The sequence below is a fragment of the Chloroflexaceae bacterium genome, from assembly GCA_025057155.1.
Classification (GTDB): Bacteria; Chloroflexota; Chloroflexia; order Chloroflexales; family Chloroflexaceae; genus JACAEO01.
Genome location: JANWYD010000006.1, coordinates 115,343 through 280,358, shown reverse-complemented (window position 1 = coordinate 280,358; position 165,016 = coordinate 115,343). Strand labels below are relative to the sequence as shown.

119 protein-coding genes, 1 tRNA gene and 1 riboswitch (1 of these 121 only partly in view) are annotated in these 165,016 nt (G+C 65.9%); of the genes, 53 read left to right on the top strand and 67 right to left on the bottom strand.

Translation table 11 applies throughout. The annotated features are described in order from the left end of the window. Positions 1-492 (top strand): hypothetical protein (locus tag NZU74_07230; protein ID MCS6881110.1); only part of this gene is annotated, 492 nt, incomplete at its 5' end. 679 nt (positions 493-1,171) lie between these two features. After that, positions 1,172-2,419, top strand: coding sequence for a transcription termination factor Rho (gene rho, locus NZU74_07225; GenBank protein MCS6881109.1), 1,248 nt, complete (start codon positions 1,172-1,174; stop codon positions 2,417-2,419). 91 nt (positions 2,420-2,510) lie between these two features. Here rho and NZU74_07220 read toward each other — a convergent pair whose 3' ends face one another. Next, on the bottom strand, positions 2,511-3,245 hold the full coding sequence (locus NZU74_07220; protein ID MCS6881108.1) for a YIP1 family protein: 735 nt from the start codon (positions 3,243-3,245) through the stop codon (positions 2,511-2,513). Next, on the bottom strand, positions 3,242-3,985 hold the full coding sequence (locus NZU74_07215; GenBank protein MCS6881107.1) for a YIP1 family protein: 744 nt from the start codon (positions 3,983-3,985) through the stop codon (positions 3,242-3,244). The genes NZU74_07220 and NZU74_07215 overlap by 4 nt, the downstream gene beginning before the upstream one ends. A gap of 653 nt (positions 3,986-4,638) precedes the next feature. On the opposite strand from NZU74_07215, the gene NZU74_07210 reads away from it, so the two are divergent. After that, positions 4,639-5,658 carry a 3-oxoacyl-ACP synthase III gene (locus NZU74_07210; GenBank protein MCS6881106.1) on the top strand — a complete coding sequence of 340 codons (1,020 nt, stop codon included), beginning with the start codon at positions 4,639-4,641 and terminating at the stop codon, positions 5,656-5,658. Between the two features lie 85 nt (positions 5,659-5,743). Here NZU74_07210 and NZU74_07205 read toward each other — a convergent pair whose 3' ends face one another. From NZU74_07205 to NZU74_07195, 3 genes are all read right to left on the bottom strand, one after another. Then, entirely contained in the window at positions 5,744-6,523 is a 780-nt protein-coding gene (locus tag NZU74_07205) for a hypothetical protein (GenBank protein ID MCS6881105.1), read from the bottom strand. Positions 6,524-6,577: 54 nt separating this feature from the next. Beyond that, positions 6,578-9,838: an isoleucine--tRNA ligase gene (gene ileS, locus NZU74_07200; protein ID MCS6881104.1), complete on the bottom strand. Its 3,261-nt coding sequence runs from the start codon at positions 9,836-9,838 to the stop codon at positions 6,578-6,580. A gap of 514 nt (positions 9,839-10,352) precedes the next feature. Continuing rightward, positions 10,353-10,646, bottom strand: a complete 294-nt coding sequence (locus NZU74_07195) for an RNA-binding protein (protein ID MCS6881103.1) — start codon at positions 10,644-10,646, stop codon at positions 10,353-10,355. Positions 10,647-11,120: 474 nt separating this feature from the next. On the opposite strand from NZU74_07195, the gene recN reads away from it, so the two are divergent. From recN to NZU74_07180, 3 genes are all read left to right on the top strand, one after another. Continuing rightward, entirely contained in the window at positions 11,121-12,938 is a 1,818-nt protein-coding gene (gene recN / locus NZU74_07190) for a DNA repair protein RecN (protein MCS6881102.1), read from the top strand. A gap of 175 nt (positions 12,939-13,113) precedes the next feature. Next, on the top strand, positions 13,114-16,395 hold the full coding sequence (locus NZU74_07185; GenBank protein MCS6881101.1) for an O-antigen ligase family protein: 3,282 nt from the start codon (positions 13,114-13,116) through the stop codon (positions 16,393-16,395). Between the two features lie 114 nt (positions 16,396-16,509). Then, positions 16,510-17,535 carry an undecaprenyl/decaprenyl-phosphate alpha-N-acetylglucosaminyl 1-phosphate transferase gene (locus tag NZU74_07180; protein ID MCS6881100.1) on the top strand — a complete coding sequence of 342 codons (1,026 nt, stop codon included), beginning with the start codon at positions 16,510-16,512 and terminating at the stop codon, positions 17,533-17,535. Positions 17,536-17,881: 346 nt separating this feature from the next. Here the strand turns inward: NZU74_07180 and NZU74_07175 are convergent, their stop codons facing one another. Together NZU74_07175 and NZU74_07170 are read right to left on the bottom strand one after the other, a co-directional pair. Continuing rightward, a complete protein-coding gene (locus NZU74_07175; protein ID MCS6881099.1) occupies positions 17,882-23,377 on the bottom strand; it encodes an AMP-binding protein in 5,496 nt (1,831 codons plus the stop codon). Between the two features lie 477 nt (positions 23,378-23,854). Beyond that, positions 23,855-24,370 carry a GNAT family N-acetyltransferase gene (locus NZU74_07170; protein ID MCS6881098.1) on the bottom strand — a complete coding sequence of 172 codons (516 nt, stop codon included), beginning with the start codon at positions 24,368-24,370 and terminating at the stop codon, positions 23,855-23,857. A gap of 664 nt (positions 24,371-25,034) precedes the next feature. Here NZU74_07170 and NZU74_07165 point away from each other — a divergent pair. Continuing rightward, the gene (locus NZU74_07165) at positions 25,035-26,147 is read left to right on the top strand and encodes a hypothetical protein (protein MCS6881097.1); all 1,113 of its coding nucleotides are present in this window, start codon (positions 25,035-25,037) and stop codon (positions 26,145-26,147) included. A gap of 66 nt (positions 26,148-26,213) precedes the next feature. Here the strand turns inward: NZU74_07165 and NZU74_07160 are convergent, their stop codons facing one another. The 4 genes from NZU74_07160 to NZU74_07145 form a co-directional block, all read right to left on the bottom strand. Continuing rightward, a complete protein-coding gene (locus NZU74_07160) occupies positions 26,214-26,924 on the bottom strand; it encodes an energy-coupling factor ABC transporter ATP-binding protein (GenBank protein MCS6881096.1) in 711 nt (236 codons plus the stop codon). 59 nt (positions 26,925-26,983) lie between these two features. Next, a complete protein-coding gene (gene cbiQ, locus NZU74_07155) occupies positions 26,984-27,781 on the bottom strand; it encodes a cobalt ECF transporter T component CbiQ (protein MCS6881095.1) in 798 nt (265 codons plus the stop codon). A 17-nt stretch (positions 27,782-27,798) separates the two neighbouring features. Beyond that, positions 27,799-28,809 carry an energy-coupling factor ABC transporter permease gene (locus NZU74_07150; protein ID MCS6881094.1) on the bottom strand — a complete coding sequence of 337 codons (1,011 nt, stop codon included), beginning with the start codon at positions 28,807-28,809 and terminating at the stop codon, positions 27,799-27,801. Between the two features lie 571 nt (positions 28,810-29,380). Beyond that, a complete protein-coding gene (locus NZU74_07145; GenBank protein ID MCS6881093.1) occupies positions 29,381-30,271 on the bottom strand; it encodes a DUF1028 domain-containing protein in 891 nt (296 codons plus the stop codon). 565 nt (positions 30,272-30,836) lie between these two features. Between NZU74_07145 and NZU74_07140 the strand changes: the two genes are divergently transcribed. Both NZU74_07140 and NZU74_07135 read left to right on the top strand, forming a co-directional pair. Further along, the gene (locus NZU74_07140) at positions 30,837-31,274 is read left to right on the top strand and encodes a DUF2231 domain-containing protein (GenBank protein MCS6881092.1); all 438 of its coding nucleotides are present in this window, start codon (positions 30,837-30,839) and stop codon (positions 31,272-31,274) included. 49 nt (positions 31,275-31,323) lie between these two features. Further along, positions 31,324-32,049 (top strand): 1-acyl-sn-glycerol-3-phosphate acyltransferase, encoded by a 726-nt coding sequence (locus NZU74_07135; GenBank protein MCS6881091.1) that lies wholly within the window; start codon positions 31,324-31,326, stop codon positions 32,047-32,049. Here NZU74_07135 and NZU74_07130 read toward each other — a convergent pair. The 3 genes from NZU74_07130 to fmt form a co-directional block, all read right to left on the bottom strand. Beyond that, complete coding sequence (locus NZU74_07130; GenBank protein MCS6881090.1) at positions 31,962-32,531, bottom strand: SH3 domain-containing protein; 570 nt, start codon at positions 32,529-32,531, stop codon at positions 31,962-31,964. The genes NZU74_07135 and NZU74_07130 overlap by 88 nt on opposite strands. Before the next feature lie 63 nt (positions 32,532-32,594). Continuing rightward, positions 32,595-33,029 carry a hypothetical protein gene (locus tag NZU74_07125; GenBank protein ID MCS6881089.1) on the bottom strand — a complete coding sequence of 145 codons (435 nt, stop codon included), beginning with the start codon at positions 33,027-33,029 and terminating at the stop codon, positions 32,595-32,597. Between the two features lie 152 nt (positions 33,030-33,181). Then, positions 33,182-34,123 (bottom strand): methionyl-tRNA formyltransferase, encoded by a 942-nt coding sequence (gene fmt, locus NZU74_07120; protein MCS6881088.1) that lies wholly within the window; start codon positions 34,121-34,123, stop codon positions 33,182-33,184. 432 nt (positions 34,124-34,555) lie between these two features. Between fmt and NZU74_07115 the strand changes: the two genes are divergently transcribed. The 6 genes from NZU74_07115 (at position 34,556) to NZU74_07090 (ending at position 42,170) form a co-directional block, all read left to right on the top strand. Beyond that, positions 34,556-35,521, top strand: a complete 966-nt coding sequence (locus tag NZU74_07115; protein ID MCS6881087.1) for an alcohol dehydrogenase catalytic domain-containing protein — start codon at positions 34,556-34,558, stop codon at positions 35,519-35,521. A 44-nt stretch (positions 35,522-35,565) separates the two neighbouring features. Next, the gene (locus NZU74_07110; GenBank protein ID MCS6881086.1) at positions 35,566-36,522 is read left to right on the top strand and encodes a response regulator; all 957 of its coding nucleotides are present in this window, start codon (positions 35,566-35,568) and stop codon (positions 36,520-36,522) included. Positions 36,523-36,779: 257 nt separating this feature from the next. Continuing rightward, entirely contained in the window at positions 36,780-40,274 is a 3,495-nt protein-coding gene (locus NZU74_07105; protein ID MCS6881085.1) for a tetratricopeptide repeat protein, read from the top strand. A gap of 12 nt (positions 40,275-40,286) precedes the next feature. Beyond that, positions 40,287-40,901 carry a hypothetical protein gene (locus NZU74_07100; GenBank protein MCS6881084.1) on the top strand — a complete coding sequence of 205 codons (615 nt, stop codon included), beginning with the start codon at positions 40,287-40,289 and terminating at the stop codon, positions 40,899-40,901. Next, positions 40,885-41,700, top strand: coding sequence for a formylglycine-generating enzyme family protein (locus tag NZU74_07095; protein ID MCS6881083.1), 816 nt, complete (start codon positions 40,885-40,887; stop codon positions 41,698-41,700). The genes NZU74_07100 and NZU74_07095 overlap by 17 nt, the downstream gene beginning before the upstream one ends. Then, positions 41,697-42,170, top strand: coding sequence for an NUDIX domain-containing protein (locus tag NZU74_07090; protein MCS6881082.1), 474 nt, complete (start codon positions 41,697-41,699; stop codon positions 42,168-42,170). The genes NZU74_07095 and NZU74_07090 overlap by 4 nt, the downstream gene beginning before the upstream one ends. Positions 42,171-42,341: 171 nt before the next feature. On the opposite strand, the gene dprA is transcribed toward NZU74_07090, so the two are convergent. After that, positions 42,342-43,430: a DNA-processing protein DprA gene (gene dprA / locus NZU74_07085; GenBank protein MCS6881081.1), complete on the bottom strand. Its 1,089-nt coding sequence runs from the start codon at positions 43,428-43,430 to the stop codon at positions 42,342-42,344. 266 nt (positions 43,431-43,696) lie between these two features. Between dprA and NZU74_07080 the strand changes: the two genes are divergently transcribed. Further along, positions 43,697-44,140, top strand: coding sequence for a nucleotidyltransferase substrate binding protein (locus NZU74_07080; protein MCS6881080.1), 444 nt, complete (start codon positions 43,697-43,699; stop codon positions 44,138-44,140). Beyond that, the gene (locus NZU74_07075) at positions 44,137-44,496 is read left to right on the top strand and encodes a nucleotidyltransferase domain-containing protein (protein MCS6881079.1); all 360 of its coding nucleotides are present in this window, start codon (positions 44,137-44,139) and stop codon (positions 44,494-44,496) included. Before NZU74_07080 ends, NZU74_07075 begins: the two co-directional genes overlap by 4 nt. Before the next feature lie 86 nt (positions 44,497-44,582). Here the strand turns inward: NZU74_07075 and NZU74_07070 are convergent, their stop codons facing one another. The 6 genes from NZU74_07070 to NZU74_07045 form a co-directional block, all read right to left on the bottom strand. Continuing rightward, the gene (locus NZU74_07070; GenBank protein ID MCS6881078.1) at positions 44,583-45,104 is read right to left on the bottom strand and encodes a glutathione peroxidase; all 522 of its coding nucleotides are present in this window, start codon (positions 45,102-45,104) and stop codon (positions 44,583-44,585) included. A 190-nt stretch (positions 45,105-45,294) separates the two neighbouring features. Continuing rightward, a complete protein-coding gene (locus NZU74_07065; protein MCS6881077.1) occupies positions 45,295-48,039 on the bottom strand; it encodes a phosphoenolpyruvate carboxylase in 2,745 nt (914 codons plus the stop codon). Positions 48,040-48,243: 204 nt separating this feature from the next. Next, complete coding sequence (gene metK / locus NZU74_07060; protein MCS6881076.1) at positions 48,244-49,425, bottom strand: methionine adenosyltransferase; 1,182 nt, start codon at positions 49,423-49,425, stop codon at positions 48,244-48,246. Further along, entirely contained in the window at positions 49,415-53,056 is a 3,642-nt protein-coding gene (locus tag NZU74_07055) for a cation-transporting P-type ATPase (GenBank protein MCS6881075.1), read from the bottom strand. Before NZU74_07055 ends, metK begins: the two co-directional genes overlap by 11 nt. 132 nt (positions 53,057-53,188) lie before the next feature. Further along, entirely contained in the window at positions 53,189-53,665 is a 477-nt protein-coding gene (locus tag NZU74_07050; GenBank protein MCS6881074.1) for a hypothetical protein, read from the bottom strand. Positions 53,666-53,885: 220 nt separating this feature from the next. After that, on the bottom strand, positions 53,886-54,209 hold the full coding sequence (locus tag NZU74_07045) for a DUF5132 domain-containing protein (GenBank protein ID MCS6881073.1): 324 nt from the start codon (positions 54,207-54,209) through the stop codon (positions 53,886-53,888). A 755-nt stretch (positions 54,210-54,964) separates the two neighbouring features. Here NZU74_07045 and NZU74_07040 point away from each other — a divergent pair. Beyond that, positions 54,965-57,964: a DUF5060 domain-containing protein gene (locus tag NZU74_07040; protein ID MCS6881072.1), complete on the top strand. Its 3,000-nt coding sequence runs from the start codon at positions 54,965-54,967 to the stop codon at positions 57,962-57,964. A 57-nt stretch (positions 57,965-58,021) separates the two neighbouring features. Here the strand turns inward: NZU74_07040 and NZU74_07035 are convergent, their stop codons facing one another. Next, positions 58,022-66,604: a glycosyl transferase gene (locus tag NZU74_07035; GenBank protein ID MCS6881071.1), complete on the bottom strand. Its 8,583-nt coding sequence runs from the start codon at positions 66,602-66,604 to the stop codon at positions 58,022-58,024. A gap of 145 nt (positions 66,605-66,749) precedes the next feature. Continuing rightward, on the bottom strand, positions 66,750-67,157 hold the full coding sequence (locus NZU74_07030) for a hypothetical protein (protein MCS6881070.1): 408 nt from the start codon (positions 67,155-67,157) through the stop codon (positions 66,750-66,752). A 548-nt stretch (positions 67,158-67,705) separates the two neighbouring features. Here NZU74_07030 and NZU74_07025 point away from each other — a divergent pair. Both NZU74_07025 and NZU74_07020 read left to right on the top strand, forming a co-directional pair. Next, positions 67,706-68,377: a dienelactone hydrolase family protein gene (locus NZU74_07025; GenBank protein MCS6881069.1), complete on the top strand. Its 672-nt coding sequence runs from the start codon at positions 67,706-67,708 to the stop codon at positions 68,375-68,377. A gap of 96 nt (positions 68,378-68,473) precedes the next feature. Continuing rightward, a complete protein-coding gene (locus NZU74_07020) occupies positions 68,474-69,631 on the top strand; it encodes a CapA family protein (protein MCS6881068.1) in 1,158 nt (385 codons plus the stop codon). Positions 69,632-69,713: 82 nt separating this feature from the next. Here NZU74_07020 and NZU74_07015 read toward each other — a convergent pair whose 3' ends face one another. Together NZU74_07015 and crcB are read right to left on the bottom strand one after the other, a co-directional pair. After that, a complete protein-coding gene (locus tag NZU74_07015; GenBank protein MCS6881067.1) occupies positions 69,714-71,033 on the bottom strand; it encodes a DUF190 domain-containing protein in 1,320 nt (439 codons plus the stop codon). 27 nt (positions 71,034-71,060) lie between these two features. Then, positions 71,061-71,441, bottom strand: coding sequence for a fluoride efflux transporter CrcB (gene crcB / locus NZU74_07010; protein MCS6881066.1), 381 nt, complete (start codon positions 71,439-71,441; stop codon positions 71,061-71,063). 212 nt (positions 71,442-71,653) lie between these two features. On the opposite strand from crcB, the gene NZU74_07005 reads away from it, so the two are divergent. Further along, positions 71,654-72,856 carry an MFS transporter gene (locus NZU74_07005; protein MCS6881065.1) on the top strand — a complete coding sequence of 401 codons (1,203 nt, stop codon included), beginning with the start codon at positions 71,654-71,656 and terminating at the stop codon, positions 72,854-72,856. A 261-nt stretch (positions 72,857-73,117) separates the two neighbouring features. Here NZU74_07005 and NZU74_07000 read toward each other — a convergent pair whose 3' ends face one another. The 4 genes from NZU74_07000 to NZU74_06985 all read right to left on the bottom strand — a co-directional run bounded on the left by NZU74_07000 (position 73,118) and on the right by NZU74_06985 (position 77,660). After that, positions 73,118-74,152, bottom strand: coding sequence for a DUF937 domain-containing protein (locus NZU74_07000; protein MCS6881064.1), 1,035 nt, complete (start codon positions 74,150-74,152; stop codon positions 73,118-73,120). Between the two features lie 252 nt (positions 74,153-74,404). After that, positions 74,405-75,835, bottom strand: a complete 1,431-nt coding sequence (locus tag NZU74_06995; protein MCS6881063.1) for a DUF4332 domain-containing protein — start codon at positions 75,833-75,835, stop codon at positions 74,405-74,407. 83 nt (positions 75,836-75,918) lie between these two features. Next, positions 75,919-76,902: a YsnF/AvaK domain-containing protein gene (locus NZU74_06990; protein ID MCS6881062.1), complete on the bottom strand. Its 984-nt coding sequence runs from the start codon at positions 76,900-76,902 to the stop codon at positions 75,919-75,921. A gap of 122 nt (positions 76,903-77,024) precedes the next feature. After that, positions 77,025-77,660 carry a YsnF/AvaK domain-containing protein gene (locus tag NZU74_06985; protein MCS6881061.1) on the bottom strand — a complete coding sequence of 212 codons (636 nt, stop codon included), beginning with the start codon at positions 77,658-77,660 and terminating at the stop codon, positions 77,025-77,027. A gap of 552 nt (positions 77,661-78,212) precedes the next feature. Between NZU74_06985 and ilvD the strand changes: the two genes are divergently transcribed. Further along, complete coding sequence (gene ilvD / locus NZU74_06980; GenBank protein ID MCS6881060.1) at positions 78,213-79,901, top strand: dihydroxy-acid dehydratase; 1,689 nt, start codon at positions 78,213-78,215, stop codon at positions 79,899-79,901. Between the two features lie 215 nt (positions 79,902-80,116). Beyond that, complete coding sequence (locus NZU74_06975; protein ID MCS6881059.1) at positions 80,117-80,956, top strand: DUF92 domain-containing protein; 840 nt, start codon at positions 80,117-80,119, stop codon at positions 80,954-80,956. Here NZU74_06975 and NZU74_06970 read toward each other — a convergent pair. The 9 genes from NZU74_06970 to NZU74_06930 all read right to left on the bottom strand — a co-directional run bounded on the left by NZU74_06970 (position 80,901) and on the right by NZU74_06930 (position 93,025). Further along, positions 80,901-81,515: a methyltransferase domain-containing protein gene (locus NZU74_06970; protein MCS6881058.1), complete on the bottom strand. Its 615-nt coding sequence runs from the start codon at positions 81,513-81,515 to the stop codon at positions 80,901-80,903. The genes NZU74_06975 and NZU74_06970 overlap by 56 nt on opposite strands. A gap of 419 nt (positions 81,516-81,934) precedes the next feature. Next, entirely contained in the window at positions 81,935-82,261 is a 327-nt protein-coding gene (locus NZU74_06965) for a hypothetical protein (GenBank protein ID MCS6881057.1), read from the bottom strand. 26 nt (positions 82,262-82,287) lie between these two features. Continuing rightward, positions 82,288-82,728, bottom strand: a complete 441-nt coding sequence (locus NZU74_06960; protein ID MCS6881056.1) for a hypothetical protein — start codon at positions 82,726-82,728, stop codon at positions 82,288-82,290. Next, entirely contained in the window at positions 82,709-84,487 is a 1,779-nt protein-coding gene (locus NZU74_06955) for a glycosyl hydrolase (protein ID MCS6881055.1), read from the bottom strand. The genes NZU74_06960 and NZU74_06955 overlap by 20 nt, the downstream gene beginning before the upstream one ends. Before the next feature lie 3 nt (positions 84,488-84,490). Next, complete coding sequence (locus tag NZU74_06950; GenBank protein MCS6881054.1) at positions 84,491-89,863, bottom strand: Ig-like domain-containing protein; 5,373 nt, start codon at positions 89,861-89,863, stop codon at positions 84,491-84,493. A 193-nt stretch (positions 89,864-90,056) separates the two neighbouring features. Beyond that, positions 90,057-90,485, bottom strand: a complete 429-nt coding sequence (locus NZU74_06945; protein ID MCS6881053.1) for a hypothetical protein — start codon at positions 90,483-90,485, stop codon at positions 90,057-90,059. A gap of 6 nt (positions 90,486-90,491) precedes the next feature. Beyond that, positions 90,492-91,430 carry a hypothetical protein gene (locus NZU74_06940; GenBank protein ID MCS6881052.1) on the bottom strand — a complete coding sequence of 313 codons (939 nt, stop codon included), beginning with the start codon at positions 91,428-91,430 and terminating at the stop codon, positions 90,492-90,494. Next, positions 91,427-91,849: an HIT family protein gene (locus NZU74_06935; protein MCS6881051.1), complete on the bottom strand. Its 423-nt coding sequence runs from the start codon at positions 91,847-91,849 to the stop codon at positions 91,427-91,429. Before NZU74_06935 ends, NZU74_06940 begins: the two co-directional genes overlap by 4 nt. A gap of 165 nt (positions 91,850-92,014) precedes the next feature. After that, complete coding sequence (locus NZU74_06930; protein MCS6881050.1) at positions 92,015-93,025, bottom strand: flippase-like domain-containing protein; 1,011 nt, start codon at positions 93,023-93,025, stop codon at positions 92,015-92,017. Positions 93,026-93,356: 331 nt separating this feature from the next. On the opposite strand from NZU74_06930, the gene NZU74_06925 reads away from it, so the two are divergent. Next, positions 93,357-95,216, top strand: coding sequence for a S8 family serine peptidase (locus NZU74_06925; protein ID MCS6881049.1), 1,860 nt, complete (start codon positions 93,357-93,359; stop codon positions 95,214-95,216). Between the two features lie 66 nt (positions 95,217-95,282). On the opposite strand, the gene NZU74_06920 is transcribed toward NZU74_06925, so the two are convergent. Both NZU74_06920 and NZU74_06915 read right to left on the bottom strand, forming a co-directional pair. Continuing rightward, positions 95,283-95,582 (bottom strand): DUF507 family protein, encoded by a 300-nt coding sequence (locus tag NZU74_06920; GenBank protein MCS6881048.1) that lies wholly within the window; start codon positions 95,580-95,582, stop codon positions 95,283-95,285. A gap of 213 nt (positions 95,583-95,795) precedes the next feature. After that, on the bottom strand, positions 95,796-96,104 hold the full coding sequence (locus tag NZU74_06915) for a helix-turn-helix domain-containing protein (protein MCS6881047.1): 309 nt from the start codon (positions 96,102-96,104) through the stop codon (positions 95,796-95,798). Between the two features lie 113 nt (positions 96,105-96,217). On the opposite strand from NZU74_06915, the gene dusB reads away from it, so the two are divergent. The 3 genes from dusB (at position 96,218) to NZU74_06900 (ending at position 99,049) form a co-directional block, all read left to right on the top strand. Next, complete coding sequence (gene dusB / locus NZU74_06910) at positions 96,218-97,258, top strand: tRNA dihydrouridine synthase DusB (protein MCS6881046.1); 1,041 nt, start codon at positions 96,218-96,220, stop codon at positions 97,256-97,258. 284 nt (positions 97,259-97,542) lie between these two features. Then, positions 97,543-98,058 (top strand): NAD(P)H-dependent oxidoreductase, encoded by a 516-nt coding sequence (locus NZU74_06905; GenBank protein MCS6881045.1) that lies wholly within the window; start codon positions 97,543-97,545, stop codon positions 98,056-98,058. A 151-nt stretch (positions 98,059-98,209) separates the two neighbouring features. Then, positions 98,210-99,049: a lysophospholipid acyltransferase family protein gene (locus NZU74_06900; GenBank protein ID MCS6881044.1), complete on the top strand. Its 840-nt coding sequence runs from the start codon at positions 98,210-98,212 to the stop codon at positions 99,047-99,049. A gap of 38 nt (positions 99,050-99,087) precedes the next feature. On the opposite strand, the gene NZU74_06895 is transcribed toward NZU74_06900, so the two are convergent. Then, on the bottom strand, positions 99,088-99,963 hold the full coding sequence (locus tag NZU74_06895; protein MCS6881043.1) for a carotenoid biosynthesis protein: 876 nt from the start codon (positions 99,961-99,963) through the stop codon (positions 99,088-99,090). 257 nt (positions 99,964-100,220) lie between these two features. Here NZU74_06895 and NZU74_06890 point away from each other — a divergent pair, with 257 nt between their 5' ends. Then, entirely contained in the window at positions 100,221-100,625 is a 405-nt protein-coding gene (locus NZU74_06890) for a response regulator (GenBank protein ID MCS6881042.1), read from the top strand. A gap of 260 nt (positions 100,626-100,885) precedes the next feature. Here NZU74_06890 and NZU74_06885 read toward each other — a convergent pair whose 3' ends face one another. The 6 genes from NZU74_06885 to lepA form a co-directional block, all read right to left on the bottom strand. Beyond that, positions 100,886-101,707 carry a slipin family protein gene (locus NZU74_06885; protein ID MCS6881041.1) on the bottom strand — a complete coding sequence of 274 codons (822 nt, stop codon included), beginning with the start codon at positions 101,705-101,707 and terminating at the stop codon, positions 100,886-100,888. A gap of 118 nt (positions 101,708-101,825) precedes the next feature. Continuing rightward, entirely contained in the window at positions 101,826-103,232 is a 1,407-nt protein-coding gene (locus NZU74_06880) for a nodulation protein NfeD (protein MCS6881040.1), read from the bottom strand. A 49-nt stretch (positions 103,233-103,281) separates the two neighbouring features. Continuing rightward, complete coding sequence (locus NZU74_06875) at positions 103,282-103,491, bottom strand: DUF951 domain-containing protein (GenBank protein ID MCS6881039.1); 210 nt, start codon at positions 103,489-103,491, stop codon at positions 103,282-103,284. Position 103,492: 1 nt separating this feature from the next. Next, on the bottom strand, positions 103,493-104,743 hold the full coding sequence (gene mazG / locus NZU74_06870; GenBank protein ID MCS6881038.1) for a nucleoside triphosphate pyrophosphohydrolase: 1,251 nt from the start codon (positions 104,741-104,743) through the stop codon (positions 103,493-103,495). Positions 104,744-104,888: 145 nt separating this feature from the next. Continuing rightward, positions 104,889-105,845, bottom strand: coding sequence for a peptidylprolyl isomerase (locus NZU74_06865; GenBank protein ID MCS6881037.1), 957 nt, complete (start codon positions 105,843-105,845; stop codon positions 104,889-104,891). A 135-nt stretch (positions 105,846-105,980) separates the two neighbouring features. Continuing rightward, positions 105,981-107,801, bottom strand: a complete 1,821-nt coding sequence (lepA, locus tag NZU74_06860) for a translation elongation factor 4 (protein MCS6881036.1) — start codon at positions 107,799-107,801, stop codon at positions 105,981-105,983. A gap of 331 nt (positions 107,802-108,132) precedes the next feature. Between lepA and NZU74_06855 the strand changes: the two genes are divergently transcribed. From NZU74_06855 to NZU74_06825, 7 genes are all read left to right on the top strand, one after another. Then, complete coding sequence (locus NZU74_06855) at positions 108,133-108,411, top strand: acylphosphatase (GenBank protein MCS6881035.1); 279 nt, start codon at positions 108,133-108,135, stop codon at positions 108,409-108,411. A 169-nt stretch (positions 108,412-108,580) separates the two neighbouring features. After that, positions 108,581-109,627: a flippase-like domain-containing protein gene (locus NZU74_06850; protein ID MCS6881034.1), complete on the top strand. Its 1,047-nt coding sequence runs from the start codon at positions 108,581-108,583 to the stop codon at positions 109,625-109,627. 563 nt (positions 109,628-110,190) lie between these two features. Continuing rightward, positions 110,191-110,697 carry a flavodoxin domain-containing protein gene (locus NZU74_06845; GenBank protein MCS6881033.1) on the top strand — a complete coding sequence of 169 codons (507 nt, stop codon included), beginning with the start codon at positions 110,191-110,193 and terminating at the stop codon, positions 110,695-110,697. 115 nt (positions 110,698-110,812) lie between these two features. After that, positions 110,813-111,367, top strand: coding sequence for a bifunctional adenosylcobinamide kinase/adenosylcobinamide-phosphate guanylyltransferase (gene cobU, locus NZU74_06840; GenBank protein MCS6881032.1), 555 nt, complete (start codon positions 110,813-110,815; stop codon positions 111,365-111,367). Further along, a complete protein-coding gene (locus NZU74_06835; GenBank protein ID MCS6881031.1) occupies positions 111,346-112,428 on the top strand; it encodes an aminotransferase class I/II-fold pyridoxal phosphate-dependent enzyme in 1,083 nt (360 codons plus the stop codon). Before cobU ends, NZU74_06835 begins: the two co-directional genes overlap by 22 nt. Beyond that, positions 112,413-113,879, top strand: a complete 1,467-nt coding sequence (locus NZU74_06830; protein MCS6881030.1) for a cobyric acid synthase — start codon at positions 112,413-112,415, stop codon at positions 113,877-113,879. The genes NZU74_06835 and NZU74_06830 overlap by 16 nt, the downstream gene beginning before the upstream one ends. Before the next feature lie 106 nt (positions 113,880-113,985). After that, complete coding sequence (locus tag NZU74_06825; protein MCS6881029.1) at positions 113,986-116,730, top strand: cation-transporting P-type ATPase; 2,745 nt, start codon at positions 113,986-113,988, stop codon at positions 116,728-116,730. A gap of 171 nt (positions 116,731-116,901) precedes the next feature. Here the strand turns inward: NZU74_06825 and NZU74_06820 are convergent, their stop codons facing one another. The 6 genes from NZU74_06820 to pyrC all read right to left on the bottom strand — a co-directional run bounded on the left by NZU74_06820 (position 116,902) and on the right by pyrC (position 127,959). Beyond that, positions 116,902-119,448: an EAL domain-containing protein gene (locus NZU74_06820; protein ID MCS6881028.1), complete on the bottom strand. Its 2,547-nt coding sequence runs from the start codon at positions 119,446-119,448 to the stop codon at positions 116,902-116,904. Positions 119,449-119,837: 389 nt separating this feature from the next. Continuing rightward, positions 119,838-121,076, bottom strand: a complete 1,239-nt coding sequence (locus NZU74_06815) for a hypothetical protein (protein ID MCS6881027.1) — start codon at positions 121,074-121,076, stop codon at positions 119,838-119,840. A gap of 237 nt (positions 121,077-121,313) precedes the next feature. Next, entirely contained in the window at positions 121,314-121,541 is a 228-nt protein-coding gene (locus NZU74_06810; GenBank protein MCS6881026.1) for a hypothetical protein, read from the bottom strand. Positions 121,542-121,705: 164 nt separating this feature from the next. After that, on the bottom strand, positions 121,706-125,275 hold the full coding sequence (metH, locus tag NZU74_06805) for a methionine synthase (GenBank protein MCS6881025.1): 3,570 nt from the start codon (positions 125,273-125,275) through the stop codon (positions 121,706-121,708). Positions 125,276-125,337: 62 nt separating this feature from the next. After that, a riboswitch (SAM riboswitch) is annotated at positions 125,338-125,460 on the bottom strand. A gap of 239 nt (positions 125,461-125,699) precedes the next feature. Beyond that, a complete protein-coding gene (locus NZU74_06800; protein MCS6881024.1) occupies positions 125,700-126,968 on the bottom strand; it encodes an alkaline phosphatase family protein in 1,269 nt (422 codons plus the stop codon). Next, positions 126,958-127,959, bottom strand: coding sequence for a dihydroorotase (gene pyrC / locus NZU74_06795; protein MCS6881023.1), 1,002 nt, complete (start codon positions 127,957-127,959; stop codon positions 126,958-126,960). The genes NZU74_06800 and pyrC overlap by 11 nt, the downstream gene beginning before the upstream one ends. A gap of 253 nt (positions 127,960-128,212) precedes the next feature. On the opposite strand from pyrC, the gene NZU74_06790 reads away from it, so the two are divergent. Continuing rightward, entirely contained in the window at positions 128,213-128,878 is a 666-nt protein-coding gene (locus tag NZU74_06790; GenBank protein ID MCS6881022.1) for an SH3 domain-containing protein, read from the top strand. A gap of 101 nt (positions 128,879-128,979) precedes the next feature. Here the strand turns inward: NZU74_06790 and lon are convergent, their stop codons facing one another. Then, positions 128,980-131,421, bottom strand: a complete 2,442-nt coding sequence (gene lon, locus NZU74_06785) for an endopeptidase La (GenBank protein MCS6881021.1) — start codon at positions 131,419-131,421, stop codon at positions 128,980-128,982. A 191-nt stretch (positions 131,422-131,612) separates the two neighbouring features. Here lon and NZU74_06780 point away from each other — a divergent pair. Beyond that, positions 131,613-131,688, top strand: a tRNA-Thr gene (locus NZU74_06780). Positions 131,689-131,989: 301 nt separating this feature from the next. Here NZU74_06780 and NZU74_06775 read toward each other — a convergent pair. From NZU74_06775 to NZU74_06745, 7 genes are all read right to left on the bottom strand, one after another. Next, positions 131,990-132,967 carry a uroporphyrinogen decarboxylase gene (locus NZU74_06775; protein ID MCS6881020.1) on the bottom strand — a complete coding sequence of 326 codons (978 nt, stop codon included), beginning with the start codon at positions 132,965-132,967 and terminating at the stop codon, positions 131,990-131,992. A 191-nt stretch (positions 132,968-133,158) separates the two neighbouring features. After that, on the bottom strand, positions 133,159-133,521 hold the full coding sequence (locus NZU74_06770; GenBank protein MCS6881019.1) for a hypothetical protein: 363 nt from the start codon (positions 133,519-133,521) through the stop codon (positions 133,159-133,161). 300 nt (positions 133,522-133,821) lie between these two features. Continuing rightward, positions 133,822-134,604, bottom strand: a complete 783-nt coding sequence (locus tag NZU74_06765; protein ID MCS6881018.1) for an enoyl-ACP reductase — start codon at positions 134,602-134,604, stop codon at positions 133,822-133,824. A gap of 13 nt (positions 134,605-134,617) precedes the next feature. Further along, positions 134,618-135,322: an SDR family NAD(P)-dependent oxidoreductase gene (locus tag NZU74_06760; protein ID MCS6881017.1), complete on the bottom strand. Its 705-nt coding sequence runs from the start codon at positions 135,320-135,322 to the stop codon at positions 134,618-134,620. A 64-nt stretch (positions 135,323-135,386) separates the two neighbouring features. Continuing rightward, a complete protein-coding gene (folE, locus tag NZU74_06755; GenBank protein MCS6881016.1) occupies positions 135,387-136,094 on the bottom strand; it encodes a GTP cyclohydrolase I FolE in 708 nt (235 codons plus the stop codon). 296 nt (positions 136,095-136,390) lie between these two features. Beyond that, on the bottom strand, positions 136,391-137,221 hold the full coding sequence (locus tag NZU74_06750; GenBank protein MCS6881015.1) for a 6-carboxytetrahydropterin synthase: 831 nt from the start codon (positions 137,219-137,221) through the stop codon (positions 136,391-136,393). Positions 137,222-137,653: 432 nt separating this feature from the next. Continuing rightward, positions 137,654-138,370, bottom strand: a complete 717-nt coding sequence (locus NZU74_06745; GenBank protein ID MCS6881014.1) for a hypothetical protein — start codon at positions 138,368-138,370, stop codon at positions 137,654-137,656. Between the two features lie 534 nt (positions 138,371-138,904). Here NZU74_06745 and NZU74_06740 point away from each other — a divergent pair. The 14 genes from NZU74_06740 to hisS all read left to right on the top strand — a co-directional run bounded on the left by NZU74_06740 (position 138,905) and on the right by hisS (position 154,450). Continuing rightward, a complete protein-coding gene (locus NZU74_06740) occupies positions 138,905-140,206 on the top strand; it encodes a hydroxymethylglutaryl-CoA reductase, degradative (GenBank protein MCS6881013.1) in 1,302 nt (433 codons plus the stop codon). Between the two features lie 211 nt (positions 140,207-140,417). After that, complete coding sequence (locus NZU74_06735; GenBank protein ID MCS6881012.1) at positions 140,418-141,467, top strand: hydroxymethylglutaryl-CoA synthase; 1,050 nt, start codon at positions 140,418-140,420, stop codon at positions 141,465-141,467. A 191-nt stretch (positions 141,468-141,658) separates the two neighbouring features. Beyond that, positions 141,659-142,834 (top strand): acetyl-CoA acetyltransferase, encoded by a 1,176-nt coding sequence (locus tag NZU74_06730; GenBank protein MCS6881011.1) that lies wholly within the window; start codon positions 141,659-141,661, stop codon positions 142,832-142,834. 288 nt (positions 142,835-143,122) lie between these two features. Further along, positions 143,123-143,737 carry a YIP1 family protein gene (locus tag NZU74_06725; protein ID MCS6881010.1) on the top strand — a complete coding sequence of 205 codons (615 nt, stop codon included), beginning with the start codon at positions 143,123-143,125 and terminating at the stop codon, positions 143,735-143,737. Between the two features lie 30 nt (positions 143,738-143,767). Beyond that, positions 143,768-144,163 (top strand): Zn-ribbon domain-containing OB-fold protein, encoded by a 396-nt coding sequence (locus NZU74_06720; GenBank protein MCS6881009.1) that lies wholly within the window; start codon positions 143,768-143,770, stop codon positions 144,161-144,163. Between the two features lie 95 nt (positions 144,164-144,258). Beyond that, a complete protein-coding gene (locus tag NZU74_06715) occupies positions 144,259-145,437 on the top strand; it encodes a radical SAM protein (protein ID MCS6881008.1) in 1,179 nt (392 codons plus the stop codon). 941 nt (positions 145,438-146,378) lie between these two features. Continuing rightward, positions 146,379-147,077 (top strand): hypothetical protein, encoded by a 699-nt coding sequence (locus NZU74_06710; protein ID MCS6881007.1) that lies wholly within the window; start codon positions 146,379-146,381, stop codon positions 147,075-147,077. A gap of 208 nt (positions 147,078-147,285) precedes the next feature. Beyond that, positions 147,286-148,050, top strand: coding sequence for a hypothetical protein (locus NZU74_06705; protein MCS6881006.1), 765 nt, complete (start codon positions 147,286-147,288; stop codon positions 148,048-148,050). Between the two features lie 7 nt (positions 148,051-148,057). Then, a complete protein-coding gene (locus tag NZU74_06700; GenBank protein ID MCS6881005.1) occupies positions 148,058-149,029 on the top strand; it encodes a hypothetical protein in 972 nt (323 codons plus the stop codon). Positions 149,030-149,043: 14 nt separating this feature from the next. Further along, positions 149,044-149,652: a hypothetical protein gene (locus NZU74_06695; protein MCS6881004.1), complete on the top strand. Its 609-nt coding sequence runs from the start codon at positions 149,044-149,046 to the stop codon at positions 149,650-149,652. Beyond that, entirely contained in the window at positions 149,649-150,764 is a 1,116-nt protein-coding gene (locus NZU74_06690; GenBank protein MCS6881003.1) for an asparagine synthase-related protein, read from the top strand. The genes NZU74_06695 and NZU74_06690 overlap by 4 nt, the downstream gene beginning before the upstream one ends. A 14-nt stretch (positions 150,765-150,778) precedes the next feature. After that, positions 150,779-151,099, top strand: coding sequence for an asparagine synthase C-terminal domain-containing protein (locus NZU74_06685; protein ID MCS6881002.1), 321 nt, complete (start codon positions 150,779-150,781; stop codon positions 151,097-151,099). Positions 151,100-151,445: 346 nt separating this feature from the next. Beyond that, on the top strand, positions 151,446-153,059 hold the full coding sequence (locus NZU74_06680; GenBank protein ID MCS6881001.1) for a peptide ABC transporter substrate-binding protein: 1,614 nt from the start codon (positions 151,446-151,448) through the stop codon (positions 153,057-153,059). A gap of 89 nt (positions 153,060-153,148) precedes the next feature. Then, the gene (gene hisS, locus NZU74_06675; GenBank protein MCS6881000.1) at positions 153,149-154,450 is read left to right on the top strand and encodes a histidine--tRNA ligase; all 1,302 of its coding nucleotides are present in this window, start codon (positions 153,149-153,151) and stop codon (positions 154,448-154,450) included. Positions 154,451-154,610: 160 nt separating this feature from the next. Here hisS and NZU74_06670 read toward each other — a convergent pair whose 3' ends face one another. Both NZU74_06670 and NZU74_06665 read right to left on the bottom strand, forming a co-directional pair. Continuing rightward, complete coding sequence (locus NZU74_06670; GenBank protein MCS6880999.1) at positions 154,611-154,955, bottom strand: DUF952 domain-containing protein; 345 nt, start codon at positions 154,953-154,955, stop codon at positions 154,611-154,613. A gap of 108 nt (positions 154,956-155,063) precedes the next feature. Then, entirely contained in the window at positions 155,064-156,158 is a 1,095-nt protein-coding gene (locus tag NZU74_06665; GenBank protein MCS6880998.1) for an STAS domain-containing protein, read from the bottom strand. A gap of 292 nt (positions 156,159-156,450) precedes the next feature. Between NZU74_06665 and NZU74_06660 the strand changes: the two genes are divergently transcribed. Beyond that, positions 156,451-157,740, top strand: coding sequence for a DUF58 domain-containing protein (locus NZU74_06660; protein MCS6880997.1), 1,290 nt, complete (start codon positions 156,451-156,453; stop codon positions 157,738-157,740). 56 nt (positions 157,741-157,796) lie between these two features. On the opposite strand, the gene NZU74_06655 is transcribed toward NZU74_06660, so the two are convergent. Then, on the bottom strand, positions 157,797-158,930 hold the full coding sequence (locus tag NZU74_06655; GenBank protein ID MCS6880996.1) for an STAS domain-containing protein: 1,134 nt from the start codon (positions 158,928-158,930) through the stop codon (positions 157,797-157,799). Positions 158,931-159,223: 293 nt separating this feature from the next. Here NZU74_06655 and NZU74_06650 point away from each other — a divergent pair, with 293 nt between their 5' ends. Further along, a complete protein-coding gene (locus tag NZU74_06650; protein ID MCS6880995.1) occupies positions 159,224-160,270 on the top strand; it encodes a CehA/McbA family metallohydrolase in 1,047 nt (348 codons plus the stop codon). 102 nt (positions 160,271-160,372) lie between these two features. Here the strand turns inward: NZU74_06650 and NZU74_06645 are convergent, their stop codons facing one another. From NZU74_06645 to NZU74_06635, 3 genes are all read right to left on the bottom strand, one after another. Continuing rightward, positions 160,373-160,588, bottom strand: a complete 216-nt coding sequence (locus tag NZU74_06645; GenBank protein MCS6880994.1) for a hypothetical protein — start codon at positions 160,586-160,588, stop codon at positions 160,373-160,375. A 194-nt stretch (positions 160,589-160,782) separates the two neighbouring features. After that, a complete protein-coding gene (locus NZU74_06640; protein ID MCS6880993.1) occupies positions 160,783-162,225 on the bottom strand; it encodes an SPASM domain-containing protein in 1,443 nt (480 codons plus the stop codon). A gap of 18 nt (positions 162,226-162,243) precedes the next feature. Continuing rightward, positions 162,244-165,016, bottom strand: partial view of a hypothetical protein gene (locus NZU74_06635; GenBank protein MCS6880992.1) — the 3' portion only. The gene runs 356 nt beyond the window's last position; the window shows 2,773 of its 3,129 coding nt (coding positions 357-3,129); its start codon lies beyond the right edge, outside the window; the stop codon is at positions 162,244-162,246.

The window sequence follows — 165,016 nt, the reverse complement described above, 5'->3', positions numbered from 1 at the left end:
CGACGCGAGGGGAGCTACCGGGAGGAGCGACCGGCCCGCTACGAGGAGCGCGGGCCGCGACGCGAGGGGAGCTACCGGGAGGAGCGACCGGCCCGCTACGAGGAGCGCGGGCCGCGACGCGAGGGGAGCTACCGGGAGGAGCGACCGGCCCGCTACGAGGAGCGCGGGCCGCGACGCGAGGGGAGCTACCGAGAGGAGCGACCGGCCCGCTACGAGGAGCGCGGGCCGCGACGCGAGGGGAGCTACCGGGAGGAGCGGCCCGGGCGTCGCTATGACAAGCCGCTGCCACGTAACGAGGCGACGTCGCTGGCAGAGGGAGCAGTAGCTCACGTCGAGAAACATCCTCTGTCCAACACAGCGACAGGTACGCAATCTTCGGAAACCACGCCGTCGCGCCTGGCAAAGATGACGCCGGGATCACGTCGGGCACGTGGACGGTTCGGCAGGCAGGCGCATTTCCGGACGCGCCAGCGGGATACAAACCCTAAATAGCCTTCCAGCCCCCGCCGGGGAGGCAGCGGGCGCCCTTTCTCAGGTGTAGGGTTTTCCGGCGCATGCTCGTGTCGCATGCGCCATCGGGGGCATTAGGACGCCCCCCGCTCCCGCGCGCGGGAGCGGGGGGCGGTGGTGAGGACCGTAAGCGCATTAGAATGCCGAAAACCCCTAATCAGCCGCCAGGCGGCCTGGTTATGTATGCGAACATCATTAGCTGCCGGGCGAGCAGAGCGCGTAGAACGTTTCGTCCTATCTCCCTGTAGGGGTTGTTGCCACATCTTGACATTTATGCTATACTGACGCCAGATTTTCGGATCGCAAACTCGAATATCCTCTTCAGGATGCACCGGCGACCCAGTCAGGTTTATTATCCGTTGTTCCCCACATAGTCTTTCCGTAGCCTGGTTTCTGCCGGATCACCATCGCCGGAAATTGCGATGCGTCTCTGCGATTGGCCAGGGAACATCGCTGGCGCTGCTTCCTCGTCGCAACAGGGGTTGGGTATGACCCCGGCGTAGCGTGTCTGGATAGCGCACGTAGCGTCGTGCGCCTTTACAAGCGTGATACGCCTTCACGGCAGATAATGCTTCAACTTCTCAATCTGCCCTGGCGATCGCGCCATCCACCTCATAGCTTGCTCGGGTAGTGCAACTGACCAATCTTAAGGAGCACTGCGGTGAACGTCGCCGAATTAGAGTCGAAGACTCTTAGCGACCTGCGCGAGATGGCTCGCAAACTTGACATCTCAGGCTACAGCGGGCTGAAAAAGCAGGATCTCATCTTCAAACTGCTGCAAGTGCAATCTGAAGAACAGGGCAACGTCTTCAGCGACGGCATTCTCGACATCGTCGCCGATGGATTCGGATTCCTCCGTGGCGAACGGATGCTGCCCGGCCCTGAGGATGTCTATGTGTCGCAATCGCAGATCCGCCGCTTCGGGTTGCGAACCGGCGACCGCGTATGGGGGCAGATCCGCCCGCCGAAGGAGAGCGAGCGCTTTCATTCGCTTCTGCGCGTTGAGTTGATTAATGGCGTGGATCCTGAAACGGCGCGCAAGCGCCCGTCGTTCGACCAGCTCACGCCGATCTTCCCGAACCAGCAGATCAAGCTGGAGACGGAACCTAATCTGCTCCACACCCGCCTGGTCGATCTGATCGCTCCCATCGGGCGCGGCCAGCGCGGCCTGATCGTCTCGCCGCCCAAGGCCGGCAAGACGATGCTGCTCAAGGCGATTGCCAATGGCATCTCTACCAATCACCCCGATATCCAGTTGATGGTCCTCCTCATCGGTGAACGCCCCGAAGAGGTCACTGATATGCGCCGCTCGGTCAAGGGCGATGTGATCGCCTCGACCTTCGATGAGCCGGTTGAGGACCATACCAAGGTCTCGGAGATGACCCTGGAACGCGCCAAGCGTCTGGTTGAGGGCGGCCAGGACGTGGTGATCCTCATGGACTCGATCACTCGCCTGGCCCGGGCCTACAACCTCGATATGCCCCCCAGCGGACGCACCCTCTCCGGTGGTATCGATCCGGTGGCCCTCTACCCGCCGAAGCGGTTCTTCGGCGCTGCGCGCAACATCGAGGGCGGCGGCTCACTGACGATTATCGCCACCTGCCTGGTAGATACCGGCTCGCGCATGGACGATGTGATCTACGAGGAGTTTAAGGGCACCGGCAATATGGAGCTGCATCTCGACCGCAAGCTGGCCGAGAAACGCATTTTCCCCGCCGTGGACATTCAGCGCTCCAGCACGCGCCGTGAAGAGTTGCTCCTCCCGCCTGAAACCCTGCGCCAGGTCTGGACATTGCGGCGCATGGTGAGCATGCTCGGTGAAAATGAGGGTACGGAGTTGATGCTCACCCGCATGGCCAAGACAAAGACCAATGCCGAGTTTCTCGCTACGTTGAGCAAGGGTAGTTGAGATGCCAGCGGGGCAACCCGGAGGGTTGCCCCAACGGGGCTTCAGGATTCCCGCGGTTCTCCCAGTGCCCCTTTCTTCCGGTTTAATCAGCTTAGCCCTGGCCAGCGAGGGACACAACCACGAACAACAGCCCGCAGAAGAGCAAAACCCCCACCAAGCCCAGCAGCACCGGGTAGAGCAGCACCGCCAGGGTGGCCCGCGTGCTATCGAGGCGGTGGGCCACCGAGGTGGCAACGACGAGAATGACCAGCCCCCACCCCCAGGCGATGAGGCCCAGAACCGGTCCCAATCCGGGGATGAAGGTCAGCGCATCCAGGGCGTGCGGCGCCACCGAGAGCGCGCCCAGGCCCAGCATTTGCTGGATGTGGCCCTGTCCACCCAGTTGCCGCGCCGCGATGTGGGTGAAGATGACCGTCAGCAGCAGACCGGCCAGGTAGCTCAGCGGTGTGCTGACCGTCGTCGCCAGCCACTGAAAGACCTGTCCAAAGGGGCGGGGCAAAGGGGTTGGCAGGGCGATGAGATCCTTCAGTAGGGCGTAGAACGCCTCTTCATTCTCGTTGACGAACCGCAACAGTGGCTGCAACTGGTCAGCATTGGGGCTAAGGGCAATCTGGCGTTTCTGCGCCTCAACGAACTCGCGCACCGTGGCCACGGTGCGCTCCGGCGTGGCCGTGTCGAGCAGCGCGCTGGCCCCGGTGACCGCTCCGACCAGCAACCCGACGAAGAGCACCAGCAGCAGCCCGCGTCGCACCACATCGGGCGACTCGCGCAGCCCGAGCATCAACCGCTGGTTGAGGGTTAATGCCCCGTTGAACAGCTCGATCATCGCCCGGCTCCCCCAATGAGACTCCCTATCGTGCTCGCAAAGGCGAACACAACGCAGCAGTACAGGGTGAACAGCACGACCATCAAGAGCAATGGACCGATTAATACGGCCCAGAACGAGCGCCACGGCGGCAGTGCGTGCGCCTCGCGCACGGCAACGTAGGTCGCCAGGAACCCCAGTAAGGTCGTGGAAAGCACGAGGCTCGCGGGAACCGCTTCGGCGTAAGGCACGATCTGCACCAGGCCGAGCAGGTTCACGCCAGAAGCCAGGCCGGTGCAGGCCAGAGTCTGAGGGTAGCTGGCCGCCCCGCCAAAGGCCTTCGCCGCGATATGAACAACCGAGCCGCCAAGGAACCAGCCAATGATCCCCGCGAGTGGCGTTATCACGATCCCGAGGGCGCCTGACAGGGGGTTAGCTGTCAGGGTGAAGTTAGACGGGTCGGAGAACACTTGTTCAAACGCCGCGACAAATTCAGGACTGGACTGCGCGACCTGATTGTACCAGGGCATCGCGATCAGCCCATTGTACAGCGTGTCGCGCACAGCCTGGGGATCGGGCTGGGTCAGATACTCGCCGAGGTCGCCGATCCAGGCGGCGAGGCCGGTAAGGAGACCCACCAGCACGACGACGAGCAGCGCCCGCTGCACCCCGGTTGGCGACTCGCGCTGGGCGCGGTAGACACGGGCGTCGAGCAAGAGTCCGCCGAGGGCCAGGCGGAAGATAGTCGCGAAGAGTTTCACGATACTCCGGTAGGCCAGGCAGGCCACACGCCGCGTCAGGGGGCGCCAGGCTGCAACCCTGCGCGTATCTGTGACCCGAACAGTGAACAACCGCGGGTTATTCTACCATACCCGCACCCTTCTTCCTGCCGGGAAGCGGAGACTCCCCGCCCTGTTCAGCGCAGACGCTATGCGACCGTGTGGCAGGGCAGACGTGACATTGTGGTACAGTAATAACATAGCGGTCCTTAGTGGGGCCTGCCGTGAATCTAGTTAAAGTAAGGGTAGGGAAATCAGGTTGCCCCAATCCCTCGCCTGCGGTTATGCATTACCCACACGTATCAGAGCGGGTGTGGATGTTGACCCTCCTTCCCGCCTGGATCGGCAGGGGCGATCAACCGGTCGCCCCCGCCGATCTGCTCCGTGGCGGTCCGACACGCTGCGGGCTCTACACGGACGTGCGGGAGCGCAACCAGCCCCTCGCACTGCGTTCGGCAACCGAACGAGCTGTGCCGGAGCGGTGTTGATAACGGGGGAGTGACTTGTGGGTAATGGGCGGCGTCTGAGGAGAGAGTGTAGGAGGGGCATTCCTCCTGGGCGCAGCGTTGCGTTTCACCTGGTCTGCGCCGTATGGCAGTGCAAGTGTCTTACTAGCTAAGATTGGGAGGTCTGGCGTGCTCTTTCAGAACGTCGCGATCGAGGCCCTGGGCTACGAACTGGCGCCGCACCGCATTAGCTCGGACTGGCTGGAGGATCAGATTAGCGAGACGATGCAACGTCTCGGCATCCCCCGGGGACGTCTGGAACAACTCTCGGGGATCCGCGAGCGGCGCTTCTGGGACGCGGGAACGTTGCCTAGCGCCGTGGCGACGCTGGCGGCGCGCAAGGCCATCGCGGCTGCCGATATTGACCCGGAGCAGATCGGGATCGTCATCAATACTTCGGTATGCCAGGATTACCTCGAACCTGCGACAGCCTGTTTCGTTCATCGTAACCTCGGTCTCTCGCCCCGGGCGATCAACTATGATGTGCGTAATGCTTGCCTGGGCTTCCTCAACGGGATGTATATCGCGGCCCTGATGATTGAGGCGGGCGAGATTGATTACGCGCTGATCGTCAACGGTGAAGGCTCACAAGACGCGGTAATGAGCACCATCCGCCGTCTCCAGCGTCCCGAAACCACCCTCCAGGAGTTCCGCGACAATTTCGCTACTCTTACCCTCGGCTCGGGCGCCGCGGCGATGGTGCTGGCCCACATGCGGGTTTCAAAGTCCCGCCACAGGCTCAATGGCGTTGTTTCGCTGGCCGCGACCGAGTACAACCACCTGTGTGTGGGCCAGCCCGATTATATGAAAACCGATGCCAGCGCACTGCTGGTCGCCGGGGTCAAACTTGCCGCTGAGACCTGGCAACTGGCCCAGGAGACGTTGCCGAACTGGAGCGACGACCGCATCGCGCTCTACGCGCCGCACCAGGTGGGCGCGCGGCACATGGCCGCCGTGACCGAGGCCATTGGCATCACCCCCGCCAAGCTCTACCTGAACTTCCCGGTGCTGGGCAACATCGGGCCGGCGGCCCTGCCGATCAGCCTGGCGCAGGCCGCCGAGGCTGGTCGGTTGCATCCTGGCGACCACGTGGGGTTGCTGGGCATCGGTTCGGGGCTGAACTGTTCGATGATGAGCGTTACCTGGTAGTGCGTTCAACAGAGGCGCGGGGAAACCGGGTTTCCACAGGTTCCTCCCCGTAGAGGTCACGGGGAGCGCAGTAGCCGGGACAGCCTCACAGTGTCTCCAGCCATACCCCGGCCAGTTCCAGCCACTGTGCGCCGGGAACGTCGAGCAACCCCCAGCGCAGCCGGCCCCGGGGCGTGGCGATCAGGTACTGGTTATCCACCCAGGTTACGAAGCACAGGGGACCTTGTGGCGAGGGCGCGTCGGAGAGCACGACGCGCCCGTCCACCAGGAAGCGGCTCGTGCGCAAACCCCACTCGATGACATACTCATGCCACTCCTCCATCGGAGCGCGCGCGAGCGCCTCGGCCACGCCAAGGGCGCGCTGGACCGGCGGGTACAGGCCGCGGTACAGGGGCGGCAGGTTGAAGAGGGGCGCCAGCGCCGGAGCGAGAGGCAGCAGGGCCAGGGCGCGCAGGCGCGTGGCGTCAATCACCGCTGCCTTCCAGCCCCGTCCCGGCACGCCCAGGGCCAGGGGCATATCGTTCGGTGGGGAGGCGTAGAAGAACCAGATCGCCCGCGGGGGGCGCAGTGGCCGGGCAATGGGGTAGTTCCAGAAACCAAAGCCCGCCGTGCCGCGTAAGCCGCCCTCAGGGTGCGAAAAGCGCGCCTGTACCCGGAGCCGCAAGGGCGGGCGGCGGATGAAGCGCAGGCCAGGCCCGGGCTGATAATCGTCAATCTGCGCGTTGGAATAGGCTAATCTCCGGGCCGTGGCATCCTCAACAATCAACCGCAGCGCGCCGGGCGCTTCATCGCACCGGCCCCGGCGGATCAGCAGATGACGCCACGGCGGCGCCTGGCGGGCCATAGCGCCGATCAGATTGGTCACGGGCGTTGCCCTTTCCCCCGGTGTAGGTGGCAACCAGGTCGCCCCGCCTTGCCCCTACGCCTTCACCACCCCGATGGTCGCCTCGGCATCGCCGAACTCCACGGTCTCAACATAGGCGTCCGCCGGGGGCGCGCCCACAATCAGTTGGGTCGCCAGGGTCTCACTGCGTACATACTCGCCCCACCGGGCCAGGGTCTGCTCGAGCAGGTCGGCTTCGCGCTCGGCGTGTACGAAGAGCGTAATGCGGTCGGCGATGGCCAGGCCGGCGCTCTTACGCGCGTCCTGCACGTTGCGCACGAGGTCGCGGGCGGCCCCTTCGAGGCGCAGTTCAGGCGTCACAGTGGTGTTGAGGGCCACAATCAGCCCGTCGCCCTCGGCCACGGCGTAGCCGGCGGGAGCGCTGCTCTCCACCAGCACCTCCTCGGGCAGCAACTCAAGTTCCTGGCCGTCCACTGTCAGGCGCACAGGTTGCCCCTGCTCCACGGCCTGGGCGGCAGCGCGGGCGGGTTCGCCCGCCAGGGCCTTGAGCGCCTCGGTAAGCGCCGGCACCAGCCGGCCATACTTCTTGCCCACCAGCCGCAGATTAGGTCGGAAGCGGTACTCCACGATGTCCGATGAAGCATCGAGGTAACGCACCGCCTTGACGTTCAGTTCATCGCGCAGGTCGGCCTCGAAGCGCCGCACGCCTTCGGTCACGGCGGGGTTGCTGGCGCGCAGCCACAACTCGCTGAGGGGCTGGCGCACCTTCAGGCCGGCGTTTTTGCGCGCCGCGCGCCCCAGCGAGACCGCGGCCAGCAGGGCCTCGGTGTCGGCCACCAGCCGTTCGTCGAGCAAATCGGCGTTGACCGTGGGCCAGCGGGCCAGATGCACGCTTTCGGGCACATCGTCGGCGGTTGCGCCACTGGCCTGACCGGTGAGGTTACGGTACGCCTCCTCGGCGACGAAGGGCGTGAAGGGCGCGATCAGCCTGGTAAGGGTCAGCAGGCAGGTGTAGAGCGTGAAGTAGGCCGCCTGCTTGTCGGCGTCGGCATCGCTCTTCCAGAAGCGCCGCCGATTGCGCCGCACGTACCAGTTGGACAGCTCGTCTACGAACTGCTCGATGGCGCGAGCTGCCGGGTACACCTCGTACTCCTCGAAGTTGCGGGTCACATCGCGCACCAGCGCATTCAGCGCCGCCAGCGCCCAGCGGTCGGTGGGGGTCAGAGCATCGCGCACCTCCGGCGTGGGGAGGCTGACCGAGCCGTTGGCCGCCGCGCGCAGCACCTCGGCGGTGGGGCGCCATCCATCAAGGGTGGCGTAGGTGACGAAGAAGCCGTAGGTGTTCCACAGCGTCAGCAGGAACTTGCGCAGGCTCTCATTCACCAGGCCCAGACTGAAGCGGCGCGCATTGCCGGGCGGCGCGGCGGCGAAGAGGTACCAGCGCAGCGCATCAACCCCGTAGGCGTCAATCACCTCCTCAGGCTGGATCACATTCCCCTTGCTCTTGCTCATCTTGACGCCGTGCTCGTCGAGAATGTGCCCCAGGCAGATCACATTATTGAAGGCCGGACGGTCGAAAAGCAGCGTGCTGATGGCATGGAGCGTATAGAACCAGCCGCGGGTCTGGTCTACCGCCTCGCAGATGTAGTCGGCGGGATGGGCGGACTCGAAGAGTTCCTGGTTCTCGAACGGGTAGTGCCACTGGGCCACGGGCATCGAACCGCTGTCGTACCAGCAGTCGGCTACGTCGGGGATGCGGCGCATCAAGCCGTGCCGGGGGTCCTCCCAGGTGATCTCGTCCACGTAGGGGCGGTGCAGGTCGAGGTCGCGCAAGGAGCGGCCTACCTTCGCTTCAAGTTCGGCCAGGCTGCCGATGCATTCCATGTAGCTCCCGTCGGCGCTGGTCCAGATCGGCAGGGGCGTGCCCCAGTAACGTTCGCGGCTGATGGCCCAGTCAACGTTGTTCTCGAGCCAGTTGCCGAAGCGCCCGTCGCGGATATGCTCCGGCACCCAGTGGATCTGCTGGTTGTTGGCCACCAGGTCGTCTTTGAAGGCGGTCGTTTTGATATACCACGAAGGCTTGGCGTAGTAGAGCAGGGGCGTGCCGCAGCGCCAGCAGAAGGGATAGTAGTGGCGCACGCGCCCGCTCTTCAGCAGCAGGCCCCGTTGCTTCAGGTTGCGGGTGATTTCGGGATCGGCCTCTTTGAAGAACTTGCCAACGAAGGGCAGATCGCCGAGTTCGGGCAGCACCATGCCGTTCAGATCCACCGAGAACAGCGTGGGCAGGCCGTGCTTGCGGCCCACCTCCAGGTCGCCGTAGGCCGGGGCGATGTGGACGATGCCGGTGCCGTCGTCGAGAGTGACGATCTCATCGGCCACGACGCGGTAGGCGGCCTCGAAGTCCGGCGTATCTCCGGGGGCAGGCGCGCCCCGGAAGAGCGGTTCGTAGCGCAGCCCCACCAGATCGTTGCCCTTGAAGCGGCGTGTGATGCTGGCCTCCTCCCCCAGCACCGGCGCGACGAGGGCCTCGGCCAGCACGTAGCGTTCCCCGCCGGCATGGGCCTCAACGTAGGTCGCGCCGTGTTGCACTGCCAGGGCCACATTCGCCGGCAGCGTCCAGGGGGTGGTGGTCCAGGCCAGCAAGAAGGCGCCCCTCAGGTCGGCGGCCAGGGGCGAGGCGCTGCCCCTGGCGCTCTCGCCGGTGACGCGGAACTTCACATAGACGCTGGGATCGTCCACATCGTCGCGGGCGCCCAGCGAGACCTCGTGGTCGCTCAGGCTGGTGCCGCAGCGGGGGCAATGCATGGTCACCTTGTAGTCGCGGAAGAGCAGCCCGCGATCCCAGAGCTGGCGAAAGATCCACCACAGCGACTCGATATACTTGTTGTCGTAGGTGTAGTAGCCATTCTCATCAACCCAGTAGGCAATGCGGCGGGTAAAGCTCTTCCACTCCTGGATGTATTCCCAGACGCTCTCGCGGCACAGGCGATTGAACTCGGCAATGCCGAACTTCTCAATATCGGGCTTGCCATTGAAGCCCAGTTTCTTTTCGATCTCGATCTCGACCGGCAGGCCGTGCGTGTCCCACCCTTCACGGCGACCGATGATCCGGTAGCCCTGCATGGCCCGATAGCGCAGAATGACATCCTTAAACGTGCGGCTGATCACGTGGTGCAGGCCGGGGCGGCCATTGGCCGTCGGCGGGCCTTCGTAGAAGACGAAGGGCCGCTGGCCGCTGGCGAGCGAGCGCTCCACGATCCGGTTCGCCTGCCACCAGGCCAGGATCTCTTCCTCCAGTCGGGGGAAGACGACATCAGCAGCGACCGGTTTGAACATAACCACCTCCTCGGACGGGTACACGGCATTGCCGCGCGCCAGCCTTAGCAATTGAGATTGCAGATTGCCGCATTCGGCGCTCCACCGAGATCCGGCGACCATCTGGCCAGACTGTCAGGGGCAACACAAACGCCCCGTCCCTCAAAGGGGACGAGGCGCAGCAGGCACCCCGCGGTACCACCCCGGTTCAATGTCGCCGTGGCGCCACGATGTATGCTGTGGACATATACGCGGAGCCTGCGGACATTGCGCTCAGGAGCGTCAGACAACGCTCTGTCCCGATAACGGGGGACAACTCCGGGCGGGGCTACTGGGCCGGAGGGCCGTTCACCTGCCGGCTCGGGGGTGATGTTCGTCGCGTGTTCGACCGCCTGGCTCACACCATCCCAGGCTCGCTGGGCGCGAACGAACGCGAGTACTCGTCCCCGTCACAGCCGTTAGCGATAAGATACTTGCCAGACGCCCTCATCTGAGGGGCGAGAAAGGGGGAAAGCCGATTCCCCCCACGTTCACCTCAGTAGCGGCCATAACCGCCGCTGCCGCGATTCCCGCCGCGACCGCGATGGCGATCCTCGGACTCGTTCACGCGAATGGGCCGGCCATTCAGATCCTGGCCATCGGTGGCGCGAATTACGTTGGCGACGTTCTCGACTTCGATCTCCACGAAACCAAAACCGCGCGAGCGGCCCGTGTCGCGATCAGTGATCACGCGGGCGCTCTGCACGTCGCCGTGATCGGCGAAGAAACGCGCCAGTTCATCGTCGCCAATGCTCCAGGACAGGTTCCCGACAAACAGCTTCACCAGCATCAGAGTTCTCCTCGGCGCACGTGCGCCTCGTGGCAGGACGGCCTCGCGCCGTCCGACGGACAATCCCGACAATCCCACAGGCCGACACCCGGGTCAGAACCCGACTGCCTCGCTCGGCCACCACAACGTACATTCCCTTCGAGCGAAGAAGTTCTGACGAGCCACCAGGGGACGGACGAGGTCTCTGATGCCAGTCTCGCAGCATGTGACGTTGGCAAGCGGCCTTGATTATAACACGTTTTGGCGGGCATGCAAAGCGCGGGTTGAGCGGGATGGGTTCAGAGTAACCGCAAGCCCGCAGAGGAGCATCGTATGAGGATGAGCTGTTTGCCGCCACTTGGCAGACATGAACCCTGCGCGCAACCCTGAGGGCGTGGATGCGGTATATCTCCAGACAGGCGCCTCGTCGCCGGTGCGTTGCCCTGCCGTAAGCGGCTGTGGTACAATGCAAGTCGTGGCGAAAACCACGCTCAGATGTTCGCACCCGTCTGGCCTATGCTGCTTGAGTTGCAGATCAGCGACTTTGCGATTATTGACCGGCTGCACCTGCGTTTTGACGCCGGCTTTAACGTGCTCACCGGCGAGACCGGCGCCGGTAAATCCATCATCATTGACGCGCTGGGCGCGTTGCGCGGCGAGAAAGCGGATCCGTCGCTGGTGCGCGCAGGCCGCCCCCGCGCGCGCGTCGAGGGCGTCTTCAGTCTTGAGGATTGCCCGCGAGTGCCGTCCCTGCTCCAGGAATACGGCTTGCTGGACGACGGCGACGAGCAACTCGTCCTCACCCGCGAGATCAGCGCCGAGACGGGCCGGAGCGTGGCCCGGGTGAACCGGCAGGCGGTGAGCCTCAATGTGCTGCGCGAGATTGGCGCGCGGCTCCTCGATATTCACGGGCAGCACGAAGGCCTGTCGTTGTTCAACACGCGCACCCATCTCGACCTGCTCGACCGGTTTGGCGAACTGCTTGCGCTGCGCGAACGGGTGGCCGCTCAGGTGGCCCGCGTGCGCGCCCTGCGCGAGGAAATCGCCGAGTTGCGTCGCGGCGAGGCGCGTCGCCAGCAGCGCGTCGAAGAACTGCGCTACCTGCTGGAGGATGTACGCGCCGCACGACTGCGTCCCGAGGAGGAGGGCGAACTGCTGCGCGAACGGGCGGTGCTTCAGAACGCGGCGCGCATTACGAGCCTGGCCAACGATGTCTATGCCGCCCTCTACGAAGGGCGCGACAGCGGCCGCTCCGCCGCGCCCGCGGTGGTCGAGGCGATGGCGCGGATCGCTGCCAACCTTGAAGAACTGGCGCGCTTTGACCCCGCCGTGGCGGCCATGGCCGCCACGGCCAGCGATCTCCACTATCAACTGGAAGACCTGGCGGCGGCAGTGCGCAGTTACCGTCTTGGTCTTGATTTTGAACCCGGTCGCCTTGAGGCGATTGAGGACCGCCTGACCGTACTGCGCGATCTGCAACGCAAGTACGGTGGCGATCTGGCCCAGGTGATCGCCCGCGCCGCCAGCGCCGAGGCAGAGATTGAAAGGCTAACCCATAGCGAAGAGCATATCGCAGCCCTGCTCCAGCAAGAGGCGGCAGTCCTCGCGGAACTGGCCGAACTGGCCGGCGAGCTGTCGCGCCGTCGCCGTCTGGTTGGTGATGAGCTTGCGCGCCAGATCGAGCAATCCATGACCGATCTGGCCATGCCGAATGTGCGCTTTGCTGTCCACATCGAGCACGCTGATGATCCCGAGGGCGTGCCGCTGGCCGGCCGGCGCCTGGCCTGTGATCGGACGGGGATCGACCGGGTGGAGTTCCTGATCGCTCCCAACCCCGGCGAGCCGCTCAAGCCGCTGGCGAAGATCGCCTCGGGCGGCGAAAGCGCGCGCCTGCTGCTGGCGCTCAAGTCAATCCTGTCACGGGTGGACGAGGTTGCAACGCTGATTTTCGACGAGATTGACGTGGGGGTCGGCGGGCGCGCCGGCCACGTCGTAGGCCAGCGGCTGTGGACGATCACCGAGAACCATCAGGTCATCTGCATCACCCACCTGCCGCAGGTGGCGGCGTTCGCTGATGCGCACTTTCATATCCGCAAGGAGATCGCTGGCGAACGCACGCGCACCAGCGTCACCCACCTTGATGAGAGCCAGCGTATTGATGAAATCGCCGCCATGCTCGATGGCGCCCCGAATGAACACAGCCGGGCCAACGCGCGCGAAATCCTTACTCGCGCGGCGCACTGGAAACAGCAGCGCCAGGGCCAGCCTGCCCCGTCGCGAGGCAGCCGGCGCAGCAGCGTCGCCCCTGTCTAGCCGAGGTTCCATGCGACCAATCGAGGCATGCGCGCAATGCCGACTGCTCCAGATGCGCCGGGCGCGATAACACCGGCCATCTGCACGTGCAGGCGCCCGGTACGCTCACCGTTCGTGGCCCTCCCTCCCGCTTATGATGCCAACCCATACAACGATTGACCGATGGTGCGCCTGGGTGAGCGAAGCCTGCTGGGTGCTTGCGCTGACCATGGCGCCGATGGTCTTTAACCTCTACTCGGCGCGCCATTTCGAGCCGGATAAGGCCGCGTTGCTCCGTTCGCTGGCGCTCGTCGCCAGCTCCGCGGCGCTGGCGCGCTGGCTCAATGCCCTGGTCAGCCGCGCATCGCAGCCCGCCAGCCCTCCGCCTCCGGCAAACGCCCCGCCACTGTGGCGGCGCGTTCTGTCCCTGCCCCTGGCCGTGCCCGTCCTGCTCTACGCCCTGGTCTACCTTCTGGCCACGGCATTCTCGATCGTGCCCGGCATCAGTTTCTGGGGGTCCTACCAGCGTATGCAGGGCACGCTGACCCATCTCTCCTATATCGCTCTCTTCGTGGTGATGATCGCCACCCTGCGCCGCGTGGAGCAGATCGAGCGCGTTGTGACGATGAGCCTAGCCGCGGGGTTTGCCGTGGCTGGCTATGGCATCCTGCAACACCAGGGGTTGGATCCGCTGCCCTGGCGCGGCGATGTGATTACGCGCGTGGCTTCGACCATGGGCAACTCGATCTTCGTCGCGGCCTACATGATCATGGTTGTGCCGCTGGCGCTCTACCGGCTGGTGGCCGAGCAAAGCGCCGCGCGAACGGCGCCCGCTCCGGCCAGCGCGCGCAACGAGCAGCTCTGGGGGCTGACCCGCCTGTTGCTGTTTGGCGCCGGGCTGCTGCTGGTGCTGGCGCTGATCAAGTTCGGCGCCGCGGTGCGCACGGTGGATTTTCGCTACTGGTGGGCCTTGCCGGGCGCGGTGGTCTGCGCGACGGCCCTGTGGTGGCTGCCGACGACCGGCTATGAGCGCGCGGGAGCGCGGCTGCCCTGGTGGCCGGCTCTGCTGCTGCTCGGTTACCTGCTCACGCTGGGCGTGCAGTTCGCGGCTACGGCCAGCGCCGGATTGCAGGTCTTTGTGAGCGCGAGCGCGGGGGGCCGCGCGCTCGACTGGTGGCTCTGGCTCGCCCTGGCAGTGCTGATGGCGCTGGGCGCCTATACCCTAGCCCACACGCTGCCGCGCCTGCCGGAGCAGCCTTCGCGCCTGTGGCATCACTGGCTGGCTGGAGAGGCGGGAGTGGTCGCGCTGGCGCTGCTGGCGGCCATCTTCTTCACCCAGAGTCGCGGCCCCTGGCTGGGGCTGGGAGCAGGGCTGTTCGTCTTCTGTTCGCTGTTGCTGTGGCAGGCCATGCGCCAGGCGCGCGTCGCGGGCGACCCTGTCCGCCTGCGGCGCCTGCACGCCCTGCTCATCGGCTGGACAGCCGCGGCAGCCCTCGGGGTTGTCTTTCTGTTGATCTTTAATCTTTCCCAGGCGCCGTTCATTCAGCAACTGCGCGAAGTTCCCTACATCGGCCGAATGGGGCGGTTGCTGGAAGTTGACCGCGGCACTGGCCTGGTGCGCCGGCTGATCTGGTTCGGCGACGAGCACGCCGGGGGGGCGATAGCGCTGATTACCAGCGACTGGCGGCGCATGCTCGTCGGGTGGGGACCGGAGAGCATGTTCGTGGCCTTCAACCGCTTCTATCCGCCCTCGCTGGCGAACGTCGAGGCTCGTGGCGCTTCGCCGGATCGCTCGCACCAGGCCCTGCTTGACGAATTGGTGACCAGGGGATTGCTCGGGCTGGCAAGCTACCTGTTCCTGGTATTCAGCGCAGTGGCGCTGGCCTGGCGCCTGATGCGCGCAAGCGGCGACTGGCGCTGGCAGGCGTTTTTTCTTGCCTGTCTGAGCGCCATCGTTACCCACGTGGTCGAGGGGTTGACCGGCATTCCCATTGTTTCGACCCTGATGATGTTCTGGGTGATCCTGGCGCTGGTCGTGGCCGGCGGGGCGATGAACGGACAGTATTCTCTGTCGCTGGCCCCCGCGGCGGTTGAGCCGGCGCCCGAGCAGGCCGGGGCTGCCCATGCGGCCCCGGACTCGCGGGGCGAAAAGCGCCGGCGAGCCGCCTCGGGGGGCAAAGGCGCCAGCCGCGCCGCGGCGCCCCGCCAACCGGCGCGCGCCGCTCCGTCGAGCTTCGGGTTGTGGCTGCTCCCGGCTCTGATCGCTGCGCTGGCCCTTGGCGCGGTCTGGCGCTTCAACGCGGCGCCGATTGTGGCGGATATGCACTTCCAGCAGGGCCAGGGGCTGAGCGAAGGCGATCTGGATCTGAACCGGGCGGTGCAGGCGCTGGATGAGTATCTCCAGGCGGTGCGCCGTAATCCCGGCGAAGATTTCTACTACCTGCACCTGGGACGCACGTTGATGGGCGCCGCCGACGCGCTGCGCGTTGCCGGCGTGCCGCCAGGCGAGGCGTCGGCAAAGGTTGACATAAACGATTTGCTTGCCCTCAACGGTCAGGAGGCGGTCGTTGGCTTTGTCGAGCGCACCTCGCCGATGGCGATGATGAGCTACGCCGAGGCGGCGCTGCTCCGCGCCCACACCCTCAACCCGCTCAACAAAGACCATTTCGCTAATCTCGGGCGCCTCAACAGCTACTGGTACAGTTGGAGCGCCGATCCGAGCCGGTTGAACGCTGCGCTACAGTGGTACGAGCGCGTGACGCCGATCGCGCCCCGCGATGTGACCTTGCTCAACGAGCGCGCTGGCGTGACCATCTCCGTTGGCGATTACTACGCCGCGAATGGCGACGCAGCGCAGGCGCGCCAGTTCTACGAGCAGGCTGCCGAATTGCTGCGCTACTCTGAACGCCTCGACCCGCGCTATGCCGACACGTACCTGCGGCAGGGAGACCTGGCGCGTCTCCAGCACAATGATCCAGAAGCGGCGGTAGCGGCCTACGTGAAAGCGATAGAATTGTCGGGGACGCTGGTTGCCGGTTCCATCGAGCGCATCGCTGATGGTCTGGCGGGGCGCCCGGAGCTGCTGCGACAACTGCGTGACGCCTACGCGCGCCACGCGGCCCGGCAGGAGGAGCGCCTGGCGGCCGCCGAGGCCGGCAGGTCGCCAGGCACGGACATCGAGGCCCTGCGGCGGCAGGTGGCCCTGCTCTACAGCGCCACCGGGCTGCTGGCGGTGCGGGCGGGGGACATCCGCGGCGCGCTTGAGCCGTACCGGCGCGCCGCCGAGCTGCAACCGGGCCAGACCAGCTACCGCCGCAACTACGCGATTGTGCTGAGCGACACCCTGCGCTACGACGAGGCCCTGGCCGAGGCGCGGCGAGCGCTGGAGACGCTGCGCGTCCAGCCTGGAGCGGAAGAAGAGATCGCCGTCACCCGGCGCCTGATCGAGTTGATTGAGCAGGCGCGAGCAGGAGGGTAGGGCGATTTGGGATTTGGGATTGGGGGCAGTGTTCCCGCCGAAGGCGCCGTGACAAATCGGCAATCCAAAATCCCAAATCCAAAATCGTGAGGGGCAGCCGGTGGTGAAAGAGCCATGATCCAGATTGCGTTGATCGCCCTGGTCGCGCTTACCTTCTCGATGGTCGCCACGCCGCTGATGCGGCGGGTGGCGCTGCGCGCCGGGGTGGTTTCGGTTCCGCGGACGCGGGACGTCCACATTGCGCCTGTGCCGCTGCTGGGCGGGGCGGCAATCTACGGCGCCTTCGTCGTGGCGCTGCTGCTCTTCGGCGACCGTTTCTACGTTCGCGAACTGATCGGGATCTTGCTGGGGGCTACGCTGATCTCCCTCTTCGGGTTCGCTGATGACCGCTGGGGGCTGGGGGCGCTCGCCAAACTGGGGGGGCAGGTTCTGGCCGGGGCGGTGCTGGTGCTGGGCGGCACCCAGGTGCATCTCTTTCCGCACCCCTGGCTGAACTGGGTTGTGACCATTGTCTGGGTGGTGGGCATCACCAACGCCCTCAACTTCCTCGATAACATGGATGGACTGTCGGGCGGCGTCGCGACGATTGCGGCGGCCTTTTTTTTGCTGCTGGCGGCGATGAACACTCCGCGCCAGGTGCTGGTCGGCGCGATGGCAGCGGCGCTGATCGGCGCCTGTTTGGGTTTCCTGCGCTACAACCTGAATCCGGCAACCATCTTCATGGGCGATACGGGCAGCCTGTTCATCGGTTTCGTGCTGGCGGCCCTGGCGATCAAGCTGCGCTTTCTGGGAAACACGCCGCTGGTCACCTGGATGGTGCCGGTTTGCGTGCTTGCCTTGCCGATCTTTGACACGGCGCTGGTGGTGGTGGGGCGACTGCGGCGGAGAGTCAACCCGTTCACCACAGCGGGGAAGGATCATCTCTCGCACCGCCTGCACGCCCTGGGGTTGACCAGACGCGAGGCGGTGCTGACCTGCTACCTGCTGGCCGGGGCCTGCGGGCTGGTAGGCGTCTATCTCACGCAGGCGCGCCCGCTGGAAGCCTATGTCGTCGCCGGCGCCCTGGCCGCGGTGGGAGCAGTCGGGATCGTCTGGCTGGAGCGAGTCTGCCCGTCGGGGATGCCGTCGCGTCCGAGGTGAAACGCGGAGAAACCGGGTTTCCCTGCGCCCCTGGCCGGGGGAGGGTGCTCTCAGGTGTAGGGTTTTTTGGGTGAGCAGGGGTTTTCGGCATTCCAATGCGCTTACGGTCCTCACCTCCCCTGCCCCCCTCTCCCGCTCGCAGAAGAGGGGGAAGTTGGGCGTCCCGGCGCCCCAGATGGCGCATGCGACGCGAGCATGCGCCGGAAAACCCTACACCTGAGAAGGGCGATGGTCTGGGAGGGCGCCGCCCTCCCAGACCCTTCCGGTCCACCGTAAAAACCCAGGGCGCCCCAGCGGGGCGCCCTGGGGGATAGCGGCGCTTATCCGGCGCCGCCGGACGGGCCGATTACGCTAACCCGCGCTCGCGCAGCATCTCGGCCCAGGCTTCGTACAACTCGTCCTTCGTCTTGATGCCGGGGCGGGGCAGGGCGTGGTTGACGACATAGGTGGCCCCGGTGTGGCGGTTCTCCCACATGGCCTGATGGGCCTCGGAGAGCTCCTTCCACTCGACAAAGACCGGTTCGGTGATGGAGAGCAGACCGGCGCTGATCTCATCGAGCAGGCGCAGGATCTCGTAGGCGTTCGAGAGGTGGGTGCCCCAGATGTTGGCGGTGGGCATGTAGATCCGGCGCTGGCGCATCCAGATCTGGGGGGCGAAGAACGAGTAGCGCCGCCCGCCAAGCTCCTCGAAGTAAACGATACGCCCGATGAAGGGCTTGACCAGCATGGCGCTAACGTTGAGCGCGTCGTGGCCGGCCCGCTCGATGATCATATCGGGATAGCCGCGGGGGTTGTCGGCGCTGCTGAGGAAGACGCCTACGGCGCTGCCCAGGGGCTTGAAGGTGAGGTCGTTGAAGCGGCGCACGGCCTCTTTCAGCCCCTGGGGGTCGGTCTTGGAGTCGGGCAGGTCGGGCATGGTGCGCGGCCAGTCGAAGTCCTCGCCGTGGCGGCGGTGCAGTTCTTCAATGCTGACCACGCCGCGGAGAGCCGCGCCAAAGCCGAGGCTGAGGACGAACTCGCGCTGGGCGTCGGTGTAGGTGACCACCACGATGCGCGCGCCCAACGCGCGGGCGGCTTCGATAGCCTCGAGGCCAGGCTCATCTTCCAGGGCGCCATCGCCTTCCACACCGTAGTAGATCAGCACCGCCTGGCCGGCGCGCAGACCGGCGCGGCGCATCATCTCCTCGGGGCTGGCGTGGCCGGGCTTGCCGAGGAAGGTGAAATGGTAGCCCGAACTGGCGCCGTAGAAGGTAAGGGTGGGGATGTGGCCGTCGCGCGGTTCGCCGAGGAGCTGGAAGCTGCGCGGGAAGGCCTGCTCGCCAGCGTGAGAGATGGCGTAGTCGGCGAGGTGATGGTTGTTCTGGGCGCGGAACATATTCAGCAAGGGCTCGCCGGCCTTCTCCCACTCGGCCCACTTCGACGGATCGGCGGGGATGCGCGTGAAAATGTGGGCGATGGAGGGGTCCTTGCGATTGATGTAGCCCTTGCCGCCGGCTTCGAGCAGGGTTTTGGCGCGGGCCTCGCTGGAGACCATACCGATCACGTTGAGACCGTTGCGGGCCGCCGAGCGGGCCGAGTCGAGGCCGGTGCCGGTGGCGGCGCCTTCGATGAAGATGCTCTTGCCGGGCTTGATGGCCAGGGTGGTGAACAGGGCGCGGTAGGCGGTGCCGAGGTTGAGCATGAAGCTCCCGGCGGCCTCCAGCGACATATCCGGCGCCAGCGGCATGCACTGCGGGGCCTGGGCCAGCATGAACTGCTGGTGCGAGCCGTCGGGCGTATTGTAGCCCTGGATGACGAAATCGGCGGCCATCGGGTCGAGACCGACCATTGGTGAAAGCAGGTCGTTCTGACCGGAGTAGATGGCCACCAGATCGCCGACCTTGATGCGGCCTTCCTTGCGCAGTTCTTCGCCCACGGCGACGACGAGGGCCACGCCGCCCGAACCGGTGATGTGCCAGTCGCGGTCGTGCTCATCGAAGAGCGAGACCGGAATGCCGGTAATGGCCCAGATGTCGTTGAAGTTGACCTCACTGGCGAGGATATAGAGCAGGGCCTGGTTGGGCGCGGGATGTTCAACAGGAATGATGATCTGCCGCTCGACATCCTTGGGATCGCCCAGCACCCCTGCGCCGGTTTCGGGGTCGCGAATGACACCCTGAGCGTACTGCCACCTGGGAATGGGGGTCACGCCGGGGAAGAAGGGCGAGCCGATGGGCAGAAGCTGGCCGGTTTCGAGGTACATCTTCTCCTGCTCCGGGGTGACCAGCGTCCGGCGGGTGGGCAGCGGCGCCGAGCGCTTGTCCATAAAGTCCTGGATGCCCTTCTTGCCGCCCTCGGGGTCAACGACGGCCTCGGCGAAGAGGCGCGCTTCGTGGGCGAGGCCCTTCTCAAAGCCGTGCTCGAAGCCGTAGCGGATGGCTTCCAGGGCGCGCTCGACGGCCCTGGTGCGGCCGGCGGTGGCCGCCTGGGCGATGATGCGCTTGATGCGCGGGTTCTGGATAATGGCGTTGAGTTCGTCCTTGACGAAGTGGGGCTGGGGCTCCTCCCAGGCGGCGAGGGCGGCCTTGCGGCGCTCGAAGGCCTCCTTGAGCACGCCGCCGCCGGTGGCATACTCGCGCGCCAGGGCGCTGGCGACGCTCAGGCAGTCCTGGGCGTCGGTGGCGAGGACGTCAACCAGGCCGATTTCGAGGGCCTCTTCGGCAGTGATGGTGCGTCCGCCGAGGATCATCTCCAGGGCGCGCAGGGTGCCGGTGCCGTTGTTCTGCTTGTAGAGCAGGCGCGGCAGGCGCTGCGTGCCGCCGTAGCCGGGGAGCAGGCGCAGATTGATCTCGGGCTGGCCGAACTCGGCGTGCAGATCGGTGACGCGGAAGTGGCAGGCCAGGGCGAACTCGAGACCACCGCCGAGGGCCACGCCATTGATGGCGGCGATGCAGGGCTTGTCCATGCGCTCGATCTTGCGGAAGGCCAGGTGGGCGTTGTTGGGCAGGGCGATGGCGTCCTCGACGGTATGGATGTCTTCGAGCAACTGGCGAATATCGGCGCCGGCGACGAAGCTCTTGGTGCCCTGGCCGGTGAAGATCACCGCAAAGACGTCCCGGCGACGCGACAGGTGGTCAACGATAGTGTTCAATTCGTCGAGGGCGCGCTCGTTGAGGGCGTTGACCGGCGGGTTGGTGACGGTCACAATCGCCAGGCGTTTGACGTCCTCGGCGGCCTTTGCCCGCGGGCCGGACGTGATGGCGTGGTACTCGATGCGGAAGTAGCGATAGCGCTCGAAGATCTGCTGCTCGTCGGAGAGCTTCTGCTTGCGCTTCCACTCATCAATCTTCTGGCGGATCTCCTCGAGCGACTCGGGATTGCGCAGAGTGGTGGTGTCGCCCAGCGGCTCGTCGAGCATCAGGTTGCGCAGGAAGCGGCGCATGTACTTGCCGCTGCGCGTTTCGGGGAAGGCCGAGACCTCGATGTAATCCTCGGGAACGGCGACCACGCCCTTCTCATTGCGCACCAGGTCGTCGAGGCGTCGGCGGTCGTTGCTGGTGAGCCGGCGGCCAGGGGCGGTGAGAATGAAGGCGACGGGGGTGAGGCCCTTCTCGCGGTGGGGCGCGCCGACGACGATGCAGTTGCCGACGGGCGAGTCGGGGGTGATCTGCTTATCGCGGAGGATGGCGCCCTCAATCTCCTCGGTGCCCATGCGGTGGCCGGAGACGTTGATCACGTCGTCGGAGCGGCCATGGAGGGTGAAGGAGCCATCGGCGTACTTCATCGCGAAGTCGCCCTGGACGTAGGCCCACTCGCCGTTGGGGCCGCGGCGCCAGTAGGTCTTCACGAAGCGCTGGGCATCGCCGCGCCAGTCACTCAGGGGCCGCTCGCCGCGCACGACGGCCTCCAGGGTGGGCACGTCGCCCCAGATCGTGCGCGTGAGATAGGGGTAGGGAGCGGTGATGACAATCTCGCCCTTCTCCTCGAAATCGGCCGGGCGGTAGACCAGCTCGCCGCCTTCCGGCGGAGTCTCGGTCACCCAGACATCGCCGATGACCCAGGGCAGGGGATAGGTATGCGCGTCGGGACGCAGCGGGAAATCATCGTTGCCGTAGAAGTGGGTCCAGACGATCCCGCCGTGCTCGGTCGCCCAGTAGGAGTTGATATACTGGGGCGACATAATCTCCATGCCGAACTGCTGGACCGCGGGCGAGACCGGCTCGGCGCAGAAGGTGCAGACGCGCAGGGAGCTCATATCGTACTGCTGCACGTCGGCCACGTTCTGCGGATTAGTCATTACCGATTTGAGGAAGGTGACGCCCGCCTTGAAGACCTGCACCTTGTTGCGCTCGATGACGCTGGCGAAGCGGCCGGCACTGGGGAAGACCGGCGAGCCTTCGAGCAGGATGCTGGTGCAACGACTGGCGAGGCTGGCGGTGATCATGTAGCTCTGCCCGGTGATCCAGCCCGGATCGGCCACGACGAAGACCGTGTCACCCGGCTCGGCGTCAAAGCTGACCTTCATGGTGTGGACCAGGCCGGCCACGTAGCCGCCGTGGACGTGCACGACACCCTTGGGTTTGCCGGTGCTCCCGCTGGTGTAAATAATGAACATCGGGTACTCGGCGTCCACGGGGGTGCAGGGGGCCAGGCTGGCGAGGACGGAGTAGAACTGTTCAACGGGCAGGGCGAGCAGGTCGGCTTCGGAGTTGACGTTGAGGCCGCGGGCGCGCGCGGTAGCGAGGATCCGCTCGAGGGCCTGCGCGGTCAGTTCGTGGCTCCAGTGATCGCGCTCAGGGCGCCAGAGGAGTTCCTGGGCCGTATGCTTGACCACGATCACCGCTTCGACGCGAGGCGGGGAAGCCACGAGCGCCTTGGCAATGGTGGTGCGGATCTGCGACTGCACGGCGACATCGAGGCCGCTCAGCTCCTGCAGCGCCTTGCCGACGCCGCGCATCACATCGGAGCGCTCGACGGTGATGTCCTCGGCGATGGTCGCCTGTACCGTCGAAACGATCTTGCCGGCGTATTCGGGCTTGACGCCCAGCCTGGCGAGCGTTTGCTCGACGATTGCTACGGCCGTCTCGACCGGAATGAACTTATCGAGGGCCTGGTCGGTATAGACCTCCTTATAGGGCACGATCTGGGCGTTGCGGTAGGCCCCGTCGGAGGTGATCACCAGGCGGGCGCCGGCATTGTGAATGCGGTCGCTCAGGGTCTTGTCGGAGAAGCCGCCGAAGACGGGGGTGTAGATAATGCCCAGGCGCTTGGCCGCCTCGGTGTAGTAGAGCTGGTCGAGGATGTTGGGCATATTGAGGGCGATGCGGTCGCCCTGCTTCAGACCGAGACCGGTGAGCACCAGGGCGGCCTTGACCACCTCGAGCAGCAGGCGCTTGCGGGTGACCTTCTCCTCGGTGACCGGGCCGCCGCGCCCGCCGTTGAGCGAGTTGTCCCAGCGGTCGCCTTCAAAGATGAGCGCAATTTCGTCGCCGTAGCCGAGGAGCACGTGGCGATCAACTTCGTTGAAACAGGCGTTGGTCAGACCACCTTCGAACCAGCGATAGAACGGCGGATTGTCGTCGTTGAAGGCGCGCGCCCAGGGCTGATGCTCGGCCTCATACGGCACTTCCACCGGGGCGCCGGTCGCGGCGTCAAGCCCGGTCCAGCGGTTCTCCGACTCGTCCCAGGTAATCCAGGCTTTGAGCGCCGGATCGTACCAGTGGATGGCGCTGCGGGCGATCGCGCCGAAAAATCCGCCAGGATCGGCCAGGAAAGCGCGGCGTTGGGCCTCCCAATCGGCACGGGAGCGAATAGGGTTCGTGCGCGGCGTGCGAGGGGGGGCGAGGTGCGCGGCCTCGATCATCGGTAAGCCTCCACTTTCAATACTACCTACCGGGTGTCGTCTATGACGTATACGACACTTCCTGATCCGCGTCGGTTGTGACGCGATGAACAAAGGGGACTAGTGGGTAGCGTAACCGGTATGACGCACTTCGTCAAGGGTGACTTGGGCGGTAGAAGCCTACCCGTTCTGGTGGGTAGGGGGTACGGTTCATGCGCCTCCTTCCGTTCGGCGGGGGGTGAGTAAACCAGGTTTCCCCACCTTGCAAGTGTAGCGTTCCTGGAGCGAGCGGGATGTTTTCCGCATTCCCGTGCACGCACGACCCTCACCCTCCTTCCCCCTCTCCCGCTCGCGAGAGAAGGGGGCATTGGGCTTCCCATTGCCCAAAACGAGCAGTGCGACGCAAGGGCTTGCCAGCAGAATAGGCGCCTGTGCGGGTTTCCCCGGCCTCTGCCGGTCATCACCAGGGTATGCCCGCGAGGGCGAGGCCCTCCTGGTTCACGGTAGGTTCTGCTCATGGGTGACCATCCGGTAGGGCGCAAACCCGCGGGCCCGGTAGTTGGCCAGGGCGTAGGGGCCATCGAGGGTGCAGGTATGCACCCAGACGCGCCCGGCGCCATCGTCGAAGGCGCGCTGCACGCCGGCAGAGAGCAGGTGCCGGCCATAGCCGCGCCCGTGGAACGGCGGAAAGAGGCCGAAGTAGGCCACCTCCGTACCCGGTTCTTCTGACTCACGGTTGAGTTCGAGGTAGCCAGCCGGCGTGCCGCGCAGGTAGAGCACCAGCACCGAAACGCTCGGCCGCGCCAGGTAGCTGCCGAGGCGCTCATCGCTCCAGGCTAGCCGGTCCGTCCAGTGGTAGAGTTGGCCGACGGTCTGATAGAGAAAGCGGTAGAAGGCGGGCAACGGCTCGCAGGCCTCGATGATCTGCACGTCGGGATCGGCGCTGAACGCCGGGCGAAAGTGCGCGCGGCTCGGCAGTTCCAGATAGGTCGTAGTGACGGTAACGATCGGCATGTTTTAGCTTGTAGATTTGTTGATGCCAGGCAGGCGCAGCGTGGATGTGATTATAGATTTATGATTACACAAGTCTATGAATGAAGTTTTTCCGGCAACCGCCTGCCCCCTCCCCAAACCCTCTCAGGTGTAGGGTTTTTCGAGCGAGCAGGGGTTTTCGGCATTCCAATGCGCTTACAATCCTCACCCCCCGCCCCCTTCTCCCGCGTGCGGGAGAGGGGATTTGGGGGTCTCAATGCCCCGGATGGCGCATGCGACGCGAGGATGCGCTGAGAAACCCTACACCTGAGAACTCCCCAACCCTCCCCCGCCGGGGGAGGACGTCCACCTTGTCCCCGTGGCGGGAGAAGGCCGGGAGGGGGTGCGGAAATGCAATAAACCTTCGTTCACCGACCGGCTAGCTTGCTAATGGGGCGCAGTGGCAAGCTGGCTTGAACTGTGTCTTATCCTACCACAGGCTGGGACCTCTCTGGTTACACGACCGGGCCGCTGCCAGAGGCGTTGCTTTAGAGGAAGCCCGTGGTTGGTTCTGGCGATGACGCTGCTAACGTAAAGACTTATTTTCCTTACAATATCGCACGCTACTTCGCTTAGGGATAGCGCAAGTCGAAAGTTGCCTGTATACTACGCTCCAACGGCAAACGACGAACGTTGGAGGCTCGCGATGCGACAGTTTTCGTGGACGTGGCTCCAGAACGTCTGGCGCGCGCGGATCGAACCGCTGGCGCTGGCCGCGCTGGCGCTGACGGGTCTCAGTCTGTCTCCCCTGCTGGTGCTGGAGGTGCTCACGTTCGAGCAGGCGGCCCGTATCGCGGCAGTGATGGGCTGGGGGGCCGGGGTGTTACTGGTAGCGCGCCTGGCGCCGTTGCTCCGGCGTGAGGGATGGCGGCTGACGGCGCTCGGGTTGATCCTGGCGGGTGCGCTGGCCGGGTCGTGGGTTGCGCTCACTCCGGCGGCGCGGGCACAGGGCGGCCTGACCTTCAAATCCGCGCCGCGCATCTCACAGGGAGCATTCAGCCAGATCCTTGCCGCTGCTGGCTCGCCAGCGGCGCCGCACGCCGATGAGCTATACGGCATTATCGTGGCCTATGGCCTCGATCCGGCAGTGGCGCTGGCCTTCTTCCAGCACGAATCCCAGTACTGCACCACCGGCGCCTGCGCGCGGGGCGATCTGCGGAACTGGGGTATGCAGCGCCGAGCCGTCCGCGCCGAACGCTCGCCTGGCGTAGTGCAGGGCTTCGCGCGCTACCACACCTGGCAGGACGGGATGCGCGACTGGTGCGAACTGATCCTCGGCTACATCAATCGGGGGATGGATACGGTCGAAAAGGCCGTGCCGGTCTACGCGCCGCAATCGGACGGCAATGCGCCGACGGCGTACATCGCGGCCATCCGGCGACAGGTGGCGGCCTGGGCGGGCCGGGTCGTCGGCGAGCCGTCGTTGCGAGCGTATGGCGGGTCGCTGGAGCAGGCCCTGGTGACCGAGACCTTTCTGGCCTCGAATGTGCAGTTTCACCCAACCTGGGCCTTTCACAACTACATGCTGAGCGAGGCCCACGCCGGGCGGCCCCTGGGCGCGCCGCTAGATGAGAGCCGGATCATTAGCGTCGGCGGCCAGCGCTTTGCGGTGCAGGTCTTTGCCCTCGACACGCTGTACACGCCAATCGCTCCGGTCGCCAGCGAAACCAACTGGGCCGATGTGCGCCGTCTCAGCGACCTGCTGCGCCAGGGGCCGGCGCCGACCCCCGCGCCGACGAATACGCCCCCCCGGCGGTGAAGATACGGCGATGGAGCAACTCGCAGCGTTGCCCCGCTGAATCCCGTCGGGGTCGCGGAGCATGTTTCAGCAGAGGCCATACTGCTCCAGAAGGGCGGTATTGCTGAGCAGGGAGGCGCTGGGTCCGTCGTAGGCCACCAGCCCTTCGCTCAGCACAATTGCCCGTGGGAAGACCTCGGCGACCATAGACAGATCGTGGGTGGCGACGAGCATGGCCTGCGGTAGCGCGCGCAGCAGGGCGATCAGCTCGCGCCGGGCGCGCGGGTCGAGACCGGCGGAAGGCTCGTCCAGGGCGAGCAAGACAGGGTCCATCGCCAGTACGGTGGCAATGGCGATCCGTTTGCGCTGCCCCGGGCTGAGATGGTGCGGGACGCGCCGGTCGAACCCGCTCATGCCGACCTGCTCCAGCGCCCGGCTCACCCTGGCCCGCACCTCGGCTTCGGCCATCCCCATATGCAGCGGCCCGAAGGCAACATCGTCGAACACGGTCGGCGAGAAGAGTTGATCGTCGGGGTCCTGGAACACCATTCCCACTCGCGCGCGGATGTGGCGAACAGTAGCGCCGGTGACCGGCACGCCCTCTACAAGCACGGCGCCGGAGGCGGCCCGCAGGATGCCGTTCAGGTGCATGAGGAGGGTGCTCTTGCCCGCGCCGTTAAGCCCTACCAGGGCGGCCTTCTCGCCTGCGGCCAGGCGCAGGGAGATGCCGCGCAGGGCGGGCGTTCCGTCGGGATAGACGTAGCGCACGTCGCGCAGTTCCAGGAGTACGGGGGGCAAGGCAAGGGTTAGTGATGGGTGCGTTTGCGGTTCGAGGGACGTGCTCACGGAGGTGGCTTTCAGGGCCGGTAGGCCAGCCAGACGATGGCGGCAAGCAGGGCGACGCCGGTGATCAGCACCCCTTGTTCACTGCTGGCAAGGGGGCGAGCGGGCAGGCTGCGCCACTCGCCGGTGTAGCCGCGGGAGAGCATGGCCGCGTGGATGCGCTCGCTCCGCGCATAGGCGCGCAGAAACAGCGCGCCGATGATGCCTCCAAGCACTCTGGCGCGCCAGACGAGCGACCTGCCCGCGCGTCGCCCGGGCATGGCGGCGGCGCGGCTCTCCCGAGCGCGCAGCATGCGCTCCGCCTCATCAACCAGCACGAACACATAGCGGTAGGCGGCGCCCAGCATCGTGACCAGGATGGCAGGGAGGCCGAGGGAGCGCAACGCGCCGAGCACCTCGGTGAAGCGGCTCGTTGCCATGAGCAGCAGGGCGGCCTGCACCGAGAGCCAGGTTTTGAGAATGACCGACAGGAAGGCGATCAGGCCGGCATCAGTGGCGGTGAGGGCGACGGGTCCGAAGGACAGTGCAATGATTGGCGTCCCAGGGCGCGTAAAGACCAGGGTCAAAGCAGCAAAGGCGAACGGCGCCGCGATGAAGGCGCGTCGCAGGATCAAAGCGGGACCAACCGCCGAGCGCAGCACTGCCCACCACAGCAATGCGGCGCTGGCTGCCAGCGGCAGCCAGCGGCCAGCGGGGATCAGGGCCACTGCCAGCACCAGCGCCAGGGTAAGGAGGAGTTTCACTCGCGCATCGAGAGCGTGAACGGGGCTGGCTCGGTCAACATAGGGATCCAGCGATGATGCATGCGCCATGGCGGTATGGAGCAAGTCTAGCTTGTCGATCCCTGGCCGGATTTCCGGCGACCGCGAATCAGGAGCATAATGCCATAGGCCAGGGTAAAGACGATGAGCAGGCCAATCACTCCGGAGAGAATGGTCGAGAGCGGCCCGTCAAGGCCAGGGATGGTGTAGTCTGGCAGTATGTTGTAGGCCGGGTCCTGGGCGCGCTCGATGAAGCCGTGGTCCTCTGCGACACGCTCCAGGCCGTCGGGATCAGCCGAAGCCATTGGCGAGAGGAATGCCAGCCCGACAGCGATGGCCAGGCCGATGAGCGTCACGCTAAGCATAGCGCTGCGGCTCATCGCCCGGCTCAGTGCGCGGGCGTCGAGGCCTTCGGCGAGGGCAGGTACGAGATCGGGCCGCATAGTGGCGACGAAAGCCAGGGCGGCCACGGTGATCAACCCCTCGCCGATCCCGATGAAGGCATGCACGAAGAGCATGGCAGGAAAGACCACCGCGGCGGAGAGCCCTGACAGCACCAGTTGCAGCGAGGTGAGGAACGCGGCGACCATCACCGAGAGCCAGGCGGCCACGAAACCGGCGACGATCAGGCCCCAGGGCTTGCCGCCGGCAGCGCGCATCAGGGGCATGCCCACGCCATAGCCCACCAGGGTGGCGGCCACGCCCATATTGAACACATTCGCGCCGAGGGCCAGCAGGCCGCCATCCTGGAAGAGCAGCGCCTGCAACGCAATCACGCAGGTCATAACGAGCATCCCTGCCCAGGGGCCGAGCAGCAGCGCCGCAAGCGCGCCGCCAAGAAGGTGCCCGGAAGTGCCGCCGAGGACGGGGAAGTTGAGCATCTGCGCGGCAAAGATGAACGCGGCCATCACCCCCATAAAGGGAACCCGGCGCTCATCGAAGCCTTGCGTCCGCTGCACCGCGAGGGCCAGCGCGGCGATGGTGAGCACCCACCATAGCAGGGCCACTGGCACGGAGAGAAAGCCGTCAGGAATGTGCATCCCCAGCAGTATGGCCTGGCCAAGGGCTTGCACCAGCATACGCTCCTCCTTGAGACTTCACACAGCGTTCCATCGAGACTTCTCCCTGTGGGTGAGGCTCGAAGAGCCGCGCTCCTTCGAAAGCGCCGTTGCCGCGCAGCACGACGGGCAATGCTTGCAGGTCGCGGGCGCCCACCCTCTGCCGCTATGAAGGCTCGTGTGAATGACAGGTCTATAGTGTGCATTATACCTGATGGATGGAAGAGAGGGACGCAGCCTCCTCAGGTGTAGGGTTTATCGCGGGAGAAGGGGTTTTCGGCATTCCAATGCGCTTACGATCCTCACCCACCCCGCCCGCCTCTCCCGCGAGCGGGAGGGGGAGTTGGGCGTCCCAATGCCCCGGATGACGCATGCGACGCGAGCATGCGTCGGAAAACCCTACACCTGAGAAGGGACGCAGCCCCGGATCGCAGGCAGCGTCTCTACGCTGGCCCCGAACTTCTGTTTTTTCGCCGGTTCTGGCGAATGGATCGCCAGAACCATCGAAAAATGACCCTGAGGTCGCTCCGCTGCCCTACACCGCCGCAGAGGGGAACCTTGCCCGCGCCCCGGGCGCGGCCCTGCTGGCGTCTCAGGCGCCCCCGGAGCGTTCGTGGCGCTGGCGGCGCATATACTCCACAACCAGGGGATCGATCAGCCCCCGGTCGAGGCCGGTGAGGCGCATCTCCAGGTTTTCGATCCCGCCGTAGGTTTCGAGGGCGGTGCGGGTGAGGGTCTCAAAGCGGCCATCAGCCGGACCGCTGTAGTAGCCCATAGTGTTGAGGAAGAGCTGGATCTCGCGGGTGAGTTCGGGCGTGAGGGGAATGAGGGTAGCGGGATCAGCAGCGGTGAGGTAAAAGCGATGGAGGCGAAGCAGCCGCTCCAGTTCGGCGAGGGGATCGGGATGATCATCCACCCGGAGATCAACGTAGCGGTCGAAGTTGCCGCCGTAGGCGCCACCGGCGCGCGCGACATAGAGCGCCGCCGACTGGCGACCGCGCCGGTCGCCGCCGGCCGCCTCGCCGGCCGCCAGGGCTAGCACCAGCCGCTCGGCCAGTTCGCCCCGCGCAGTCTCAAAACGCTCGGCCATAGCCTCGACCACGCGCGGTCCGGCGAGGATGTTGCCCAGCACGACATATCCCGTGCCGAGGCGATGACCAGCCCAGGGCATACAGGCTGAACCCGTGTAGGCCGCCACGCCGCCACGGGCGTCCACCAGGCCCACCTGGCGCTGATCGCGACCGGGGTCCTCTCGCAGCAGACGAGCGAGCGTTTCGGCGGCGCTCAGGCCCTCGGCCATCAGGGCCAGCCCATCGGGGCCGTAGCGGATGTTGGCCAGCGCCTGCGTGGCCAGGGCGCCCGCACCGGCCCGGGCCCAGGGCACTACCGATCCAACCGCCAGAAACTTCGATTGCACGGCGACGCCCAGGTCGCCGTTCGCGGGATCACGGGCCACAACCGAGAACGTGGCAAGTACCGGCATGGCTGTCCCCCTTATATCTTATGATTTCGGTCCGCAATTGCGCATACCTTTGCGTCAATACCCGCCGGGGCAGAGGGACGCCCGCTTTTCCCACAATCTTTACAACCGGTCGAGTTTACGTTATACCGTCGCGGATTGTAGGTTCTGGATCGCCGCATCTGGAGTCCCATAGGGGGAAGGGCAGAGAGTGCAGCCCTCTGCGATCCGTCCTGTTCCCCCAGTGTCGGGCTCGGGCCCGGCTTCGCTGCCGCGAGCGCGAGCGCATGGTCACCGTCTCCCCGCGCCCCGATCAAGTATACTGGATAGGCATTGCGACAGATGAAGCCTCGAACACCGACGATCATCAGCGGCGCGGCATGGCCTCATGCTACTCGACTCCCGCTAGCGGGGCGCGCGCGGAACTGCTGGCGATCAATTCGCGTTTTGTAGCAGCAGCGGGCCCCGCGTCCGGCGTAGAGGCGGCAAAATCATGGCTGCGCCGGACGCAATCCTGATAGGGCATGCCCGCATGGAGGGGCGATGAGGCCCGTCTGCGAGCGCCGTGGCGTGCTATAATTCCAGGGATATGAGCGCGCTGCACCCGTTCACGGTTCATTTTCCCATCGCCTTGCTCCTGGTGAGCGGGTTATTCACCCTGATCGCCCTGCGCCGAGGAGAGGCTGCCTGGGAGACGAGCGCCTATCATTGTCTGCTGGTCGGCTGGATAGCCGGCGTGGTGGCGGCGCTCAGCGGCGCCTTCGATGCCGCGCGGCAGTTGATCGGCCCCGAAGCGATCCGGGGTCTGATCGGCTGGGTTAACGCCCATGCGTTCGTCAATATCGCGGCGCTGATCGTGTACGGGCGGGCCCTGTTACTCCGGCGGCGGCGGTCTGACCTGCTTGCCGATGCCACGGCCCGTCGCAGCTATCTACGGCTCCACGCCATCGGGGCGCTGCTCCTGGTCGTGGGTGGCTGGCTGGGAGGGCAACTGGTGTACCGGTTTGGCCTTGGAGTACAGTTGTAATCACGTCCGCTGCGGCGTCCAGGTTCCCTTCTCCACCGGAGCCCAGGCGATGTTTGTTACGATTGTTTACACGCTGCTCTACTTCCTTACGAACTTCTGCCGGTTGATTGGCTGGTTTCGCTGGCGGGCCGAGGGCCTGGAGCGCCTGCCGCCGCGCGCGGCAGGGGGGATGGTCCTCGTGATGAACCATATTCACTGGATGGACATCCCCGTGGTCGGCGCGGTGCTGCCGTTACGCTACCGGCTCTCCTGGCTGGCCAAGGCCGAGTTGTTCCGCAATCCCCTGGCAGCCTGGTTCCTGCGCTGGATGGACGCGATCCCCATTCAACGAGGGAAGAGCGACGCCGCCGCGCTCGATGCCGCGGCGCGGGCGCTGCGCAACGGCGCGGTGCTGCTGGTCTTTCCAGAGGGGCATCGCAGCCGCACGGGGGTGTTGCAGCGGGGGCGCGGCGGCGCCGTGCGTCTGGCGATGCAGGCCGGAGTGCCGATTGTCCCCTGCGCTATCCAGGGGACGGAGCACGGGCTATGGGGCGCCCTCAGACGCAGGCCCATCCTGGTACGGATCGGCGAGCCATACACCGTCGCGCCGTTTCCGAACGGTCAGATTCCACCCGACCAGATGGAGCAACTCACCGCCGAGATGATGTACCGTATTGCGGCTATGCTCCCGGCGGAGTGGCATGGGCCCTATGGCGACAGGAACACCGTGCCCTCTGAAGAACGTTCGGCGACCCAGCCGGCGCCCTCGGTCGCTTCAACACGCCACCAGACGTAGCCGTCGGCTTCGACCGGGCCTTCGAGGATGGTCACCTCGCGGCCTTCGGGGATGCGGGCCGTTATGGGGCTGGACAGGCCGGGGGCGGCGCGGGCCCGCAACGCGGCTCCCCCCAGGTTGGTCACCCGCGCGCGCGCGCCTATAGCCAGACGAGCGGGCGATGGGGTAGCTGTGGGCGAAGGCGCCACGGTTGGCGGAAGGGTGGGAACCGGCAGGGCCATGGGAGTGGGAACCGGGGCAACCGGTGCGCTCAGTGGGCGCGCCAACCACCAGTACAGGGCGCCTGCCCCGCCAAGAACGAGCAGAGCGGCAAGCAGGGCGATGAACGGAGATGACCGGCGCTGCCGCCGACGGAGCTGGCGGCGAGTATCGTCGTAGCCTTTACGATAGTAGTAATAGTGCTGGTAGTAGAACGGGTTCAGTTCGTCATTGGCGGCGTCACGCACGCCGCGGTCGTACATCTCGCTGTTGCTCGTCGGCATGGTCCAGAGAGCGCCGGCACGATCACCGGATCGTGCCGGCATGGGAGCATCGAGCGAACGGCGTTACTTCGTAAGCACCAGGTCCTCACGGCCCATCTCGCGCAGGAGCTTCGGATACAAGGTGTAGGCGGGTTCAACGGCGGGGAGCAGTTTCAGGATCTTGGGGATTGGCCCCTTGGCGATGATCTGACGCCGGGTAAGCGCGGCCATCAGGTTGACCTGACCATGCCAGAAGCGATGGGCGATGTCGGCCTTCATGCTCATCTCGACATCGGGCTTGAGGTCCGACTCGCCCCAGATGACATCAATGTACGCTCCCGGCTGGGTGGGGGGATGAGCGGCGTCAATCGTTACCACACCCTTGGGTTCGTCGTAGATCCAGCGGATGATGATCTTGGCTTCGGAAATCTTGGGGGCGACGCGGGCATCAGCTTTCAACTGGTCAAAGAGCGCGCCAAGGATCTGCTGCAGTTCGGCTTCATCCTTGAAGTAGGCCATCGGCTTATTCCTCATGAAGCTATGGCGCACTCGCCCCCGCGGGCCATACGGCCTGGCCCGAGCGTGTTGCTGTGCGCGCTATACCGTGGGTCGTAGTGCCGATTATACGAGAATTGCGGTGGCTCTGCAAGACTGGTGACGCGCCGCGTCAGTCATGCGTCGCCAAGGCGCCCGGTCGGATCGCGGAGTCCGTTGAACCAGTCGGCGCCCGGCATGGCGCGCTTGCCGGCGGGTTGCACTTCCAGCAGTTCCAGGGCGCCCTGGCCTGTGGCCACCAGCGGCCCCCCCGCCGGACCGCGGCCAAGCAGGGTCCCCGGGGCGGAGGGTGCGCCTGGCGGATCGGGCCGGACGGCCGCGCTCAGGATGCGCAGGGGCTGGCCGCGCCAGTGGGAGTAGGCGCCCGGCCAGGGGTCGTAAGCACGGGTCATGCGTTCGATATGCGCTGCGGGCAACGACCAGTCAATCTGCCCGTCTTCTTTCTTAAGCAGGCGGGTGATGGTGGCGCGAGCGTGATCCTGGGGCTGGGGAGTGAGCGCGCCAGCGGCATAGGACTCCAGGGCCTCGACCAGGAGCCGCGCTCCGAGGCGGAACAGTTCTTCGGTGAGCGGTCCGGTCCGGGCGTCGGGCGGCAGGGGCACGGTGATCTGGGCCAGGATTGGACCGCTGTCCATCCCCTGGTCGAGCAGCATAATGCTCACCCCCGTCTCGGCATCGCCGGCCAGAATGGCGCCGGCCACGGGGGTGGGGCCGCGATGCCGGGGCAACAGCGAGGGGTGCACGTTCAGGTAGCCAAGGGGCGGGATGGCCAGCACGTTCCGGCGCAGAATCTCGCCGTAGGCGGCCACGATGCCCGCTTCGGGGCGCAACTCGGTCAGTTGCGCGACCACGTTCGAGTCGCGGAGCGTGGCCGGCTGGAGTACGGGCAATCCCAGCCGTTCGGCGGCCACTTTGACCGGCGGCGGTGTCAGCCGCCGCTCGCGGCCGGCCGGCCGGTCCGGCTGGGTGATGACCGCGGCGATGGTGTGGCCAGCGGCGACCAGGGCCTCCAGAGGATAGACGGCGAAGGCCGGGCTGCCTAGAAAAATTAGTCGCATGGCTTGCTCTCTCCTACGAGCAGCGGCGCGGCAGGTCGCGGCCAGCGCTCATACCATTCAACCGCTGGTGGTGGAGCGCAACGCGGCCAGACCGCTCGACAGGGTTCGCCGGTTCTGGCAGCTACGCCGGTAGAACCAGCGAGAAACCCGGCGTCCAGGGTCTGCCCCGGAGACGTCGGATTGGCCCTGGCAGGTCAGGGCGCCGCAGTTGCGGAGGATATCACGATTATAGTATAATGTACGGGTCATAAGTGGTCTGTAAATGAAATGCGCGGACGCACTACCAGTTCTCTCATGGTCTAAGAATGTCAATCTCCTGGATGCGCTAAAATCTTCACTGAAATTGCCGTCAATAGCATCTCCGATGAGTAGACGTAAGCGGTTGGAAGCCATGATGCGGTGTTAGCCGTCTGCATATGAACAGAGGCGCTGATGCACGCCTTGATCTTTGACGGAACGCTCCGCTTCGTGACCGACTATCCCGAGCCTCCCCTTGCGCCCGGCGAGGCGCTGGTTCGTCCCCATCTGGCCGGCATCTGCAATACGGATATCGAGATCACCCGCGGCTACATGGGCTTTCGCGGGGTGCTTGGCCATGAGTTTGTCGGCACGGTAGCGGCCTGTGAGGACCCGGCGTGGCTCGGACGGCGCGTGGTGGGAGAGATCAACGCGGCCTGTTTGCGCTGCCCCACCTGCCAGCGCGGTGATTACCCCCATTGTCCCCGGCGCACTACCCTGGGCATAGACCGGCGCGATGGAGCGATGGCCGACCTGGTAGCGTTGCCCGTTCACTGTTTGCACCCCGTGCCCGAGACGCTCAGCGATGAGCAGGCGGTATGGGTTGAACCGCTGGCTGCCGCGCTCGAGATCCTGCAACAATGCCACCTTCGCCCCGAAGACCGGGTCGCGGTGGTTGGCGACGGCAAGCTCGGAGCGATGATCGTGCAGGTTGCCCGGCTGCCGGGTTGCGCGGTGACGCTGGTAGGGCGGCATCCAGAACGCTGGGAGCTTTATCGCCGCCAGGGAGTGCGCTGCGTCAGCGCCGCGGAGGTTGCCGGCGAGCAGTTCGACGTGGTGGTTGATTGCACCGGGCAACCCGCCGGCCTGGCTACCGCGCGCGCCCTGGTGCGGCCACGGGGCCGCCTGGTGCTGAAAAGCACCTTTCATGCACCCTCCGAGTTAAACCTGAGCATGCTGGTTGTGGACGAGATCACCCTGATCGGTTCGCGCTGCGGCCCATTCGCGCCGGCCCTGCGCTTGCTCGAGCGCGGCTTGATCGAAACCGCCCCGCTTATCAGCGCCCGGTACGACCTCCGCGATGGCGTCGCCGCCTTTGCCGCGGCCCTGGGAGCGATGAAGGTGCTGCTACGAATCCAGCCGGAAGGCGCCGGTCTGTGACCTCGTGAGGATACGTCAAACCCCACAACACGGCGGTTCATCCGATGGCACGAACGCGTCAAACGATTCTCATCGGCGATGATGACCGGCAGTTCTGCCAGTTGATAACCCTGTTGCTGGTCGAGGCGGGCTTTGCCGTCCTTGTCGCCCACGACGGTCATACCCTGGTGCGCCTGGCCCAGGAACGCCTGCCGGATCTGATCCTGATTGACCTGGTGATGCCGCATCTGGACGGGTACGAGGCATTGCGCCAACTGCGCAACGATACTCGCACCGCGCACCTGCCAATGATCATTGTAAGTGTTCGCGGCGCCCCCCGTGACCTGGTAAAGGGCTTTGAGAACGGCGCCGATGATTTTGTTACCAAGCCAGTGATCGGAACCGAACTCATCGCCCGGATACGCGGTCACCTGCGCCGGGCCGCGCGCCACCCGGTGCATAGCCCGCTTACGGGTCTGCCGGGCAATACCCTCCTCCTTGGCGAGATGCGGCAGCGTCTGGGCCAGCGGCTTCCCTTCACCCTGCTTCACGCCGATCTGGGCAACTTCAAGGCCTTTAACGACTTCTACGGCTTCGTCCGGGGTGATATGGCCATCCGCGAACTCGCCGGGTTGCTGGGCGAGGCGACCCGCCGGGAGGCAGGGGCCGCCTTTCTTGGTCACATCGGCGGCGATGACTTCGCCATTCTTTGCCCGCCGGACCGCACGCGGGCGCTATGTCGCGACATTATCACGGGCTTTGAGGCGCTCGTGCCAAAACTCTACGAGAGTGAGGAACTGGCGCGCGGCTATCTGGAGACCCGTGATCGCGACGGCGCCTGGCGGCGCTTCCCGCTGATGGGCCTGGCGATTGGCGGGATCGTCTATCACGCCGGACAGACCCGCGATGTCGAGGACCTCAGCCGCCGGGCCGCCTCCATGAAGCAGGTGGCCAAGCGCTACCGCCACAGCGCCTACGCGGTCGATCCTGCCGATGGCTCGCCCTACTGGGTGGGCCCCTGATGAGCGCCGATTTTGGATTGAGCATACGGTGTCTGGACCTGGTCGGTCTGGCGCTGAACCGTCACCGGTCGGAGGCGGGGAAGATCCGGCTGCCCGCACCTCTGGCGGATGTAAGCATTTTGAAGCCCGTTGCTCCAGTCGGCTCCTTATAAAACAAATAGAACACCTTCTTGATCTGCACGAAAAACCCCTTACAATAAGGGCAAGAGCGCCTGGACCCGCGCGGGCCTGCATCCCGCCGGGATGGAGCCGCGTTGATGAACCTGCTGCTCCTTGCCGCTGTTGTTCTGCTGGGGCTGTGCCTCGCCGGTCTGCTGGTGCTGGCCTATCGCTGGCGCATGTCAGTGCGCAAGCATCGCGCTGCCGAGCAGGCTGCCCAGGCGGAAGCCACCTCCGTTCTCGATCTGGTAACGCGCGCCGAGCGAGGCGCCACGGTTGCCGCCCTGCCCGAGCCAGAGAGTCCCCGGGGCTGGCGCGCATGGCTGGCCGAACAGCCGCGCTGGCTCTGGGGCCTGATGGCTGCGCTTACGCTCGTCGTTGGCGTGGCCCTCTATCTGCTCCTCAGCCCGCTGTTCGTTCCTCCCGCCGCGCGCTATATTGTGGCGGTGGCGCCGTTTGAAGATGGCGGTGATGGGCAAACCGGCCGCAATGTCGCCGTCACGCTGGCCCGCGAGATCGAAGCGGGTTCGCAGGGGGCCATCGTCGTCCGCCTGGTCGAGCGCCGCCCCGGCACGACCCAGGAGGCGCTGGAACTGGCCACCGCCCTCAGCGCTGACATATTGATCTGGGGGCAGGTCGAGCCGGGCGCCGTCCTCGACAGCCCCTCGCTCCAGCCACGCCTGATCTATCAGCCGACCGGGCCGTATGCGCCGAATGGCTGGGATGGGTACCTGGGGCGTTTTGCGATGCCACGGAGCTACACGGTGGCCAGCGCGCCAATCAACGGGCGGGCCACGCTGACGCCGTTGATCCTCGCCCTGCACGCCTATGCCCGCGGCGACGCTGATCGGGCCTTCACCGTCCTCGGACGCCTGTTGGAGGACTACCCGCAGTTGCGCGCGCCGTTGCCGCGGGCCCTGCGCGGCAACGTGCTGTGGGCGCGCCGGGCCTACAGCGCCGCGGCGGAGGAGTACCGTCTCGCCCTGCAAGAACCTTCCGACGAGCAGGCTCTGCTGGCCAACAACCTCGGCGCGGTGCTCCTCGATGGCGGGGACCCGGCGGCGCTCAGCGCCCTCGCCGAAGCAGTCCGCTTGCTGGAAGGGCACGACCTGGGCGAGCTGCGCGTCAATCTGGCGTTGCACGCTTTGCGCGAGAACCGTCCCGGCGATGCGAAGACCGAACTGGAGCAGGCGCGCAACCTGTTGCCCGCCCACGCCCCCCTGTTCCTCGCTCTGGCGACGGCGTACCGCGAAAGCGGACGACTCGATGAGGCCGCCGCCGCGCTCGAGGCGGCCCGTCGCGCCCGTGGTCCCGACAGCCAGGTGATCGTCCCGATCTATCGCCCGATGTACCGGCAGCGCGTTGATGCCGCCCTGAGCGAGGAGGGCGCCCTGCTCGACCTGGCTCGCCGCATAGGCGCTCGCGGCCCGTTGCTCTGGGAGCTGGAGGCGGGGCCGGAGGTGTCTTCCGCCGATCTGACCGCTGCGCGGGACGGGCTTGATCGGGCCGCTGATCTGAGCGTCCGTGCAATGACGCAGTGGCGCCAGCGCGCTATCGCCGACGGCGCCCGCTCGGGCGAGGCCGGGTTCGTCGGGAGCGGTCAGGCCGAACAGGCCAGACTGCATGCCGATCGGCAGCGCTTTTACCAGGCGGTGGTGGAAATGGAACAGGCCCGCGTCCGTCCGCGGATGCGCTCGGGCCTGAGGGCGCTGGTCGCCGCTGCAACCCCGCGCCCGGCGTACCTGGTCACTCTGGAGGAGTTGCAGCGGCGCCGCCCGGGCGACCCGCGGATCACCGCCGCCATCGGGCGTGCCTACCGCCTCCAGGGCGATCTTGACGCCGCCGAGCGGGCCTACGCGCAGACGGTGCAACTTGCGCCCCAGGCCCCGGAGGGTTATGCCGGGCAGGGGGCGGTCGCCCGCGCCCGGGGCGATCTGCCGCAGGCAATTGAGCGCTACTCGCTCGCGCTGGAGCGCAATAACGCCTTTTTCCCCGCGCGGGTGGAACTGGCCGCCATTGCCGAGGCCCAGGGTGATCTCCAGGGGGCCGCAGGGCAACGCCGCGCGCTTCTCGAACAGCGCCCGTCGTCGCAGACTGCCGTGGCCCTGGCGCGCACCCTGCGGCAGATGGGGCCAGAGTTCTACCTTGAAGCCGAGGAGATCCTGACCCCGTACAGCAAGTCCAGCGCCGTCGCCGCTGTAGAACTCGGCCAGTTGTACGAAGCCGCCGGTCGCTCTGATGCCGCCCGTGATGCCTATGCCGACGCCCTGGATCTCGATCCGCGGTCGGCGCCGGCGTTGCTGGCGTTGGGCAAGCTGGCCGTCGCGGAGAATGACTATCGGACCGCCGAACGGCTGTTCCGGCAGGCGGCGCGCGTTGACGAACAAAACGTCGCCGCGCGGCTGGCTCTGGCCGATCTCTACTACGGCCCGCTGAACGACCCGCGGCGGGCGGTGCAGGAGTATCGCCGCGCGCTGGATCGGGGCGTCGCCGACGCGGAGAAGCTGGTCGCGATCGGCGATGCCGCCATGGCCCAGGAGCAGTATAACCTGGCCCTGGAAGCCTACACCGAGGCGGTAGCCCTCCGACCAGGCGAGGCGGCCTACCAGCACCGCCTCAGCCGGGCCAGCTTCGCCGCCAAGCAACTGCCGCGCGCGGCTCAGGCCGCGAATATGGTGCTGGCTCTAACGCCCGATCTCGGCGATCCGGCCCAGGCGTTGCTGCGCGCCGAGGCTCTGGTGACCCTGGGCGACGTGCAACGGCTCAGCGGGGATTTCGAGTCGGCGGTAAACAGCTACAACCAGGCGCTGCAGATCAACCCCGCGCTCATCCCGGCCCGGCTCGGTCTGGGCCTGGTCGCCGTAGGGCAGGGGAACTGGGGCGTCGCAAGCAGTTACTTCCAGACCGCAGCGAATTCCCCCGGCGGTCAGGACGACCCGCTGGCGCAGTTCTGGCTGGCCGAGGGGCTGCTGCGGCAGGGCGACTATGCCGGCGCCGAGGCTGCCTACCGGCGCGCCCTGCAACTGCAACCGGTCTTTCCAGAGGCCCATCTGGGCCTGGCGCACCTGTACCGCGCTCGCGGCGACATCCGCGTGGCCACGGAAGAAGTGCAGCTTGCACTGCAACAGCGCGGCGACTACGCCGAGGCTTTGCTGTTCCAGGGCAAGCTCTACCAGGAGCTCGGACGCACCGCTGAAGCCAGAGCGGCCTACGACGCCTCGATCCGCGCCAACAACCGCATCCCTGAAACCTTCTACCGGCGGGCCATGCTGTTCATGCAGGCAGGCCGCGAGGATCGGGCCATCCGTGACCTGCAACGCGCCATACGGTTGCAGGAGAACTTCCCCGAAGCGCATTACTGGCTGGGACGGGCCTACTATGCCCAGGGGCGTCTCGAACCCGCCCTGAAGAGCTTTCGGCGCGCCTTCGAGCTGAACGCCACCTATGTTGATGCGGTGTTCTTCATCGGCCTGGTTTCCGAGGATCTGGGACGTACTGCTGATGCTATCAGCGCCTACCAGACGGTCATTAGCATTGACCCGAACAGCTACTTCGCCAGCAAGGCGCGTGATCAGATCAGCCGGCTGACCTGATTCCCGAGTCGTATGAGCACGTTCAAGCAGTATCGTATTGCCCTCCAGATCTTTCAATCCAATCGTCTCCGCCGCGATTACCGTGACCTGGCCGAGATCCCGCAGTACCAACCGGTTGGCGAGTTCTTCTTCAATGAGATCTACGGACCGCGCGACTTCACCGAGCGCGATCGAGGCGCGCGCCGGCTGCACCAGTTCATTCACGCGTTGCCGGGCGTGCGCCTGCGTGATGTGGAAGAAGTGCTCGAATTGCTCGATCTGACCAATCGCCTGGACGATGGCCTGGCGCTGATGATGCTTGAGCGCGGGGTTGGCACCGATTTCGACGAGGCGACCTACGAGCGGTTCTACTATCTGGCCGACAACTATGACGACCGCCTGCAACAACTCGAACTCGTTCGCAGCAGCCTGTACAATGTCTTCCGGCTCTCGCGCTCGCACCTGCTGGGCATCGGCCTGCACCGTTCGCGGCTGCTGGCGCGCCTGCTGTCCATGGAGGCGGCCCACGAGTTTCTGGTCAAAGGCTACGACGCCTTGCAGGGTGTGACCAGCATTGACCACTTCGCGGTAACGGTGTATGATCGGGAACTGGCGCGGTTGAACCGAATCTATGGACGCGAAAGCTGATCTGCCACTGCCGCTCTTCGTGGTGATCCCCGCCGTGCCATTTCTGATGGGCACGCCGGAAGAGGCCCTGGGCGAGCTGGCGCGGCGCTATGGCGGCACGCGCGAGAGCTACCGCGAAGAGGCGCCGCGCCACGAGGTGTTGCTGCCAGCCTTCGCCATCGCACAGACGCCGGTCACGAACGCCCTCTACGCGGCCTTCGTGGCGAGTGCTGGCGCGCCGGCGCCCCTGGCCTGGCGGGGAGCGACGCCGCCCTCGGAGTGGCTGGATCACCCTGTTGTGGATGTAAGCTGGAACGAAGCGCGGGCCTTCTGCGACTGGCTGGCGCGGCAGCCGGTCACCTTCCGCGATGTTAACGGCAACCTCCTCGCGACGCGCGGCGGGCCGCGGCTGCCCACCGAAGCGGAGTGGGAGCACGCCGCCCGTGGCTGTGATGGCCGCGCCTTTCCCTGGGGCGAGCTGTTCGACCCTCGCCGCGCCAACACCCGTGATGGCGGGCCAGGGGCCACTACGCCGGTTGGCGCCTATCCGGCGGGCGCCAGTCCCTACGGTGTGCTCGATATGGCCGGGAATGTCTGGGAGTGGACCGCCAGCCTCGACGCGCCCTATCCCTACCACCCTGATGATGGCCGCGAGGACCTGACGGCGCCCGGGCGCCGGATCATGCGCGGGGGCTGCTATGCCAATCCTCCTGGCTACGCCCGCTGCGCCTGTCGCTTTCGCTTGCTGCCAACGGTGCGGAACGAGTTTACCGGGTTTCGCCTGGCTGTGAGCCTGACGGTCGAAGGGAGCAAGGCATGACCATCAAGTATACCCGTTGGCTGCGCAGCTATGTCGGGCACCAGTGCATTCTGCAGGTGCGCGCGAGCGCCTTTGCCCGCAACGAGCAGGGCGGCATTCTGCTCTGCCGGCGGGCCGATGTGATGTTGTGGGACGTGCCCGGCGGCACTATCAGCCTCGACGAAGTGCCGGCGCGTGGCATGACCCGCGAGGTGCAGGAGGAGACCGGTCTGGTGCTGGAGGCCGAACGGCTGATCGGCGTCTATGGCGGCCCCGATTTCCACTGGACCTACCCCAACGGCGACCAGGCGCAGATCCTGGCCATCTTCTTCGCCGCGCGCATTGTAGGCGGCGAGTTGCATCCCGCCGGCCATGAGAATGTCAATGTAGGCTTCTTCTTGCCCGATCATCTGCCCCCCCTCCTGCCGCGCACGCGACGCATGCTGCGCGATGCCTTCACCGGGCGCGCCGAGGCGTACTTTGACCGCTGATGCGATTTTGGATTTTGGATTTTAGATTTTGGATTGGTCTCTGGCGCGAGCCCCGGCACCTGCCGCAATCGCCCTATGCCCTTTCCTGTTGAATACAGGGCTGCATAGCATCGCCATGTCTCCCCGTGACCCCACAAATCCAAAAACCAAAATCTAAAGTCCAAAATCGTATCAGCGCGCCCGCACGTACTGCATCGGCGCGGCCTGGCGCGCCAGGCCCTTGAGTTCCAGCAGAGCCAGCGCCGCGGCGACAGTGGGGGCCGGCAGTTCAACCGCTCGTCCGAGTTCATCAATGTGACGCGGTTCGTGGCTCAGCGCAGCCAGCAGCGCCGCCTCCACCGGGTCGGCAGGCAGTTCGATGCGCGCCTCGGACTGGGCGCTGGCGGCGGTCAGATTAAGCGCGGCGAGAGCGTCGTCGGCGGAGGCGACGAGGGCGGCGCCGTCGCGGATGAGTTGCAGACAGCCCGCGCTCTGGCGCGAGAAGATGGACCCCGGCACGGCCAGCACGTCGCGGCCCTGTTCCAGCGCGAACTCGACGGTGATCAGCGCGCCGCTGCGCTCGCCGGCCTCGACCACCAGCGTGCCGCGGCTCAGGCCGCTGATGATGCGGTTGCGGGGAGGGAAGTTGGCCGCGGCGGGGGCGGTCCCCAGCGGGTAGTCGCTCACCAGGGCGCCCTGAGCGATGATGCGTTCGGCCAGGTCGCGGTGGCGCTCGGGGTAGGGGCGATCCACGCCGCAGGCCAGCACCGCCACGGTGCGCCCCCCGGCGTCGAGCGCGGCGGCATGGGCGATGGCGTCAACCCCCAGGGCCAGCCCGCTGACGATGGTCACTCCGGCGCGAGCCAGGTCGCCGGCCAGATGCCGGGCGGCTTCACGGCCGTAGGGGGTTGGCGAGCGGGTGCCAACCACGGCGATGGCCCACTCGTCGGCAGGGGTCAGCGTGCCGCGAATGTACAGCAGGGGCGGGGCGCCGGGGATCTCGCGCAGCAGCCGGGGGTAGGCCGCGTCCTCGATACACAGCAAGGTGACGCCGAGCCGCGCGGCGCGCTCCAGTTCGCGGTCGAGGTCAACCCGTTCGCGAGTGGCGAGAAATGCCGCGCTGGTGCGCGCGTCAATGCCGGCGGCGGCCAGGTCGAAGGCATCGGCGTGCCAGGCGCGCTCCGGCGAGCCGCAGTGGGCGATCAGCCGCGCCAGACGGGCTGGCCCCAGCCCCGGCGCCAGGTTGAAGCCGAGATAGTAGCGGGTATAATCAGGATACATGCAAACTCCTTCTCTGCATGTACCGTTCTGTATCGCGGGAAGATACGAGGTTCGATTTTGGATTTTGGATTTTGGATTTTGGATTACTGAAACCTGGGGATGATGGTCGTGCGGCCTGTTCGGCGGCACTGGCGCTACGCCTGCGCGTCTGGTAAGCCGTTCGAGGCGAAGATGGCCCGCCTGATGACGGCGCATGCGCGCAAACGGCAGCCCCGGGCCGCCAGGCGTGATACGGGGGGCGCGGCCAGGTTGAAAGAAACCGGCCTATGAGCCTCAACACGGATCATCTGACCAACACGCTGCGCGCTCTCGAAGCCGCGCTGGCGCTGTATCAGCGCGCCGTTGCCGGCCAGGAGGTTACCGAACAGGAAATCTTTCGCATGGCTATCATCAAGGGCTTCGAACTGGCGCAGGAGGTCTCCTTCAAACTCGTCAGGCGCCGGTTGAAGGACTTCGGCTACGGCGCGCGCGTGCTGGACGCGACGCCGGTCAAGGAAGTGCTGCGCCTGGCCGCCCGGCATGGTCTGCTCACGCCAGACGAAGTCGAGCGCTGGTTTACCTACCGCGATAACCGCAACAATACGGCCCACGACTACGGCGAGGCGTTCGCGCGGGAAACGCTCACGTTACTCCCGGATTTCGTCCGTGACGCTCGCGCGCTGGCGGAACGCCTGCGGGCCGACCGGACGCTCGACGAGGAGGCGCCGTGACTATTCACGTCAGGCTCAACCTGCCAGCGCGTTACCTCGACCAGGTGCGCGCCATTCTGCGTCAGTACGCGCCGGCCTGCGATGTCTGGGCCTATGGCAGCCGCGTCACCGGCGGGGCGCACGAGGCCAGCGACCTCGATCTCGTCGTGCGCAATCCGCACGACTTGCAACGGCCCTTCGAGCGTCTCTTCGAGCTGCGGGAGGCGTTTGTGGAGAGCAACCTGCCCATTCACGTTGATGTTATGGACTGGGCGCGCCTCCCGCCGACCTTCAGGCAGGAAATCGAACGTAGCTATGTCGTCGTGCAGGCGGCGGAGGAGGGGGGCGATGGGGAGGTGGGGAATGTTCATACATGAACCGGCTCGCTGATACGGCGCGACTTAGCCGCGCGGTATCAGCGAGCCGGGGGCTACAGGGGCTGCAGCCCATGCTCACCTCAGACTCACCGCGTCGCGCCGTCGGCGACGGCCTGCGGCGCTGGATGTTCGCGCAGCAGGGCGACGATGTCGCGCTCGATGGACTCCGGCGTGTCGGTGGGCGCGTAGCGCCGGCGCACGTTGCCGTTGCGATCTACCAGAAACTTGGTGAAGTTCCACTTGATCGTCGGGAGGCCCAGGAAGCCGGGCTGCTCGGCCTTGAGATAGGCGTAGAGCGGGTGGGTCCGCGGCCCGTTCACGTCAATCTTGGCAAACATCGGGAAGGTGACGTCGTAATTCAGGCTGCAGAACTGCTGGATCTCGGACTCGGTTCCCGGTTCCTGGAAGCCGAACTGGTTGCAGGGGAAGCCGAGCACGACGAAGCCCTCGTCCCTGTAGCGGCGGTAGAGGGTCTCCAGCCCCGCGTACTGGGGTGTGAAGCCGCAGCGGCTGGCGACGTTGACGATCAACGTCACTTTGCCCTGGTAGGCGTCGAGTTTCTGGGGCGTTCCGTCTATCAGGTTGGCCGTAAAATCATAGATGGTCATTGATGTGGTCCTTGAAATTGTGCAAAACCTGTACAGAGGTAGTATACCCCGGGCCGGGCAGGCAAGCAACCTGGGACGCCCGGAACCCCGGCGGGTAGAGACGGCCCGCCGGGCCGTCTCCACACCACCCCGGGCCGGACGGGCGGGCAACCCGGAGCACACGCGCCAACCCCAGTTTCCCCGAAACCCATTACCCGGTTGAACCCAGACCATTCGCAATCGCGTTAATCGTGAGCAACAGGCGCGGCAGCAGCGCCCCATCGTCCTCGCCGCGCGCGCGCAGCGCCCGCCACTCGCGCAGCAGAGCGATCTGCTGGCGGTGCAGCACGCGCAGGCCGGGGTTGCGGGCCTCGATCATGCTGAAGATGTTGGGCCGACGCCGGGCCAGGGGGCCGTCATAGAGGCGTTCCAGCATCGTTACCGTGCGCCGGTATTCGGTGAGGATGCGCTCCAGCAGGGTCTCGCGCAACGCGGCGTCCTCCACCAGACCGGCGTACCAGCCCATCACCTCCGGGTCGGCGCTGGCGATGCTGGTGGCGGCGTTGCTGAAGATGTAGTGCAACGGCGCCCAGGTCAGGAAGTGCTGTTGCAGCGTTGCGAAGGTTGGCGGATCACTCTGGTGGAGGTGTTCAAGGGCGCTGCCAACGCCGTACCAGCCGGAGAGGAAGAAGCGTGCCTGGCTCCAACTGAACACCCAGGGGATGGCCCGCAGGTCGGCCAGGGTGGCCTGGCCGGTACGCCGGGTGGGCCGCGAACCGATACGGCTCTGTTCCAGGGCATCTATCGGGGTGGCCTGGCGGAAGAAGGTAAGGAAGCCCGCGCTGCCGATCAGGTCGGTGTAGGCAGCCCGGCTCACGGTCGCCAGGTGGTCCATGACCGGTTCGAGGACGTGCGTCTCGTCCGGCGCGTGGCGTTCGAGCACGGTGGCGCGGCTCACGCCCGCCAGGTACAGTTCCAGGTTGTAGCTGGCGGTCAGACGGTTGGCGTATTTCTGCGAAATCGCTTCGCCCTGTTCGGTGACCCGCAGATCGCCGCCCAGGGCGCCTGCGGGCAGGGCCTTGATGAAGCGGTGGGTTGGCCCGGCCCCCCGGCTGATCGTGCCGCCCCGGCCATGGAAGAAGCGGATGCGCACGCCGCGCTCCCGCCCCACTGCGGCCATGGCTTTCTGCGCCCGATACAGCGCCCACAGGCTGGCTACCAGACCGCCATCTTTGTTGCTGTCACTGTAGCCAATCATCACCTGTTGCACCAGATCGCGCTCGCCCCGCAACTGCCGCTGCAACTCCAGGCTCCGGCGGGTCAGGGGGTGATCGAGAAAGGCGGCCAGGATGGCCGCGCTACGCTCCAGGTCCTCAATGGTCTCGAACAGCGGGACGACTGCCAGGGGGCAGGCCGGGCCGTCGGGCGCATCGCGCAACAGGCCCACTTCGCGGGCGAAGAGGTAGACCACAAGCAGATCGGCCTCACTGCGGGTCATGCTGACGATCAGCGCCCCCAGACCCGCCGGCCCGTGGGTGTTGAGTTCGTCGAGCAGCACGCGGTAGCAACTGAGCACCGCGTCGGCTTCGGGGCCCACGCGCGCCGCCGGGCCGGCGAAGGGCCGCGGCGACTCCAGTTCCCGCTCCAGCAGCGCCATGCGCCGGGGCACGTCCCACAGGGTGACGTGGTGATCGGGAAAGCCGGCGACGGCCAGCAGTTGCCCCAGGGCCAGGTCGTGGAAGTGGCTGTTCTGGCGCACGTCCAGAGCGGCGAGGTGAAAGCCGAAGGTCTGGAGGCTGCGGATGACGGGATGCACGAAGTGTCGGGCCAGACGTTGCGCGCCCACGGCGTCGAGAGATGTGGCGAGGAGGTGCAGGTCGCGCTCGAGTTCGGAGGCCGCGCGGTAGTGATACGTTGCGAGAGGCAATGTGAGCGGCAGGCGGGCCAGCATCAGGTTGATCCACTGGCGCCATGCCTCGTTGGGATTGCGCTTCAGCGCCTGCGCGCCCGTCGGCCCCATCGCGGCGGTCACTTCAGCGATGCGTTCGAGAAGTTCCGCCGGGGGTGCCTGGAGCAAGTCGGAGAGGCTGAGGGACCGCGCCAGGTCGCGCAACTGATCCTGGATGATGCTCAGGGCCTGCTGCCGCAATTCGCCCAGGGTCTCGCGGGTGACCTCGGCGGTGACCAGGGGGTGCCCATCGCGATCCCCGCCGACCCAGGTGCCGAAGCGCAGCCGGGGCAGTCGCTCCACCCCGTCAATCAGGGCCGGATCGAAGCCCACTGTGGCCCATGCCTGCCGCAGGCGCTCGTCGAGCAGCCCGATAATATCGGGAAAGACGTTGCGCAGGTAGTGCAGGATGTTGCGCCGTTCGGAGGCTACGTCGGGTTTTTCCAGAAAGATCTCGCCAGTGCGCCAGAGCGTGGTCAGGCGCGCCAGCACCTCGGCACGGATTGACTCCTGCTCATAGGGCGTCCACCGGGTTTCACCGCGTTTGACCAGCAGCAGGTAGAGGGCGCGGTGGTGCTCGAGCACGGTGGCGCGTTTGGCCTCGGTGGGGTGGGCGGTGAGCACCAGTTCGACCCGCACTTCGGGCAGCGCGGCGGCGATGTCTTCGCCGGAGATGTCCCGTCCGCGCAACTGACAGAGGGCCTCGCCCCACAGCGCCGGCACAGCAGCCAGGCCGTTGCGCGTTTCCGTCAGCCGACGGTACTGCACCGCGGCTCGTTCTTCGACCATTTTGAGCAACTGAAAGCCAATTGAGAGGGCCTGGATCAGCCGTTCGGGGGGCGCTTCCAGCGGCGGTGTCGCGGGAGCTTCTGCTTCCAGCCAGGGGAGCGCCGCGGCCAGTTCCGGCTCTCCGGCTTCGCGCAGCACTTCGTGCAGACACTCCAGCACGAAGCGCCACTCATCGGTGAAAGTGTCAGGGTCAATGGTGAGGTAGTTGTGGACGGTCATCGGGCGCGTCCTCCTCTCCTTATCGGTCTGTGGAGATGTGGAGGTGCGGAGGTGTAGAGTTGGAGCTACGGAGCTGTTCGGACTCTGCGCGTCGTCGGCTGTGATCTCCGGATTGGGAGCTGGGTGGAGATGTAGAGCTGTGGCGATAGAGCTGTTCGGACACCTCCAACCTCCACAACCTCCACACTTCCACACCTCCACGTCCTACCCCGCCTCCCGCAGCGCCGCCACCCCATCGGTCGCCTCCCAGGGCAACACCAGTTCGGGCCGCCCGAAGTGGCCGTGGGCCGCCACGCGCTGGTAGAGCCGGCCTCGTGAACGGGCGGCCAGGCCGGCCAGATCGAAGCGGCGGATGATCCCGCCCACGCTAAAATCGAAGGCCCGCGCCACCCGCTCCGACAGTTCATCGTCGCTGAGCGCACCGGTGCCAAAGGTCTCCACCCGCACGCTCACCGGGTCGCGGAAGCCGATCGAGTAGCTGAGTTGCACCTCGCAGCGGGAGGCCAGGCCCGCCGCCACCACGTTCTTGGCCGCGTGGCGCGCGGCGTAGGCGCCGGTGCGGTCGATGCGGGTCGGGTCCTTGCCGCTCAGCGCCGCGCTGCTCTGGCGCGCGTAGCCCCCGTAGGTGTCGGCGCCGGTTTTGCGCCCGGTCAGGCCCGCGTGCAGGGCCGGACCACCCTCCACCACCGGGCCTTCGGGGTTGATCTGCAGGCGCGTCTCCGCATCGGGAACGAGCGGCTCGTGTTCGAACACCGGTTTGACCACCTGCTCAATGATCAACTGGCGCAGCCGGGCCAGGGGCAGATCGGGGTGACGCTGGCTGGCCACCAGGGTCAGGCTATGAATACGAAACGGCTGGTGGTCGCGGTACACGATGCCTACCTGCACCTTCCCGTCGGGCGCGAGATCGTCGCGGTGCTCGCGGCAGACGATGTCGAGGCGCTGCGCCAGGCGATTGGCCAGCCAGATCGGCAGCGGCATCAGCACCGGAGTCTGGGTGCAGGCGAAGCCAAAGAGCGTGACGTTCTCCTGGGCGACCAGTTCTGACAGGGCGCTCTCACGGTCGCGCAGGCTTGCGCGCAAGGCTGTCGGCTCTTCAAGCTGGTTAGTCATGACCGTACAGGTGCGGCCGTTGAAGCTGCCGCGGTCGTAGCCGGCCTCCAGGATGACCTCGCGGGCGACGCGGGGAATGTCAATGCTGGCAGTTGTCGCCGCCTTCAACGAGACGAACAGGATGCCCGTGGAAACAGCGCACTCGGCCACCACCCGCGCGGCGGGATCTTGCCAGAGAATATGGCCGACCAGGGCGTCGCTGATCTGATCGCAGAGCTTGTCGGGATGCCCTGCTGTAACGGACTCGGATGTAAACACATACTCACTGGCCATGGCTGGTTGCGTCTTTCCTGTCTACTCGATGCGGGCATTCGATGGCCTTCGTCAATTCACTGGCAAGATAGGGCACGCTGGCCAGCGCCAGCACCAGCAGCCAGTCCGACGGGCCAAGGGCGGCGGTTCCCAGGACCTGGCGCAGGCCAGGCATGAAGGTGGTGATGCTCTGGAGCCCCAGGCCGGCGGCTACGGCGAAGGTCATGTAGGGGTTTGTCGGCGAGGGTTGCCGGTCGAACAGCCAGCGTTTCTCGGAGCGACAACTGATGGCGTAGAGCAACTGTGAGGTGGTAAGGGTCGTGAAGGTCAGAGTGCTGGTCCGCGGTCCCATACCGTAGCGCGCCAGGCCCCAGCCGTAGGCGCCGAGGGCGACGGTGGTCAGGACGGCGCTCTCTACGCCGATGCGCCGCACGTCGCGGCGGTTGAACATGGCGGCGTGAGGGTCGCGGGGCGGCTGGCGCAACACGTCGCACTCCGGCGGTTCCAGCCCCAGGGCCAGTTCGGGGAAGACATCGGTGACCAGGTTAATCCAGAGCAACTGCAGGGGCGAGAGCGGTTCGCCGGCGCCGGCGGCGGTCGCCAGCAGCGTGATGGCGATTTCGCTGGTGTTGCTGGCGAGAATGAAGTGGACGGCTTTCTTGATGTCGCTATAGATCGTGCGTCCCTGCTCGATGGCTCCAACGATCGTCGCCAGATTGTCATCGCGCACGATCATATCGGCGACCTCCTGGGCCACCTCGCTGCCGCTTACGCCCATGGCGATGCCGATGTCGGCAGCGCGCAGGGCCGGGCCGTCGTTGATCCCGTCGCCAGTCATGGCCACGACGTACCCGGCTCGTTGCAGGGCCTGCACAATGTAGAGTTTGTGCGCCGGGCTAACCCGCGAGAAGATGTCCACCCGCTCGGCCAGGCTGCGCAGCACGTCGGGGGGCAGGGTTTCGAGTTGCGCGGCGTCGAGGCTTTCCAGGTGCCCTTCGTGGCCCAGGCCGATCTGCCGGGCGATTGCCGTTGCCGTGGCGCTCTGGTCGCCAGTGATCATAATTGTGCGCACCCCTGCCGCGCGCAGTCGTTCGACGAGGGCGGGGATCTCCGGTCGCGGCGGATCGGCGATGCCGGCCAGGCCGACCCAGATCAGGTCGCGGCGCTCCTCAGGCACCCCGTCGTCGGGCAGGTAGGCCACGCCGAGCACACGCAGGGCCTGGCCGGCCATGCGTTCGTTGTCCACCAGAATGCGCTCGCGGTCTTCCTCGGTCAGCGGGCGCACCGTCCCGGCTTCGCTCACCCGGTCGCAGAGGCTTAAAACCTGATCGGGGCTGCCCTTGACCGCCAGCAAGTAGCCGCTGCCGTCCTGGTGGAGCGTGTCCATGAACCCGCGCCCCTCGCTGCGGAGGCGCGTTCGTAGCAGAGGATAGCGCGCGCGCAGGGCCTCGATGTCAATTCCCTGTTCGAGCGCAGCGCGAACGAGGGCGGTCTCCGTCGGCGTGCCCAGGAGCCGCGGGCCGTCCGCAGCGGGTTCCAGGCGCACTTCGCTGCAGAGGGCCGTCAGGCGCAGCAGTGCTTCGAGATCGGGGCTGCCGCCGGGGGGCAGGGCCTGGCCCTCGACGCTGAAGCCGCCCGCGCCGTGGTCGTAGCGCCGGTCGCCTGTCACGACCATCACCAGGGTCATCTCGTTACGGGTGATGGTGCCGGTCTTGTCGAGGCAGAGGAACTCCACGGACCCCAGCGTCTCTACGGCTACCAGGCGGCGCACGAGCACGCCCTGCTGTTCGAGGCGGCGCAGGCCGATGGCCAGGGTAGTGGTGGCGACAGTGGGCAAGCCTTCGGGCACGGCGGCCACAGCCAGGGCCACAGCGGTCTTGAACATCTCCAGGAGGCCCTGGTTCCGCGCCAGACCGATGCCGAAGACTACGCCGCAGAGCGCCAGCGACCCGGCAACCAGTTGCCCGCTCAGCGTGCGGAGCTGGCGCTGCAAGGGCGTTTCGGGCTGCTCGGCCTCGCCCAGCAGCCGCTGGATCTCGCCGATCTCGGTGGCGACCCCCGTCGCCACCACCAGGGCCCTGCCGCTGCCGCCGGTGACTACTGTGCCGCGGTAGACCATATTGGTGCGGCTTCCCAGGGGCACATTGCGCTGGTCGAGCGGCGCGACGCTCTTGTTGACCGGCACGCTTTCGCCGGTCAGCGCCGATTCGTCCACACTGAGGTGATCGGCGACGATCAGGCGCGCGTCGGCGGGCACGGCCATGCCGCGGCGGAGGATGATCAGGTCGCCGGGCACAACAAGTTTGCCCTCCAGTTCGCGTTCCTGGCCGTCGCGCACCACCACGGCATGCGGTTCCACGCCCCGGTTCAGCCCGGCGATGGTCTGCTCGGCCCAGTATTCCGTGGTGAACCCGATCCCCGCGTTCAGGGCCACCACACCCAGGATCACCACCCCGTCCACCAGGCCGCCCGTAACGATTGACACCAGCGCCGAGACGCCGAGCAGGGCCACGGGCAGGCTGGATAGCTGTTCGAGCATGATCTGCAGCGGTGAGCGGCTGACCGCCTGGGGCAGGAGGTTGGGGCCATACTGACTGAGCCGTTCGAGAGCGACCGCGTGGCTCAGGCCGCGATCAGGCGAGGTGTCGAGCAGGGTGGCGGTTTGCTCGATGTCGAAGATGTGCCAGGGATGGTGCGCCTGGTGGCGGCGCCCGCCCTCGCTGGCGTCTTCGCCGCTGAGGATGCGCCCGACGGTGCGCTCAACTTCCGCGTGGGTAAGCGGTGCGGCGAAGCGCAGCAGCAGCGTTCCCGTCAGACTGCTGGCAACCACGCTGATGATCCCGGCACGGCCCCGGAGGGCGCGTTCCAGGCGCGCCTTCTCGACCTCGTTGCGGTAAAGCTGGGCGATACGCAGGCGCAGTCGGCCCGGCGAGCGATGCACCACCGCAACGCCCGCCGCCGGGGCCGCACTGACCACCGGGGCGGGCAGAACGAGCGCCGGGGATGGCGCGGGGGAGATGACCGGCCCCGGCAGCGCAACAGGCAGCGGCGCCGGTGCCGGCGGCGCTTCCGCTGCCACACGCTCGCGCGCGACGCGCGGCGGCAGGGTGATCACGTCCAGCGGATAGGTCTGGCTGATGACGTGGCCAGCGGAAACGGCCAGCATATCCACCGGTGCGCCGGAGCGATCGCGCGCCCGCCGCAGCCGCACCAGCACCTCCTCGTTCATCCGCATCCAGGACATGCGGATATCGCCCCGGCGCAGGGAAACCTCATTGCGGTCATCAATCGCCAGCAGCAGTTCGCGGTTGACGTGCAGGCGCATACGCCCCACGCCCAGGCGCTGGTACAGGGTGAGCGGGCGGGTCAGGCGCAGCAGCACTGTGCGGGTCTCGCCGTCGGTGGGGAGATGCACCGACTCAAGGGCCTCGATCACCTGGCGATCCTGGAGGATGGTGTCAAACGTCGCGCGCAGGCCATACTGGTCGAGAGCAGCGCGAAACACGTGGCCCGGAATGGTGCGGCAGGGCAGCGTGGTCAGCGCCACCAGCAGGGTGCGCGCCGTTCCCCCGCCGGCGAAGACCTCTTCAAGCAAGGCGCTCAATTCGGCCATGCCGCAGTCACCGGCCCGCTGGGATGGTACTCCACTCATACAAGCTTACCCGGCTGCGCCGCATACGAACAGTTTCCCCGGGAGGGCGCGGACATTCTAAACCCTCGCATCAGGCGGGGGGCATTTCCTTCGAGCGCAACCCGGAGGGTTGCTACGGGGTTCCCCCAGATATCACCCACGGTTACGGCGATTGCGATGCACGGCCAGGATGGTAGCGGCATTGGCGAGCAGGGTGCTGGCCGGACCGAGAGCCTGGCCGCGGGCCAGTTGCACCACCCCCGCGCCTACCAGCCCCAGGAACAGGATCGTCTCCAGATCCAGCGCGCCCTGGGTGCGGTGCTTGATCGCATGTTCAAGGCGATCAATGCGATCTGCCACCACATCGAGCACCGAATACTCCGGCATTCGGGGCGGTTCGAGGGTGAAGAGCTGGCTCGCGCTGGCGGCGCTGGCCAGTTCATCAAGGTCGCCATGGAAGTGCAGCAGGATACTGGCAGTCAGCGGATTGGCCTCGGCGTAGGCTACCCCAGGACATGCGGCGAGATCGCGCTCGGCGCGCTCGAAGAAGGCGGCGTCACCCTTGCGCGCCGGAATGCGCAGGCGCAGCCGCTCGCCGGCCTGGTGGGCGACAAAGGCTACTGGCAGCATAGCGACCCCCCGGAGCGTTTGATTGCGGATTTTGGATTGCGGATTTACGATTGTAGCTGGCTTATGGTGCATTGGGCCATGCTCACCTCCGCGCTGTGGTCCGAACGAGTCGCCTGGAAAAACATAGCGTCCCCCCTGGGCGCGATGAGCAACTTGGGCGTAGTGCATCCGGACCAGCTCGTCCTCGCGCTGGCGTCCGGGCGAGTCGCCTGGAGCGGCGCTAGGCTTCGGGCGTCACATCGGCCGGCTGCTCATCGGCGAGCAGTTCGGCCAGCAGGTCGCCGCCGTTGTTTGCTGGCGCCGGCCGGGGCATAGCCCGTTCCGCCTGCAACTCGGCCTGGACCTCGGCAAGCAGATCGCTGAGCGACTCGGCGGTGAGCGCCAGGGCCTCACGACCCCGCTCGAAGCCCAGCACGGCCAGTTTCAGCCCGCGCTTGGTCAACGTGCGGGCATGGGGCGCCAGGGCCGGCGCGAGATCACGGGCGGCGAACGTCAGCCCGACTCCGACGGCCAGCCCGGTTAGAAAACTGAGCGAGTTGTTCACACTACCTGATCCTTCCCTGACAGGTCCGTTGGCTGACATGGTACCGCATCTTGCGGTGTGTGCAAAGTCATTGTCAAGGAAGGTCTGGGAAGGCGTCGCCCTCCCAGACCCTTGACGAGCAGGGGCGTCAGGAAACCTCGTTTCCCCATACTCCTTTGGATTCGGTGATCGGCAGGAGGAGGTCGCTTTCCCCCTCCCGCTCCCAGAGCCTCGACGAGCGGGGGCGTGGGGAAACCTGGTTTCCCCACCCCCCTCTGATGGGCGGGAGGAGGTCGCTTTCCCCCTCCCGCTCCCAGAGCCTCGACGAGCGGGGGCGTGGGGAAACCCGGTTTCCCCACCCCCCTCTGATGGGCGGGAGGAGGTCGCTTTTCTCCCTCCCTCTCCACCGCAGGTGGAGAGAGAGGGAGCCGGGAGGAGGGTGAGGACCATACCGCCACGGCACGGTGGTCATTTCTTCTCGTTCAAGCGGTTCCCGGCGGAGTATACTGCCTCTGGTTCCTCCTGCCGCCGCCGCCGGAGAGGAGCGCCAATGAACGAACTACCGCTGCCCGCCTGTGCAGCCTATCCCGACCGCCCGCTCCGGCGGGCCATTAACAGGGTGCCGTGCGCCATCGTATCGTGGGGGCCTGCCCGGACCGTGGGGGGGTCCGAGAGAGGTTTGCCCTCCCACGAAGCCTCTTTCCTTGTCTGGTTAGAGAAGGATGGGGAAACTGGGTTTCCCCGCGCCCCTGTCTGTCTGGAAAGAAGCGGAAACTATGGGCAGACGTCTGCTAATCCTTGCTCTTGCCCTTGTCATAAGCATTGCGGTGCTGCCATGGCCATGGCTGCTCGCGGGCCAGGCGCAGGAAAGGCTGGTCATCGCCAACGTCCGGGCGGGCGCGGCGCGGGTTGAGCAGTATGGCAAGTTTGAAGTGACCTTTGAGGTCAACGGCTCCATAGCCAGTCATCCGGCCTATCCCTTCGACCCCGCTCCGCCTGCCGGCGTGCCCGCCAGGGTCGGCATCAGCGTGGACGGTCTGTTCAGTCCGGATGACTGGAAGACGGTGATTACTCAGCCAGGCTTTCTGTACCAGGATTACGAGCGCCGGTGCATTGGCGGCGCCGAGGCCAACGACTGCGCGAATGGCTCGGAGTGGCTGTATCCCCGCGGCGCACCGGTCTGGAAGGTGCGCTTCGCGCCGCAACAAGCAGGTGTCTGGCGCTATCGCCTGCGCGCCAGGGATGCTTCCGGCGTCGCCTTTAGCGATGTTGGCACGTTCACCGTCACACCGCCGGTCTCGCCGCACAACCATGGCTTTATTCGCATAGCCCGGCGCGATCCGGGCTATTTCGAGTATGCCGACGGCTCGCCGTTCATCGCTGCGGGGCACGGCGCGGGCTTCGACAGCGAGCGCTTCACTTACCACGTCGATGCCGAAATGCAGCGGTTTGAACGCTACCGGATCAATTTCTTGCGAGTGTGGATGAGCGGTAGCGGCATTTTCATGGCCCCATGGAATCCCTGGCACTCGCACCACCTGCCCGGTGAGGGCGGTTACCTCAACCCGTCGAGCCTGAGCTATGCCAAAGCCTACGCGGATCATCAGTTCGCGCTGCGGCTGTGGGATTATGCCGATCCCGCGGTGGAAAACCGGCGCAACCCGTGCATGTTTCAGGGCTTCTCGAACAACATCGCCGTCAGGCCAGACACCGCCTACCTCATTCGCGCCCGGGTGCGGGCGGTTGGCGTGAGCGGCCCGCGGGACGCTCGCTACCCATACGGGTTCACTATCCGGCGCGGGGGCTGGCTGGGCGAGACGTGCGCCGATCCCGCCTCGACCGCCGCAGGGACGACACGCCTGGTCGAGTTTGTCAATGGCACCACGGGCTGGACCGAGCTCACAGGCACGTTTACTACCGGGCCGAACGACTTCTTCCTCGATAACTTCTACCTGATCCTGGAGAATACCACAGGAGGCGACGTTTTCGTGGACGAGGTCTCGGTGCAGGAGTGGAACGGCCGCACGACCGTCGGCGGCGAGGTGTTGTGGAAGAACCGCTTTGCCTACCATCGCTACTTCGACCAGGCGCCCTCCTGGCAATGGGACTATGTGCTGGAGCAGGCCGCCCAGGCCGGGGTGACGATCCGCCCGGTCGTTCTGGAGAAGAACGACTGGATCGCCAATCATATCGCCCTCGATGGCAGCCTGGTTGGCGGGTACTACGATCTCGACAACGATCGCTTCTATGCCGCGCCGAACACGGCGGTGCGGCGCTACCACGAGTATTTCTGGCGCTACCTGATCGCCCGCTGGGGCTACTCCCGCGCGGTGCATTCCTGGGAGTTGCTCAACGAAGGTGATCCGTACAACAGCAACCACTACGCGCAGGCGGACGCCTTCGGGCGCTTTGTGCGCGCCAACGATCCCTCGCGCCATCTGGTTACGACCTCAACCTGGCACAGCTTTCCCATTGCCGAGTTCTGGGGCAATCCGACCTACAGCGGGGTAGACTACGCCGATGTTCATGCCTACGCCTGTTGCGGGGCGCTTACCGCGGGCTGGGCGCAGCAGATTGGCCCTCCCCTGGTCTTCGAGAGTCGCCCCGACTATGTATTCGGCGGCACTGGCTCCTCCGTGCGCATCCCCGGAGTAGAGCAGTTTAACACCGCCGGTGGCACGCCCCGCGCCCTGGTCATTCGCGGCGCGGGCGAATGGGTGATCCGCTATCGCATGCGGGCCGAGAACTTCACCGGCGCCTGCGGCTATGACCAGCCGAACGATCTCGCTGGCCCGCGCCTGTTGTGGATCCTCGATCATGGGCAACCGGATAGCCGCTCTAATGTGGTGCCGGCCGCTGCAAACGGCCAGGAGTTCCTATGCAGTGCACCCGCCGGAACCTACTCCTGGCGCACGTTTGATAGCCGCTACCTGGCTGACGGCGCTCCCGCGCCACGCTTGGCGCGCCTCATCATCAACGACGACAGAATCCACACGCTCGCCATCTACTTTCAGAATGGGTTCGGGACTGGCGGTGCGGCATGGATTGATGAGGCGGAACTGATCGCGCCCGACGGGCAGCCGATTTACCTGAATGGATCGTTTGATCTCACCCCTTTGAACCACGATACCGCCTTGCTTACCGCCGCGTATAGCTGGCAGATCGGAGGACGCAGCCGCTCAGGTCCGCGCAAGCCGGTCACCCGCGGGGAGGTGGCCCTGGGCGACGCGAACGACTATCGGGGGGATGCCACCCACGACCAGCGCCGCGATACGCGCGGGATCTGGCTCCACAATTTCATCTGGGGACAGATCAACGCCGGCGGCCTCTACGAGTTGTACTGGGATGCTGAGAACATGCGGCGTTACAACCTCTACGGTCACTTTAAGGCCTACCGCGACTTCATGGATGGCATCCCGCTGAACAATGGGCGCTATGCCGAGGCGCGAGCAGTCACGTCGCACCCTGACCTGCGCGCATGGGGACAGGTTGATCGCGTCGCCAATCGCGGCCATCTCTGGGTCAGCAATCGCCATCACACCTGGCGCAATGTGGTGGATGCCGTGCCTATCGCACCCATCAGCGGCACGATCACCATCCCCGATCTCGCCCCCGGCGTCTATCACGTGACCTGGTGGGACACGTACACGGGTACAGTGACGCTGACGGAGAGAGTTGCAACCGGCCCTTCCGGTCTGACACTGCGTTTGCCCGCGCCTCTGGCGAGCGATGTGGCGCTGCGTTTCGAGCGCAGGTCAACAGCGCATATGCCCTGAACCTCCCACGCCGGCTATGGATGTTCCACACCTGCTTTGCGTCGTCGCGTCTTTGCGTCAACCTTTCTGAGAAGCGCTCTCGGCCTCTGTGACCCTGGCGACTCGCACGATTACCTCGTGCGTCCTTCCATCGTCGCGCAGAGGGATGCGCCCGTCTGACAACAGTTCGCCGTCGAGCAGGGTTTCGAGGTCCGAGCCGGGTTCTTCGGGCAGGCGTTCCACGCGGATGTGGTACACGCTCTCGCCGTAGCGGTAGGCCACCTCGTAGCCCGGCCACTCAGGCGGCACGCAGGGCTGCACGCGCAGACTCGCCCCTTCGCGCCGCAGCCCCAGGATCACTTCCAGCCCCAGGCGATAGAGCCAGCCCGCCGAGCCGGTGTACCAGGTCCACCCGCCACGCCCGCGGTGCTGCTCGGCGGCGTACACATCGGCGGCGATGACATACGGTTCGACCTTGTAGGTTTCGGGCCGGGTGTTGGCGTGACGCACCGGATTGATCATCTCGAGCAGGGCATAGGCGTCGGCCCGCGCGCCGAGCATCCCGCAGGCCCAGATGAGCCAGGTCGCCGCGTGGGTGTACTGTCCGCCATTCTCGCGCACGCCCGGCACGTAGCCTTTGATGTAGCCAGGGTTCTGCTCGCTGCGGTCGAACGGCGGCGTCAGGAGCCGGATGAGCTGCGCCTCGCGGTCCACCAGGTGGACCATTGCCGACTCGATGGCCTGGCGCGCCCGGATGGGGTCGCCGCCGGCGATCACCGCCCAGGCCTGGGGCAGCAAGTCAATCCGACATTCATCGTTGCGCGCCGAACCGAGGGGCGCGCCGTCGTCGTAGAAGGCCCGCAGGTACCAGGCCCCGTCCCACGCGCTGGCCTCCAGCGCCGCCAATTGCTCGCGCGCCGCCGCCGCGTAGCGTGTGGCACGTTCACTGTCGCCGCGCGCTGTGGCCACTTCGGCCATAGCGCGCAGCACCACGATCAGGAACCAGCCGACCCAGACACTCTCGCCCCGGCCGCCCGCGCCGACCAGATTCATCCCGTCGTTCCAGTCTCCGGCGCCCATCAATGGCAGACCGTGCGTCCCCTTGCGCCGCAGGGCCAGCTCCACTGCCCGCGTGCAGTGCTCGTAGAGACTGGCTCGCTCCTCGGAGACGGTGGGGTAGTCGTAGTACTCCGCCTCGTCGTCGGCCAGGGGCCGGCCTTCGAGGAAGGGGACCGTTTCGTCGAGCACGGTGCTGTCGCCAGTGAGCCGGACGTAGTGGCAGGTCGCGAAGGGTAGCCAGAGGTAGTCGTCAGAGAAGCGCGTGCGGATGCCGCGCCCGGTCGGCGGGTGCCACCAGTGCTGCACGTCGCCCTCGACGAACTGCCGCGCGGCCGCTCGCAGGAGGTGCTCGCGAGCCAGCGCCGGTTCGGTGTGCAGCAGCGCCAGCACATCTTGCAGTTGGTCGCGGAAGCCGTAGGCCCCGCCCGACTGGTAGAAGGCCGAGCGCGCCCAGATGCGGCAACTCAGGGTCTGGTAGAGCAGCCAGCCGTTGAGCAGCACGTCCAGTTCCGCACTTGGTGTGCGCACGCGGACCTGACTCAACCGGGCGTTCCAGGAGGCGGCGCTCTGTTCGAGGGCGGCGCTAACCGCGGCGGGGTTGCGGTAGCGCTCGATCAGCGCCCATGCCTCACTCTCGCTGGCGCCCTGTCCCAGCAGCAGCACCAGCGTGCGCCGTTCGCCAGGGGCCAGCCGCATCATGCAGCGCAGCGCGCCGCAGGGGTCCAGGCCGGCGCCAGCGCGGCCCGCCAGCGGGCCGCCGCGCAGCAGCGCCGCCGGGCCGGTCAGATCGCCGTTGCGTCCGATAAAGGCCTTGCGATCCCCGCTAAAGGAGGCCGGCTCGCTGGCGGCGATGAAGGCGACCCGTTCGCCAAACTCGTGGTTGTAGGCGTTACGCGCCAGCAGCGCCCCGCGCTCCTCGTCGGCCATGGTCACGATGAAAGGCGCCATCTGCTCGCGGAATACCCCCAGCACCCACTCGACATAAAATGTCAGGGTCAGCTCGCGCTCGTCGTCGCTCTCGTTGGTCAACTCCAGCCGGTAGAACTTCACTGGGTCCTCGGGCGCCACGCCGATGGTCAGCCTGCTCCCGATCCCGTGGCGGCGGTGCTCGAAGACGCTGTAGCCGAAGCCGTGGCGCACGCGCCAGTGGCCCGCGCCCAGCGGCCAGGGGGTGGGCGACCAGACCGCGCCGTCGCGCTCGTCGCGCAGGTAGAGGGCCTCGCCCGCCGGGTCGCCAACCGGGTCGTTTGACCAGGGCGTCAGGCGGTTCTCGCGGCTGTTCTCTGACCAGGTGTAGCCCGCGCCGCGCTCCGAGACGATGCAGCCGAAGCGCGGATTGGCGATCACGTTGATCCACGGCGCGGGCGTGTACTGGCCGGGCGCCAGTTCAATCACATATTCGGCGCCGTCGCGAGCAAAGCCGCCGTAAGGGCCGCGCAGCGCGAGCGATTCGCCAGGGGGCAGAGCCGGTCCCGCGGGGGGGACGGCAAGGATCTGGGGCAGCGGCGCCGTATCCGCTTCGCGGCGCCGCAGATGCTGGGCCAGGCTGCCCCGCCGGCCCGCCAGCACCACCCGCGCGGCGCTTTCGAGCAACACGCGGTCCTCTTCAGGCATCAGGTCGGCCCGCAGCGCAAAGACGCCGCCGCGCTGGTTGAGCCAGCCTCCGGCTCGCCCGCTGCGGATCAGCGCCAGCAGTTGCTCGTGCAACTCGTGCAGGTAGCCGCCGGTTTCCTCATTGAGGATGACCAGTTCGACCCGCAGCCCCTTCAGCCGCCAGTACTCGTGGGCCTGCAACAGTTCCTGCACCAGTCCCAGCTCGCCAGGCGTGGAAATACGCGCCAGCACGATCGGATCATCGCCGGAGATGCCGTAGGCCCACAGGCCGGGCTGTCCCTTGCGGTTGCGCTCGATCACCTCAGGCGCGGCACGCCGCAGTGGGTCGGGGAAGATGGCGAAGGCCGCCAGGCGCTGATAACGGTGGGCCGCGTCACCGTCCAGGTTCAGGCTTTGCAGTTCGACCTGGGCCTGGGTCCAGGCCAGGTCGAAGGCCCGCGCGCCTACCAGAGGGTCGCAGTATTTATCGGCCAGGCGCAGGGCCTCTTCGCGGGTAGCGCCCACGGCGGTGGTGAAGAAGAGTTGCACCGAGGCCCCCGGAGCGATGCGCACGCGCCGTCGCAGGCTGAAGATCGGGTCCAGCACCGCGCCCGCGCGGCCGCTGAGGGGTCGGTCCAGGGCCACCGGGTGGGCAGGGCTGTGACCCCGCCCCAGGAAGGTTGCCCGGTCGGTTTCAAACTCCACCTCGCCCACCACCCCGGAACGGGCCGCCACCACGTGCACCGCGTAGGGGCGCTCGCCGTCCGCCGCGCGGGGACGGCGCGAGGCCAGCAGGGCCCCCCGCTCGGCCACGAACTCGGTCTCGACGAACAGATTGGCGAAGGCCGGGTGAGCCATTTCAGCCATGGGCGGCGCCAGCACCAGCTCGGCGTAGCTGGTGACCTCCAGTTCGCGCGGCGCAGCGCCCAGGTTCGTCAGAGTGATGCGCCGCACCTCCGCCGGGTCTTCCGGCGAGACCGTTACCTCCATGCGCGTTTCGATGCCGCCGATCTGTTGCAGGAACTCGGCCTTCTCCAGGCTGAAGCGCACCCGGTACTGTTGCCCCTCGCGGCGCAGGGGCTGGTAGCCCGCCGACCACGCCAGCCCGCTGCGGGCATCGCGGAGGTAGATGAAGTTGCCCCAGCAGTCGCGGGCGCCATCGGGGCGCCAGCGGGTGACCGCCAGGTCCTTGTAAAAACTGGCGCCGCCGCCAGCATTGGTAAGCATCACACGGTAGACCGGACCGCCCAGCAGGTGCGTGTACGGCGATGCCGTGCCCGGACTGGCGAACTGGCGCGACGTGGGGACCACAGGCAGAACCACTGTCGGGGCCTCGGCCACGTCTTCGGGCAACTGGATCGGCGCGCTTTCGGGGATCTTCTCGTGCAACAGCGGCTCGGTGGCGCGGATGATCGGCTCCTGGTGAAAGCGCCGCTGCATAATCTCGTTGTGGAGCGCGTTGTCGAGGGCCACCAGGCTCATCCCCTGATGGTGAACCATGAAGGAGCGCACGATGGCGTGCCGCTGGCCCGGCGGGAGCCGTTCAGGGGTGAAGTCCACCGCTTCGTAGAGGCCATAGGCGCCCCACATTCCCAGGTCAATCAGGCGCCGCAGGTTCTCCACGGCCGCGTGCGGCTGCACGCTCAAGGCCAGCGTCGTAGCGTAGGGCGCCACCACCAGATCGTTGGCCAGGCCGCTCTTCAGCCCCAGGCCCGGCACGCCGAAGGCGCGGTACTGATAATTCATCGCCAGATCGCGGCTATTGAAGGCCGACTCGGAGATGCCCCAGGGCACGCCCTTGCGGGCCCCGTAGGCGATCTGCGCCGCGACCGCGCCGCGCACTGTGGCGTCGAGCAGCGTTTCGGGGAAGGTGGCCATCACCAGTTGCGGCATCAGGTACTCGAACATAGTGCCGCTCCAGGCCATCAGGGTCGCCGGCCCGGCAGCGGGAGTGAAGGTGCGCCCGATGTGGAACCAGTGCTCCTTGGGCACGTCGCCCTTGGCGATGGCCACAAAGCTCGCCAGCCGCGACTCGGAGGCCAGCAGATCGTAGAAGGAGTTGTCGCGGCGTCCCTCGCTGACGTTGTAGCCGATGACGAAGATGCGCCGGGTCTCGTCGTAGAGGAAGCGGAAATCCATGCCCAGGGCCAGTTCGCGGGCCTGGGCGATAATCGCCGCCTGGCGCTCGAGCAGGCGCGCCGCGGCCTCGTTGCGCGCCGCCAGTTCCCCCAGGGTTGGCGCCGGTCCGTCCGACTCGCTCTCCGCGCCGGCCAGGGTTTCCAGGTCCTCCAGATGGGCGCGGGCCTGGCGCCGCGCAGCACGCAGCCAGTCGGCGGCCGCGCCGCTCAGGCGCAGTTCTTCGGTGCGCTCGAGCACCTGCGTCAGGCGCTCGCGATAGCCGCGCAGGCTTTCGGGAGGCGTGTCGAGCAGGCGCTCCACCTCCATCAGCCGTCCGCGCAGCGGGTCATCCTCCTCCAGATGGTCGCGCGCGAGCATCAGGGCGTCTTGCAGCCCTGCCAGGGCCGCCAGGCCAATGATTGGCGCCTGCTCCAACCCCAGGTAGCCCTGGGCCAGGGCGATCAGATGACCGGCCAGATTGCCGCTGTCCACCGTGGAGACGTACAGCGGCGGGAGCGGGCGCAGGGTGCGGGTGTCGTACCAGTTGAGCAGGTGCCCGCGGTAGCGTTCGAGGCGCCCCAGGGTGGCGAACACGCGCTCGCTGCGCGTGGTCAGTTCGCTCAAAGAGACGTACCCGAAATCATAGGCGGCCAGGTCGGCCAGCAATTGCAGGCCGATGTTGGTCGGCGAGGTGCGCGGGGCCACAAGGGGAGCCGGCGTTTCCTGGAAGTTGTCGGGCGCCAGATAATGGCCCTCTTCGTCCACGAAGCGCTCGAAGTAGGCCCAGGTGGTGCGGGCCAGGCGGCGCAGCAGCGCAGTGTCATCGGCGGTGAGCGGTTCGGGCTGCGGCGCCAGGTAGGGCCGGTCAAGCCAGCCAACCAGGGCCGGCGAGCCGACCCACGCTGCCAGCACCGGCGCAGCGGCGGGCAGAGCCTCCAGCGCCTGCCGGGGCCGGGTGAGACCCAGCAGCCCCAGCACTGCCAGGGCCGGAGCCGTGCGCCGCAGCGCCCGATCCCAGGAGCGCCGCAGGCGCAACTGGGCCTGGGCCGCCGTCTCCCACTCCAGCAGCCGGCGTCGGGTGATCAGCATGCGCGCCAGCGTGCGCGTGATCGCGTCCACGTTGAGCGCCGCCTGGTCAGGCAACAGGGCGATGTTGATCAGCAGCCGCAGCCCCTCGGCGCGCAGGGCCGCCAGTTTGGCCTGCCGCCGCTGGGCCGAGCGCCAGCCGAGCAGCCAGAAGCGCGCGTCGGCCAGTTCAAACAGCAGCGGCACACTCAACGGCGCAGCGGCGGCCAGCGTCCAGACCCAGGCGCGCCCCGGCAGATACAGCCAGCCCAGACCCAGCAGCGTCACCGAGGCCGGCGCGACCAGGCTGCGCCGCAGGTTGTCGAAGATCTTGTAGCGCGCCAGCGGCGGCAGCACGTTTGGCGCCCATGCCCCGCTGCCCGTCGGCGTCCAGGGGAGCAGCCAGTAGGCGATCTGCCAGTCACCGCGCACCCAGCGGTGCTGCCGGGCCGCGTAGGCTGCGTAGGTGGTCGGGTAACTGTCAATCAGCTCAACATCGGAGAGCAGCGCCACACGCGCGTAGTTGCCCTCGATCAGATCGTGGCTGAGTAGCGTGTTCTCCGGGAAGCGGGCGTGCAGCGTCTGGCGCAACACTGCCGGATCGTAGATGCCTTTGCCGACGAAGATCCCCTCGCCAAACAGGTCCATATAGGCGTCGGACACGGCAGTGGTGTAGGGGTCAATGCCCACATTGCCGGAGAAGATCCGCGCGAAGCGACTGGCCAGTGCGCTCGGCAGGTCAATGCCCACCCGCGGCTGGAGAATGCCGTAGCCCTCGACGGTGCGGCGGGTTCGCGGATCTACCACTGCGGCATTGAGCGGGTGGGCCAGGGTGCCTATCAGCGCCCGGGCCGCGTCGCGGGGGAGCTGCGTGTCAGCGTCGAGCGTGATAACGTAGCGGATCTGCGGCAGCACGCTCAGGTCGCCAAGCAGCAGTTCATAGGTGGTGTCGGTGGCCCCGGCGAGAAGGCGATTGAACTCCTCCAGCTTGCCGCGCTTGCGCTCCCAGCCCATCCAGCACCCCTGCCGGGGATTCCACAGGCGGCGCCGGTGCAGCAAGAAGAAGCGGTCGGGGCCGTAGCGCGCGTTCAGGGCCAGAATGCCCTCGCGGGCCACGGCGAGCAGTTGCTCGTCTTCGGGCATCTGAGGCTGCGGCGCGTCGGCGAAGTCGCTCAGCAGGGCGAAGTGCAGGTGCGGGTCCTGGTTAGCCAGGTAGAGCACCTCCAGCGACTCGAGCTGGCGCCGCACGCTGTCCGGGGTCAGCAACAGGGTAGGAACGACCACCATGGTGCGCAGGTCGACGGGGATGCCGTGCCGCAGGTCGAGGCGCGGCAGCAGACGCGGCGGCAGCAGGTGCGCCACGGCCCGATTGACCAGTTCGATCGCCAGGGTGCTGGCGGGCAGGGCCAGCAGCCCGGCAGCCAGGGCCTGGAGCGCGGGATGCGGCGCCTGGTCCGGAGTCTGGCGCGACGGTCGGGCCAGGCGCAGCCCGGTCGCGACAGTCGCGCCGGTGATGGCGGCGATCGCGCCGAAGTACACAGGAGCGGGATGGCGCAGCAGCGCTCGCCGAGCCACTTCGCCGGGGCCGGCGCGGTAGCCGAGCAGGGCCTCGAACGGCGTCCGTCCGGGGCCGATCAGGTAATAGCCCACATGGGCCAGGCGCGGCCCCTCGCCGGCAGCGGCTGCGCGAGTGGCCTGGATCAGCGCCTGGCGCGCCACGTCCACCTCGTTACGCCCGCTCCCTCGCGCCAGACGCTCAACCTCGTGGCGGTAGCGGTCGCGGGTAGCGAAGGTGCTGCGCGGGTACGCTCCCGCCGGGTCCTGGCGCAACACCTGCTCGACCAGGCTGACCTGCTCGAACCAGTCGGCCCAGTCAATAGCGTTGAGGGTGCGCATGCTGGTGATGGTATTGCCCACCGAGACCTGAATGGCCGCCTGCCGCTGATGCTCGATGTGCACTACCTCTTCGGCGCTACGGGAGGGTAACTGGCCTTCCAGCCAGGCGATCAGCCCGGAGGCGTCGCGTTCGCCATCGTAATTGCGCAGACGGCGGAGCAACTGCACGGCGAAGGGCAGGAGCAAGTGGGGATGCCGCTGCGCCAGTTCGCGCAGCACCGGGTGCGTCTCGGCGGGACCGTCCGGTCGCGCCAGCAGGCGCTCAGCCCAGGCGTCGGCTTCGGCGTACTGGGCGCGCACATCGAGCACCAGACGCGCCTGCCGCGCCAGATACTCGACCAGGCCCACGCGGAGCATAATCGGCACGGCCCACAGCTCACCCATGGTCAACGGGGCGACCGACTGATACGCCAGCACGTAGCGCAATAGGCGCTCATGGTCAATTCTGCCATCGCTGTGCAGGATCAACTCCAGCGCCAGGGCATAGACGCGCGGCCGGCCCCGGTAGGGACCGCCAGCCAGCTTCGGCAGTTCACGATAGTAGCCGCCGGGAAGATCCTGGCGGATCTCGCGGATCTGGTCGCGTACCAGGTACATATTGTCCAGGAGCCACTCCGCGGCGGGGAGGGTCATCTTGCGCTGGCGGGCCTCCTCGGCGAGCACGCGGTAGGCGCGCAGCAAATCGCGTTCGTCCTGGGCCACCTGAAGCATCAATGCGCCAGGCAGGCTCAGCAGCGGGTGTCCCACGCGATGGCTGCTGGCGAGGGTGCGGGCATGCTGTTCGAGCTGCTCGACATTGAACAGCTCGGGCCCGCGGGCGACCGGCGGCATCACCACGCCGCCAATCGCCGCGGGGAGGGTACGGCGCATCGAGGCCGTGATCGTCTTGAGGCTGCGGTTCAGCGCAGCCCACTGGATAGCAAGATCCATGGCGCACGTGACCTGGGCTCGTTCCGGCCTTGAATGTTCCAGCCTGACAGGTGCTCTGCCGTTCCTCAAAACCAATCTGTGGAGGTGTAGAGCTGTAGAGATGTGGAGGTGAGGGTCACACTGTCAAGCGCGGTTGAAACACACCCTAGAGGCGCCTTGCCGGGGCGGACACCCTGGTTTGCGTCACCACCGGTCGGGCCGGCAGCATGGTGCGGCGATTGCCAGTGAGGGGTTCGCGGAGTCCCGCTTCCTGGGGGCCAAGGTCGAGGATCTGGACGAGATGACGGCGGCCAGGCTGGAGGAGATCGGCAGCGAAGGCCAGTTCGTCTTGCAACACCTTGAGGATCGTCTCGGCGCTCAACCCGCCGCGGCGGGCCCGGTTCAACAGCTCGTCCAGCGCTGTGTGCAACTCAGCCGCGGAACGCGGGGCGGCGGATCGGGCTGTGAGAACCTCGGCGGGCGCGTAATGGCACACGTGGCATACCGTGGCGCTCGGCGAAGCCCATTCAGCGCCGCAGTTCGGGCAAGTCAGCAGTGTCGAGCCGATTTGCATCGTTCCACCTCCTTTGCTAATCGACGGCGAGCCTGGCGTAGACCGGGAGAGGCGTCACTGGAAGCAAGCGCATGTCATCCCTTAGCTACGTTTGAGGACCGCGAGCACTCTGGTCGGGGCGAAGCCTCGGCTTGTAGAAGGTTCCCTCCACACTATGTCGCCATTGACCGCTGTCGGGCAGGTATCACCCCGGAGTGCGGGCCAGACGCAATGCTCCACTCGCCGTCACCTGAAGGACGATACCCTCCAACGACTGATTATGATACCTGTTCTGGAGGGACGCAATATAAGAAGTTTATTAGAATCCTGTCAGCATGGGGTGGAGGAAGATAACCTGGTGGCCCAACGTGGAAGGTTGGGCCACATCTCCTTGTCTGATAGCCAGGTTATGGGGGGATGCCGGGCTTCATGCTCACGACCCCGGTGACAAAACTCTCACCCCGTGTGAAGCTCTTCGCTCCTCTTCCTCCCCTCAGACGTGCTACCCTGGTGGCGGGCGGCATTATGCCGCTTTTCTGGCTTACCCACAAAACGAAGGCAGGTCCGCCATGACGGAGCGCATGTACGACCAGGGCGCTAGGGAGGTTCCGGTGCGTCTACGGATTGACCGTCTGACCCTTGCGGGCAGCCTGGTGCATCCGGCAGAGGCGCGGGGCCTGGTCATTTTTGCCCATGGCAGCGGCAGCAGCCGCTTTAGCCCGCGCAACCGCTTCGTGGCACAGCAGTTGAACCAGGCGGGTTTTGCCACTCTGCTCTTCGATTTGCTTTCGGCTGAAGAAGAGGCCCGTGATGCGGTTACGCGCCATCTGCGCTTCGATATTCCGCTCTTGAGCTATCGCCTGCTCAACGCGACCGAGCAGATGCGCGCCCTGCCCGAAACCAGCGCGCTGTCGTATGGCTACTTCGGGGCCAGCACGGGCGCGGCGGCCGCCCTCATCGCCGCCGCGGAGCGTCCGGATCTGGTCGCGGCAGTTGTATCCCGGGGCGGCCGCCCCGACCTGGCCGCGGCGCACCTCAAGGCGGTGCGCGCACCGACGCTGCTCATCGTCGGCGGCGCCGATCGCGAGGTGCTCGCGCTGAATCAGGCCGTACTGCCTGCCCTGCCGCCGCAGTCGTCGCTGGCAGTCGTGCCTGGAGCGACCCATCTCTTCGAGGAGCCAGGCGCGCTGGAGGAGGTGGCGCGACTCGCTGGCGAGTGGTTCGCGCGCTGGCTGCGGTGATGGATGTGGGCAATCCTACCCGTTTCGGATTTTGGATTTTGGATTTTGGATTGCGGGGCGTTCCGGTGAGACCTGGGGATGATGCGCGCGCAGTCTATGCAACAGGAGTTGGATGAAGAGGGTCAGATGCGCCGGGATGCGCCGGCATTAACCTCGCGCGTCGTCCTTGCCCTGTGCGGTGATGTGATGACCGGGCGCGGGATTGATCAGGCGCTTCCGCATCCGGGCGACCCGACCATCTACGAGTCTTTCGTGCGCAGCGCGACCGTATACGTCGCCTTAGCCGAGCGGGTGAATGGTCCTATTCCCCGGCCGGTTGATCCGGCGTACATCTGGGGCGATGCGCTGCCGCAGCTTGAGCGTGAGGCTCCCGATGCGCTACTGATCAACCTCGAAACGGCCGTCACGACCAGTGATGCGCCCTGGCCCGACAAGGGCATCACCTACCGCATGCATCCGGCCAATCTCTCCTGCCTGACGGTGGCGAGAGTGGATTGCTGCGTACTGGCGAACAACCACGTGCTCGACTGGGGCCGCGAGGGGCTGCGCGAGACGCTGCGCAGCGTGCAGGAGGCGGGCATGCGCACCGTCGGGGCCGGTCTGAACTGCGTTGAGGCCGCCGCGCCCGTGGCGTTCGCCTGGCCGGGACGGGGCCGCGTGCTGCTGTGGGCCTGGGGTCTGCCCTCTAGCGGCATCCCCTTCAGTTGGGCCGCCACCGCGGAGCAGGCGGGCGTCAACCTGCTCGAGGATCTCTCCCCTCGCAGCCTGGCGCGCGTCGCCGAGCACATTCGCGCCGCGCGCCAGCCAGGCGACCGGGTGGCGGTCTCGCTGCACTGGGGCGGTAACTGGGGCTATGCCGTCCCCGCCGAGCACCGGGATTTCGCCCGGCAGTTGATCACCGTTGCCGGGGTTGATCTGGTGTACGGGCACTCTTCGCACCATCCCCTGGGTATCGAGGTCTATCGGGAGCGTCTGATCCTCTACGGCTGCGGCGACCTGATCAACGACTATGAGGGCATCGGCGGCTACGAGGAGTACCGGCCCGATCTGGGCATCATCATCCTCGCCACCCTGGATGCTGATGGGCGTCTCGTGGAAACGCGTCTGCTGCCTTTCCGGCGCCGGCGCTTTCGCCTGTGGCGTGCGACTGCCGAAGAAGCCGGATGGCTGGCCCGGCGGCTCAGCCGTGTCAGTCGCAAGGGCGGGGTTGTGGTGGCGCTTCGGCCCGATGAGACCCTGGAGGTGCGCTGGTAGGCGCCGGGTCGTGAGGCCTCTCGGCAACTCTCTTTCCTTGCCTCGGGGAAGGCGAGGGCGCCGTGCCGCTCTTCGGCAGGAGTTATATGGACGGGCTCGAGGCGCTTGCCGGCGAATCGTCGGCCCTGTGCGCCAGGGCGCTAAGGACGGCGGCCCGGCCAATCATGCCTAACAAACGTCCCTCCTGATCAACGACCGGCAGACGCTTGATTTTGTAGGCCATCATCAGGCGGATGGCTTCGGTCGTTGGCGTCGCCGGGGTGACGGTGAACACCGGGCTGCTCATCACATCGGCGGCGGTGCGGCCCTGGGCTGCCACTTCCAGCCCCTCGGGGCGTTCGCCGCCAGCGAACCAGGCTGCCAGGCGCTGCACCGCTCCAGGCTGGACGCGGCGCCCGGCCCGCCGCAGCACGTCGCCATCGGTGATAATACCCACGACCCGCCGGTCCTCATCAATCACCACCACGCGCCGTTTTTCCGTCTCCAGCAGCCGCTCAAGGGTTTCTGCCAGGGGTGTATCGCGATAGACGGTAGGCACATCGGTAATCATCAACTCCCCGACGGTCGCGGGAGCGCCCTGGGGCAATTTCAGCGGCTGCTCCGGGCGCTGGCGCACCCGCTCAGCCACGGTCTGGAGCAGGTCAAGACGGCTGACCATGCCCGCCAGACGTCCCGCATCGTCCACCACCGGCAGCCGCTTGAGATTGTGGTCGTTCATCACCGCAGCGGCTCGGGCAAGAGAGGCGCTTTCTTGCAGCGTAATCGGATTGGGGGTCATCAGATCGGCGGCGCGCTGCGGTTTGGCCGCGAGGGAGGCGATGCGTTCACCCCGCTCTTCAATCGGCAACAACTGCTTGAGGCGCAGCGGCAGGGTGGTCACGCCACGGCTCAACAGGTCGCCATCGGTGATAATACCCACCACCCGCCGCTCAGCATCCACCACCGGCACGGCCCGCAGCGCGCGGTCAATCAATAGTCTGACGATCTCCGAGGCCGGTGTGTCAAGCTGCACCCACGCCACGTTGCGGCTCATCACATCGGCGACGGTCAGATGCCGTGGGAATGGTCCGGCAGCGCGATGGCCGGCCTGCACGATCGTTACCGGGGTGATGGTGATCATCCCTTCGGTCACTAACGCGCGCAGCGTCGGCAGAACCTGGGCGACCCGTTCGGCGCGGTCAATGAAGGTGATGATCAGGGGCAGATGGCTGGCCAGTTCCACTGCCATGTCGGTGTGGACGACCCCGTGGACACCGTAACCGCCAATGCCGCGCAGGACGGTCGCTCCAGGGCAGCCGGCGTCGCGCAGGGCGTCAAGGATACGCAGCGAGAGCGCGCGGCCGCGCAGCCGGTCGCTCTCGTCAATGTAGACCCAGACCTGCTGGTACATCTCCTGATCCATGGAGGTCTCCTTCCGCGCCATCGCGGATCATGGTCCGAACACGCGCACCAGGCCTACTCCGAGGAACACCGCCGCCAATCCAACGACCACGCTGCCGCCAATGTACAGGCCGGCGCCGAGCCAGTCGCCGCGGGTTATCAGGGTGAAGCTCTCATAACCAAAGGTCGAGAAGGTCGTAAACCCGCCCAGCAGGCCGGTTACCAGGAAAAGACGTAACGGCTCGCTGAGGGATAGGCGGGTAGCTGCGAGGGTCAGCAGAATGCCGATGGCCAGACACCCCAGCACGTTCACGATAAAGGTGCCATAGGGCCAGGCGGTGCCGAGGCGCTGCGCGGCCCAGGTGGAAAGGCCGTAACGCAGGTTGGCGCCAATCGCGGCGCCCAGCGCAATCGCGACCAGGTTAAGCATGCGTGGCCTCCCACGGGGCGTACCTATCGTGGGGTGTATTGTACCGCAGATGTGGGGAAACGGGTTCCCCGGCATAGCGTTCACATGCGCAGAACACGTTCTCACCGCAGAGAGCGCGGTGGGCGCAGAGGGTTGCAAGAAGCCTGTCCTCCGCGTCCTCTGCGGTAAACCTGAACGACGCCGGCCATGGGGAGCTATGCTATCATAGCCCTATGCAATCCTCAACCCCATCCACTGTGACGGACACCTCGGAACTGCGCCAGCGCGCCCTGAACTTTGTCCTGCTGATGGGGCTGGTCAGCCTGCTGGCGGACATGGTCTACGAGGGCGGACGCAGCATCAGCGGCCCCTACCTGGCGTTGCTCGGCGCCAGCGGCACGATTGTGGGTCTGGTGGCCGGGGCGGGCGAACTGATCGCCTACGGCCTGCGGCTGGTCTTCGGCTATCTCAGTGATCGGACCCGGCGCTACTGGGCCTTCACCATTGCCGGATACGCCACGACGGCCGTAGTGGTGCCCGCGCTGGCCCTGGCGGGGACGTGGCAGGTGGCAGTGGTGTTGCTGACGCTGGAGCGTATGAGCAAGGCGCTCCGCAGCCCGGCGAAGGACACCTTGCTCTCCTACGCCACGCGCTCGATCGGTCACGGCAAGGGCTTCGGACTGCACGAGGCCCTCGACCAGATCGGCGCCATCGCTGCGCCGCTGGCGCTGGCGGCGGTGCTGGCCTGGCGCGGCGATTACCGGCTTGCTTTCGCTCTGTTGCTGATCCCGGGGGTGCTCACGATCCTGACGCTGCTGGCGGCGCGGGCGCGCTTTCCGCAGCCTGATGGCCTGGCCGGCGCAACGCCGCCGCTGACCTCGCGCGGCTTCACGGGCGACTTCTGGCTGTACCTGACCGCGGTGGGGCTGATCGCCGCCGGGTTCGCCGATTTCCCGCTCATTGCCTTCCATCTCGAACGGACCGCCGTGGTGTCGTCGGCGTGGATCCCGGCGCTCTACGCCATGGCCATGGCGGTGGACGCAGGGGCGGCGCTGCTCTTCGGCGCCCTGTTTGATCGGGTCGGCTATGCCGCGCTGCTGCTGGCGGGGGCGCTCGCGCTGGCTTTCGCGCCGCTGGTCTTCTTCGGCGGGCCGGCGTCGGTAGCCCTGGGCATGGCGCTCTGGGGCGTGGGCCTCGGCGCGCAGGAGTCGATCCTGCGCGCGGCGGTTGCCCGGCTGGCCCCGGCGGAGCGGCGCGGCACGGCCTTTGGTCTATTCAACACCGTCTATGGTGTCGCCTGGTTCGCTGGCAGCGCGGCGCTGGGGGTGCTCTACGACCTGGCGCTGCCGGCGCTGATCGTCCTCTCGGTGAGCCTGCAGGCCCTGGCGCTCATGGTGTTGCTGGTGCTGGCGCGCCGGGGCGCGGCGGGCCGGTGAGGGGCGCGCAACTGCGTCGGCGCAACCTGGAGCGCCGGCTGGCAGTGACGTTGCCGAACGGCGATCCGTCTAACTTGTCAGAGTTGGATTGCGGCGCAAGAGGTGGCTATGCTCCAGGTGGTATCGGAAGTAAACAGCTCCGCAAGGCGCAGGAACGTGGGAGATCCGGTTTCTCCACCTCCCCGCCCCCGCCCTTGAAAAACAAACGAATGCGGAGGGCGCAAGCCCTCCGCGTTCCATATCTAACACTCAGGACGGATGTCAGGCAATGGCCTGACGGATCTCCTCAATCGCGGCGTACTCTGCCTCGGAGACCAGCTTGCCGCCGAAGCCGAGGAAGCCGCCCTCCTTGGCCGCCTCGGCGGCCTTCGTGGCGACCTCAACCAGCATCGTGCGGAACCGCTCGGCCTCGGCGGGGGCTTTGGCCTTGATAATCGCCGCCGCGCTGCGCAGGTAGTGGACAATCTCCTCACGACTGTGGGCCTGCTGCCGTAGCGCATCGAGCTTCGCGGTGTCGAGGCCGTTGGCAAAGGCATTGCGCAGCACCGAAACCTCGTCGCCGTAGCCGGCCTGCTCGGCAAGGGCCGCGGCGGCTGCGGCAATCTCTTTGGCTTCCCCGCCAAAGCCTGAGGGCGAGGCGGAGGCGATCAGGTAGAGCGCCGCAACCGGGGCCAGTTTGATCTGCTCCCACTCGTCGTCGGTGAACTTGCTGCGCAGCGTGGTGAACTGCTCGCTGGCGGCTACGGCCGACTTGACGATCTTCATAGTCTCGGCGTTGGCCGGATTCATCTCGAAGTCGTTCACCTCGGTCCGAAGCAACTGTTGTAGACCAGCGGCATCGAGGTTGCCGCTCTTGATCGCCTTATTCACCATCCCGGCGACGACAGGCACGGCCATCATCAGCATGGGTTTAACGTCGAAGCCAAGGCTCTTGGAGAGCGAGCCGCTGAAGGCGTTGACACCCTGACCGAGGAGACTGGTGACCAGATCGTTGCTGCCGCCGCCGACGGCGCCAAGGAGGCCGCCGAGCACATCGCCGCCACCGCCTCCGAGGGCGCTCATCAGCCCGCCAAGGGGGTTGTCGGGTCCCGCCGCGCCCGCCTTGGTCAACGAGCCAAGCAGCGCCTCGGCGCCGCCGGCCGTGCTGGCCTGATGGTTCAGGTTGGCAAGCACAGCCGGGGCCGCGGCCTCCAGCCCCTTGCTGACTTGCGACGGATCCATGCCAAGGGCGCCGCCGATCTGGTTGATCATGTCAGGGGTCACCATCTTCGTCAGTTCGTCGAGTATCCCGGCCATGTTGCTCCTCCTAACTATTGTTCACATCCGGGTCGCTGTTGCGAACGCGGGAGGCTGCGACTCCCCCCAGGCCCGGTTCCGCCCGCGGCAGACGCGCGCTCGATCAAAAACCGGACGTGGCTGCCGCGGGCGGAACTATCACAGTGAGCGCAGCCCTCTACACCTCCTCGAACGGTTATGCAGAAGGCCGCGCAGTGAGACCGTGTCTGGTCGCGGAACATGCCTATCGTGTCGGGGCGCGTTGTCTTTGCCTTAGCTCGCCGGAACCATTGTCACCTCGACGTCGCCTGGCCGACCCTTCGTTACTACCAGGAACTCCTTGTTGGTGGTGTAAATCATTTTCCCCGATGCGTCAATGATATTGCCCTGGACGTTGTAGTCCTTCTCAGGGTTGACCCGCCGGGGATCGTAGATGAACTTGAACGGGAATGGCGCGGCTTTACCGTCGAGCGGAATGATCTGCTCGGCGATGAGCGGCGCGGGCCCGCTGCCGGTAAAGTCGGCCATCTGGATGCGCAGTACCGCCCCGGGTGGCAGGGTCGCCGGGTCAATGCCGGCCACTACGCCGGTGACGCTCGCCGTGGGTGCATCTTCGACCGTTACATCAATGGTCGCAGCCGTGGTGGCGCCCTGCTCACGGACGCTCAGCGTGCGCGCGCCCGCAGCGGTGGGGGTGTAGGCGAACAGCCAGTTGCCATTGGCATCAACAGTAGTAGTCCCTACTACCGTGTCGCCATCAAGCAGTTCCACAATCTTACCTGGCGTTCCCTTGCCCTCAATGACGGCAGGGGCGCCGAGGAGCAGGGTGTTGCCTGCGCTCAGGGGCTTGATCTCCGGGATCGCAGCGGCAGGCGGGGCGCCCTCAACCGTCACGTCAATGGTCGCACCCGTGGTAGCGCCCTGCTCGCGGACGCTCAGGGTGCGCGCGCCCGGAGTCGTGGGGGTGTAAGAGAAGCGCCAGTTGCCGTTGGCGTCAACGGTGGTCGTTCCCACCACCGTATCGCCGTCCAGCAGTTCCAGGACCGCGCCTGGCTTCCCCTTGCCCTCAATGATGCTGGTGGTGCCGAGTGCCAGGGCGGCGCCGCCGCTCAACGGCTTAATCTCAGGAAGCGTCGCAACCGGCGGGGCAGTGGGCGCTATAGTGGGAACCGCCGTTGGCGCGACAGTTGCGACAACCGTTGGCGCCACCGTGGCTCGAGCAGCCGGTACAGGCGTTGGCGCCGTGGTTGCGACCTGCTGGCGCTGATTGAGCCACCAGAACAGCCCAAGCAGGGCAAGCAGAAGCAGCGGCAGGAGCAGGAGCCACCATGGAAAGCCCCTTTGCTCCTCGACAACCGTTCTAGGCTGAGGCGCGGGGGTGCGAACAGGCGTAGGTTGTGCGCGCACAGGCTCCGGCGGCGGCGTGCTCTCCCCGTATACGCCGACCTTGCGCGCACCATAATCATCTGCGGTTGTCTGCGCCCCGTAGACGCCAACCTTACTTGCACCGCCCATCTGTGATGCGGCATCCAGGAGTTTCTGGATTTCCGCCTCGCTCAGTCCGGTCGCCGACATAAGCTGCGCGCGACCTTCCGAGGTTGCTCCTCGCGCGAGCAACTGTTCAATATCTTCAATGCCGACGGCGCGCAGGCGGCTCCTGATCTTTGGATCGAGACCGGCGATTGAGTCGATCGATATTGCCATCCCTTCTTTCTCCTCATCCTCTACAACGGCCGGGACAGGGTCGGGTCTGTCCCGGCCGCCGTTGAGCGAGCACGTAAGATGCGTCAGCGCACGCTGCGCACCTTCTCCCACGCGTAGTGCACGATGGCCTTGTTCTGATCCCAGGTGCCCGGGTTCTTCTGCTCCCAGATCTTCTTAGCGTCGGCCTCGACGGCGCTCCAGGGGCTCGAGCGGAAGGGCTCAGTAGTGGCCAGTTGGTAGCCGAACTTCAGGCCAGGCAGGGCATCCTCCCAGGTCAGGCCCCTGGCTGCCAGCTTCTCGTTGGCGAAGGCGCGGAAGTCGGTGTTGTAGGCCTCGAAGGGGGGCAGAGCCTTGATCTCCTCGATCTCGACGTCCTGCCGGCGCAGCGTCTCCTTAATCGTCTGGATCTGCTCGCTGACTTCCTTGCCCAGGCTGACTTCCTCGATCACGCGGGCGACCTTGTTGACCAGGGCGATCTCATCCATCTCGACCATCTCGAAGGAGCGCTCCTTGAACAGGTCGGGGCGGGCGCTCACCGCGCGGTTGACCGGGCGGCGCTGGATCTTGATCGTCTCGTCGCGCAGTGCCACGTCCTGGGTGGCCTCGCGCTCGGTCACGACGCTGTAGATGCGCATGCGACCACGCTCGATCTGCTGCTTGCCGACTTCGAGCTCCTCCTCGATCACCTCGAGCACCTGCTCATTAGTGGCAGGGTCGCTGAGGGTCAGCCTGGCCCTTTCGGGCTCCGGGGCGGCCTGCTGGAGCTGGGCAGCGCGCTCCTTGATGTTGACCATCTTGAAGCCGCTCATAATCTCGGCCACGCGGGCGGCCGCGCTATCGGCGACGTTGGCGGTGATCAGCGTGCCACCCTGGCGCACGCCCTCGAGGTAGACGTTCACATCAGGCTCAGGCACCCAGGTCCGCATGTGGGCCAGCTTGGGCTGGTCAGTAACGTCATCGTTGGTCAGGATGTCCAGGTCAGCCCTGGCTACACCTTCCTCGATCAGGTAGTTGTAGCACTTCATCGCCTCGTCACGGTCGTCGAACAGGCCGATTACGGTGCGCATGATTCTCTCCTCTCCTCCTTAAGGTTTAGTCACGCTTATTCACCAGCGTCGGCGCGAGCAGTCAGGTCGCTCGTATGCCGCGCGTAGTGACGGTAAGGGATACGTCGCCCTGTGCGGGGATGTCAGGCGAGGTCTTGCGACGCGGTGTTCGCGTCCGGCGTCGCCTCTGGCTCGGCCGGGATACGCTCAACCTCGACATATTCGCGGCGGAGGGTGACACGCTGGGGGTTGCTGATCGTGGTGCGGCGCCGCGAGATATGCACTTCTTCTCGGAGTAAGAGCCGTCGCTCGACCACCAGCACCTCCTCGATAATGGGGATGATAAACACGTCCCCCTCGGTGCGGGGTTGCGGCGGCTCACCCTCGACCAGCGCGTTGACCGGAACGTGCTCGACGTGGATCTCCTCGCGGATTGTCGGCTCGTCAACGACTTCTTCGCGCGTGGCCACCCGCTTGTGCACGCGGACGGCGCCGCGCTGTACGCGCTGGCGCTTGATCGTTAGCTCTTCGGCGACGACGGGAATAACGATCTCTTCGGTCAGTTCTGTCTGGCTGGCCGCGGTGTCAACGGCCCGGGCAAGTTCGGTGGGAAGCAGGTAGGTTTCGTCATCCTGGCGAATCAGTTCCTGGAGGGGCGCCACCAGACGCGCGCCGTCGGCAAAGGTGATCGTAACCTGGCTGGCGCCCTCTGGAGACGTGATCTGCCCGGTGATTGTGCCGACCTGGCCGTCAGGATGAATGACCTTGGCTGGTTTCATACCAGATGTCTCGTGCACCTTGCCGGCACTAGGAGTAATGTGGGGTGGGGAATGACCAGCTTTGTAGACTTTAATTACGCCTGGCGCCCTCCAGACGGAGGTTCAGGGACACACGATAAGTATGCCGTCTCAGGTCTGGCTCATTAGAAGGCAGCACCAGACAGCTATGCAAGCGGCAGCGCCAGCGGGGTGATCTCGCCCTCGGCGACTGTAGAGCCTGTTGCCGCTGGCGCTTAGCATCAACGCGGCGTCATCACCGCGCTGCAACTAAAACGGTTCGGCCGTTTTCTGGCCGGTTTCGTTTTTTCGCACCGCAGGCAGTATCGCTCCGGCGGCCCACAGCTGGATCGGCCAGGCGGCTAGTCGCCCGGCTCGACTTTTGGCCAGCTCAGAGGAGAATAGCCGCTGGCCGGCAGCCCGTCGCCGGTGTTTGCATCGCGGCAGAAACTGGTACAATAAAGGGCGCCCCCGGCTCGCGGCAGGAAGGGCGCCTGCCCTCAGGCTCGCTGACCGGTGCGCCAGGACAGATGATCCTTTGTGAGGAGGCGACCAATGACGGACAATCGCCGCAGCCGGCTGATCACCGAAGGCCCCCAGCGCTCGCCGAACCGGGCGATGCTGCGCGCCGTGGGCTTTCGCGACGAGGACTTTAGCAAGCCGATTGTCGGGGTGGCTAATGCTCACAGCACGCTGACGCCCTGCAACGCCGGCCTCGGCGCCCTGGCCGCGCGGGCCGAGGCGGCCATCCGTGCCGCCGGGGCCATGCCCCAGATCTTCGGCACCATCACCGTCAGCGACGGGATCTCGATGGGTACCGAGGGCATGAAGTTCTCCCTGGTCAGCCGTGAGGTGATTGCCGACTCGATTGAGACGGTGGTCAATGCCCAGCGGATGGACGGCATTCTGGCGGTTGGGGGCTGCGATAAGAATATGCCCGGGGCGCTGATCGCCATGGCCCGGCTGGATATTCCCAGCATCTTCGTCTACGGCGGCACGATCAAGCCCGGCCACTACAAGGGCCGCGATCTGACTATCGTTAGCGCCTTCGAGGCCGTCGGTGAGTTCAGCGCGGGCCGTATTGATGAGCACGAACTGCTCGAAATCGAGCGCCACGCTTGCCCCGGCGCCGGCTCCTGCGGCGGAATGTATACCGCCAACACCATGTCTTCGGCCATCGAGGCCATGGGGCTTAGTCTGCCCGGCTCCTCTACGATGGCCGCCGAGGACCCGGAGAAGGCCGAAAGCGCCGCCCGCTCCGGCGAGGTGCTGGTCGAGGCCATTCGCGCCAACCGCACCGCGCGCCAGATCCTTACCCGCAAGGCCTTCGAGAATGCCATCAGCGTGGTGATGGCTCTGGGTGGCTCGACCAATGCCGTGCTGCATCTCCTCGCGATCGCCCACGCCGCCGAGGTTCCGCTCAGTATTGACGACTTTGAGACCATCCGCACCCGGGTGCCGGTGCTCTGTGACCTGAAGCCCTCCGGGCGCTATGTCGCCACTGATCTGCACCAGGTGGGCGGGGTGCCGCAAGTGATGAAGCTGCTGCTCAACGCCGGCTTGCTCCATGGCGACGCGCTAACAATCACCGGGCAGACCATTGCCGAGACGCTCGCTGGCGTGCCCGATGCGCCGCCAGAGGGCCAGGACGTGATCCGGCCCTTCGACGCCCCGATCTATCCCCAGGGGCATCTGGCAATTCTGCGCGGCAATCTGGCCGAAGAGGGCTGCGTGGCCAAGATTACCGGCATCAAGCAGCGCCGCATCACTGGCCCGGCGCGCGTCTTTGACAATGAGGAGTCTTGCCTGGAAGCGATCCTGGCCGGCAAGATCGTCGCCGGCGACGTGGTGGTAATCCGCTACGAGGGACCTAAAGGCGGGCCGGGGATGCGCGAGATGCTGGCGCCTACCTCGGCGATTATCGGCGCGGGCCTGGGTGACAGCGTGGGCCTGATTACCGATGGGCGCTTCTCCGGCGGCACCTACGGCCTGGTCGTCGGCCACGTCGCCCCGGAGGCGGCGGTTGGGGGAACCATCGCCCTCGTCCAGGAGGGTGATAGCATCACGATTGACGCTGATGCTCGCCTGCTCCAGCTCAATGTCTCTGATGACGAACTGGCCCGCCGCCGGGCTGCCTGGACCCCGCCCGCTCCGCGCTACACCCGCGGCGTGCTGGCCAAGTATGCGCGCCTGGTCTCTTCGGCGAGCCTTGGCGCAGTGACCGATCTGCCGGGAGCCTGGTAGCGGTGTGGAGGTGTGGAGATGTGGGGGTGTAGAGGTGTGGAGGTGTGGAGGTGTACGAACAGATCCACAGCTCAACATTGGAGCTCCACATCTGCTCACTCACTCGCCGCTGGCAAGACCGAGCGGATCGTTGGCGCAGCTCCACCCGCTGCCTACATCTCCACACCTCCACACCTCCACAGCTCTACAATTCCTGATAAAACCCGGAGGACTCCGTGGGCGTTGATGTCTCACAAATCGGCCTGGGCTTACTGCTCAGTACGGCCATCGGCGGGCTGGCCTACTGGCGCCAGTCGCTGACGATGGGGGGCTGGGCCGGCGCCATTCTCACCGGCACGGCGACCATGGGTTTTGGCGGCTGGGCCTGGGGTCTGGCGCTGATCGCGTTTTTCGTCAGCAGCAGCGCGCTGTCGCACTACAAGGAGCATGTTAAGGAACAGCGCGCAGCCGAGAAGTTCGCCAAGGGCGGCAGGCGCGACCTGGCCCAGGCCCTGGCCAATGGCGGCGTTGGGGCGCTGCTGGCCTTGCTCTACGCCCTGCTCGGCGGGCCGCCGGCGCTGCTGGCCCTCTTTATCGGCGTGATGGCGACCGTTACCGCTGATACCTGGGCAACGGAACTGGGGGTGCTCAGCCCCCATCGCCCGCGCCTGATCACCACCGGCAAGCCAGTAGAGCCGGGCACCTCGGGCGGCATCTCGCTCCTGGGCACCACGGCTTCGGCCCTTGGCGGGCTGCTGATTGGCCTGGTCATGTTCTTGAGCCTGGGGATCGGCCAGAGCCTCGCCGGTCAGCCGCTGATATGGCAGTGGTGGATCCTGCCCGCGGCCGTGCTCGGCGGTCTGGGCGGTTCGCTGGCCGATAGTCTGATGGGCGCGACGGTGCAGGCGATCTACCGCTACCCCAACGGCAAGGAGACCGAAAAAACGGTTGGCAAAGACGGCACGCCCAACACTTTTGTGCGCGGCTGGCGCTGGATGAATAATGATATGGTCAACCTGCTCAGTTCGCTGGTTGGCGGGTTGATTGCCGTGCTGGTATTCCTGACTCTGGCCTGAGACCCTTATCGGCGATCACCCAGGCTGCGAAGCGATCGTCGGCCACGGCCCACGCCGGGACCCCGCAGGCTTTTATCATCTGGATGATCTCCGCCGGCGCGAAGAATCTACTGTTCATCAGCAGCAGTCGCTCGGCCAGGGCGACGAGTTTCACTACTCCCAGGCGAATGTCCGGCTCCTCAATCACCAGGCGGCCCTCGGGGCGCAACACGCGCAACAACTCGCGAATGGCCTCCGCCGGTCGGGTAAAGTGATGCAGCGCGTCAACCACCACGACCCGATCAAACGTGGCGTCGGGAAAGGGCAGGCGTGTCACATCGCCGGCCAGCGCCTCAAGGCCCCTGGCCCGCGCCTGACGCAGCATCGGCGCCGAACGGTCGAGGATCACCACCTCGCCAGCCAGAGCGCGCAGATGGACTGCCACGCGCCCCGTGCCGCCACCCGCGTCGAGCACGCGCCCCCCCGGCGGCACGTCCAGCACCTCCCGCAGCCGCTCCAGATCCGGCGGACCGATGAGCCGATCGTAAAAGGGTGCGATCAGGTCGAAATGATCGATCATTGGCGATCTCCTTAGACATTGTTTCGCTGTGTGGTCTGTTGCACTACCGTTCAGGCGAGGTGCAGGGGGATGCCGTCTTCTGCGAATCTTCTCCAGCCAAATGCTATTATCCCTTGATCAATCCAGTAGTCTGTAACGTAAGTTTGCTGGCATTTCCGCCCCCCTCCCAGCCTCCCCCCGTTGGGGGGAGGCGCCGGACGCCCTCCCCCGGCGGGGGAGGGTTGGCAAAAAACTGAATTCACAGACTAACTCTACTTTGTCACGTTGCCCCTGGCGGGGGCTGCGGTGGCCGCAGACCCCGGAGATCCGCCCTTCCTGGTGCGGCGAAGCCGCGCTGCACCTGGAAGGGGAAAGCGCGGAGGGGTGCGATCCCTCCGAACCTCCTCGCAGCGGAAGCCGCGGCAAGTGACAAGGTAGAGCTAATCAGTTGTACGTGCTAAATTAGCAATGATCAAATTATTAGGTTCGAATGAAGCATCGTAAGCGATCAACAGCAATTGATCCTTGTCAGCTTTTGAACTCTTATCTACATCGATGATTGCATAGGTCATGTCGCCTGTGCCAATCACGAGACGTTGATAGATTATCGCAGGCAAATCCGCAATGGTTTTCTTATGCACAGTTTGTTCATCAACCCTGTTTCCTGACATGCTTGTTGTGTTCTTTCGCTCAAGTTCAAGCCAATCATGGATCGAGCCATCAAAATCAATAATGCTAAAAATTGGGCCAACAGGTTCCTCAATCAACCCTGTTGTGCTTGTTTCTGCGTATATTATTTTTCGCGAATTTTGACCGGAAAATCGTTAATGAAAATGGATGGCTGTTCTTCATGGAATACGGCGTTGCCGGGGAGAGAGATTTGAAATCCTTGCCACTGAATAATCTGGATGTCTGACCCTGATGTGGAGACTTGACCAGACGCCGGTTCCCTAGTTGCTGGATTTCGTGTTTCAGCAGCGCGGCTATCAGATGCTCCCCCGGAGGACGTCGTTGGTGATGGGTGTGGTTCAGGATGCGTCCTTTGTGCGGGTGATGCCTGTCCACACCCGGTAAGCGTTAGCAGCGCCAATCCGACCAGCAATAGTGTGTATCGTCTCATGCCAATTCCTGTGGGAAATTGCGCTGGCGCATCATCATCAGATCTGCCTGGGACGCCAGATACGGCAATCCAAAATCCAAAATCCACAATCACATCATCTTCGATGCCACACATAGATCGGCTCCGGCCCCACCGTCAGGCGCAGGCGGCCGTTTTCCGCCGGCAGGGCGCGCTCGGCGCCGTCGCGCCCGATCAGGCGCGCCTCTGCGCTCTGGGTGGCCAGTGTGACCCGCGCGCCCGGCGGCGACCACAGCACATCCAGCGCCTCGCCGTTGCGCTCCAGCCGCAGGTCGTAGATTTCGTGGCCGTGGATGGCGCTCAGGTCGTCAATCCAGATCGTGCCTCCGCCGACGAAGGCGTCCGCGATGTCATCGAGGACGATGGCTTGCAAAGCCGCCGGGAAGTCCACCCGCTGGTTGCCGCCGGGGACGATCACATTACCCGGCTCGACCTCGCCGCCGATGGGGGTGTGCAGGAAGTGCCAGCCCGGCGCGCCGACCGGGCCGAGGACAAACTGGAGCACCTCGCCCTCGGCGTCGCGGATCCACACCTTCAGCCCGTGCGTGCTGCCGTCACCGTAGACCCACGCGCCGATCGCGTAGGGCGCGCCTTCCAGAGAGAGGCGCGGTTCGCGCTCGAAGGCCACGTAGTCGTTCTGGCGCGTGGTGAAGTTGTAGCTGAGTTCGGCGCTGCCCTCGCCCCGGTAGGCATTGCCGCTCAGCCGGAGCGTGCCGTTCGGCTGGCTGACCCGCCGCCATCCCTGGACGCTCTCGAAATCCACCAGCACCCGCCGCTCGAACAGGTCCCGCCGCTCAACGTAGGTCGTGTCCGCCAGGTGCTGGTTCAGGGTGCGGAAGGCGTCGAAGGCCGGTTTGCGCGCGCTGTAGTCGGTGCGCCCGCGCCCCAGGCGGATCAGCCCGTAGGGGTTGCCCGGATCGTCCTTGAAGCTGTACCAGAAGATCCGCTCCGCCCCCGCCTCCCACAGCATCAGCATGGCCCGTGGCAGATGGTTGGCCTGACTCTGTTCATCGGCGCGCCCGCTGCTGTCCCGGTCACTCGGCCCGCTGGCCCAGCCCACCTCGGTGACCCAGATCGGTTTGGGGCCATAGCGCTGCCCCAGCGCCCGGACACCCGCCACCGCCGCTGCCAGGTTGCCGTCCTCCGGACCATATGGGTTGACATAAGGATGAATGGCCAGGATGTCGAAGCTGTTCCAGGCTCCGTATTCGGCCACGGCGCGCAAGAAGGTGGTATCGAAGGGGTTGACGCCGCCAATGAGGATTGTCGCCTCCGGATCTACCTCGCGGATCGCCGCTGCCGTTCGGATGAGCAGGTCGGCGTAAGCCGCCGCGTCGGGTGCGGGCCGCCAGAAGACTGCCAGGTCCGGCTCGTTCCAGATCTCCCAGTGCTTGACGTAGCGGCGATAGCGGGTGACCACCCCCCGCGCGTAGTTCACGAAGGCGTCCGGGTCGGGCGCATAGTAGGAGACGTCGTTGGGAGTGTCGTTGCGGTAAGGCGTGGCCCAGCCCACCGAGGGGCCAAGCACCCCTAGCACGTTGATCCCCCGGCTGAGCAGCGCGCGCAGCGCCGCATCGGTGAAGGTCCAGTCCCACACGTCGGGGCGGGGCTGCACCCGGTGCCAGTGCAGGTCCTCGCGCACCCAGGTGACGCCCAGTTCGCTCACCAGGGCCGCCGGCACGTCCATCGAGGACGGGTCGGGGTAGCGCGTGGCCAGGTGGGAGTTGAGGCCAAAGACCGGCGGGTGCGTCGGCGTTCCTGATGGCGGCGCCGGAGCGAGGTGCGGCGGTGGCTGTGGCGCCGCGGCGGCGGTAAGCGCGAGGAGCGCCAGGAGAATGGGAACGATCCGGGTCATAACTCATTCACCCACCGTTATCGTCACCCCTGCGGGCGCGATGGCTGTCAGCTCCGGCGCGAACACCGGCGTAACCCGGGCCGGGGACGCGCCGTAGGTTCCCGAAGCGATGGCTCGGGCGATAATCGTCTCGTTGTATACTCCGGGAGCAAGATCGGCCGCTTCGAGGGTGATCCGCCCCTCGGCGAACACGGCGGTTTGACGCAAGGGTGAGCGGGGCGCGCCGGGCAGGGTTTCGAGACCGGCCGGCAGCGGGACGACGACGCGCGCCCGGCTGAGGGGGCGCGCCGTCACCAGCGTCAGGCGCAGGGCGACAATCTGACCCGGACGGAGGCTGGCATCGCTCAGGGGCGCGCCGGTGGCCGGGTCGGCCAGCTCCAGGTAGAGGGCTGGCTGCCCGGCGCTGTCGGTGGTTCTCCGGGGAACGCCATATGCCACAAGGTATCTGGCCGCGGCGCCGGCCTCGACCCGCAGGATTGGCGCGGGCGTTGCGGGCGTGCTGCTGGCCCGAAGGGTGGTGGTGATCGGCGCGCCGTCGCCGAGCAGCGGCGCGCCGTCGAGGAGCACACGCCGGGGGCCAGCCGCGGTCGCCGCCTCTGTCGGCAGCGCGGCCGCGACGCGCGCGGCGTCCCACGGGCTGGGCCAGCCCTCAATCCCCCATGCGGCCAGGAGCGTCCATTCAGCGCCGGGGAGTTCGCTCGCGCCAGGCCGGCCCGCCCGCAGTGCCTGCACCGCGGCCGCTGTGACCGCTACGCTTCCACCCGGCAACCCGGAGGGACGATCCGCCGTCCAGCGCACCAGGTCTGGCTGACCCGCCGTGGTCGTCTCCCGCCGTGCCAGGGCCTGGAGGCGATCCAGGGCTGGCGCTGCCTGCTCTGGAGGCAGCGCCAGGCTAAGAAAGGCCAGCCCGTCGGCAGAGAGGGCCTCGTCGAGCAGCGCGAGCGTCCCCGGATCGGTATGCCAGGCACGGGCCAGGGCATAGGCCACGTAGGCCCGGGTGTCGGGATCGGCAGCCGGCGCGGCGCGGCTTAGATACGTGATCGCCTGCCGGTTGGGCGAGCGATTGTCGCCCAGGGCTTCATAGGCTGCCGCCTGCGCCTCCAGCACCAGCGCAGTCACGAAGGGGCGCGAGGGGCTGGCGGGCCACCAGCCCCAGCCGCCATCTTCGTTCTGCGCCGCCTCAAGGTCGCGCAACGCCTCGCGCAGGAGCACGGCCCGGCGCACGCGCTCCGGCCCCCGGGCCTCGCGGGCCAGCCGCGCGGCGATCAGCGCCAGACAGGCCTCCTCGTCCACCGAACGCGGTGTCAAAGCGGCCAGGCGTTCGGCCTGGTCCTCCAACGCCGCCCGCACGCCCGGCGCGATGGCGACCACCAGCAGGTCTGTGGTCGCCGGGCGCTCGACCGTTACGTCTAGCGGGCCGACGGCGGGAATGGTCACGCCGTTCAGCGTGGGCGCTGAAGCGGTCTCAATAGGAATGCGCCGCTCAAGCACGTCACGCTGGCCGTCGGTCACGATACTGAGAGTGATGCTGGCCTCGGCGGCTCCGGGTTCGGGACGCACGCGCCAGGCGACGCGGCCCCTAGCGCCCTCGTCAAGCACGAGGCGCTGTTCAACCGGCGCGGTTCGTTCCAGGATCAGGTTGCTTCGATTGAGACGCACGCGCACCTGGCGTCGCCCGATTCCGGCATTGCGGAGATCAAGCGCAATCACGGCCCGATCCGTAGGGTGGAGCATCGCCGGGGCCAGCAGATCATAGGCCAGTGGCAGACCTGTTGTGATCACCACGCTGGCGCCGGCTGGCGGGCCGGTGGAACTGGCCGTCAGCGCGCTGACCAGCCACCGCCCGGAAGTGACCGGCAGAGGCATTTTCAAGCTGCCAGGCGTGTCGTTGAGCCATTCGACCGGCGGCGCGTAGCCCGGCGCGGCGATCGCGACGCCACGCGGCGCGGAGCTGAGCCTGATCGCCGGTTGTGGCAGCGTAGCGGCAATCGGGGCTGGCAGCAGTTCAGGCTGGAACCGTTGCAGCCAGCCCGCGACGCTGAAGGTCTCTGCGCCTTCTTCTTCGGGCGCTGGAGCGATGGTGAGCAGCGTATTCTCAGCGCTGGAAAGGTCGCCGGTGCTGGCGGTGATCGTCAGGACGCCTGTCGCTCCTGGCGGTTGGAGCGTCGCTCCGGCATCAAGAGCCACCGTTGGCGGATCATCGGCGTTCACCAGGATGGTTGTGCTGCCCCAGCGCCAGGTGTCGCCCGCCGTGGCGACCGCGCTAACATTGACGCCGGGGGTCATCTCGTCGGTAATCGGCAGCGTAATGACCTGACCGGCGCGAACGTTGCGCACCTCGGTTTCCAGCAGCTTACCGCGTTCGATCATCAGCAGCAGCCTGCTCTCGGCCTCCGGGATCGCCACGAGCAGCCTGGCGACCTCGCCAGGGCGGTAGCGGTCACGGTCGGCGATCAGGGCCATTTGGCCGTCGGGAAGGCCCCAGTTGGCAAAGCGCCCGCCTGTCACCCATAGCTCCGTCGTGGTCGCGGGGCCGCCTGCCGAGGCGCTGATCTGGTAGTGGCCAGGATTGAGCAATGGCAATTGCACCCCGGCGCGTCCATCGGCCTCGGTGACGGCCTGGCGCACCAGCAGTGGCGCGCTGCCGCCTGCCCGCGTCACCTCGATCTTCACCCGCGCGCCGGGAACCGGGCGCCCCAGCCCGTCGAGGGCCAGCAGGGCCACGCTGCCGCGCCGGTCACTGACGATGAACCGTTCGGGAAGACTCACCGCGACCAGCGGCGCTCCTCCGGCGAGCATGCCTTCGGTTGCGACGCCACTTTCACCGCCGGATGCGGCAAGGGCGACCCACAGGCGATAACGCGTGGCCACGGAGGGACGCGCCGGGAAGGTGATGCGCAATTCTCCCCTGGCGTCGGCGCTGCCGCTACCTGCCAGCGTCACCGTCTCGGCGGCTATGTTCTCAAGCTGGTAGCCCGGCGGGGTTGGCGGCGGCCCCAGCGGTTCCAGTCCCAGACGCCAGTTGAGCGCCGCGCCGGCCAGTGGCAGGCCGTTGCGCTCCAGCCGTATCCGTAGCCCACCGGGTTCCTCGAAGACGGCAAGGACGAAGACCGGCGCGCCGTCTCGGGGCGCAACGCGCAACACAACGCTGCTGGCCGAGTCGCCGATCCGGGTCGTCAGGCGATACTCGCCGGGTTCGAGATCCGGCGGGAGGGTCAGCGTTCCGCGCGCGATCCCGCTGACAGGCTCGATAGCGCAGGTTGCCGGCGGGATCGACTCCGTGCCGCCGGCTAGCGGGCGCAGTTGCATGCGGCAGGGCGCGTCCGGCGCGGGCGCGACGAACAGGCCGCCGGGATCGCGTCTGCGGGTGAGGCCGCTCATCTGGAGCGTATCACCGGGAGCGTAGACGGGCCGATCAATGAAGATCAGGCTGCGGTAGGCGGGTGTAGCTGCGGTGACAGGCGCCCAGTCGGCGCGCACGACTGCCGGGCGATCGCTCCCCGCTGTTGCGATGAGCGGCCCCGCGCCCTCGGCGACGGTCGTGACCCATAACCCATCGGCATCGGTTCGTCCACGCGCAAGCAGCGTGCTTCCGCGATAGAGCGCCACTGGAAGATCGGCCAGCGGCGCGCCGCTCCTGGAGTCAGTGGCCCATACCAGCGCCTGCTCTCCAACGACGCGCAGGGTCAATCGCACCGTCGAGACGAGCAACAACAGATCAGCCCGTGGACCTTCGGGGCTACGCGCGCGGAGAAAGTACGCGCCCGGCGCGAGGGCCTCGCCATCGCTCAACCCCACCGGCACCCGCGAGCGCGCCGGGACGCCGGACGGATCGCGCAGCTCCACTCGCCAGCTCCGCGCCAGCGGTTGCCCGTATCGCTCGGGGTTGAATCCCTCGCGTTCGTCGGGGCGCAGCGCCGCCGCCAGCAGCAAGGTCGCTTCATCAAGCGCATAGAGGCGTAGATCCAGCGCTGTCAGACTGGTGCGCTCCAGTTCTACCGCCGCAGGCGCCTTCTCCGGCAGGACGATGATCCCATCGAAGGCCGCCGGTGCAGTGAGCGCGGGCGCCGCCGGGGCGGTGCGCAGTCCGATCACGACATCGCTTGCCAGCGGTGAACCGGCCAGGTCGGGCGTGCCCGCCGCCAGAGTCATCGTATAGCGTGTGGATGGGCGCAGCTCAGGGCGCAGGCGCACCTCCGTCTCGCTGATGGTGATGGCAACCTCACCCACGGGAGGATCGAAACGCAGCCCGGCCCGTAGCGCCTCCTCGCTCATCGGAGAACTAAAGACCAGACGAATCTCCTGTCCAGGGGCGATAACCTGCCCCTGTCCGGGGAAGAAGGCTTCCAGCCGCGGTTCCGGAGCGACGGTGAAGCTCCAGGGCGCCATCCCGCCCTCCTCGTCGAGCGGATCGGCCAGCCGCACCGTATAGCTGATCCCCGGCTGCCAGCCCGAACGCGGAGTAAAAGTCACCACCTGGGTTGCGGAGATGATCGCCGTGGCGAGATCGCCCTCAACCGGCGGCTCGATCCGCAGGGCGCGCTCGATTTGCTCCGGGGGCGCCGCGGCGGCCAGGCGCAGGGTCAGCGGCATGCGCGATGCGACCCAGCGGGCGCCATCGGCGGGGGCGCGCTCGATCACCTCGGGCCAGGCCGTGCTGAAGCGCCAGACAAAGGGCGCGCCAAGCTCCGCGCCGCGCAGGTCAGCGAGGTTGGGGGCAATCGTAACCGTGTAGGGTGTGGCCGGCGCCAGCGGCGTCATCGGACGAATCTGCAGCGTATGCTGGTCAAGCCAGCGGAAGGTCGCCGGGAAAGGCGGATCGAACTGCAAGTGCGGCATCTCCACTGGTTGTCCGGCCGCCTCGGGAAGGACCATAGGCTGGCTGAAGACCACAGCGAGCGACGTATCCGGGGCGACGCCGGCGCCATCGGGCAGCGCGGCGACCACCGCTGGCTGCGGGGCGGTGCCGAAGCGCACGCTGACCGGTTGGGCCAGCGGTCGCCACCAGCGCCCCAGCGCCCGCTCATCGAGGCTGACGGTGTAGGTCACCGCCGGTAGCAGGGTTGTGTCTGGTTGAAAAGTGAGCGTCGTTGCATCAGGCGACCAGGTCAGGCTTCCCGGCGTCGCCGGGGAGATGCGCAGCGCAGCAGCGGTCGCTGCACGGTTCATCGGAGCGCTAAAGCGGATGGCAATTGACGTGCGTGGCAGCACGTCGGCAGCCTGATCCGGCGGCTCGATGGCCAGCACCGTGGGAGCTGGCGCGAAGGGTGTGAGAGGGATGGCGGCCCGCGCCAGCAGGGCCAGCCATAGCGCCAGCGCTGTACCGCCCAGGACAACCGTCCAGATCCGAGCCAGCAGGCGCAGCAAGGTTATCACCGAACGTCCCTCTTTCGCGCGCATCACGGAGGCAGTATACCACCTTCCCATCCATCGCTGGCGATGCGCCATAGGGGGGAATGCATAGTCGTCGAGGGGAGAGAGTCAGGGGTGAGGGTCAGAAGCGCCAGACGCTGCATCAGCCCCGGGGAGACATCGTCTCCTATGCCTTTCCATCGAGCAGAGCCGGTTCTTACCGCAGGAGGTCAAGCAGCGCCTTGCGTTCGAGTCGCAGGCCGGGCGGCAGGCCAGGGGCGGCCTCTTCCGCCTGTTCGTCGGCAATCAAGAGCGCCTGAATAGCCGGGCGTTGGAGCAGCGCAGCCAGAGCCTGGGAGAGACTCAGAGCGACCAGGCGTGGCGAGCGTCCAAGACGATGGCGTTGAGCAAAGCCAAGGGCGGCATCGGCGCTCGGGAACACCAGGAGCAGCCGCGGACGGGGCGCCTCTCTGCCGCCTTCTGACGCTCCGGACGCGCCGCCAGTGGTTCGGTAGCCATAGAAGCGGCGCGTTTGCACCCCCCGTTCGGCCAGGCGGGCCTGCAGCGTCGCCAGCGCCGCTGCGGCGGCCTCGGCGCTGAAGCCGTGAGCGCGCGCCACCTCAATGAAGCGATCGCTCTCAGGCATACGTCCCTACGGCAACGGCGCCGGCGTCGGCACTGGCTGCACCGTTGTGGGGCGCGGCTCGCCACGGTAGAGCGCCAGGCCCAGTAGCCCGAGCTGCACCTCGTCGGGTGTGCCGGCGAACTCAGGGTGGTACTCCATCCGCGCCCGCTCGAAGTACTGCACCCGATAGGCGCGGCCATCGGGCAACACTTCGTCGAACTCCTCGCTGATTGGGAAGCCGAAGACCCGGAGGCCGCCGTGCGCCTCCCAGAATTGCAGGAAGCGCCCGCCCAGACTATACCCTGTTTCGGGCACAAAGCGCAGCTCGGGCGTGCTGACAAAAAAACTCGGGCGGGCGAAGCTGCGTCCCTCGGTGAACTCTCTTCCGATCAAACCCGGCTGCACCTCATAAGGTGTGCCCGCAAATTCCGGCCAGTGCTCCAGCCGCGCCCGCTCGAACCACTGCACCTCGCGCCCATTCACGATCTCCGGGGCCGCCAGCGGCAGGCCAAAGATCCGCACGCCTCCCATTGTCTCATAGTAGCTCGCGAAACGCGGCGACACTTCCGGCAGCGCATACGCCAGCGCGCCCACCGGAGGCACCCCGGCATTGATCGCGCTCGATGCCGGCTGCAACCCCACGGTCACGGCCTGCGCTGGCGGGACCTCGGCCCCCAGCAGCACGCGGGTGGGTACAGGCGCGACCCCCTGGCCTGGCAGGCGCACCATGCCTAACCCGCTCAGCAATAGCCATAGCAGCAGCAGCACTACCAGACCAGCGAGGAGCAGCAGTCCCCAGCGAAGGAGCTGGTTCGTTCCCGCGGTCCGCTCAATGCGTCTACCGCTGCCGGTGCGCCGTTCCTCTGGCTGTCGTTTGTCACCCTGGTTGCTGATTGACATAATAGGATACCGGTTTTCGGTCACGAACTCAAGGTGTCGCGGCTCGGAAGAACCGCCATCACTCATGCGCCCTCCTTGCCGATCTGGTTCCGGATCAACTCCGCAGTCTGGTTGAGTTCATCGTGCACGGCCGTGCCGGGGCGCCAGCCGCGCACGGCATTGTCGCCGGCCCAGCGTGGGATGACGTGCACGTGATAGTGGAACACAACTTGACCGGCTGCGGCCCCGTTGTTCTGGATAATATTGAAGCCATCGGGTTGCAGCGCGGCCTTGATCCCTCGCGCAACAATCTGGGTGGTGCGCGCCACCGCCGCTACTAGCTCCGGAGGCAGATCGAGCAGATCAGGGTATTCGTCCTTACAGATCACCAGGGTATGCCCGCGCGATGCCGGATTGATGTCTAAAAACGCCAGGGTCAGGTCATCCTCATACACTTTGGCAGCCGGCAGTTCACCCCTGACAATCCGCGAGAAGACCGAGGCCATACCGTTCTCCTCTCTGTCAGCCAATTCCTGTGGAACAGGATGCAGGCGCAGTATCTCCAGGTCTCATTGAGAGACCATAAATCCAAAATCCGAAATCCACAAGCCAGAATCATAGCGTACTCGTTTGAAAGCGGAGGCCTCCTGGTTGCGCCGCTGTCCATCGGCTCAGATCTTGACCCCCGCCTCTTCCACCGGTTCCCGCGCGGCTTCAGCTTGCTCGTCCATCCGGTAGCGGCGACCGAACCAGGCCAGAGCGATCACTCCCAGCAAGACGCCGAACCACAGGGTGCAAAAGCGTATGATAATCGTCGCCGTGGCGGCCGTGCTGGCAGCCAGTCCCACGATTGCCATCAGCAAGCCTGCGCTGCTCGCTTCGCTCACGCCCAGGCCGCCCGGCAGGAACGAGACTAGCCCGAACAGGGTGCTCGCGGCGAAGATAAATGTCGCCTGCAAGAGCAGCAGTGGCGTGCCTGCCACTCCGACGCCGACCAGCACAAAGTAGAAGGCCAGGCATTCACAGCCCCAGGAGACGACGCTGATGAGCGTGGCGGTGAGCAAGACGCGCCATTCCAACAACTCCCGGGTGCTGGCATACGTGGCGCGCAGCCGGGGTGCAACCTTCGCGCCGAACGGCAAGCGGCCCGTGCCCTCAATCACCCCCCCAACAAGGCGCCGATGCTGGAGCGCCAGAATCCCGGCCAGCGCCGCTACCACCAGCGCCACAAAGGCAAATCGCGCCGGAGGATAGAGCATCAGCCCCATGGCCATCAGCAACAGCATCGCCAGGCCGTCGGTGAGCCGTTCGGCCAGCACCACCGGCGCTGAACGGCTCACTGCCGCCCCGTTCACTCGCTTGAGCAACACCGACTTGAACACTTCGCCCAGCTTGCCAGGGGTCACCGACATCACCAGGCCAGCGGTGAAGATTAACCCGCTATCCAGGCGACTAACCCCGTGACCCAGACCCAGCCGGCGCAGGTAGTATTCCCACTTCAGCCAGCGCAGCAGGTAGTTCAGGGCGGTAAGACCAAGGATGAAGGGCAACCAGGCCCAGCGAAACGCGCCCAGATCGCGCCACACCGCGCGGGCGTCGCTGGCCAGGCCCATCACGATCGCCACTGCCAGGCCGAGCAGTAGTGCAGCGAGGAGTTTGCCCTGCAGGGTTCGTAACGACATAGCGTGCCGTGCTTCTGTGACAGGCCCTGTGGCGATTATACAGCCCGCTTCGCGGAAGCGCAAAGCGAGGCGTTCCGCATTCTCAGGGCTCATGCCTATGCCTGGGGGTGAGCCCCAAACTTCAGATTTTTAGTGGTTTTGGCGGCTATCTTCCCATCCCCTCACACCCTCCGCGAGAGGTTTCTGAATCGGTGCCGCGAACCGGGTACAATGGAGCCGCGACGGGTTGCCGTCCCTCCGAGGCAATCTAAGGCCGAAGCACTGGTGCAGCTCGCGCTTCGGCCCGGCGAGCGCAACCCTGTAGGCGCTGCATCGTGGAAGGAAATCTGCCGTGCGTCTCTCCTCCGTCGGGGCCGTCCTGGCCCTGTTTCTCCTGATGGTTCCCCTTGCCGCCCGCCCGGTCTCCGCTCGGACTGGCGGCGCCCCGGCGCCCGGCGAGGTCATCGTGTGGCTGCGCCCCGGCGCTACGCCGTCCGCGCCGGAAGTGGCCGCTAGCCTTGCCGCGCTCCGTGTCTCCGCTGCCGAGGCCCTCGCCCCCAACGCGCCGATCTACCGCCTGCGCCTGCCAGCCGCCATTGATCCGGAGGTCGCCGCTGCCCGCCTCCTGGCCGCCCCGGGGGTCGCCTACGCCGAACCAAACCGTATCCGCCGGATCAGCCGCATGCCTAATGACCCGGCCTTTCCCCAGCAGTGGGGGCTGCGCAACATCCAGGCCCCCGAGGCCTGGACGATCACCACCGGCGGGCCGGTCGTCGTCGCAGTGCTCGACAGCGGTGTGGACGGCGACCACCCCGACCTGGCGGGCAAGGTGCTTCCAGGCTTCAACACCCTCAACGGCAGCCCCGACGCGCGCGACGACAACGGTCACGGCACCGCCGTGGCCGGACTGATCGCCGCCAATACCGACAACAACGCCGGCATAGCCGGCCTTTGCTGGGAATGTCGCATCCTGCCGGTCAAGGTCGTTGACGCCAGGGGAGTCGGCAACGACGCCAGTCTGGCCGCCGGCATCCGCTGGGCCGCCGACAACGGCGCCCGGGTGATCAACATGAGCCTCGGCGGCGAGGGCGACAGCCGCTTGCTACGCGAGGCCATCGCCTACGCCGCCGCGCGCGGGATCGTGCTCGTGGCCGCTTCGGGCAACGAGCGAGAGATCGGCAACCCTGTCACCTACCCGGCGGCCTACCCTGATGTGATCGCCGTCGGGGCCACTGGCAATACCGATACCATCACCGGCTTCTCCAACACCGGCGACTACCTTGACCTCGCCGCCCCCGGCGTGGGTCTGTGGACCACCTTGCCCGGCGGGCGCTACGGCCCGCCCAACGGCACCTCATTCTCCAGCCCCTACGTAGCCGGCGCCGCGGCCCTGGTGCTCACCCAGCGCCCCGACCTGGGCCGGAGCGATGTAGGCTGCATTCTCAAGGCCAGCGCCGACGACAAGGGGCCTCCCGGCAAGGACTCCGAATACGGCTGGGGCCGTCTGAATGCCTTTCGCGCGGTGCAACTAGCGCCGGCCTACACCGGTTGCCCCCTCGACGCGCCGCAAGCCGAGCCGCCATCGCCGCCAGCCGTCGCCCCCGGCGACGCCTTCCGTCCGGTGCCGCCTGTGAATACGCCGGAGGTGCGCTATTTTCCCGAAACCGGCCACACGCTGCGCGGCGCGTTCTTACGCTTCTGGGAGCGTCATGGCGGCCTCCCGATCTTCGGCTTCCCGATCAGCGAAGAACTGATCGAAACCGGGAGCGACGGGCGCGCCTACACCGTGCAGTACTTCGAGCGCCACCGCTTCGAACTGCACCCCGAGAACCCCCCGCCCTACAATGTGCTGCTTGCGCGTATTGGCGACGACGTGCTACGAGCTGCTGGACGAGACTGGTACATCTTTCCTCGCGGGACGGCACAACCGGGCTGCCTGACCTTCGAAGCCACAGGACATACCCTCTGCGAGCCTTTCCTGGGGTACTGGCGCGCCAACGGTCTGGAGTTTGACGGCGCGCGGGGCATCAGCTTCGCCGAGAGCCTGGCGCTCTTCGGCCAACCTATCTCGCCGCCCCAGGTTGAGGAAATCGCGCCCGGCGTCTTCCGCACCGTACAGTGGTTTGAGCGGGCGCGCTTCGAGGACCACGGCGGGCAGGTGCTGCTCGGATTGTTGGGGAACGAACTGGTCCGCGCCAGAGGCTGGCGGTGAAAAACGGGTCTGGACGAGCAACGCTCGTCCAGACCCTCCTCCGTCAGCAGCAGGCGAGCTTGCGCCTCACAGGATGTAGCCGCGCTTGCGCGCGATCTCCTCCTTGTGTTTGCGGAAGAGAATATCCCGCTCGGTGCCCTTGATCTCGCGTTTGTATGAGGCCAGGATCTTCTCCACCTCGGCGTCAATCTCCTCCTCGCGGCGCAGATCGGCCACAATAAAGTCGTAGATCGCCTTGACCCGCGCCGCGCGCCCTTCGCCAGGCCGGGCGCCGGGCGCCTCCCGATACTCCACCAGCCCCCTCCGGGCCAGTTCGTCGTGCAACCGCTCAGCGATCCGCCGCACCTTGTTTTCGCTTAACCGCATAGGTGGCAGTGCTCTGTTCTACGCTTTGTGCCGAGGACCGGGAGGCGTGGAAGGGTGGACGGTGGAGGTGTGGAGCTGTGGAGGTGTAGAGCTGTGGTGGCACCTGCCTCAAGACCTCGACCCTTCCGTCACGACCCCTCCGGCTGTTCGTTGCATCGTTGCTGCTAGAAGTCGCACAGGTGTAAATGTGTCTCTTCACCTGCCTCCACACCCCTAGGTCATGGCCCCGATCTGGTCGCGCAACCAGGCCATGCGCTTGCTATTGACCCGATAGCAAACCGCCGCCCCATCGGAGTAGCTATCCAGCAAGCCGGCCTCACGGAGGAGCCGCAGATGCTGCGAGAGCGTAGACTGGGCATGCGGGCCGTTTTCGGGCAGGTGCAGGAGGATCTCGTTCCCGATACAATCGGGATGCTGGAGCACATACCGCAGGATAGATACGCGCACCGGATTGCCCAGGGCCTTGCAGAGCAACGCCAGTTGATGGTCCTGTTCATCAGAAGGATTGTCTGCCGTCATCATCGTCGGCCTCCCTTCCGAGAGCTTCGCGCATACTGTACGACGGCGGGCCGCGCACGTCAAGAGGGTTAGCGCCACACGCTGAGCACGGGGTCATGGTATAATCCGACTCAGATATGCACGACCGACTGTTCTCCATGCTAACACAGACCGAAATCGCCGCGCTGCCAACTGAATACTGCGTTGATCACATTCGCATCGCCCCAAACATCATTCTGGCGCCCATGGCGGGGGTAACCGATAGCATCTTCCGGCGGATGATCCTGCGTCTCGGCGGGTGCGGGCTGGTCAGCACTGAAATGACTAATGCTGCCAGCGTCACCCCTAAGGCGTTGCAGCGCCACCGCTTGCTCGACTACCTGCCCGAAGAGCGCCCGCTGACGATGCAGCTCTCCGGCAACGAGCCTGACCTCGTGGCCGCCGCGGCGCGCACGGTCGAGCGGCTCGGCGCCGATATTCTCGACATCAACTGCGGTTGCCCTTCGCCCAGGGTCACCGGCGGCGGTCACGGGGCCGCTCTGCTGCGCGATCTGCCGAAAATGCACCGTCTGCTCAAGGCGGTCAGGGCGGCGGTCCAGATCCCCGTGACGCTGAAGTTTCGCGCCGGGTGGGACGAGCAGAGCCTTAACTTTGTTGAAACGGCGAAGATCGCCGAGGACGCCGGAGTGGCAGCGATAGCCCTGCATCCGCGCACCCGCGAGCAGGGTTACAAGGGCCACGCTGACTGGCGTCGCGTGGCCGCAGTTAAACGCGCCGTCAGCATCCCGGTGATCGGCAGCGGCGATGTGAAAACCGCCGAAGACGCCCTGATCCGCCTCCGCGACAGCGGCGCCGACGGGGTGATGATCGGGCGCGCGGCGATGGAGAACCCCTGGATCTTTTTGCAGATCGCCCAGCTCCGCCGCGGCGAGGCGGTGTTCCAGCCCGGCCCTGCGGATAAACTTGAGTTCTTGCTGAACTATCTTGATCTGTGTGCGGCCGAATTGCCCGCCCGGCTCGCGCTCAACAAGATCAAGCAACTGATCGGCCAGTTCGTGGTCGGTCTGCCTAATGCTTCGCACCTGCGGGTTGCCGTGCACCACGCAACCGGCCTGGAGGCCGCCCGCGCCGCCATCGAAGCCTATTTTGAGCCGTTCGTCGCCTCGTCGGTCGCCTGACAGAGGCAGGCAAGCGCCGGGGAAGGGGGGGCGACGAACCGTTCCACGCACACCACGGCCCACCGGCCTGCCGGGCGCCTGATGAAGATAACAGTGTTTATTCAGGTGTGCCAGCGGAACGCGCCCTGAGCCAGTCGAAGGGCGCAGGCGGCGGGAGGTGCCGAATCGAACGCTTAACCATCATTAGTCGCCGGGCGAGGGGTGTCAGCAGACCTTGTCGTGGCGCCCCGCGCAGGTCGCGTCCGCCTGATTTCGTTCGTTGACCTGATACTGCCTTAATTCGTATGCACGACGGCTATCTGTTCACCCTGGGCATCTGCGGCAGCGCCAACGACGGCGGCCCGGCCCGCCAGTGCCTCGACGCGATGCTCGCCGCGCTGCCGCCGGTCAAACGCGCTGCCTATCTGGGCGAGGTGCTGGTCAGCGCCGACGCGCCTTCGTTCGCTGATCCGCTCGCGGAACCGTTGCTGGCCGACATTGCCGATGCCGAAGTGCTGCTGGTGGTGACGCCGTTGCCCGGCGGCAGTCTTCCGCCACGGCTGCGCGGCCTCTTCGATGCCCTTGCTGCCGCTCCGCCACCCGCTCGCCGTCGCTTCGTGGCCCTCGTGGCCGTCGGTGATGGGTCTATGGATGGTCTCTGGCCCCTGCGCCACGCCCTCGAGGCGGTTGACGCCGAGAGCATTGGCGAACTCTACGCCGATGCCAGCACCGACCTGGAAGAGTTGCTGGCCGAAGCGGTGCGTCTGGCTCGGAGCGCCTTTAGCCGCGCCCACTTTGCCCATCCCCACGCGCTGATCTAGAGCACTGACCGAAATGCTTGATCCTCTGAGGACACTGAGCGGTGCAGCTCGCTGCGCCTGCGCCGCCATCGTTACGGGTCAACCTTTTCGAGAAACGCTATAAACTCGGGCGGGGCGACCCGGTTCACCGTCTTTCAGGACAGGCACGCCCATGGGGCACGACGCCGAGAGGAACCTCACGAGACGAGAAGGGGCGAAGGTTGCTTCGCTCCTCCCCGCTGGCGACGACCCGCGTCCGGCCATTCCCGCCGCTAAGAATCCCGTTCTCGACGCGCTGCTGTACTGGTGCTTCGCCCGCTGGTCGCTCTGGCGCCACTTCGACCGGGTCTGGCTCCAGAGCCACGGTCCGCTGCCCCATCCGCGGAATGGCCCGCTGATCATCTACCTGAACCATAGCTCGTGGTGGGACGGCTACCTGATGTACGTGATCCACCGCGTTGTGCTGCGCGGGCGCTTCGACGCGCACCTGCTGATGGAGGAGAAGCAACTGCGCCGCTACCGCTTTTTTCGCTGGTCGGGGGCCTTCAGCATCAACCGCGACGACCCGGAAGACTCCCGGCGTTCCCAGGCCTACGCCGCGGCCCTGCTGCGCGGGGGGCGCCGGCCCCGCTTGCTGTTCATTTTTCCCCAGGGCAAAATCGTGCCCAATGATCGCCGCCCCCTGGTCACCTACCCTGGCATCGCGCGGATTGTCGCGCAGGTCGGCGCCGTCAATCTCTGCCCGGTGGCGCTGCGCTATGAGCTGCTGGGGCGCCAGTTCCCCGAAGCCTTTATCCGTATCGGGCCATGCCACCGCGCGGCCAACCCGGCGGATATCGAGGGAACCCTGGCCGATATTACCAGCCGGCTCACCGCCGCCTGCGACGCTCTACGCGACGATGTGCTGGCCCTGCGCTACGAGCGCTTTCAGCCCCTGCTCCGCGGGCGGCGCGGCATTGATGAGTTGTTCGACGGTTTTCTGAGGCTCCTGCCCAGACAATTCACCGGTTGAGCGGGCCATCCTCCCCGGCGGCGTCCGGGGTGTCGAGGTTACGAAACGCTCTGCTCCTGCTCGGTGCGATCGCGCAGGCGCCGCACCAGCAAAGGAACGCAGATTCGGCCTGCAATGACCAGGAAGATCAGACTGCCGATCAGTGACGCGATGGCCTGACCACGCGCCAGGTTGACAACCACAAACATGGTCAGATTGGTCAGATACAGCGTCAATGGCAGCCAGGGCCAGAACAACTCACCGACGTGGCTCGGCCCGAAGCGCGCGGCGCGAACGGCGCCCGTCCGATGCAACGCCAGCACCCAGCTCAAGAGCAAACTGGTGAACCACCAGGCCACAAAGTTCGAAGCCGGAATACCGTAGTAGGCGCTTGGATCGCTGTCGCTCCAGACCCAGTAGTGGTTGATGTGCACCGCGAAGGGTTCGATGGTCACATCGAGGAGCAGGGCGAAGGCGGTAGCGATTAGCACGCGGGCGGGTCGAACCCGCACCTCCGCCTGTGGCGAGCGGCTTTCACGGTCGAGAAACAGTTCGGCTACCCCTGTCGCGGCTGTGACGATCAACAACCACGCGAAGGGAATGGCCAGCGGCACCACCCCGAACACCTGCGGCTGCAGCACGTCGGTATAGCTGTAGCTTCCGAACGGAAAGCCGGTCGTTGCGCCAATGTGCTCCACCAGCCACGAAAGAAACAACACCCACAGGGAGGCAAGCGCGCCCCACTGCCCGAAGTTGACGCTGAGCCAGAGACCCATCAACGCGCCTTGAAGAATGAGCAGCGCTCCCCCCATCCAGGTGCCCCAGACCGGCACCCGATCCAGTGCCACCAGCGTGATCGAACCAGGGTACAGAAACAGGTAGAAGGCAAAAAGCGCGGCGACGGCGATACGTGGCCGTGTCGTCAAATGTAACATAGATAAGCGTTCCTATCGCAGCAGATGAAGCTTTTGTAGTCCATGGAATCATTATAGATTCGGTCATTTTGCCTGTCAAAGCCACATAACGCCGTTACGGTAAAGATTCTTTTACTTGCTTTCACATTTGATGCCATGGTATTATATACGTCCAACCTTATGAAAGGGTGTAAACCTTTCCCTTCTGCGCAGCCTTCGACTGCGGGACAACGCGCAAGGGGGACGGAGAGAGGTGCGGCTTCTGCGGGGGGCAGTCGATGACAGCGCACAATCAACGGGTGAGAATCCTGCTGGTCGAAGATGACAATCACATCGGGCGGATCATTGAGATGGCGTTGCCCGAACTTGGCGTTCCGTATGAGTTCGTCACCGTGCTGGGCGCCGAGGAAGGTCTGGAGTTGTGGGAGCAACAGCCTTTCGACCTGGTCGTTGCTGACTATAACCTCCGTGGGATGAGCGGCATGCAGCTCATTGAAGCGCTTAAAGCCCGGGGCGCCACAGTGCCCACCGTCATGGTCACAGCCTATGACACCGATGTCCTGCGCCGTCAGGCGCGCGCTCTGGGTGTCAATGCCTATCTGCCCAAACCGTTCTTCATTGATCAACTTATCGAGACCCTGCGCGATCTGCTGAACCAGTCCAAGGCTCGCGCCATAGGATGATCCTCGCGCGAGACATTGATCGCGGCCTTCCGCGCTGATCGCTGTGCCCCCGGTTAGAGCAAGGAGGGGCGGGCGCTGCTTCCGCCCCTCCCATTGCGTAGATGGTTTTGTGCAGTTAGCGGTTCGTGCTTCGCTCTCCTCCGCTCTCTCCCCTTCGCTGCCGTTCCCGCGCTGCACCGCCTCCACAGGGCGCGCTTCCAGGCCTTCCGTATGCCTTTCAGCGCGCAGGGGGGAACCGCCTTTCCCCGCGCCCCTCGCTCTCATCGCTCTCCGCTCCGGGGCGGTGTGGGCGCGGGGGCGACGTCGTCGTAGGCCCGGCGGCTCACGGCGTCAATGAAGGGCTTGAGCGTCTCCACCGGCAGGGGGAAAATAATCGTGCTGTTTTTCTCCACCGCAATTTCGGTAAGTGTCTGCAGGTAGCGGAGCTGGAGCGATACCGGCTCGCTGGCGATCACTTCCGCCGCCTCCGCCAGGGTGCGGCTTGCCTGCAACTCTCCGTCGGCGTGGATCAGTTTGGCGCGCTTCTCACGCTCGGCCTCGGCCTGTTTCGCCATCGCCCGCTGCATATTCTGCGGCAGTTCCACGTCTTTGACTTCGACGATGGTCACCTTAATGCCCCAGGGCTCGGTCTGCTCGTCAATGATCTGCTGGAGCTTCTGGTTGATCTTTTCGCGCTGGGCCAGCAATTCGTCAAGCTCTACCTGGCCCACCACCGAGCGCAGCGTGGTCTGAGCGATCTGCATCGTGGCGCGAATGTAATCCATGACCTTCGTCACTGCCCAGTTGGGGTTCATCACCTGGAAGTACAGCACCGCGTTGACCTTGATCGTCACGTTGTCGAGGGTGATCACTTCCTGGACGGGCACATCCATTGTGATCACCCGTGTGTCCACACGGACCATGCGCTCAAAAACCGGGATGACCAGGAAGAGGCCGGGACCGCGGGCGCCAACGAGGCGTCCCAGACGAAAGATCACTCCCCGTTCGTATTCAGGCACAATCTTGATGGCCGACAGCAGCACCATTAAGGCGATAAAGGCCAGCACAGCCAGACAGGCCAGCAGGGCGAGTTGTCCACCCATGGCTTTCTCCCTTCTTGACGAACAAAAACACTCCACGAGGGTATGGCCCTCCCAGACCCTCCTCAGGCGCGGAGCGCGGGAACATCTGCTTTCTCCGGCTTCATTACAACGCTGCGCCTCACCGCTCGCCAGCCTCACGCTCTTGACGACCCGGCTCTTCGGGCAGACGCCGCACCGTCAACCGCAGGTCGTACACGCCGGTGACGCGCACCCATTCGCCCGGCTCTACCTCCCCGTCTTCGCTGATAGCCCGCCAGAGCGCCCCTTCGACAAACACCATTCCTTCGGGCTCCAACCGCTTGCGGACCTCGGCAAGCCGGCCGACCAGCCCTTCCTGACCGGTAGTGACCGGGGTGTTGCGCGTCCGCAGGACCAGGTAGATCCCCGTGGCCGCGAACGCAACCAGCAGGAGCACGACCAGGGCTATCGCCCACAGCGCCACGCCGACCCCGGGCGCCTGTACCGTGTCGAACAGGTTCAATGTGCTGAGCACCAGGATGATCACGCCGACCAAGGTAAACGCTCCATGCGATGGAGTGTACAAGTCCGTGACTATCAGCCCAAATGCAACCACCAGCCCCAGTACGGCCAGCCAGCGCACCGGCAGGGCGATCAGACCCGCCCCGGCGGCAAGCAGGAGCACGATGCCCAACCCTGCCAGCACCCCCACGCCCGGGGTGACGAACTCGGCATAGATGGCGATGCCGGCCAGCACCAGGAGCAGGAAGGCAATGGTGGGAGTAGCCAGCATCAGGAGCAGTTGTTCCCACGCCGTTGGCGCCAGCGGCTGCGGCGTGCGCCCCAGGACGGACAGGGTGCGTCTCTCGCCGCCCTCCAGGACCACTGTGCGTCCTTCGAGGGTGGTGAGCAGTTCATTCAGATCACGCGCGACCAGGTCGATTGCCGGTGGGGTGGAGGCCAGCGCCTGTTCGTTATTGATCACCATCCCCTCGCGCACAGCCTGTTCCACCCAGGCGTCACTGCGACCGCGCTCGCGGTTCCACGCGCCGAGTTGATTGATGGCCTCGGTGTAGAGCAGCTCGCGGGTGGCGTCGCTGGCGTTCGGGTCTGGCTGTACCAGTGGCTCGACGATGCCAAAACTGGTGTTGGGCGCCATCACCGCCACGTGTGCCGGGGTCAGCAGCCATACGCCCGCTGCGCCGCTGCGCGTGCCCGGAGGCGCGACATGGACCACCACGGGAACGCGGGCCTGCGCCAACTGGCTGGCGAACGCCCGCGTATCGCGCAGCACGGCGCCGGTAGCCGACAGCCGGACGATCAGCGCCTCGGCGTTGGCCGCTTCGGCCTCGCGGAGCGCCCGCTCCAGATAGCCGATACTGTAGCGGCTTACTACTCCATCAAGGGTCACGGTGTAGATCGGCCCGCCCCCCTGGGCCGTTGCGCTCCAGGGCGGTATCGCAGCGGCCGCCAGGGCTAGAAGTATGCTCAGCAGCGCCACGATCCACACTATGGCGCGACTGCAGGCAACGTGCCAGGGGCCTTGCTTCCAGTAAACCTCGCTCATGATTGTATGTGCATGATAGTACATTCCAGGAGCAGCGACAACGGCTTTCTCAGGCGGGCCCGGCGGGTCCACGCGCCACGAAGCGTTTAATGCGCCGCTCGAACTCGGCCCGCGGTAACAACACGCGCCGCCCGCAGCGTTCGCACCTGATGCCGATCTCGGCCCCCAGGCGCACGATGCGCCAGGTGTCGCCGCCGCAGGGATGGGGCTTGCGGGTCTGCACGATGTCGTCGAGATGCAGTTCGAGCGGCGGCGGCATATCAGGCGTTCCTGGCGCTCTCCCACAGGGCCAGCAACTCGTCGAGCGACATCGCGTCAAGCGAACGACCCTGGCGCGCGGCGGCGGCCTCAACGACGGCGAAGCGGCGGCGAAACTTGGCGCTGGCCTCGCGCAACGCCGCCTCGGCATCAAGGCCCAGCCAGTCGGCCAGGCGGGTCAACACGAAGAGGGTGTCGCCCAGTTCCTCGGCGGCGTGGGCCGGGTCACCCGCGGCTGCGGCCTCCGCCAGTTCGTCCAGTTCTTCCCGGAGCTTGGCCCAGACCTGGGCACTGTCGGTCCAGTTGAAGCCGGCGCGCGCGGCCTTCTTGCCGAGTTTCTGGGCCAGGGCCAGCGCGGGCAGCGTCGGCGGCGCCCCGTCCAGGATGCTCGCGCGGGCGCGCCCTTTACGGGCCTGCTCGGCGGCTTTGATCTGTTCCCAGTTACGTAACACCTCGCCTTCGTGCGCCACAGCCAGCGCGCCGAACACGTGCGGGTGGCGCTCGATCAATTTGCGCGCCACCTGCTCGAAGACGTCCTCGAGGGCGAAGTGGCCTGCCTGCCGCGCCATCTCGCTCTGGCTGAAAATGGTGATCAACAGATCGCCCAGTTCTTCGCTTAACGCGGCTGTATCGCCACTGTCCAGGGCCTCAAGCGCCTCATAGGCCTCTTCCAGCAGAGCGGCGCGAAGCGAGCGGGGCGTCTGCCGCACGTCCCAGGGACAACCGCCGGGGCCGAGCAGACGCGCTACCACCCAGCGCAGCCCCTCGGCGCTTCGCAGGTCGTCGTGTGGCGGCAGCGGGGGCAGGAACCATAGATGCAGCGCCGCGGCGGGATCGACGCGCCACCCGGTTACGTCCTTCAGGGGAAGCTCATCGCGGCTCAGGGGCGCGCCAGCGGCGTCGAGACTCGCCAGGCGCGCCTGGTGCGCGCCGGGATAGCGGATAAGCAGCAGGCGCGCCACGGCGGCCCAATCGGCGTCAGGGGCGCCTGCCAGCAATGCGGGCACGCTGGCGATCAGGGGAAAGGGAGCGGCGGGCGGCGCGTAGGTTCCCAGGCCCTGCGTTTCGGCATACGAAGCCACGAGCGGCGACGGTTCGGGTGGGGGCAGGCCCGCCGGCTGCGCCGCCGCCAGCAATGCTTCCACCGCCCACAGTTGAAAGCCCGCGGGCGCCTCCAGGTCCAGGGCGCGCAGGGCGGCCTCGAGGAGGTCTCCGGTTCTCAGGGGAAGCTGGTTGACGTTCCGTTCTGACATACCTGGAGCCTGTCTGGATAACTCCTTCGTGCGGGTCCGGGAGACTGCCGCCCTCCCAGGCATTCCCCGGTCGTTCTAGGAGGAGGGTGGGGAAACCAGCTTTCCCCACGCCCCTGCCTGCGGAGCGGGTCCGGGAGACAGGCTCTTAGCGCGCCCCGCCCTCGGCGGGGAAGGGCAGCGGCACACTGTTCGGATCAAAGCCCGGAGCGATCTCCAGCATCCCGCTGTTCTCGGCCTGGCGCCGCAGTTCTTCGTACCAGGGTGTAAAACTCTGCTCGTAGAACGCCTGCGCGTTACTGCTGTTTCGTAGCTGTTCAAAACTGTCAAAGGGCCGGTTCGCTTCACGGGCGAGCACTTCGAGCACGTGCCAGCCAAACTGGCTCTGCACGCTGGTTGGCGTGTTGAGCGGGGCGGAGAAGGCGACTTCCTCGAACTCAGGCGCGAACTGGCCCCGTGGCGACCAGCCCAGGTCGCCGCCCCTGGCGGCCGAAGCAGTGTCCTGGGAGCGTTCACGGGCGAGGGTGGCGAAATCGGCGCCCGCGGCCAGGTCGGCCAGTGCCTGCTTCGCGGCGCTCTCGTCGGCCACCAGGATGTGGCGCACGTTCACCATATCGGCGCGCGTGTTGCGGGCAATCACCTCAAAGACGACCTGTTCGCGAGCCGCTTGCTCGCGCCGGGCCGTCATCGGCGCCAGCGGCCCATCCACGCCGCCGGAGAACATCGGCAGCACCGCTTCGTCCACGGCGGCCGGGTCGGCGCCAATGCCGTTGCGCCGCGCGTAGTCGAGCAGCAGCAGATCCTGGATCATGCGGTCGAAGATCGTAACGCGAACATTGGCATCGTTGGCCAGTTGCTCGATCTGCTCGCGGGTCTGTCCCTGGGCGAGCAGATCGGCGATGCCGGGGCCAATGTCGCGCTGCAGGCGCTGTTCGAAATCGGCTATGGTGTAGGTCTGCCCCCCGAAGCGCACAATCACCGGGCTATCCGGCGGCGCCAGTTGCTGGCCGTTGCGGGTGCTGGCGCATCCCGCCGTGGCGATCAGGAGCAGCAGACCGGCGCACAGCCGAAGGAGTGTGAGGATGGGATAGTCCGAGGTTTTCATAGTCTTCTGGCGACATCTGTAAAGACGTGCAGCGTCGGTTCTTGAACCGGAGGGCGCTGGCGGCCCGGATCCGGCCAGGGGGGGGGCAAAAGCGGGTTTCCCCCTGTTGTTCCCGCGCATAGGCCGCTTTCAGTTTCAACGATCTCCGTTGCCATTCTCATTGAGCGAAAGGATGGCCATAAACGCCTCCTGGGGGATCTCGACGTTGCCGACCATCTTCATACGCTTTTTGCCCTCTTTTTGCTTTTCCAGCAACTTGCGCTTGCGCGTCACGTCGCCACCGTAGCACTTGGCGAGCACGTCTTTGCGCAGGGCCCGCACCGTCTCGCGGGCGATCACCTTGCTGCCAATGGCGGCCTGGATGGGCACCTCGAACATCTGGCGGGGGATGAGTTGCCGCAGGCGCTCCACCAGGTCGCGCCCACGCTGGTAGGCGAACTCGCGGTGCACGATCAGCGAGAGGGCGTCAACCGGCTGCTGGTTGACCAGCACATCGAGCTTGACCAGATCAGCCTCCTGGTAGCCGGCGAGGGTGTAATCGAGCGAGGCGTAGCCCTGGGTGCTGCTCTTGAGCCGGTCGTAGAAATCAATCACGATCTCGGCGAGGGGCATCCGGTACTTCAGCAGCACGCGGGTCGGATCGAGGTACTCCATGGTCTCGAAGACGCCGCGCCGGGTGGTCACCAGTTCCATAATGGCGCCGATGTAGCGCGCGGGAGTGATGATGCTGATCTGCACGATCGGCTCTTCAATCGCCGCGATCTTGCTCGCTTCAGGCATCTCCGAGGGGTTGGAGACGGTGACAATCTCGCCGTCGGTGCGCAGCACCTGGTACTCCACACTGGGGGCGGTGATCAGCAGATCGAGGTTGTACTCCCGTTCCAGGCGCTCGCGCACGATCTCCATGTGCAGCAGGCCAAGGAAGCCGGCGCGGAACCCGAAGCCCAGCGCCGCCGAACTCTCAGGTTGGAAGGAGAGGGCCGCGTCATTGAGCTTGAGCTTCTCCAGCGCGTCGCGCAGTTCAGGGTAGGCGTTGCTATCCACCGGGTAGAGACCGGCGAAAACCATCGGCTTGGCCGGGCGATACCCGGGCAGCGGCGTCTCGGCGGGCTGGTCGGCCAGGGTCACCGTATCGCCAACCTGGCAGTCGGCAACCGTCTTCAGGCCGGTGGCGATGTAGCCAACTTCGCCGGTATTGAGCACGGGCAGCGGCTGCATCGCCGGGCGGAAGGCGCCGATCTCCAGGGTCTCCGTCCTGGCCCCGGTGCCCATAAACTGCACGCGCGCGCCGGAGGGGATCGCGCCGTCAACCACGCGCACGGCGGCGATGACGCCTTTATAAGGGTCGTAGTGCGAGTCGAAGATCAAGGCGCGGGTAGGGCGCCCCGCCTGGCCGTGGGGCGGCGGAATGCGCCGGACGATCGCCTCGAGGATCTCCGGCACGCCGATGCCCTCCTTGGCCGAAGCCATGATCGCCTCCTTGGCGGGGATGCCGATCACCTTCTCAATCTCCGCGGCCACCTCTTCGGGGTGCGCGCCGGGCAGGTCAATCTTGTTGATCACTGGGATGATCGTCAGATCATTCTCCAGGGCCAGATACACATTCGCCAGCGTCTGCGCCTCAATCCCCTGGGCCGCGTCAACCACCAGCAGCGCGCCCTCGCACGCGGCGAGCGAGCGCCCGACCTCATAGCTGAAGTCTACGTGGCCGGGCGTGTCGATCAGGTTGAGCATGTACACCTCGCCATCGGCGGCACGATAGTGCATGCGCACCGCTTTGAGCTTGATAGTGATGCCCCGCTCGCGCTCGAGATCCAGCGAGTCAAGGAGTTGCTCGCGGCGTTCACGCTCGCTGATCGTGCTCGTCAGCTCTAGAAGACGATCAGAGAGCGTAGTCTTGCCGTGATCGACGTGGGCGATAATGCAAAAATTGCGGATCCTTGCCTGATCAGACATGGTGCGGTTCCAGGGCGGACCAATCGGCGCGATGTTGCTGTTCCGCAGGCAGTATACCATTATTTGCCCTGGCGGGCCGAGGTTGCATCAGTCCTGGGGAACAGGGCTCGATTAGAGTCCACGCGGCAAGCTCTGAGTCCCGGCTTTTTTTGGCGGTTCTGGCAGCAGAGCCGCCCTGTACCTCGCCGCGGGAGAGGAACTTTGTCCGGGCGCTGGCTCTGGGGAAGTTCCCAATTGCATAGTCGCTAACGCTACGGTATACTTGCCAGTGGTTCGGGCCGCGAAGGCCCGAATGTCGTGCGTTTAACCCATTGAGGAGCGATCAACGGCCATGGAACAGGTACGGGCGCGCGTAGTGATTTCCGGCCGGGTTCAGGGCGTTGGCTTCCGGGCGTATACACGCACCCGCGCCCGTAGCCTTGGGGTAAAGGGATGGGTGCGCAATCTGCCCGATGGCCGGGTCGAGGCGGTGTTTGAGGGCACGCGCGCGGCCGTACAGCAAATGGTAAGCTGGTGCTACAGCGGCCCCGGATCCGCTGTGGTAGAAAAAGTAAATGTCACCTGGGAACCGGCTACCGGAAAAGAAGGCGAATTTCACATTGCCTGGTAGCGCCCGCCTATTCTATGGCTGTCAACTCCGTTTACCCCCACGCTAGAGGTGTAAAGGTGACAATCACTCTGGCGTACAGGTCTGAACCCTGCTCCTGTTCGTGCCGCTGCGGCCCCCGACCGGCGGCGTCCAGGCGTCTGACAACGTCTCGTGACGAAAGGACCCGCTGATGCCCGCGTTTCGCTGGAAGCTCTTCATCAGCGCCCTCGTCAGCATGGCCATTCTGGTCCTTGCCTACCTGAACCGGGCCTGGATCGTCGAAGCCTTCCGCCTGCTCGATGAGGCGCGCCCCCTCTGGCTCGCGCTCTCGATAATCCTGATCGGCGCCAGTTACCTGATCAGTGCACAGGTCTTCAATATTGTGCTCCGCTCGCTGGGCTATCGCATCGGGACGCTCCGGCTCTGGGCCACGGCGCTGGTGGCGATCGTGATCAGCCAGTCGGTGCCCGCCGGGGGCCTTGGTAGTTATGCCTTTCTAATAACCAATTTCACCCGGCGGGGCATTTCACCTGGCGAGTCGGCGCTGATCGCCTCGCTCGAGACTCTGAGCTACGCCATTGCTATGCTCCTCGTCTTTACCTTCAGTCTGATCTACCTGGCTCTCCACGGCCTTGACGCCACCATCGCCAGCCTGGTGGCGGCCCTGGTGGCGGTGACGGTGATCGGGAGCGCAATCTACCTCCTGACCCGCCCCGAGGCGGTGCTGCGGCGCTGGATCACTCGCCTGCAACTGGGTATCGGCCGGATCTTCGGCCAGCGCTGGACGGGGGCTAGAGCCGCCCGCATTGTCGCTGACCTGACCCGCGCGCGGGGCTTGCTCGCCAGCCGACGCCGCGATGTCATCTTGCTGGTGCTGGTTCAGTTCACGGCCCTGAGCGGTCATAGTCTGGCGATGCTGGCCGTCCTTGTCAGCCTGGGGGTCAGCGCCAGCTTCGGGATGATGCTGGCGGCCTTTGGCATTGCCCTGGTCACGTCAACCTTTAATGTCCTGCCCGGCGGCGGCGGGACGGTGGAGGCGGCGCTGGTCGCCGTACTTACCCAGCTTGGCGTCGGACCGGCGGCCCTCCCGGCGGCGATCATCTTTCGCCTCTTCAATTTCTGGCTGCTCACTCCGGTAGCGATGGCCTGCTACCACTGGCTGATGCACGAACCGGTGACGCCCCTTGTGTCGAGCACCGCCGCGCGGGTGGAGCCCCATGCGCACGTGGAGCATTGAGCGGGTGTGGCTATGCGCGTTGTCTGATTAGTCTGTAAAGTTAAGTTTCCCGGCAATTCCGCCCCCCTCCCAGCCTCCCCCCAACGGGGGGAGGAGCTGGGCGCCCACCCCCAGCGGGGGAGGGTTGGGGAGGGGGCGGGGTTGAGCGAACAACTATGTTTACAGACTAATAAGACACGCCTTCACCCCCTGACGTTCGCTCGAAGCGCGGAGGGTTGCGCCTCCGCGGTCATGTGTTCCGCCCGCGGCAGGACCCTCCTGGCGCCGCCGGAAATGCGAGCGACTCTGCAGACGTCACGCCTCCGCGCCACCCCATTCGGCTCGATCAGCATAAGATCCTTCCCTGGATTGATGACAAAAGGTCGGCTTCAGGCGTATGATAAGCATATACTTCTGTCTGGAGGGTCCTCCTGGCGTAGCCCTCCAGATTGCAGGTAGAAGCGGGGAGGGCGCAGCCTTTCCGGGAAATAAATAAAAGGTAAGAGCGTCGGGGTTCTTTTTCTTCATTCTGGAGCATACCCGTGTGTTTCCTCCTGGAAACTCTGTTGCCAAAGGAGAACCCTATGTCTCAGCGTGTGCTTGTAGCCTACGCGACCAAATACGGCTCAACCGCCGAGATCGCCGAACGTATCGGCCAGACTCTGCGCCGGGCCGGTCTGGAAGTGGATGTCGCCGAGATTACGCCAACCCTGAACCCTATGCCCTATACTGCCGTTGTCGTTGGCAGCGCCGTCTATACCGGCGTCTGGCTCAAACCGGCGGTTGAGTTCCTGCAAGGGTTTAGCGAGGCCCTGTCCAGACGACCGGTGTGGCTCTTCTCCAGCGGGCCAACCGGTGAAGGCGATCCTGTCGTCTTGCTCAAGGGCTGGCGCGTTCCCGAAGGGCAGCGCCGCCTGGTCGAGCGCATCCAGCCGCGCGATATTGCCGTGTTTCACGGGAACATTGATCCCGACCGGTTGAACCTGACCGAAAAGATGCTGATCAACGTTATCAAAGCCCCCACCGGCGATTTCCGCAACTGGGAGGCCATCGAAACCTGGGCTGGCGGCATCGCCGCCGCCCTCGCGTGAACCCGGACCGCACATCGAGGAGCGGGGAGGGCCGCCCTCGCGGGAGGGGCGCAGCTCTCCCCGCTATCCTGACCCGCCCTGGATGCCTGCGTACCATCATCGGCAGGAGACCCGCTTGAGCAAGATTGTCCTTTTTACTGGCGGGGCGCGCAGCGGCAAGAGCGCCTGTGCCGAGCAGTACGCCACGGGCCTGGCGCGCCCCGTGGTCTACCTTGCCACCGCCGAGGCCCGCGATGAGGAGATGCGTGTGCGTATCGCCCACCATCGCGCCCGCCGTCCTTCCACCTGGCGCACCCGCGAGGCGCCGCGCCAGGCGGCGCCGGTTCTCGCCACCCTCGATCCCGGCGCCGTCGTCATCCTTGATTGCCTCTCACTGCTGGTCAGCAACTTGCTGCTGGACCACGAAGATAACCCCCAACCCGTGATCGAGGGCGAAGTGGCGGGGATTCTGGCGCAGGCGCGCGCGCGCGAGTTGACCCTGATCGTCGTAACCAACGAAGTCGGTTCGGGGCTTGTGCCTGAGTATCCGCTGGGCAGGGCCTACCGCGACCTGCTCGGACGCGCCAACCAGCAGGTCGCCGCCGCCGCCGCCGAGGTTTATCTGGTGGTCTGCGGCATTCCTATCGAGTTAAAGGCGCTGGAGGCGGCATGGGTCCATTCGACCCCATAGCGCACGGCGCGCTCGACCATGCCGAGCTGGCGGCGCTCGGTCTCCGGGCGGAAGAACTGCTGGATTTCAGCAGTAACATTAATCCCTTCGGGCCGCCTGCGGCGGCGCGTGCCGCTCTGGCGAGCCTCGATGTCGCTCCCTATCCTGACCGTAGTTGTCACTGGCTGCGCGTCGCCCTCGCCGCGCGCCATGGCTGCCCGCCTGAGTCGATCCTGGTTGGCAACGGAGCCAACGAGTTGATCCATCTGGTAGCCCGCGCCCTGCTCCGGCCCAACGACACCACGCTCCTGGTCGGGCCGAGCTACGGCGAGTACCTTTATGCCAGCCGGCTGGCCGGCGCGCACATGGTCGAGTTGCGAACTCGCTACGGGGAGGGCTTCCGGCCCGACCTCGACGCCCTGACCACGGTAATTAGCAGCGCGCGCCCGCGCCTCACCTGGCTCTGCCTGCCCAACAATCCCACCGGCGTTGATCTTCCTGCTGCAACGATCAACGCCCTGGGAGAGGCCTGCATGGCCTACGGCGGCCTGCTGGTCCTCGACCGGGCCTACGCCCTGCTGCGCCGCCATGGCTGGGGCGCGCTCGATGAGCTGGCCGGCGCGCCGCCGGGCCAGATCCACGTCTATTCGCTCACCAAAGCCTATGCGCTGGCCGGGCTGCGCCTGGGCTACCTGATCGCCGCCCCGGAACTGGCGGCGCGCATCGGCGCGTACCAGCCCGCCTGGAGCGTCAACAGCGCCGCCCAGGCCGCTGGCCTGGCCGCCCTCGGTGACGATGCCTTTCTTGGAACCACGTTGCCCCGCCTGTGGGCGGCCAGCGATGCCCTGCGCGCCGATCTGCTCGGCCTTGGTCTCGACGTGTGGCGCGACACGCTGCCCTTTATGCTTGTGCGCACCGGCGACGGCGCGGCAACGCGGACGGCCCTGCTGCGGCGTGGCTGTGTCGTGCGCGATTGCGCCTCCTTCGGCCTTCCCGAATGGGTGCGTGTCGCTCCCCGCCATCCCGATGACAATGCCCGCCTCCTCGCGGCCTGGAAGGAGAGTCTATGCCCGCCCCGGTGATTATGGTCCTCGGCACGGCCTCGTCGGTGGGCAAGAGCGTTCTGGTGGCGGCTCTCTGCCGCATCGCCGCCAGACGCGGGCTGCGGGTCGCGCCCTTCAAGGCCCAGAACATGAGCAACAATGCCGCCGTGACCGCCGATGGCGGCGAGATTGCCCGCAGCACGGCCGTGCAGGCCGCCGCAGCTCGCATTCAGCCCACGGTTGAAATGAACCCCATCCTGATCAAGCCTGAAGGGCAGCGTCGCAGCCAGATCATCGTCGAGGGCCGGCCCTGGCGCACCCTCGACGCCAGCGAGTACTGGCGCCGGCGTGAGGAGTTGTGGGCCGTCGTCACCCGCAACCTCGACTGTCTGCGGGCGCGCTATGATCTGGTCATCGCCGAGGGCGCCGGCAGTCCGGTGGAGTTGAATCTAAAGCCCCGCGACATCGTGAACGCACGTGTGGCTACCTACGCCAGCGCGCGCACCCTGCTCGTCGGCGACATTGACACCGGCGGGATCTTCGCCCAGTTGCTCGGCACGCTGGCCCTGCTGGAGCCGGAGGAGCGCGCCCTGGTCACCGGTCTGGTCGTCAACCGCTTCCGGGGCGATCCGGCCCTCTTCGCCGATGGGGTGCGCATGCTGGAGCAGCGCAGCGGTGTGCCGGTGCTGGGCGTGGTTCCCTGGATCGACGACCTGGGCCTGGCCGAGGAAGATGGTGTGGCCCTCGAACGGGGGCATGGCGGGCCGGACGGCGGCCTGCGCATCGCCGTGGCGCGCGTGCCGACCATCGCTAACTTCGATGACTTCGACCCCCTTGCCCGCGAGTCAGGGGTGAGTCTGCGGTACGTGGACCGGCCGGAGGAACTTTCTGGAGCCGCAGCGGTGATCCTCCCTGGAGCCAAGCACACCCTGGCCGCCCGGCGCTGGCTGCGCGAACGGGGCTTCGATGCCGCGCTGCGCGCCTTCCCCGGCGCGGTGGTCGGCATCTGTGGCGGCTATCAGCTTCTCGGCGCGCGTATCAGCGACCCATTGGGGGTCGAGGGTAGCGGCGGCGAGGAACCTGGCCTGGGGTTGTTGCCTGTCGAGACCGTTTTCCACCGCGAGAAGCTTACTGTCCAGGTCGTCGCCGAGTCCCTGGCGCCCTGGGCCCCTGGCGCGCCCCTTACAGGCTACGAGATCCATGCCGGGCGCACCGGCGTGACCGGCGGCGCGGCCCTGGCCCGCGTCATCCGCCGCGGCGCGATTGCCGGCGATGATCTGGACGGCTGCGTCGTCGAGGATGGCCGGGTCTGGGGTTGCTACATCCACGGCATTTTCGCCAACACAGTCTTTCGCCGCGCCTGGCTCGCCACCCTCGGCTGGCAGCCGGAGGAAGCGACTTCCGGCTCCGACCCCTACGAACGCCTGGCCGACGTTGTCGCCGGCGCCCTCGATCCGCGCCAGCTTGACCGGTTGCTGCCGGGCGGGTAGCAGGGCAAGCCTCCAGGTCGCAGGCAAGCCAGTAGCGCAACCCGGAGGGTTGCGCGCACGATCTGGAAGAGCCGTCCCTCCCGACATAAGATCACCGGAGCTTTCCGTGAACGCCACACTCCTGCAGGTTCCCTGGCATCACCTGCCGCTTGATGAGGTCATTGACCTGCTTGAAACCCACCCGCAGCGCGGCCTGGATGTCTTTGCCGTCAGGCGCCGGCAGGAACAGTTCGGGCCAAACGTTATCACCCGGCGGCGCGGCAAAAGCCCCCTGGTACGCTTCCTGTCGCAGTTTCACAATCCGCTGATCTACATTCTCCTCGTCGCCAGCGTCATTACCCTGGTGCTCAAAGATGCCATTGACGCGGGGATCATCTTCGGGGTGGTCCTGGTAAACGCCATTCTCGGCTATCTCCAGGAGTCGCGCTCGGAGCGAGCCATTGAGGCCCTGGCGCAAACGATGGTCACCGAAGCCACCGTGGTGCGGGCGGGCGCCACCACCCGCATCTCCGCCACCGACCTGACGCCGGGCGATCTCGTGCTTCTGCAGGCCGGCGACAAGGTTCCCGCCGACCTGCGGCTCATCCGCGCCCGTGAACTGCAGATCGCCGAGGCCGCCCTGACCGGCGAGTCGGCGCCGGTGGCGAAGGTGGCGGAGGTGGTTCTGGAGCGCGACACGCCCCTCGCCGACCGGCGCAACATGGCCTATGCCTCCACGCTGGTAACCTATGGCCAGGGCGCCGGGATCGTCGTGGCGATCGGCAACGCCACCGAGGTCGGGCGGATCTCCCGCCTGATTGCCACCGCCGAGGAGCTGCAAACGCCCCTCACCCGCAAGATTGCCCGCTTCAGTCTGGTGCTGCTGTACCTGATCCTGGCCCTGGCCGGGCTGAGCATTCTCGTCGAGGCGCTGCGGGGCCGGCCGCTGATTGACGCCCTGATGGCTGCGATTGCCCTCTCGGTGAGCGCCATTCCCGAAGGTCTGCCCGCTGCGGTGACGGTCACCCTGGCCATCGGCGTCTCGCGGATGGCCCGTCGCCGGGCGATCATCCGCAAGCTCCCGGCGGTGGAGACCCTCGGCAGCACGACAGTGATTTGCTCTGACAAGACCGGCACCCTCACCCAGAACCAGATGACCGTTCAGCGGATCGTGGTGAACGGAGCCTGTTTCGAGGTCACCGGAGCGGGCTACCGGCCCGAGGGCAGCATAACCCATCACGGTCAGCCCATTGACCCCGCCGCCTTCCCGGCCCTGCTGGAGTGCCTGCGAGCCGGGCTGCTATGCAATGACAGCCAGCTCGTCGAGGAGCAGGGCCGCTGGGAGGTGCAGGGCGACCCGACCGAGGGGGCGCTGCTGGTGGCGGCGATGAAGGCCGGGCTGCGCCCGGATGAGCAACGCGCCGCGCTGCCCCGCCTGGACGCCATTCCGTTCGAGTCGCAGCATCAGTATATGGCCACCCTTCACGACGTTGGCCAGACGCATCTGGTTTACATAAAAGGCGCGCTCGAGACCCTGTTGCCCCGCTGTCGGGCGATGCTCGATGCAGGTGGAAACGAGACGGCCCTGGATGGCCCCGGCGTGCAGCGGCAGGCGGAAGCCATGGCTGCCGACGGCTTGCGCGTGCTGGCTTGCGCCCGACGCGCCGTTCCTGCCACGCTGACCCGGCTTGCCCATGCCGACGTTGCCGCGGACCTGATCTTCCTTGGCCTCCAGGGTATGGCCGATCCGCCGCGGCCAGAGGCCATCGCGGCAGTGCAAGCCTGCCAGCGGGCGGGCATCCAGGTCAAAATGATCACCGGCGATCATGCCCTGACCGCCGTGGCCATTGCCCGACAGATCGGCATTGACGGCCCCGCCGACACGTCGGCGGGGCCGTCCGCGCTCACCGGCAAGGAACTGGCGGCCCTCAGCGACGAGGAACTCATTGCAGCAGTGAATCGCGCCGTGGTGTTTGCCCGCGTCACCCCGGAGCAGAAACTGCGCCTGGTTGAGGCCCTGCAGGCGCGGGGCCACGTGGTGGCAATGACCGGCGATGGGGTCAACGACGCGCCAGCGCTCAAACAGGCCGATATTGGCGTCGCGATGGGGTTGAGCGGCACCGACGTGGCCAAAGAGGCCGCCGACATGGTGCTGACCGACGATAATTTTGCCACCATCGCCGCCGCAGTCGAAGAGGGGCGTGGCGTCTTCGACAACCTGACTAAGATCATTGCCTGGACCTTGCCGACCAATCTCGGCGAGGGTCTGATCATCCTGACGGCGGTCGTTGCCGGTCTATCTCTCCCCATCCTGCCGATACAGATCCTCTGGATCAACATGACCACTGTTGCGGTGCTGGGGTTGGTGCTCGCTCTGGAACAGAAAGAACCCGACATCATGCACCGCATGCCGCGCCGCCCCGATGCGCCGATCCTCACGCCGGAACTGCTCTGGCGCATCCTCATTGTAGGTCTCTTAATCCTGGCCGGCGCCTTCGGTCTCTTCGAGTGGGAACAGGCCCGCGGCGCTGCCCTGGCCGAGGCCCGTACCGTGGCGGTCAATGTCGTGGTCTTTGTCGAGGTTTTCTACCTGTTCAACTGTCGCTCGCTCACCCGCTCAATGTTCAGTATCGGCGTCTTCTCGAATCGCTGGCTGATCGTTGGCGTGCTGGTGATGGTGTTGCTACAGCTTCTCTTTACCTACGCGCCAGTGATGCATCGGATCATGGGCAGCGCCCCGCTGGATATGGATGCCTGGGGGCGCGTGCTTGCCGTTGGTGTGATCACCTACACGATCATCGAGATCGAGAAGTGGTTGCGGCGCCAGTTTGCCCGGCGGCATGCCCTCACGCGCCTTCCGCGGCGGGTTTGAGCTACACAGCGGCCCTTCCGTCTGGTCGGGGGAGAAAGCGAGTTTCCCCACTCTCCCTGACCGGCGTTGGGCTGGCTGTCCCTCACCCTCCCCCTGACCCCTTCCCTCTCCACCGTAGGTGAAGAGGGAGGGGGCGCCGAGCGCAGCGAGGCGGGGGAGGGTGAGGACTGCTCACCCCAACAACCCTGCTGCGTCCATCGGGTTCAGCGGTTTCGAAAAGAGCCAGCCCTGACCGTAGGTGCACTGCAGTTCGCGCAGGCGTTGCAGTTGGGCCAGGGTTTCGGTTCCCTCGGCGACGGCATCCAGACCCAGCACATGCGCCAGGGCGATAATGTTGCCTACGATTGCGCTATGGCTTCCGGCGTCCTCAATTGCTTGCACGAAAGAGCGATCGATCTTCAGAATATCTACCGGAAGGCGTTGGAGGTAGCTGAGCGACGAATAGCCGGTGCCGAAATCATCAATACAGATTTTGACCCCTGCGGCGCGCAGCCGCGCCAGTTGTTCCCGCGTCTCCTGGTTAGAGTTCACCAGCGCCGTTTCGGTAATCTCAAGCTTCAGCGCATGCGCCGGAAGTTCAAACTCGGCAAGGGTTCCCAGGACGATCTGCGCCACTTCGGGTTGGATGAGCTGCCGGGCCGAGAGGTTCACCGTTACCCACAGCTTCTCGGCGCCGGGAATGGTTTGCTTCCAGACCTTTACCTGGCGGCAGGCTTCGCGGAGCACCCACCAGCCAATCTGCACGATCAGTCCTGTCTCTTCGGCAATTGTGATAAACTCTGACGGGTAGAGCAATCCCCGCTGCGGGTGCTCCCAGCGCACCAGGGCTTCGAATCCCTCGATCTTCTGTGTCCGCAGATCAACAATTGGCTGATAATGCAAACGTAGTTCATTCCGCTCGATAGCCCAACGGAGCGCTGTTTCGAGTTGAAGTTGTTCCATCGCCGCCGCGTGCATGGTCGGGTTGAACACCACCGCACAGGCCTTGCCGCGCATCTTGGCGTGGTACATGGCGGTATCGGCGTCACGGATCATATCCGTAGCCGAGTCGTAGACCTGCTGGTAGAGGGTGATGCCGATACTGGCTGTCGTAAACATCTCGCGATCGCCGAGGTTCACCGGGGTCGCGATGACCTGCTGGATGCGCTCGGCAATTGCCAGGGCCGCCGCACTGTCGCCGATATCTTCGAGCAGAATGGCGAACTCATCGCCACCCAGACGCGCTGCGGTGTCACCCGGACGCAGGCTTTGCTCCAGACGGCGGGCGATGGCTTCCAGCAGCGCGTCACCGGCGCTGTGGCCCAGGCTGTCGTTGATCACCTTGAAGCGGTCGAGATCGAGAAACATGACTGCGAAGGAGCGGCCCCCGTCGCGCCGGCTGCGCGTGATGGCGTGCTTTAGCCGGTCGAGAAACAACACGCGGTTGGGCAGACCGGTCAGACCGTCATGGAGGGCGTCGTGCAACAGGCGCTCTTCGGCGCGCTTGCGGTCGGTAATGTCGGTCTGCGAGCCGACGATACGCGTCGCCACTCCGTTCTCGTCCCACACGGCGAGGCCGCGGCAGAGCATCCAGCGGTAGCTGTGATCGCTGGCCTTGATGCGATACTCGTGCTGAAAATGGGTGATCAGCCGACGGAAGTGGGCTTGCAGGTGGATCTCCAGCCGCTCCCGATCTTCAGGATGGACCCGCTCGAACCACTCGGCGGGATCGTTGCCCAGGTCCTTTTCGCTGTAGCCGAGCATGCTTTTCCAGCGGGGCGAATAGTAAATCTTATTGGTGCGCAGATCCCAGTCCCACAGCCCGTCATTGGCGCCGCGGGCCGCCAGAGCGTAGCGCTCCTCGCTCTCGCGCAGCGCCAGTTCAGCGCGCTTGCTGGCGCTGATGTCGCGCACCACCATCACTCCGCCGGTGATTGCTCCGTCCTGATTCCGTAGGGGTCGCGCCGATACGTTCAGCCACTGACCGTCAGCGGCGTCCGGCAGGTAGACTTCGCGCCCGTCCACCTCGTTGCCCTGGATCGCGCCCGACAGGAGCAACCGAAGGAATGCTCTGGGATCCTCTTCAGGCGAGATGGCGTTCCCTGGTTCAGACAATGTCTCCAGCCAGGTCCCGAGGATTCGCGAGGCGGCTGGATTATGGTGGATCAGGGAGCCATTAGCGTCAACGACCACCACGCCCTCGCTCAGTGTGACGAAGACCGACTGGAGAATAGCGGTCTGCCGCTGGAGCGCCGCGTCGGACTGGGCGCGCGCCTCGGCGTGCTGCGCAGCCAGCGCCGAGTGCACCTTCACCCGGCGTTCGAGTTGCGCCTGGTAGTCTCGTTGCTGGAGTTGCCACTGCCGGCGTTCCAGGCATACGCCAACCCGCGCGCTGAGAATGGTCGGATGAAAGGGTTTGGGTAAATAATCGTCCGCTCCAAGCTTCAAACAGGTGGCAATCTGCTCGACGTCCCCATCAGATGACACCACAATCACCGGCACCTCCCGACTGGCCGGATCGGCCTTGAGTCGTTGTAATACCTCAAAGCCGCTCATCACCGGCATGTTCAGGTCGAGGAGCACCAGATCCGGCTGCTGTTCGGCAATCAGGGTCAGGGCCTCCGCGCCGTTTGCGGCGCTTAACACCTCAAAATGCTCAAGCTGCAGGAAGCGCATTAACAGGGCGCGCAGTGGCGCCTCATCATCTACGACAATAATCCGGGCTGAAGAAACGGGCATAGCTCTACTCCGCAAGGCTCGGCGTGGCAGCGAACGTGGCTGTCACCAGGGGGAAGAAAACGGCTCGCGCCAGGAATATCCTTCCCGGCAGAGAGCCGTTTACTCACCCATCCGGTATGTACTGGAACAGGCGGTTCCGTCAGGGCATAGACCTTACAGCAACCCTCCGCACCGGCGACGAGCGTAAGCAGCTTCACTGTGTGCGCGCTTCAGATTAGTACAGGGATAATAGTAGACTGGCATTACCAGAGCGTTGCTGATCGCCGCTCAACATAGAATCCGGCCTACGACAGAAAACCTGTCGCGGGCCGGATTGGCTGGTGATGATCCCCTAGCACGGCCTGGAGGGCAACCTTCAAGGTTGCCCTCCAGAAATTCAGGCCACTATGTCAGGCCGTCGCCATTTCTGAAGATGGGGCCTCGAACTGTGGGCGCAGCAGCTTTCCATCGAGGCGCAGCATTGCGATGATCCCCAGCGCCTGAACCAGCGCGAGGGGGGCCATCATCAGGTAGTGCGTCAGCGAATACTTCTCGATCAGCCCGTTCTGCACCAGGCCCGGATGCACGAAGAACATCCCGAAGACGAACAGCGCCACCGCCGGGCAGATCAGCCCGTAGCTCCCCGGGCTGCGCGCCTCGCCCCACAGGTAGGTGCGCAGATAGCCCACCCGCCGCAGTACCGCATAGCCGATCACTCCCGTCAAGAGTTGCAGGGCCAGGATCGAGCCAATGAGAACGAACGTGCTGCCCGGCTCGATGTGCACCTCAAAGCCATGATGCAGACCGTGGCGAATGCGGATCATCGCAATCCCCATCAGAGTGAGGATGGGAATGGGCATCCACAGGCTCGGCCCTGCTTCGACCGCCAGCCCGTGCGCCAGCATGCCGCGGAAACCCAGGACCAGCATGATCACTCCCACCAGGGCCGCCGCGCTCAGGAAGAAGATCGCAAGCAGAATGCTTACAGCGATCGTGACGCGGTTGCCGCTCATCGCCGCCGGCGCCGCCAGGCCCACTGCCACCATCGCGAAGGTGAAAGCGGCCTGCAACTGGCTCAGGTTGTTGTTGCGCGTGCAGTCGAAGTGCCCGCCGGCCAGGGCGCGCCCGAACAGGTCGAGGAAAATTCGCAGCGCTGCTACGCCGATGATCGTCAGGACGCTCAACGAGATCGGGAAGAGATACTCGACCACGTTCCACAGGCCGGGCACGAACACCGCGCCGAGCACGAAGAAGACATTTACCGTCATCGCCAGCGTTAGCGGCATGCCCATCAACGAAATGGCGCCGTTTGTCTCCCGCAGCGCCGAATAGGCCGGGGTTCGCCGATACTGCGCGTATTCGCGCACGTTCCACACGATTAGCCGCAGGTGGCGTAGAGCGAAGATGACGATCCCGGCCATCGCGCCAATGGTAAGTGCGTATGCGAGCGTATCCGCCTTGTTCAGGAAAGCGGCGATGCTGTCGAAGGTCACAATCGGGGTCCTGGGGTGCGGAATCAGGAAGTTCAACCAGATGAAGAAGGTGATAGCGGTGCCCCCGTTCCCCAGGGCGGCGAGGAAGAAGAGCGGCGAGTACTGCTCCCTCAGGTTGCGGCGTAGACTGAACCAGCGCGTCGCTGCCTGCTGCATACGAACATCCTCCTGGTCTGCAAAGGGTTCTTTAACCTTACGCCAGTATGATGCACCGCAGGGACATGGGGTTACAGGGGCTGGGGAGCAACCCGGAAGGTTGCTCCCACAGGGGGTGCAATACAGAAGAGGGCGCAACCTGGAAGGTTGTGCCTGCAGAGCAACAGGGACCCCCTCCAGTCTTTGCCTGTCAGGGTGCAGAGGATGGTGTTATCAGGAAGGTTGTACCTACCCCCTTCATGCAACCTGGTAGCGCAGCGGCGGCGCTGCATCCAGGCCAGGGCGTCTGAGGGCCGCGCCCCGCACTTCGTAGAATACCAGCACCGACCAGCCGGCGCTTCCTGCCGTTGCGGCTGAGACCTGCACGGAGTGGACGTATACCGAACTCAAGAAGGCATTAAGGCGGGCCTCGTCTTCGCGAGCGTGTTCCGTCGCCGGGCGGATGGTGAAGTGACGACACTGCATGGTGCTTGCTCCTGCTGCGATGAAGCTGCGTTGCCGGCGTATCTTGCGGCTCCAGGCGAGCCGTTCGGGCGCCGGAGCGCTGCGGGCCGTGCTCGGTCGCGCCGCGCCCGATCCGCAATGACAAATCTGTAATCGCTGCATATACCGCTCTGGTGGCTCGAAGGTTACGCTTCGACATCCTGCTCGGCCCGTTCACGGGCGCTGCCGATGCTGAAGTACTTCGCTTCGGGATGGTGCACCACAATTGCCGCTGTGCTCTGCTCCGGCACCAGTTGGAACGCCTCGGTGAGCGTGACGCCGATCTGCTCGACGGGTAAAATCTGGAACAGCTTGCCGTGCTCCTCCAGGTCAGGACAGGCCGGGTAGCCCCAGGAGTAGCGTTTGCCGCGATGTTCGCCGATGCCGAGGCTCTGCCGGATCAGCCGGTTGGTGTACTCGGCCAGGGCCTCGGCCAGACTCACCCCCAGGCCGTGCACATAGTAGCTGCGGCTGTAATCGCCCTGGCGTTGCAGTTCCTCGGTCAGGGCGTCAACGCGTTCGCCCATGGTCACGATCTGGAACGCAGCTACGTCGTACTCGCCGCTCTCCACGTCGCGGAAGTAGTCGCTGATGCAGAGCCGCTCACGCTCCGGCTGCCGCGGAAAGACGAAGCGCGTCAACTCGCGCCGCCGATCGCTCGGGTCATAGACGATCAGGTCGTTGCCATCGCTCTGCACGGGGAAGTAGCCGTAGACCACCTTTGGTTCGAGCCAGCCCTCCCGTTCGGCCTCGCGCACGAGATCGCGCACCTTCTGGTCGAACTCGGCCTTGAGCCGCTCCCACTCGGCGCCTTTGGCGTTCTTGGCGCCCCACTGAAGGCGGTAGAGGGCATTGCGGTCGAGACAGGCCACCACGTCGGCCAGGCGGATGCGCGTGATGGCGCGGGCGCCCCAGAAGGGCGGCGTGGGCGTCGGCACGTCTCGGCGCACGTTGGAGCGCGCCTGCGGCCCGCGCTGGCTGGCCTTGCCCAGATCCGAGAGGGCCACCCGCCCCCGCTGGCGCTCGTGCAGCACCGTGGCCGCCTCGGCGATGGTGGCGCGCACGAAGTCCTCCCGCTGCGCCGGATCGCTCAGGCGGTCCATCGTCTCCAGCCCCTCGAAAGCGTCCTTGCAGTAGAACACGCCGGCCTCATACGGCTCTTCATCGCCCACGAAGGTAATGCGCAGCCCGTACTGCCGGTTGATCGCCGCCCCGCCCACCAGCACCGGGAAGCTCAACCCGCGCTTGTGCAGCTCCTGCACGATCAGCGGCATCTGCTTGGAGGTGCTTACCAGCAGCGCGGAGAGACCGATGGCGTCGGCGTTGACCTCCACGGCCTTCTCGATAATCGTGTTCGCCGGCACCTGCTTGCCCAGGTCGTAGACCGTGTAGCCGTTGTTGGAGAGGATCGTATTGACCAGGTTCTTGCCGATATCGTGGACATCGCCATACACGGTGGCCAGCACCACCTTGCCCTTGCTGGCCCCTTCAAGTTTGTCAAGGTAGCATTCGAGCCGCGCCACGGCCTTTTTCATCACCTCCGCCGACTGGAGCACGAAGGGGAGGATGAGCTGGCCCGCGCCGAAGAGGTCGCCGACTTCCTTCATCGCCGGCAGCAACACGTTGTTGAGCACATCTACTGCGGCGCGGCCCTGGGGCGTGCCCTCGCTCGTGGCTGTCTGCGCCGGATGGTCGGCGTCCATACGCTGCGCCACCGCGGCGTCAATGTCCTCCTCGACCCCCTCCTTCTTGCGGTGGAGGATCTTCCAGTGCAGGCGCTGGTCCACGCTCATCGCCGCGGTCGGATCGGCCCGTTCACCCTCCTGGGCGGCCCGGTTCTGCTCGTAGTAGGCGATAAAGCGTGCCAGGGCGTCTTCGCGGCGGTTGAAGATCAGGTCCTCGCAGACCTCGCGCTCCTCGGCAGGGATCTCGGCATAAGGGGTCACATGGGCCGGGTTGATAATCGCCGTGTCGAGTCCAGCGGCGACGGCGTGGTAGAGGAACACCGAGTTGAGCGCGGCCCGGGCGTGGGGGGCCACGCCGAAACTCAGATTGCTGACCCCCAGGGTGGTGAAGCAGCCCGGAATCTGCTCCTTGACCAGGCGAATGCCCTCGATGGTTTCGACGGCGGCATTCCGCAACTCCTCCTGGCCGGTGGTGATCGGAAAGGTGAGAACGTCGAAGATCAGCGCCTCGGCGGGGATGCCATACTCCTCCTCGGCAATGCGCGCGATGCGCCGGGCGATGGCGACCTTGCGCTCGCGGGTGTGGGCCATGCCCTCTTCGTCAATGGTCATGACGATTGTCGCCGCGCCGTAGCGGGCGACGAGCGGCAGCACCCGGTCGAGCTTCTTGCCCCGTCCGCCCTCCAGGGATACCGAGTTCACCACCGCGCGGCCGGGGTACATGGCCAGGGCCGCCTCCAGCACGTCGGCCTCGGTCGTGTCAATCACCAGCGGCAGTTCGATGTTCATGGTCAGCTTCTTGAGCAGCGTGACCATCATCTCCTTCTCATCGGCGCGCTCGGTCATCGCCACGCAGACATCGAGCATGTGCGCGCCGCTGTCAACCTGCTCGCGGGCAACCTCCAGCACCCCGTCGTAGTCGTTGTTGAGCAGCAGCCGCTTGACCTTGCGCGACCCCAGGGTGTTCACCCGCTCGCCGATCATGGTGAGCGTCGCGTCCTGCTTGAGAGCAGCGGCGCGGATGCCCGACGAGACGCTGGGAATGTACTCAATCCGCCGGGGCGCGGGCGGGCGGTCGTAGCCGACCTCGGCGCGCAGGCGCGCGATATGGGCCGGGGTGGTGCCGCAGCATCCCCCTACCACGCTCACGCCATATTCGCTCACGAACTCTCCCAGGATGCGGGCGAATGGCTCCGGCTCCATCGGATAGACTGTCTGGCCGTCAACTTCCAGCGGCAGCCCGGCGTTGGGGATGCAGGAGATCGGCTTGCGCGAATGGGTGGTGAGATACTGGATGGCTGCGCGCATATGCTCCGGGCCGGTGGAGCAGTTCAGCCCGATCACGTCCACCGGCATGGCCTCCAGGGTGGCAATCAGCGCTGGCACATCAGTGCCAAGGAGCATGCGTCCGGAGAGGTCGAGAAAGACCTGGGCCTGCACGGCCACATCGGGGCGGTTCAACTCGGCCTTCGCGCGGCGGATGCCGTCGAGGGCCGCCTTGACCTCGAGGATGTCCACGCTGGTCTCTACCAGCAGCACGTCAACGCCGCCTTCGATCAGGCCAATGGCCTGCTCGCGAAAGATGTCGCTCAGCTCCTCGAAGCTGATGTCGGAGAGCGCGGGATCGTCGGACGAAGGCAGCTTGCCGGTCGGCCCCATCGAGCCGGCGACATAGCGCGGGCGGCCATCGCGGGCCTCGAAGCGATCAGCGACGGCGCGGGCAAGGCGGGCGGCGGCGCGGTTGATCTCCAGGGTGCGTTCGCCTAACCCCCACTCCTCCAGGCGAATGCGGGTGGACTGGAAGGTGCATGTCTCCAGCACATCCGCCCCGGCCTCCATAAACGATTCGTGGATGCGGCTAATAACATCAGGCCGGGTGATCACCAGGTAATCGCGGTTGCCGAAGGTGCGTTCGCCGCCGTAGTCCTCGACGGTCAGGGGGAAGGTGTCGATGCTCGTACCCATCGCGCCGTCGTAGATCAACACGCGCTGGCGCAGGGCTTCAAGGTAGGTGGGTTTGGGCTTCGTCACTGCGGTGATGCTCCTCATGTGGCGCAAAAAAACCCTCACACGCTGGTGTGAAGGCTTCGATGACCTCATCTCCCAGCTTGCGCTGCCGGACTTAGCACCCTTCCAGGCCGGTGCGCGACGCGGCGCCGCTCCGGGGGGTTGCTGGGGCTTCATCGGGCCGGTCCCTCCACCCCTCTTGATGAGCGCTATGCACTTTTGCCGTGGAGTATAGCACGGCAGACGAACGGGCGTCAATGCGTCGCCTCAAGCGGGGTGTGACGAAACGTTTTGCATGCTGCTCCTCGCCGCGCGAAGCGGACCAGGTTTCGGGAGCGCGCGGCGTCCGTTCGCGGCGGACACCGCCCCGCCCCCTCCCTGACCCTTATCAGGTGTAGGGTTTTCCGGCGCATCCTCTAACCCGGCGGCGCCGGAACCGCCAGCGAAGCTACTCATACATCAACGCGCCGAGCAGCGTATGCGCCTCTTCGGGGGTCAGGCCGCCGTGCATCCCCAGGTGGCGCAGCTTGAACGGCTCGGCGTCCCACCATACCGACTCGCCAGCGTAGGGCAGCACCACCAGGTCGCCAGCGCGGGCCAGGAAGAGGGGCGAGACGTGGGGGCCAAAGAGGCCCTGGGCCGCCAGGTCGGCCACGCGATGCACCTCGGCGCGCCCGGCGAGGCGTTCGCTGAGCGCGGCGCGCATCTCCTCCACCCGATCCTGGTTGAGGTAGAGAAACAGGTCGCGGTTCGAGCCTCCCGGCGCCAGCGGGCGCCCGTCGGCGCCGCCGGGAGTGGCGGCCGCCAGTTCGGGGACGAGCCGGTTGACCATGAGGCTCGCAGCCGGGTTCACCCTGATCTGCCCGTGGTCGGCGGTGAACAGCAGCAACACGGGCCTGCCCAGCCGCGCCAGGAGGGGGTGCAGCAGCCGGTCAAGCGTGGTCAGCACGGTGTCAATCTCAGCCGCGACGTGGGGGGCCGCGGGGCCGTAGGTGTGGCACAGGTCGTCAATGGTGTCCACGTAGAGGAGATAGTAGGACGGGCCGCGACGAGCTTCCAGGCGCTGCCCAAGCAGGGTGATGGCCTCAGCGAAGGTTTGGTAGCCTACCGTGTCGGCGCCCGCACACACGACGCGGCTGTAGGAGGAGCTGGCATAAGCGCGGTGCATGAATACGGTCGAGTGCACCCCGGCGGCCTGAAGGCGCTGGTACAGCGTCGCGGCGGGGAAGAGCGCCGCCGGGTCCACCCCGGCGGCGGCGAGGGTCTCGCGCTCACGCTCGCCAGCGTAGGAGAAGAGCAACGGCGCGATGATCCGGCCCAGGGTCGGCTCGTGGAAGAACCACTCGAACACCCCCGACTGGCCCGGCGGCAGGCTGGTGTGGATGGTTGTCACATGGGCTGCAGTGGTCGAAGGGAACATGGTCGTTAACCGCGAGACCACGCCATGGTCGAGCGTCCGTTGCAGGAAGGGATACCGGTCAACGTGCGCGGCGAAGAACTGCCAGCCGAATGCGTCCAGGAACAGCAGGATCACCGTTTCGCGCCGCTCCAGACCGCCGGGGAAGGCGGCAGGCGGCAGGGCGTCGCTGCTGGTCCCCGTGAGCAGGCGCTCGATGGCGCCGGGAATCGCGGCGAAGCCGTAGCCAGTGTAGAGCGGGCGCACGAACCGCTCGCCGAAGCGGGCCGCTTCGACCGCGGCAACAGACTCAGGGTTCAACATCAAGCACCTGCCATTCCAGCGTCTGACCGTGATAGAACGGCACGACATCTCCGTAACGCTCCGGAACCTGCCAGGGGCGCCGCGCCAGGCGCACGCGCCGCGCTGGCGGGGTGACGCCGTACACCCGCCGGGCATTGTCGGAGACGAAGGCCTGGAGGTTGGCAAGCGCGTCGTGGCGGGCAAACAACTCCGCCAGGAGCGCCAGGGCCACCGGTGCGCTGAAGACCCCTGCGGCGCACGCGGCGGCCTCTTTCCGCTCACGGGGATGCGGCGCGGAGTCGCTGCCAAACATCAGGCGCGGATGGGCCCGCAGCGCCGCCGCCTGTAACGCGGCGCGATCCTCGGGGCGCTTCGGGATGGGCTTGCAGAACAGGTGCGGCTGGAGCAGCCCCCCGGCCACGTCGTCGAGGGTGGTCAGCAGGTGGTGCACCGTCACCGTCGCCGCGAGATTAGGATAGCGCTCGAGCAGATCGAGGGCGGCGGCGGTCGTAATGTGCTCCATCACAATCGTCAGACGGGGAAAGCGTTCAGCCCAGCGGGCGTAAATAGGCAGAAACTCGGCCTCCCGGTCGAGCACGAAACCGTGCGTCTCGCCGTGGACCAGCAGCGGAATGCCCAGGCGCTCCATGCGTGCCAGGGTCTCCTCCACCGCCTCCAGGTCGCGCACCCCCTCGCTGCTGTTAGTGGTCACACCCTCGGGGTAGAGCTTGACGCCGATGATCTCGCTTCGCGCGGCGGCCAGCAGATCCTCCGGGTAGGGGCGGAAGAAGAGCGTCATCCAGGGCGTGAAGGGGAAGGGGGCGACGGCCTCGAGGATCGCCGCGCGGTAGGCCTGCAGCCGTTCGAGGTTATCCACCGGCGGGATCAGATTGGGCATCACCACCGCCCCGGCGAAGTGGCGAGCGCTCAGCGGGGCGACCTGGCGCAGCATGGCCCCCTCGCGCAGGTGGAGGTGCATATCGAGGGGCGATTCGAGGGTGATTTCCACGGAGCTGCCTCGGATGTGGCATGCGGATTGGTCATACCGGCAACGGACGGACGGGCCCGATGGGATAGTGTTCACATCTACTGAACCCGTTCGCACCGCAGAGGGCGCGGAGGGACGCAAAGGGCTTCAATAAGCTCACCCTCTCCGTTCCTCTGCGTGCTCTGCGGTAAATCTGAACACGCACCCCGGCGGCTCCTTTTCCGTTTCGCCTGCTTCTATGCTATCATACACCCGCTGTAGAAGGAGACGACCAATGGGCGATCCCGAAAACCGGCGCGGGCAGACGCAGCGGCTTCCCGACCGCGACGCGCCAGGGCATACCGGCCGCTCCTCCCAGACGCGGCGCTACGATCCCGACGAGGGCGAGTGGGTCGAGCGAGCGCCGGCCGATCCGCACTGGCGCAGGGAACGTTCGTCTGGCCGGCGCCGCCAGGCGCGGGGCCTGCTGCCGGCGTCGCCCCAGGAACTCCAACTGTGGTTGCAGGCCGGAGGATGGCGCTACCTGGCGGGTATCGCGCTGCTGGTAATTGTCCTGCTGATCGCCCTGCTCGCCCTTGGACGCACCGAACAGCGTGAAAGCGGCCTGGGCTTTCGCGAGCCGACCGCCGCGCCGGTGACGACCCCTGTACCCGGAGGCGTGCTGTCAGGCGAACCGTACCCGTCGCCGATGGCGGAGACATCGGTGGCGGCCCCGGCGGGCCGGCGTTTCTACATTGTCAGCGGTACGGGCGGTCAGGGTCTCTTCCTGCGTCCCGATCCCTCGACCGCCGGCGCGCCGATCACCACCCTGCCCGAAGGCACGCGCGTAGAAGCCCTCGGCGAGGAGGTGCCGGGGGGCGACTACCTCTGGCGCAAGGTGCGCGCCCCCGATGGGCGCGAGGGCTACGTGGCCGCGGATTTTCTGGTCGAAGCGCCCTGAGGCCGGATTGATTTTAGATTTTAGATTTTGGATTTCGGATTGGATGGAGCAAATCTGCGACGCAGGCTGCAGGAACGCGGGCCCGCGCAACATCTCATCGTTCACGCTTCGCGTGCGCGGGTGATCACGGCGCGGGCGCTGCGCTTCTCGGGCTTTGGCGGCGGCGGGCCGAGGACCAGGGCGATAACCTCGTCAATATGGCTGACCAGGCGCACGGTCAACTTGGAGCGCACCACGGTGGGGATTTCGACCAGGTCGCGGCCATTCTTCTTGGGCAGCACCACCTCGCGGATACCGGCACGGTAGGCGCCGAGCACCTTCTCCTTGATCCCGCCAACAGGCAGAATACGCCCGCGGAGGGTCATCTCGCCGGTCATCGCTACGTCGCGGCGCACGGTGCGGCCGCTGAGGGCGGAGATCAGCGCGATGGCGATCGTCAGACCGGCGGAGGGGCCGTCCTTGGGCGTGGCGCCTTCGGGTACGTGCACGTGGATATCAGTCTTCTCGAAGCGCCGGGCGTCCAACCCCAGGGCCGCGGCATTGGCCCGCGCATACGACAGCGCGGCGTGGGCCGACTCCTGCATCACCTCGCCGAGTTGCCCGGTGAGGGTCAGAGCGCCCTTTCCCTCCATCAATGAAACCTCGACGGGCAGCGTATCGCCGCCCGCGCCGGTGTAGGCCATCCCCGTGGCGACGCCGATCTGGTCGTGTTCCTCCACGCTGCTCACATCGTAGCGCGGCGGCCCAAGCAGCTTCTCCACCAGGCGCGGCGTAATAACGCGGGGAGCGCGCCGTCCCTCGGCAATGCGCCGGGCGACCTTGCGGCAGATCGCGGCAATCTCCCGCTCCAGGCCGCGCACCCCGGCTTCGTAGGTATAGCCGCGAATGATCGCCCGCAGCGTCGTCTCACCGAAACGCAGCGAGCCGGGCGGCAGCCCGCAGGCGGCGATCTGCCGGGGCACGAGGAAGCGCCGGGCGATCTGCAGCTTCTCTTCCTCGGTATAGCCGGGCAACTCGATCACTTCCATGCGGTCAAGCAGCGGCTCGGGGATCTCATCGAGATAGTTGGCGCTGGTAATGAAGAACACCTTTGAAAGATCGAATGGCAGATCGAGATAATGATCGGCGAACGTATTATTCAGTTCCGGATCGAGCACCTCAAGCAGCGCATCAGCGGGATCGCCGCGAAAATCCGCGCCGATCTTATCCACCTCATCGAGCATCAGCACCGGATTGAGGGCCCCGGCCTCTTTCATGCGCTGGATGATGCGCCCGGGCATGGCCCCGATGTAGGTGCGGCGATGGCCGCGGATCTCGGCCTCATCGCGCACCCCGCCCAGGCTCAGGCGCACGAAGTTGCGCCCCAACGCCTCGGCGACGCTGCGGCCCAGGCTGGTCTTGCCCACACCGGGCGGACCAACCAGGCAGAGAATGGGAGAGTGCTGGTGCGAGCCGGCCAGTTGGCGCACGGCGATAAACTCCAGGATGCGGTCCTTGACTCTGGACAGCCCGTAGTGGTTCTTGTCGAGGACGCGGGCCGCCGCCCGCAGATCGGTGCGATCGTCGCTTATCGCGCCCCAGGGCAGGGCCAGCACCCAATCCAGGTAGGTGCGCACCACGGCGTGCTCGGGGCTATGGGGCGGAATGCTCTCCAGACGGGCGATCTCCTCGGCGACGCGGGCGCGGGCGCGTTCAGGCAGCGGGATGGCGGCGGCCCGTTCGCGGAGGGCGCGCATCTCGCGTTGTGTCGGGTCCTCCTGGCCGAGTTCGCGCTGAATGATCTTCAACTGCTCACGCAGGTAGAGTTCGCGCTGGCTGCGGTCCACCTCCTTTTGCACCTGCGACTGAATGCGGCTCTCCAGTTCAAGCACGTCCAGTTCGCGCGAGAGGAGGGCGCTGACGCGGTGCAGACGTTCTTCGGGATCGAGGGTTTCCAGCAGTTCCTGGCGCGTGGCGCGAGAGAGGGGCAGGGTCGCGGCAATCAGGTCGGCGAGGCCGCCGGCCTGGTTCACGTTCAGGGCCGTAACATAGGCGTCATCGGGCAGGGAGCGCGACATACGCACCACGCGCTCGAAGAGCGCCAGCACGCTGCGCATCAGCGCCTCGACGGCGATGCTGCGCTCTTCGACTGGCGCGAGCGGCATAGCCCGCACCCGCAGCACCGGCCACTCGCTCAGCAGGGCAACGACGCGCATGCGCCGCCGGCCCACGAGCGTCACGCCAGTAGAGCCATCGGGCATCTTGCGCGCCCGCTCTACATGCGCTTCGACCCCGATAGTGTACAGATCCTCCAGGCTGGTACATTCGCCGTGGACGTTGCGGCACGCCAGCGCCAGCAGCGTGTGATCGCCTGCGCCAGCCGCCTCCACCGCGGCCAGGGCCGCCGCCTCGCTCAGAAAGAGTTGCGCCTGCATGTATGGGAAGAGGACGGTATCGGAGAGCGGCAGCACGGCCAGATCGCGCTCCTCCTGGGGCTGATTGTCGGCTGGATCAGGCGCGCCGCTGGCTGGAAAATTGAACAGGACCGGAATCTCCTCGGGCACGGCCCACCTCCCCTGAGGCGTGGCAGCCCGCGTTGCCGCCGGGCTGCCAACTCATGCCCATTATAGCATCGCGGATTGGCGGTTGTAAGGGATTCTCGGCGCTAGAAAGCTGTGCATTCGATGGCGAATGCAGCGCATGCACCTTGACAGGAAGACCCGTTTCCGTTACAATCTTTTAGTGCTGAATATTCGCCAATGTAGCTCAGTCGGTAGAGCAGCTGTTTCGTAAACAGCCGGTCGCCGGTTCGAGTCCGGCCATTGGCTCCAAGCGTTGCGGCAATGCGATGCGGAGGGCTGGGGAAGCGCCAGGCGCTGCTCCAGCCCTCGGGCTGTCATGGGCCTTCACGCTTCACCCGCAAACGGCGAACAGAGCCTCGCACCTGTTCGTTGTTTCCTCGTCAAAACGCCCTGGCGCGAAATTAACCCGTCAAGACCCTTCCTTCAGAGCAGTGGCCATAATAGCTGAGGACGCTGAGCCGTGTGGCTTAGTGCGCTCGCGCCGCCATCGTTTCGGGTCAATCGTTTCGCGAAACGCTATAAGCGGGGGCGTCTGTGCGCGGCGCAAAGCCTACCCCGAGCCGCGGGCCACGGCAATGGCCGCGCGGATGTTTGACTCCGGCACAGTTATGGGCGTGACGCAGCCCGCTGCCAGGATCAGCCCTCGCCCCTCCACCTGGGCGATGGCCTCGCGCGCTTCGCGAGCCACCTCCTCCGGCGTGGCAGCCAGCAACGTGTCCCACTGCGCCAGGCCGCCGGCCACCGCGCCGCTGAAGCGCGCGGCGCCCTCACGCAGCGACGGGCCGGCCTTGCGGTCGTGCCAGTTTACGACCTGGAAGGGGTAGTCAGCCACCAGATCGAACATCAACTCTTCACCGTGGAGGTGCAGCACGTTCAGCCAGCCGTCGCGGCTGGGCGCAGCCACCTCCAGGTCGCCCGGGCGGCCCCAGCGCCGGTACTCCTCCTCGGACATCGCGCTGTAACTGGCGTCAGTGGTGGACAGAAAGATCCCCGCCGCTCCGGTGCGCATCACTGCCGCCACGAAGGCGCTCCAGGTCTCAATAATCGCTTCGAAGCCGCGCCGGAACACGTCGGGATGGCGACGGCGCCAGATCACCGCGCGGGCGCCGGCCAGACAGCGGGCCACGGTGAGGGGGTTGAAGATCGTCTGGATGAAGGGCGTATCGCCGGCCCCGGCGGCGATCAGTTCCAGGCAGCGCAACTGGCGCCCCAGGGCGCCCTGGCTCACCGGCCAGGGGCGCAGGGCTTCCCACTGCTCCAGGGAGGAAATCGGCGGGGGCCCCTTCACCAGGTCGCCCTCGGGATTGCCATCATAGACGCCGGTGAGTCCCAGATCTTCGGCCACGAAGGTCTGCGAAGGCGTGACCTTGATAAAATCGAAGTCGAAGCGTTGTTGAAACTCCAGGGTGGCGCGGGCCAGCGCCTCGGCGGAACGATCCTCGACTGGCCAGTGGCGCCACAGGGCGATAGGGGTGCGGGGGGTCGCTTGCCGGGCGATAGTCGCCTGCAACAGGTCGTGTTTGTGCATGCGGGGCCTCCTCGCTGCGTTTTCCGCGGCTCAGCCGTGTCTCCGTCTCAGACCCTGGCGTTTCTGCGTGACCGTCGCTCCATTGACCCGCCCGAGGATTTCACGGAGGTGCAGAGCAAAAGCCCGGCATCGCCGGGCGCGGTTGAACCATTCCTGACGACGCGCCTCGCGCTTCTGGCGCCGGAGCCCGTTCAGGAATCGGGGTTGAGCAGGAACCTGATCGTATCGGCGAGTTCGGCGGCCTTCACCGGTTCCTCGACGACGGCGACGGTCCAGTCAGCGGCATAGGGCATTGACTGCAGATGCACCATCGGCAGGGAGCTGGCAATCACAATGGGAATGTTTGCGGTCGCCTCATCGGCGCGGAGCCGTTGGATCAGTTGTTCTTCAGGGGTTTCCAGCGCCGGCAGGGCGAAAATGAACAGATCAGGCATCGGCTGGGGAATGCTGTCGGGCGCGTGCAGGGATATGTTGAACGAGTCATTTGGGATCAGCGCCGCCAGCCGCTCGCGGGTGCCGGCGTCGCTTGCCACCACCGCTACTGATGTGGGCATAGCGTGACCTCAGCGATACTCGATGGGACTCGGTGTATGTCGCCGCCGCTCCCTGATGGTGTCTCTCTACCCGCCGACCATCAACGCAAAGCAGCGGCACCCTGGCAGTGCCATAACGGGAACCGACCTTCTACCGGCGACACGCCGCTTTGATAGAAGTCAGCGCACGCCAGTGGTTACGCTATTGTAGCACACTCACGCGCGCCGCAACCGGAGGTTGCAGGAGAACCTCAGGCCTCTCGGTATCACACCCATTCTCACCCAAAATCCAAAATCCAAAATCCAAAATCCAAAGTCGCATCACCCCTCATCGACGCTCATGCCCATAATGTTGAAGCCCGCGTCCACGTAGAGCACTTCGCCGGTCACGGCCCGGCTGAGGTCGCTGCACAGCCAGAGGGCGGCGTCGCCGACGTCCTCAATCGTCACGTTCCGGCGCAGGGGGGCCTGCGCAGCGAAGCTGCGGTGCATGGCGCGAAAGCCGGCGATCCCGCTGGCGGCCAGGGTGCGGATCGGCCCGGCGCTGATGGCATTGACCCGCACGCCACGGGGACCCAGGTCGGCGGCCAGGTAACGCACACTGGCCTCCAGCGCCGCCTTGGCGACGCCCATTACGTTGTAGTTGGGAATGACCTGCCGCGCGCCGTGGTAGGTGAGGGTAAGGATGGCTGCGCCAGGGGCCAGCAGCGGTTCGGCCGCGCGCAGGAGAGCGGTGAGCGAATAGACGCTAACATCCATAGCCAGATGAAAGCCCTCACGGGTGGTGCGGAGGTAGGGGCCGTTGAGTTCTTCTTTGTTGGCGAAGGCGATAGCGTGGACGAGCACGTCAATCTGGCCGAAGGCGTCCTGCGCGCGCTGCATAAGGGCGGCGATCTCCTCGTCGCGGGTCACGTCGCACGGTGCAATCAGCGGCGCGCCGAGGCTCTCGGCCAGCGGGCGCACGCGCCGTTCAAGCGCCTCGCTGGCGTAGGTGAAGCCCAGAATGGCCCCTTCGCGGTGCAGCGCCTGCGCGATGCCCCAGGCGATCGAGTGGTCGTTCGCCACACCCAGGATCAGACCCCGTTTGCCGTCCATCAGGCCCATCGCGTGTCTCCCCTCACAGCCTCCCCGCTACGTGTCCAATTAGCAACTCTTCGACCGTCACGTAGGGCGGGTAATTGACAAGGGCGGCGACGGCCGCGGCAACATCTTCAGGGCGCAGCATGGCGGTCCGGTTCCACGTGCCGGGCACGCCGGCCCAGAGGTCGGTGTCGGTCGCTGCCGGAAGCACCGAGGTAACGCGGATGCCGCGGGGGCGCAGTTCTTCGCGCACGGCGTTCATGAAGCCCAGCGCGCCGTGCTTGGCCGCGCTGTAGGCGGCCCAGCCCGGGAAGGCCTGCCGGGCGGCCACCGAGGCGATATTGATCAGCAACCCGCCCGCCTCCATTCGCGGGGCCGCGTGCTTACACACCAGAAACAGGCTGGTCAACTGGGCGCGCAGGGTCTCCTCCCACGCTGCCAGTTCGATCTGTTCAAAGGGTCCGACCAGCGCTCCGCCGACGCTATGCACTACGACATCGAGGCGTCCGGAGGATGCGGCGCCGGCGATCAGGGACTGCACCTGATCCTCAATGGCCACATCGCAGGCCACGGGCGAGGCCTCAGCGCCGCGGACGCGGGCAGCCGCCGCCGTTTCGGCCAGCGCGGGGGCCGAGCGGGCCGCCAGGATCAGGCGCGTGCCCGGAGCGGCCAGGGCCAGCGCCGTGGCGCGCCCGATGCCCCGCGACGCTCCGGTGATTACGATGGTTCGTTGGATGGTCATAGCAAGAGGTTATGATACATGCAACCCGGAGGGGGCGGCAACCCTCCGGGTTGCTCCAACCCGGCTACATCTCCTGGGTGCGGGAACGACCCACGTGAGCCATAAACTCGGCCCGCGTCTTGGGGTCATCGCGAAAGACCCCGCGCATGGCCGAGGTGACCATGCTCGCATTGGCCTTCTTCACCCCCCGCATCACCGAGCACATATGCACCCCTTCGGCCACCACGGCTACGCCAAGGGGTTGCAGGTGGCGATCAATGAACTCGGCGATCTGCACCGTCATGCGCTCCTGCACCTGCAAGCGTCGGGCGAACATCTCAACGATGCGCGGGATCTTGCTCAGCCCCACCACTTTGCCGTTGGGAATGTAGGCTACATGCACCTGGCCCATAAACGGCAGCATGTGATGCTCGCACAGGCTGTAGAAATCAATGTTCTTCACCAGCACCATCTCGTCGTAGTCAACGCTGAAGATGGCATTGTTGATGAGCGCCTCGGGGTCAACGTGATAGCCGGCGGTCAGTTCGGCGTACATCTTTGCCACCCGCGAAGGGGTCTTCAGCAGACCTTCCCGGTCAGGTTGTTCGCCGATAGCAGCCAGGATCTCGCGCACAGCCGCCTCGATCTGCGGATTGGAGCCGTAGGCGACGCTTTCGAGTTTGCCCCGTCCCGGGACGATCAGGGCTTCGTAGTCATGGGCGTTAAATGTCTCGGAGTCGCGCCCGTTCCTGGGATGACGGGCGCTTCCGTTAGGTTCTAGTTGGGTTGTCATATGTGGATCCGTATGATATAGCGATGTGCTAGATTTCAAAACGATGGACACGCAGAGTGACAGGGCTGATGCATCGTCGGCCTCTGATGGAGGAGACCGGGGCGAGGCGGCCGCTCGACAGGATCAACCGGTTCTGGCAACTCCGGTGCCAGAACCGGCGGAACACCCGGGGTGTGCGGCTTCCTCTCCTGTATCAGCCCTGAGCAGAGATGAGCAGCATAGGGAAAGGCGGTTGCTTCTCTACGCCCCTGGCGCCCTGGAGGCGCCGGGAGAACCCTGGTTGCTCCACCTCCCTTTCACCGGCGCTCGCCAGCCTCGACCGGGCCAGCATACTCGAAGACGTTTTTACGCGTTTCCCAGAGCCTCAGGTAGCTCAGGCGGCCCTCAAAACGAGGCGCCAGTTCGTTCCAGAGATAGACAATGATGTTCTCGGCGGTTGACGGTTGATCGGCAAAGGCCGCAATCTCGCGATCAAGGTGGCGAAAATCAAGCTGATCGAGCACCTCGCGCACGGTGCGATCCAGCTCAGGCAGGTCAATGACCATGCCCGTGTCGGGGTCAACCGGCCCGCTGATGCTTACCTCGAGGGTGTAATTGTGGCCGTGGCCGTTGGGATTGTTACATTTCCCGTAGACGGCGCGGTTCTCTTCATCGGACAGCGCTGGCGCATGGAGCCGGTGCGCCGCCGAGAAGGTGTACGCGCGGGCGAAGGTGGTCTCGTCGGCGCCATCGTACTCCGCCCACAGGTCGGCCGTCTCGTACAGGCGCAGGCGCGCCAGACGGGCCGCGGCGGGCAGCCGCGCGGCGATCAGCCGCCAGAGCACCCGCACGAGGTTCTCGGTGGTCGGAAGCTGGGTTTTGAAATAGGGCGTATCCTCATTCAGGTGCCGGTGGTCAAACTCCTCCAGCACCTGGTTTACAATCGCCTTCAGTTCAGTCATGTTCATCACCATGCCCGTGCGCGGGTCGAGCGCGCCGGTGATGGTGACATCGAGCGTATAGTTGTGCCCGTGCCCGTAGGGACTGGTGCACTTCCCGAAGAGCCGCTCGTTCTCCTCGGGGCTCCAATCGTCGCGCCAGTAGCGGTGCGACGCCGAAAACTCAAAACGTCGGGTTGCATAGATCATAAGCGAATAGATCCTTTCAGGCGTTGTTGCTCGTAAACGGAGTTCCGGTGCGGCGTAACCGCGCCCTGAAGGCGTAGAAAATGAGGTGTTCCGAGAGGGCTTTGGTCTCTCAGCCGCTCTTCCGCGGAAGATTGTTCATGTCAGGGCTCCGTTTTCAACGCCATGGTATACAGTAACACGGGTTGATCGTTTGTCAAGGATTTGCACAGGCTTTGCAATGATACTGCAGTTTTGCCGCTGTCTGGCAGGGCGGTGCAACCTGGTTTCCCCAACCGAAGGAATGCACCTCCTCACCCTCCCCCTGCCCCCTCCCTCTCCGCCGCAGGTGGAGAGGAAGGGGGCGCCGAGCGCAGCGAGGCGGGGGAGGGTGAGGACCACGCGGCATCTGGTTTGACGTTAGAAATGCTCGGCAAGGCGCAGCCTGCTAGCCCCTCATCTGACCCGAACATTCAGCGGATACAGACGCCCGCCGCGCCAGACGCCGGTGATCTCCACCGGGCCAAAGCGCACCTTGTTGCCGGGGTTGGTGTGCAATGCCGCGAGCGCGCCGCTGTCGCGCACCGGACCGTCGAGCTTGATCTGCCGCGCGGCGGCTTCGGGCACCCCCCCCGGTCCCAACCGTTCGACCAGCACGGCCGCGTCGCCGCGGGCCAGCAGGTCGCCCCGCACACGCACCGCCTGGCCCTCATATAGTCCGCTGTTCTCCAGCAGCAGGGCAATGGTCACCTCGCGCAGACCCAGAGGGATGATCCGCGGATCGCTGAGTCGGTAGCTGTAGCGCCCTTCCGGCCCAAAGCGCCCCGGTCCGGCGAGGATGCCGCTGGCGTTGACGATGCCGTAGCGAACGGCGCCGGCCTCGTCTAATGCTGGTTCGTCGGGCAGGGGGGGCGGATCGCCCAACCATAGCCCCTCCGGGACCAGCGGTACAGGCGACCCGTCCGGCGCCATGCTCACCCCTTCAACCAGTGTGGCGCCCTCGTGACTGATCAGGAGGTAGCCGAAGGTGCGCACCGGGCCGGGGGTGGCCGCGGCGAGAACGGCGCTGAGCGCCGGAGTGGTTGGAGCGGGGAGGGGCGTGGGTCGGGCGCGGCGTTCCGCTCCACAGGCAATGAGGAGCGGGACGAGCAGCCAGAGTGACAGCCAGCGCATAGCGGTTAAGATAGGCGCCGCGGGGGAGCGGAGAGGCCAGGCTCTCTGATGCCATTTCGGATTGTGGATTTTGGATGTTGGATTGCCGTATACGGCGTCCTGATGAGAGCTGGCGGTGATGCGCATGCTGTTTTCGCGACAGGATACGGGTATGAGACGCTCATTCGCTACGCCCGCGCCGCCGCAATGAAAACACCGGCGGCGGGCTGCCGGCTCTTTTCATGTCAGTTCCTTGCAGGGAGAGCGCTGGCGAAGCGGCGCGTTGAGAGTCGCCTGGCATTGTACCACGGGATGGGAGCGGCAACCCTGCTGGAAGGAAGGCTCCGGGAGGGCGCGAAGCTTTTGCGGGGGAGTCTCGTTGCATCTCCGCTGAAGGACGGCGCAGCCCCGTCCATGAGCGCTCCTGGAAGTCCTGGAAAGTCCCATGATAGGTTTTGACAGTCTTTTTGAGGCTTCTGGAAGGATAGCGGTGCTAGAATTGTTGGCGTAGTGGAATTGTGCGTGCAGTCACGAACCGAGGAGATAACCGAACGTATGGGCGTCAAGAACTCACGTCTCCAGGGATTTTACCAACTCAACCCGTTCGAGCGTCTCCAGATGGTCAAGACCTTCGACGGGCTGTGCGACGAAGATCTGCGCGCGCTGCACGGGGGGCAGGGGACCCTCTCGATTGAGCGCGCTGACAAGATGATCGAAAACGTTGTCGGCACCTTCAACCTGCCACTGGGGATTGCAACAAACTTCCAGGTCAACGGGCGAGATTATCTCATTCCAATGGTGGTGGAAGAGCCTTCAATTGTGGCGGGGGCCAGTTATGCGGCGAAGATGGTGCGCGAGGGCGGCGGTTTCAGCGCCAGCAGCACCGAGCCGCTGATGATCGGCCAGGTGCAGATCGTGAACGTGGCCGCGCCGCAGAGCGCCCGCCACGATATTCTGCGCCGCAAGGACGAGATCCTGGCCGTCGCTAACGCGCAGAGCCGCTCGCTGGTCGCTCTTGGCGGGGGGGCGCGCGATGTTGAGGTGCACTACCATCCAGCCAGCCCCATGGGGCCGATGCTGGTGGTGCATCTGATTATTGATACGCGCGACGCGATGGGCGCCAATGCCATCAACTCGATGTGTGAAGCTGTGGCGCCGCTGCTGGAGCAGATCACCGGCGGCCGGGTCTACCTGCGCATCCTCTCCAACCTGAGCGATCGGCGCCTGGCGCGCGCCCGCTGCGTGGTGCCGCCGCGCGCCCTTGAGCGCGACGGTCTGCGCGGCGAGGAGGTGGTCGAAGGCATCCTCTGGGCCTACGCCTTCGCCGCTGTGGACCCGTACCGCGCCACGACCCACAACAAGGGCATTCTGAATGGCATCGACCCGGTGATCGTCGCCACCGGCAATGACTGGCGCGCCATCGAAGCCGGCGCCCATGCCTACGCCGCCCGCAGCGGGCGCTATACCTCGCTGAGCGTCTGGGAGAAGGACGCCGAGGGCAACCTGGTCGGCACCCTGGAGATGCCCATGGCCGTCGGCATTGTCGGCGGGGCGACCAAGGTGCACCCTGCCGCGCAGGCGGCCCTCAAGCTACTGGGGGTGACCAGCGCCAACCAGTTGGCCGAGATCGCCGTCTGCGCCGGTCTGGCCAGCAACCTGGCCGCGATGCGCGCCCTGGCATGCGAGGGCATCCAGCAGGGCCACATGGGCTTGCACGCGCGCCAGATCGCTATGGCCGCGGGCGCCCACGGCCCACTGGTGGACGAGGTTGCGCGGCGCATGGTCGAAGAGCGCAACATCAAGCCGGCCCGCGCCGAGGAGCTGGTCGCGGAACTGCGCGCGGCGAGTTCACATTGATGCGCAAAGAGGAGGGTCTGGGAGAGCTTCGCCCTCCCGGGAACATCCCTGTTTCGTCTCATTTGTGACACCTGGTGGGAGCAACCTTGTAAGGTTGCTCCCAGTGGAAATGACGGTGACAAGCTGACCGCAACATTGCCTGTACGAACCTCCGGTCGCCTGTCGCCGCTTTGTTGGGATCGTTTTGTTCTATATGTAAGGAGTTTTCTTTATGATGAAACCCATCCGGCCCGTGGGTCTGGTCGGCTATGGGGCCTATGTTCCCCGTTACCGCATTGCTGCGCGAGAAATTGCCCGCATGTGGACGGACGGGCAGGCGGGGGTGCCGGTGGAGGCGAAGAGTGTGCCAGGCCCCGATGAGGACGTGATCACCATGGCCATCGAAGCCGGGCGCAACGCGCTGGCCCGCGCCGCCCTTCCCGCCGAGCGTCTGAGCGCGGTGTGGGTGGGCAGCGAGAGCCACCCCTACAGCGTGAAGCCGTCGGGAACGGTGGTGGCCGAGGCCCTGGGCGCCACGCACTGGATCAGCGCGGCTGACTGGGAGTTCGCCTGCAAGGCCGGCTCCGAAGCCCTGACCGCCAGCATGGCCCTGGTGGGCAGCGGCATGGCCGACTATGCGCTGGCAATCGGGGCCGACACGGCCCAGGGGCGCCCCGGCGACGCCCTGGAGTATACGGCCTCCGCCGGGGCGGGAGCGTTGCTGGTTGGTCCTGCTGAGGAGGCCCTGGCCACGATTGACGCGACGGTCTCATATGTGAGCGATACGCCGGACTTCTACCGCCGAGCCAACCGGCCCTACCCGGTGCACGGCAACCGCTTCACGGGAGAGCCGGCCTACTTTCATCAGATCATGTCGGCGGCGCGGCGTCTGCTTGATGAGTTGGGGCGCGCCCCCGCCGATTTTACCTACGCCGTCTTTCACCAGCCCAACACCAAGTTTCCACAGACAGTGGCGAAACGCCTGGGCTTCAGCGAGGCTCAGATCGCCCCTGGTCTGCTCAGCCCGCGCATCGGCAACCCGTACTCGGGCGCGGCGCTGGTGGGGCTGTGCGCCATCCTCGACGTGGCCCGGCCCGGCGATACGATCTTTGTCACCACCTACGGGAGCGGGGCCGGTTCCGACGCCTATGCCCTGACCGTGACCGAGCGCTTGCCCGCCTGCCGCGAGCGCGCCCCGCTGACGGCGGCCTACCTGGAGCGGGAGGTGTTCGTGGACTATGCCACCTACGCCAGGTGGCGCGGCAAGCTGGTGCTGGGGTAGAGGGGGAAAGCGAGGCGCCCCGGATCAAGCGGCGTCGGGGCTCACGTCCCCGAAGTAACATCTGGAAGTTTTTGGGGCGCCGCTCTCCCGAATCCTCCCGCACGGCAGAGGGGCGGGGAAAGCCGGTTTCTTCGATCAGGCAAGCAGTGTTCCGGGAGGGCCGCGCTCTCCCTGTGGAAAGAGGCTGATCTATGTCAGGAGTGTATCTGATTGGCGCGGGCGCTACCCCGGTAGCCGAGCACTACGGGCGGAGCCTGGCCGATCTGGCCAGCGAGGCGACGCGGGCGGCCTTCGCGGGGTTGCCGGAGTTCGTGGCGCACCGCGTGGGAGCGCTCTATGTGGCCAACGCGCTGGGTGATCGCCTGGCGGCCCAGGGGCACCTGGGAGCCTATCTGGCCGCGGCAGTGGGCCTGCGGGGCGTGCCGTCGATGCGGGTGGAGGCGGCGGGCGCGAGCGGTGGCGTGGCCATTCATCAGGCGGTGCAGGCCATCGCCTCCGGGACGGCCGAGATCGTGGCGGTGCTGGGCGCAGAGAAGGTCACGGATCATCTCGATGACGCGGTTGAAGCCGCCCTGGCCCTGGCCAGCGACGCCGAGAGCGAAGCCATCCACGGGTTGACCCTCACCGCCCAGTGGGCCATGCTCATGCGCCGCTACATGCACGAATACGGCTATGGGGCCGAGGCCTTCGCGCCCTTCCCGGTCAATGCCCATGCTAACGGCGCGAAGAACCCTCTGGCGCTCTACCGGTTTCCCATCACTGCCGACAAGTACCGTAAGGCCGCGATGGTCGCCTCGCCGTTGAACATGCTCGATTGCAGCAGCGTGGCCGACGGCGCGGCCTGCGTGGTGCTCGCCGGCGAGCGTGTGGCCCGCGAAGCGGCCGCCGAGGGCGTGCCGCTGGTGCGGCTGGCGGGCGTGGCCGTGGCGACCGACACGCCCGCGCTGGCCCTGCGCGCCGATCCGCTCGACCTGGCCGCGGCGCGGGCCAGCGTCCATATCGCTCTGGGGCGCGCCCATCTGGGCCTGAGCGACGTGGATGTCTTCGAGTTGACCGACCCCCACGGCATCGCCGCGGCGCTGGCCCTGGAGGCCATGGGCTACTATGAACGGGGCGCCGCGCCGTGCCACGCCGCCGATGGGTCCATCACCCCCGCGGGCCGCACGCCGATCGCCACGGCCGGGGGCTACAAGGCCCGCGGCGATGTGGCCGGCGCGAGCGGGGTGTACCAGGTCGTTGAGCTGCTGCGCCAGTTGCGCGGCGAAGCCGGTCCCACCCAGGTGGCCGGCGCGCGCGTGGCCCTGGCCCAGTGTCTCGGCGGCGTAGGCGCGACCGCTGCGACATGTGTCCTGGTCGCGGAGCGGTAGCGCCACCTTCGAGGCGGCGCTGCCGGGTTGCCTCGGAGGCCGCGGCGCGGGGAAACCCGGTTTCCCCACACCTTTGTACTCGGCAAGGGGACGCCAGCAGCCTTCCCGCGGGCCGGGGCGTGGGGAAACCCGGTTTCCCCACCCTCTGCCAACCGGCCTTGCGAAGCAAGACACCGCTACAGTGATAACAAATTGTTATCAATTTGTTAAAGTCTGGGAATAGGTCTTCCTCTGGTTCGTTCGATCCGCTACAATACACAGCGCAATCTGCCAACCAGAGGAGGCGCAATGTTCCAGCAAATGATCAACGGCAGCATCGCGGTCCTGACCCGTCCGTCGGCTTCGACCTTCGAGGAGCACGAGCAGAACAACCTCGGCTGGGCGCTGATCTACTCGCTGATAGCGGGCGTGATCAATGCGGTTATTAGCTGGATCGGGTCACTGCTGTTTCCACCGGAGATACCGGGTCTTGAGCCGGGCGTGGCAGCGAGCCAAGCAACGGATATCTTCTTTTTGCTCCCCGCCACATTGTTGGGTACGGTGATCTTTCTGTTGATCTATTGGGGGATCGTCTATCTACTCGGTCGAGCCTTCGGCGGCACCGGCGAGTTCGGCGAACTGGCCTACGGCTTCGCGCTGTTCAGCGCGCCGTTGACCGTGATCGGCAGTCTGGTGAGTAACATCCCGGTAGTTGGAGCGTTCCTCTCCCTGGCCGTGTCGATCTATGGCCTGTACCTGACCTATCTGGCCATCCAGTCGGGGATGAACCTGCCAGCGAACAAGGCCCTGTACGTTGTCCTCATCTTGTTCGCGATTGGCCTGGCAATCGTTCTATGTGTCGCACTCTTCTTCGCTACGCTTATCGCGGCGTTCATCGGCGCCTCGGGCGGCTTTTCGCCCTGAGGCAACGTTCACAGTCCACGAGGTGTTTCTATGGAAATCGCCCGTCACTGGCGCCAGCGCGCCACCCGTTACCGGCTTGAGGGTCAGCGCCACCGTCACAGCGGGGTGGTGCGCTTTCCGCCCCAACCTCCCGCGCTGGGTGAGGATCCGGACGTCTGGGAGCCGCTGGCCCTGAGCGGCCGCGGCGAGCTTTACAGCTTCAGCGTGCTGCGGCAGCCCCCTGCCGGGTACGAGAGCTTCGGCGTCTACGCGGTGGGGATGGTCCGTCTGGAGGAAGGTCCTCTCGTGACGGCGCAACTGACCGACTGCGCCGAAGAGGACCTGGCCATCGGCATGCCGGTCGAGATGGTCACGCGGCGCCTGGCCGATACGGGCGAGGATGGGGTGCTCGTTTACGGGTACAAGTTCCGACCGCGGTTGAGATGAGCACGGGGTAACCGGTGTTCCCCTGTGCCCCAGCCTTGAAGGTTGGGGCACAGGGTTCACTCTTCCAAGCGGTACAGAACTATTGCCATAGCCCCATGATCCCGTCGCTCTACAATCTGACTCTCCCGGAGCTTGAGGCGCTGATGCGTGAGTGGGGCCAGCCGCCCTTCCGCGCCCGGCAGATCTACCGCCAGCTCTACGTGAACCTGGCGGATGATCCAACGGCGATGACCGATCTGCCGGCGGCGCTGCGCGAGCGGCTGCGGGCCGAGACAACCCTTGGCAGCCTCAGCCTGGCGCGGGTGCAGGTCGCCGACGACGGGCTGACGCGCAAGGCCCTCTTCCGCCTCCCCGGGGACGCCGTGGTGGAAACGGTGCTGATGATTTACCCCGACCGGGCCACGGCCTGCGTCTCGACCCAGGCCGGCTGCGGGATGGGCTGTGTGTTCTGCGCCACCGGCAAGCTAGGGCTGTTACGAAACTTGACCACCGGCGAGATCGTCGAACAGGCCCTGTGGGCCTCGCGGGAGTTGCGCCGCTGGCAGCGGGCCGAGGCGCCGATCGCCGCCCTGGTCTCCCACTCCGCCGATGCCGCGGCCCTCGGCGATGACGGGCAGTGGTGGGGCGCCGAGGGCGAACCCTTCAGCGAGCGGGTGACGCGCCAGGTAGGCCGGATCACGAACCTGGTGTTCATGGGGATGGGCGAGCCGTTCGCCAACTACGACCGCTGGTGGGCGGCGGTCGAACGGCTGCACGACCCCCAGGGCTTCAACCTGGGCGCGCGGAGCATGACCGTTTCGACGGCGGGATTGCCTCCTGGCATTCGCCGGCTGGCCAACGAGCGCCTGCCGATCAACCTGGCTATCTCGCTCCACGCTCCCGACGACGCCCTGCGCTCCGAGTTGATGCCGGTCAACCGGCGCTACCCGCTGGCGGAACTGCTCGACGCCACCCGCGAGTACATCGCCAGAACCGGCCGCCGCGTGAGCTTCGAGTACGTGTTGCTCCAGGGGCGCAACGACCACCCGCATCAGGCCCTGGCCCTGGCGAAGCTGCTGCGCGGCCAGGGGGTGAGCAAGGGGCCGCCGCTGCTCTGCCACGTGAACCTGATCCCCTGGAACCCCGTGCCGGGCATGCCCCTCAGCCGCTCCGAGCGCCAGCGGGTGCTCGACTTCCAGCAGATCCTGCTCGACTACCAGATCCCCTGTACGGTGCGCGTCGAGCGCGGCGTCGCCATTGCCGCAGCGTGCGGGCAGTTGGCGGGGATGGGGTGAGGAGCAAGGCTTGCTTTACGAACAAGTGTTGGTCCGTTAAGTAAGTTTCCTTGCCTTTCTAACTAGTCTGTAAAGTGAGTTTCCTGGCATTTCCGTCCCCCTCAGCCTCTCCCAACGGGGGGAGGAGACCGGCTCACTCTCCCGGCGGGGGAGGGTTGGGGAGAGGAGTAGGGGTTTAGCGAAAGATTTAATTTACAGACTACTTAGTTCAAATACTAGCAATTAATTTTCTGAGTCTTTATTTCCTCTTAGTCCAGATTTCATATTCTCCGAATACTATAAACGATGGAAAGCCCGCAGTGAATCTTGACGTGCTCGCCTCGCCTGAACGAGCGCAGAACGCAACGAGGTGAATCGTGAAGTGCCCCCACTGCCGTGTTGACCTGAAGTACCGCGAGCGCCGCGATCGGCGCTGCCCGCACTGCCAGAAGCCCTTTGCCCTGGAGCCGCGTGTTGATGGATGGAGCGACCTAAGCCTGCGCGGTCTGGCAGAGTACCTCAGTCGCCGCGGTTCGTATCGTTATACGACAGCACAACTGGTGTACTATCTGAATCGGGAAAAAGGCAGATTTCCCTCGCCAGAACGGCCAGTTTCAATATCTGCATCTTCTAGTAGTAATGACAAGCCATATCGGCGTGTAGGACGGAGATCCCTTATCTTGTTCATCGTAATCTTTTTAATATTTATTTCAGTAAAATCGCCGCAAGAGGCCCTATTCTTTGCAACTGTTTCAACTGTATTCTATACTTCTTCATATGTTTTAATTATATTATTCCGCGCGGATAGCGCTGGCGCCAAAGGTGGTCTCGAAGCAGAACCTGAAAGAAAAAAGCGACTCTATAACGATTATACGCTACAAACTATCGAATCTTTCGCGGCAAGACTGACAAATTCCTGCATTCTGCCCTGGGAGGCCATCCACGGCCCCCTGCCGGGCCGAGTGACTGACGACGAACGAGCGCGTCTGCGCGCAGCCTACATGCCGCCTGTTCCCCTGCGGGCCGTGCTCGCCTCGCCAAATCTCGACGTGCTCGACTGCTTGCTGGCCAACGGCCTGCCGCAACGCCTGGGGCTAGCGCTCCTTAACCCTGACGGTCCGCTCAGCGAGGCCGACGAGCGCGTGCTGGACCTGCTGCGCGCCCGGCCCGACGTGCCGCTGCTTTTGCTGCACGACGCCAGCGTGGAGGGATGCCTGCTCCCGGCGCTGCTCCCTGAGCGCTGGGACCTGGCCCCTTCTCAGCGTGTCCTGGACCTCGGCCTGCGCCCGCGCCAGGCGATGCGTGCCCATCGTTTCACCGAGTACACTATACGCGGCCGATGGATGAAAACCCTTATCCTCCCACGCACCTATGATCCGGCGCCGTCTCCCCAGATGCTCGAGCGCCTCGAGCAGGAGGCCCAACGCCAGCAGCGCGTCAGACTAAGCGAGGACGAACTGGCCTGGTTGCGCGAGGGATGTAACAGTTCGGTGCTGTTTATGCCGCCCGCGTGGATGGTTACGCTGGTTACCCGAGCGGTGGAGCGGTACGCGCCCGCCCGCGGCGTTGACTCGCTCGCCAATGCGCAGGCGCGGGCAATCGGATATATGACCTGGCCGATGCTCCGGGCAGGCACGGACGGGCAGAACGTCATCGGATAAGGAGGGTGTCCGGTTATGCGCTAGAAGGGTGAAGCCCTCCCAGACCCTCCTCAAGGAGGCCTCCAAACTGGCTCTTAATACGGCCTTAAGAGCGATTTGCTACAATGCCGCCTGGCTGCACGCCTGAGCCAGCAGGGCGCGTATCGCTATACGGCGTCGCAGCTCGGTTACTTTACGGTGTTACGTTATTTTCCTCACCGTAGGCACTTTGACCTCGTACCCGCGTCTACGGCGAAAGTTCGAGGAGCTGTCAGCCACGGTCTTCACCCTGGCTGACAGCTTCGAGCAAACTTATGTTCTCCCGTGGGAGCGTATCCACGGACAGTTGCCAGGGCGCGTGACCCGGGAGGAGCTTGCGCGGCTGCGCCAGTATCAGCCCCCGCCGTCGCGCCTGCGCGCGGCGCTGGTCTCGCCAGATCTGGAGGTGCTCGACTGTTTGCGGGCGAATGGTCTGCCGGAGCGCCTGGATCTGGCGCTGCTGCCTTTCGAGGAACCCCGTGGCGAGGCCGAGGAAGGGGTGCTCGCCTTGCTGCGGGAACGTCCGCGGCTGCCGATCCTGCTGCTGCACGATGCCAGTCTGCAGGGAGCGCTATTGCGTGATCTGTTGCCAGAAAAGTGGAAGCTCGCGCCGAACCATCGGATCGTCGATCTGGGGTTGCGTCCGGCGCAGGTGCGGCGGTGGCACTGGCCCTGGCGAAAAGAGCGACGAGAACTGGTCAGACAGCTTTTGCCCAGGCTGCTAGAATCGGGGGCGCGGACGTCCGGCGCGCCAGCATTGGAGCAAGAGGAGATTGAGTGGCTGAGCAAGGGCTATGTGACCCCGGCCCGCTTCATCCCGCCGGCGAAGCTGGTTCACGTCGTCACCCGGGCGGTTGAACGGCTCGCGCCGGTTCGCCCGTCCCAGGTAGATCCCGAACATCAGGCCCAGATTGAGGCGCAGGCGATCGGGTTTATGTCCTGGCCAGAGCATTGAGGGGGGGATGATGTCGGGAGAATGGTGTCCGCCTCGACGTCTTCCAGGGACGCCGGACCTGGAGACGGCGCTGGCGCGGGGGATTGCCCGCGCCGGGACGGGCGGGGTGCGTTACACTCGTCGCCAGCTTTACTACGCGGTCTGCCGCACGTTGCTGCCGCCGGAGCGGGTGATCCGCGCGTCGGCCTGGATGCTGGGTGCCGCCGGGGCGGGCTTGCTGGCGCTGCAGGGCGCGCCTCCGGTGTGGACAGGCCTGACGGGATCGGCGGTAGGGTTGTCTGCGCCGCGCCTGGTGCGCGCGATGCCTTTTACCCTCAAGCCGCCCCTGAGTGAAAGCGCCTTCGACCGGGCGCTGATGGCCTACCGCGCGCGTCACGGCGATCCGCCCGGGCTGTTGCCTGATGCTCCTCCCTCGCCCCGTGCACTCGTCGGACGCGAACCAGACTTGTACGACTATGGTATGGCGCTGGCGCTGGTGTGCCAGGATGCTGCGCTGGCGCGGATGCTGCGGGCGAACCTGTTGCATATGGAGCTGGCGTGCGCCGTTCTGTCGCTGGAGGAGGCCACGCCGCTGCCAGACGCGCTGGTGGCCATGCTGATGCGCGCCCCTGCGCCGCGGGTGCTGCTCCTGCACGACGCGAGTCCCGAAGGGCTGCGTCTGGTTGTCGAGGCGAGGCGACTCCTCGATCCGCCACGCGGGTTGCGCGTTCATGCGCCGGGGCTGCGCCCGCGGCACGCCCTGCGCATGCATCTCTTTGCCACGCGACAACCCGGCTTCGCAGCAGAGTTGCCCGCGTCACTGAATGCGCTCGAACGCGCCTGGCTGTGCGCAGGCTATCGGGCGGAACTGGCCGCGCCGCATCCGCCGGCCCTGCCGCGCGCAATCCGCCGGATCGCGCAGCCGGCGCGGCGCCGTGAACCGTGGTTGGCGCAGCTCCGCCGGTGGCCTGCCAGCGGCTATATGAGCTGGCCTGCATGAGGGAAGGAGAGCCTGTGCAACTCAATCCGCGCGTGATAACCTACAAAGATGAACTCCTTGCCGACGGCAGCGTGCGTCGAGCCTTTAGCGACGAGAACTACGAATGGCGCCGCCGCCTGCCCGATGGCCGGGTCGAGTGGCAGGACAGCCAGGGGTATTCGGGCATTGATGAGTTGCTCGGCGATGGGATCATTAAGCGTGAATTGTCGAATGGCCGGGTGGTGTACGGGCGCGAGCAGGGCTATGGCCGCACGCTCTGGTACGGCGGCAGGGTGCTGACGGTTAACCAGACGTCGTTCGGCGGGCGGGTCGGGCAGATTTTGATGGGGATGGGCGCCGGGTTCGTGCTCGGACAGCTCATCCCGCCCCCGGATATTCTGTCTCCCGAACAGGAAGCGGCCCTGCGAGCGAAGCTGGCCGAGCAGCAACAGGCTGCAAGCGGCGGTTATGGCGGCTCGACCGATTGGGGCGACTCGTCTTCTGGAACCTACATATTCGATAGCGACGGCGGTGAGGGCGGTGATGCGGGCCAGGGCGCCGAACTGGAGGCGGTAGAAGCCGACGGCGGCGATTTCGGAGACGGCGATTTCGGCGGCGGCGATTTCGACGGAGATTTTGGATGAGAGGATGGTTCTGCGCCACTCTAGATGCAAACGGGGCCGAAGCGGCCCTGGCGGCGATGGGGGCCGCGCCGGTCGCCGCGCGTAACGGTCTGGCCCTGGGTCTGGTGCCTGATGGCTGCCAGAGCGCCGTGTTCCATGCCGAGGGCCTGGTCGCCGCCGGGCCGGTGACGCTGTTCAATCGCGGCGAGTTGCGCCGGCGCCTGTGTGGCGACGGGGTAGGGCTGCCGGAGGACTGCGCCGATGGGACGCTGCTGCTGCACCTGTATGCGCGCTACGGCGCTGCGAGACTCACGCCGGTTGACGGCATGTTCGCGGTGGCTATCCTGGATGGCGAGGAGCTGGTGCTGGCCCGCGACCACGCCGGTGCGCGCACATTGTTCTACGCGCGCGCGGGCGGCGACCGGGCGGCGTCGGCCTCGCTGCGCGCCTTGCGCGCCTGGCCGCGCCTGGCCGCACGGCTGAACCTGAACGCGGTGCGCGCCTTTCTGACCTTCGCCTACCTTCCGGGCGAAGAGACCCTGCTTGAAGACGTGTATGAGGCCCGCCCCGGGCGTTGTTTGCGTCTGCGCGCCGGGGGCGTCTGCTACGAGGAGGAGTTCTGGGAGCCGCGTGAGGGCGCATGGAACGCGGACGACCTGCCGGAGAGCCGCGCGCGCGGTCTGCGCGCCCTGCTCGAAGAGGCGGTCGCTGCGCGCCTGCCGGCGGGCCAGCCTGTCGGGGTGTTCCTCTCCGGCGGGATTGATAGTAGTCTGGTCACGGCCCTGGCGGCGCGGCTGCACCAGCATCCGGTGCGCACCTACGCGATCAATTTCGGCGGCGACCTGCCCAACGAGCTGGCCTATTCCGGGCTGGTTGCCGCCCATTGCCGCACCGCGCATACCGTCCTTACCTTTGAGGGCAGGCGCATTGCCGAGCACCTGGCAATGTTACGCCGACCTCGAGCGCCTGCTGACGCCCGCAGCGCTCGACGCGCTGCGCGACGCGCCGCCGCTGGAACGGCGCGTGGAGCCGTACCTCGAATCGCCCCGTATGACCGCCTTCCTCAACCGCCTGCTGTACACCAACCTCCGCACCAAGGGCGCACCACATCCTGCCCAAGGTCGAGCGTCTGACCACGGCCAGCGGCATTGAAGGGCGTTCTCCGCTCTTCGCGCCGCCGCTGATTGACGCAGCGTTCGCCCTGCCGCCGTCCTGGAAGCTGCGTGGGTTGCAGGAGAAGTGGATCTTGAAGCAGGCCGTGCGCGACCTGCTGCCGCCGACGATCCTGAACCGCCCGAAGAGCGGCATGCTGGTGCCGGTGCAGGCCTGGCTGCGTGGCCCCCTGCGCGAACTGGCCGACGATCTGCTGTTCGGGCCGCAGACGCGGGCGCGCGGGCTGTTCCGCGAGGCCACCGTGCTCGATGTGAATATGGCCTGCGCCCGGAAGAAATCCAGGCCCAGCGGATAACGCTGGCCGCCGGTCTGACGCCACGGTTGTGCCGGGTGGACTATATTACCCTGCATCCGCATCGGGTTGTATCGGAGGTGCAGCGGAAATCGGGCGGCAAATCGGCGCGCCATGACGAGCGCGGAAGGGTCGTGGGCGCGGCCTTTAATGACCTGCGGTTTGGATGAGGAAATTCGATTTGGGATTTTGGATTTTGGATTTTGGATTGACGATGGTGCGCGCGCAGGCAATACCGCAGGAAGCGGGCGGGTCGTGGGCGCGGCCTTCAATTTGGGATTTTGGATTTTGGATTGACGATGGTGCGCGCGCGGGCAATACCGCAGGAATTGGTATAATACGTGCCATAATGAACCAGCGATACCCCTGCCGCCCTATCCCGCTCCTGCTGGCGATCCTGCTGCTGGCCGGATGCGCCTTGCTGACCCCCGCGCCCGGAGCGACGCCCGCGCCCTTCCCCGTGGCCGATGCCCCCCCCGGCGGCACGCTCATCATGACCCTCGGCGCCCGCGACCCGCAGACGCTCGATCCGGCCCTGGTGGGCGATGTGACCAGCGCCTTTGTCGTGCGGCAGATCTTCAGCGGTCTGGTGCGCCTCTCCAACCGCCTGGAAGTGGAACCCGATCTGGCCGAGACGTGGGAACTGGGGCCGGATGGCCGCACCTACACCTTCCGCCTGCGCCCTGAAGCGCGCTTTGCCGATGGCGCGCCCCTCACCGCCGACGATGTGCGCTACAGCCTGGAACGGGCCGCCGACCCGCGTCTGGCCCCCGCTCTGCCCGCCCGCACCTACCTGGGCGACATCGTGGGGGTGCGCGAGAAGATCGCCGGGCAGGCCGAACGCATCGCGGGTATCCAGGTGCTCGACGAGCGCACCCTGACGATCACCATTGACGCTCCTAAAAGCTACTTCCTGGCCAAACTGGCCCATCCGACCAGTTTTGTCGTTGATCGGCGCGCGGTGGAGCGGGGCGGCGCCCGCTGGACCGAGCGGCCCAACGGCAGCGGGCCGTTCACTATCGAACGCTGGGACCACGACCGGCTGCTGGTGCTGGCGCGCAATCCGGTGTTTTACCGCCAGCCGGCGCGTCTTGATCGGGTGCGGATGCTTATTGGCGCTGCGGCAAGCAATCCGCAGGTGCTCTATGAAGAAGGTGAAATTGACATAACAAGCGTGCCTCCCTACGCCCTGGCCCGCGTGCGCGACGAGAACAATCCCCTCTCGCGCGAGTTGCTTCGCGTGCCGCAGCTCTCGCTCTTCTACATTGGCATGAATGTCGCCATCCCGCCCTTTGACGACCCGAAGGTGCGCGAGGCCTTTACGCTGCTGCTCGACCGCCAGAAGATCGCCGATCTGTCGCTACAGGGGGCGGCGCAACCCGCCGCCGGCGTGCTGCCGCCGGGGATGCCGGGCTACAATCCCGATCTGCCGCTGCCGGGGCCCGATGTAGCGCGGGCGCAAGCCTTGCTGGCCGAGTCGCGCTATGGCGGTGCTGCCGGCCTGCCTCCCATTGTGGCCTACGGCGGGTGGAGTGGGACGCTGCGCGACGTGGCCGAACGGGACCTGGGTCTGACGATAGAGGTGCGTGATTTTGAGGACTTCGGTGCGTTTCTTGACGCGCTCGACACGAATACGCTGCCAATGTTCAGCAGCGGGTGGATCGCCGATTACCCTGATCCGGAGAACTTCCTCGACGTGCTGTTCCGCAGCGGCAGCGGCGAGAACCACTTCGCCTACAGCAACCCTGAGGTGGACGCGCTGCTGGACCAGGCTGCGGTCGAGCCGGATGAGACCCGGCGCTTTGCCCTGTACCGCGAGGTCGAACGGCGCATCCTGGCCGACGCGCCGCTGATCCCATTGTACCATGACGTAGAATACATGCTGGTTAAGCCCTACGTGCGCGGCCTGGAATTGACCCCGATGGGCCTGCTCGATCTGGCGACGGTTGAACTGGTGAGGTAAGGGGATTCCCGGCTTCCCTCTGTGGGTGCAACCTGTAAGGTTGCACCCACTCAACCTGGAAGGTTGCACCCACTGCTCAGGAACATACTATGTCCAGAGTGCAAAACATCAAAGGGATGCGCGACCATCTGCCCCAGGCGATGCTGCTGCGCCAGCACATCCTGGCGGTGCTGACGCGGGTGGCCGAGCGCTACGGCTTCGAGCCGTTGCAGACGCCGGTGGTGGAGTATGCTGAGGTGCTGGAGGGCAAGCTGGGCGATGAGGAAAAGCTGATCTACCGCTTTGAGGATCACGGGGGCCGGCGCCTGGCCCTGCGCTATGATCAGACCGTGCCGCTGGCGCGGGTGGTGGCCCAGTACGGAGCCGCCGTGGCCCTGCCCTGGCGTCGCTACGCCTACGGGCCAAGCTACCGCGGCGAACGCCCGGCGCGGGGACGCTACCGTGAGTTTTACCAGTTTGATGTTGATATTGTCGGCAGTAGTTCGCCGCTTGCCGACGCCGAGATCGTGGCCCTGCTCACCGACGCGCTGACCGAACTGGGTTTTCCCGACTTCACCACCCTGCTCAACCACCGCCAGGTGATCGGCGGCATCGCCCGCGTCAGCGGTCTGGACGAGGAGGCTGCCGGAGGGGTGTACCGGGCGATTGACAAGTTCGACAAGCTCGGCGCCGAGGGGGTGCGCGAGGAACTGCTACGGGCGGGCGTGCAAGCGACGGCCGCCGACCAGATCCTGGCGCTGGTGCAGATCGAGGGCGAGCCGGATGCGGTGCTGGCGGCGCTGACGGAGCGTCTCGCCAGCGACACGCGGGCGTCCGCCGCGCTGGAGAATCTGCGGGCGATCATCGCCGGCCTCGCCGCGATGGGCGTGCCGGCGGAGCGCTACCGCGTCGCCCCGCGCCTGGCCCGCGGTCTGGCCTACTACACCGGGATGGTCTTCGAGGCCATCACCCCCCACTGGCCCGAAGGCTCGCTGCTTGGCGGGGGGCGCTACGACGAGCTGATCGGCCAGTTTGCCGGGCGACCGGTTCCCACTGTGGGCCTGGCCTTCGGTATTGACCGGCTCCACGATGTCATGGAAGAGCTGGGGCTTGGCCCGCAGATTAGCAGCACGGCCATCGCCTACGTGACCATCTTCAACCCCGAGTTGACCGCCGCGAGTCTCGAACTGGCCCGCGAACTGCGCGCGGGGGGGATCAACACCCTGGTAAGCCTCGACCCTGATGCGGGGCTGGGCAAGCAGTTCAAGGAGGCCGACCGCAAAGGGGTGCGCTACGCGCTTGTGCTCGGCCCTGACGAACTGGCGCGCAACGAGGTGGTGGTCAAGGACCTGCGCGCTGGCGTGCAGCGCAGCGTGCCACGGGGCGAGGTGCTGGCGGCCCTGGGGGGGTAGAGATGTGGAGGTGTAGAGGTGTGGAGGTGTGGAGGTGTGGAGATGAACCGACACGGCTACAACTCTACATCTCCACGCCTCCACAGCTCTACTTCAGTGCTCTACCGTGAGCCAATGTGGTTGACACGCTACAACTCTACATCTCCACACCTCCACAGCTCTACACCTCTACAGGACACCCCGGCGGCCAGTCAAAGCTCCCGTCAGGCCGGGGTGGAAAGGGATACACGGCCACGACCGCGTCGAGGTTGAGCGGGCCGTAGAGGTGCGGGAAGTATTCGCCGGGATGTGTCTCCTCGTAACGCACCTCCGCGCTGAGACGCGCCGGGTCTACGGCCAGCAGCACGAGATCTCTTCGCCCCCCAAACAGCGCGTTGGCGACGCGGAGCACCTGGTCGCGAGTTGAGAAATGGATAAAGCCCTCGGTTGCCAGCGAGTCCGCCGTGTAGCTTCCCGCGGCCCGGGCCGCCATCCAGGTGGCATTGCTGGTAATGTGATAGATCATGCGATACCTGTTCAGATTAACCACAGAGACGGCGGTTGAGCGAAACCCTCTGATCTCTCCGCGTTCTCGGCGGTGAGCACAGGTGCGGAACATGGTGAACGGCCAGCCTCACCGGCGCGCCCGGCCATCGAGCGCCTGCAGAGCGTCCTGCAGGGTGGCGGCGGTGTGAAGATGGGACAGATCCGCGCCCAGGTGGACCAGGGTATGCGCCACTTCGGGGCGAATGCCGACGATTACCGTTTCGGCGCCCATCAGCCGCGCGGCGCTGGCCGCCTGCAGCAGCGCCGCGGCTACCTGGTCGTCCACCACGGCGACGCCGGTGATATCCAGCACGACGGTGCGGGCCCTGGTCGCCTCAACCTGCGCCAGCAGGGTGGTGAGCAGCAGCCTGGCGCGTTCAGTGTCGAGGTTGCCGATAATCGGCGCCACTAGCGTGCCGGCGCTGATAGGGATCACCGGTATCGAAAGAGAGGCGATGACCCGGTTGAGTTCTTGCTGGGTCGCCAGGCTGGCCTGAAGTTGCGTGGCGATGGCCCGCTGCTCTTCGAGGGCCTGACGCAGGGCGACGGTGCGTTCTTCGACCCGTGTCTCCAGAGTTGCATTGCTGGCCGTGAGGGCCTGGTTAGCCGTCTCGGCTTCTGCGCGGGCCGCCGCAAGCTGCCGCAGGGTCTGCACAGTTGCGCGGGCGTTGAGAAAGCTCACCAACGCGACCGCGAACAGCAGCAGCGGCGCATTGTAAAAGGTGGTGTTCCACGACATGCTGTAGCGTATGCCGGGAGGAAGCTGACTCACCCGAAATGTGATGATGGCCACCGTGATAATCAGCACGTTCCAGATGTGAATAGGCGTCAGCAGGACGCCCGCAAAGAGCACGGGGAGAATGGTGAAGAAGAGGATGTTGGCTGAGAAAAACCGTCCGGGAATGGATGAGGCTACCGCGTAGATCATGACCCCGATGAGGAGATAGGCGCCCACGGTCACCCGCCCGGATCGGCCGAGCCAGAATGCTATGCCCGCGACAATCGCCATCGTCAGCAGTTGCCCGATCCGCAACAAGGCATAACCGGTGATCAGGCTGATCGGTACATAGACTAAGCTCAGAATGATCAGGCCGAGTGCTAGAATATTCAGAATCCGCCCCCGGCGCTGCACATCTTCATCGGGAATGCGCAGGCTCGCGAACAGCGCATCGAGTCTACCCATGGTCGTTCCTTGTCGCGCTGAAGTGGAACTGACAGGTTTGGATTTTGGATTTTGGATTTTGGATTGCCGTCTATCATGCTGCCATGAGATCTAGTGATAACCGTGCGGGCGCTCTCTTCAACAGGAACCGGGATCAGGACGTGTTTTGCCGCCCGCGCGCCTTAAGTGCGGACGCCTGACAATCCGACGGAGCAAGCGCCGCTGGCTCGCGGTGACGCCCTGCATTATACCTGTTTGCTGTAACCAGCTAGCTACGGCAAACGGATAGCTGAAAACGCTTTTGGAATCTACTATGCTGGTTCGTCCGCTGACGCTGCTGATCCTGGCCGCGTTGAGCTTCCTGGCCGCCCAGGGTACCGGCCTGCGGCTCTTTTTTCATCTGAGCTACCTGCTCGTGGGACTGCTCATCCTCGCGGCGCTCTGGGCCTGGCTCAATCTGCGTGGCCTAGTCGTCGAGCGCGAAATCCTGACGCCACGGGCTACAGTGGGCGAGTATGCCCGCGAGCGCATCACGCTGCGGAACCGCTGGTTGCTCCCCAAGCTCTGGATCGAGTTGTACGACCAGTCGGAGTTGCCGGAGCGCGGCCCCGGGTTCGTCGCTACGCTGGCCGGGGGAGAGACCGGGCGCTGGACGGCGCGCACCCTCTGCACGCGCCGGGGGCGTTTTCGCCTGGGGCCGGCGATGCTGATCAGTGGCGACCCCTTTGGCATTGTGCGCCTGCGCCGCTCCGTCCCGGCAACCGGCGAGATCCTGGTCTACCCGCAAACGGTGGATCTGCCAGACTTCCGCCTGCCCGGCGCCGAGTTGCCCGGCGGGCGGACTACCCGCGCCCGCAGCTTTCATCTCACGCCCAGTGTGGCCACGGTGCGCGAATACGCGCCGGGCGACAGCATGAACCGCATCCACTGGCGTTCGACGGCGCGCACGGGCCGGTTGATGGTCAAGGAGTTCGAGCTGGATCCGAGCGCCGATGTGTACCTGGTGCTGGATATGCAGGAACGAGCCGTGGTACGCGACTCCCGTCCGCCTCAATCACCGCGCAGCGACGACCGCGACGCGGGTCCCTGGTGGGTGCGCCAGCCGGTCGCGCCACAAACGGTTTTGCTGGAGAGCACTGAGGAACATGCGGTGCTGGCCGCGGCCTCGCTGGCCCGCGCGCTGCTGGCGCAGAACCGGCTGGTGGGTCTGGTGGCCTGGGGCCAGCACCGTGAACTCATTCCCGCCGAGCGTGAGGTGCGGCAGCTTTTTAAAATCCTCGAGGCCCTGGCCGTGCTCCGCGCCTACGGCGCCCACGCGCTGGCCGAGGTGCTGGTGGCGGAGAGCCAGCGCTTCGGGCGCAACTGTACGCTGGTGGTGATCACCTCGTCGGTGGATGAGCGCTGGGTCAGCGCCCTGCAACAGCACCTCTACCGCGGGGTGCGCGCAGTGGCGCTGTTTGTGGACCCCCGAAGCTACGGCGGCTGGCAGGACCCCGAGCCGGTCCTGCGGCGGCTGGCCGAGTTGCGTGTGCCTACGTATCGCCTTCGCCAGGGCCAGCCGCTGGCCGAGGCGCTGCGGGAGACAGTTGATTTTGGATTTTAGATTTTGGATTTTGGATTTTGGATTTTGGATGATGAGTCGTCGTTCGATGGGAGGGGCTAAGAGGGGCGGCGCCCATTCGAGCGATCCTTCTCTGCAATCCTGGCGCTATCGCTAAAGCCAATCGCCCGCAGGCCGTCCTGGAGGGTTGCTGCGGTGCGTAGTTCGCCGAGGTTGACCCCCAGGCTCGCCAGGGCCTGAGCCACTTCGGGGCGGATGCCCACCAGGAGGGTTTCGGCGCCCATCAGGCGCACGGCGCCGGCGACGCGCAGCAGCGCCGCGGCTACCTGGGTGTCTACCACCGCAACGCCGGTAATGTCGAGCACCACCACGCGCGCTCGCGCAGCCTCCACTTCATCGAGAACCGTAGCCAGCAGGAGCTGCGTGCGTTCGGTGTCGAGGTTGCCGATAATCGGCGCCACCAGGACCCTGTCGCTGATAGGAATGACCGGCATCGAGAGGGCGGCGATAACGCGGTTCAGATCTTTCTGGGTTTCGAGGCTGGCCTGCAGTTGGGCGGCAAGGGCGGTCTGCTCATCGGCAAGTTGCTGGAGAGCGGCAGTGCGTTCGGCGACGCGCGCTTCCAGGGAGACGTTGCTGGCGGCGAGGGCCTGGTTGGCGGCATCAGCCTCGGCACGCGCGGCGTGTGCCATGGTGAGGGAACGCTTCACCATCCGCGCTCCCAGGAAACTGACAAGGGCGCTCATCGCCATCAATAACGGCGCCGACAGCGCCGCCACGCGCCAGTAGCGGTCGTCGCGGAGATTCGCCGGAAGGAGACCGAAGCTCAGAAGGACTCCCGCCATAGCCAGGACCAGCGTGCTCCAGATGTGGATTGGCGGCAACAGAATGCTCGCGCAGAGGATGGGCAGGATCATAAAAAACAGCCCGTTCGGCGTGACGGGCCTGGCGACAAACGAACCGATAATTCCAGCCAGCAAGACGAAGAGCAACAGATAGGCGCCCAGGTTGACTCGTCCCATGCGGGCCAGGATAATCACTCCGACCAGGAGGACCAGGGCACTCGCACTAATGAACAGTGCGGAGGGTTGACCGGCGATCATGCTGAGCGGAATAGCTGCCAGGGCCAGGGCAATAAGACCGATGCCGAGTATGATAAGGGTCTGGCCGCGCCGCTGTCGATCCTCGTTCGATGTGTTCACACGAATGATCCAGGACCCCAGACGCTGCATACGATGTTCCTTTTGCGAGTAGATGAGCTGCAAAGGGACGGCATCGAAACGTTCTCCGTGTCCATTATAGATGCCTAATGCAACCAGATGGCTCTCCTTCAGGTTGCGTGGTACACTGGGGTGAACGTGGATAAACCCGGATTCCCCACACCCCTGCCCGCCGGGCTAGCGTCCGACGCCCCCCGGTCCGGTTGGAGGAGGGCAGGGAAACCAGGTTGCCTTATGCCCCTTCCCGCAAGGGGATCAGGAGCGAGCAATCCTCACAGGAAAACCTCCTTCATCTTCAGACGTCTATGCCTCCCGCGTTTATTTACCCTGGCGCGATCCACATCCACACGACGTACTCTGACGGAACCGGCACGTTTCCGCAGGTCATCGCCGCCGCCCGTGACGCCGGTCTGCGCTGGATCATCGTCACCGACCACGATACGCTGGAAGGGCTGCCCTATGCCGGCTGGCACGACGGTCTGCTGGTCATCGTCGGGCACGAAATCACTCCGCCGCGCAATCACTTTCTGGCGCTCAACGTGCGTGAGGTGATCAGCAATGCCCTGCCGCCGCAGGCGTTCATTGACGCGGTGTACGCCCGGGGCGGGTTTGGCATTATCGCCCATCCCGACGAACGAATACGCAATGATTTCAAGGATTGTTACCGCTGGGACGACTGGACCATAGATGGCCCGACCGACCGCGCGGGCCGGCCTGTGGGTCTGGAACTGTGGAACCTGATGAGCGATTGGGGCGAGAACCTGACCCGGCGCAATCGCTACCCGCACTTCTTCGTGCCGGCGCTGGGTCTCAGCGGGCCGACGCCTGCCACCCTGGCCTGGTGGGACCGGCTGAACATGGTCGGGCGGCGCACCTTCGGCATCGGGGGCGTGGACGCGCATGCCTTCAAGCACCGCGCGCCCTGGGGCGTGATCGAGGTCTTTCCCTACCGCTGGCTGTTTGGCACGCTCACTAACTACCTGCTGCTGGAGCGGCCCCTGCACGACGACCCGGAGGTGGCGACGCAGCAGGTGTACGCGGCCCTGGGCGCGGGGCGAAGCTACTTTGTGAACCGGCTCGATGGGGCCGCGCCGTCAATTGTCTTCACGGCGCGCCGGGGTCACGAGGTCTACACCATTGGCGACACGGCTTCAATCGCCGGTGGCCCCCTGCTGATCGAGGCCGACGTAGGGCGTAACGCCTTCATCCGCCTTATCGCCGACGGCGAGGTGCTGACCAGCGGGGTGCGGCGCATCCGCCAGAGTGTGGACGCCGCCGCGGTGTATCGGCTGGAGGGGTACGTGGGCGGGAAATCGTGGTTGTTTACGAATCCGATCTATATTGAAGACTGATGAAAAGCGCAACCCACAGGGTTGCGCTCCGGGCAAAGCCCGCACGACGGAAAGGATGAGGGAGGCGCTGTTCTCCGACGTCCTCCCCCGCGCTTAAGCTGGTTAGCTGCTAAAAGTGAACACGATGAAAACCATCAGACCGAGCAGAATAAGGATGGCCAGACATCCCGAGCCGGCATCGTCCGACGGTTGGGTTGGCGAAACGTAGATCACCTCGCGCGGATAGGACGTCACATTCCGTATCAAGACGGCGACGATGAGCGCAGTGATGAGCGCGGTTCCTACGATTACAAATAGCAAGTCGGTAGGGCTATACATCTGGGCTCCTCCGGTGCGCTTCGCTCCACTGGCCGTGCAGCCGTAGTATAGAAGCCCCTACCCGACATAACCAGACCCAGTCTGCCGTTCTTCTCCCTCCAGAGATCCGCCACGGCAGCGCCTGCAAAGCGATATTTCCCTGGTGTGCATCCGACAATAACCCCCGCCATGCCGACGAACGCCGACAACGCGGATCAGGCGGACGACTCCGGCACATACAACGCCAGCAGGCGCAACCCCTCCAGACGCAGCACGTCCGGGTAGAGGGCCCGGTAGAGGCGACAGTTGGGTGAACGCGCGTCATAGCGCCCGGTCACGCGATAGGTCGTCACGGCGCAGCCGCCAGCGCACCAGTAGCGCCACTCGCAGTTGCGGCAACCCTCCTTCGCTTCAACCGCCAGGTTCTGGACCCCGGTGCGATCAGCCCGGATGAGCGCGAGGGGATCATCCGCGGCTACGGTGGTGATCGGTTCGTTGATGACCATCTGGCATTTGGCGACGTTGCCGCGGTGGTCAAAGACCAGGTAGTGCTCTCCGACGCTGCAGGCATGGCGATGACCGGCTCCGAGGTGGGCGCGGTCGAGCAGCGCGCCGAGCAGACTGTAGCGCAGCGGTCGCCCGGCAATAACGGCGTATGCCGCCCGAAGTCCCTCGATGATGCGCTCCTCAGCCGCGGTAATCGCCGGGGCGGCAGCGGTGACGGGCCGGGCGAAGTTCAGGGTGAAGTACACGCCCATGTCGAGCAATTCACCGAGAAGCGCGGGCAGGCCGGTGACGCTCTGGGGGGTGACAGTAATCGAAACCGTTGGCTGGAGATCGCAGGCCAGGGCGCGGCGCAGGCCGTTCAGCGCGGCGAGGGCCGAGGCGCCACCGCGCGTGGTGGGGCGCTGCGCGTCGTGCTCGGCGCCAAGCCCATCAAGGGACACCATCAGGCCGATCCCCAGTTCGGCGATCAGCGCCAGACGTTGAGGGGTGAGTGTTGTCCCGTTGCTCAGGATACGACCGCGAACCTCCAGGCCGTGTTCTGCGCCCCGCGAGGCGGCGTAGCGATGGAGTTCGGCGACCCGCTCCAGGTGCAGGGGCGCCTCGCCCCCTGCGTACTTGAACTCGACCCGCTGGTAGCCCGCGGCGAGGGCGGAACGAAACGTCGCGTCAATGGCCGCGCGGCCGGTCGCCGATGACATGCGCTCGCCGCTCTTGTGCAGGTAACAGTACGTGCAACGCAGATTACAGGCATTGGTCACATGCAGCCAGGCCAGCAGCCGGTCAGGCCGAAGCGGCGCGCGGGGCGGTTCGCCAGGAGCGATCAGCAGACCGAGGTGATGGGCGGTTGCCAGAATGTTCCCCGCCCTGGCGTCGGGCGGGCGGGCGGGCGGTGGCGTATAGAGCAGGTCCCAGGTGGCCTGATCGAGCACCGCCACCCGGCTGAAGGACGGCACAAAGGCTACCCAGGCCCGGTCCGAGAGGGGCAGGCGTCGCAGGTCGGGGTGCGGGTAGAGCGGCGCGGCGGGCGGGGGCGGAGTGGCAGGCGGCGGCAGCGCGACAGGACAGGCGCAGTCGCAGTCGGTGACGGCTTCGCTCTTGTCCGGGTCGTCGCCGTGATCGAAGAGGAGACTGAACTCGCTTGCAGATGGCATGCCGGAAGCGCACCGTTACTATCCCAACCTGGACAGTTGGATCTCGACCTCGTTTTGCAAAAACCGGCATTCTTCGTTCCAGAACCCCGGCCACTGTTGTGTGTACTGATGGAGCGTATCCGGATCGAGCGGCCCGGCCATCAGCGCTGGCGGCGTGGCCGGGAGGTCCCGGTCGGCATGGTCGAGGACGTGTTGCGCGGCGAACAGGAAATCGCGCGGATAGGCGTTCAGGTCGCCCCGGATGATCTCCCAGAACCGCAGATAGGTGCGATCATTGCGCGCGTAGATGCGGCAATGGACCAGGGCGATCAGGAGGTGGTGCAGGAAGACCCGAGATTGGTTTTCCTCGGCCCGGTGCCAGGCGCGCTCGAAGGCGATCGTCGCACTCATAAGGAGCGCGCGGCGAGGGAGGCGATGGCGCCGGATAAGGTCTTCCGCTTCATCGAGGACGCGTAGCGCTTCGGCGCGCTCGTGCTTCAGGCGCAGGAGAAAGGCGCGTTCAACAGTGATCTCCACGGCGGGCAGGGTGATGTGCCCGGTAAGCGGTGTTTCGCTCACTGCCTCGTTAGCCAGGTCAAGCGTGTGTTGGGCGCGATCAAACAACTCGTTCATTCGCACACGGTCAGGATTGGCTTTGCGGCTCTCATTGTGGGCCAGGGTACGCAAATAGCGCGCGTAGTCGAGGAGCACATCACACAGGCTCGTTCGTTCGTTGGCGCTATGGAAGAACTCGGCCGCGGCGCGGAAGTACTCCTCAGCCGACAGATCGACCGGGTAGGGCGGATGTTTCAACAGTTCGTGCGAGGCGATGCCTAGCTGGTAATTCACCTGTGCCAGCACCCGCTCATTCCCGGTGCTGGCGGCCAGCGTGCGAGCGCGTTTGGCGAAAGCCTCGGCGGCTTCAGGCCGGTTGCGCTGGATTTCGAGGATTGAACTGACGTTGAAAATGAGCGCCTGGCGCACCGGCGAAATCTGGCCGTGGCGGATGGCCGTCCTCAGCTCGATGAGCAGTCGCTCGGCCTCGTCAAAGTCGCCCAGGTGCGCCAGGACAAACACCTGATTAATGCGGATCTGCGCCATCTCATCGCCAACGGGCAGGTAGAGCGCGAGCCGGGAGGTTGCGCTCTCATGCTGGATATCCTGAAAGTGTTGATAGGCCTCCTGATACTCGGCGTAGGCCCGTTCATATTCCTGCACGGTGCGATACATGTAGCCAAGCAGCGTCCGGGTGCGTCCCAGGAGATAGTTGATATACGCGCGAAAGAAACGCTGGCGCGGCAACAGGGCGGGTTCCTCCGGCACCCGTTGCGCGATCGCCAGGGCCTCGCGGAAGTGGTCCTCGGCCCCGGTGTAGAGCACCTCCTGATTGTGATAGAGCGTCAGGGCGTGAGCAAGGGTTTGTTTGAGATCGTAGTGAAAGTAGGCGTCGTCGCTGTACTGGGGCAGGAAATCCACGAGCGCCTGGCGGCCCAGCGCGACGGCCTGGCGGTTCTCGTTGCGGGCCAGGTTGTAGCGCAACAGCCAGAGGAGATCGTCGGCGACCAGATGCTTCAGGTTCAAGTGGGAGGCTGGCGCGTCGGTCAGTTGGTCGCGCCGCGGCTGATAGCTGCGCCCTTCGTTTTCAGAATCGGTGGCCTGCAGGTTGATCCAGCGCCAGAACTCATCGCGGAGCAGGAGGGGCAGTTCGTACTCGCGGTTGTTGAAGAGGCGGAGCTGGGCGAGCAGGTACTCCGCATAGCCGGTGGAAACGTCGAGTTCGAGTTCATAGAAAAGCCGATTGCTGATAGCCACCAGCAATGCAGCGCGTTCCGCCGGTTCGACGGCGCGAACGCGCAGGCGGTTTTCATGTTCGGCGACCGCCAGGTCACGGAGGTAGCGGAGCGTCTCGCCGCGCAGGTCCATCCGGTCGGCAATCTGCCACTCGTCAATCATGCGATGGACTTCGTCGTGGAGGTACAACAACCCGCTCTGGGGGCGTTCCTTCACCAGGGCCACCTCGCCCAGATGGGCGATCAGATCGGCGTACTGGCGGCGTTCCTCGCTGGTAAAGCTCTCGTGTGGGGCTGGCAGATCCTGCTCGGCAAGAAAGGCGTTGAGTTGCTCGCGGGTCAGGCCGCGGCGGGCATAGGCCAGGACGTAGAGGCAGTAGGCCAGGACCTTGATGGGAAAGCTGGCCCAGGGCATAACGGGGTTGAGCACCTGCGTGATCAGGTGGCGTTCGAAGTCGCTCCGACTGCCGGCGGTGAACGAAGGCTGCCGGTCGGTCATGCGCAGCCAGACATAGCTGGCGACCAGCAGCGGCGCGCCGCCACTGATGCGGTACGCCTGGTCAACCTGGTCGGGCGTGAAGTCGCTTGACGCGTCCCGGAGGTACTCGGCAATCTCCTCGCGATTGAGAGGGTGCAGGGCCGACTGGTGCATCGTCACCCGCGGCAGGTCGGCGCAGCGTCCCAGGAGGGTGGCATCAGGCCGGGCGGCAGGCGTCGGACGCCCGCAGATCAGCACCAGCACGCGCCGCAGCCGGGGAATGACAGCGCTGAACCAGTCGAAGAAGAGATCGAGGGCCGAGGGCAAGCGCAGCTCGATGCCAGCGGCGCGCCGGGTGCTGGCGAGCAGTTCTTGCAGTTCGGGTTCGGGCGGCTCGCCGGTGAGCGACTCGGCCGTATCGAAGCGCAAAATCACCGGGCGTTGCAGGGCGATCTGGTTGAGCGCCTCGGCGAAAGCCGCGCGCACCTCGGCCCAGCGGGACTCATAGGCCGCCCCGGCCAGCCGATCGCGATCGCGTTCCAGT

Bases quoted from the DNA above. Each gene is read 5' to 3' on its own strand.
- NZU74_07220 (MCS6881108.1), bottom strand. From the start codon at position 3,245: ATGATCGAGCTGTTCAACGGGGCATTAACCCTCAACCAGCGGTTGATG.
- ileS (MCS6881104.1), bottom strand. From the start codon at position 9,838: ATGTTCAAACCGGTCGCTGCTGATGTCGTCTTCCCCCGACTGGAGGAA.
- NZU74_07195 (MCS6881103.1), bottom strand. From the start codon at position 10,646: ATGCTGGTGAAGCTGTTTGTCGGGAACCTGTCCTGGAGCATTGGCGAC.
- recN (MCS6881102.1), top strand. From the start codon at position 11,121: ATGTTCGCACCCGTCTGGCCTATGCTGCTTGAGTTGCAGATCAGCGAC.
- NZU74_07180 (MCS6881100.1), top strand. From the start codon at position 16,510: ATGATCCAGATTGCGTTGATCGCCCTGGTCGCGCTTACCTTCTCGATG.
- NZU74_07175 (MCS6881099.1), bottom strand. From the start codon at position 23,377: ATGATCGAGGCCGCGCACCTCGCCCCCCCTCGCACGCCGCGCACGAAC.
- NZU74_07170 (MCS6881098.1), bottom strand. From the start codon at position 24,370: ATGCCGATCGTTACCGTCACTACGACCTATCTGGAACTGCCGAGCCGC.
- NZU74_07165 (MCS6881097.1), top strand. From the start codon at position 25,035: ATGCGACAGTTTTCGTGGACGTGGCTCCAGAACGTCTGGCGCGCGCGG.
- cbiQ (MCS6881095.1), bottom strand. From the start codon at position 27,781: ATGGCGCATGCATCATCGCTGGATCCCTATGTTGACCGAGCCAGCCCC.
- NZU74_07150 (MCS6881094.1), bottom strand. From the start codon at position 28,809: ATGCTGGTGCAAGCCCTTGGCCAGGCCATACTGCTGGGGATGCACATT.
- NZU74_07145 (MCS6881093.1), bottom strand. From the start codon at position 30,271: ATGCCGGTACTTGCCACGTTCTCGGTTGTGGCCCGTGATCCCGCGAAC.
- NZU74_07140 (MCS6881092.1), top strand. From the start codon at position 30,837: ATGAGCGCGCTGCACCCGTTCACGGTTCATTTTCCCATCGCCTTGCTC.
- NZU74_07135 (MCS6881091.1), top strand. From the start codon at position 31,324: ATGTTTGTTACGATTGTTTACACGCTGCTCTACTTCCTTACGAACTTC.
- NZU74_07130 (MCS6881090.1), bottom strand. From the start codon at position 32,531: ATGCCGACGAGCAACAGCGAGATGTACGACCGCGGCGTGCGTGACGCC.
- NZU74_07125 (MCS6881089.1), bottom strand. From the start codon at position 33,029: ATGGCCTACTTCAAGGATGAAGCCGAACTGCAGCAGATCCTTGGCGCG.
- fmt (MCS6881088.1), bottom strand. From the start codon at position 34,123: ATGCGACTAATTTTTCTAGGCAGCCCGGCCTTCGCCGTCTATCCTCTG.
- NZU74_07115 (MCS6881087.1), top strand. From the start codon at position 34,556: ATGCACGCCTTGATCTTTGACGGAACGCTCCGCTTCGTGACCGACTAT.
- NZU74_07110 (MCS6881086.1), top strand. From the start codon at position 35,566: ATGGCACGAACGCGTCAAACGATTCTCATCGGCGATGATGACCGGCAG.
- NZU74_07105 (MCS6881085.1), top strand. From the start codon at position 36,780: ATGAACCTGCTGCTCCTTGCCGCTGTTGTTCTGCTGGGGCTGTGCCTC.
- NZU74_07100 (MCS6881084.1), top strand. From the start codon at position 40,287: ATGAGCACGTTCAAGCAGTATCGTATTGCCCTCCAGATCTTTCAATCC.
- NZU74_07095 (MCS6881083.1), top strand. From the start codon at position 40,885: ATGGACGCGAAAGCTGATCTGCCACTGCCGCTCTTCGTGGTGATCCCC.
- NZU74_07090 (MCS6881082.1), top strand. From the start codon at position 41,697: ATGACCATCAAGTATACCCGTTGGCTGCGCAGCTATGTCGGGCACCAG.
- dprA (MCS6881081.1), bottom strand. From the start codon at position 43,430: ATGTATCCTGATTATACCCGCTACTATCTCGGCTTCAACCTGGCGCCG.
- NZU74_07080 (MCS6881080.1), top strand. From the start codon at position 43,697: ATGAGCCTCAACACGGATCATCTGACCAACACGCTGCGCGCTCTCGAA.
- NZU74_07070 (MCS6881078.1), bottom strand. From the start codon at position 45,104: ATGACCATCTATGATTTTACGGCCAACCTGATAGACGGAACGCCCCAG.
- NZU74_07065 (MCS6881077.1), bottom strand. From the start codon at position 48,039: ATGACCGTCCACAACTACCTCACCATTGACCCTGACACTTTCACCGAT.
- metK (MCS6881076.1), bottom strand. From the start codon at position 49,425: ATGGCCAGTGAGTATGTGTTTACATCCGAGTCCGTTACAGCAGGGCAT.
- NZU74_07055 (MCS6881075.1), bottom strand. From the start codon at position 53,056: ATGAGTGGAGTACCATCCCAGCGGGCCGGTGACTGCGGCATGGCCGAA.
- NZU74_07050 (MCS6881074.1), bottom strand. From the start codon at position 53,665: ATGCTGCCAGTAGCCTTTGTCGCCCACCAGGCCGGCGAGCGGCTGCGC.
- NZU74_07040 (MCS6881072.1), top strand. From the start codon at position 54,965: ATGGGCAGACGTCTGCTAATCCTTGCTCTTGCCCTTGTCATAAGCATT.
- NZU74_07035 (MCS6881071.1), bottom strand. From the start codon at position 66,604: ATGGATCTTGCTATCCAGTGGGCTGCGCTGAACCGCAGCCTCAAGACG.
- NZU74_07030 (MCS6881070.1), bottom strand. From the start codon at position 67,157: ATGCAAATCGGCTCGACACTGCTGACTTGCCCGAACTGCGGCGCTGAA.
- NZU74_07025 (MCS6881069.1), top strand. From the start codon at position 67,706: ATGACGGAGCGCATGTACGACCAGGGCGCTAGGGAGGTTCCGGTGCGT.
- NZU74_07020 (MCS6881068.1), top strand. From the start codon at position 68,474: ATGCAACAGGAGTTGGATGAAGAGGGTCAGATGCGCCGGGATGCGCCG.
- NZU74_07015 (MCS6881067.1), bottom strand. From the start codon at position 71,033: ATGGATCAGGAGATGTACCAGCAGGTCTGGGTCTACATTGACGAGAGC.
- crcB (MCS6881066.1), bottom strand. From the start codon at position 71,441: ATGCTTAACCTGGTCGCGATTGCGCTGGGCGCCGCGATTGGCGCCAAC.
- NZU74_07005 (MCS6881065.1), top strand. From the start codon at position 71,654: ATGCAATCCTCAACCCCATCCACTGTGACGGACACCTCGGAACTGCGC.
- NZU74_07000 (MCS6881064.1), bottom strand. From the start codon at position 74,152: ATGGCCGGGATACTCGACGAACTGACGAAGATGGTGACCCCTGACATG.
- NZU74_06995 (MCS6881063.1), bottom strand. From the start codon at position 75,835: ATGGCAATATCGATCGACTCAATCGCCGGTCTCGATCCAAAGATCAGG.
- NZU74_06990 (MCS6881062.1), bottom strand. From the start codon at position 76,902: ATGCGCACCGTAATCGGCCTGTTCGACGACCGTGACGAGGCGATGAAG.
- NZU74_06985 (MCS6881061.1), bottom strand. From the start codon at position 77,660: ATGAAACCAGCCAAGGTCATTCATCCTGACGGCCAGGTCGGCACAATC.
- ilvD (MCS6881060.1), top strand. From the start codon at position 78,213: ATGACGGACAATCGCCGCAGCCGGCTGATCACCGAAGGCCCCCAGCGC.
- NZU74_06970 (MCS6881058.1), bottom strand. From the start codon at position 81,515: ATGATCGATCATTTCGACCTGATCGCACCCTTTTACGATCGGCTCATC.
- NZU74_06960 (MCS6881056.1), bottom strand. From the start codon at position 82,728: ATGTGTGGCATCGAAGATGATGTGATTGTGGATTTTGGATTTTGGATT.
- NZU74_06955 (MCS6881055.1), bottom strand. From the start codon at position 84,487: ATGACCCGGATCGTTCCCATTCTCCTGGCGCTCCTCGCGCTTACCGCC.
- NZU74_06945 (MCS6881053.1), bottom strand. From the start codon at position 90,485: ATGCCTGAGAGCGATCGCTTCATTGAGGTGGCGCGCGCTCACGGCTTC.
- NZU74_06940 (MCS6881052.1), bottom strand. From the start codon at position 91,430: ATGAGTGATGGCGGTTCTTCCGAGCCGCGACACCTTGAGTTCGTGACC.
- NZU74_06935 (MCS6881051.1), bottom strand. From the start codon at position 91,849: ATGGCCTCGGTCTTCTCGCGGATTGTCAGGGGTGAACTGCCGGCTGCC.
- NZU74_06930 (MCS6881050.1), bottom strand. From the start codon at position 93,025: ATGTCGTTACGAACCCTGCAGGGCAAACTCCTCGCTGCACTACTGCTC.
- NZU74_06920 (MCS6881048.1), bottom strand. From the start codon at position 95,582: ATGCGGTTAAGCGAAAACAAGGTGCGGCGGATCGCTGAGCGGTTGCAC.
- NZU74_06915 (MCS6881047.1), bottom strand. From the start codon at position 96,104: ATGATGACGGCAGACAATCCTTCTGATGAACAGGACCATCAACTGGCG.
- dusB (MCS6881046.1), top strand. From the start codon at position 96,218: ATGCACGACCGACTGTTCTCCATGCTAACACAGACCGAAATCGCCGCG.
- NZU74_06905 (MCS6881045.1), top strand. From the start codon at position 97,543: ATGCACGACGGCTATCTGTTCACCCTGGGCATCTGCGGCAGCGCCAAC.
- NZU74_06900 (MCS6881044.1), top strand. From the start codon at position 98,210: ATGGGGCACGACGCCGAGAGGAACCTCACGAGACGAGAAGGGGCGAAG.
- NZU74_06895 (MCS6881043.1), bottom strand. From the start codon at position 99,963: ATGTTACATTTGACGACACGGCCACGTATCGCCGTCGCCGCGCTTTTT.
- NZU74_06890 (MCS6881042.1), top strand. From the start codon at position 100,221: ATGACAGCGCACAATCAACGGGTGAGAATCCTGCTGGTCGAAGATGAC.
- NZU74_06885 (MCS6881041.1), bottom strand. From the start codon at position 101,707: ATGGGTGGACAACTCGCCCTGCTGGCCTGTCTGGCTGTGCTGGCCTTT.
- NZU74_06880 (MCS6881040.1), bottom strand. From the start codon at position 103,232: ATGAGCGAGGTTTACTGGAAGCAAGGCCCCTGGCACGTTGCCTGCAGT.
- NZU74_06875 (MCS6881039.1), bottom strand. From the start codon at position 103,491: ATGCCGCCGCCGCTCGAACTGCATCTCGACGACATCGTGCAGACCCGC.
- mazG (MCS6881038.1), bottom strand. From the start codon at position 104,743: ATGTCAGAACGGAACGTCAACCAGCTTCCCCTGAGAACCGGAGACCTC.
- NZU74_06865 (MCS6881037.1), bottom strand. From the start codon at position 105,845: ATGAAAACCTCGGACTATCCCATCCTCACACTCCTTCGGCTGTGCGCC.
- lepA (MCS6881036.1), bottom strand. From the start codon at position 107,801: ATGTCTGATCAGGCAAGGATCCGCAATTTTTGCATTATCGCCCACGTC.
- NZU74_06855 (MCS6881035.1), top strand. From the start codon at position 108,133: ATGGAACAGGTACGGGCGCGCGTAGTGATTTCCGGCCGGGTTCAGGGC.
- NZU74_06850 (MCS6881034.1), top strand. From the start codon at position 108,581: ATGCCCGCGTTTCGCTGGAAGCTCTTCATCAGCGCCCTCGTCAGCATG.
- NZU74_06845 (MCS6881033.1), top strand. From the start codon at position 110,191: ATGTCTCAGCGTGTGCTTGTAGCCTACGCGACCAAATACGGCTCAACC.
- NZU74_06835 (MCS6881031.1), top strand. From the start codon at position 111,346: ATGGGTCCATTCGACCCCATAGCGCACGGCGCGCTCGACCATGCCGAG.
- NZU74_06830 (MCS6881030.1), top strand. From the start codon at position 112,413: ATGCCCGCCCCGGTGATTATGGTCCTCGGCACGGCCTCGTCGGTGGGC.
- NZU74_06820 (MCS6881028.1), bottom strand. From the start codon at position 119,448: ATGCCCGTTTCTTCAGCCCGGATTATTGTCGTAGATGATGAGGCGCCA.
- NZU74_06815 (MCS6881027.1), bottom strand. From the start codon at position 121,076: ATGCAGCAGGCAGCGACGCGCTGGTTCAGTCTACGCCGCAACCTGAGG.
- NZU74_06810 (MCS6881026.1), bottom strand. From the start codon at position 121,541: ATGCAGTGTCGTCACTTCACCATCCGCCCGGCGACGGAACACGCTCGC.
- NZU74_06790 (MCS6881022.1), top strand. From the start codon at position 128,213: ATGGGCGATCCCGAAAACCGGCGCGGGCAGACGCAGCGGCTTCCCGAC.
- NZU74_06775 (MCS6881020.1), bottom strand. From the start codon at position 132,967: ATGCACAAACACGACCTGTTGCAGGCGACTATCGCCCGGCAAGCGACC.
- NZU74_06770 (MCS6881019.1), bottom strand. From the start codon at position 133,521: ATGCCCACATCAGTAGCGGTGGTGGCAAGCGACGCCGGCACCCGCGAG.
- NZU74_06765 (MCS6881018.1), bottom strand. From the start codon at position 134,604: ATGGGCCTGATGGACGGCAAACGGGGTCTGATCCTGGGTGTGGCGAAC.
- NZU74_06760 (MCS6881017.1), bottom strand. From the start codon at position 135,322: ATGACCATCCAACGAACCATCGTAATCACCGGAGCGTCGCGGGGCATC.
- folE (MCS6881016.1), bottom strand. From the start codon at position 136,094: ATGACAACCCAACTAGAACCTAACGGAAGCGCCCGTCATCCCAGGAAC.
- NZU74_06750 (MCS6881015.1), bottom strand. From the start codon at position 137,221: ATGATCTATGCAACCCGACGTTTTGAGTTTTCGGCGTCGCACCGCTAC.
- NZU74_06745 (MCS6881014.1), bottom strand. From the start codon at position 138,370: ATGCGCTGGCTGTCACTCTGGCTGCTCGTCCCGCTCCTCATTGCCTGT.
- NZU74_06740 (MCS6881013.1), top strand. From the start codon at position 138,905: ATGGGCGTCAAGAACTCACGTCTCCAGGGATTTTACCAACTCAACCCG.
- NZU74_06735 (MCS6881012.1), top strand. From the start codon at position 140,418: ATGATGAAACCCATCCGGCCCGTGGGTCTGGTCGGCTATGGGGCCTAT.
- NZU74_06730 (MCS6881011.1), top strand. From the start codon at position 141,659: ATGTCAGGAGTGTATCTGATTGGCGCGGGCGCTACCCCGGTAGCCGAG.
- NZU74_06725 (MCS6881010.1), top strand. From the start codon at position 143,123: ATGTTCCAGCAAATGATCAACGGCAGCATCGCGGTCCTGACCCGTCCG.
- NZU74_06720 (MCS6881009.1), top strand. From the start codon at position 143,768: ATGGAAATCGCCCGTCACTGGCGCCAGCGCGCCACCCGTTACCGGCTT.
- NZU74_06715 (MCS6881008.1), top strand. From the start codon at position 144,259: ATGATCCCGTCGCTCTACAATCTGACTCTCCCGGAGCTTGAGGCGCTG.
- NZU74_06700 (MCS6881005.1), top strand. From the start codon at position 148,058: ATGATGTCGGGAGAATGGTGTCCGCCTCGACGTCTTCCAGGGACGCCG.
- NZU74_06690 (MCS6881003.1), top strand. From the start codon at position 149,649: ATGAGAGGATGGTTCTGCGCCACTCTAGATGCAAACGGGGCCGAAGCG.
- NZU74_06680 (MCS6881001.1), top strand. From the start codon at position 151,446: ATGAACCAGCGATACCCCTGCCGCCCTATCCCGCTCCTGCTGGCGATC.
- hisS (MCS6881000.1), top strand. From the start codon at position 153,149: ATGTCCAGAGTGCAAAACATCAAAGGGATGCGCGACCATCTGCCCCAG.
- NZU74_06670 (MCS6880999.1), bottom strand. From the start codon at position 154,955: ATGATCTATCACATTACCAGCAATGCCACCTGGATGGCGGCCCGGGCC.
- NZU74_06665 (MCS6880998.1), bottom strand. From the start codon at position 156,158: ATGGGTAGACTCGATGCGCTGTTCGCGAGCCTGCGCATTCCCGATGAA.
- NZU74_06660 (MCS6880997.1), top strand. From the start codon at position 156,451: ATGCTGGTTCGTCCGCTGACGCTGCTGATCCTGGCCGCGTTGAGCTTC.
- NZU74_06655 (MCS6880996.1), bottom strand. From the start codon at position 158,930: ATGCAGCGTCTGGGGTCCTGGATCATTCGTGTGAACACATCGAACGAG.
- NZU74_06650 (MCS6880995.1), top strand. From the start codon at position 159,224: ATGCCTCCCGCGTTTATTTACCCTGGCGCGATCCACATCCACACGACG.
- NZU74_06645 (MCS6880994.1), bottom strand. From the start codon at position 160,588: ATGTATAGCCCTACCGACTTGCTATTTGTAATCGTAGGAACCGCGCTC.
- NZU74_06640 (MCS6880993.1), bottom strand. From the start codon at position 162,225: ATGCCATCTGCAAGCGAGTTCAGTCTCCTCTTCGATCACGGCGACGAC.